The 226,993-nt window shown below is 56.3% G+C and carries 207 protein-coding genes and 1 pseudogene (2 of these 208 running past the window's edge); 95 read left to right on the top strand and 113 right to left on the bottom strand.

The genetic code is table 11. The features are described 5' to 3' along the window. The 3 genes in view from V1603_RS14905 to V1603_RS14895 are tightly spaced (at most 9 nt apart) and all read left to right on the top strand, a layout consistent with a single transcriptional unit that may run on beyond the window. Positions 1–602, top strand: the 3' portion of a protein-coding gene (locus V1603_RS14905; RefSeq protein ID WP_116339834.1) for a DUF969 domain-containing protein. It extends 121 nt beyond the left edge of the window; the window shows 602 of its 723 coding nt (coding positions 122–723); the start codon falls outside the window, past its left edge; its stop codon occupies positions 600–602. After that, the gene (locus tag V1603_RS14900; protein WP_166711207.1) at positions 599–1,585 is read left to right on the top strand and encodes a DUF979 domain-containing protein; all 987 of its coding nucleotides are present in this window, start codon (positions 599–601) and stop codon (positions 1,583–1,585) included. The genes V1603_RS14905 and V1603_RS14900 overlap by 4 nt, the downstream gene beginning before the upstream one ends. A gap of 9 nt (positions 1,586–1,594) precedes the next feature. Then, positions 1,595–2,590 carry a DUF2891 domain-containing protein gene (locus V1603_RS14895; protein WP_395312861.1) on the top strand — a complete coding sequence of 332 codons (996 nt, stop codon included), beginning with the start codon at positions 1,595–1,597 and terminating at the stop codon, positions 2,588–2,590. A gap of 532 nt (positions 2,591–3,122) precedes the next feature. Here the strand turns inward: V1603_RS14895 and V1603_RS14890 are convergent. Beyond that, positions 3,123–3,755 carry a hypothetical protein gene (locus V1603_RS14890; RefSeq protein WP_395312860.1) on the bottom strand — a complete coding sequence of 211 codons (633 nt, stop codon included), beginning with the start codon at positions 3,753–3,755 and terminating at the stop codon, positions 3,123–3,125. Positions 3,756–3,991: 236 nt separating this feature from the next. On the opposite strand from V1603_RS14890, the gene V1603_RS14885 reads away from it, so the two are divergent. Further along, entirely contained in the window at positions 3,992–4,615 is a 624-nt protein-coding gene (locus V1603_RS14885) for a response regulator (protein WP_054829801.1), read from the top strand. A gap of 37 nt (positions 4,616–4,652) precedes the next feature. Then, positions 4,653–6,809 (top strand): annotated as a pseudogene (locus V1603_RS14880) (transporter substrate-binding domain-containing protein); the annotation flags it as partial. A gap of 24 nt (positions 6,810–6,833) precedes the next feature. Here the strand turns inward: V1603_RS14880 and V1603_RS14875 are convergent. From V1603_RS14875 to V1603_RS14865, 3 genes are all read right to left on the bottom strand, one after another. Further along, entirely contained in the window at positions 6,834–8,672 is a 1,839-nt protein-coding gene (locus V1603_RS14875; RefSeq protein ID WP_395312859.1) for an inverse autotransporter beta domain-containing protein, read from the bottom strand. Positions 8,673–8,929: 257 nt separating this feature from the next. Beyond that, on the bottom strand, positions 8,930–9,547 hold the full coding sequence (locus V1603_RS14870) for a CatB-related O-acetyltransferase (RefSeq protein WP_395312858.1): 618 nt from the start codon (positions 9,545–9,547) through the stop codon (positions 8,930–8,932). 69 nt (positions 9,548–9,616) lie between these two features. Next, positions 9,617–11,026, bottom strand: a complete 1,410-nt coding sequence (locus V1603_RS14865) for an MFS transporter (protein WP_395312857.1) — start codon at positions 11,024–11,026, stop codon at positions 9,617–9,619. Positions 11,027–11,143: 117 nt separating this feature from the next. On the opposite strand from V1603_RS14865, the gene V1603_RS14860 reads away from it, so the two are divergent. Further along, a complete protein-coding gene (locus V1603_RS14860) occupies positions 11,144–12,049 on the top strand; it encodes a LysR family transcriptional regulator (RefSeq protein WP_395312856.1) in 906 nt (301 codons plus the stop codon). 3 nt (positions 12,050–12,052) lie between these two features. Here the strand turns inward: V1603_RS14860 and V1603_RS14855 are convergent, their stop codons facing one another. Beyond that, entirely contained in the window at positions 12,053–13,507 is a 1,455-nt protein-coding gene (locus V1603_RS14855) for a Cu(+)/Ag(+) sensor histidine kinase (protein WP_395312855.1), read from the bottom strand. Then, positions 13,497–14,180 carry a copper/silver response regulator transcription factor gene (locus V1603_RS14850; protein ID WP_116339845.1) on the bottom strand — a complete coding sequence of 228 codons (684 nt, stop codon included), beginning with the start codon at positions 14,178–14,180 and terminating at the stop codon, positions 13,497–13,499. The genes V1603_RS14855 and V1603_RS14850 overlap by 11 nt, the downstream gene beginning before the upstream one ends. 163 nt (positions 14,181–14,343) lie before the next feature. Here V1603_RS14850 and V1603_RS14845 point away from each other — a divergent pair, with 163 nt between their 5' ends. From V1603_RS14845 to yjjJ, 5 genes are all read left to right on the top strand, one after another. Further along, positions 14,344–15,729, top strand: coding sequence for an efflux transporter outer membrane subunit (locus tag V1603_RS14845; protein WP_395312854.1), 1,386 nt, complete (start codon positions 14,344–14,346; stop codon positions 15,727–15,729). Between the two features lie 23 nt (positions 15,730–15,752). Beyond that, entirely contained in the window at positions 15,753–16,094 is a 342-nt protein-coding gene (cusF, locus tag V1603_RS14840; protein WP_116339849.1) for a cation efflux system protein CusF, read from the top strand. 11 nt (positions 16,095–16,105) lie between these two features. Next, positions 16,106–17,356 carry an efflux RND transporter periplasmic adaptor subunit gene (locus tag V1603_RS14835; protein ID WP_395312853.1) on the top strand — a complete coding sequence of 417 codons (1,251 nt, stop codon included), beginning with the start codon at positions 16,106–16,108 and terminating at the stop codon, positions 17,354–17,356. Positions 17,357–17,366: 10 nt separating this feature from the next. Continuing rightward, on the top strand, positions 17,367–20,519 hold the full coding sequence (gene silA, locus V1603_RS14830; RefSeq protein ID WP_395313992.1) for a Cu(+)/Ag(+) efflux RND transporter permease subunit SilA: 3,153 nt from the start codon (positions 17,367–17,369) through the stop codon (positions 20,517–20,519). A gap of 68 nt (positions 20,520–20,587) precedes the next feature. After that, on the top strand, positions 20,588–21,892 hold the full coding sequence (yjjJ, locus tag V1603_RS14825; protein WP_395312852.1) for a type II toxin-antitoxin system HipA family toxin YjjJ: 1,305 nt from the start codon (positions 20,588–20,590) through the stop codon (positions 21,890–21,892). Positions 21,893–22,276: 384 nt separating this feature from the next. On the opposite strand, the gene V1603_RS14820 is transcribed toward yjjJ, so the two are convergent. The 8 genes from V1603_RS14820 to V1603_RS14785 form a co-directional block, all read right to left on the bottom strand. Next, positions 22,277–23,080: a carboxymuconolactone decarboxylase family protein gene (locus V1603_RS14820; protein ID WP_395312851.1), complete on the bottom strand. Its 804-nt coding sequence runs from the start codon at positions 23,078–23,080 to the stop codon at positions 22,277–22,279. Positions 23,081–23,095: 15 nt separating this feature from the next. Then, positions 23,096–23,791, bottom strand: a complete 696-nt coding sequence (locus tag V1603_RS14815; RefSeq protein WP_395313991.1) for a putative quinol monooxygenase — start codon at positions 23,789–23,791, stop codon at positions 23,096–23,098. Between the two features lie 59 nt (positions 23,792–23,850). Next, positions 23,851–24,870, bottom strand: coding sequence for an aldo/keto reductase (locus V1603_RS14810; protein ID WP_395312850.1), 1,020 nt, complete (start codon positions 24,868–24,870; stop codon positions 23,851–23,853). Between the two features lie 2 nt (positions 24,871–24,872). Further along, entirely contained in the window at positions 24,873–25,445 is a 573-nt protein-coding gene (locus tag V1603_RS14805; RefSeq protein WP_302218380.1) for an NAD(P)H-dependent oxidoreductase, read from the bottom strand. 150 nt (positions 25,446–25,595) lie between these two features. After that, positions 25,596–26,630, bottom strand: coding sequence for an amidohydrolase family protein (locus tag V1603_RS14800; protein WP_395312849.1), 1,035 nt, complete (start codon positions 26,628–26,630; stop codon positions 25,596–25,598). Between the two features lie 102 nt (positions 26,631–26,732). Next, positions 26,733–27,680: an aldo/keto reductase gene (locus V1603_RS14795; RefSeq protein ID WP_395312848.1), complete on the bottom strand. Its 948-nt coding sequence runs from the start codon at positions 27,678–27,680 to the stop codon at positions 26,733–26,735. A gap of 84 nt (positions 27,681–27,764) precedes the next feature. After that, the gene (locus V1603_RS14790; RefSeq protein ID WP_116339868.1) at positions 27,765–28,454 is read right to left on the bottom strand and encodes a type 1 glutamine amidotransferase domain-containing protein; all 690 of its coding nucleotides are present in this window, start codon (positions 28,452–28,454) and stop codon (positions 27,765–27,767) included. An 8-nt stretch (positions 28,455–28,462) separates the two neighbouring features. Next, complete coding sequence (locus V1603_RS14785) at positions 28,463–28,771, bottom strand: superoxide dismutase (RefSeq protein WP_395313990.1); 309 nt, start codon at positions 28,769–28,771, stop codon at positions 28,463–28,465. A gap of 139 nt (positions 28,772–28,910) precedes the next feature. Between V1603_RS14785 and V1603_RS14780 the strand changes: the two genes are divergently transcribed. Continuing rightward, a complete protein-coding gene (locus tag V1603_RS14780; protein ID WP_395312847.1) occupies positions 28,911–29,810 on the top strand; it encodes a LysR family transcriptional regulator in 900 nt (299 codons plus the stop codon). 36 nt (positions 29,811–29,846) lie between these two features. On the opposite strand, the gene V1603_RS14775 is transcribed toward V1603_RS14780, so the two are convergent. After that, positions 29,847–30,755 carry a LysR family transcriptional regulator gene (locus tag V1603_RS14775; RefSeq protein WP_116339872.1) on the bottom strand — a complete coding sequence of 303 codons (909 nt, stop codon included), beginning with the start codon at positions 30,753–30,755 and terminating at the stop codon, positions 29,847–29,849. 212 nt (positions 30,756–30,967) lie between these two features. On the opposite strand from V1603_RS14775, the gene V1603_RS14770 reads away from it, so the two are divergent. Next, complete coding sequence (locus V1603_RS14770) at positions 30,968–31,954, top strand: aldo/keto reductase (protein WP_048240786.1); 987 nt, start codon at positions 30,968–30,970, stop codon at positions 31,952–31,954. A 280-nt stretch (positions 31,955–32,234) separates the two neighbouring features. Further along, complete coding sequence (locus V1603_RS14765) at positions 32,235–33,182, top strand: aldo/keto reductase (protein ID WP_239508628.1); 948 nt, start codon at positions 32,235–32,237, stop codon at positions 33,180–33,182. A 69-nt stretch (positions 33,183–33,251) separates the two neighbouring features. Here the strand turns inward: V1603_RS14765 and V1603_RS14760 are convergent, their stop codons facing one another. Beyond that, complete coding sequence (locus V1603_RS14760; protein ID WP_395312846.1) at positions 33,252–34,289, bottom strand: aldo/keto reductase; 1,038 nt, start codon at positions 34,287–34,289, stop codon at positions 33,252–33,254. A gap of 375 nt (positions 34,290–34,664) precedes the next feature. Here V1603_RS14760 and V1603_RS14755 point away from each other — a divergent pair, with 375 nt between their 5' ends. From V1603_RS14755 to V1603_RS14745, 3 genes are all read left to right on the top strand, one after another. Further along, complete coding sequence (locus V1603_RS14755; RefSeq protein ID WP_080327072.1) at positions 34,665–35,108, top strand: PACE efflux transporter; 444 nt, start codon at positions 34,665–34,667, stop codon at positions 35,106–35,108. A gap of 100 nt (positions 35,109–35,208) precedes the next feature. Beyond that, entirely contained in the window at positions 35,209–35,580 is a 372-nt protein-coding gene (locus V1603_RS14750; RefSeq protein WP_163329408.1) for a VOC family protein, read from the top strand. Between the two features lie 117 nt (positions 35,581–35,697). Then, complete coding sequence (locus V1603_RS14745) at positions 35,698–36,060, top strand: DUF4406 domain-containing protein (protein ID WP_316379145.1); 363 nt, start codon at positions 35,698–35,700, stop codon at positions 36,058–36,060. 32 nt (positions 36,061–36,092) lie between these two features. Here V1603_RS14745 and V1603_RS14740 read toward each other — a convergent pair whose 3' ends face one another. Beyond that, entirely contained in the window at positions 36,093–36,854 is a 762-nt protein-coding gene (locus V1603_RS14740; RefSeq protein WP_116339882.1) for a DeoR/GlpR family DNA-binding transcription regulator, read from the bottom strand. A gap of 86 nt (positions 36,855–36,940) precedes the next feature. On the opposite strand from V1603_RS14740, the gene V1603_RS14735 reads away from it, so the two are divergent. Both V1603_RS14735 and tam read left to right on the top strand, forming a co-directional pair. Continuing rightward, a complete protein-coding gene (locus V1603_RS14735; RefSeq protein ID WP_395312845.1) occupies positions 36,941–37,525 on the top strand; it encodes an NUDIX domain-containing protein in 585 nt (194 codons plus the stop codon). A gap of 81 nt (positions 37,526–37,606) precedes the next feature. Further along, entirely contained in the window at positions 37,607–38,365 is a 759-nt protein-coding gene (tam, locus tag V1603_RS14730; RefSeq protein ID WP_116339886.1) for a trans-aconitate 2-methyltransferase, read from the top strand. Positions 38,366–38,371: 6 nt separating this feature from the next. On the opposite strand, the gene V1603_RS14725 is transcribed toward tam, so the two are convergent. The 6 genes from V1603_RS14725 to V1603_RS14700 all read right to left on the bottom strand — a co-directional run bounded on the left by V1603_RS14725 (position 38,372) and on the right by V1603_RS14700 (position 43,842). Then, positions 38,372–39,562, bottom strand: a complete 1,191-nt coding sequence (locus V1603_RS14725) for a cytochrome c biogenesis protein/redoxin (protein ID WP_395312844.1) — start codon at positions 39,560–39,562, stop codon at positions 38,372–38,374. A 135-nt stretch (positions 39,563–39,697) separates the two neighbouring features. After that, on the bottom strand, positions 39,698–40,996 hold the full coding sequence (locus V1603_RS14720) for an ATP-binding protein (protein ID WP_395312843.1): 1,299 nt from the start codon (positions 40,994–40,996) through the stop codon (positions 39,698–39,700). Continuing rightward, complete coding sequence (locus V1603_RS14715; RefSeq protein ID WP_233003489.1) at positions 40,993–41,733, bottom strand: response regulator; 741 nt, start codon at positions 41,731–41,733, stop codon at positions 40,993–40,995. Before V1603_RS14715 ends, V1603_RS14720 begins: the two co-directional genes overlap by 4 nt. 44 nt (positions 41,734–41,777) lie before the next feature. After that, positions 41,778–42,773, bottom strand: a complete 996-nt coding sequence (locus V1603_RS14710) for an alpha/beta fold hydrolase (RefSeq protein ID WP_116339894.1) — start codon at positions 42,771–42,773, stop codon at positions 41,778–41,780. 145 nt (positions 42,774–42,918) lie between these two features. Further along, positions 42,919–43,359, bottom strand: a complete 441-nt coding sequence (locus tag V1603_RS14705; protein ID WP_395312842.1) for a GNAT family N-acetyltransferase — start codon at positions 43,357–43,359, stop codon at positions 42,919–42,921. 12 nt (positions 43,360–43,371) lie between these two features. Beyond that, positions 43,372–43,842 (bottom strand): GNAT family N-acetyltransferase, encoded by a 471-nt coding sequence (locus V1603_RS14700; protein WP_395312841.1) that lies wholly within the window; start codon positions 43,840–43,842, stop codon positions 43,372–43,374. Between the two features lie 118 nt (positions 43,843–43,960). Here V1603_RS14700 and V1603_RS14695 point away from each other — a divergent pair, with 118 nt between their 5' ends. Further along, entirely contained in the window at positions 43,961–44,509 is a 549-nt protein-coding gene (locus V1603_RS14695) for a GNAT family N-acetyltransferase (protein WP_395312840.1), read from the top strand. Here V1603_RS14695 and V1603_RS14690 read toward each other — a convergent pair. From V1603_RS14690 to sad, 8 genes are all read right to left on the bottom strand, one after another. After that, the gene (locus V1603_RS14690; RefSeq protein WP_395312839.1) at positions 44,497–45,411 is read right to left on the bottom strand and encodes a bestrophin family protein; all 915 of its coding nucleotides are present in this window, start codon (positions 45,409–45,411) and stop codon (positions 44,497–44,499) included. The two genes, V1603_RS14695 and V1603_RS14690, sit on opposite strands and share 13 nt — an antisense overlap. Positions 45,412–45,611: 200 nt before the next feature. Further along, positions 45,612–47,063, bottom strand: coding sequence for a tagaturonate reductase (locus V1603_RS14685; protein ID WP_395312838.1), 1,452 nt, complete (start codon positions 47,061–47,063; stop codon positions 45,612–45,614). A gap of 116 nt (positions 47,064–47,179) precedes the next feature. Continuing rightward, positions 47,180–47,707: a GNAT family N-acetyltransferase gene (locus V1603_RS14680; RefSeq protein WP_395312837.1), complete on the bottom strand. Its 528-nt coding sequence runs from the start codon at positions 47,705–47,707 to the stop codon at positions 47,180–47,182. A gap of 83 nt (positions 47,708–47,790) precedes the next feature. Next, entirely contained in the window at positions 47,791–48,756 is a 966-nt protein-coding gene (locus tag V1603_RS14675; protein WP_395312836.1) for a sensor domain-containing diguanylate cyclase, read from the bottom strand. A gap of 180 nt (positions 48,757–48,936) precedes the next feature. Beyond that, positions 48,937–49,299, bottom strand: coding sequence for a DUF4186 domain-containing protein (locus V1603_RS14670; protein WP_395312835.1), 363 nt, complete (start codon positions 49,297–49,299; stop codon positions 48,937–48,939). Next, positions 49,299–50,225: a glutaminase B gene (gene glsB / locus V1603_RS14665; protein ID WP_163329378.1), complete on the bottom strand. Its 927-nt coding sequence runs from the start codon at positions 50,223–50,225 to the stop codon at positions 49,299–49,301. Before glsB ends, V1603_RS14670 begins: the two co-directional genes overlap by 1 nt. A 64-nt stretch (positions 50,226–50,289) precedes the next feature. Further along, entirely contained in the window at positions 50,290–51,879 is a 1,590-nt protein-coding gene (locus tag V1603_RS14660; protein ID WP_395312834.1) for a methyl-accepting chemotaxis protein, read from the bottom strand. A 129-nt stretch (positions 51,880–52,008) separates the two neighbouring features. After that, a complete protein-coding gene (sad, locus tag V1603_RS14655) occupies positions 52,009–53,397 on the bottom strand; it encodes a succinate-semialdehyde dehydrogenase (protein WP_395312833.1) in 1,389 nt (462 codons plus the stop codon). A gap of 98 nt (positions 53,398–53,495) precedes the next feature. On the opposite strand from sad, the gene V1603_RS14650 reads away from it, so the two are divergent. Then, positions 53,496–54,374 (top strand): LysR family transcriptional regulator, encoded by an 879-nt coding sequence (locus V1603_RS14650; RefSeq protein WP_116339922.1) that lies wholly within the window; start codon positions 53,496–53,498, stop codon positions 54,372–54,374. Here the strand turns inward: V1603_RS14650 and V1603_RS14645 are convergent. The 3 genes from V1603_RS14645 to V1603_RS14635 form a co-directional block, all read right to left on the bottom strand. After that, on the bottom strand, positions 54,328–54,810 hold the full coding sequence (locus V1603_RS14645; RefSeq protein ID WP_163329372.1) for a GNAT family N-acetyltransferase: 483 nt from the start codon (positions 54,808–54,810) through the stop codon (positions 54,328–54,330). The two genes, V1603_RS14650 and V1603_RS14645, sit on opposite strands and share 47 nt — an antisense overlap. 81 nt (positions 54,811–54,891) lie before the next feature. Further along, a complete protein-coding gene (locus V1603_RS14640; RefSeq protein WP_116339925.1) occupies positions 54,892–55,686 on the bottom strand; it encodes a PhzF family phenazine biosynthesis protein in 795 nt (264 codons plus the stop codon). 26 nt (positions 55,687–55,712) lie between these two features. Beyond that, positions 55,713–56,501, bottom strand: a complete 789-nt coding sequence (locus V1603_RS14635) for a PhzF family phenazine biosynthesis protein (protein ID WP_116339927.1) — start codon at positions 56,499–56,501, stop codon at positions 55,713–55,715. Positions 56,502–56,677: 176 nt separating this feature from the next. Between V1603_RS14635 and V1603_RS14630 the strand changes: the two genes are divergently transcribed. Next, entirely contained in the window at positions 56,678–57,874 is a 1,197-nt protein-coding gene (locus V1603_RS14630) for a sugar transporter (RefSeq protein WP_116339929.1), read from the top strand. Positions 57,875–57,920: 46 nt separating this feature from the next. Here V1603_RS14630 and V1603_RS14625 read toward each other — a convergent pair whose 3' ends face one another. Then, entirely contained in the window at positions 57,921–58,586 is a 666-nt protein-coding gene (locus tag V1603_RS14625) for a MarC family NAAT transporter (protein WP_116339931.1), read from the bottom strand. Positions 58,587–58,842: 256 nt separating this feature from the next. On the opposite strand from V1603_RS14625, the gene marR reads away from it, so the two are divergent. Genes marR through marB form a run of 3 tightly spaced genes read left to right on the top strand, consistent with a single transcriptional unit; the run spans position 58,843 to position 59,930 of the window. Continuing rightward, the gene (gene marR, locus V1603_RS14620; protein ID WP_116339933.1) at positions 58,843–59,277 is read left to right on the top strand and encodes a multiple antibiotic resistance transcriptional regulator MarR; all 435 of its coding nucleotides are present in this window, start codon (positions 58,843–58,845) and stop codon (positions 59,275–59,277) included. Positions 59,278–59,297: 20 nt separating this feature from the next. Beyond that, positions 59,298–59,678, top strand: a complete 381-nt coding sequence (marA, locus tag V1603_RS14615) for an MDR efflux pump AcrAB transcriptional activator MarA (RefSeq protein ID WP_008502237.1) — start codon at positions 59,298–59,300, stop codon at positions 59,676–59,678. Between the two features lie 33 nt (positions 59,679–59,711). Next, positions 59,712–59,930: a multiple antibiotic resistance protein MarB gene (marB, locus tag V1603_RS14610; protein ID WP_116339935.1), complete on the top strand. Its 219-nt coding sequence runs from the start codon at positions 59,712–59,714 to the stop codon at positions 59,928–59,930. A 31-nt stretch (positions 59,931–59,961) separates the two neighbouring features. Here the strand turns inward: marB and eamA are convergent, their stop codons facing one another. Further along, positions 59,962–60,867, bottom strand: a complete 906-nt coding sequence (gene eamA / locus V1603_RS14605; RefSeq protein ID WP_166711140.1) for an O-acetylserine/cysteine exporter — start codon at positions 60,865–60,867, stop codon at positions 59,962–59,964. A 193-nt stretch (positions 60,868–61,060) separates the two neighbouring features. Between eamA and ydeE the strand changes: the two genes are divergently transcribed. Beyond that, a complete protein-coding gene (gene ydeE, locus V1603_RS14600) occupies positions 61,061–62,254 on the top strand; it encodes an efflux MFS transporter YdeE (RefSeq protein ID WP_116339939.1) in 1,194 nt (397 codons plus the stop codon). Between the two features lie 45 nt (positions 62,255–62,299). Here the strand turns inward: ydeE and zinT are convergent, their stop codons facing one another. The 8 genes from zinT to V1603_RS14560 form a co-directional block, all read right to left on the bottom strand. Continuing rightward, positions 62,300–62,941, bottom strand: coding sequence for a metal-binding protein ZinT (gene zinT, locus V1603_RS14595; RefSeq protein WP_395312832.1), 642 nt, complete (start codon positions 62,939–62,941; stop codon positions 62,300–62,302). Between the two features lie 52 nt (positions 62,942–62,993). After that, positions 62,994–63,692 carry an urea ABC transporter ATP-binding subunit UrtE gene (gene urtE, locus V1603_RS14590; protein ID WP_163329615.1) on the bottom strand — a complete coding sequence of 233 codons (699 nt, stop codon included), beginning with the start codon at positions 63,690–63,692 and terminating at the stop codon, positions 62,994–62,996. Between the two features lie 9 nt (positions 63,693–63,701). Next, on the bottom strand, positions 63,702–64,499 hold the full coding sequence (urtD, locus tag V1603_RS14585; RefSeq protein WP_116339945.1) for an urea ABC transporter ATP-binding protein UrtD: 798 nt from the start codon (positions 64,497–64,499) through the stop codon (positions 63,702–63,704). Then, positions 64,499–65,572: an urea ABC transporter permease subunit UrtC gene (urtC, locus tag V1603_RS14580; RefSeq protein WP_316387201.1), complete on the bottom strand. Its 1,074-nt coding sequence runs from the start codon at positions 65,570–65,572 to the stop codon at positions 64,499–64,501. The genes urtD and urtC overlap by 1 nt, the downstream gene beginning before the upstream one ends. Next, the gene (gene urtB, locus V1603_RS14575; RefSeq protein WP_395312831.1) at positions 65,572–67,146 is read right to left on the bottom strand and encodes an urea ABC transporter permease subunit UrtB; all 1,575 of its coding nucleotides are present in this window, start codon (positions 67,144–67,146) and stop codon (positions 65,572–65,574) included. The genes urtC and urtB overlap by 1 nt, the downstream gene beginning before the upstream one ends. A gap of 24 nt (positions 67,147–67,170) precedes the next feature. After that, the gene (gene urtA, locus V1603_RS14570; RefSeq protein ID WP_116339951.1) at positions 67,171–68,442 is read right to left on the bottom strand and encodes an urea ABC transporter substrate-binding protein; all 1,272 of its coding nucleotides are present in this window, start codon (positions 68,440–68,442) and stop codon (positions 67,171–67,173) included. Between the two features lie 201 nt (positions 68,443–68,643). Then, the gene (locus V1603_RS14565; RefSeq protein ID WP_166711134.1) at positions 68,644–69,747 is read right to left on the bottom strand and encodes a cobalamin-independent methionine synthase II family protein; all 1,104 of its coding nucleotides are present in this window, start codon (positions 69,745–69,747) and stop codon (positions 68,644–68,646) included. 156 nt (positions 69,748–69,903) lie between these two features. Beyond that, entirely contained in the window at positions 69,904–70,317 is a 414-nt protein-coding gene (locus V1603_RS14560) for a rhodanese-like domain-containing protein (protein WP_163329350.1), read from the bottom strand. A gap of 73 nt (positions 70,318–70,390) precedes the next feature. On the opposite strand from V1603_RS14560, the gene ftrA reads away from it, so the two are divergent. Both ftrA and V1603_RS14550 read left to right on the top strand, forming a co-directional pair. Then, a complete protein-coding gene (gene ftrA / locus V1603_RS14555; protein ID WP_395312830.1) occupies positions 70,391–71,398 on the top strand; it encodes a transcriptional regulator FtrA in 1,008 nt (335 codons plus the stop codon). 41 nt (positions 71,399–71,439) lie between these two features. After that, on the top strand, positions 71,440–71,976 hold the full coding sequence (locus tag V1603_RS14550) for a dihydrofolate reductase family protein (protein ID WP_166711128.1): 537 nt from the start codon (positions 71,440–71,442) through the stop codon (positions 71,974–71,976). A gap of 173 nt (positions 71,977–72,149) precedes the next feature. Here the strand turns inward: V1603_RS14550 and V1603_RS14545 are convergent, their stop codons facing one another. Continuing rightward, positions 72,150–72,512, bottom strand: a complete 363-nt coding sequence (locus V1603_RS14545; RefSeq protein ID WP_163329345.1) for a hypothetical protein — start codon at positions 72,510–72,512, stop codon at positions 72,150–72,152. A 243-nt stretch (positions 72,513–72,755) separates the two neighbouring features. On the opposite strand from V1603_RS14545, the gene V1603_RS14540 reads away from it, so the two are divergent. Further along, the gene (locus V1603_RS14540) at positions 72,756–72,986 is read left to right on the top strand and encodes a DUF2554 family protein (RefSeq protein ID WP_116341124.1); all 231 of its coding nucleotides are present in this window, start codon (positions 72,756–72,758) and stop codon (positions 72,984–72,986) included. Here the strand turns inward: V1603_RS14540 and V1603_RS14535 are convergent, their stop codons facing one another. Together V1603_RS14535 and V1603_RS14530 are read right to left on the bottom strand one after the other, a co-directional pair. After that, complete coding sequence (locus V1603_RS14535) at positions 72,987–74,951, bottom strand: U32 family peptidase (RefSeq protein ID WP_116339960.1); 1,965 nt, start codon at positions 74,949–74,951, stop codon at positions 72,987–72,989. A gap of 80 nt (positions 74,952–75,031) precedes the next feature. Then, positions 75,032–75,559 (bottom strand): helix-turn-helix domain-containing protein, encoded by a 528-nt coding sequence (locus V1603_RS14530; protein WP_395312829.1) that lies wholly within the window; start codon positions 75,557–75,559, stop codon positions 75,032–75,034. An 11-nt stretch (positions 75,560–75,570) separates the two neighbouring features. Here V1603_RS14530 and V1603_RS14525 point away from each other — a divergent pair, with 11 nt between their 5' ends. After that, positions 75,571–76,818 (top strand): benzoate/H(+) symporter BenE family transporter, encoded by a 1,248-nt coding sequence (locus tag V1603_RS14525; protein ID WP_395312828.1) that lies wholly within the window; start codon positions 75,571–75,573, stop codon positions 76,816–76,818. On the opposite strand, the gene V1603_RS14520 is transcribed toward V1603_RS14525, so the two are convergent. Continuing rightward, positions 76,798–77,670 (bottom strand): helix-turn-helix transcriptional regulator, encoded by an 873-nt coding sequence (locus tag V1603_RS14520; protein WP_395312827.1) that lies wholly within the window; start codon positions 77,668–77,670, stop codon positions 76,798–76,800. The two genes, V1603_RS14525 and V1603_RS14520, sit on opposite strands and share 21 nt — an antisense overlap. A 174-nt stretch (positions 77,671–77,844) precedes the next feature. Here V1603_RS14520 and V1603_RS14515 point away from each other — a divergent pair, with 174 nt between their 5' ends. Beyond that, positions 77,845–78,741 (top strand): DMT family transporter, encoded by an 897-nt coding sequence (locus V1603_RS14515; RefSeq protein ID WP_166711120.1) that lies wholly within the window; start codon positions 77,845–77,847, stop codon positions 78,739–78,741. 33 nt (positions 78,742–78,774) lie between these two features. Here the strand turns inward: V1603_RS14515 and V1603_RS14510 are convergent, their stop codons facing one another. Together V1603_RS14510 and V1603_RS14505 are read right to left on the bottom strand one after the other, a co-directional pair. Further along, positions 78,775–79,449 carry a DUF3313 domain-containing protein gene (locus V1603_RS14510; RefSeq protein ID WP_302218459.1) on the bottom strand — a complete coding sequence of 225 codons (675 nt, stop codon included), beginning with the start codon at positions 79,447–79,449 and terminating at the stop codon, positions 78,775–78,777. A 135-nt stretch (positions 79,450–79,584) separates the two neighbouring features. Further along, positions 79,585–81,180 (bottom strand): ABC transporter substrate-binding protein, encoded by a 1,596-nt coding sequence (locus tag V1603_RS14505; protein ID WP_395313989.1) that lies wholly within the window; start codon positions 81,178–81,180, stop codon positions 79,585–79,587. 111 nt (positions 81,181–81,291) lie between these two features. Between V1603_RS14505 and pepT the strand changes: the two genes are divergently transcribed. Then, complete coding sequence (gene pepT / locus V1603_RS14500; RefSeq protein ID WP_302218460.1) at positions 81,292–82,521, top strand: peptidase T; 1,230 nt, start codon at positions 81,292–81,294, stop codon at positions 82,519–82,521. On the opposite strand, the gene tehB is transcribed toward pepT, so the two are convergent. Next, the gene (gene tehB, locus V1603_RS14495; protein ID WP_163329331.1) at positions 82,518–83,111 is read right to left on the bottom strand and encodes a tellurite resistance methyltransferase TehB; all 594 of its coding nucleotides are present in this window, start codon (positions 83,109–83,111) and stop codon (positions 82,518–82,520) included. The two genes, pepT and tehB, sit on opposite strands and share 4 nt — an antisense overlap. A gap of 134 nt (positions 83,112–83,245) precedes the next feature. Here tehB and ydcK point away from each other — a divergent pair, with 134 nt between their 5' ends. Beyond that, the gene (ydcK, locus tag V1603_RS14490; protein ID WP_395312826.1) at positions 83,246–84,226 is read left to right on the top strand and encodes a YdcK family protein; all 981 of its coding nucleotides are present in this window, start codon (positions 83,246–83,248) and stop codon (positions 84,224–84,226) included. Here ydcK and rimL read toward each other — a convergent pair. The 4 genes from rimL to V1603_RS14470 form a co-directional block, all read right to left on the bottom strand. Continuing rightward, positions 84,221–84,769, bottom strand: a complete 549-nt coding sequence (rimL, locus tag V1603_RS14485; RefSeq protein ID WP_316379115.1) for a 50S ribosomal protein L7/L12-serine acetyltransferase — start codon at positions 84,767–84,769, stop codon at positions 84,221–84,223. The two genes, ydcK and rimL, sit on opposite strands and share 6 nt — an antisense overlap. 45 nt (positions 84,770–84,814) lie before the next feature. Beyond that, positions 84,815–86,470 carry a glucan biosynthesis protein D gene (locus V1603_RS14480; RefSeq protein WP_116339984.1) on the bottom strand — a complete coding sequence of 552 codons (1,656 nt, stop codon included), beginning with the start codon at positions 86,468–86,470 and terminating at the stop codon, positions 84,815–84,817. A gap of 242 nt (positions 86,471–86,712) precedes the next feature. Next, positions 86,713–87,486: a transporter substrate-binding domain-containing protein gene (locus V1603_RS14475; protein WP_116339986.1), complete on the bottom strand. Its 774-nt coding sequence runs from the start codon at positions 87,484–87,486 to the stop codon at positions 86,713–86,715. Between the two features lie 10 nt (positions 87,487–87,496). Further along, positions 87,497–88,666: a pyridoxal phosphate-dependent aminotransferase gene (locus tag V1603_RS14470; RefSeq protein ID WP_163329325.1), complete on the bottom strand. Its 1,170-nt coding sequence runs from the start codon at positions 88,664–88,666 to the stop codon at positions 87,497–87,499. A gap of 114 nt (positions 88,667–88,780) precedes the next feature. Here V1603_RS14470 and V1603_RS14465 point away from each other — a divergent pair, with 114 nt between their 5' ends. After that, a complete protein-coding gene (locus V1603_RS14465) occupies positions 88,781–89,623 on the top strand; it encodes a LysR family transcriptional regulator (protein WP_316387202.1) in 843 nt (280 codons plus the stop codon). Here the strand turns inward: V1603_RS14465 and V1603_RS14460 are convergent. Then, positions 89,610–91,115 carry a carboxylesterase/lipase family protein gene (locus V1603_RS14460; protein ID WP_395313988.1) on the bottom strand — a complete coding sequence of 502 codons (1,506 nt, stop codon included), beginning with the start codon at positions 91,113–91,115 and terminating at the stop codon, positions 89,610–89,612. The two genes, V1603_RS14465 and V1603_RS14460, sit on opposite strands and share 14 nt — an antisense overlap. Positions 91,116–91,159: 44 nt before the next feature. Next, positions 91,160–92,503 carry a VOC family protein gene (locus V1603_RS14455; RefSeq protein ID WP_395312825.1) on the bottom strand — a complete coding sequence of 448 codons (1,344 nt, stop codon included), beginning with the start codon at positions 92,501–92,503 and terminating at the stop codon, positions 91,160–91,162. 526 nt (positions 92,504–93,029) lie between these two features. Here V1603_RS14455 and V1603_RS14450 point away from each other — a divergent pair. The 8 genes from V1603_RS14450 to V1603_RS14415 all read left to right on the top strand — a co-directional run bounded on the left by V1603_RS14450 (position 93,030) and on the right by V1603_RS14415 (position 99,565). Beyond that, a complete protein-coding gene (locus V1603_RS14450) occupies positions 93,030–93,215 on the top strand; it encodes a general stress protein (protein ID WP_004150795.1) in 186 nt (61 codons plus the stop codon). Between the two features lie 94 nt (positions 93,216–93,309). Further along, a complete protein-coding gene (locus V1603_RS14445; protein ID WP_008502272.1) occupies positions 93,310–93,804 on the top strand; it encodes a ferritin-like domain-containing protein in 495 nt (164 codons plus the stop codon). A 23-nt stretch (positions 93,805–93,827) separates the two neighbouring features. Further along, entirely contained in the window at positions 93,828–94,031 is a 204-nt protein-coding gene (locus tag V1603_RS14440) for a hypothetical protein (protein WP_013096662.1), read from the top strand. Positions 94,032–94,056: 25 nt separating this feature from the next. Continuing rightward, a complete protein-coding gene (locus tag V1603_RS14435; RefSeq protein WP_014831871.1) occupies positions 94,057–94,563 on the top strand; it encodes a ferritin-like domain-containing protein in 507 nt (168 codons plus the stop codon). Between the two features lie 15 nt (positions 94,564–94,578). Continuing rightward, entirely contained in the window at positions 94,579–95,451 is an 873-nt protein-coding gene (locus V1603_RS14430; protein WP_008502274.1) for a manganese catalase family protein, read from the top strand. Positions 95,452–95,517: 66 nt separating this feature from the next. Then, positions 95,518–96,921 carry a cytochrome ubiquinol oxidase subunit I gene (locus tag V1603_RS14425; protein ID WP_028013105.1) on the top strand — a complete coding sequence of 468 codons (1,404 nt, stop codon included), beginning with the start codon at positions 95,518–95,520 and terminating at the stop codon, positions 96,919–96,921. Then, complete coding sequence (gene cydB, locus V1603_RS14420) at positions 96,921–97,931, top strand: cytochrome d ubiquinol oxidase subunit II (RefSeq protein ID WP_395312824.1); 1,011 nt, start codon at positions 96,921–96,923, stop codon at positions 97,929–97,931. The genes V1603_RS14425 and cydB overlap by 1 nt, the downstream gene beginning before the upstream one ends. Positions 97,932–97,939: 8 nt before the next feature. Next, a complete protein-coding gene (locus tag V1603_RS14415; RefSeq protein WP_395312823.1) occupies positions 97,940–99,565 on the top strand; it encodes an alpha-amylase family protein in 1,626 nt (541 codons plus the stop codon). Here V1603_RS14415 and V1603_RS14410 read toward each other — a convergent pair whose 3' ends face one another. From V1603_RS14410 to V1603_RS14395, 4 genes are read right to left on the bottom strand one after another with little or no spacing between them, the layout of a single operon-like run. Beyond that, positions 99,566–100,552 (bottom strand): SDR family oxidoreductase, encoded by a 987-nt coding sequence (locus V1603_RS14410; protein ID WP_163329313.1) that lies wholly within the window; start codon positions 100,550–100,552, stop codon positions 99,566–99,568. It abuts the gene before it with no gap. 17 nt (positions 100,553–100,569) lie between these two features. Beyond that, a complete protein-coding gene (locus V1603_RS14405; protein WP_395312822.1) occupies positions 100,570–101,088 on the bottom strand; it encodes a 2-oxo-tetronate isomerase in 519 nt (172 codons plus the stop codon). 11 nt (positions 101,089–101,099) lie between these two features. Next, a complete protein-coding gene (locus tag V1603_RS14400; protein ID WP_116340006.1) occupies positions 101,100–101,546 on the bottom strand; it encodes a DUF421 domain-containing protein in 447 nt (148 codons plus the stop codon). Positions 101,547–101,555: 9 nt separating this feature from the next. Next, entirely contained in the window at positions 101,556–102,059 is a 504-nt protein-coding gene (locus tag V1603_RS14395) for a hypothetical protein (protein WP_233003559.1), read from the bottom strand. Between the two features lie 139 nt (positions 102,060–102,198). On the opposite strand from V1603_RS14395, the gene V1603_RS14390 reads away from it, so the two are divergent. The 4 genes from V1603_RS14390 (at position 102,199) to V1603_RS14375 (ending at position 107,283) form a co-directional block, all read left to right on the top strand. Beyond that, on the top strand, positions 102,199–102,588 hold the full coding sequence (locus V1603_RS14390) for a YdeI family stress tolerance OB fold protein (protein ID WP_163329309.1): 390 nt from the start codon (positions 102,199–102,201) through the stop codon (positions 102,586–102,588). A gap of 64 nt (positions 102,589–102,652) precedes the next feature. Then, positions 102,653–103,537, top strand: coding sequence for an SDR family oxidoreductase (locus V1603_RS14385; protein ID WP_166711091.1), 885 nt, complete (start codon positions 102,653–102,655; stop codon positions 103,535–103,537). Between the two features lie 187 nt (positions 103,538–103,724). After that, entirely contained in the window at positions 103,725–104,648 is a 924-nt protein-coding gene (locus V1603_RS14380) for a LysR substrate-binding domain-containing protein (protein ID WP_116340012.1), read from the top strand. A 253-nt stretch (positions 104,649–104,901) separates the two neighbouring features. Next, on the top strand, positions 104,902–107,283 hold the full coding sequence (locus V1603_RS14375; protein WP_395312821.1) for a glucose/quinate/shikimate family membrane-bound PQQ-dependent dehydrogenase: 2,382 nt from the start codon (positions 104,902–104,904) through the stop codon (positions 107,281–107,283). A gap of 117 nt (positions 107,284–107,400) precedes the next feature. On the opposite strand, the gene V1603_RS14370 is transcribed toward V1603_RS14375, so the two are convergent. From V1603_RS14370 to V1603_RS14360, 3 genes are all read right to left on the bottom strand, one after another. Beyond that, positions 107,401–109,092: a methyl-accepting chemotaxis protein gene (locus V1603_RS14370; RefSeq protein ID WP_395312820.1), complete on the bottom strand. Its 1,692-nt coding sequence runs from the start codon at positions 109,090–109,092 to the stop codon at positions 107,401–107,403. A gap of 160 nt (positions 109,093–109,252) precedes the next feature. Further along, a complete protein-coding gene (locus V1603_RS14365) occupies positions 109,253–110,371 on the bottom strand; it encodes an S-(hydroxymethyl)glutathione dehydrogenase/class III alcohol dehydrogenase (protein ID WP_166711085.1) in 1,119 nt (372 codons plus the stop codon). Positions 110,372–110,402: 31 nt separating this feature from the next. Beyond that, on the bottom strand, positions 110,403–110,678 hold the full coding sequence (locus V1603_RS14360; protein WP_028013093.1) for a metal/formaldehyde-sensitive transcriptional repressor: 276 nt from the start codon (positions 110,676–110,678) through the stop codon (positions 110,403–110,405). 227 nt (positions 110,679–110,905) lie between these two features. Between V1603_RS14360 and V1603_RS14355 the strand changes: the two genes are divergently transcribed. From V1603_RS14355 to V1603_RS14335, 5 genes are all read left to right on the top strand, one after another. Next, positions 110,906–111,292, top strand: coding sequence for a hypothetical protein (locus V1603_RS14355; RefSeq protein ID WP_395312819.1), 387 nt, complete (start codon positions 110,906–110,908; stop codon positions 111,290–111,292). Between the two features lie 176 nt (positions 111,293–111,468). Next, positions 111,469–112,092 (top strand): hypothetical protein, encoded by a 624-nt coding sequence (locus V1603_RS14350; protein ID WP_116340022.1) that lies wholly within the window; start codon positions 111,469–111,471, stop codon positions 112,090–112,092. Then, entirely contained in the window at positions 112,089–112,583 is a 495-nt protein-coding gene (locus tag V1603_RS14345; protein ID WP_233003519.1) for a surface-adhesin E family protein, read from the top strand. Before V1603_RS14350 ends, V1603_RS14345 begins: the two co-directional genes overlap by 4 nt. Before the next feature lie 25 nt (positions 112,584–112,608). Beyond that, on the top strand, positions 112,609–112,860 hold the full coding sequence (locus tag V1603_RS14340) for a hypothetical protein (protein ID WP_116340023.1): 252 nt from the start codon (positions 112,609–112,611) through the stop codon (positions 112,858–112,860). Between the two features lie 260 nt (positions 112,861–113,120). After that, the gene (locus tag V1603_RS14335; RefSeq protein WP_166711083.1) at positions 113,121–113,987 is read left to right on the top strand and encodes a GyrI-like domain-containing protein; all 867 of its coding nucleotides are present in this window, start codon (positions 113,121–113,123) and stop codon (positions 113,985–113,987) included. A gap of 51 nt (positions 113,988–114,038) precedes the next feature. Here V1603_RS14335 and V1603_RS14330 read toward each other — a convergent pair whose 3' ends face one another. Further along, entirely contained in the window at positions 114,039–114,968 is a 930-nt protein-coding gene (locus V1603_RS14330; protein ID WP_395312818.1) for a LysR family transcriptional regulator, read from the bottom strand. 90 nt (positions 114,969–115,058) lie between these two features. Here V1603_RS14330 and V1603_RS14325 point away from each other — a divergent pair, with 90 nt between their 5' ends. From V1603_RS14325 to V1603_RS14315, 3 genes are all read left to right on the top strand, one after another. After that, positions 115,059–115,535, top strand: a complete 477-nt coding sequence (locus tag V1603_RS14325) for a GNAT family N-acetyltransferase (protein ID WP_045260478.1) — start codon at positions 115,059–115,061, stop codon at positions 115,533–115,535. A gap of 173 nt (positions 115,536–115,708) precedes the next feature. Then, positions 115,709–116,377 carry an epoxyqueuosine reductase QueH gene (locus V1603_RS14320; RefSeq protein ID WP_163329285.1) on the top strand — a complete coding sequence of 223 codons (669 nt, stop codon included), beginning with the start codon at positions 115,709–115,711 and terminating at the stop codon, positions 116,375–116,377. A gap of 119 nt (positions 116,378–116,496) precedes the next feature. Next, complete coding sequence (locus V1603_RS14315; RefSeq protein WP_116340031.1) at positions 116,497–116,769, top strand: YqjD family protein; 273 nt, start codon at positions 116,497–116,499, stop codon at positions 116,767–116,769. A gap of 25 nt (positions 116,770–116,794) precedes the next feature. On the opposite strand, the gene V1603_RS14310 is transcribed toward V1603_RS14315, so the two are convergent. Then, positions 116,795–118,258: an EAL domain-containing protein gene (locus V1603_RS14310; protein WP_395312817.1), complete on the bottom strand. Its 1,464-nt coding sequence runs from the start codon at positions 118,256–118,258 to the stop codon at positions 116,795–116,797. Between the two features lie 280 nt (positions 118,259–118,538). Here V1603_RS14310 and V1603_RS14305 point away from each other — a divergent pair, with 280 nt between their 5' ends. After that, positions 118,539–119,423 carry a MarR family transcriptional regulator gene (locus tag V1603_RS14305; RefSeq protein WP_116341127.1) on the top strand — a complete coding sequence of 295 codons (885 nt, stop codon included), beginning with the start codon at positions 118,539–118,541 and terminating at the stop codon, positions 119,421–119,423. A gap of 34 nt (positions 119,424–119,457) precedes the next feature. On the opposite strand, the gene V1603_RS14300 is transcribed toward V1603_RS14305, so the two are convergent. The 4 genes from V1603_RS14300 to V1603_RS14285 all read right to left on the bottom strand — a co-directional run bounded on the left by V1603_RS14300 (position 119,458) and on the right by V1603_RS14285 (position 142,436). After that, positions 119,458–120,633: an HlyD family type I secretion periplasmic adaptor subunit gene (locus V1603_RS14300; RefSeq protein WP_116340035.1), complete on the bottom strand. Its 1,176-nt coding sequence runs from the start codon at positions 120,631–120,633 to the stop codon at positions 119,458–119,460. Then, positions 120,630–122,795 carry a type I secretion system permease/ATPase gene (locus V1603_RS14295; protein ID WP_163329279.1) on the bottom strand — a complete coding sequence of 722 codons (2,166 nt, stop codon included), beginning with the start codon at positions 122,793–122,795 and terminating at the stop codon, positions 120,630–120,632. Before V1603_RS14295 ends, V1603_RS14300 begins: the two co-directional genes overlap by 4 nt. A 176-nt stretch (positions 122,796–122,971) precedes the next feature. Then, on the bottom strand, positions 122,972–140,977 hold the full coding sequence (locus tag V1603_RS14290; protein WP_395312816.1) for an Ig-like domain-containing protein: 18,006 nt from the start codon (positions 140,975–140,977) through the stop codon (positions 122,972–122,974). 121 nt (positions 140,978–141,098) lie between these two features. Beyond that, complete coding sequence (locus V1603_RS14285) at positions 141,099–142,436, bottom strand: TolC family outer membrane protein (RefSeq protein ID WP_395312815.1); 1,338 nt, start codon at positions 142,434–142,436, stop codon at positions 141,099–141,101. Between the two features lie 738 nt (positions 142,437–143,174). Here V1603_RS14285 and V1603_RS14280 point away from each other — a divergent pair. Next, on the top strand, positions 143,175–143,918 hold the full coding sequence (locus tag V1603_RS14280) for a DeoR/GlpR family DNA-binding transcription regulator (protein ID WP_395312814.1): 744 nt from the start codon (positions 143,175–143,177) through the stop codon (positions 143,916–143,918). 13 nt (positions 143,919–143,931) lie between these two features. After that, positions 143,932–144,999, top strand: a complete 1,068-nt coding sequence (locus tag V1603_RS14275; RefSeq protein ID WP_395312813.1) for an oxidoreductase — start codon at positions 143,932–143,934, stop codon at positions 144,997–144,999. Between the two features lie 90 nt (positions 145,000–145,089). Here the strand turns inward: V1603_RS14275 and cybB are convergent, their stop codons facing one another. Continuing rightward, entirely contained in the window at positions 145,090–145,620 is a 531-nt protein-coding gene (gene cybB, locus V1603_RS14270; RefSeq protein ID WP_395312812.1) for a cytochrome b561, read from the bottom strand. 189 nt (positions 145,621–145,809) lie between these two features. On the opposite strand from cybB, the gene gap reads away from it, so the two are divergent. Continuing rightward, positions 145,810–146,811, top strand: coding sequence for a type I glyceraldehyde-3-phosphate dehydrogenase (gene gap / locus V1603_RS14265; protein ID WP_116340049.1), 1,002 nt, complete (start codon positions 145,810–145,812; stop codon positions 146,809–146,811). A gap of 62 nt (positions 146,812–146,873) precedes the next feature. On the opposite strand, the gene V1603_RS14260 is transcribed toward gap, so the two are convergent. Next, entirely contained in the window at positions 146,874–147,668 is a 795-nt protein-coding gene (locus V1603_RS14260; RefSeq protein ID WP_395312811.1) for a YdcF family protein, read from the bottom strand. Between the two features lie 327 nt (positions 147,669–147,995). On the opposite strand from V1603_RS14260, the gene V1603_RS14255 reads away from it, so the two are divergent. The 5 genes from V1603_RS14255 to V1603_RS14235 all read left to right on the top strand — a co-directional run bounded on the left by V1603_RS14255 (position 147,996) and on the right by V1603_RS14235 (position 154,341). Next, a complete protein-coding gene (locus V1603_RS14255) occupies positions 147,996–149,315 on the top strand; it encodes an MFS transporter (protein ID WP_395312810.1) in 1,320 nt (439 codons plus the stop codon). 157 nt (positions 149,316–149,472) lie between these two features. Further along, on the top strand, positions 149,473–151,125 hold the full coding sequence (locus tag V1603_RS14250; RefSeq protein ID WP_395312809.1) for an MFS transporter: 1,653 nt from the start codon (positions 149,473–149,475) through the stop codon (positions 151,123–151,125). Between the two features lie 22 nt (positions 151,126–151,147). Next, positions 151,148–152,230: an HlyD family secretion protein gene (locus V1603_RS14245; RefSeq protein WP_116340055.1), complete on the top strand. Its 1,083-nt coding sequence runs from the start codon at positions 151,148–151,150 to the stop codon at positions 152,228–152,230. Beyond that, positions 152,227–153,606, top strand: a complete 1,380-nt coding sequence (locus V1603_RS14240) for an efflux transporter outer membrane subunit (RefSeq protein WP_395312808.1) — start codon at positions 152,227–152,229, stop codon at positions 153,604–153,606. The genes V1603_RS14245 and V1603_RS14240 overlap by 4 nt, the downstream gene beginning before the upstream one ends. A 75-nt stretch (positions 153,607–153,681) precedes the next feature. Further along, positions 153,682–154,341: an O-methyltransferase gene (locus tag V1603_RS14235; protein ID WP_116340059.1), complete on the top strand. Its 660-nt coding sequence runs from the start codon at positions 153,682–153,684 to the stop codon at positions 154,339–154,341. Between the two features lie 64 nt (positions 154,342–154,405). Here the strand turns inward: V1603_RS14235 and hrpA are convergent, their stop codons facing one another. Continuing rightward, complete coding sequence (gene hrpA, locus V1603_RS14230) at positions 154,406–158,308, bottom strand: ATP-dependent RNA helicase HrpA (RefSeq protein WP_395312807.1); 3,903 nt, start codon at positions 158,306–158,308, stop codon at positions 154,406–154,408. A 205-nt stretch (positions 158,309–158,513) separates the two neighbouring features. Here hrpA and azoR point away from each other — a divergent pair, with 205 nt between their 5' ends. Together azoR and V1603_RS14220 are read left to right on the top strand one after the other, a co-directional pair. Beyond that, the gene (gene azoR, locus V1603_RS14225; RefSeq protein WP_116340063.1) at positions 158,514–159,119 is read left to right on the top strand and encodes an FMN-dependent NADH-azoreductase; all 606 of its coding nucleotides are present in this window, start codon (positions 158,514–158,516) and stop codon (positions 159,117–159,119) included. A 90-nt stretch (positions 159,120–159,209) separates the two neighbouring features. Next, the gene (locus V1603_RS14220) at positions 159,210–159,896 is read left to right on the top strand and encodes an RluA family pseudouridine synthase (RefSeq protein ID WP_395312806.1); all 687 of its coding nucleotides are present in this window, start codon (positions 159,210–159,212) and stop codon (positions 159,894–159,896) included. A 7-nt stretch (positions 159,897–159,903) separates the two neighbouring features. Here V1603_RS14220 and V1603_RS14215 read toward each other — a convergent pair whose 3' ends face one another. After that, positions 159,904–160,443 (bottom strand): DUF2058 domain-containing protein, encoded by a 540-nt coding sequence (locus tag V1603_RS14215; RefSeq protein WP_302218534.1) that lies wholly within the window; start codon positions 160,441–160,443, stop codon positions 159,904–159,906. A gap of 141 nt (positions 160,444–160,584) precedes the next feature. Between V1603_RS14215 and V1603_RS14210 the strand changes: the two genes are divergently transcribed. The 3 genes from V1603_RS14210 (at position 160,585) to V1603_RS14200 (ending at position 163,211) form a co-directional block, all read left to right on the top strand. Beyond that, positions 160,585–161,061: a GNAT family N-acetyltransferase gene (locus V1603_RS14210; RefSeq protein WP_395312805.1), complete on the top strand. Its 477-nt coding sequence runs from the start codon at positions 160,585–160,587 to the stop codon at positions 161,059–161,061. A gap of 123 nt (positions 161,062–161,184) precedes the next feature. Beyond that, complete coding sequence (locus V1603_RS14205) at positions 161,185–162,159, top strand: DUF1852 domain-containing protein (RefSeq protein ID WP_395312804.1); 975 nt, start codon at positions 161,185–161,187, stop codon at positions 162,157–162,159. 23 nt (positions 162,160–162,182) lie between these two features. Beyond that, positions 162,183–163,211, top strand: a complete 1,029-nt coding sequence (locus V1603_RS14200) for a methionine synthase (RefSeq protein WP_395312803.1) — start codon at positions 162,183–162,185, stop codon at positions 163,209–163,211. A 5-nt stretch (positions 163,212–163,216) separates the two neighbouring features. Here the strand turns inward: V1603_RS14200 and V1603_RS14195 are convergent, their stop codons facing one another. Then, positions 163,217–164,149: a LysR family transcriptional regulator gene (locus V1603_RS14195; protein WP_192982440.1), complete on the bottom strand. Its 933-nt coding sequence runs from the start codon at positions 164,147–164,149 to the stop codon at positions 163,217–163,219. Between the two features lie 95 nt (positions 164,150–164,244). Here V1603_RS14195 and V1603_RS14190 point away from each other — a divergent pair, with 95 nt between their 5' ends. Continuing rightward, positions 164,245–164,679 carry a DMT family transporter gene (locus V1603_RS14190; protein ID WP_163329251.1) on the top strand — a complete coding sequence of 145 codons (435 nt, stop codon included), beginning with the start codon at positions 164,245–164,247 and terminating at the stop codon, positions 164,677–164,679. Positions 164,680–164,683: 4 nt separating this feature from the next. Continuing rightward, a complete protein-coding gene (locus V1603_RS14185; protein ID WP_395312802.1) occupies positions 164,684–165,142 on the top strand; it encodes a DMT family transporter in 459 nt (152 codons plus the stop codon). On the opposite strand, the gene V1603_RS14180 is transcribed toward V1603_RS14185, so the two are convergent. Genes V1603_RS14180 through V1603_RS14145 form a run of 8 tightly spaced genes read right to left on the bottom strand, consistent with a single transcriptional unit; the run spans position 165,139 to position 171,019 of the window. Next, on the bottom strand, positions 165,139–165,672 hold the full coding sequence (locus tag V1603_RS14180; protein ID WP_395312801.1) for a DUF3833 domain-containing protein: 534 nt from the start codon (positions 165,670–165,672) through the stop codon (positions 165,139–165,141). The genes V1603_RS14185 and V1603_RS14180 overlap by 4 nt on opposite strands. Further along, positions 165,669–166,193, bottom strand: a complete 525-nt coding sequence (locus V1603_RS14175; protein WP_395312800.1) for a hypothetical protein — start codon at positions 166,191–166,193, stop codon at positions 165,669–165,671. The genes V1603_RS14180 and V1603_RS14175 overlap by 4 nt, the downstream gene beginning before the upstream one ends. Then, a complete protein-coding gene (locus V1603_RS14170) occupies positions 166,190–166,675 on the bottom strand; it encodes a DUF2878 domain-containing protein (RefSeq protein WP_166711038.1) in 486 nt (161 codons plus the stop codon). Before V1603_RS14170 ends, V1603_RS14175 begins: the two co-directional genes overlap by 4 nt. Beyond that, on the bottom strand, positions 166,672–167,892 hold the full coding sequence (locus tag V1603_RS14165) for a cyclopropane-fatty-acyl-phospholipid synthase family protein (protein ID WP_302218549.1): 1,221 nt from the start codon (positions 167,890–167,892) through the stop codon (positions 166,672–166,674). The genes V1603_RS14170 and V1603_RS14165 overlap by 4 nt, the downstream gene beginning before the upstream one ends. Next, on the bottom strand, positions 167,889–168,611 hold the full coding sequence (locus V1603_RS14160; protein WP_116340087.1) for a DUF1365 domain-containing protein: 723 nt from the start codon (positions 168,609–168,611) through the stop codon (positions 167,889–167,891). Before V1603_RS14160 ends, V1603_RS14165 begins: the two co-directional genes overlap by 4 nt. Before the next feature lies 1 nt (position 168,612). Continuing rightward, positions 168,613–169,872, bottom strand: coding sequence for an NAD(P)/FAD-dependent oxidoreductase (locus V1603_RS14155; RefSeq protein WP_163329243.1), 1,260 nt, complete (start codon positions 169,870–169,872; stop codon positions 168,613–168,615). Then, entirely contained in the window at positions 169,869–170,588 is a 720-nt protein-coding gene (locus tag V1603_RS14150; protein ID WP_395312799.1) for an SDR family NAD(P)-dependent oxidoreductase, read from the bottom strand. The genes V1603_RS14155 and V1603_RS14150 overlap by 4 nt, the downstream gene beginning before the upstream one ends. Further along, on the bottom strand, positions 170,585–171,019 hold the full coding sequence (locus V1603_RS14145) for a nuclear transport factor 2 family protein (protein WP_192982463.1): 435 nt from the start codon (positions 171,017–171,019) through the stop codon (positions 170,585–170,587). Before V1603_RS14145 ends, V1603_RS14150 begins: the two co-directional genes overlap by 4 nt. Positions 171,020–171,277: 258 nt before the next feature. Between V1603_RS14145 and V1603_RS14140 the strand changes: the two genes are divergently transcribed. Together V1603_RS14140 and V1603_RS14135 are read left to right on the top strand one after the other, a co-directional pair. Beyond that, entirely contained in the window at positions 171,278–171,475 is a 198-nt protein-coding gene (locus V1603_RS14140) for a hypothetical protein (RefSeq protein ID WP_024908361.1), read from the top strand. Position 171,476: 1 nt separating this feature from the next. Continuing rightward, entirely contained in the window at positions 171,477–172,259 is a 783-nt protein-coding gene (locus V1603_RS14135; RefSeq protein ID WP_116340096.1) for a hypothetical protein, read from the top strand. A 91-nt stretch (positions 172,260–172,350) separates the two neighbouring features. On the opposite strand, the gene V1603_RS14130 is transcribed toward V1603_RS14135, so the two are convergent. Next, positions 172,351–172,728 carry a helix-turn-helix domain-containing protein gene (locus V1603_RS14130; protein ID WP_126328462.1) on the bottom strand — a complete coding sequence of 126 codons (378 nt, stop codon included), beginning with the start codon at positions 172,726–172,728 and terminating at the stop codon, positions 172,351–172,353. 90 nt (positions 172,729–172,818) lie between these two features. Here V1603_RS14130 and V1603_RS14125 point away from each other — a divergent pair, with 90 nt between their 5' ends. Further along, positions 172,819–173,598 carry an SDR family oxidoreductase gene (locus tag V1603_RS14125; RefSeq protein ID WP_395312798.1) on the top strand — a complete coding sequence of 260 codons (780 nt, stop codon included), beginning with the start codon at positions 172,819–172,821 and terminating at the stop codon, positions 173,596–173,598. A gap of 51 nt (positions 173,599–173,649) precedes the next feature. Here V1603_RS14125 and V1603_RS14120 read toward each other — a convergent pair whose 3' ends face one another. Next, positions 173,650–174,228, bottom strand: coding sequence for a TetR/AcrR family transcriptional regulator (locus V1603_RS14120; RefSeq protein WP_395312797.1), 579 nt, complete (start codon positions 174,226–174,228; stop codon positions 173,650–173,652). Between the two features lie 104 nt (positions 174,229–174,332). Between V1603_RS14120 and V1603_RS14115 the strand changes: the two genes are divergently transcribed. Next, positions 174,333–174,800, top strand: coding sequence for a nuclear transport factor 2 family protein (locus V1603_RS14115; protein WP_063942514.1), 468 nt, complete (start codon positions 174,333–174,335; stop codon positions 174,798–174,800). A 195-nt stretch (positions 174,801–174,995) separates the two neighbouring features. Here V1603_RS14115 and V1603_RS14110 read toward each other — a convergent pair whose 3' ends face one another. After that, entirely contained in the window at positions 174,996–175,364 is a 369-nt protein-coding gene (locus V1603_RS14110) for a MerR family transcriptional regulator (protein ID WP_395312796.1), read from the bottom strand. 73 nt (positions 175,365–175,437) lie between these two features. Here V1603_RS14110 and V1603_RS14105 point away from each other — a divergent pair, with 73 nt between their 5' ends. From V1603_RS14105 to V1603_RS14080, 6 genes are all read left to right on the top strand, one after another. Then, positions 175,438–175,686: a hypothetical protein gene (locus V1603_RS14105; protein ID WP_320719593.1), complete on the top strand. Its 249-nt coding sequence runs from the start codon at positions 175,438–175,440 to the stop codon at positions 175,684–175,686. 208 nt (positions 175,687–175,894) lie between these two features. Beyond that, the gene (locus V1603_RS14100) at positions 175,895–176,509 is read left to right on the top strand and encodes a TetR/AcrR family transcriptional regulator (RefSeq protein WP_163329231.1); all 615 of its coding nucleotides are present in this window, start codon (positions 175,895–175,897) and stop codon (positions 176,507–176,509) included. A 75-nt stretch (positions 176,510–176,584) separates the two neighbouring features. Further along, positions 176,585–177,694 (top strand): efflux RND transporter periplasmic adaptor subunit, encoded by a 1,110-nt coding sequence (locus V1603_RS14095; protein WP_166711018.1) that lies wholly within the window; start codon positions 176,585–176,587, stop codon positions 177,692–177,694. Next, positions 177,691–180,780 carry an efflux RND transporter permease subunit gene (locus V1603_RS14090; RefSeq protein WP_395312795.1) on the top strand — a complete coding sequence of 1,030 codons (3,090 nt, stop codon included), beginning with the start codon at positions 177,691–177,693 and terminating at the stop codon, positions 180,778–180,780. The genes V1603_RS14095 and V1603_RS14090 overlap by 4 nt, the downstream gene beginning before the upstream one ends. Positions 180,781–180,814: 34 nt before the next feature. Continuing rightward, positions 180,815–181,408: a TetR/AcrR family transcriptional regulator gene (locus tag V1603_RS14085; RefSeq protein ID WP_395312794.1), complete on the top strand. Its 594-nt coding sequence runs from the start codon at positions 180,815–180,817 to the stop codon at positions 181,406–181,408. A 74-nt stretch (positions 181,409–181,482) separates the two neighbouring features. Beyond that, entirely contained in the window at positions 181,483–182,082 is a 600-nt protein-coding gene (locus V1603_RS14080; protein WP_192982478.1) for an NAD(P)H-dependent oxidoreductase, read from the top strand. On the opposite strand, the gene V1603_RS14075 is transcribed toward V1603_RS14080, so the two are convergent. Then, positions 182,075–182,959: a LysR family transcriptional regulator gene (locus tag V1603_RS14075; RefSeq protein WP_192982480.1), complete on the bottom strand. Its 885-nt coding sequence runs from the start codon at positions 182,957–182,959 to the stop codon at positions 182,075–182,077. The genes V1603_RS14080 and V1603_RS14075 overlap by 8 nt on opposite strands. A gap of 125 nt (positions 182,960–183,084) precedes the next feature. Between V1603_RS14075 and V1603_RS14070 the strand changes: the two genes are divergently transcribed. Next, a complete protein-coding gene (locus V1603_RS14070) occupies positions 183,085–184,506 on the top strand; it encodes an amidohydrolase family protein (RefSeq protein WP_395312793.1) in 1,422 nt (473 codons plus the stop codon). 228 nt (positions 184,507–184,734) lie between these two features. Further along, the gene (locus V1603_RS14065) at positions 184,735–185,277 is read left to right on the top strand and encodes a cysteine hydrolase family protein (RefSeq protein WP_395312792.1); all 543 of its coding nucleotides are present in this window, start codon (positions 184,735–184,737) and stop codon (positions 185,275–185,277) included. A gap of 65 nt (positions 185,278–185,342) precedes the next feature. Here V1603_RS14065 and V1603_RS14060 read toward each other — a convergent pair whose 3' ends face one another. Together V1603_RS14060 and V1603_RS14055 are read right to left on the bottom strand one after the other, a co-directional pair. Continuing rightward, positions 185,343–185,819, bottom strand: a complete 477-nt coding sequence (locus V1603_RS14060) for a WbuC family cupin fold metalloprotein (RefSeq protein WP_166711014.1) — start codon at positions 185,817–185,819, stop codon at positions 185,343–185,345. A gap of 136 nt (positions 185,820–185,955) precedes the next feature. After that, positions 185,956–186,741 carry a phosphotransferase family protein gene (locus V1603_RS14055; RefSeq protein WP_395312791.1) on the bottom strand — a complete coding sequence of 262 codons (786 nt, stop codon included), beginning with the start codon at positions 186,739–186,741 and terminating at the stop codon, positions 185,956–185,958. A 176-nt stretch (positions 186,742–186,917) separates the two neighbouring features. Between V1603_RS14055 and V1603_RS14050 the strand changes: the two genes are divergently transcribed. Together V1603_RS14050 and V1603_RS14045 are read left to right on the top strand one after the other, a co-directional pair. Beyond that, positions 186,918–187,571, top strand: coding sequence for a hypothetical protein (locus V1603_RS14050; protein ID WP_395312790.1), 654 nt, complete (start codon positions 186,918–186,920; stop codon positions 187,569–187,571). 671 nt (positions 187,572–188,242) lie between these two features. Beyond that, positions 188,243–189,085: a DUF3800 domain-containing protein gene (locus tag V1603_RS14045; protein WP_116340129.1), complete on the top strand. Its 843-nt coding sequence runs from the start codon at positions 188,243–188,245 to the stop codon at positions 189,083–189,085. A 70-nt stretch (positions 189,086–189,155) separates the two neighbouring features. Here the strand turns inward: V1603_RS14045 and V1603_RS14040 are convergent, their stop codons facing one another. Then, positions 189,156–189,674, bottom strand: a complete 519-nt coding sequence (locus V1603_RS14040; RefSeq protein ID WP_233003556.1) for an Arm DNA-binding domain-containing protein — start codon at positions 189,672–189,674, stop codon at positions 189,156–189,158. Between the two features lie 116 nt (positions 189,675–189,790). Between V1603_RS14040 and V1603_RS14035 the strand changes: the two genes are divergently transcribed. After that, positions 189,791–190,261 (top strand): hypothetical protein, encoded by a 471-nt coding sequence (locus V1603_RS14035; protein ID WP_395312789.1) that lies wholly within the window; start codon positions 189,791–189,793, stop codon positions 190,259–190,261. A 49-nt stretch (positions 190,262–190,310) separates the two neighbouring features. Here V1603_RS14035 and V1603_RS14030 read toward each other — a convergent pair whose 3' ends face one another. Then, on the bottom strand, positions 190,311–191,234 hold the full coding sequence (locus tag V1603_RS14030) for a LysR substrate-binding domain-containing protein (RefSeq protein WP_395312788.1): 924 nt from the start codon (positions 191,232–191,234) through the stop codon (positions 190,311–190,313). A 236-nt stretch (positions 191,235–191,470) separates the two neighbouring features. Between V1603_RS14030 and V1603_RS14025 the strand changes: the two genes are divergently transcribed. Beyond that, complete coding sequence (locus tag V1603_RS14025) at positions 191,471–191,881, top strand: ASCH domain-containing protein (protein ID WP_302218829.1); 411 nt, start codon at positions 191,471–191,473, stop codon at positions 191,879–191,881. Between the two features lie 96 nt (positions 191,882–191,977). On the opposite strand, the gene V1603_RS14020 is transcribed toward V1603_RS14025, so the two are convergent. Both V1603_RS14020 and V1603_RS14015 read right to left on the bottom strand, forming a co-directional pair. Next, entirely contained in the window at positions 191,978–192,469 is a 492-nt protein-coding gene (locus V1603_RS14020; protein ID WP_395312787.1) for a glutathione peroxidase, read from the bottom strand. 1 nt (position 192,470) lies between these two features. Beyond that, positions 192,471–192,956: a DinB family protein gene (locus tag V1603_RS14015; RefSeq protein WP_192981341.1), complete on the bottom strand. Its 486-nt coding sequence runs from the start codon at positions 192,954–192,956 to the stop codon at positions 192,471–192,473. A gap of 173 nt (positions 192,957–193,129) precedes the next feature. On the opposite strand from V1603_RS14015, the gene V1603_RS14010 reads away from it, so the two are divergent. Next, positions 193,130–194,401, top strand: coding sequence for a serine hydrolase domain-containing protein (locus tag V1603_RS14010; protein WP_395312786.1), 1,272 nt, complete (start codon positions 193,130–193,132; stop codon positions 194,399–194,401). On the opposite strand, the gene paaY is transcribed toward V1603_RS14010, so the two are convergent. From paaY to paaA, 13 genes are all read right to left on the bottom strand, one after another. After that, entirely contained in the window at positions 194,304–194,906 is a 603-nt protein-coding gene (gene paaY / locus V1603_RS14005; RefSeq protein WP_023327376.1) for a phenylacetic acid degradation protein PaaY, read from the bottom strand. The genes V1603_RS14010 and paaY overlap by 98 nt on opposite strands. A gap of 9 nt (positions 194,907–194,915) precedes the next feature. Further along, positions 194,916–195,851 (bottom strand): phenylacetic acid degradation operon negative regulatory protein PaaX, encoded by a 936-nt coding sequence (gene paaX, locus V1603_RS14000; RefSeq protein ID WP_021241337.1) that lies wholly within the window; start codon positions 195,849–195,851, stop codon positions 194,916–194,918. A 133-nt stretch (positions 195,852–195,984) separates the two neighbouring features. Then, positions 195,985–197,301, bottom strand: coding sequence for a phenylacetate--CoA ligase PaaK (paaK, locus tag V1603_RS13995; RefSeq protein WP_116340143.1), 1,317 nt, complete (start codon positions 197,299–197,301; stop codon positions 195,985–195,987). Between the two features lie 27 nt (positions 197,302–197,328). Continuing rightward, on the bottom strand, positions 197,329–198,534 hold the full coding sequence (pcaF, locus tag V1603_RS13990; RefSeq protein ID WP_166711008.1) for a 3-oxoadipyl-CoA thiolase: 1,206 nt from the start codon (positions 198,532–198,534) through the stop codon (positions 197,329–197,331). Continuing rightward, positions 198,534–198,956, bottom strand: coding sequence for a hydroxyphenylacetyl-CoA thioesterase PaaI (paaI, locus tag V1603_RS13985; protein ID WP_116340147.1), 423 nt, complete (start codon positions 198,954–198,956; stop codon positions 198,534–198,536). The genes pcaF and paaI overlap by 1 nt, the downstream gene beginning before the upstream one ends. Further along, positions 198,946–200,370: a 3-hydroxyacyl-CoA dehydrogenase PaaH gene (paaH, locus tag V1603_RS13980; protein ID WP_395312785.1), complete on the bottom strand. Its 1,425-nt coding sequence runs from the start codon at positions 200,368–200,370 to the stop codon at positions 198,946–198,948. The genes paaI and paaH overlap by 11 nt, the downstream gene beginning before the upstream one ends. Before the next feature lies 1 nt (position 200,371). Next, on the bottom strand, positions 200,372–201,160 hold the full coding sequence (gene paaG / locus V1603_RS13975) for a 2-(1,2-epoxy-1,2-dihydrophenyl)acetyl-CoA isomerase PaaG (protein ID WP_395313987.1): 789 nt from the start codon (positions 201,158–201,160) through the stop codon (positions 200,372–200,374). Next, positions 201,160–201,927, bottom strand: coding sequence for a 2,3-dehydroadipyl-CoA hydratase PaaF (gene paaF / locus V1603_RS13970; protein ID WP_395312784.1), 768 nt, complete (start codon positions 201,925–201,927; stop codon positions 201,160–201,162). Before paaF ends, paaG begins: the two co-directional genes overlap by 1 nt. Next, entirely contained in the window at positions 201,924–202,994 is a 1,071-nt protein-coding gene (paaE, locus tag V1603_RS13965) for a 1,2-phenylacetyl-CoA epoxidase subunit PaaE (RefSeq protein WP_395312783.1), read from the bottom strand. Before paaE ends, paaF begins: the two co-directional genes overlap by 4 nt. Before the next feature lie 7 nt (positions 202,995–203,001). Continuing rightward, positions 203,002–203,499, bottom strand: a complete 498-nt coding sequence (gene paaD / locus V1603_RS13960) for a 1,2-phenylacetyl-CoA epoxidase subunit PaaD (RefSeq protein WP_166711004.1) — start codon at positions 203,497–203,499, stop codon at positions 203,002–203,004. A gap of 11 nt (positions 203,500–203,510) precedes the next feature. After that, entirely contained in the window at positions 203,511–204,257 is a 747-nt protein-coding gene (gene paaC, locus V1603_RS13955; RefSeq protein WP_166711002.1) for a 1,2-phenylacetyl-CoA epoxidase subunit PaaC, read from the bottom strand. Positions 204,258–204,265: 8 nt separating this feature from the next. Beyond that, positions 204,266–204,553: a 1,2-phenylacetyl-CoA epoxidase subunit PaaB gene (gene paaB, locus V1603_RS13950; RefSeq protein WP_003857353.1), complete on the bottom strand. Its 288-nt coding sequence runs from the start codon at positions 204,551–204,553 to the stop codon at positions 204,266–204,268. A gap of 12 nt (positions 204,554–204,565) precedes the next feature. Then, positions 204,566–205,495, bottom strand: a complete 930-nt coding sequence (gene paaA, locus V1603_RS13945; protein ID WP_395312782.1) for a 1,2-phenylacetyl-CoA epoxidase subunit PaaA — start codon at positions 205,493–205,495, stop codon at positions 204,566–204,568. 285 nt (positions 205,496–205,780) lie between these two features. Between paaA and paaZ the strand changes: the two genes are divergently transcribed. The 3 genes from paaZ (at position 205,781) to V1603_RS13930 (ending at position 211,518) form a co-directional block, all read left to right on the top strand. Next, positions 205,781–207,823 carry a phenylacetic acid degradation bifunctional protein PaaZ gene (paaZ, locus tag V1603_RS13940; protein ID WP_116340161.1) on the top strand — a complete coding sequence of 681 codons (2,043 nt, stop codon included), beginning with the start codon at positions 205,781–205,783 and terminating at the stop codon, positions 207,821–207,823. Positions 207,824–208,019: 196 nt separating this feature from the next. Then, positions 208,020–210,293, top strand: coding sequence for a primary-amine oxidase (gene tynA / locus V1603_RS13935; protein ID WP_395312781.1), 2,274 nt, complete (start codon positions 208,020–208,022; stop codon positions 210,291–210,293). A gap of 118 nt (positions 210,294–210,411) precedes the next feature. Then, entirely contained in the window at positions 210,412–211,518 is a 1,107-nt protein-coding gene (locus V1603_RS13930; protein WP_395312780.1) for a membrane-associated sensor domain-containing protein, read from the top strand. Positions 211,519–211,614: 96 nt separating this feature from the next. On the opposite strand, the gene V1603_RS13925 is transcribed toward V1603_RS13930, so the two are convergent. Beyond that, positions 211,615–213,117 (bottom strand): aldehyde dehydrogenase family protein, encoded by a 1,503-nt coding sequence (locus V1603_RS13925; protein WP_395312779.1) that lies wholly within the window; start codon positions 213,115–213,117, stop codon positions 211,615–211,617. A 241-nt stretch (positions 213,118–213,358) separates the two neighbouring features. Between V1603_RS13925 and feaR the strand changes: the two genes are divergently transcribed. Next, on the top strand, positions 213,359–214,267 hold the full coding sequence (gene feaR, locus V1603_RS13920; RefSeq protein ID WP_395313986.1) for a transcriptional regulator FeaR: 909 nt from the start codon (positions 213,359–213,361) through the stop codon (positions 214,265–214,267). On the opposite strand, the gene V1603_RS13915 is transcribed toward feaR, so the two are convergent. Genes V1603_RS13915 through V1603_RS13905 form a run of 3 tightly spaced genes read right to left on the bottom strand, consistent with a single transcriptional unit; the run spans position 214,268 to position 217,420 of the window. Further along, a complete protein-coding gene (locus V1603_RS13915) occupies positions 214,268–214,585 on the bottom strand; it encodes a YdbL family protein (protein WP_116340169.1) in 318 nt (105 codons plus the stop codon). A gap of 7 nt (positions 214,586–214,592) precedes the next feature. Then, on the bottom strand, positions 214,593–214,784 hold the full coding sequence (locus V1603_RS13910; RefSeq protein ID WP_045354815.1) for a YnbE family lipoprotein: 192 nt from the start codon (positions 214,782–214,784) through the stop codon (positions 214,593–214,595). After that, entirely contained in the window at positions 214,781–217,420 is a 2,640-nt protein-coding gene (locus V1603_RS13905) for a YdbH family protein (protein ID WP_395312778.1), read from the bottom strand. The genes V1603_RS13910 and V1603_RS13905 overlap by 4 nt, the downstream gene beginning before the upstream one ends. 210 nt (positions 217,421–217,630) lie before the next feature. Here V1603_RS13905 and V1603_RS13900 point away from each other — a divergent pair, with 210 nt between their 5' ends. After that, a complete protein-coding gene (locus V1603_RS13900) occupies positions 217,631–218,620 on the top strand; it encodes a 2-hydroxyacid dehydrogenase (protein WP_116340177.1) in 990 nt (329 codons plus the stop codon). 17 nt (positions 218,621–218,637) lie between these two features. Here the strand turns inward: V1603_RS13900 and V1603_RS13895 are convergent, their stop codons facing one another. Then, entirely contained in the window at positions 218,638–219,846 is a 1,209-nt protein-coding gene (locus tag V1603_RS13895) for an MFS transporter (RefSeq protein ID WP_192981374.1), read from the bottom strand. 453 nt (positions 219,847–220,299) lie between these two features. Here V1603_RS13895 and V1603_RS13890 point away from each other — a divergent pair, with 453 nt between their 5' ends. Both V1603_RS13890 and uspF read left to right on the top strand, forming a co-directional pair. Further along, positions 220,300–220,971 carry an MgtC family protein gene (locus V1603_RS13890; protein ID WP_116340180.1) on the top strand — a complete coding sequence of 224 codons (672 nt, stop codon included), beginning with the start codon at positions 220,300–220,302 and terminating at the stop codon, positions 220,969–220,971. Between the two features lie 271 nt (positions 220,972–221,242). After that, positions 221,243–221,677 carry a universal stress protein UspF gene (gene uspF / locus V1603_RS13885; protein WP_116340182.1) on the top strand — a complete coding sequence of 145 codons (435 nt, stop codon included), beginning with the start codon at positions 221,243–221,245 and terminating at the stop codon, positions 221,675–221,677. A 66-nt stretch (positions 221,678–221,743) separates the two neighbouring features. Here uspF and V1603_RS13880 read toward each other — a convergent pair whose 3' ends face one another. Together V1603_RS13880 and dcp are read right to left on the bottom strand one after the other, a co-directional pair. Next, positions 221,744–224,326: an EAL domain-containing protein gene (locus V1603_RS13880; protein ID WP_395313985.1), complete on the bottom strand. Its 2,583-nt coding sequence runs from the start codon at positions 224,324–224,326 to the stop codon at positions 221,744–221,746. A 271-nt stretch (positions 224,327–224,597) separates the two neighbouring features. Further along, positions 224,598–226,631, bottom strand: coding sequence for a peptidyl-dipeptidase Dcp (gene dcp / locus V1603_RS13875; protein ID WP_395312777.1), 2,034 nt, complete (start codon positions 226,629–226,631; stop codon positions 224,598–224,600). A gap of 142 nt (positions 226,632–226,773) precedes the next feature. On the opposite strand from dcp, the gene ydfG reads away from it, so the two are divergent. Next, positions 226,774–226,993: the 5' portion of a bifunctional NADP-dependent 3-hydroxy acid dehydrogenase/3-hydroxypropionate dehydrogenase YdfG gene (gene ydfG / locus V1603_RS13870; RefSeq protein ID WP_116340189.1), read on the top strand. 527 nt of this gene lie beyond the right edge of the window; 220 of the gene's 747 nt are visible here — the first part of the coding sequence; its start codon is at positions 226,774–226,776; its stop codon lies off the right edge, out of view.

Genomic DNA, 226,993 nt, shown 5'->3' with positions numbered 1-226,993 from the left:
GGATGGATTTCGGGATGCTGCTGGAGACCTTCGGCGAGAAGTTCGTCAACAGCCGATCGCTGGCGACCTTCATCCTGATCCTGCCGGTGATTGGTCTGCTGGAATACTACGGGCTTAAAGAGCGCGCCCAGGCCTGGGTCGCGAAGATCGCCAGCGCCACCTCGGCGCGTATCCTGATGCTCTACTTCGTGGCACGTGAAGGCACCGCCGCGCTGGGGCTGATGTCGCTGGGCGGCCATGCCCAGACGGTGCGTCCGCTGCTGGCGCCGATGGCTGAAGGGGCCGCCCTGAACGAATACGGCGAGCTGCCGCAGCACATTCGCGACAAAATCAAGGCCCATGCCGCGGCATGCGACAACATTGCGGTCTTCTTTGGAGAAGACATCTTTATCGCCTTTGGTGCGGTGCTGCTGATCGACGCGTTCCTGAAAGAGAACGGTATTCAGGGCATCGAACCGCTGCATATCGGCCTGTGGGCTATCCCAACCGCCATTGCGGCATTGATTATTCATATGACGCGCCTGCTGCGCCTGGACGCCAGCATCCGTCGCGACGTCATGGCCTGGCGTGCAGAGCAGGGTAACCAGGAGGTGGCGCAATGATGACGCTTATCACCATTAACCGCGTGTATTACCTGATCGGCTTCGTCGTGATGCTGCTGGTCGTGATGACCCTGCGCGATCGCGCCAATCCGAAGCGTTTTACCACCGCGCTGTTCTGGTTTTTATTCGGCGGGATCTTCCTGTTCGGTGACCTGATGGTGCAGGAGCTGGGGAAATCGCTGGCGTACCGGATCGTTGGCGGGTGCGTCATCGCTATCGCGCTGCTGGCGGGTTTTGGCCTGGTCGGGAAAGGGCACTACAAAATGGCCTCCGAGGAGGAGCGCGTTGCCTCGTCAAAGCGCCTTAAAAACTGGCTGTTCCTGCCCGCGCTGATGATCCCGGTGGTAACGGTTATCGGGACGCTGTTCCTGAAAGGGGTGTCGGTTGGCGGCGTGTTCCTGCTCGACCAGAAACAGCTCACCCTGGCGGCGCTGTGCGTGGCCTGCGTCGCGGCGATCCTCACCGGCTGGTGGCTGACCAAGGGGACACCGCTGCATGCTATTCGCCAGTCTCGTCGTCTTGTCGACACTATCGGCTGGGCGGTGATCCTGCCGCAGATGCTGGCGATGCTCGGCGGCGTGTTCGTCGCGGCCAATACCGGGGATTCGGTGCAGAAGGTGGTCAGCCTGTTCGTGAACCCGGACAGTCGCTTCATGCTGGTGGTGATTTATTGCGTGGGGATGGCGCTGTTTACCATGATCATGGGTAACGCCTTTGCCGCTTTCCCGGTATTAAGTGCCGGTATCGCCTTACCGTTCCTGATCAACGTGCATCACGGCAACCCGGCGCCGCTGCTGGCGATTGGCATGTACGCGGGCTACTGTGGCACGCTGATGACGCCGATGGCCGCGAACTTCAATATTGTTCCCGCCGCCTTGCTGGAGCTGAAAGACAAATATCAGGTGATCAAGATCCAGATCCCGACCGCGTTAACCCTGCTGGTGGTGAACGTGTTCCTCATGTATTTCCTCGTGTTTCGCTAAGGAGCTGTTATGGAATTGACGCAACATCAGGCTGACGCGTTTGCCCGCATGCCTTTAACCTATTTGCGCCAGGAATACCCGAACCACATCATGCACCTGCTGAATGATGATGGTGACGTTCTGCCGCCGCGCGAGCTGCACCCGATTTTCTACGGCTGTTTCGACTGGCACTCGGCGGTGCACGGCTACTGGCTGCTGCTGCGCTGCGTGCGCCTTTATCCGGAGCTGCCGAGCCGGGACGCGATCGTCGCGCTTTTCGACGAGCACCTGACGGAAAAGAACGTGGCGAAAGAGCTGGCCTATTTCACCGCGCCGTTCCGCGCCTCGTTTGAGCGCCCGTACGGCTACGGCTGGCTGCTGGCGCTGGCCCAGGAGCTGAAACAGTCGTCGCTGCCGCAGGCCGCAGGCTGGTATCAAACGCTTGAGCCGCTAACGCAGGATATTCGCCACAGGCTGGTGGATTACCTCAGCAAGCTCACCTATCCAATACGCGTCGGGACGCATTACAACACGGCGTTTGCCCTCGCGCTGGCGCTCGATTACGCGCGAGGCGTGGAGGACAGCGCGCTTGAGCAGGCGATTGTCACGGCGGCGGAGCGGTTTTATCTCGCCGACACGCGCTATCCTGCTCATTATGAACCCGGTGGTGATGAGTACATTTCCGGGGCGCTGACGGAAGCGCTGCTGATGAGCAAGGTGTTAGAAGACTTCCCGGCCTGGTTTGACGCGTTTCTGCCGGATGTCGGCTCCGTTGCGGCGCTGATGAACCCAGCGGAAGTGAGCGACCGTACCGACCCGAAAATCGCCCATCTCGACGGATTAAACCTCAGCCGCGCGTGGTGTATGAAGCATATTGCCAAAGCGCTTCCCGCAAACCATCCGGCGCAGCAGGCGCTGCGTGATGCCGTGGCGAAACATCTGACGGCAAGCGTAGAGCATGTGGTCGGCAGCCACTACAGCGGCGGGCACTGGCTGGCGAGCTTCGCGCTGCTGGCGCTGGAGTAAACGAACGGCACTTACCGTGTGTCGGTTATTTTTTGCTGATGCACGGTATCTTTGCATTATTGTAAAGTGCCAAAAGATTCCCTTATTTTAATTTACACGCTTTCGGAATATTCACGCCGTTATATCTTTAGTTTAAAAGGACAGGTAAGTACTCTACAGACTCAATAGACAGATAATACCTTTTATATTATTGATTGTTTTTTATTATGGAGTCTTACGATGAATAAAATTCCGCTTGCATTGATTAGATATATGTCCGGAACTCTTTTCGTTTCCACGCTAAGCGCCCCCGTTTTGGCAAATGAAAAAGTATCCACGCCTGTCGCCGTAAAAAACTTTTGATTAATGGGTTTAATGAGCCAAGACAAGCACTTGTTTTCACGAAGGGCGGTAACTATCTCTGGGTGCTGAATAAAGATCTCAGCCTGTCAAAAGTCGACCGCAAACAGCAAAAGATCGTTGCGACGATAAAAGAGTAACGCAATCGTCTTGCCTGAACGTTTCTTCAGGGAAGAATCACGCGCTGACAGCCTTAAGCTGTCAGCAATCCCTTATAGTTTCCGATAACAATTTCATTGAGCGTTCTGACGCCGACACGGCGCAGGGCGGCCATTTTATAGCGGCTCACGGCCGAATAGGTGATACCCATTCGTTCAGCCACCGCGTCGGGACTGTCACCGTTGAGCAGAGAACTGAGGACTTCACGTTCCGCCATTCTGGCCCGGTGATGACGAACGCGACAGGGCCCAGGCTGCACGCTGATCCTCTCATTTGCGATTCGTTGAAGCAGCCATTTTAGGGCCATCACGGACCCCGACTTATCAACCATGATTGTCGTTCCGCCCGCAGAAGGGACTTTGCAGAGTCCACCGGAGTAACTGTTCGTCAATACGATCGTTTTATGTGGCAGTACGTTCATGACGGTCAACGCCTGCGAACGTTTTTCATCAAAACACTCCGATTCAATAATGAGTAGATCAGGTCTTTGATCGTTCAGCACGGTATACGCATCAAATGCCTCAGGTGTTATCGCCTGTACCCGCCAGTGGGCAGAATGACATAAAGCATTCAGACCCTGTAACGTAAACACACAACGGACGACGATGATAATTCGCTTTTCTTTTTCATGCATAGCATGAGAACCATTGTCGGGATGATTGACCATACGAAATCGCCTCACCTATTTCTGCATTTAATATGGAAAAACTGACGTAGCTTTATTTTTCAAAACACAGATAAATATACGTGGCTTGTCTGCGGCATAAAATCGGAATGGTCATCATGGCGGTGTAGGACAAGGACTACAATCTTGGAGATTATTATCCCTATAGTTGAGAGGGTGTTTAATAAATATAAACTCAGCTAAAATACAAAGGCGCTAAATTTATCTCGGGTATTAATATGGCAAAAGTCATGATTGTTGACGATCACCCAATAGCCCGAATGGCTATTCAGTTTCTGGTCGAAAAGGAAGGGCATAGCGTTGTGGCTGAATCAGGCGATGGCGCGGAAGCGCTTTCGCTGATCGACGAGCATCATCCGGACATTCTGGTGATCGACATTGATATCGCCACGCTGGATGGTATCGAAGTCGTCAGAACGTTACGTGCGAATAGCTATCCAGGGATCATTATTGTGATTTCCGGCAAAAATCCTGAATTCTATTCACCCCGAAGTGCCCTGAGCGGCGCGGATGGCTTCATCAGCAAAAAAAATAACTTACCCGAGATCATCACCGCCATCCGTGCGGCGCAAAATGGCTATGGCTATTTCCCTCTGAAACGTTTCGAATCCCCGCAAAGCCAACAGGCGATAGACGATCGGGAAAGGCTGGGGATGCTGTCGCCCCAGGAGTTTCAGGTTTTCCAGCATATTATTAAGGGGCTGGAAAATATGAAAATTGCCGCCAAAATGAAGATCAGCAACAAAACCGTCAGCACTTACAAAAGCCGCCTGATGGACAAACTCGGTTGTAAAACTCAACTGGATATTTTTGAATTCGCACGGCGTAACAATCTTGAATAAATTTCTGTCCCGAGCGTTACTGTTTCTTCCCCTCTGGATGATCGCGACGGTTGATTATGCAGGTGAACCCTCAGTACAACAGCTAAAGATTTTCAGCCGCGAGCGGCCCGTGTCGCTCAGCTTTAACCTGGATGACAGCGACTGGCGCTGGTTAGGGCTGAAACGCGAATTAAAAGTCGCTACATGGGCACCGGATAATCCTCCGTTTGATATCGTTCCTGATTCCGGGCTCTACGAAGGCATCTATGCTGACTATATCCGGCTCATTACCAGCAATCTTGGCCTTCACGTGCGCGTATTCCGTTACCCGTCACGGGAAAAGGCCATTGAAGCCCTGAAGCGTAAGGAAGTCGATACCCTGGTTGATGATGGCGGTGGGCAACCTGTAAATCAGGACGGGCTCGCCGAGAGCAGAAGCTTTATGGCAAACCTCCCGGTACTGGTGACCAATGAGAGCACTGCGTCACATACCGTCAAACCAGATATGGCCATGAAGCTTGCCGTAACAGAAGGTTATCTCAGCGATCGGCAGGTTTCGGAGCGCTTTCCTGCGGCCAGTATCATTCGCTTTCCTTCTAATGAAAGTGGCCTGGCCTGCGTGGTTCATGGTCAGTGCGATTTCTTCTTCGGCAACATCACTACCACGAGCTTCCTTATTGAACGCAACTACGGCAACGCCCTGACGACAACGGATGTTTTCGATGCGGAAGGGGCCGGTAACCGCTTTATTTTACGCAGCGATGACAAAGAGCTTCTCGAATCTATCAATACTGTTCTGAGCGCCATACCTGAGACGCTGCAAAAGAACATTTCTCGCCAGTGGGTGCAACGGCCTGACATCTGGCGCTTTCAGAAACCGCTTGATTTGACGGAGCAGGAAAAACGCTGGATTACACATCACCCGACGGTAAGGGTGCTGGTTAACTCGTTTTACACCCCTTTCAGCATGCTGGACGATAGCGGCGCGTTTCATGGCATAAGCGCCGATCTCCTGCGTCTTATTCATCTTCGCACCGGGATCCGCTTCGAGCCTGTCAGGGTTAACTCTGCGCTGGAGGTGTACGACCGGCTGGAAAATAATGAAGGAGACATGGTCGGCACGGCCATCTTTGATTCTTCACGCGAGGATATGGCGCTTTTCAGCCGTCCGTGGATCTACACGCCCGGCGTGCTGGTCGTAAAAAACCAGCCGCGCGCCCCTGTTGCGCTGAATAACGCAATGACGCTTGCGGTGGTCGGAGACAGGACCCAGACCCTGGTTCAACAGCTCTCGAAAGAATGGCCGGGCATCAGGTGGATCTATACCGAAAACTGCGGAACCGCTCTGGAGCTGGTTAACTCGGGGAAAGCGGATGGCGCCCTGCATAACCAGCTGGGTGCCAGCTTCATGATCGAGCGATATTTTCGGGATAAGCTGAAGATCGTCGCGCAGCTGAGTGAAAAGCCGGACCAATTGGGCTTTGCCGTACGTCGCGATGAACCTGAGCTGCAGGCTATCCTGAATAAAGCGCTGGCGGATATTCAGCCCCAGGAAATTTCGCTGATAGTGCATAAATGGCAAAACGCCCCGGACTTCTCGGTTAACACCTGGCGGCTCTATAACAAGGAGTTTTACTGGGTACTCGGAGGGGCGGGCACCACAATCTTGCTGATCCTTCTCTGGGTATTTACCCGCACCAAAGAGATTAAACGTCGTCAGCTGGCGCAGGAGGAACTTCAAGCCCAGCTGGCTTTCCGTGATACCTTGATCAACGGATCTCCTACGCCGGTTTATGTACTTAACCGGCAGATGATGGTCACGACTGGCAATGAAGCCTACGCACACTATTTCAGTCATCTCCCGGCTGAGAATCTTAGCTATTCGTTGTTCGATCAGCGCCATCCTCTGGCCGGGCTGCGCGACTATTTAGCTGACGTGTTAGTGCACAATGAAGCGATCCTTCCACACGGGCAAACGCAAGAGTTCAGCATAAATAATGGTGCGGGTGCGCGCGTCATCGCCCACTGGTCAACGCCGTTCACAGATTCAAAAGGCAAAATTGCTGGCCTGATTTGCGGCTGGCAGGATATTACCGATCATAAACAGCTTCTGAATGCGCTGTCGGTAGAAAAAGACCATGCGGAAGAGGCTAACAAGGCTAAGAGCGCCTTCCTGGCGACGATGAGCCACGAGATCCGTACCCCTATCAGCGCCATCCTGGGATTACTTGAGCTTGAGTCAAAGCGTCAGCCGGAGAACGAAGCGAGTGACAGGGACATTCGCCAGCTTGTTACCTGCCGCATCCGTGATGGTGGCCGTCACGGTATTGATTGCGCTGTTGTTGGCCACGCTGTTATCGGTGGTCACGATGATGGCATCAGACGTGATGCGTCCGGTAGTATTATCTGCCTGCTGGGAGATAGTAATCTCCGGCAAGGCGGTGTCATTGAAGGATGAGGACACGGTGACGGTACCCGCGCGCGTTCCGGCTGTAACAATAGCCTGATACACGCCCGGAGAAGTCTCTTCAACCGCAGAGAGGGTCGCCTCTTTCGCAGATAAATTTGCCGCGTAGGTGACAACGGCCTGCGCTTCCTTCACGGAAGCTGACAGCGACTTTGCCATACCCGGTACCGGGTTGCCGTCGGCATCCACAATGTTGACATTAATCGTAGAGGTACTCTTACCGTCGGCCGGCAGCGTGGTCGGGGACGCCGTCATCGAAGAGGAGCCGACGCTCACGTCACCCACATCAACCTGGATATCTGCCGTGGCGCTACCGCTGTTGCCTTTGGTGTCGTAAGCCACACCGGCAATCCGATACGTATTACTTCCCGATGTCTGATAAGCAGGCAGGGTGACGTTCAGGCGATTGTCACCTGATTGAATAATACTGCCGCCTGCAGCTAGCAGGGCTGGGGCATCCCAGTCGATGCGCTGTAGCGTATTTTTGGTCTTCACAGAGAAGGTCAGAGCGACGGTTCCACGGCTTTTGCCCACCGTTTTCTCCGGCAGCTTCAGCGTCACGGTCTCCTGTTTGCGGTAGTCAAGCACGATGTTGTTGTTACGCTCAACGAGATCGTAGCGGGTACCGGCCAGCGTGCGGGAGGCTCCGACCAGATCCGGATCGAGCTGTTTATTCCAGGACTCGCCCAGACGGTAGTTGAGCTGCAGAGAGAGCTGGGAATCATTTTGCCCGTCTTTACCCGCGCGGTGCTGGGCACCAAGGGTAAATAGCGGAACAGGGGTATAGGTAATGCCGCCGGTAAAGGCCCACGGATCTTTCTGACGGTTATCTTTGCCAAACAGGGCAACTTCATCACCCTGGTATTGCTCGTACATCAGCTTTGCGCCCAGCTGCGGATATGCCGGTAACCAACCTTCAGCCCGAAGATCGTAACCGTTCGCCGGGCGTTCATCGTAATCGGCGAAATCGCGGGACTGATGCCAGTCGCTCAGACGAAAATAGCCGTTCGACGACAGCTTGAGATAATCACGCCACGCTTCTGCACCCAGGCCGAGTCGCCGGTTGTCGCCGGTGAAGTCATTGTCATAGAAGGTGTTGACGCCAAGCATCCAGTCGCCCGCAAAGTGGCGAGCGCCTAAACCGAGGTTACCGGTATTACGATCGTCCTGGTGGCGAAAACCCAGCTGCGTGAAGAAAATGGTGGATTTGTTGTCGTATAAAGGAACCAGCAGATCAGCTTCACTACCGTTAGTTTTAAATTTATCGTCGAGATTAAGCTGTACGCGGGCGGTCCCAAACTGGCTCAGCCACTCATCAACGCTATTATTCAGCGCGCCGGTGGCGGCAGAGCGCGCAAGACCTTCTGCTGCTCCTCCAGAATCGCGCTGCGACAGCGCCGAGCCGGCTGCGGCAAGAGAACTCGCATTGTCTTCGAAGATCGACGGGGTGTTTTTGCCTGACTGATACCATTTGGTTTCATCTTCTTTCGCCGCAGCCTGAACCAGAGGCGTATAAGCAAAACTCAGAGGGAGTGCAGCCTGAGTGATTATCGTCAGCCAGCCAACGATAACTTTCGGGCGCGAGATATTAGGCGCATTTGATGATTTCATAAGAAAGTCTCTTATAAAGTGAACAGAACCGGGCGCGGCAAAACCAAATGGTTTTGCACGAGCCTTATCGGATCTGTTTGAAAGGGTTTAATGGCAGTTGGGGTGGATTATTACGGTGAAACTTTTCCACCTTATTCGGCCTGAGTTTATTAAACCGGTTTCACACCTTATAAAGAATCAGACAAGTCAACACGGCGTGTAGGACGTAGACTACAGAGGAGATGCCGTTGTACGGAAATATGTGCGACGGCATATAGTTATCGTAAAATTGTTTCCAGCGCGGTGATATTTCCCGAGGATAATATTGGCTGAATAGCGAGCAGTTTTTCTTCAGGCAGATCGTATATTTTTAACGCGAGCAGTCGGGCAATATCGTCTTCAGAAAAACGGTATTTAATCATGTTGGCCGGATTTCCGCCCACCACCGCGTAGGGCGGCACATCTTTGGTCACGACCGCGCCTGCAGCAACTACCGCGCCTTCGCCAATGGTAACACCGGGCATAATCATCGAGCGCATGCCGAGCCAGCAGCCATCGCCCAGCGTTGTATCGCCGCGTGAAATGTAGGCATCCTTTATCGATTCCATAAAGGGATAAAGGCTGATCCAGTCCATGCGATGAGTGCTGTTTCCGCCCATCAGAATAACGCTCTCGGCGCCAATGCAGACGAAATTACCGATAAATAATTTATCTAACCGGCCGAGAGGTTCCCAATTCCGGCTGACGTCGTCCCCGAGCAAATAGCGTACCACGGAACGTTCGAACCCGTTGTCCCAGCAGTCGCTGTAATAGCTGTGCGAGCCTTTGATATGAATATTAGGATTGGTTACGGTCTCATGGAGATATTCCATTCTTGACCAGTGTTTGTCGGTCATGCTTTAAATCCTTTATTAATAATATTGCGAGACGTCATAATATATGAACCTTGTTTCTATCAATAAAGTTTACACAGGTTTACCCGACAACTCGCGCGTTTTACGCAGCCGACTCGCGCTAAACAACACCGACCCCATCGAGGCGATGACGGCGATCCACAGCGCAAAATGCACGGCCCGGTCATGGTCTGATTCGGTCGTCGCAAGCAGCACGCCCACCGCGGCGGCACCAAGACACTGGCCAAATGTCCTCACAATCGACAACACGCCGGAGGCATAGCTGGCATATTCCCGCGCCACGTTAGCGAGCATTTCCCGGTTATTGGGGCTCTGGAAGCAGCCAAACCCAATCCCGCACACCAGACTGCGCAGGCAGATATTCCATACGGAAGGGCTGTCCGGCAACGTCGCCAGCAGAACCAGCCCACCGACAAAAATCATCAGCCCGACAGTCGAGATCAGCGGCGCGGAAAGGGTATCCGCCCAGCGCCCCGCGTGCGGCGCGATAAGCACGATGCCAACCGGCCACGGGGTGAACAGCAGCGCCGAAACCACCGGGCTGTAGCCATACACGCTCTGAAACAGGAACGGCAGCGCGACAAAGGTAATGCCCTGGCTGACAAACGAGGCCAGCGAGGTCAGGGCTGCGAGCGTAAAGCGCCCATTTTTGAAAATAACGGGCGGCAGTATGGGACTTTGCGCGCGCCGAATACGCCAGATAAAGGCGAGGGCGCTGGCCAGCGTGAGGAACCCCCAGCCTGTGGCCGCCGGGTTGATACCTTGCGTTATGTGCTGAAGGCTGTCGGCCAGCATGATTGCAGAACCTAACAGCACGGCGGAGAGCGCGGCGCCCGGCGCATCGAAGGGGGACCGATCAACGTCCGGCTGGCGCGGTAACGCCCGCCACGCCAGCAGCAGGGCAACGCTGCCCGGAATAATGTTAATGGCGAACAGCCACTGCCAGCTCAGCATGTCCAGTATGGTTCCGCCCAGGACAGGGGCAATCGCCGTGCTGGAGGCGATAAGCAGGGCGTGCAGCCCCAGAATGCGGCCAAGCAGTCGACCCGGAAATACGGATCGCAGGATCGCCGGGGCGATACTCAGGGTGGCCGCCCCGCCGATGCCCTGCAGAATGCGCATCCCGATCAGCATTTCTGGCGTTGTTGCCAGCGCGCAGCCGAGCGAGGTGAGCGTAAAGGTGGCAAGCCCGGCAAGAAACACCGGGCGATAGCCCACCCGCGCCGCCAGCGCCGCGAAGATGGCCAGCGTCATGGCCGCTGACAGCAGATAGCCGTTGGCAAACCACACCGCAACGTTCGCGGGCACCTGCATTGCCTTTGCCATGGAGGGCAGCGCGATGTTGATCATGGTGCCGTCAAAGACGCCCATCAGCGTGGTGGTCATGACGGCGGCCATCACCCTGGCGCGTTCATGACCGGGTAATCCTTCATCGCCGGGCAGGTTTGAAAATAGCGTCATCGTCGTTACTCCGGATAAGAATAGTGATGACGAAACTATAATCATGGGGTATACAGGGCGGAAGACGCAGCGTTTGCACTTTATCGTTGCATATAACGCCTTATCTGAGGAGCCATCGTGTCCGATCCTGACTTTAACCTTCTGGTTGCGCTCGACGTTCTGCTGGCCGAGGCCAGCGTGGCGGGCGCGGCGAGGCGCTTAAATCTGAGCACCTCCGCCATGAGCCGTACCCTGAGCAGGCTGCGGGAGGTGACCGGCGATGCTATTCTGGTGAGGGCCGGGCGCCATATGGTGCTGACCCCCTGGGCTGAAGCCACGCGGGACCGCGCCCGAAGCGCCGTGCATGAGGTGAGGGCGGTGCTGCAGCCCTCCACCGACACGCTGAAGGTGGAAAGTCTCGAGCGGCTGTTCACCATCCGGGCCAACGACGGTTTTGTGGTGGCGTTTGGGCCACTGCTCATAGCCGCCGTGGCGAGCGTTGCGCCCGGAGTGTGCATCCGCTTCGCTCCCAAACCAGAGAAAACGTCGCGCTATTTGCGGGAGGGGCTTGTCGACCTGGAGATCGGCGTGCAGAACAATATGGGGCCAGAAATACGCCTGCAGCGGCTTTTTCAGGATCGGTTTGTTGGCGCGGTGCGCAAGGGGCATCCGCTGTCGTCACAGCCTGATGTCAGCCTTGACGATTATGTCGCGTGGGGCCATGTGGTGGCGTCGCCTGATGGGGCATTACACGGGTCTGTTGACGATGCGCTGGCGGAACGGGGGATGAAACGAAAGATCGCCAGTGTGGTGCCTGGATTCCCGACGGCGTTATCCGTGGCGCTGGCCTCCGATCTTATTGCCATGGTGCCGGCGCTGTACCTGCTCAATCAGGCGATGACCGAGCGCGTGCACGTCTTTGAACTGCCCTTTAAGACCCGCACCATTACGGTGTTACAGATGTGGCATCCTCGCATGGAGCGGGACCCGGCGCATCGCTGGCTCAGGGAAAAGGTCCTTGAGGTATGCCGCGCTGTTTGCTGACGCTCAGAACACTTTTCCGGGCACGGTGAGGATGAAGCGCCTCGACACCGCATCCGATTCCACGCGGACTTTGCCGTGGTGCGCCGTGACGATGGACTTCACGATGGCAAGCCCAATTCCGCTGCCTTCACCTTTGCGCTGTCTGGACGGATCGACGCGATAAAAACGGTCAAACAGCTTTGGCAGATGCGCCTGCGGGATCGGCGTGCCGGGGTTTTCTGTCACCAGTTCAACGTCGTTATCCCGTTTTCTGATGGAGACCGTTATCGTTTTCCCTTCCGGCGTATAGCGCAGGGCGTTGGAGAGCAGATTATTGATTGCTCTTCTGAACATCTGCGGATCGCCTTCTATCAGGCAGGGCATCCCGTTAAATTTCAGTGAGATGTGGCGTTCTTCCGCCCAGGCTTCGAAGAAATCGAACACTTTCATGACCTCGGCGCTTAAATCAAACATCACCCGGTCTGGGATCAGCTGGTTATTATCCGCCTGCGCCAGAAAAAGCATATCGCTGACCATGCGGGTCATCCGGTTGTACTCTTCCAGGCTGGAGTAGAGGACATCTTCCAGCTCTTTCTGAGAGCGGTTCTGGCTCAACGCAATTTCCGTTTGCGTCACCAGGTTGGTGATGGGGGTTCTGATTTCGTGGGCGATATCGGCGGAAAAATTCGCCTGCCGGGTAAAGACATCTTCAATTTTCCCAATCATATGGTTGAAGGAGATCACCAGCTGTTCCAGCTCAACGGGCACGCGGGACGGCTCCAGCCGCACATCCAGATTTTCGGAGGTGATATTTTTAATGGCGGTGCTGACGTTACGCAGGGGCAAGTGTCCCTGGCGCACCGCGATACGAATAACCAGCACAATCAGCAGGCTGATCGCTGCGGCTATGGCAAAAAGATTCTTCTTCAGCGCCTCAAGGTAGTGGAGATGAAAATTTATCGAGAGCCCGATCAGCATGACGTAGTTCTGGGTTTTGCCCTGCAGCGTCGCCGTGCCTGAAGAGGCGATAATCCGGTAGGTTTGCATCTTCATGTCGGACCCGGCGTGCAGGGGGGCGGCAGGGTCTTCAACCGTCCAGAGAAACACATCCTGTGCACGACGGTGTGCGCTAAAGTTCGCCGTATTCATCGCCGGGCGCAGTGCCGCCCCTTGCGCCGAGCTGAAGAGGGTATTGCCCTGCGGATCCAGAAGCAGGACGGCCACGTTGCGGTAGCTGGCGACCGACTCTTTGAGCTTGCTGATTTTCTTTTGGTCGGGATCGGCCGGAGACTGGAGGATGCGATGCATCGCGCTGCTGATCTGCTGTAAGTCGCTGATGTCCTGCTCGGCGAAATGCTTTTCAACGGAATGGAGCATAAACCACGTAAATGCGAAAAAGGCCAGTATGGTGGAGAGGCTGATAAAAAAGGTCAGCCGCAAGGCAAGAGAAAAAGGGCGCCTGGGAAGCTTAACGTGCATCCGGTACCTCCAGCATATAACCCACGCCGCGCACCGTCTGGATCAGCTTCGGTTCAAAATCGTTATCGATCTTTGCGCGCAGCCGCTTTACTGCCACGTCAATTGCGTTCGTGTCGCTGTCAAAGTTCATGTCCCACACCTGGGAGGCAATCAGGGAGCGGGGAAGCACCTCTCCCTGATGACGCAGGAAAAACTCCAGCAGGCTGAACTCTTTGCTGGTGAGCAGGATGCGATTGCCCGCCCGGCTGACCTTTCGCGATACGAGGTCAACCGTCAGGTCAGCCGCCTGAAGCTGGCTTTCCGCGATCACCGTATTCCCGCGTCTTAACAGCGTCCTTACCCTGGCGAGCAGCTCAGCGAAGGCGAACGGCTTAATGAGATAATCATCCGCGCCCAGCTCAAGCCCTTTAACCCGGTGTTCAATCGTTCCGAGAGCCGTGAGTAACAGGATGGGCATCCCTTTACCGGCCGAGCGAAGCATGCGGACAATATCCCAGCCGTTCACATCGGGCAGCATGATATCCAGAATCAGCAGATCGTATTCAGCGGTCATGGCGAGGTGGTAGCCGTTCAGGCCGTTATCCGCGTGGTCCACGACAAACCCCGCTTCCGTCAGCCCCTTGCTGAGGTACTCACCGGTTTTCATTTCATCTTCGACGATCAGTATTTTCATCGTGCTCCCCCTGACTGGCTGCTGACGACATTCTAGTGAGCCTGCGAACGTTAACAATGACTTACGCTAAAAATGACAACATTGTCATTATCCCGTCACCCGTCAAACAGGATGCGTTCCGTAGAGTAACCCTAAAACTACTCTGGACTTCATTTAAACCGTTATGTTCCTGTTAAAACGACTAAGCATCAGTACGGTATTTATTCTGGCAGGCTGCGTCTCGCTGGCACCTGAATACCAGCGGCCGGAAACACCGGTACCCCAGCAGTTTTCGCTCTCGCGTAACGGCCTGACGCCCGCGGCGGCGGGGTACCAGGACACCGGCTGGCGACGCTTTTTTGTCGATCCTCAGGTCGCCGGGCTGATTAGGGAAGCCCTGAAGAACAACCGGGATATAAAAATGGCCGCCCTGAAGGTTGAGGAAGCCCGCGCGCAGTTCAACGTGACGGATGCGGATCGTTATCCTCAACTGAATGCCTCCTCGGGCATCACGTACAGCGGCGGGCTGAAAAGTGACAAACCCACTTCACAACAGTATGACGCGGGGCTAGCGCTTAGCTACGAGCTCGACTTTTTCGGCAAGCTGAAAAACATGAGCGAGGCCGATCGACAAAACTATTTCGCCAGCGAAGAAGCTCGCCGAGCGGTGCATATCCTGCTCGTCTCTAACGTGTCGCAGAGCTATTTCAACCAGCAGCTGGCGTATAAACAGCTGCGTATTGCTCGGGATACGCTGGCCAATTACCAGCACTCCTATGCGTTCGTTGAGCAGCAGCTGGTGACGGGCAGCACGAACGTCCTGGCGCTGGAACAGGCCCGGGGACAGATCGAAAGCACGCAGGCAGAGATTGCCAAAAGAGAGGGGGAGCTGGCGCAGGCCAATAATGCCCTGCAGCTGCTCCTCGGCACGTATCGCGCGCTGCCGGGCGACGGCGGCATGAATACCAGCGACGTTGCGCCGGTAAAACTGCCTCCCCATCTTTCCTCCGCGATACTGCTGCAACGCCCGGATATTATGGAGGCGGAGTATCAGCTTAAAGCGGCCGATGCCAATATCGGCGCGGCACGTGCTGCTTTTTTCCCGTCCATTTCGCTGACCAGCGGGCTTTCAACCGGCAGCACGGAGTTGTCCAGCCTGTTCACGTCAGGAAGCGGGATGTGGAATTTTATTCCTAAAATCGAAATTCCCATTTTTAATGCGGGCAGGAATAAGGCCAACCTGAAGCTGGCCGAAATTCGCCAGCAGCAGTCGGTTGTGAATTACGAACAAAAAATTCAGTCCGCCTTCAAACAGGTTGCCGACGCGCTCGCGCTGCGGGACAGCATTAATCAGCAAGTTGAAGCGCAGCAGCGTTATCTTGATTCGCTGCAAATTACCCTGCAGCGGGCCAGAGGATTATATTCCAGCGGTGTGGTCAGCTATATCGAGGTGCTCGACGCGGAACGTTCTCTTTTCTCCACGCAGCAAACCATTCTCGACCTTATTTACGCCCGCCAGGTGAATGAGATTAATCTCTTCACCGCGCTCGGCGACGGTTGGGTTGAATAACTTCATTAAAGAGGAAAATAAAAATGCGTAATTCACTTAAAGCCGTTGTATTCGGTGCGGTCTCCATTGTGTTTTCTGCCAGCCTCCAGGCTGAGGTTCATTCGCATGGGGAAATGAATGCCGCCAGTAATGAGGCATCAGAGCAAATCATCCACGGTAAGGGCGTTGTGAAAGCGGTCGATCTTACGAATAAAAAAATCACCATCTCTCATGACGCTATCCCGGCGATTGGCTGGCCCGCGATGACCATGCGTTTCACCTTTATTCAGGCTGACGAGAGTATCAATGCCTTAAAAGTCGGCAGTCACGTTGATTTTTCGTTTATTCAGCAGGGCAATATCTCTTTACTGAAGAGCATTAAATAGCGAGAAACGGCATGGCCTCATTAAAAATAAAATATGCTGCCATGATAGTCAGCAGCCTAATTGCGGGAGGGCTGATATCGGTGACGGCATTGCAGGTTTTTCATTCATCTGTAAAAACGGAAAATAGCGCACCAGAAAGAAAGGTGCTTTTCTGGTATGACCCGATGAAGCCCGACGTGAAATTCGATAAGCCCGGTAAATCGCCGTTTATGGATATGGATCTGGTGCCGAAATATGCGGATGAAAACGACAATAAAAGCAGTGTCGGTATCCGTATTGACCCAACACAGGTTCAGAATCTCGGATTAAAAACGCAAAAGGTGACGCGCGGAACGCTGAATTATGCCCAGACCATCCCGGCCAACGTCAGCTATAACGACTATCAGTTTGTCATTGTGCAGGCGCGCGCGGAAGGCTTCGTGGAGAAAGTGTACCCGCTGACGACGGGCGATAAGGTGAAGAAAGGCACGCCACTTATTGATATTACCATTCCTGACTGGGTAGAGGCGCAGAGCGAGTTTCTGCTGTTATCCGGCACCGGCGGAACGCCGACGCAAATAAAAGGCGTTCTGGAACGTCTTCGCCTGGCGGGTATGCCGGATGAGGATATTCAGAGGCTGCGTGCCACCCGAACGATCCAGACCCGCTTTACCATCAAGGCACCGATCGACGGAGTGATCACGGCTTTTGACCTGCGTACCGGCATGAATATTTCCAAAGATAAGGTAGTGGCGCAAATTCAGGGGATGGATCCGGTCTGGATCGGCGCGGCAGTGCCTGAATCCATTGCTTATCTGCTGAAAGATACCTCGCAGTTTGCTGTTTCGGTACCGGCTTATCCGGATAAAACCTTCCCGGTTGAAAAATGGAGTCTTCTGCCGAGCGTGGACCAGACCACCCGCACGCTGCAGGTTCGCCTGCAGGTCGCTAACAAGGACGAGCTGCTGAAGCCGGGCATGAACGCCTATCTGAAGCTGAATACCCAAAGTCAGGAGATGCTGCTGATCCCCTCCCAGGCCGTTATTGATACCGGCAAAGAACAGCGCGTTATTACGGTAGATGCGGACGGGAATTTTGTCCCGAAAAGGATCCACGTTCTGCATGAATCTCAGCAGCAGTCCGGCATTGGTAGCGGACTGGAAGAGGGGGATTCAGTCGTGGTCAGCGGTCTGTTCCTGATTGACTCGGAGGCCAATATTACCGGCGCGCTGGAGCGCATGCGTCAGGCTGAAACCTCGGACCACGCGCATTCCGGCCATTAAGGAGACGATGATGATTGAATGGATTATCCGGCGGTCAGTCGCCAACCGTTTCCTGGTCATGATGGGGGCGCTGTTCCTCAGCGTCTGGGGGACATGGACCATTATCAACACCCCGGTCGATGCCTTGCCCGATCTCTCTGACGTTCAGGTGATTATCAAAACCAGCTATCCTGGCCAGGCACCGCAGATTGTTGAAAACCAGGTGACCTATCCACTTACTACCACCATGCTCTCGGTTCCCGGCGCAAAGACCGTGCGCGGTTTTTCGCAGTTTGGCGATTCGTACGTGTATGTCATTTTTGAAGATGGCACCGATCTGTACTGGGCCCGTTCGCGCGTGCTGGAGTATCTGAACCAGGTTCAGGGCAAACTGCCTGCCGGCGTGAGCTCTGAAATCGGTCCTGATGCCACAGGCGTGGGCTGGATATTTGAGTATGCGCTGGTGGATCGCAGCGGAAAACACGATCTCGCAGAGTTGCGCTCGCTGCAGGACTGGTTCCTGAAATTTGAACTGAAAACAATCCCGAACGTGGCTGAAGTGGCGTCGGTGGGCGGCGTAGTTAAGCAGTATCAGATTCAGGTCAATCCGTTAAAACTGGCTCAGTACGGCGTTAGCCTGCCTGAGGTTAAGCAGGCCCTTGAGTCGTCTAACCAGGAGGCAGGGGGATCGTCAGTTGAAATGGCGGAAGCGGAGTATATGGTCCGGGCCAGCGGCTATCTGCAGACGATGGACGATTTCAATAACATCGTCCTGAAAACCGGAGAAAACGGGGTACCGATTTACCTTCGTGATGTTGCCCGCGTACAGGCGGGACCGGAAATGCGGCGCGGTATTGCGGAGCTGAACGGGCAGGGGGAAGTCGCTGGTGGTGTGGTGATCCTGCGTTCGGGCAAAAACGCGCGTGAAGTCATTACGGCGGTAAAAGATAAGCTGGAGACGCTGAAGGCCAGCCTGCCGCAAGGCGTTGAGATTGTGACCACCTACGATCGCAGCCAACTGATCGACCGGGCAATAGACAACCTGAGTTCCAGGCTGCTCGAAGAGTTTATCGTGGTGGCCATTGTCTGCGCGCTGTTCCTGTGGCACGTTCGCTCTGCGCTGGTCGCGATTGTCTCTCTGCCGCTGGGCCTGTGTATTGCCTTTATCGTCATGCATTTCCAGGGGCTGAACGCCAATATTATGTCCCTGGGAGGCATTGCCATTGCGGTCGGCGCGATGGTGGATGCCGCTATCGTCATGATTGAAAACGCGCACAAGCGGTTAGAAGAGTGGGATCACCAGCATCCGGGAGAGCAGATTGATAACGCCACGCGCTGGAAGGTGATTACCAACGCCTCTGTCGAAGTTGGCCCCGCGCTGTTTATCAGCCTGCTGATCATCACCCTGTCATTCATTCCCATTTTCACCCTGGAGGGACAGGAAGGGCGGCTGTTTGGTCCGCTGGCCTTCACCAAAACGTACTCCATGGCGGGCGCGGCTGCGCTTGCCATCATTGTTATTCCTATTTTGATGGGGTTCTGGATCAGGGGTAAGATTCCCGCTGAGACCAGTAACCCATTGAACAGGCTGCTGATTAAAGCCTATCACCCGTTGCTTATCAGGGTTCTTCACTGGCCAAAAACAACGCTGTTAGTCGCAGCCTTATCGATCCTCACGGTGATCTGGCCGCTCAGCCAGGTGGGCGGCGAGTTTTTACCGAAGATCAACGAAGGCGATCTGCTGTATATGCCCTCAACATTGCCGGGCGTTTCTCCGGCAGAAGCGGCCGCACTGTTACAGACCACGGACAAGTTAATTAAAACCGTGCCTGAAGTGGCCTCAGTTTTCGGCAAGACGGGTAAAGCCGAAACGGCTACGGATTCCGCGCCGCTCGAAATGGTGGAAACCACCATTCAGCTCAAGCCTGAGAATGAGTGGCGGTCCGGCATGACGATTGACAAGATTATTGACGAGCTCGACAAGACCGTTCGGTTGCCCGGTCTGGCGAATCTCTGGGTTCCGCCGATCCGCAATCGGATAGACATGCTTTCCACCGGGATCAAAAGCCCGATTGGTATCAAGGTGTCCGGAACCGTGTTGTCTGATATCGACGCGACGGCGCAAAGCATCGAGACGGTAGCGAAAACCGTGCCGGGCGTGGTGTCTGCCCTGGCTGAACGTCTGGAGGGCGGGCGCTACATTGATGTCGATATCAACCGGGAAAAAGCCTCCCGCTACGGAATGACGGTGGGTGACGTGCAGCTGTTTGTCTCCTCGGCCATCGGCGGGGCGACGGTGGGTGAAACTGTGGAGGGCGTTGCCCGGTACCCGATTAATATTCGCTATCCTCAGGATTACCGGAACAGCCCGAACGCGTTGAAGCAGATGCCGATCCTGACGCCGATGAAACAGCAGATCACGCTGGGCGATGTGGCTGATATTAAGGTCGTATCTGGCCCGACCATGCTGAAAACGGAGAATGCGCGTCCTGCCAGCTGGATTTACATCGATGCCCGTGGCAGGGATATGGTGTCGGTGGTGAACGACATGAAGACGGCCATCAGCCAGAACGTGAAGCTGAAGCCGGGAACCAGCGTGTCATTCTCCGGCCAGTTTGAGCTCCTCGAACATGCCAACAAGAAGCTGAAGCTGATGGTGCCGATGACGGTGATGATCATCTTTATTCTGCTGTATCTGGCGTTCCGTCGCGTGGAAGAAGCGTTGCTAATCCTGATGAGTCTGCCGTTCGCCCTGGTCGGTGGCATTTGGTTCCTGTACTGGCAGGGCTTCCACATGTCTGTCGCAACCGGCACCGGGTTTATCGCTCTGGCGGGGGTCGCGGCAGAGTTTGGGGTGGTCATGCTGATGTATTTACGTCATGCCATTGAGGAGAATCCGGCGTTGTCCCATCGGGACACGTTCACCGAGCAGGGGCTTGATGACGCGCTTTATCATGGCGCCGTGCTGCGCGTGCGGCCGAAGGCGATGACCGTGGCGGTGATTATTGCCGGTCTGCTGCCCATTCTCTGGGGAACCGGTGCCGGGTCAGAGGTCATGAGCAGGATAGCGGCGCCTATGATTGGCGGGATGATCACGGCGCCGCTGCTGTCGCTGTTTATTATTCCTGCGGCGTATAAGTTGATTTGGTTGCGCAGGAATAAAACAAACACAGCCATTTGTTGAGATGACAGGGGAGTTAATACCTGATAAATTAGCTATTCAATAACCTATTCATAAAGCTATTCAATGTCATGATAAATCGATCCGAAACGCTACGACAATTGCTGAGACAAGGCCCTGTATCGGTAAAGCAACTCACTGATATTATGGGTATTAGTCAGCCTACTGTTTCGCGTTCGATTAAAGCGCTTGGCGATGAGGTTGTTCGCATTGGCTCTGGTCCATCTATTCACTATGTGCTTCGGGATACGCATCGTGGATTCAGTTCGGCTCCTGTCTACCGAATATCGGAAGAGGGTCAGGTTAAATCGCTGGGTAAACTCATTCCGGTTTATCCCGACGGATTTGTAATGGAGCAAGCGGATAATATATGCCTCCATAGCGATGGGTTGCCGTGGTGGTTGTTTGACATGCGGCCTCAGGGATACCTTGGCCGCGCGTATGCCTCCCGGTTTTCATCCGAGCTGGGCCTGCCGCCGAATCCTGAGAACTGGAGTGACACTGAGGTTATCAGGGCCTTGCTGGCTCATGGACACGATGCGGTGGGCAACCTGCTAATCGGAGAGCAGGCGCGGAATCATTTTATAGAGATGCCGTCTCCTGTTGCAGTGGACCGGGCAACCGCATACCCGTCGTTGGCGCAGGCCGTGAGCGCCGGCGATGTACCTGGTTCTTCTGCTGGCGGTGAGCAGCCGAAATTCTGTACTTATACAGAACGTGGCCACGTCATTGTGAAATTCACGGCACCTGACGATAACCCTGTAAGTGAACGTTGGCGAGATTTGCTGCTGGCGGAACATCTGGCGCTGAGTGTGCTTGGCGTCGAAACAGAGGTGTTTGATTTTGGAGGACAGCGCTTCCTTGAAATCCCACGGTTCGACCGTACGGGGCCGCTTGGTCGTAAGGGGCTTTTTTCTTTACGTGCGCTTGAGGCGGAATTTGTCGGCCGGGCAAGAGAGGCCTGGCCAGTTCTGGTTAATGAGCTGGCAAATCAGGGTTGCGTTCACCCGGATGCGGTCGCCCGCACCTCACGGCTTTGGGCGTTTGGCATGCTGATCGGCAATACCGACATGCACCATGGAAATCTGTCGTTTATCAGTTCCCATGGACGGCCATATGATCTTGCGCCAGCCTATGACATGCTGCCCATGGGATTTGCCCCGAAATCAGGAGGCGCACTGGTGAATACGCTGCGTCCGGCCATGCTTATTGACGCGATCGCGGGAGAAACCTGGCATGAAGCACTGGCGCTGGCCGAGCGCTTTTATACACTGGCCACCGGTTGCAGCCGTTTTTCGGCCAATTTTGCGCCATGTCTTGCCGCATTGCGCAGCCATCTGGACGAGGCGAGATTAAAGGTGTCGCGTCTTGGATAATGAGCGCGGTATTTTTACGGGGTGCATACTTAGTGCGGCATGTGTGCATCGCGAGTTTTCCCGATCAGCTAAGGAAGAGGGTGTTTCTTATGGATAAACCCAGGATGCAACTGAAGGAATTGAGGTTAGGGTAACGGCCATATTTGATTTAACTATTCTGGGTTTGAGGAATATACATAATTTACTTCAGCAACAGAAACAGTATAACAAACTGTTTTAAATGGATATTAATCAAATGGCAATTCAAACTCACAGTTATGAACTCAGTTTTGGTTCATAACTGTGTTAAACGCTGTCCAGAAATCACTCGATGTTACGTCTGTTAGTTCATGAACTGTTCGTTCTAATTTTATGATGTACTTCAGGTTTTCGTGTTAAGTAATATTACCTTTTACTCGATGAGCGATTGCTTAATACCTCTCCGACAACAGGAGCAGCTGTAAATGCGTTTGGCCAGCCAGCGTAAAACGCGGCTTGGGTAACGATCTCCCCAGCTTCCTCAGCAGAAAGTCCATTATCCATCGCTCTGTTGAGGTGATAGCCAATCTGCGCGCTCTGTCCAGATGCGATTAACGCGCTGACCGTAATCAGGCTTCTGTCGCGGGGTTTCAGCGCGGGTCTTTGCCAGAGATCCAGGAACAGTGGGTCAGCAGTAAATTTAACCAGACCAGGTGATATCGGTCCCACGTTTTTTTCCACTGTCTCTGAACGCTGCTTTTCTGCTTCCTGATTGAGAGGAAGCAGGTCCGGAGAAGCTTCAGGAAGTGCATCTGCCGTGACGCCACGAGATTCAAATACTGCTTTGGTCACGCTGACGGCTGACATTGCATTTGGCCAACCTGAGTAGAACGCCAGATGGGTAATGATTTCTGACAATTCCGCTGGCGTAACGCCATTATCAAGGGCAATGTCTATATAGTGCTTAAGGTCGCCAGGCTGGTTTCTGGCAATTAGCATGGCGACGGTCACCATACTACGATCCCTGGGCGAGAGGGCATCGCGTGTCCACAGATCTTCAGTAATCGCTTCTCGACCAAAGCGCGCAAGAGCCGGTGAGACGGAACGAATATCAGCTTCCGAAATTGTTGAAGGTTCAATTTTCATCATCGCTTTACCTCTTGTTTCCTCAGCAGTAGCAAAATCAGAAATAACAAGCGACATGGCCGCCACTGCAAGTACGCTTTTCATGTTAATCCTCACTGGTCAACGGTGCGGATCCTGTTTGATTCCGCTTTTGTTACGAAGAAATACCGGTTTTACCGGGATAGCGTTCTTACTGGCGCTCATATGCGCCGTTTGCCTGAGATAGTCCCGGAAGTGTGGCGTTTGTCGGTGCAGTTGATACGCTTCCTCACTGGCGTAAACCTCATAGAAGTACCAGCGGTTTGGCGTCTGTAAGTCTGTAGCGGCATACATGGCTAACACGCCTTTCTCAACGTTGAGCGACTCAGCCATTTCAGGCAGAACGATGTTTTTAAATTCGGTCTGAAATTCAGGCTTTACCTCAACGATCACCAGATTATTAATGGTTCGCTCATTCGGTAGGATGTGTTTGTCCCCCAGAAATTGGGGCTCCAGAGTGATTTTATTTTTCCGATCGATAATGTCAGGTGCCCGGGCAGCGAATGCCTTGTACGGTTCAGCATTCAGATGTTTGCGGTAAGCACGCTCGTTTTCATAGAGTTCGACCATGAATGCCTGACGTGGATTGTCGCTTCGTTGCAGGGCGTACATCGCCAGCGTACCTGCTTCATGATCAACCGAAGCGGAAATCGTCTGCCTGGCCACGTCTTCAAACTCTTTGTCCCGATCGTGCTTGACGCCGAGCTCAAAGATATTCATCACGGGCTTATTCTGCGTGTCCGGTTTTGTTGCAAAGACAGGGCTGCTTATTAGCATACAAATTAAAAACATAAGGGGCTTTTTCACGTTGATCCTTTTACTGAAATTACTGTTTGCTACCGCGTCCAGACCTGCTTAACGTCTTTCGTTTGCGGCGTGTTTTGCGCCATGATCCCCGTCAGAACGTGCGGCTGGTAGGTTTCTTGCAGAAACCGGATTTCCTGCGGGCTCAGTTGAAGATTTACGGCGTTTACCGCGCCATCGACGTGATCTTTTTTTGTGGCCCCTACGACAGGTGACGTGACTTTTGTCAGCAGCCAGGCGAGTGAGATTTCCGTCATGGACACCTGATATCGTTCAGCAAGCTCGGCGACGCGCTCGATAATGATCCGATCCTGTTCAGCCGTGCTGTCATATTTTCCGCGGGCATAGGCATCCTCGGTGGCTCGCCGCGTGTGGCCTTCTTTCCGGGAGAGACGACCGCTGGCCAGCGCGCTATAGGGGGTCATGGCGATATCATCTTCAGCGCACAGACCGAAGAGCTCTCGTTCATCTTCACGCATAATCAGGTTGTAGTGGCTTTGCACGGAAACAAAGGGCGTCAGCGCTTCGCGTTCGGCAAGGGCGTTCGCTTTCGCAAGCTGCCAGGCATAGCAATTGGAAATACCAATAGCGCGCACTTTGCCCGCAGTAACGGCGGCATGAAGCGCTTCAAGCACCTCAATAACTGGCGTGTTGTAATCCCAGATGTGGTAGATGTAGAGGTCGATGTAGTCCATCCCCAGATTCTGCAGGCTCTGGTCGAGCGATCGGGCTATTGCCTCTTTTCCGCCGATCCCCGCAGCAATTTGCGCGGCGGTTCGTGGCAGAAACTTGGTGGCCAGCACCACGTCCTCGCGTTTTGCCATCTCCCGCAGCGCCCGGCCAACGTATCGCTCGCTGGAGCCGTTCTGATAGGCGATGGCGGTATCGTAAAAATTGATACCCTTTTCGAGACCGTAGCGGATGATGTCCCGGCTTGCTGTTTCGTCCAGCGTCCAGCTATGCTGGCCCGTTAACGGGTCGCCAAACCCCATACATCCCATACAGATGCGGGAGACCAGTAAGTCACTTTTACCGAGCCGGGTATACTGCATCGTTATTCTCCCTCTGGATTATTCACGACGGAATTGAGCAGATCGACAAGCCTTGAAGCGTGTTCCCGGGCAAGCGTTTTTTGCTGCGCGATTTTGTCGGCATCCCGGTCGGCATAGCTGATACCGCAGGTATAAACCGGCGCCAGCAGCTCAAGATTGCACAGTTTTGCCGTGGTCTCGAACGGAATAAGATACTCTTCAATGGCATGGACAAAGAAACCGTCAGCGGTATAGAGCGCCTGTGGCGCCCCTGTAGTGAAGGAGAGGAGCAGCTTTTTACCGCCCAGTTTCGCCGTTGAGCCATGCGCGAAGCCGTGGACAAAGACCTCGTCCAGCCATTGTTTCATTAACCCGGGCAGCCCATACCAGGAAAAAGGAAACTGCCAGACAATCACATCGGCCCTGAGCAGGCTTTCCTGCTCCGCAGCGATATTGAATTTGCCGTCCGGATAGAGCCAGTCCAGACGACGAATTTCAGCATCGGGAAGGGCGGTCGCCACTTCATCAAGGATAGTGGCGTTGGCGACGGAATGGTTCAGCTCAGGATGACCTGAAATAACAAGGATATTTTTCATTTCAATACGTTAAAGAAGCTGGTGAATTTTTAACCCAGTATAGAGTGACACCATTATTTTTTTTAGAGCAGTAAAGGCTCATTCACTTTTAGACAAAAACTAATAATGGTCGACGGATTTCATTGTGCCCGGTCATCATGAACCCGTGAACTACGCCGTGATGCCCAGTAAACGTTCTGCATTGCGAAACGCGATGGCCTCTTTTTCAGCATTGTTGACGGGCAGACTGTCGATAAATGTTTTTACACCGTCCAGGGTCTGATAGGGGTAATCAACGGAGAACAGGATCCTGTCTGCCCCCATTAACGCGTAGATAAACTGGAAGTGCGGCAGTGTCAGCATACCTGACGGGGTAACGTAAACGTGTTCCTGGAAGGTTCTCGTTAGCGTGCGTGACAGACCCGTTGCAGCCAGCGGAAGGCTGTCATCAAGACGCTGCAGCCAGAAGGGCAGCATCTCCCCCCAGTGGCCACTGATTACCTGCAGGTGGGGATATTTATCAAATGCGCCCGATAACATCAGCCGTAACAAATGGATCCCAGCTTCGTGATGCCAGCCCCAGCCAAACATGGAGAGCCGGGCGTTGACCTCTGCATTGAAGCCCGTGAAGTAGGCCTGTTGCACGCTTTTAACCGGTAATCCGGGATGAAGATAGAGTGGCACATTCAGTTTATTAAAGCGGGAAAGCAGGGAGTCATAGTCAGGATGATCGAGAAAGCATGAAGAGGGTCGGCCATTCAGAAGAGCCCCCTTAAACCCCAGTTTTTCAACTGCGCGGACAAGCTCTTTTTCAGCCTCTTCCGGCTGTGCCCAGGGAAGTGTGGCAAATGCCGCGAAGCGATCCGGATGATTTCTTACCGCCCCGGCAAGGCGGTCGTTTGCCGCCGTATTTAATGTTACCGCTTTATCACCGGGAGCCAGCTGGGGGAATCCGCCCACAGAGAGGATCTGCAGGGTAATTCCAGCCTCATCCATATCCCTGAGGCGGCTGCCTCCCAAATCAGCGCCTTTCGCGTTTATCAGCGCATTCTTTTCTATCTGCGGCCGGCTTCGGTCAGGATTATGACCATCAGCGACGGTTTTCCCCCAGTCGCCAAGGAAAGGTGCCTGCTCAAGCGCAACAGGCATACACGCTCGCCCTAACTCGCTGTCGAGATAATGTTCTTCGAGGCAAATGATTTTCATATTCTCACCCTTCATACAAAGCAGTAAAAGTGATGCAGATTAGGATCGCCCGGAACAGCCCGTTCGTGAGTGTCATTCATGGCAGTCTGTCCCGGACAGGGTTTACACCATCGGTTTTTCCCAGGCGCCTCGTGTATCCACTCTGGTCTCTGTGGCGAGTTGTTCCAGCAGGATGATTTCCTCATCGCGTAACTGGATGTCTGAAGCGCAGGCGGCGTCCAGAACGTGATGGACTTTAGTCGCACCAACGAGGGGAAGGGTACCTTTTGCAATAGCCCATGCGATGGCTATCTGTGCCACGCTGGCATTCCTTTCGGTTCCCATTTTTTTCATGGCGGCGGTTAATCTTTCTATCTGCGGCAGTACTGCGTTATAACTTTCGGCCCGGCCACTCCCGGCAGGCATGGGATGATTTGAATCATAACGACCACTGAGCGCGCCTTGCTCCAGGACCATGTAAGCAAAGAACGTGATGTTATTTTGTCGGCAGTAATCAAGGATCCCGGCCTCTTCAGAGGCGCGATAGAGCAGGCTGTAATGATTCTGTACTGCACTGAGGGAATAACCGGAAGCGTTAAGGATTTCATTGGCGCGTCTGATTTGTGCCAGATTGTGGTTGGAAACCCCTACGCGTTTTACCTTACCGCTTTGTAAAAGTGGGATCAGTCCTGGCGTCCATTTCTCGACGTCGAGGGGATTGTGGATCCAGTAGATATCAATCGCGTCCACGCCCAGGCGTCCGAGGCTGGCCTCAAGCATATCGCTGACAGGCTGCGCTGACTGATCGTTCGCAATCTGCGGCGTGAATTTGGTGGATAAAATCATATCCTCGCGGGGGAACTGACGGACTAATGCTCCCAGCGCTGCCTCGGAACTCCCCATGCCATATACTGCTGCGGTATCCCAGAGATTCAGACCCTTACTCATGGCCGTGGTGAACACGTCTGCCATCTGAGTATCAGAAAGATGATTGCCGAAGACGGTGTCGCCACCGGCGAAGCCTGTGCCCCAGGACCATGTGCCCAGCGCGACGGAAGGTAGTGTTTTCATATTCAGCTCCTGTAAAAAGGCCGGAACGTTGCTGACTTAAACCGGCCAAAGAGGGTGAGTAACGATAAAAGACAGATGAATGAATTAAGTTGGCTGGCGGAGGGCATTTAACAGCGCCACACCCACACCGTGCGCTGAAGCGGGATTCTGCCCCGTGATAAGGCGTCCATCGGTAACCACGTTTTCAGACCAGTTCGGGGCCTCATGATGAAGCGCGCCATGCTCGCGGAGTGCAGTCTCAAGCAGGAAGGGAACCACATCTGTGGTGTGAACTTCTTCCTCTTCCTTGTTGGTAAAGGCCGCCACGTTTTTGCCTTTCACCAGGTATTCGCCGCTGCTGAGCTTTGCGTCAACCAGTGCCGCAGGTCCGTGGCAGACGGCTGAGACAATCCCATCACTTTCATACACTTCGCGGATAATACGCTGGGCATCCTGGCTGTCGCGGAAATCCCACATGGTTCCATGCCCGCCCGCAAAGAAAACGGCGCTGTAATCGGTACCGTTCAGCTCGGATAACGAAGGCGTTGTGGCCAGGCGCTGCTGAAAATCGGTTTCGTTCCAGAACCAGGCGTTGACAGAGTCACTGAGGTCAAATCCATCCACCGGCGGCTGTCCCCCGCGAATGCTGGCTATCGTCGTTTTTAGTCCGGCATCTTCCAGTACTTTCAGCGGATGCGTCAGCTCAGCCAGGAAAAAACCGGTTGGTACACCGGATGCGCCTTTAATCGGATGGCTGGAAACGACACACAGCACGGGTTTATCTGCAGGTTTCATATCGGGCCTCACTCTTTATTTTTAAATTCAGCGGCAAAGAGATTTTCCCAGTTAATAAAGGAGCCAAGCGGAATGCACTCAAAGCTTAATAAGCCTGCTTTTGCCAGCGGGAATTCGGCCATTACGTTCATCGCTTCATCGACAGAGTCACATTCAAGAAAAATAGCGACGCCAGGTCTGTCCTGACGGAAGTAGATGTCGCGGATGAAGCCGGATTTATACAATCCCCAGGCGTGCAGCGCTTCAGCGTGAAGGTGTGGAGCATATTTTTCCAGCGATGCTCCAGGTGCGGGGATATCCAGACATAAAATTCGCATCATAGTCTCCTGAACTCGGGTTGTTGTAGAAAGAGATAAAAGTATAAGAGGCGAATTTCACGAAGATTAGAGGGGCATTGACTTAAGCATCTTTAGGCTGTACTTAATAATTAAGCCGTGATTGCTTAAGGAACACATTATGAATAACGCCCTGTATAACCAGATACGCATCTTTCAGAGCATTGCACGTGAGGGCAATATTTCGGCAGCCGCAAGAAAACTGGAAATTACGCCTCCCTCCGTCAGCAATGCGCTTAAACTGCTGGAAGAGCATATTGGCCATCCGCTTTTTGTGCGTACGACCCGCCGTATTGAGCTGACGGAAACCGGGCAGCTGTTGCTGGAACAGACCGCTGCGGCGGTGGAGTCGCTGGAAAATTCGCTTGAAAGCATTCGCGACCAGAATCAGGAGCCCTCTGGTATCGTGCGTATCACGCTCTCGCGTTTTGCCTATCTGTTAATTCTCAAGCCTACAATGGCGGAATTCTGTCAGCAATACCCGGGTATACAGCTGGAAATATCGGTTTACGACGGTACCGTGAATATCATCGAAGAGCGTTTTGATCTTGGGATCCGTTTTGGCGATATTCTCGAAGGTGGGGTGGTGGCACGGCCGTTAATGAAACCCTTTCGTGAAGGGTTATATGCATCCTCAGCTTATATTCGCGAGTATGGAATGCCCGAGGTGCCGGCTGACCTCAGTCAACACAAGCTGATTGGCTACCGTTTTATTACTAACAACCGCATCCTTCCGTTGATTCTTAACGACCGCGGAGAGCAGTTGACGGTTGAGATGCCCGGGCAGTTAATCAGTAACGATATCGACGTTATGGCTGACGGGATCCGTAACGGGCTGGGAATTGGACGCCTGTTTGAACCCATCTGGCAGTTACAGCCCGACAGGGAGCACTTTATCCCCGTGATGGAGAGTTACTGGAAAACCTACCCGCCGGTCTATCTCTATTACCCTAAAAATGCGGGTAAAACGAAAAGAGTGAAGGCCCTGATTGATTTTCTGATATCCGCTACGGGGCGATAAAGACGATAACGCATCGTCCCGTATGGAAGCGCTATTTCACAACCCCAGCGGCCTGGCCTCCTGTATGAACTCAATCAAAAGGCGAAGCCCGGTCGGCAGTTGCCGGCGGCTTGAATAATAGATATAAAAACCTTCCTCCAGCGGGGACCATTCCGTAAGCACCAGGCGGAGCCGTCCATCCTTCACATAGGGTGCAACAAGAGGCTCCGGAAAATACATCAGGCCGGCTCCACCTAATACGGCCACAAGGCCCGTTTCAGCCTGGTTGACCGTCACTGAGCCAGGCACAGTGATTTGGTACGTTTCGCCGTTTCGTTCAAGTTCCCAGCGATAAATCCGATCGTCGCCGAGACGATTGCTTATACAGCGATGGTGTAATAAATCATCCGGATGTTCAGGCGTTCCGTAGCGTTCAAGGTAGTCGGGGGATGCTGCGATAACCCAGCGAATATCGGCAGATAAACGCCGGGCAACCATGTCTTCCGGAACGGTGCCACCATAGCGGATACCGGCATCGAAGCCCGCATCAGTGACGTCAACCATACGGTTGCTGGCAACAATATCGATTTCAATATCGGGATAGCGATCCATAAAAGCGGGCATGACCGGCGCAAGCAAAAGATTGGCCGCTTCAACGGCAGCATTGATGCGGATACGTCCGGTAGGGGTATTACGATACCGGTTAAGCGATTCAAGCGCGCCTTCTATTTTGTCGAAAGGTTGAAGGACAGACTGAACCAGTTCTTCACCTGCAGCCGTAGGTGTAACGCTCTTGGTCGTGCGATTAAGGAGGCGAACCCCGAGCCGTGTTTCCAGTCCCTTCAGGGCATGACTAAGCGCTGATGCACTGACACCTAATTCAATCGCCGCACGGCTGAAACTGCGATGACGTGCAATAGCCATGAAATAAATGAGATCGGCGACATCAGCTCTGCTTATTTGCATACAGAATCGTTTTCCTTGTGCGTTAAGGCCCGAATGCGTTGATACGGAAATGATATACACCATAGACCGACCAGGGCTAATCCGTTGCTGAATTTATTTCACAAGTCCATCCACTCATCGCCTCTCACTGAACACGTTGTGCTTCGTTATTCTTGAAAATTATGCGCTCTGGCCGTCGGTCAGGGCGGAATATTCATCTAACGGAGCCGTGTATGAACTATACGCATCTTGGCCGCACCGGCCTGAAAGTCAGCCGCCTTTGTCTCGGAACCATGAATTTTGGTGACGTCACCGACGAGAAAACCAGCGCCCGCATTCTGGATGAAGCGCTTGAGGCGGGTATCAATTTCATTGATACAGCAGACGTGTATGGCACTGAGCAATCACCCGATATCCAGCAAGGTTCGGGGCTGTCTGAAGAGATTATTGGTCGCTGGCTCCAGCAGGGTGGCCGCCGTGACCGTATCGTTCTGGCGACGAAAGCCTATCAGCCTATGGGACCGGGTCCGAACGATCGCCGTCTTTCTGCTTATCATATTCGCAAGGCCTGCGAGGACAGTTTGCGACGGCTTAAGACCGACCATATTGACGTCTATCAGATGCATCACATCGATCGTTATACACCATGGGAAGAGGTCTGGCAGGCCATGGAGCTCCTTGTTCAGCAGGGAAAAGTGCTTTATATCGGTAGCAGCAATTTCGCAGGCTGGGACATTGCGACTGCGCAGTCAGTTGCCACGGCCCGCCATTCCCTGGGCCTGGTTGCTGAGCAAAGTCTCTACAATCTGACTGCCCGAACCGTTGAGCTGGAGGTCATTCCCGCATGCCGTCATTTTGGCCTGGGACTGATTCCCTGGAGTCCACTTGCCGGAGGGTTGCTTGGCGGCGTACTGAAAAAGATGGCCAGCGGGCGCCGTGCGAGGCCCGCGTTTGCCCGTCTAATCGAACAGTATCGTCCGCAGCTGGAAGCCTACGAAGGATTATGTGAGGACCTCGGCGAAACCCCTTCCGATGTGGCGCTTGCGTGGCTCCTGCAGAATCCTGTCGTTACTGCGCCACTTATCGGGCCTCGTACGGTCGAGCAACTCCGGGAGGCGCTTCACGCAACGACAATCACGCTATCAGACGACACCATGAGCTGTCTCGACGAAATCTGGCCCGGACCCGGGGGAGAAGCGCCCCAGGCTTATGCCTGGTAATGACCAAATTAATGAATCCTTTCTACGCTATAGGGAGTTCCAGTTTATGAGCAAGATGATCCATGACCAGCATTCTGCTTCCGTACCCGCTTCCCGGGATCGTCGCAATTTTCTGATCGCTGGCGCCGGTCTGGCGTTGGCCGCTTCCACCCTTGGCAGGAGCGGAGCAGTGATGGCTAAACCGGCTGGTCAGGACACGTCGAACGACCCTTCGGACGCTGTTCCCGTCCAGAAGGAGACCTTAACCACGCGTAAACTCGGCTCGCTTGAGGTTTCAAGCATGGGACTCGGGTGTCTGCCTATGGTGGGTTATTACGGCGGTGGTCCGCGCGATCGTAAAGCCATGGTTTCGCTCATCCGGGCAGCCTTCGAACAAGGCATCACGTTCTTTGATACTGCCGAGGTGTATGGCCCCCATCTCAGTGAAGAATTTGTCGGGGAAGCACTGGCCCCCGTTCGCGATCGTGTGGTGATTGCCACTAAGTTCGGTTTCGGCGTGGAGGAGGGGAAGCCAACCTCCCTCAACAGCCATCCTGACCATATCCGCCGCGCCGTAGAGGGCTCGCTAAAGCGTCTGAAAACGGACCACATCGATCTTCTTTATCAGCATCGCCCCGATCCGAATGTGCCGATCGAGGATGTGGCGGAAACCGTGAAGGCGTTGATCCAGGAGGGTAAAGTGAAACACTGGGGACTGTCGGAAGCTAGTGCCAGGACAATCCGCCGCGCACATGCGGTACTCCCTGTGACTGCAGTACAGAGTGAGTATGCCATGTGGTGGCGTGAACCGGAGACGCGGATATTTCCAACGCTCGAAGAGCTGGGTATCGGCTTCGTACCTTACTGCCCGACCGCCCGGAGTTTCCTTGCCGGGGCAGTCAATCCAGATCAGCGGTTCGACAGCACAGATAGGCGGCATAACCTGCCACGCTTCCAGCCCGATGCACTGGCCAAAAACATGGTACTGCTTGAATTTGCGCAATCGTGGGCCCGTCGCAAAAACACCACTCCGGTTCAGTTCGCGCTGGCGTGGGTTATGGCACAGCGGCCATGGATTGTCCCTATCCCGGGTACGACGCAATATCCGCACCTGATAGAAAATCGCGGTGCACCGCAAGTCCGGTTGACGGACAGCGAGTTACGCGAAATCGATGCAGCGCTTGCCAGGATCCCATTGCAGGGCGGTCGCGCAGATCCGTTTACCGAAAGTCAGTTTGATAAAAGTTAAACGGTGATGGCCACCTTTTTTCACATCAGTGGCCAGGGAGACCCGGCAACGCCGGGCCAGGGTAGGGCATTAACAGTCCTGTATTGCTGAAGGCGGCGTGAGTGAAGGTGGCGTATCCGGAAGCGGGGGATTGATCCCGTCGACGGGGTGCGGCAGATAGTGTGCCTCGAGTTCCATGATTTCGGCATCGCTAAGTGAAAAGTCCAGCGCGCTGATAGCCGTATAAAGATGTTCTGGTTTCGTCGCGCCTACGATCGGTGCTGTGATGACCGTTTTTGATAGCAACCAGGCAATTGCAACATGGGCTCTTGGCACATCGTGCTTTTCGGCAATTCTGGCAACAACATCAATAACGGGCTTATCCAGAAGGGCTGCGTTCTCATACATTTTTAACGCAAAGGCATCGTTTTGCGTTCGTCGGGACGTGACACTCCAGTCGCGCGTGAGCCTGCCGCGTGCCATCGGACTCCAGGGGATCACACCAACGCCCTGGTCTTCACACAGGGGCAACATCTCGCGCTCTTCTTCCCGGTAAAGCAGGTTGTATTGCGGTTGCATCGTAATAAATCGGGTCCAGCCGTTACGCTCTGCAGTATGCTGCATTTTTGCAAAGCGCCAGGCTTCCATAGATGATGCGCCGATGTAACGTACTTTTCCTGATTTAACGAGGTCATGCAGAGCCTCCATGGTCTCTTCAACAGGCGTGGAGTGGTCAAAGCGGTGAATCTGAAAGAGATCCACATAATCCATACTTAAGCGCATCAGGCTATCGTCAATAGACTGAAAAATGGCCTTGCGGGAAAGAAACCCGGTATTGGGTGAGTTGCGCCACGGAAAGAAGGTCTTTGTCGCCACAACGATCTCATCGCGTCTGGCCATTTCTCTCAGCGCTTTTCCAGTGATCTCTTCAGAACTTCCGCCCGAGTAGATATTCGCGGTATCAAAAAAATTAATGCCCGCTTCAAGCGCCTGACGAATGAGCGGACGTGACGCCTTTTCATCCAGGGACCAGGGTTGAGGCAAACGTTCAGGTTCACCATAGCTCATACAACCGAGACAAAGACGGGAGACTTGCAAACCGCTACGACCCAGATTCACATACTTCATTCTGTGTTCCTTCTTTTATTGCCAGCAATTCTGTATGTGACAGGGTATTGCACAGACATGAAGGGAAACAGCATGCGCCATCGAATGGTGTTTTGAGTTTTTTTCACAAATCGTCGTAATCGACAGTGAAAGACGAGAAGCGAGAGGGAGGTCAGAATTAGTAACAGATTGATGTATCGGCCCGTGATTAACTATCAGATATCATTTAACATAATATACATTATGCGCATTAAGATGAAGACAGGGAAAATCTGCCTTTCTACGGTCGTGATTGCCCTGGTTATAGAAAGCCTGTGAGCTGCCAACTTCTACGTTTATACAAGGTTAAAAAACGTTTGATATACTCAAGCCTTTGACCACCGCTCCCGCAGACTTATGGAAATTGAACTCGATAAAAGCTTTAAAGAAAGGATTTTCCACGCTGTCATTTTTGAAGTGACGGCCAACGTCATTATCGCACTGTCTCTTGCATGGTTGATGAACGTTTCGGTACTCCAGTCCGGTTCGTTGTCCGTGATATCCGCACTTACCGCAACGGCCTGGAATTTTGTCTTCAATAAGCTCTTTGACTCCCTGCAGAAAAAACATCAGTTTCAACGAACATTCCTCGTTCGCGCCATCCATGCGGTTGGTTTTGAAACGGGCCTTATCGTCTCCTTAATTCCTGTAGCCATGTTCATGCTGGATTTAACGATCGCTGAGGCATTTTTTGTTGAGATTGGCCTTGTTCTGTTTTTCCTGCCATACACGATGCTCTTTAACTGGCTTTATGATTACCTGCGTTGGACATTCGTTGGGCGGAAACGGTCTGCTGTGTAGCGAATCTTGATATCGGTCACATTCACAACCCCTTGATCGCATTGGACTCCACTCTCTTTCTATACTTCCCATTTCGTTATCACTTTTTGAGGAGTCCATAATGTTTGATCATGTGAAATTCGGCGTCAGCGATTATGAGAAAAGTAAAGCCTTCTTCCTCATGGCGCTTCAACCGCTCGGTGTCGAACTCGTCGATGAAGGCTCTCCCGACTATGGCGTCGAAATGAGTTCCGGCGACGTTTCTCTTTGCCTTTTTCAGTCGAATGATAAACCCGCTCCGCTTCATCTGGCCTTTGTGGCCACGACACGCCAGCAGGTTAATGACTTTTACCATGCCGCGTTGCGCGCAGGCGGACGCGATAATGGCGCACCGGGATTGCGCTCCTACGGCAAAAATTACTATGCAGCATTTGTCATTGCGCCTGACGGTCATAATATCGAAGCGGTATGCCATGCCCCCGAGGAGGAATAATTTAACTTCGTAAATTTGCATGATAATGCTTGATATTGCACGATAATGCCGATTATTATCCCCGTAATGTGACACGCAAACCTGCAACATCATGCAAAAACACTTAACGAGGTGAATATGACGCAACAGCTGATTTTGATTGCCGGCCCCTATCGCAGCGGAACCGAAGGCGTTCAGGCACGCATTGATGAAAATCTTGCCCGTCTTGAACGTGCTGCATTAGCCGTTTACCAGCTCGGCCACGTTCCGGTGATTGGTGAATGGCTGGCGCTTCCACTGGCGAAGGCCGCGGGCTCAAAGTCTGTAGCCGATGAGGTCGCAGAATCGATGCTGTATCCCGTTGCGCACCGGCTCATCGCAAAGTGCGATGCGATTTATCGTATTGCCGGCGCGTCTCAGGGCGCGGATATGGACATAGAGGTTGCCCGTAAACACGGCCTCACGATTTATACCGCACTTGAAAGCATTCCTCAGGCTTAACTCTGCCCGCGCCAGCCAGTTTTCTGGCTGGCTCACGCGGTAGCCAGCACGATCGATACCCCTTTTTCCGATACCGCATTCACCCAGCCACGATCGGTATCGCCTTCGACGACAATCGTATTTGCCAGTGACACATCGCCTATTACAAATGATGACGCCGTGTTTATTTTTTCCGGCGACGCAAGGACAACCGTCTCCGCGGCTCTGCCGGAAAATGCACGTTTGATGCACGCCTCTTCGAAATCACCGGTCGTCAGCCCTGCTTCCGGATGGATGCCAGTCACGCCCATAAAGAACAGATCCGCATGAATGTTTTCAATGCCTTCAATAGCCGCCGCGCCGACGGCCACAATCGAGTGCTTATACAAACGGCCACCGATCAGAATCACTTCGATGGAAGGATGATTAACAAGCGCCAGAGCAATGCTCGGACTGTGCGTCACCACGGTAATACGCAGGTCATGCGGTAAGAAGGCGATCAGCTCTGAGGTGGTCGTTCCTCCGTCAACGATCACCACCTGGCCCGAAGAGATCAGCTGCGCTCCCTTCTGCGCCACCTTTCTTTTGGCATCCATTTTCACTGACTGTCGTTCCGCGAAAGGCACAATAGCGGAAGACGACGGCAGCGCGCCGCCGTGAACTCGCTGTAAACGCCCCTCTGCCGCCAGCTCGCGTAAATCGCGTCGGATGGTGTCTTCAGAGACGTCGAAGAGAACGCTTAGCGCTTTTGACTGAACCTGACCTTCGGTGCCGAGCTTTTCGAGGATCAACTGTTTTCGCTGACTGGTGAGCATCATGGATTCCTGATATTGCATGTTTAATCTTGAAACTGCACGTTAATGCTGTTATTGATATTTACTCTACGTAAGGAGGATGAAACGTGCAATCAAAACGTGCAGATGTGCGCATCATTGACAGTGAAACGCTGTCCGATAACTGGTACTTACTTAAAAAATATATGTTTGACCTGCAAAGACGCGATGGCGAATGGCAGCGGCAAACGCGTGAAGTTTATGACCGGGGGAATGGCGCCACGATCCTGCTCTACAACCGTGACCAAAAAACGGTGATTCTGACCCGCCAGTTCCGCTTCCCGGTCTTTATCAATGGCCATGAGGACGATCTGATTGAGGCGGCGGCCGGCCTGCTCGATAACATGGATCCGGAAAGCCGCATTAAAGCAGAGGCGGAAGAAGAGACCGGGTTTAACGTGTCGAGCGTGCAGAAAATCTTTGAAGCCTATATGAGCCCTGGCTCCGTCACGGAGAAACTCTACTTCTATCTTGCCGAGTATCAGCCGAAGGACAAAACCAGCGCAGGCGGCGGTATCAAAGCGGAGGGAGAAGATATCGACGTACTGGAAATGCCCTTTGAAGAGGCATTGCGGGCAATTGATGCGGGCAAGATCGTCGACGGAAAAACCATCATGCTGCTCTATCATATTGCGCTAAAAGGCATTCTGTAACCTGCCGCTCTCGACGCCTGCCCCGGTGCAGGTGTCGGCCTGTGCTATCCTTGCTGAAACACGCAAAACGGAGATCTGAAGATGGCCGACTGGAACCCTTCGCTTTACCTGCAATATGGCGCCGAACGAACGCGCCCCGCCGCTGAGCTGCTTGCCAGAATTCCCCTCGATGACGTCGCCACCATCGCCGATCTGGGCTGCGGGCCGGGCAATAGCACGGCGCTGCTGCACCATCGCTGGCCGAAAGCTCAGATCGTCGGCGTCGATAACTCACCAGCCATGCTGGAAGAGGCACGTAGTGCACTGCCCGGCTGCCAGTTCGTTGAGGCCGATATCCGCCAGTACAGGCCTGGCCAGCCGCTGAGTCTGATTTATGCCAATGCTTCGCTGCAATGGGTTCCTGACCATTACGATCTTCTGCCTCATCTTGTCTCTCTGCTCGCGCTAAATGGCGTACTGGCGATCCAGATGCCTGATAACTGGCTCGAACCCACGCACGTGGCGATGCGCGAAGTGGCGCTGGAGCAGGACTATCCTGACCGCGGTCGCGAGCCTCTGCCAGGCGTGCATGCCTATTACGATATCTTGTCGGAGGCCGGCTGCGATGTGGATATCTGGCGGACAACCTATTTCCATAAAATGAGCTCGCACCAGGCCATTATTGACTGGGTCAGCGCCACCGGTTTGCGGCCGTGGCTCCAGGATCTGAACGAGAGCGAGCAGAAACGTTTCCTGAAACGCTATCACGAACTGCTGGAAGAGCAGTATCCACTCCAGGAAAACGGGCAGATACTGCTGGCTTTCCCGCGGCTGTTTATTGTGGCTCAGCGTCAGCCCTGAACGGGGCTATGAACGGGCCTCTTTGAGCAGCTGCTGAATAACTTTTTCCTGCTGCTCATAATCACCTTCACCAAAGGCGGTATAGCGCAGCTGGCCTTTTGCGTCGAAATAGTAGTGCGCGGGCCAGTACTGGTTGCCGAAAGCGTTCCAGATTTGATAGTTGTTGTCCGTTACAACCCGGTACGGTAGTTGCCATTTATTTACCGCGTTTTTCACCGAGGCGATCGGTTTCTCCCAGGGATATTCAGGCGTGTGTACTCCTATGACGACCAGGCCCTGAGACTGGTATTTTGTTGCCCAGTCGCGCACGTGCGGAAGCGTATGCTGGCAGTTAATGCAGTCCCAGGTCCAGAAATCGATCAGAACCACTTTCCCGCGTAATGATTCAGACGTGACAGGGTCACCGTTCACCCACCCTGTCCCACCGCTTAATGAAGGCAGCTGGCTGCTGGGCTCGGTCATCACTACCGGCTGAAGCTTCGGCGACTGCGTGGCGGGTTTCGCCAGATTCAGCAGCGTGGTTTCAAGGCGATCCGCGACGCCGTTCGCGCCCTGCAGAACCGACGTCATCCCCGTTGCGTTAAAGACGACGGCCGCTAACATTACCACGCCTGCCCCCTGACGTAGCTTTTCCATCAGCGCCGATTTGGCTTTCAGCGGCGCCATCAGCGTGCGGCCTCCGAGAACGAGTAAACCCAGCATCAGCGCGCAGCCGCTACCATAGGCGGCCAGCAAAGCGCCTGTGGCAATGGCCGAATGTCCGGCAATATTGATGCTGAAAATGGCGCCCAGGATCGGTCCCGCGCAGGGAGACCAGAGCAGCCCGACCGCAAGCCCGGCCAGAAATGCCGATGCCATACCGCGCGTTTGCCCGCTTCGCGCGTTGAGGACATTTCCTGCGCTGACAGCCGGCCCGGCAATACGCTGGGCAAAAGCAGGAAAAATTAAGGCCAGCGCGGCCGCGGCCAGAACGATAAGCGCAATCCAGCGCCCGATGATAGTTGCGTCTGTTATCCACTCGCTGGCAACGGTGACCACCATCGCCACCAGGGTGAACATGACGATCATCCCCGCGAGCAGCGCCAGAATGTGCCGCCGCTGCCCCTGAAAACCGGCGAACAGGAGTGGAATAACCGGGAGCGTACATGGACTGAGCAGGCTTATCATCCCGCCCAGAAAAGCAATTATCAGAAACATAAACACCTCACAATACAAGTCCTGCGACGCTGCAGTGAGGTTATTTCATCGTGCGGATGTGTTCAGGATATGTGTAAAAGCATGGTTTTTGTCTGGCTCTGTATCGCCCTTTCCGGCAGATACAAAGCCGTACAATTAACGGCGCGGGAGTGTAATCGAGACGTCCAGCCCGCCCTCTGCGCGGTTTGCCAGCTTCAACTTTCCGTCCAGCTGTGCGGTGAGCTGCGCAGCGATCGCCAGGCCAAGGCCTGTCCCGCCGGTATCGCGGTTGCGTGATGTTTCCACCCGATAAAACGGCTGTAATACTGCCTCCAGTTCGGCATCCGGTATACCCGGCCCGCCGTCCATGATGTGAATGGTCACCTCTCCGGCAGTCGAGTCATCAATGCTAATGGTGGCGTACTCGCCAAATTTCAGGGCGTTATCCAGCAGATTGGTCATCACCCGGCGAAGCGCCTGTGGACGCGTGACGATGGGCAAACGGGTTTCGCCTGCCTGAAACTGCACGTTCTTACCGATGTCCTGATAATCGCAGGCGATGCTGTTTATCCAGGCATTCAGCTCCAGCTTCAGCGAGGTTTCTTCCAGTGATTCTGATGACCGGGCATACGCAATGCCCTCCCGCACCAGACGCGTCATATTATCAAGGTCATTTAAAAGCTTGTCGCGCAGTTCAGGCTGTTCGGCCATCTCAACACGAAGCTTCATGCGGGTAATGGGCGTCTGGAGATCGTGCGAAATGGACGCCAGGATCTGCGCCCGCTCCCTGAGATAGGACTGAATTCGCGCCTGCATCGCGTTGAAGGCATGCGCTGCACGCTGCACCTCAACCGGCCCCTTTTCCGTCATTGGCGTGTTGGCGGCCGGGTCCAGGGAATCTACCGCGCGGGTAAATTGCGAAAAAGGCCGCACCACCTGCCGCACGGCGATCCAGGAGCAGGCAGCCAGCACGAGCAGCTGCAGAATCAAAACCACGGGCAGCCAGCTGGCGACCGGCGGCATCCGTGGGATCAGATCGATGGTCAGCGGCGCGCCATCGCGTAACGTGAGATGCGCCTGAATGTGTGAAATGGCGCCGGGAACGGCAGTGAAGCTGAGCGGGTACTGTGCCGCAAGCGTCGCTTTTAAGGTTCGGATGGCGTCCCGCGAACGCTTATCCGTCGGCGCGTTGCCGGGTTCTCCCGGCCCCAGAATATAGCGGTAGTTACCGCGTTCAAGTTGCGGCAGCCAGGCCGCGCGTTCATTGGCGGGTAAGCGGTCTAAAATAGCCACGCTGGTCGCGACATCGTATTCCAGATTACCGAGCATCACCGTTCGGGCGCTATGCATACGCTCAATCATGACCAGCGTCAGACTCAGCGCGTTGGCCAGCAACAGTCCGGACAGCACGACGATCAGCAAGCGGGCCAGCAGCGAGCGGGGCCAGAGCGTCATTCGTTAGCCTCTATGATGGTGACCGGCATGGTAAAAACGTAGCCCTCGCTGCGCACGGTTTTGATATACGCGGGCGTGCGGGCATCTTCATTCAGACGCTGGCGAACCCGGCTAACCAGTAGATCGATTGAGCGTTCAAACAGTTCGGCGTCACGCCCCTGCGTCAGGTTGAGCAGCTGATCGCGGGTCAGCACCCGCTGCGGGTGGTCAAGGAAAACGCGCAGCAGGCGATATTCTGCCCCGCTGAGCGCCACGATCACCCCTTCCGGGTCAATCAGGTGGCGGGCAACGGTATCGAGCTGCCATTCACCGAACGTCACCAGCCGCCCTGCTTCCGTGACCTGTAAATTGGGCGGCATCGTGCGAAAACGGCGTAAAATCGCTTTGATACGTGCCAGCAGTTCGCGGGCGACAAACGGCTTCACCACGTAGTCATCCGCGCCCATCTCCAGACCGAGGATCCTGTCCGTCTCCTCATTGCGCGCCGTCAGCATCAGGATGGGCAGATCTTTATATTTCCCGACGCGTAATTGCCGACACAGCGTAAGCCCGTCGTCGCCGGGCATCATAACGTCCAGCACCACCAGGTCGATATGCTGCTTATCCAGCACGACGCGCATCTCTTTGCCGTTTGCCGCGCCAGTGGCGCGATAACCGGACTTAACGAGATAGTCGATAATCAATTCACGAATATCCCTGTCGTCATCGACGACAAGGATATGATCAATATGCTCCACCGAAATCTCCAGACCGAAGGGTAACGTATTGAAAATAGCACAATTCAGAGTTTGTCAGCGTCAACAACTGCCTTGACGAAATCCTGCGGATCTTCCTGAGGCGGATTGTGCCCCACGGTTGCGCCGAAGGTACGGTGTTCATATTTACCGGTAAATTTACCTGCGTAGGCCTGCGGTGCCGGATGCGGCGCCCCGTTGTTTCCGCCTTCGATGGTGATCGTTGGAACGGTGATATTCGGCAGTGTGGCCAGCTTTTGCTCGTAGCTGTCGTATTTGCGCTCGCCTTTTTCCAGCCCTAAGCGCCAGCGATAATTGCTAAGCGTCACCGCAACGTGATCCGGGTTATCAAGGGATTTGGCGCTGGCGTTGAAGGTTGCATCGCTAAATTTCCAGTCAGGCGAGGCCTGAGACCAGATCAGACGGGCGAAGTCATGGGTGTTTTTGGCATAGCCTTCAGCACCACGCTCGGTGGCGAAATAGAATTGATACCACCACTGCTGCTCCGCTTTTGGCGGCAACGGTTGTTTGCCAATCTGCTGGCTGCTGATGAGATAACCGCTCACCGAAACGAGCGACTTAACGCGTTCTGGCCACAGCGCCGCAACGATATCCGCCGTACGGGCGCCCCAGTCATAGCCTGCAAATACCGCCTGCTTGATATTCAGGGCGTCCATCAGGTTCACGATATCTTTCGCCATTGCGGAAGGCTGGCCGTTGCGCGGTGTTTTTGCCGACAGGAAGCGCGTGGTGCCGTAGCCGCGCAGGGAAGGTACAATCACGCGGTAGCCTTTTGCCGCCAGCGCAGGCGCGACTTCAGCGTAGCTGTGAATATCGTAGGGCCAGCCGTGTAATAAAATAACCGGTTGGCCGTCTTTAGGACCAATGTCGACATACCCGACGTTAAGATCGCCTGCGTTAATTTGCTGTGGACGATCGAAAGCCGCCGCGAAGTTAGTGCCGGTGACTTCGGCCTGACATGACATGACGGTGCCAAGGGAAACGGTGAGAGCAAGCGTTGAATAAGCGAGTTTGCTGAACATGTTGGTATCTCCGGTTGAGTACAATTCACGGGGATATAACAACACTGCAATGTATAGCGGATATGTGCGAAAGCGGGTTTATTGCAAGCCTGCGTATGTATCCGGCATGCAGATACAGTGTGATACAAACACAGGCGCTGTTGCCTTACAGAGAGATTCGATAGCGGACGTAATCGTCAGCGTCACCGTATCGATCGTAGAGTTTACGTGCCGGATTGTTCTCCCGGGTGACCCAGTAAAGTTTTGACCACCCTTCACGCTTGCCTTCCGCTATCAGGGCATCAATAAGCGCCTTACCCGCTCCCGCACCGCGTTCGCCGGCATCAACAAACAGATCTTCCAGATAGCAAATGGGCGCGGTTGACCAGGTTCCCTCGTGCAGAACACACATTGCGAAACCGATGACCTTTTCGTCTTTCTCTACCACGCGGCAGAACATCGGAGAATGCGCTGAGAGCGCCCTTTCCCATGTCGATGCGGTGACGGGCTCGTCAAGGTAGCAATCATAAAAATGGGTATAGCCATCCCACAGCGGTCGCCAGCGGGAATAGTCGTCTTCGCGGAGAGGTCTTACCGTAACTGCCATGCGTTCCTCACATTACAAGTCGATTGCCATTTCAAAACAGCGTAAATCAGCCCCCGCCATACGCGAGTGATGATAGTTTTCGCGCAGCGTCACAAACCCCAGCTTCTGATAAAAGGATTGGGCGTTAGGCGTTGCATCCAGCCTCAGGCGGGTGATTCCCCGACTGCGCGCCTCGTTTGTAAGCGCCTTGATAATCCGGGTCGCCATGCCTCTCCCGGTGGCTGAGGGCAAGGTGAATATGGCCTCCAGGCTATGGGTATCAAGATCCAGGTAGCCGGTTGCCGCAATGACGCCCTTCTCGTCTTCCACCACGTAAAAAGGGTATTGAATGATCGTTTGACGGTAATGCTCGGGCATCAGATCCGGCGTCCAGCGTGCAATCACATCAGCGTCGTAGCTGGTTTTGCAGCCGTGACGAATCGCCTGATTGCGTATATTCCAGAGTATTTCGGCTTCCTGGGAGTTGGCCCGTCTTAATACCATGCTGACCTCTGCAATTGTTAGTAGTATGGGAAAGGGCTCTCCCTGGGATAGAGTGCTGCTAAGGTGAAAATACCAGAACGCAAACAAAAACATAACGCTTAAATATGGAGATCCGCAGATGACGATACCGACACTCACGACAGAACGTCTCCTGCTGAAACCGCTGGTTGCCGAAGATGCGGTTCAGATTCAAAAGCTGTATCCGCGTTGGGAGATCGTCCGCTATATGGTCTCTACAGTGCCCTGGCCCTACCCGGATAACGGCGCGGAAAATTATGTCAACAACGTCGCGCTGCCGGATATGGCAAAAGGGATTGCCTGGTTCTGGAGCATCCGCCGTCGCGAGGTGCCGGATGAGTTGATGGGTATTATCTGCCTGTACGACGTTGACGATAATAACCGCGGATTCTGGCTGGCGCCGGAGTTTCAGGGACAGGGGTATATGCGTGAGGCCAGCATTGCGGCGACGGATTACTGGTTTAATACGCTGAATAAACCCGTTTTGCGGGCGCCGAAGGCCGCCGCGAACAGCCGCTCCCGTCGTATTTCAGACAGCAGCGGCATGCGGCTTATCAGAACGGAAAAGAAAGCCTACGTCAGCGGGATGCTGGACTCTGAACTGTGGGAGATCACCCGCGACGAGTGGAACGACCGTCAGGTCAACTGATAGTGCTTATCCGGTATCAGCCTTTCCGGAATGTTCTCTTCATCGTTCATCTGCAGCAGATCGCGTTCCATCATGTTGCAGATGGCGTCCAGCGGCAGGTCGTTATCTTCTGTGCCAAACGGGTCTTCCAGCTCTTCCGCCAGGGTATCCAGCGAGATAAAGGTGTAGGAGATCAGCGCCGAGACAAACGGCGTCATGTAGTGCAAGTCCACAACCAGCGCGAACGGCAGCATGATGCAGAAGAGATACACCGTGCGGTGCAAAATCAGCGTATAGGCAAACGGCACTGGCGTTGTTGCAATGCGCTCGCACCCGGAAAGGACGATGGACATATCGTTCAGACGGTTGTTCAGGCTGTGAAACAGGATGTCTGAGAGTTGCCCGTTACGCCGCCGTACGGCCAGCCACTCCCCCATGATCAGTAAAATACGGTTCGCCGGCGAGTTGGCGCCCACTACCTGATGTAAAGCGTCCGGAGCCAGATAGCGAGAGAGCTGCTCAGCATCCATATCCCGGCGCAGGGTCATGCGCAGGCAGTTGGCAAAGGCGATCTGCAGGCGGACAAACTCCCCCAGGTGCTTATCGTCAGGCAAGGTGTTTTTTACCTCGCGAAACAGCGAGCGTGCCGCTATCATCAGTTGCCCCCAGAGCAGGCGAGCCTCAACGTAGCGCGAATAACAGGCGTTGTTTCTGAAACCCAAAAAAATAGCAATTGCCACGCCGAGAATGCTAAACGGTGCCACGGTAAATTTGATGCCGAGTGAGGTATACCACGGCAGCATCAGAATAACGGCGATAGAAAGCAGGAAGTTGAGCAGCAGTCGGGTATAGATTTTAGGAAGTACCGAACCATGCCAGACAAAAATCAGTTGTAGCCAGTGCTGTTTAGGACGAACGATCATAGTGAGTTTCAGGCAAGAAAAGAGCGTGGCTATTAAACGTGATCCCCGTCACGGTTGCAAGCATGTTAACGGAACATTGCATTTTCTCATCTGAAGAACGTAAACCGCACGGTGCTGCATCTGTTTTTTAAGTAATGGCAAATAGTATGTTGTAACTAAAATAATGCCTATTTAAACCCGGCCGAAGCCGGGTCACGTGATTAGCAAAGCGGCTTCACCGCCGCGCGCATACCCTTCAGCAGAATGGCATCAAGATCGAGCGTTACCTGGTCGACGAGACCATCCAACTTCGTCAGGTCCTGCTCCCAGTGCGCTTCCTCGCTCAGCACGGCGTGCACCAGTTCACGGGTAGCGATCTGATTATCGCGATGCTGCGCCCATAGCTGTTGATACCGTTCCAGCCAGAACGCATCATCCTGCACCGGGTAGCTCTCCCCGTTACGCTCCGCGCGATAAAATGCGATCAGTGCAGCCAGGGCAAACGTCAAACGTGCGGGTAATTTTCCCACTGCCTTCTGCCCCGCCAGCAGCTGCGGAAGAATACGCGTGCGATACTTGGTCATGCCATTGAGCGCAATGGAAAGCAGCTGGTGTCTGATGTAGGGGTTCCGGAAGCGCCCTGTCACCGCGCTGGCGAAAGATTCCAGCTCGTCACGGGGCAGATCGAGGACCGGGACTATCTCGTGATAAATCGCTTTTTCGACAAATGCGCAGATCGCTGCATCGTTCATCGCCTCGCCCACCGTATCCAGCCCGGCCTGGAATGCCACCGGCACCAGCGCCGTGTGCGCACCGTTCAGGATGGCGACTTTGCGCTCTTTGTAGGGCTTGATGTCGTCCACGATTAGCACGTTTAGCGGATACTGATCCAGGCGCAGCTCGCGGGCAAGAGATTCAGGCCCCTGAATGACAAACAGATAGAAATGTTCAGCCGTATCCAGGAACCCGTCGTGATACCCCAACTCAGCCTCCAGCGTGGCCGCTTCGTCGCGCGGATAACCGGTCACGATGCGGTCAACCAGCGTTGAGCAGAAGCTGTTCGCCTCGTTCAGCCACTGGATAAAGGCGGCAGGCAGCGTCCACTCCTGCGCATAGCGCAACACGAGTTCACGCAATGCGTCACCGTTGTAGTCAATCAGTTCACACGGAATGATGACCCAGCCTTTGTCAGGCGCGCCGTTGAAGTAGCTAAAGCGCTCAAACAGCAGCCGCGTCAGCTTCGCCGGATAGCTCACCGCAGGGGCATCGTCGAACTTATCCCCCGCGTGGTAGCTGATGCCGGCTTCGGTGGTGTTCGAGAAAACAAAGCGCATATCCGGGTTGTGGGCCAGCTTAAGAAATGCGTCGTATTCGTCGTAGACGCTGATTTCACGGTTAACGGAGCGGATAAGTCGAGCGTCGCTCACCTCTTCGCCCTGCTCATTCAGGCCACGAATGATGGTGGTGTACAACCCATCCTGTGTGCTTAGCGAAGGCGGGAAGTCGCTCTGAATAGGACGAACGATAACCACACCGGCGTTGAGATCGGTATGTTCATTCAAGAGGTCAATTTGCCAGTCGACAAACGCACGCAGGAAATTGCCTTCACCAAACTGAATGATGCGTTCGGGGTACTGCGCACCGGGAAAATCACGACGGTTGAGCGTGTTCACAAGGGGGTTCCTTTTATGATTAGTCATACAGCCTGATAAGATTGGTACAATAACTTATCAAAACTTTACGACCAGAAACCCTGTTTCGATCAATCCCGGGCGTGGTTGTGAAATAATTACAGGAATTTATAGAACACCGACGTGGCCGTCATGGCGCCGTCCGGCATCAGGGCGTAGCGTGGGATCTCACCGACCTTTTGCCAGCCGGCACGCTGGTAGAAGGTTTCCGCGCCGCTGCCGGTGGAGGTATCGAGCACCAGAACCGAAATGTCTCTTGACCGGGCCTCAGCCTCCAGCGCTTCCATCAGCGCCATTGCGGCTCCGTTACGCCGCGCCTTTTCATGAACCAGCAGCTTTGCCACATCCGCACGGTGCGGCTGGTTTTCCGGCTGGTCGGTAATCAATTGCACTGTGCCGATAACCCCCTCCTGCGGATCGATACTGGCCAGCACAACGCGCTCGTTACGCCCTACGCTGTCAGCTATGCCGAGCCAGAATGAACGGGCCTTTTCCGGGCTAAAAGGCAGCATGAAGCTGACGGATGCGCCGCCGTTAACGCAGTTTTCGAGGATTTCGGACAGCGCATCAAGATGGGTGAGAATATCGTCCCGGGTGAGGTTTTTGATTTGCAGTGGGGTATTCATTGTTGAGTCCTTACGTTGAATACCCTCACTTTGCATTTAACATTTTATTAACGCAAACGAAACGGCCATACGGTTTTGTTATGTTACCTGGCCCGCTGCCGCTGCTGCTTCATGGCATACATTTTTTCATCGGCATCTTTGAGCCACTGCTGCAGGTCGTTGCTGTTATGATCGAATTCGCTGAGCCCCCAGGAGAACATAAGCGACCACGGATGTAGCTTGCGCGCATTGTAGTTTTCAACCTGCTCGGCGAGATACTGCATGGCAATCCACGCGCCCTTCTCATCCGTATCGGCAAACAGCACGGCAAACTCATCACCGCCGAAACGAACCAGCAGATCCGCTTCGCGGAAAGAGGCGCGCATCAACTGCGCCATGGTTTTTAAAGCCTTATCCCCCTCTTCGTGCCCGTAGCGATCGTTAATTTCCTTAAACCGATCCAGATCCAGCCAGCCGAGCGTTAACGGCTCAGACCGGCGTCGGGCTATGGAGAGCGCGAAGCGCACGAGCTGGTTAAAGCCCCGTCGGTTAAATAATCCGGTCAATTCATCCGTGGTCGCCGCGCTGATTGCCGCAAACTCGTCTTCAGCAAGCGCGCCCAAATCCCCCAGCACGGCGAGATCGGCCGCAGAGAACTCCCGCGGTGCGTAGTCAATCAGGCAAAGCGAGCCAACGCTTGCGCCGTTGCGCAGGCGCAGCGGAAAGCCTGCGTAAAACCGCACGCGAGGTTCGCCGGCCACCAGCGGGTTATCTGCAAAACGATCGTCCTGAAGCATATCCCCCACAATTAGCGGTGCTTCGGTGAGAATGGTATGACCACAAAATGAGATATTACGCGGAACGGAACCGGGTGCCTGCCCATCAGCCGACTTAACGATCAGCGTATGCTCATCAATAAGGTTGACCATTGCCAGCGGTACCTGGAAAAAGCGCTTTGCCAGACGCGTTAAGCGGTCAAACGCCGGGGAACTGTCAATCTCAAGCAGACCCGATTCGCGCAGCGCGTTAAGTCTGTCCATTTCATTTTCAGGTGTTGCAGGTGCTTTCATAATGTCTCCTGACGTAAAGCGTTACTCAAAGCGTAGCTTAAACAGAGACATTGTCAGTGTTCGACATCCTGTTAAGCCGCTATCCATTTTTACGTCAATGCGTTATGACGATTTGCTCGTCCGCCAGCCGGGCGCGAGGCTGGAATGCCCGATGGCGTTAAGAGCAGAACGCATTAAATATCATTTTTGAGCGTTCATCTGTATCACCAGCCAGTGGTGGATAACGTTGACGATATAGTGCTGCTGCTGCGCGTTCAGCTGCACGCCCTGGGGAATGTTATGCCATTTTGCCAGACAACCCCGACAGCAGGTCGCAGTGGCATGCTGGGCGATAAACACCGGATGGCCGCGCATGGGCGTCTGCTTACCGTCGTTTGCGGGCTGCGCCGGTGCAAGGCGTTTAGCGACAAAATCGGCGGCATGCTGGTCAATAGTTTCGGGGCCTTTGTCCCAGCAGTACTGCCGTTCCTTATTGCCCAGGCGAAAGCGCGAGCGAAACGTCGATCGCGCCAGGCGGGAAAAGAGAGGATCCAGGTCAGACATCAGTATACGGAACGTCCAAGACGTTGAGTCAGCTTCTCCAGAACTGCCACGCCGGCAAGTGAATTTCCCGTTTCGTCCAGCTCCGGGCTCCAGACGGCAATCGCCATTTCATGCGGCACAATCGCCACCACTCCGCCGCCAACGCCCGATTTGGCCGGAAGGCCAACCCGCCAGGCAAACTCGCCGGCGTTCTGATACATGCCGCTGGTTGCCATCAGGGCGTTAACCTGACGCGCCTGAAGCGGGGAAACCACCTCCTGATCGAGATGCGGCGCGTGTCCCTGGTACGCAAGGAACAGAAACGTCTGGGCCAGCTCAACGCAGCTCATCTTCAGGGCGCAGTAATGGAAGTAGTTTTGCAGCACGGTCGCCACATCGTTGTGGAAATTGCCGAAGGATTTCATCAGCCAGGCAATAGCCGCGTTGCGGGCGGAGTGTTCAAACTCCGAGCGCGCCACCACTGAATCGTAGGCAATGTCATCCACGCCCGAGAGCTGACGCACGATCTCAAGCATTCGCTGACGCGGTGCGCTGAGGCGGCTTTGCAGCATATCGCAGACCACCAGCGCCCCGGCATTGATAAAGGGGTTGCGCGGTTTACCCTGCTCGATTTCGAGCTGAAGCAGTGAGTTAAAAGGCTGGCCGGACGGATCTTTCCCCACGCGCTGCCAGATCTCCTCTTCCTCGTACTGGCGCATCGCCGCGACCAGACTCAGCACTTTAGAAATGGACTGAATGGAGAAACGTTCAGTCGCATCGCCGGCCTGGTATCGCTGTCCGTCTATGGTACAGATAGCGATGCCCAGCTTATTCCCGCTCACCGAGGCAAGGGCCGGTATATAGTCGGCAACCTTACCCTTTCCCAATAACGGACGAACCTGCGCCAGAATCTCGTCCAGCATCTCATTATGGATGACCGCAGCCACTCTTATTGCTCCTTGCCCTCAGGCTAAAACGGGCTGCGAGTATAACAGAGGCTAATGTATTGCGTCAGGCGCTAAGACGAAAACGCGAAACGGCCTGCAATAAAAGATCGGACTGCTTTTGCAGGCGTTCTGAGGCTTCCGAGGCGTCAGAAACCAGCAAATCCGTCTGGCGGGAGACCTGATTCAGCGCCTGAAGCTGGCGCGTCATCTGGTGAATACTCTCTCCCTGGCTGAGCGTGGCGGTTGAGATCTCATTCAGCAAACTGCTTAAATTCCCCACAAGCCCAGTGACCTGCTGCAGATTCTCTTCCATCAGGTTAACGGCACGCGAACCGTCTTCAATGCCCTGCAGCGAGCGGTTAATAAGCTCCTGAATGGTCTGCGTCGAATGGCTGCTTTTTCTGGCCAAAAGCCCGACTTCCCGCGCGACAACGGCAAACCCGCGCCCCTGGTTTCCGGCATGGGCGGCCTCAATGGCGGCGTTCAGCGCCAGAATGTTAGTCTGAAACGCCACGCTGTCGATCATCGCCACGATCCCGCGCATCTCTGAAGATCGCTCGACGATCGCCTGCATGGACGCATTCACGGTCGACATCATCTGGTCGCCGCCCACCGCGGCCTGACGCGCTTCATCCGCACGCGAGCTGGCGAGCCGGGCATAGCCGGTATTGCCTTCCACGTGGGTTTCCAGCGCCGCGATATGCGTTGTCACCTCCTCCAGCTCCTTTGCCTGACGCGCCGACTGCTGATACAGCTTCTGGTTTCCCTCTGCGAGGGAGCCAATGTTCTCCACCATCGTGGCTGTGGCGTGGCTGACCTGCGTCACCAGCTGCTGCAGGCCACGCTGCATGGTGGCAACGCTTTCGCTGAGCTGCCCGGTCTCCCGGTTAAAACGCATAACGTCGGGCGGCGTGCCGGAGAGATCCCCGGCCGCCAGCCGGTTAATATGCGCAATCAGGCGACGCAGCGGCGTAATCACCCAACGGGACATGCCGAACCAGACCGCTACGGCGATGGCGAGCAGCAGAACAGGCGCCAGCAGGAACAGCGTTTGCAGACCGGAGAGCTGCGCCATCAGGGCCTGACGCCCCTGCATGGCCTGCTTCTCGCTGGCCTGCTGGTAGCGTGCGTAGTTGTCGTTAAAGTCGGTCTGAAACGCCTGCGCCGGCACGGCAAAGAAAGCGTCAATGGAGTTGGTTCTGACAAGCGCTTCCGATTGCTCTTTAATGGCATCGTAGAAAAGCTGGTAGCTGTTAATCAGCGCCTCATCTTTTTGCGGGCTGAGCGCCAGCCAGGCCTTCCACGCCTGCTGTGAAACCGCCAGTGACTTTTGCGCCTCCTCCATCAGGCTGTGCCAGCTTCCTTCCGAGCCGGTCTCTTTATCCTGCATAAACCAGACGCCGGAGCGGTTGAGCAGATCGCTTGCCGCCAGCAGTGAGACGCGCGCCAGATCCAGCTTGTTCTGCTGCTGGTACGCCAGCAGATTTTGCTGTTCGTTGCGCTGAGCTTCCTTCAGGGAGGCGTTAAGCAGAAAGGATGAGGAGAGCTGCAGCGCGGAGAAAAGGCCAATGATGCAGAAGATACCCGTCAGCAGGCCAAACTGGCGAGGGATAAGACGCTGCGCAATACGACGAAAAATTTGCGTTAGGTTCATAATTTTCTTCAGTAACAAGACGTTAGACGCGTGCGAGTCTACGAAACGAAAATGACAGAACCATTGCAGAAAAATGACAGGCGACGCCGTCTTGCCAGAGGTGCAAGCGCGGCGCCGCCGGGCGATAAATTACACTCTGTTCTTCCACACCGTCTGCACATTACAGAATTCATGCAGCCCGAAATGAGAAAGCTCGCGGCCAAAACCGCTCTTCTTCACGCCACCAAAGGCCACGCGCGCGTCGCTGGCGCTGTAACCGTTGATAAACACCCCGCCGCACTCCAGCTCGCGAGAGAATTTATCCGCAAGCGCTGCGTCACCGGTAAAGACCGTCGCAGACAAACCAAAGTCGCTGTCGTTGGCAAGCGTGAGGGCGTGATCCGCATCTTTCGCGACCGTAATGGCCGCAACCGGACCAAACAGCTCCTGGCGGAAGGCTGTCATCGACGGAGTGACGTTCGCCAGCACGGTGGGCGCGTAATAATTCCCGTCGCCGCTGATTTTCTCACCGCCCAGCAGCAGCGTTGCCCCTTCTGCCAGGCTCGCCTGCACCTGCTGATGCAGTTCATCGCGCAGGTCATAGCGCGCCATCGGGCCAAGGTAGTTCTCTTCTTCATCCGGCGCGCCCATCTTTAACGCGGCGACGGCGTCAACGAAGCGTCGGGTAAAGGTATCCGCAATACCCGCTTCCACAATGAAGCGTTTGGCCGCCGCACACACCTGCCCGGTATTCTGGTAGCGCCCTGCTACCGCCGCCTTCACGGCAAGGTCCAGATCGGCATCGTTGAGTACGATGAACGGGTCGGAGCCACCCAGCTCAAGTACGCATTTTTTCAGCGCCGCCCCCGCCTGCGCGCCAATGGCGGCCCCGGCGCGCACGCTGCCGGTGACGGTCACCGCCGCAATGCGGCGATCGTTAATTGCCTGGCTTACGCCGTCATTGGTGGCATTCACCCAGCCGAACACCCCTTCAGGAAAACCGGCATCTGCAAAAATCTGCGCGATAAGTTCCGCCGAGCCGAGCACGTTCGGCGCGTGTTTGAGCAGATAGCTATTACCTGCCAGCAGGATCGGCACCGCGCCGCGCAGAACCTGCCAGAGCGGGAAGTTCCACGGCATTACCGCCAGAATCGGCCCCAGCGGACGGTATTCAATGACCGCGTTGTGGTTTTCCACAAGCGTAGGTTCCGCACGCAGCATCGCCGGGCCATGATCGGCATACCAGTCGCACAGACCCGCTGATTTCGCCACTTCCGCTCGCGCCTGCTGAATGGGTTTTCCCATCTCGCGGGACATCATCCGGGCCATCTCTTCCGCACGGCCGCGCAGCGCGGCGCCGAGATCGCGCAGCTTCTGCGCCCGATGGTCAACGCTTTCGCGCCGCCACTGACGAAAGCCCGCATCAGCCAGCGCGATGGCACGTTCAACCTCTTCCTGCGTCGCCCACGGACAGGCGGCGAGCGTTTCGCCCGTTGCCGGGTTAACTGACAGGGCATGTGTAGCAGATGAATATTTCATGATGTTCTCCACGCATTACGGTTGATTAAGTGTGGCTCACTCTGCTATTTCTTAAAAATGAATAATACTGACCACCTTATTCACGAAACGAGAATGCTATGGATTTAACCCAGCTTGAAATGTTTAACGCCGTCGCACAGACGGGCAGCATCACCCAGGCGGCACAGAAGGTGCATCGCGTTCCCTCGAACCTGACGACCCGCATCCGCCAACTGGAGGCCGATCTTGGCGTTGAGCTGTTTATTCGTGAGAACCAGCGTTTGCGCTTATCTCCCGCCGGGCATAACTTCCTGCGCTACAGCAGGCAGATTCTGGCGCTTGTGGATGAAGCGCGCATGGTTGTCGCAGGCGATGAGCCGCAGGGGCTGTTTGCCCTCGGCGCGCTGGAGAGCACCGCTGCCGTGCGCATCCCTGAGACGCTGGCGCAGTTTAACCAGCGCTACCCGCGCATCCAGTTTGCCCTTTCTACCGGGCCATCCGGGACGATGATTGACGGCGTACTGGAGGGAACCCTGAGCGCCGCTTTTGTCGACGGACCGCTGTCGCACCCGGAGCTGGAGGGGATGCCGGTCTACAGGGAAGAGATGATGCTGGTCACACCTGCCGGGCAGGCGGAGGTCACGCGCGCCGCGCAGGTGAGCGGCAGCGACGTTTATGCCTTTCGCGCGAACTGCTCGTATCGCCGACACCTTGAAAGCTGGTTTCATGCGGACAGAGCCACGCCCGGCCGCATTCATGAGATGGAGTCCTACCACGGCATGCTCGCCTGCGTCATTGCGGGTGCAGGCATTGCCCTGATGCCGCGCTCAATGCTGGAAAGTATGCCGGGCCATCATCAGGTTGAAGCCTGGCCACTGGCGGAAAACTGGCGCTGGCTCACCACCTGGCTGGTGTGGCGTCGCGGGGCGATGACCCGCCAGCTGGAGGCGTTTATAGCGCTGCTAAACGAACGTCTTCAACCAGCGCCTTCTCCATAAACAGGCTGAGCGGGTCGTCAACGTAGGGGGCAAAGGCCGGACGCAGTTCGTATCCGCACTGTTCATAGAGACGAACCGCAGCGCGTTGCTTAATGCCCGTTTCCAGCCGCACCGTGTGGCAATGACGGCTCAGGGCCTCGTCTTCCAGGGCGGCCAGCAGCGTCTCACCGAGATGCTGGCCCCGATGGGCCGGATCGATATAGACCCGCTTCATCTCTCCCGTTCCGTCCCCGTTGAGCACGATGGCGCCGCAGCCGACGGCCTGAAGCTGCTGGTCGCGGACGATCATCAGGATCAGCGACGTTTCCGGCAGCGCAGCCAGATCGAGCAGATGATTACTTTCGGCGGGATAGAGTTCGCTTTGATAGCGGTCAAGCGCCGCGATCAGTCTGGTAATGTCCGGATGGCGGGCAGATTCAGAGGTAATGGAATACATGGCAGGCTCCTTGTTGTTTTTATTTCAACATAGCGCAGGCCTGCCTGGGTGCATCATAGTATTAACTTATACGCCGTCCGGCTAGCGCAAAAAGACACGCCCTTTCAGATACAGCGTTGCCTGGCCGCCAATCAGCACGCGGTCGCCCTTCAGTTCACAGCGAAGATCCCCGCCGCGGTACGACACCTGGCGGGCGTTCAGCGACGTCTTACCCAGCCTTTCGCTCCAGTAAGGGATCAGCATGCTGTGCGTGGACCCGGTAACCGGATCTTCCGGTACCCCTTCGCCCGGGCAGAAGAAGCGGCTGACGAAGTCATATTCTCCCTCGCCAGGCGCGGTCACGCAGACCATTTTATCCAGCGGTACCATCGCGCCAATATCAGGCGTTAACGCCTCCACCTGCTGTTGGCTCTCCAGCACCACCATATAATCTCGCCCGACGCGCACCTCTTTCGCCGCCGGGATGCCCAGCGCGCTAAACAGCGCCGGCGGCGGGTTATCGACGGCTTCCGTCGACCACGCGGGGAAGTTCAGCGTCAGCCAGTCACCGCTGCGTTTGACCGTCAGCTCGCCCACGAAGCGCGTGGTAAAGTGAATTTCCGTATGTGGGTAGTCCAGATACTCAAAAATGACGTGCGATGCCGCGAGGGTCGCATGGCCGCAGAGGTTAATTTCATGCAGCGTGGTAAACCAGCGCAGTTCAAACCCACCGTCTGTTCGCACAAAAAAGGCGGTCTCAGACTGGTTATGCTGCTGCGCCATCTTGAGAAGGGTCTCGTCGGGCAGCCACTCTTCCAGAGGACATACCGCCGCGGCGTTGCCGCCAAAGGTTTTGTCGCTGAAGGCATCCACCAGATAAAAATCAATTTCCCGCATTGTCTCTTCCTCTCTTGTTATCAGTTTTAGCGCAGATACACAGTGCCTTTCAGGTAGCACGACGCCTGACCGCTCATCAATACGCGCTCCCCTCGCAGCTCGCAGCGTACATCCCCGCCGCGCGCCGAGACCTGACGGGCAAACATCGCCGTTTTCCCCAGCTTTTCGCTCCAGTAGGGGATCAGCATCGTGTGCGCGGATCCAGTGACCGGATCTTCCGGAACGGAAACGCCCGGCGAGAAGAAGCGGCTGACAAAGTCATACTCCCCTTCGCCCGGTGCCGTCACGCTCACCTTATGCTCGCCCGGCGTCATCGCCGAAAAGCGCGGCTCAAGCGCTTCAACCTGCTGGCGGTTTTCCAGCACAATCACCCAGGCGCGGCCCTTACGGGCTTCAACGTAATCGCGGATACCTAGCGCCGCAAGCATTTCCGGCGGCGGCGTCTCTTCACAGGTCGGACACGCCGGGAAGTCCAGCGTCATCCACTCTCCCTCCCGGCTGACCGTCAGGCGACCGGACGCAGTGTCAAAGTGGATCCGTGAATCGGGATAATCCAGTTCATTAAACAGAACGTACGCGGCGGCAAGGGTAGCATGGCCGCAAAGATTGACTTCGGCGAGCGTGGTAAACCAGCGTAGCTCAATGCCGCCTTTAGTGCAGACGAAAAATGCGGTTTCCGACTGATTATGCTGCTGCGCCATTTTCAGTAGCGTCTCATCGGGTAACCACGCTTTCAGCGGGCAAACCGCCGCCGGGTTGCCGCCAAAAGCACTTTTGCTGAACGCATCTACCAGATAAAAATCAATCTCCTGCATTGTCTTACCGCCTGTTTTTGCTGTGTTGTACTTTTATATTCAATGAAAACAGTGCCTCCGGCTACCGCTTTCATAAAGTAAATATTGAGATCTGCGTCACATAATGGTTGAGTTTTCGCCGTTCAACGTTTTAAGATCGTCTCCTCTTCTTTCCAGCAACGTATCTCCACATCCCTATGACAACGAACACAGTTTCCCGCAGAGTTGCGTGGCTACGCGTGGTCACGCTGGCCATTGCCGCGTTTATTTTTAACACCACAGAATTTGTTCCGGTTGGGCTGTTGTCTGACATAGCCGAAAGCTTCCAGATGGAAACGGCGCAGGTGGGCATTATGTTGACCATCTACGCCTGGGTCGTGGCGCTGATGTCGCTGCCGTTTATGCTGCTGACCAGCCAGATGGAGCGGCGCAGGCTGTTGATCGGTCTGTTTACTTTGTTCATTGCCAGCCATGTCCTGTCGTTTATGGCGTGGAATTTTACGGTGCTGGTCATTAGCCGCATCGGCATCGCTTTTGCCCACGCGGTCTTCTGGTCGATTACCGCGTCGCTGGCTATTCGACTCGCGCCGGCGGGTAAACGCGCCCAGGCCTTGAGCCTGATTGCCACCGGTACCGCGCTGGCAATGGTGCTGGGGCTGCCCATTGGCCGCATCGTGGGACAATACTTCGGCTGGCGTACCACCTTCTTCGCCATCGGCATGGGCGCGCTGGTGACGCTGGTGTGTCTGATTAAGCTGCTGCCCGCGCTGCCGAGCGAACATTCCGGCTCGCTGAAAAGCCTGCCGCTGTTGATGCGTCGCCCGGCGCTGCTGAGTATCTATCTGCTCACCGTTATCGTGGTCACCGCGCATTACACGGCGTACAGCTACATTGAGCCGTTTGTGCAGATGGTCGCGGGCTTTAGCGCTAACTTTGCCACCCTCTTACTGCTCATCCTCGGCGGCGCGGGCATTATTGGCAGCGTGCTGTTTGGCAAACTGGGTAACCAGCATGCCTCCCTGCTTGTGAGCAGCGCCATCGGCCTGCTGCTGGCGTGCCTGGTGCTGCTGCTGCCTGCGTCAGGCAGCGAAAGCCATCTGGCGATCCTGAGCCTGTTCTGGGGCGTAGCGATTATGATTATTGGTCTCGGCATGCAGGTGAAAGTCCTGGCCCTGGCGCCGGATGCCACGGACGTGGCGATGTCGCTGTTCTCGGGGATATTCAATCTGGGGATTGGCGCGGGGGCGCTGGTGGGAAATCAGATTAGCCTGCACGTGTCGATGTCGGCGATTGGCTATCTGGGAGCCATTCCGGCCCTGGTGGCGCTGATCTGGTCGGTACTCATCTTCCGCAAGTGGCCGGTGGCGCTGGAGGAACAAGGGCAGCACGGGTGAGGTTTGTTTATGCCGGGTGGCGGTTTCGCCTTACCCGGCAATAAACTCAATGGTAGGTCTTAATAATCTCCAGCACGCCGTTAATAATAAACTGCACGCCCATACAAACCAGCAAGAAGCCCATCAGCCGCGAAATGGCTTCAATCCCGCCCTTGCCTACCCAGCGCATAATGGCGCCAGAGCTGCGCAGCGACGCCCAGACGATAAGCCCGATAATCGCAAAAATCAGCGGCGGCGCAACCGTCAGCACCCAGTCCGGGAAGGTTGCGCTGTCGCGCACCGTCGACGCGGAGCTAATGATCATCGCGATGGTACCCGGCCCCGCCGTGCTCGGCATGGCAATCGGTACAAAGGCGATATTGGCACTCGGTTCGGTTTCCAGCTCTTCGGATTTACTGGCCGCCTCGGGCGACTCGTGCGCCTTTTGCGCCGGGAACAGCATGCGGAAGCCGATAAAGGCCACGATCAGCCCCCCGGCGATACGCAAGCCAGGGATGGAAATCCCGAAGGTGTTCATCACCACCTGTCCCGCATAGTAAGCCACCATCATGATGGCAAAGACATACACGGCAGCCATCATCGACTGATGATTGCGCTCGGCGCTGTTCATGTTCCCTGCCAGCCCGAGGAAAAGCGCCACCGTCGTTAACGGGTTAGCCAACGGCAGCAGTACCACCAGCCCAAGCCCAATTGCTTTAATCAAATCCAACATAGTGCGTCGTTGTCCTTATCCACATTTAACATCGCAATTATAGGGTGAAAGTGTGACGCTCAGCCATCAGCGCAACGTAACGATTATTTTCTTAAGGTAATGATAACCAGCAGTTATCTATATGATTTACAAGCTTTCAAATAAAGTTCATGAAACGTTTTAGCAATTCGTGGCATCGGCCGATTCATTCAGTTGACTTATACTTGCCTGAGCAATAATATCTGCCGTGACTAAACTACTTGCCAGGGCAACCATTGTGAAAAACACCAGTGATATCTTCAACGACGTTGTTCCACTGGGTCGTCTTATTCATATGGTTAACCAGAAAAAAGATCGCCTGCTCAATGACTATCTGTCACCGCTGGATATCACCGCAACACAGTTCAAAGTGCTGTGCTCCATTCGCTGCGAAGGGTGTATCACGCCGGTTGAGCTGAAAAAGGTGCTCTCTGTCGATCTGGGTGCGTTAACGCGCATGCTCGATCGTCTCGTCTGCAAAGGATGGGTAGAACGAAGCCCTAACCCAAATGACAAACGCGGCGTACTGGTCAGGCTCACCAGCGATGGCGCGGCTATGTGCGAGCAATGTCATCAATTAGTAGGACAAACACTGCATCAGGAACTAACAAAAAACTTAACGGCAGATGAAGTGGCAACCCTTGAGCTTTTGCTGAAGAAAATACTGCCGTAAACAGAAAAAGAGGTATGACGATGTCCAGACGCAATACTGACGCTATCACTATTCATAGCATTTTGGACTGGATCGAAGATAACCTGGAATCGCCGCTCTCCCTTGAAAAAGTGTCTGAGCGTTCAGGTTACTCCAAATGGCACCTGCAACGGATGTTCAAAAAAGAGACCGGTCATTCATTAGGTCAATATATTCGCAGCCGCAAACTGACGGAAATTGCCCAGAAACTGAAAGAAAGCAATGAGCCGATCCTTTATCTGGCGGAGCGTTACGGATTTGAATCACAGCAAACCCTGACGCGTACGTTCAAGAACTACTTTGACGTGCCGCCTCATAAGTACCGAATCACCAGCGTACCGGGTGAATCCCGTTATCTGTATCCGTTAAAACACTGTAGTTAAACATCGCCTGTAACAGACGTAACCGAGGAAAAAATGAACGTTACCGCCTCCGCCGCCCTCGCCTTGCTGGTGCTGTTTTCCAGCCAGACCTTCGCGGAGCAAACCCCAGGTGCAACGCAGCAAAATAATCGTGACACGATGATTTTGCCGTCAGCACATGACCAGTCACCTTTTGATTTCAACCATATGGGTGCTGGTAGCGACAAATCCGACGAATTAGGCGTGCCTTATTATAATCGGCACGGCCTCTGATTCGTTTTTGCCCCGCATACGCGGGGCTTTTTTATGCCTTTCCACTCACCCGCGCCGCCCGACGTACACGCAGACCAAACACGTTGATGTACAGACCGGCCATGATCAGCACGGCACCGAGCAGCTGCAGCGCGCTTAGCGTTTCATCCAGCAGTATCGCCGCACTGGCAAGCCCCACCACCGGAACCAGCAAAGACAGCGGCGCGACGCGCCAGGTCTCATAGCGCCCCAGCAGCGAGCCCCAGATCCCGTAGCCCACGATGGTGGCGACAAACGCCAGATAGATAAGAGAAAGGATCGTGGTCAGATCGATGTCGACCAGGCTGTTCAGCATCACCTCCGGGCCATCCAGAATAAACGACGCCGCCAGAAACGGGATTATCGGGATCAACGCGCTCCAGACCACCAGGGACATCACCTGAGGCCTCGCCTCGTGCTGCATAATCAGCTTGTTGAAGATATTGCCGCAGGCCCAGCTCAGCCCCGCCGCCAGCGTGAGCATAAACCCGAGCAGCGCCACGTCCTGACCGTTCAGGCTGGCTTCAATCAGCACCAGCACGCCAAACACCGCGAGCGCGATCCCCGCCAGCTGTTTGCCCTGTAAACGTTCGCCAAACACGAAGGCGCCGAGAATAATGGTAAAGAACGCCTGCGCCTGTAACACCAGCGAGGCAAGACCGGCCGGCATCCCGAACTTAATGGCGCAGAAGAGAAACGCGAACTGGCCAAAGCTGATGGTCAGGCCATAGCCCAAAAGCAGTTTTAACGGAATTTTTGGACGGGCGACGAAAAAGAGCGCCGGGAATGCCACCAGCATAAAACGCAAACCGGCCAGCATCAGCGGGGGCATGTTGTGCAATCCCAGCTTGATGACCACAAAATTGAGCCCCCATACCACGACCACCAGCAACGCCAGCAGCCCGTCTTTACGCGTCATACCCTGCCCCTGAATTATTAATAATTTGTTAACACTTCAAGGTAACAGAAAAAAGTGTACCGCGAGAAGATCATTATTTCTGGCAGGGAGCTGAAGCACTTAGGGATAAATCGGGTGCTATACAAGCCCCTTATGTCGTGATACTCCTTTTAGGACACAACATAAAAAGCATAAGCAATTGTCGGGCAGGAATATGAAACCATCTCTCAGGCGCTCAACCGCAGCGCTACTGGCATCGTCATTGTTATTAACCATCGGTCGGGGGGCAACGCTGCCGTTCATGACCATTTATCTCACGCGCGTGTTTAATATGAGCGTCGAGAATATTGGTTATGCCCTGACGATTGCGCTCACCGTCGGCGTAGTGTTCAGCCTGGGATTTGGCATTCTGGCCGATAAGTTTGATAAAAAGCGCTACATGCTGATCGCGATCGTGGCCTTTATCGCCGGTTTTGTCGCGATCCCGCTGGTGGATAACGTCACGCTGGTGGTGCTGTTCTTTTCCCTGATCAACTGCGCCTATTCCGTCTTTTCGACGGTGCTGAAGGCCTGGTTCTCCGACGTGCTCACCGCAAGCCAGAAAGCGCGCGTCTTCTCGCTGAACTACAGCTTCCTGAACATTGGCTGGACGATCGGGCCGCCCATTGGCACCCTGCTGGTGATGTACAGCCTGCAGCTGCCGTTCTGGCTGGCCGCCTTCTGCGCCGCGCTGCCGCTCGGGTTTATTCATTTCTTCGTGCAGAAAAGCGTCGCGCTGGATACCGCCGAGGAGAAGATGCCCTGGCAGCCGTCGGTACTGCTGAAAGACCGCGCCCTGTTCTGGTTCACCCTCTCCGGCCTGCTCGCGTCTTACGTGGGCGGATCGTTCGCCAGCTGCATTTCGCAGTATGTTCTGGCCGCCAATGCCGACAGCGATTTTGCCCAGAAGGTGGTCGCCGTGGTGCTGCCCGTTAACGCAGCCGTGGTGGTGACGCTGCAGTACGCGCTGGGGCGCAAGATCTCCGCCAGCAATATTCGGCCTTTAATGACCGCCGCAACGCTGTTTTTTATCCTGGGGCTGGGGGGCTTTATGCTCTCCGGAGAGAACCTGATTTACTGGGGCATCGCCGCCGCCGTCTTTACGCTGGGTGAGATTATCTACGCACCGGGTGAATACATGCTGATCGACAACATTGCCCCGCCGGGGATGAAGGCGAGCTATTTTTCAGCCCAGGCGCTGGGCTGGCTCGGCGCGGCGGCAAACCCGATGATCACCGGTATTATCCTGACCAACCTGCCGCACTGGTCGCTGTTTGTCATCATGATGGTCGCCATCGTCATTGCGTGGCTGATGATTTTGCGCGGGATGAGCGTGAAGGCGTGGTGCGAAGTGCCCAAAGTCGCGTAACCATGTAGGCCGGGTAAGGCGCAGCCGCCACCCGGCAATAAAGCATCAGTGGTGCAGCATCTCCTCCACCACCTGCTCTTTGTACATCTCGTTTGGATAATAGGTCGGCCAGTTATCCATCTCTTTCAGCAGCGCCTCGTGGGAGGTGTTGCCCATGAAAATATGGAAGTGCGAAGAGGCCTTCGGTCCGATGGTGTGGTCGCTGAACTGCACGAATTTAGGCGCCTTGCTGTCGGCATCTTTACACTCAAACAGATAGCGAACGCCTTTCTTACCTGACGCATAGGTCAGAATTTTGTAGCCGCTGTAACCATACTGACAGCGGCTGACCGCTTTGCCTTTATGAAATTCCATCACGTTATTTTCGATGCCGATGGCATCCACGTCCGTCGCATATCCCTTGCGGTAGTACGCTTTCACCTCGTCAAAGGTTTTGCTTTTATCCTTCTGCGCTTTCTGCCTGAAGACCGGATCCAGCGAGCCGTCCAGCAGGAACGGATAAACCGACTGCCAGGTCCCGTCCCAGTCTGACAGTGCTCTGTCCTTCACGTCCTTATCCTCAAACACGCCGTTTGCCGCCTTCTGTTCCGCTTCGGTCATCTGATGACCGTGCGAGTGAGCAAACAGCTGGCCGCTGACCAGCAGCGCCCCCAGAGTCATGGCAAATTTTCCAATATATGCAGCCAAAGTAACGCCCTCGTTCCGTTTTATAAGAACGAGAATGTTATATTATAACATTTCAGATCGCAACCAGCCCGCGAACGCCCTCCTGCTCCATATTTTCACCCCGCCCGCGCTGAATAATGGTGCCGCGGGACATCAGCAGATAGCTGTCGGCCAGCTCTGCGGCAAAGTCGTAAAACTGCTCGACCAGCAGGATCGCCATGTCGCCTCTGTTTGCCAGGGTGCGGATCACGTGGCCAATCTCTTTGATGACGGATGGCTGTATGCCTTCGGTGGGTTCATCCAGGATCAGCAGCTGCGGACGGCTCGCCAGCGCGCGTCCAATCGCCAGCTGCTGCTGTTGCCCACCCGAGAGATCGCCCCCGCGACGATGCTTCATCTCTTTAAGTACCGGGAACAGCTGCCAGATTTCGTCAGGCACCTGCTTCGCCTCGCGTGCGGGAAATCGCGACAGCCCCAGCAGAAGGTTCTCTTCCACAGTTAAGCGCGGAAAAATCTCGCGCCCCTGCGGGACATACGCCACGCCAGACTGCACCCGCTGGTGCGGCCTGCTGTGGGTGATCGTTTTACCCTGCCAGATGACCTCCCCGGTTTTCGCCGGGATCAGCCCCATAAGACACTTCAGCAGCGTGGTTTTCCCGACGCCGTTGCGCCCCAGCAGGCAGGTGACTTCGCCGGTGACGGCTTCAAAGCTCACGCCGCGCAGGATATGGCTGCCGCCGTAATACTGATTCAGTTCGTTAACCTGTAACATCATCGCTCCTTAGCGCCCCAGATAGACCTCAATCACCTGCTCGTTGGCCTGCACCTCGCGAAGCGAGCCCTCCGCCAGCACCCGCCCCTGATGCAGCACCGTGACGTGGTCGGCAATCGTTTCAACAAAGCCCATATCGTGCTCCACCACCATCAGGGAGTGCTTGCCCGCCAGGGTTCTGAACAGCTCGGCGGTGTATTCCGTTTCTGCGTCAGTCATCCCGGCGGCGGGTTCATCCAGCAGAAGCAGGTGCGGGTCTTGCACCAGCAGCATGCCGATCTCCAGGAACTGTTTCTGCCCGTGCGAAAGCAGCCCGGCGCGGCGATCGCGCTCGCTGCTAAGGCGCAGCAACACCAGCATTTCATCGATCCGGTCGCGCTGCTCGCCGTTGAGTTTTGCCCGCAGGCTCGCCCAGACGGATTTGTCGGTTTTCATGGCGATCTCGAGGTTTTCCCACACCGTCAGCGCTTCAAAGACCGTGGGCTTCTGGAATTTTCGACCAATCCCCTGACGGGCAATGGCCGCAGGCTCAAGCGCGGTCAGGTCGATGGACTGATCGTAAATCGCCCTGCCGCTCTTTGGCCGCGTTTTGCCGGTAATGACGTCCATCAGCGTGGTTTTACCGGCCCCGTTGGGACCAATCACGCAGCGAAGCTCGCCCACGCCGATATTCAGCGAGAGATCGGTCAGGGCCTGAAAGCCGTCGAAACTGACGTTAATGGCCTCAAGCTGAAGCACCGGGTCAGTCTGCTCCCGGTAGCGATCGCCGGGCAGCTGGCGGGTAAATAATCCTTCCGTTGGCTGCATTATTTCTCTCCCTTACGCAACAGACCGTAGACGCCGCGCGGCAGGAACAGCGTGACGGCAATAAAAATCAGTCCCAGAAAAAGCTGCCAGTACTCTGGCATGGCGACGGTGAAAAAGCTCTTCGCTCCGTTGACCAGCGCCGCGCCAATCACCGGCCCCACCAGCGTGCCGCGCCCGCCCAGCGCCACCCAGATGGCGGCTTCTATCGAGTTGGTCGGCGACATCTCTCCGGGGTTGATAATGCCCACCTGCGGGACGTACAGCGCCCCCGCCAGGCCGCACAGCACGGCAGAGAGCGTCCATACCAGCAGCTTGAACCCGCGCGGATCGTAGCCGCAAAACGTCAGGCGGTTTTCGGCATCGCGCACGGCGGTCAGGATGCGGCCAAACTTGCTCTTCGCCAGCGCAAATCCGGTACCCAACGCCATGAGCAGCAGCAGCACGGTTGCCAGGAACAGCGCGATGCGGGTGGCCGTTTCCGTCACCGAAAATCCGAGCAGCGTAGTGAAGCCGGTAAAGCCGTTATTGCCGCCAAATCCGGTTTCGTTGCGAAAGAACAGCAGCATGCCCGCGTAGGTCAGCGCCTGGGTCATAATCGAGAAGTAGACACCTTTGATCTTTGAGCGGAAGGCAAACCAGCCAAACACCAGCGCCAGCAGGCCCGGTACCATCACAATCAGCACCAGCGCCCAGGCAAAGTGCTGGGTGCCCCACCAGAACCACGGCAGCTCGCTCCAGGAGAGAAACGACATAAACGCGGGCAGGCCGTCCCCTGACGCCTGACGCATCAGGTACATCCCCATCGCATAGCCGCCCAGGGCGAAGAAGATGCCGTGCCCAAGAGAGAGCATCCCGGCATAGCCCCACACCAGATCCAGCGCCACCGCAACGATGGCATAGCAGAGGATCTTGCCGATGAGCGTCAGCATCCAGGTCGACAGCGCCAGCGGATGCGTCGCAGGCAGCAAGGCAAAAAACGGTAATATCAGCAGACATGCCACCAGGAGGCTGCCTGCAATCTGCGTGACGCGCGGCGCTTTACGCGCCAGCGTTAAGGTTAGCGGCTGGCTCATCAGTCAATCACCCTCCCTTTCAGCGCAAACAGCCCCTGAGGACGCTTCTGAATAAACAGCACGATCGCTACCAGAATCACAATCTTGCCCAGCACGGCCCCCATCTGGGGCTCAAGAATTTTATTGAAAATGCCCAGCCCAAATGCGGCGGCTACGCTGCCTGCCAGCTGGCCCACGCCACCGAGAACGACCACGAGGAACGAGTCGATGATGTAACCCTGACCGAGCTCCGGCCCGACGTTCCCAAGCTGGGATAGCGCCACGCCGCCTAGCCCGGCGATCCCTGAGCCCAGCCCAAACGCCAGCATATCGACGCGCCCGGTCGGTACCCCGCAGCAGGCGGCCATGCTGCGGTTCTGCGTTACCGCCCGCACGTTGAGCCCCAGACGGGTTTTATTCAGAATGAGCCAGGTAAAGAACAGCACCATCAGCACAAAGCCCAGCACCACGATGCGGTTCCACGGCAGCGTCAGGTTGGCAAAAACCTGCACCCCGCCGGACAGCCATGCCGGGTTTGCTACCTCCAGGTTCTGGGCGCCAAACGTCATGCGAACCAGCTGGATAATCATCAGGCTGATCCCCCACGTTGCCAGCAGCGTTTCCAGCGGGCGACCATACAGGTGACGGATCACGGTGCGCTCCAGCACCATCCCGATGCCCGCCGTCAGGCAGAACGCCACCGGCAGCGCGATAACGGGATAGAGCGCCAGCCACTGGGGCGCAAGCCCGGCCATCGCCTGCTGCACCATCCACGTGGCGTACGCGCCCAGCATCAGCATCTCGCCGTGCGCCATATTAATGACGCCCAGCAGGCCGTAGGTGATAGCGAGCCCCAGCGCGGCCAGCAGCAGCACCGATCCCAGGGACAGCCCCATAAACGCCTGGCCCAGCAGGTCGCCCCACATCAGTCGATGCTGGATCTGGCTAAGACTCTCCTGCGCGGCCGCGCGCACGCTGGCGTCCGGCTCGGTCTGCGCCTGAGTGAACGGGGTGAGTCTGGACTGCACGTCCGGATCGTCTGACTGGCCTAATAATTCGACAGCCTTGTGGCGCACCTCTGCCTGCGGGCTGGCCAGCTGGAGATTCGCCACCGCCAGTAAAAGCGCCTGGCGTGCGACAGCGTCCGTTTCATCGTTTACCCGCTTTTCGAGAAAAGCGAGCATCCCGGGCTGGGCATCCCGCTGAAGCTGACGCGCCGCTGCTCGTCTTTCTGTGACACCGTCACTAACCAGCTGATGTGTAGCGATGGCCGTAGCGGCCAGCACGCGCAGCCGGTTGGTCAGACGAACGGCTTTGGCTGGCCCTTCGGCCACGCGGGCTTCACCGAGCGAAACCATTTGACCATTGCGCTGCGCAAAGGCGTGCTTTTGGCTGTCGGTATACAGGTTTTCCTTTTGCAGAGACTGAAGCAGCGGCAGCCGTGCGGCATCCGGCGCGGCGGCCCACTGCGTGAGTAAATCCGCCTGCTGGCTGCGGCTGGCGGCAACAAAACGATCGGCATCCGATGCCTGCGCCATCCCTGGCAGCAGTCCGGAAAGCCATACAAGAGCGATGAACATGCGCATGGCGTTCATGACGTTTCTCCCTGCGGTGATGGCTTAGTTGCTGGCGGTTTTCATCGGCTGGTCGGGCTTTTTGTCATTCCCGTCGATGAACGGGCTCCACGGCTGGGCGCGTACCGGCTGCTCCGTCTGCCAGACCACGTTGAACTGGCCGTTGCCTTCGATTTCACCGATCATGACCGGCTTATGCAGATGATGGTTGGTGGCATCCATGGTGAGCGTAAAGCCTGAAGGCGCCTTAAACGACTGACCGGCCATCGCCGCACGCACCTTATCCACGTCGGTGGTGCCTGCTTTTTCCACCGCCTGCGCCCACATATGAATCCCCACGTAAGTAGCTTCCATCGGGTCGTTGGTCACCACGGTATCGGCGTTCGGCAGCTTGTGCGCTTTGGCATAGGCTTTGTAATCCGCGACGAAGGCCTGGTTGGTCGGGTTATCCACGGATTCAAAGTAGTTCCACGCCGCGAGGTTACCGACCAGCGGTTTGGTGTCGATCCCGCGCAGCTCTTCTTCGCCTACGGAGAACGCCACCACCGGGACATCGGTCGCCTTCAGCCCCTGGTTAGCCAGCTCTTTGTAGAACGGCACGTTGGAATCGCCGTTGATGGTCGAGACCACGGCGGTTTTGCCGCCTGCGGAGAATTTCTTGATGTTGGCGACGATGGTCTGGTAGTCGCTATGACCAAACGGGGTGTAAACCTCTTCGATGTCCTTATCCGCCACCCCTTTCGAATGCAGGAACGCGCGCAGGATCTTGTTGGTGGTGCGCGGGTAAACGTAGTCGGTGCCCAGCAGGAAGAAGCGTTTCGCCCCGCCGCCGTCTTCGCTCATCAGGTATTCCACCGCCGGAATGGCTTGCTGATTCGGCGCCGCGCCGGTATAGAAGACGTTTGGCGACATCTCTTCGCCCTCATACTGCACCGGATAGAACAGCAGGCCGTTCAGCTCTTCGAAGACCGGCAGCACCGATTTGCGCGAAACCGACGTCCAGCAGCCGAACACCACCGCCACTTTATCCTGACTCAACAGCTGACGCGCCTTCTCGGCAAACAGCGGCCAGTTCGAGGCCGGATCCACCACCACCGGCTCCAGTTTCTTACCCAGCACGCCGCCTTTGGCGTTGATCTCATCGATGGTCATCAGCGCGACGTCTTTCAGCGGGGTTTCGGAGATGGCCATCGTGCCGGACAGAGAATGCATGATCCCCACTTTGATGGTATCGGCCGCCTGCACGCCAAAACTCATTCCCATCGCCGCGACGGACGCGGATAACGCAAAGGCTTTTAATAAGGTACGACGCTGCATATTTCACTCCTGAAAAAGAACGCTGTGCGAAAACGTCCGTTACGGCATGGACGCGGAAATAAAGGTGTCAGCGAAGCAGGAGCAAAAAGGATGCCAGAATGAAAAATGCGCTATTGCAGGAAACAGAGTGCAGGATGTAAAGAGAACGACTCAGAATGGCACAGCACTGCACTTTTATAATGCAGCGCTGTGCCGGAAGGTTTACCAGACTTCGCTGGCAATCTGCGTGACCAGACGGACTTTATCCCACTGCTGGGTTTCGCTCAGGCTGTTGCCCTCTTCTGTCGAGGCAAAACCGCACTGCGGGCTGAGGCAAATCTGATCTTTCGCCACGTACTTCGCTGCCTCTTCCAGACGCGCCTTGATGCCTTCCGGGTTCTCCAGCTCACCGTTTTTCGTGGTGATCAGCCCCAGCACCACCTGCTGCTTGCCCGGACGAACGAAGCGCAGCGGCGCGAAATCCCCGCTGCGGTCGTTATCGTATTCGAGGAAAAAGGCGTCAACGTTAACCGTTCCGAACAGCACTTCCGCCACCGGCTCGTAGCCGCCTTCGGAAATCCAGGTGGAACGGAAGTTGCCGCGGCAGACGTGCAGCCCGATGGTCAGATCCTCCGGCTTGCCTTCCAGCGCCTTGTTCAGCACGCGGGCATAGATTTGCGCCAGCTCATCGGCATCATCGCCGCGCTCGCGGATCTGACGGCGCTGATCGTCCGAACAGAGATAGGCCCAGACGGTGTCGTCCAGCTGCAGGTAACGGCAGCCCGCGTCGTAGAATGCGCGGATGGCGTCGCGCCAGGTGGTCGCCAGGTCCTCGAAATAGTCGTTCAGATCCGGGTAAACCGTCGCGTCGATGTCTTTGCGCCCGCCGCGGAAATGGAGCACGCTTGGGCTGGGAATGGTCATCTTCGGCTGGGCATTGCCGCTGATGCTTTTCAGATAGCGGAAATCTTCCAGCATCGGGTGGTCGCCAAAGCCCAGCTTGCCGGTCACGCGCACGCCGTGGGCCTTGGTTTGTACTCCGTTGAACTGAATGCCCTGCTGCGAATCGTAACGCTCAACGCCCTGCAGACCGTCAAAGAAGTCGAAGTGCCACCAGGCACGGCGAAATTCACCGTCGGTCACGACATGCAGGCCGCACGCACACTGCTGCTCGACGACGTGGCGAATGGCCTCGTCCTCCACCGCACGAAGCTGTCCGGCATCAATTTCGCCGCTGGCGAACTTCAGGCGCGCCTGTTTAACGGCATCCGGACGTAAAAAGCTGCCGACTACGTCGGCGCGGTATGGGGCGTGCTGTCGTTGCATGGAAATCTCCTCAGTCTGCCGGCGATAATTGCCGGCAGTGATAATTCATCATTTGAATATTTAGACTTCTGGATGTCTAAATGTCCAAAAAAGATGTCATACGTCACCGCTTCCGGCAAACGAGAAAATTTCACGGGTATTGAAAAAAATTCATATTCACAGCGCGGCGACGGACGCCAGGCTGGCAAACGCGTAGTGCTCATCTTCCCAGCCGGTAATGCCGCCAAGCATGATTTTGACCGGTAGCCCGAGACGCGCCAGCTTCAGCGCGGCTCGGTCAGCCCCGTTACAGTGGGGCCCCGCGCAGTAGACGACAAACAGCGTCCCTTCCGGCCATTGGGACATCCGCTCGGCGGTAATCTGGCTCCAGGGCATATGCAGTGCCCCCGGCACATGGCGACGGGCAAACTGTTCCGGGCTCCCCACCACGTGCAGCAGCACAAAGTCCTGCTCATTATTGGCGATGGCATGATGCACGTCGGCGCAGTCGGTTTCGACGCTCAGGCGACGCAGAAAATGGGTAACGGCTTCCTGCGGCTCGGCAGCCGGAAATTCAGTAACATAGCTCATGATCCTTCCTCATCTTTGGCGTTTGTGTTAACACTACTCTATCCACAAATTCAGCTCATGAATGCGCTTGCTTATGCCAGAAAACAGCAAAAAGATGACAAACTTAAGACAGATTTCCCGCCCGCAGGTGGTGGTGCTGGCTTATGACGGACTGTGTACCTTCGAGTTTGGCGTCGCGGTGGAGATTTTTGGCCTGCCGCGTCCGGAACTGGGCGATGACTGGTATCGTTTTGCGGTGGCGAGCGTGGATAGCGGAGAACTGCGGGCGACCGGCGGGATCCGCATGGTTACTGATGGCGATTTGAGCCTGCTTGCGTCGGCAGATCTGATCGTGGTTCCCGGCTGGCGCGGGCTGGATGCACCGGTTCCGGACGCGCTCTGCGAGGCATTGCGCCAGGCCAGCGCGCGCGGGTGCCAGCTACTGTCCATCTGTTCGGGCGTGTTCGTGCTGGCCGCTACGGGGCTACTGAACGGCCGCAAGGCCACAACGCACTGGCGCTATATTGACGCGCTTAAGGCCTGCAACCCTGAAATCGAAGTGGTTGAGGACGTGCTCTACCAGGACGAGGGAGACATCCTGACCTCTGCGGGCAGCGCGGCAGGGATCGATCTCTGTCTGCACGTCGTCCGGCGGGATTACGGTTTGGAAACCGCCAACAGCGTGGCGCGGCGGCTGGTGATCCCCCCTCACCGTGACGGCTCGCAGCCGCAGCAGCTGAGCCGCCCGGTGGCGCAGCTGCGTGAGAGCCAGCGCCTGGGCCAGCTGTTTGACTATCTGCACCAGAATCTTATCGAGCCGCACAGCCTCGACTCGCTGGCGCGTCGGGTCGGTATGAGCCAGCGCACCTTCCTGCGCCGCTTCGAGGCGGCGACGGGGATGACGCCCGCACGCTGGCTGATCAATGAACGCCTGCTGAGAGCGAAAGATTATCTGGAAAGCAGCCGGTTGAGCATCGACAGCATTGCTGAACAGACCGGGTTCGGTCAGGCCTCGACGCTGCGCCATCATTTTCGCCAGCAGTATGCGCTTTCGCCTGCCCAGTATCGTAAACAGTTTTCGCCCCCTGATGCTGGCCGCTAAACGGTCAGTCTTTTCGATTACGTTTGAATACGGAGCTCCTGATGGTCACCACACACGTTTTTATCGCTGTCAGTCTTGATGGCTACATCGCCAGAGAAAATGACGATATCGACTGGCTGCTGCAGCGCGATGACCCGACAGAAGATCATGGCTATGACGCGTTCATCGCCGATAAAGAGTGGATCGTGATGGGCCGGGGTAGCTACGAAAAGGTGCTGACCTTTGACGCATGGCCTTATGACCGGCCCGTGCTGGTGCTCTCCCGACAGCTGGCCGGGACGCCCGTGCCCGAGGCGCTGAAGGGCAAAGTGCAGTTCTCACGCAGCACGCCAAAAGAGGTTCTCGGCGATCTGGCGGCACAAAACGTAAATCGCGTCTATATCGATGGCGGGCAGGTGATACAGTCCTTCCTGCGCGAAGGGCTGGTCGCCGATATTGTTATCACTACCGTACCCGTGCTGCTCGGCTCAGGAAAACCGCTTTTTGGCACGCTGTCCCGGGATATTGATTTAACCCTGGTATCAAGCCGCAGCTTCCCTTCGGGACTGGTACAGTCACACTATCAGGTGAGATCATAGGGGCATGGCACAAGCGAGTTGGCAAAAAAAACCGCCATTTTCTGGCGGTAAATGCTTGCATGGATAGATTTGTATTTTGGTCTCTACGTCCCCGACACTCCATGGTCGGGCAGCGGATCTCGAACAAACTAACACTGACTTCCTCAACGAAAGCTCAACAGCCTTATTAACGATTAACTCGCCCTGGTGTTGATTTGCAAATAGCGCATCAGACCCTGCTCAGCGCTCTGTTTTGCATCATCGTTAAGGGCTTCGAGATAAAACGATCGCGAGACACCATAGGGTGCTTTTTCAGAGGGATACACTGCGAACTGGAATGTTTTTCCCCCAGACTGATGCGTGCAGTCTAATTCCCAGCGTTGTTCATTTACTTTTTTGCTATTACAGGCTACGCGTCCGTAGTCGCTGGTTAAATAGGAACCAACGCGGGTTTCTGCGGACTGAATATATTCTGGTTCGCCATTCTCGATATAGCGGAACCCTGCGGTAGCCCCTACGGCCGCCACAAGGAGCGCAAGCGCGATTATTTTTTTCATTAATTAAGACCCATTCCTTAGCCAGAGAACCTCTATTATATAGGATTATCCTTAAAGCAAACGTCTCTTTCAGTACCAGAACAGGTAGTTTACAACGCCACAATCATATTTAGGAAATTTCCTAAGAGGAATTCCGATCCTACAGTATTTGACATTTTCTTTGCCGTACTTTGAATAAAAGAATAATAACACGAAGAAACGATCGGCATGCTTATTCCGCAATGTTATTCAGCGGTGAACACCATGCTAAAAAAAGGGTTATCTGTCGTCCTGCTTATTTGTGCTCTGTTTTCAGGCCAGCTTATGGCCGGGCACAAGGGCCATGAATACGTATGGGTAAAAAATGTTGAACATCAGCTGCGGCATGAGGCCGACAGCGACGAGTTACGCAGTGCGGCAGAAGAGTCGGCGGAGGGTTTGCGCGAACACCACCAGTGGCAGAAATCGCGCAAACCGGACACGCACGTAAGGTAGTTAACTGCCTTTACGCTTCGGCAGGGTTTTCATCAGATCGTCAGGGCTGACGGACGCGACGATGCTGCCCGGCGGCGGCATTTTAAAGATGTGGTTTTTCATCTTACCAATAACGTGCATTTCGCACGGACGGCAGTCAAACTTCAGGGTCAGAACTTCGTCGCCGTTAACCAGCTGCATGGGGGTCGCCTTCCAGCTCTTGATATTCCCTTTCGCCTGCTTAGGACACAGGTTAAAAGCAAAGCGGAGGCAGTGCTTGGTGATCATCACCGGCACATCGCCCTTCTCTTCGTGCGCTTCATAGGCCGCGTCGATCAGCTGCACGCCGTGACGATGATAGAATTCACGCGCTTTATGGTTGTAAACGTTCGCGAGGAAGGATAGATGGGTGTCCGGATACACGGGCGCAGGAACAGATTCGGCCTTACGGCTGCCGCGCGGATACTGAGCCAGACGCGCTGCATCCAGCATCTCTGCCGTTTCACGGCGGAACTGGTTAAGCAGGCTGTTCGGTACGAACAGCGCGTCCGGTAGATTAACCTCAATCGCGCGCGCGTAGTAAATTGTCTGGCCCAGCTTCGCCACGCCATCCTTCAGGCTGTTAAGCGCTTTTTCCGCGTTGTTTGCCACCTCGAACAGGCCGTCGAGCGTATGCGTCACGCTGATGCCGTCTTCACAGGTCATGGTCAGAATCAGCTGCTCTTCCCAGCCGCCCAGCTCAATATCCACCGCGATGCGACGCTCGCTGGAGGTTTTAAGCAGCGCCTGCTGCCAGTTATGATCCAGGTTACGGTTAAGCGCCGCGTTCGGCCTTGCCTTGTAGAGATCGGCAGGCATTTCATTCGGCCATACGCGGTAGCGGTTCTCGCCGGTTTTCTCGACCGTGTTGGCGCGGAAGCCCACGACCTCACGCTTAATCATCACGTTAAGGCCATCACCGTTCGCCAGCGGTTCCGTCACTTCAACGTCAAGGTGATCTTTCGCCACTTTCAGCACTTCACCAACGGGTAAGCCGATAAACTTCGGTGAGTCAAACGCGCCGATATCCCCTTTACGGGCATTCACGAAATAGTCCGTGCTGCCGCGGTGGAAGGTTTTGTCCGTCGACGGAACAAAGAAATGCTCGGTACGCCCGGCTGACGCGCGCGCCAGGTCGCCGCGATCTTCAATGATGGCGTCGAGCATCTGGCGATAGTGCGCGGTGATGTTCTTTACGTAGCTCATATCTTTGTAGCGCCCTTCAATCTTGAAGGAACGCACGCCCGCGTCGATCAGCGCGCCCAGGTTAGCCGTCTGATCGTTATCCTTCATGGAGAGCAGGTGTTTTTCGAACGCCACGACGCGGCCCTGATCGTCTTTCAGGGTATACGGCAGACGGCAGGCCTGAGAGCAGTCGCCGCGGTTGGCGCTGCGGCCGGTCTGGGCGTGGGAAATGTTGCACTGGCCGGAATAGGCCACGCACAGCGCCCCGTGGATAAAGAATTCAATCGTCGCGTCCGTCGCCTGGTGAATATCGCGGATCTGATTAAGGTTCAGCTCGCGCGCCAGAACAATCTGCGAAAAGCCGACGTCGGAGAGAAACTTCGCCTTTTCTACCGTACGGATATCGCACTGGGTACTGGCGTGCAGCTCAATGGGCGGAATATCCAGCTCCAGAACGCCCATGTCCTGAACGATCAGGGCATCAACGCCGGTCTGGTAGAGATCGGTAATCAGACGCTGCGCGGGCTCCAGCTCATCATCATGAAGAATGGTGTTCAGGGTCACGAACACTTTCGCCCCGAAACGGTGGGCGAACGGCACCAGCTCGGCGATATCGCTCAGGCTGTTGCTGGCGTTATGGCGGGCACCGAAGCCAGGGCCGCCGATGTAGACGGCGTCAGCGCCGTGAAGGATTGCTTCACGGGCAATGGCGGCGTCGCGGGCCGGGCTTAAAAGTTCAAGATGATGGGATTGCAGGCGCATACTTCGTCGTTATCCGTTATGGTCAAAATGGCGGCTATTGTAGTCAGAAGTATGCGACAGCGAAACAGTTTTGCGTAGCCTCAGCGGGGATAATGAATCAGAGAGTGAAAATGCACCGGCCGGTCGGTGCTGTTGCGGTAGGCGTGTGCTTTATCGCCGGCAAAACGAACGCCAGAATCGGCATAAACCGTCTGCCACTCCCCGTTGATGTTCATCTCCAGCTCGCCGTCAATCACCACCACGTGTTCGATCACCCCCGCCTCGTGCGGCGTGGACTCGCTCAGGGCGCCCGGTGCCAGCGTGATGGAGAAATGATCGAACCTGAGCGTCTCATCCCAGGGAAAGAGCGGTTTAACCACCATCGCCTGCTGCTGCGAATCAAACACCGCCGGCCTGTCCGCCTCGGGCGTGATGAACGCGGAAAACGGGACGTTCAGCCCAGTGGCAATTTTCCACAGCGTCGACACCGTCGGGCTGGACTCATTGCGCTCGATTTGCCCGAGCATCGCTTTCGACACGCCGGTTTCGTCCGCCAGCTTCGACAAACTCCAGCCGCGGGCCTGGCGCAGCGTTTTCAGCGTTGCTGCAAGATGTTGTGTAATGTCCATGCTCCCTCCTGATGGTGATGAGCATACCACTTGTACGCTATAACGCACAGTGTTACCTTATCGCGGACGTTATAACGCACAACGGAGTTTCCATGCGCCCTTCCTCTCATCTCGTTCCAGCCGCACTGGCTGGATTTGTCGCCGTCCTGGTCGGTTACGCCAGTTCTGCAGCCATTATCTGGCAGGCCGCGGCGGCGGCGGGCGCCAGCGCGCAGCAGATCGCGGGCTGGATGACCGCGCTGGGGACAGGAATGGGCGTCAGCACCCTGGCGCTTTCCTGGTGGTATAAAGCCCCGGTGCTGACCGCCTGGTCTACGCCCGGCGCGGCGCTGCTCGCCACAAGCCTGCACGGCGTAACGCTGGCTGAGACGATCGGCGTGTTCATCTTCGCCAACGCGCTCATTTTACTCTGCGGCGTTACCGGGCTTTTTGCCCGTCTGATGAAGCTAATCCCCCATTCGCTTGCGGCCGCCATGCTGGCGGGCGTACTCCTGCAGTTTGGGCTGCATGCGTTTGCCCATCTGGACGGGCACTTTCTGCTGTGCGGAAGCATGATTGCGGCGTGGCTGGTAGCGAAAGCGCTGGCACCGCGGTATGCCATCGTCGTTACGCTGCTGGTGGGCGGGATCGTGGCGTGGGCCGGAGGTGACGTTGTCACCGATAAAATCACCCTCTCCCCCGTGATGCCTGAGTTTATTGCCCCCGCCTTTACCTTCACCAGCCTGGTAAGTATCGGTTTGCCTTTCTTTCTGGTGACCATGGCCTCGCAAAATGCGCCCGGTTTCGCGACGATGAAAGCGTCCGGCTATCCGCTGGCGGTCTCACCGATCATTATTTTTACGGGCGGGCTCGCGCTGCTGCTGTCCCCCTTCGGCGTCTTTTCCATCTGCATAGCCGCCATTACCGCCGCTATCTGTCAAAGCCCGGATGCCCACCCGGATGCCGCTAAACGCTGGCTGGCGGCCATCGCGGCTGGCGGGTTTTATCTGCTGGCGGGGGTGTTCGGCGGATCTATCACCGCGATAATGGCAGCACTGCCGCTCAGCTGGATCCAGACCCTTGCCGGTCTGGCGCTGCTGGGTACCATTAGCGGAAGTTTATATCAGGCGCTGAATCATGAAGCGGAGCGCGACGCGGCCATCGTCACGTTTTTGATGACCGCGAGCGGCGTTACGATCCTCGGCATCGGTTCGGCATTCTGGGGGCTGGTGCTGGGTGGGGTGTGCTACGCCCTGTTCTCACGCGCTCGCCGCGCGTAGCTGAGACGGCGTGATGCCCATGACGCTACGGAAACGGTTACTGAAGTGGCTGGCGGAGTTAAACCCGCAGGCCAGCGCGATATCCGTGAGCGGCGTCGAGGTATGCTGTACCAGGTTTTTCGCTTTTTCCATGCGCCTTTGCATGACGTACTGATGCGGCGCCAGCCCCGTCGACTGGCGGAACATGCGGGCAAAATGGTATTCGCTGAGGGCAGCCTGCGCCGCGAGCTCAGCCAGCGTCAGGGGCTGCCCGAGGTTTTCTTCAATGAAAGCCAGCACGTTGCGCAGAACAAACGGCGATAACCCGCCGGTAACGACCGGCAGCTTCCACTGAACGTTAGCGTAGTTTTGCAGCAGGTGGGTCAATAGCAGCGTGGAGGCCGTACTCAGGGTGAGCTGATTGGCCTGCTGCTGCCAGTCGCAGCCGAGAAGAAACTGGCGGTACAGCGCGGTGATCTTCGGGTCGCTGCCAAAAATGCGCTCGTCCAGCGTCAGCGACAGCGGCCGCTTGTCCCAGATTTTTTCGCCCACATCGCGCAGGTGTTCGTCGGTGCAGTAGAGATGGACAAAAGACAGATCGTCGCGGATATCCCACGTCGATTCACTCTCTTTCGGCATTAAACAGAAACGATCCGGTCCCCCGCCGTTCTTCCAGCCGCCCGGCGTCTTTTGATAGCTCTCGTAACCGTCGGCGACGTACAGACTGAGGGTGTGATGGTTGCTTTTAACCGTTATCGTATCGCGCTTGTTGTACCACGCCGCCAGCTGAATGCCGGAATTCAGAGAAACGGTTTCCCGCAGGACCGCATTCTGCTGGCGTAGCGTTTCAAAGGTATCGTAAGCGTTAGACATAACCGTTAGCGCGTTATTGAGTGAACTGTCAGTCTAAGAACTGTTGTCCCCCGTTGCCAGCCCCCGGAAAAGAAAAAAGCGCAAGATTTTGCAAGTCTACCGCAAGCCGGTGAAAGTCCCCTGTCGCTCTCCGCGCCATACTGCGGGCTTCCGTGGTTTGAGAAGAGAAAAAATATGAACGCATTATTATACGGACTGGTGGTGATCATCTGGGGAACCACCTGGATTGCCATTTTCCTGCAGCAGGGTCCCGTGGCGGCCCCGGTGTCAATTTTCTGGCGCTTCGCGGTGGCCAGCGCCACAATGATGGTGGTGTTACTTGCCCTGCGCCGTCTGCGCAAGCTGGCCCTGCGGGATCACCTGTTCTGCATGCTTCAGGGATGCTGCGTCTTCTGCTTTAACTTCTGGTGCTTCTATACCGCGGCCGCGCACATCAACACCGGGCTGGAATCGGTGATCTTCTCCATGGCGGTGCTCTACAACGCCATTAACTGTTTTATTTTCTTCGGACAGCGCCCGCCCGCGCGTTTCTGGACGGCGGCGGCGCTGGGTCTTGTGGGGATCGTGACCCTTTTCTGGGACGACCTGCTGGCCAGCGGCTGGAGCGTATCGCTTCTGACGGGCATTGGCCTTTCCGCCCTCGGCACGTATGGGTTCTCGCTGGGCAATATGATCAGCATGCGCCATCAGCGCAGAGGTCTGGAAACCATGACCACCAACGCCTGGGCGATGCTTTACGGCACGCTGGTGATGGGCGGCATTGCGCTTTGCAGAGGCGACAGTTTTACCCCGGAATGGACGGTCACCTACATGGGCGCGCTGCTCTATCTGGCCCTGTTCGGCTCGGTGATAGCCTTTGGCGCCTACTTCACGCTGGTGGGACGTATCGGCCCCGGTAAAGCGGCTTACAGTACGCTGCTCTTCCCGCTGGTGGCGCTCTCCATCTCAACGGTGTATGAAGGCTACGTCTGGCACATTAACGGTATCGTCGGGTTACTGCTGATTCTGGGCGGGAATATGGTGATGTTCACAAAACCAGAGACCTGGTTCAGGCGCTTGCGGACAGCATAAAAAAACGGCCTGCAAACTGCAGGCCGCTTACCGTTATTTCGCTGTTTTATGCACGTCGAACATGGTGGCATCCGTCGCCATGTCATCAACAACCTGCTTCAGCGTGGCAAAGGTCATTGGCGTACTTTCGTTGGTCAGCTCTTTACCTTCGCCTTTACGAACCACCTTCATCACCGGTTTGTTGGTGGCCGCATCGATCAGCTCACCTTCAAAGAAGAGATGCGTATCCATGGTGCGATGGCCGGTTGCCATCTGCGTCCCCGCAACCACCAGCGCGACCGGCACCACTTCATAGAACTGCAGACCCTCTTTCTGCGAACTCACCCCGGTGATTGCACCGCGGAAAATCAGGCTGTGTTTACCCGGCGTGCTCACAATCGGCTTACGGGTACCAATCGCCGTTTTCATTTTGTTATTGGTGTAATTCAACAGCTCATCAAGCGTTCTTTTACCAATCTGCGTGGTTGGCTTAGGCGCAGGATAATAGGTAATCGGCGTCCAGATAATACTGTCGTAATTGGCTTCGTTGTAGGAAGGATCGACCCAACGCAGCGTGGGTTTACCCGTCGCAGAGGTCGTCTGCTGCAGGCCGGAGTAATCTTTTAAAAAGCCTGAATATTGTTCTGGCGCGGCGACTTTTGAAGAACAGCCCGCCAGTGCCAACAGACCCGTAAGCACTGCAACTTTAAAAAAAGTTTGAGGACGCATGATAGTTTTCCATGTTATCTGCAAGTATGCATTTGAAGTTATAGCAAAAGTCTGGTGGGTTTGTTGTGACAAAAAATGATGCGGACAGCACAAATTGCGAAAAGAGTGCCCGGCAGCGTACCGGGCAGTGAAAAATTACTGATTTATATCCACCTGCCAGAATAAATGCTTGCCAAACGGATCGATTTCGTAGCCTGTCACCTCTTTGCGCACCGGTTCGAAGATCGTTGAATGCGCAATCATGACCGCCGGCATCTGGTCATGCATGATTTGCTGCGCCTCTTTGTACAGCGCCACGCGTTTATCGCGATCGGTTATCGATTTTGCCTCGGCGATGATCTTATCAAACGGCTTGTAGCACCACTTCGCCGAATTCGAACCGCCGTTTGCCGAGGTGCAGGTAAAGAGCGGACCAAAGAAGTTATCCGGGTCGCCCGTTGCGGTCGTCCAGCCCATCAGCGCGGCCTGATGTTCACCGCCCTTCACGCGCTTGAGATATTCGCCCCATTCGTAGGTGACAATTTTGGTCTGCACCCCCACCTTCGCCCAGTCGGCCTGAATCATCTCCGCCATCCGTCTGGCGTTCGGGTTATAGGGCCGCTGGACGGGCATTGCCCACAGGTCGATGCTCATGCCGCTGGCCAGGCCGGCCTCTTTCAGCAACGCTTTCGCTTTTTCAGGATCGTAAGCGTAATCCTTCAGTTCGCTGTCAGCGCTCCAGACGCCCGGCGGCAGCAGGTTTTTCGCGGCGGTTCCGGTGCCGTGGAATACCGCGTCAATGATGGCCGGTTTATTGATCGCCATCGCCAGCGCCTGGCGAACCTTCACGTTATCCAGCGGTGGCTTTTGGGTATTAAACGCCAGGAAACCGGTGTTCAGCCCGGCCTTGCTCATCAGGTTGATTTCTTTGTTCGCCTTCATGCGCGGCAGGTCCGCCGGGTTCGGGAACGGCATCACCTGACATTCGTTTTTCTCAATTTTGGCAAAACGCATGGAGGGATCCGGGGTGATGGTGAAGACCAGCCTGTCCAGCTTCGATTTTCCCTGCCAGTAGTCGGCAAATGCCGTGAACAGAATGCGGGAATCCTTCTGATACTGCGCCAGCTTAAACGGCCCGGTGCCGATCGGCTGCATATCCACCTTCTCCGGCGTGCCCGCTTTCAGCATCGCATCGGCATATTCCGCGGAGAGGATCGAGGCAAAATACCATGCCAGGTCGGCGACAAACGGCGCTTCCGGGTGTGCCAGGGTAAAGCGAACGGTATGGTCATCAACTTTATCAATGGCGGTAATCAGACTACCAAACTCCAGGCTTTCGAAGTTGGAATAGCTGCCGTTAGAGACATTGTGATACGGATGATTCACGTCCTTCTGGCGCATAAACGAGAAGATCACGTCATCGGCGTTAAAGTCACGGGTCGGCGTGAAGAATTTATTGCTCTGGAACTTCACGCCCTGACGCAGATGGAAGGTGTAAACCTTGCCGTCGTCGCTCACCTCCCAGCGCTCAGCCAGGCTCGGCACCAACTCCGTGGTGCCGGGTTTGAAATCGACCAGCCGGTTATAGACCGGCACGGCGCTGGCGTCCACGCTGGTGCCCGAGGTGTATAACTGAGGATTAAAGTTTTCCGGTGACCCTTCGGAGCAATACACCAGCGTTTTCGCGGCTACGGTAGAACTGACCGTGAGCGCAGCGAGTGCCAGCGTTAACATTGTGCGTTTGCTTGTCATCATTTATTCCTGTCTTTTTAATTCGACGGCTAATTAATTCTTTTGCCATTTCATAAATAACATTAAAGTGAAGTGGCAAACACCTGAAAAATAAATAAGGAAGAAAACACTATGGGCTCGCCGCTTTCCAGACAATTAACGCACCGTTTTTTCCGCTATCTTGCGATTACCAGCCAGAGCGATCCGAAAGTAAAAACTCTGCCCTCAACCCCGGGCCAGCACGACATGGCGCGAGAACTGGCGCAGGAGCTGGCGCAGCTGGGTTTAGACGACATCGTGATTGACGAGTTCGCTACCGTGACGGCGGTAAAAAAAGGCAACGTGCCCGGCGCGCCGCGCATTGGCTTTATTACCCATATTGATACCGTGGACGTAGGATTATCACCGGATATTCATCCGCAAATATTAACCTTTACCGGTGAAGATCTCTGTCTGAATAAAGAAAAAGAGATCTGGCTGCGGGTGAAAGAGCATCCTGAAATTCTGGCTTACCCGAATGAAGAGATTATTTTCAGCGACGGTACCAGCGTATTGGGCGCAGATAATAAAGCGGCGGTAACCGTGGTGATGACCGTACTGGAAAACCTCACCGCTGAGCATCAGCATGGCGACATTGTGGTCGCGTTTGTGCCTGATGAAGAGATCGGCCTGAACGGTGCAAAGGCGCTGGATCTTAAGCGCTTCGACGTCGACTTTGCCTGGACCATCGACTGCTGCGAGCTGGGGGAAATTGTCTACGAGAACTTTAATGCGGCAGCCGCTGAGATCCGCTTCACCGGCGTGACGGCGCATCCGATGTCCGCCAAAGGAGTACTGGTGAACCCGTTGTTGATGGCGACCGATTTCATCAGCCATTTCGACCGCCAGCAAACGCCAGAGTGCACCGAGGGTCGCGAGGGCTACATCTGGTTTAACGGCATTCAGGCCGGACAGAACGACGCCGTGCTAAAGGCCAACATTCGTGATTTTGATAAAGCCGGCTTTGCCGCCCGCAAGCAGCAGATTGCGGACGTCGCCGCGCTGATTGCCGCCCAGCACCCGACGGCGAAGGTCGACTTTAGCATTGAAGATACCTACAGTAACATCAGCAATGCGATTGGCGAAGACCGGCGCGCCATCGACCTGATGTTTGAGGCGATGGAATCGCTCGGCATCACCCCAAAACCGATCCCTATGCGCGGCGGCACCGACGGCGCGGCACTCTCGGCAAAAGGGTTACTCACCCCGAACTTCTTCACCGGCGCGCATAACTTCCACTCGAAGTTTGAATTTCTGCCACTGTCGTCGTTCGAGGCGTCTTATAACACTGCCCTGCAGATCTGCCTGCTGGCCGCCCGTTAGGCGGGCTTGCGCGCCAGCATGGTGGCAAAGCGCAGCTTGATGCGGTTGCCGTTTTCATCGGTGCGGTGCAGCTCGCCAACCTCTTCGTTGTATTTGAGCAACTCCCAGCCTTCATAGTAGTTGCTCAGCTCACCGCTTTTGAACGCAAACGGGAAGCCGACGGTGCACGGATAATCTGCCGTGTCCATCGCGGCAACGATCAGGTTGTAGCCGCCAGGTTTGGTGCAACGCTGCATGTTGGCGATAAGACCCGGGATGGTTTTCGCCTCCAGGAACATCAGCACCACGGTGGAAAGAATAAAGTCGTACTCGCCGTCAAAGCTCAGGCTGTTAAGATCTTTGACGGCGGTATGAAGATTCTCAATCCCTTCTGCCGCCTTGATGCGCTCGATGTTATCAACGCTCATCGGGTTTTTATCCCAGGCGGTCACCTCGTGGCCGTTGGCCGCCAGGTAAAGGCTGTTGCGGCCATTACCGCAGCCCAGATCCAGCGTCTTACCGGGCTTTACAATCCCCGCGCTGTACAGCACTTCTGAATGCGTGCGGGTGAGTCCATATTTCTCTGTGAAGTAATTCTCATCGACGGTCATTGTTTTTCCTGCGTTCTCATAAATTGAAAGTGCATTTTACATGCCATTTTAAGGCGTTTACCGTCTGGTTGCCAGCCGTTCGAAAATCGAAAAATTTGCTACGTTTAGTGAAGATGCTTATCAGAGACTTGAAGATGAACAAATTTCGCCTTAGCGACGAGACCCGCCTCTGGCAATGGAAAAACGGCGAAACACCCCACTCAACGACGCTGCGGCAGGTTATCGCCACGGTAGATTTTAGCGACGTGACGGCCGGCACGAAAGGCGGTTGGGTTGACGATGAGCGTGCCCTGTCCCAGGAGGGAGACTGCTGGATCTACGATGAAAACAGCGTGGTGTTTGCCGGTGCAACCGTGTCCGGCAACGCGCGCCTGACCCTGCCGTGTACCGTCAGCCACGACGCGCATATCGGCGGTAACTGCTGGCTGGACGCAGCAGAGGTCAGCCACGGGGCGCGAATAAGTGACAATGTCACCGTTCAGCACTCCTGCGTGCGTGGCGAATGCCATCTCTTCGGCGACGCGCGCGTCCTGCACAACAGCGTCATCATAGGTGCCAAAGGCCTCACGCCGGACCACGACCAGATCCTGCAAATATACGACAGGGCGACGGTAAGCCGGTCGCGCATTGTGCATCAGGCACAAATTTACGGCGAGGCGATGGTGAATAACGCGTTTGTTGAGCACCGCGCCGAAGTGTTCGACTGCGCGATCCTCGAAGGTAACGAACTCAACAACGTCTGGGTGTGCGACTGCGCCAAAGTGTACGGCAACGCCCGGGTAATTGCCGGCTTTGATGACGATGCCATCCCGACGGTGCGCTACAGCTCGCAGATTGCGGAGAACGCCGTGGTGGAAGGAAACTGTGTCATCAAGCACCACGTCCTGATCGGCGGCCAGGCCTGGCTGCGCGGCGGGCCAATCATGCTGGATGATAAAGTGGTGATTCAGGGACGCGCGCGGATCAGCGGCGACGTGCTGATTGAGCATCGGGTTGAAATTACCGACGATGCGGTGATTGAAGCCTTTGCTGGTGAGAGCATTCATCTGCGCGGTGAAAAGGTGATCAACGGCGACCAGCGCATCACCCGTACGCCGCTGCTGGGGGCGCTATAGGGTATAAATTTTGCCGTAGATGTTCACATCGTCATAGGCGCCATTCAGGTATTCCGCTTCCCGCAGGCACCCTTCCAGCGTAAAACCGTTGCGCAGGGCCACGCTGTTGCTCTGCTGATTCGCCACCCGACACTTGATCACAAAACGGCGGATCTCACCGCGCTCAGCGTAGTAGCGCATAAACGCCTGCAGCGACTGCGAGAGGATCCCCTGCCCCTGATGTGCTTCATCCAGCCAGTAGCCGATGTACCCGGCTTTGTTGGCTGGCTCAATCGCATTGAACGACAGTACGCCGACCAGCGCATCCTCCCTGAAGATCAAAAACATTTTGGCGTAGCCGCGCTGGTGCAGCATCTGGTTACTCTGCACGTTGCGTCGGGTATCGTCCTCGCTGCCCACGTGCTGCGCCCAGTCAAAAGCGGTTTGCAGAAAGGCTCTGTTTTTGACGACGAGGTTATGCAGTTCGGCGGTATAGCGCTCTTCGACGGCGCGAAGCTCGAGAGCGTCAGATACGGGAATAGTTTCGGATTGTGTTGCGGTCATTGCCCCTCACCCTAACCCTCTCCCGGAGGGAGAGGGAATCGATCGTTAACGCATTACCCGGTCATCAACGTAATGACGTTTATCCGGCGCTGGCGGGAAATACTGATACAGCCAGGTTTCGCTGATGGCATCGCCCTGGCAGCGCAGGAACAGGCGCATATCCACCGGTTCGGTAGAGTCAGAGGTTGGGTACCAGTCAAACAGAATGCGATAGCCGTCAAACGGTTCAACGTAAAGGATTTCAACCTGCTTTGCTTCACCACTGGAGAGCGTAATCACCGGCTCGATGCCCTTCGGTGCGGCGGCCTTCAGGTCGCCGCCGACGAAGTCGATAGCAAAGCGACGGGCCCACACTTTCGGGTAATTTTCGCCCGGCGCCCAACCTTCCGGGAAACCGCCCATGCCGGTGCGGGTCGCGTAGACGTTCGCCAGCGGGGAGCGCACCGGCGGCTGTGCGCTCCAGTACAGACGATATTTGAAGTCCAGCTCGGCGCCCGCTTTCACCGGTTTTTCCGGCTGCCAGAAGCAGACCACATTATCCAGCGTTTCACCGGTGGTCGGGATCTCCATCAGCGCGATGGATCCTTTACCCCAGTCGTTGCGCGGTTCAACCCACAGGCTCGGGCGCTTGTTATACCAGCCCATCACGTCCTGATAGTGCGAGAAATCGCGATCGAGCTGCAGCAGCCCGAACCCTTTCGGGTTTTTGTCGAGGTAGGCATTGAACTGCAGCTTCTGCGGGTTATTCAGCGGACGGCAGATCCACTCCCCGTTGCCGCGCCACATGGCCAGGCGGTCAGAGTCGTGGATTTGCGGGTGAATGGTGTCGCACATGCGGCGTTCGTTATTGCCGCAGCTGAACATGCTGGTCATTGGCGCGATGCCGAGCTGCTTGATGTCCTTACGCGCGTAGAGATGGTTTTCCACCTCCATGATCACCTGGCTTTTTTCGCAGTGGATCACGAATTTATAGGCACCGGTGATGCTCGGGCTGTCCAGCAGCGTGTAGACGGTAAAGGTAGTGTCGCCCGGCTTAACGGTTTCAAACCAGAAAGAGGTAAAGTCCGGGAACTCTTCCGGCGTGTCGGTAAAGGTATCTACCGCCAGACCGCGGGCGGAAAGGCCGTACTGGTAGGTGTCATCCACCGCGCGGAAATAGCTCGCGCCCAGGAAAGAGACGATATCGCGACGCGCCAGCTCTGGTGCTTTAAAGGCGCGGAAGCCCGCAAAGCCGAGATCGCTTTGCCCTTCCAGCTGTTTGGTATCCACACCCGTTTCGCCGTAGCTGAACAGCTCAGGACGGAAGTGGATCTCGCGCGCCATCGAGGTCGACTGGTCCAGCGAGAACATCCGCACGCGGCGGCGGAACCCCATTCCCATATGGAAGAACTGCACGTCCAGCTGACGGCCTTCAATGTTGTTCCACAGTGACTGCTTTTCATCGTAGCGGATGGCGTTGTACGCCTGCGGCGTCATGGTCGCCAGCGTCTCCGGCAGCGGACGCGGCGCGCCCCCCCACGGGGTTTTCGCCAGGTCATGCGCCATGGATTGCAGTACGGAGAAGTCAAAACGACGGCTCTGGCCGTCAGCAATGTCAGAGTCGGCCGCGTATGCCGCTTTGGAAAACAGGGAAGCAAGGCCAGAGGTACCGCTCAGGGCTGCCACTGCCAGCGAGCCTTTTAGAAAACGTCTGCGATTCATGCCTGGAAAAACGTCCTTATGGTCGTGTGAATGTGTTTCGCGCTCGGCGAAATGACGGCAAGAAAGAACGCACAGCCTAAACAAAAATGGTTAAGAATCCAATTGTTGGCCGGTGATTATCTGAACAAAGTGAGAAATATTTTCTGTCGACCAGAACGGCCCGAAAGTGGTGTAAAGAAAGCCTGGAAAATGTGTATAAAAATGCCCCGTCAGGACATCAGCTGACGGGGCAAATGAGGCGGTTATTTTACGCTGACATCGATACCCGGGAAGTACTTATCAGCGAGTTTAGCGATCGTGCCGTCGGCACGTACTTTATCAATCGCGGCATCAAGCTGCTTTTTGGTGGCCTCGTCCCCTTTACGCAGCCCAAAACCGATCCCACTGCCGAGGATAGTGTCGTCAGACACCGGTTTGCCGATGAAGCCAAACCCTTTCCCCTGCGGCTTGCTGAGGAAACCTGCCTGCCCGGCCGCGGACATGACCAGCGAGGCGTCGATACGGCCATTCAGCAGATCGCCCCAGGCCATATTCTGATCTTTATAAGACACCACGGTGACACCCTGCTTTTCCCAGTGCTCTTTGGCATAGGTTTCCTGAATGGAGCCCTGCAGCACGCCGATGGTTTTCCCCTTCAGCCCTTCAGGCGTCGCCTCAACCGCCGTCCCGGCCTTGCCGACCAGCTGCGACGGAATACGGTAGATCGGCTGGGTGAAATCAATGCTCTTGCGGCGCTGTTCGGTGATATTCATCGCCGAGTTGATGGCGTCAAACTTCTTCGCCACCAGCCCCGGGATCAGCGCGTCAAACGAGGTTTCCACCCAACTGCACTTCATCGCTGCCGCTTTGCAGATGGCGTTACCCAGCTCAACGTCAAACCCTTCCAGCTCGCCTGAGGCATTGCGGCTCTCAAACGGCGGGTACTCCGCTTCCAGACCGTAGCGCAGCTCGGTGGCCGCGAAGGACGAAAAGGTACACAGCAATCCCATGCCGACAACTAACGCGCGTAATTTCATCTCATACTCCTTAGCGTGGTTTAACCCGACACAGGGCTTGAGCACCTGCCCGTAACGTCGCCTCATCTTTCGCAAAAGAGAGACGAATCAATTTATTATCCGTGCCGTCCGCATAAAACGCCGACAGCGGAATGGTGGCAACACCGTACTCAACGATCAGCCGTTTCACCAGCTCGCTGTCCCGCTCGTCGCTGAACCGGCTGTAGTCCGCCAGCATAAAGAACGATCCGGCGCTCGGCAGCAGGGTAAACGGCGAATCGGCCAGCAGGCCGTGCAGCAGATCGCGCTTGCGCTGGTAAAACGCCGACAGCGACAGCCAGGTTTGCGGATCGGTCATGTGTTCTGCAAACGCGTGCTGCATTGGCGTATCGGCAGAGAACATCAAAAATTGATGGACTTTACATATCTCGTCCATCAGCTCTGCGGGTGCCACACAATAACCCACGCGCCAGCCGGTGACGTGATAGGTTTTTCCGAAAGAAGAAATAATCACGCTGCGCTCCGCCAGCTGCGGGTGCGTGGCCATCCCGTGGTGCGGTTCCCCATCGAACACGACGTGTTCGTACACTTCGTCAGACAAAATAATGATGTCGGTATTGCGCGTCAGCGCCGCCAGCTGCTGCAGGTCATTGGCCGTGAAGACCTGGCCGCTCGGGTTGTGCGGCGTATTGATGATGATCATGCGCGTGCGCGGGGTGATGGCGGCACGGACCTCGTCCCAGTTGACGGCAAAATCCGGGACCGTAAGCTTGATGGCGACAGGCGTTGCCCCCTGCAGGCGAACAATGGGCGCATAGCTGTCAAACGACGGCTCAAAGTAGATCACCTCATCGCCCGGGTGCACCAGCCCGCTTATCGCTGAATAGAGCCCTTCGCTGGCACTGGCGGTCACCAGCACCTCGCTGGCAGGGTCATACTGCGTCCCGTAGAGGGCGGCAATTTTATCAACAATACGTTCCTTGAGCGGCTGCAGGCCGGTCATTGCCGCATACTGGTTATGCCCTGCCTCCATCGCGCGGGTGACGCCGGCGATCAGCTTCGGGTCGCAGGAAAAATTCGGCGCGCCCTGAGAAAGGTTAATGGCATTATGCTGGGCCGAAAGCTGGCCAATAACGGTAAAAATGGTGGTTCCCACGTCTGGCAGCTTGGAGCGCGTTTGCACCGGCGTTCGTAAAGTCATCCTCTTTCCCTTCTCATGGACATTGCATAACTATTCAAACAACAAGTGCGTTGCCGGGACAATCGAATTGTTGTCATAATAGCCATGAGAAAAATGCATAGCTGAGGTGTTTTCATGTCGCGCCGTTCGCTCCCGCTCAATGCCATCGACGCATTTTTAGTCACCGCGCGTCACCTGAATCTGACCCACGCCGCCGCAGAGTTGTGTCTGACGCAGGGGGCCGTGAGCCGCAAGATTTCTTCTCTTGAGACGTGGTTTGGTTTTCCGCTCTTTGAGCGCCACGCGCGCGGGCTGCGCCTCTCGCCCCATGGCAGCGCCCTGCTGCCTGAGCTGCAGTCCGCTTTCGGGCAGCTGCTGACCGTAGCCGACCAGGCTCGCAGCCTGCACACGGTGATCCGGCTTAAGGCGCCTACCTGCGCCATGCGCTGGCTGGTGCCGCGTCTGCTGGAGGTGGAGCGCGAGCAGCCGGACCTGCAGATCGCGCTCACCACCACCACCGATCATAACGTCAATTTCAAAACCGAATCTTACGACGCGGCCATCGTCTTCGGCACGCACATGAGCGCAGGCGATCTGCTGTTCGAAGAGGCGCTAACCCCGGTATTCAGCCCCGTCAGGGCGGGTGCCGCACTGGGTTCGCTGACGTTTCTTCACCCGACAAGGGATAAGACAGACTGGTCACTGTGGCTGGCGAATCAGGAAGGTCCGGGCTTTGCTATGCACAAAAATCAACACTTCGATACGATGGATCTCGCCATCACCGCCGCCATTCAGGGGCTTGGTGTTGCCATCGCCGACGAAACGCTGGTGGCAGAAGATGTCCGCGCCGGAAGGCTGATGCGCCCCTATGAAGCAAGTGTAAAAACCGGCGCGAGCTACCGGCTGGTGCTGCGCGAAACGCCTTGTCAGGAAAATGGTCTGTCGGCGTTTCGCGCCTGTTTGCTTAATCGAGGCTGACGTGGTGCTTCATCACGCGTTTGAAGAGGCTCATGCGGGCGCGCATAAAGCGGTTTTCAAGCCTGAAACCTGCATGTTTATTCACGCCAATACGTAACAGCACGTCCCGCCCTTTGCGGCAGGCTGGCCAGCGCGTCGGCCCGTGAAGGCAGTCATGCGTTCCGGCATCGCGCGCAAAGCTTACCCAGTAATCAGCCACCTGGGCGGCAAACTGTAGATCCCGCTCATTGACATACTGACGTGAAGGCTCCACCTGGCCGAGGGTATCGAAGACATAGGGAACTTCGTTGCCGTGCCAGGCGCCGTTAATATACGTGCCATGTTCCGCTTCGGCCACATAGTCAAACCAGTAACGCCAGCAAAGCCCGCCGACGCGCTGCTGGGCCTGCATCACCACGTAGCCCATGGTGGTGAAGGCCATGTCGCGGCATACCTGCCTGCCGAGCTCCTCATCGCCCTTCACGCCCGGATAAAGCAGCTTGATGAGCCCCAGCCCGAAGCGGCGCTCCCGGCGAAGCTTCTGGATTTGCCCGGCGAGGTCGACCCCAAACACCGCCATCACGCTGGCTTCATCGCTGTTGGAGCCAATCATCACCGGCACGGGATGCTGGCGGGCGGCGAAAAAGACGTCCAGCATCGCCTCCGGCAGAACGCAATCCCCGACGATGGGCGCCGGGGCGACGTTCAGCGGCGCGGTCAGCGGCCAGAACGCCTCGGGCGGAATGGCGCGCAGCTGCTCTGCCGTCGCGTTCTCCAGACCAAAATGGGCGGCCAGCGCTTCCCCTTTTTGCAGGGCCTGCTCGCGCGGCGTGTCCGGCAAGGTGTATCCGCTTTGCACTATCGCCTTATGGAACAATCCTGCTGCCAGCGGCGAGGCCAGCAGAGAAAGCACGCTGCGCGCGCCGGCGGATTCGCCAAACAGGGTGACGTTATTGGGGTCGCCGCCAAACGCGGCGATATTCTCCCTCACCCATTCGAGCGCGGCGATCTGGTCCAGCAGGGCAAAATTATGCACCACCCGCTCTTCTTCCCCCTCCAGCGCGGGATGGGCGAAAAAGCCGAGATGGCCGAGACGGTAGTTAATCGTGACGACAACCCCCCCGCGTGATGCCAGGGCTTTACCGTTGTACGGCGGCAGGCCACCGGCGCCGATCGTAAACCCGCCCCCGTGCAGCCAGACCATGACAGGCAGCGGCCCGGTACGGTCAACGGGGGACCAGACGTTAAGATAGAGGCAGTCTTCAGAAAACTGTCCGGGATCGCCCCCGCCCAGCTCCTGACAATATTCACTGCTTTGCCAGCTTGAGGGCGAAAAGGCGGTGGCTTCACGCACGCCGTCCCAGCGTTCCGGAGGCCGCGGCGAGCGCCAGCGCCACTCGCCAACGGGCGGCGCGGCATAGGGAATACCGCACCAGCGGTGAACGTTTTCATCGGTTAAACCAGACAGTGCGCCCTGGCGCGTTTCAACCACAGGGGCGGAAGGATATTGCATAACAACCTTATTTTTTTCCATCACACCCCTGAAGAGTAACGATTTCAGAGCAAACCGCAACGCTGTTTGCTGCGTGTTTCCGCCTCCTCGTAGAGCGTAAACTCGTCATACACCGGGCAGCCGAGCGCGGCTTCAAACGCATTGCGGCTGGCATTACCGTGGCTGCGGGCCTGGGTTTCGTTCCCGAGATTGGACTGGAAAATCCCCGCCGCGCTGACCGGGAGGAAATCCTCGTAGATGATCGGCTGAGCAACCACCCACCCGCGCTCGATCAGCGGTTGCGGATCGTCTCCCGGACGAAACGCGTGGCGATGGGCTTCTCCCGCCGGGGTCAGGCGATAGCGAAAATAGGCAAGCTCCTGACGGCGCAGGAACATTTCGCTGTCCGGGAAGGCGCTGAAAATCTCCTGTAAATGCAGCTGGTGCGTGAGGTTATCTTTACCGGTTCCGGCCTGGGCCAGCAGGCTATCGTACAGTTCCCGGCCTTTCGGGGTCAGCGCCACGCCGCGCTGTTCAATTTCACCGAAGCGCGCGGTGTGGGTGCCTTTGTGTTCACCGGCGAAAAGCACCGGCTCTTCCAGCGCCTTGAAGCTGGTCTGACGCAACAGGATCGGCACTTCACGACGCGGCGGCCCTTCGATCAGAATTTTTGGCTCAATGCCATACTTCGGCATCAGCTCCTGCACACGGTCAATGTCCAGCGTGCGCGGCGTGAGGTGGTTGATATGGCACCCGGGGAAGCAGACCACGTCGGCAATCAGACGGTGCTCGCGACTCAACGCCAGGTAGGTCTCCTGGTCGACCGTTGCATGACGGTGCCAGCGGAAGGTTTCTAACGCTTCATGTACAAACTCGTGCGCCTGCGCTTCGGTAAAGCCCCCTTCCAACTCGTGGAGATCAATAAGTTCCAGACAGCGTGGCGTAAAGATGTTTCGGTGAGAGAGAATTTCTGCCGCCCGCTCGCGTAACGCCAGGTTTTCAATCAGCTCAAGGCGCAGCAGAGAGGTAAAGATACGAAACGGATTGCGGCACAGCGCCGCATCATCAACCGGACGAAACGCCGTCGAGTGGACCGGCACCCCCGCCTGGGAGAGATCGTAATAGCTGACCGGATACATGCCCATAATGGCAAACATACGGCGCAGGGTGGAAAGCTCTTGTGCCGTCCCGACGCGGATCGCCCCGTGACGCTCCACGTTAAGGCGCGCCAGCTCGTCGGCATTCGCCAGTTGTTCATGTAAGAGTGGGTTATTTTCCAGAACCGCCAGGTTTACGTCCGCAACCAGTTCAAGCAACGTGCCGTACTGCGGAACTTCCTGCTGGTACATCGCCGACATAGCCTGCGAAAAATGTTCCCGAATATCATCAGCCGTGATGGTGTTCGCCATGATGTCATGCCTCCAGTGAATATTACCTGGAGTGTAGAGAAACCCGTTCCTTCCGGGGGGAAGAATTTCTGATTTGTGATCTTAAGACGACAGTGGTCAAACCGTGTGCTACCGGTCGCTGACGCTCCCTGCCGAAACGCGCTTTTCGCCTCGTCATATTTTTCCAGGATTTTCCTTATAATTATTTATGGCTCTGTTTTCTAGCTATAAAGTATTAATTTTTCGCACGGCGCTGATTGCAAAATAATCAGTCATGGCACGCCCTTTATTTTATCTTCACCTTTCAACTTTTTAGTCGAAACTTAGGACTAATCTTAGCTAACGTTTACAAGTCCCTCCCACTTCTCAATATTTTCCCGTCAGGCGAAGCGCAAAGCGTTCAATATTCAAAAATAACGCAACCGCAAATAGCAAGACGCATTTGACGAATGCCCCACAGCGACTAAAGTTATTAATCGAACGACGAGTGATACGGAATATTTTCGTATCGTACTGACATAACCAATATATGAATATGAGGTTTAATATGGCAGAGCATCGTGGTGGTTCCGGTAATTTCGCTGAAGACCGTGAAAAAGCATCAGAAGCTGGACGTAAAGGTGGCCAGCACAGCGGTGGTAATTTTAAAAACGATCCGCAACGCGCATCTGAAGCGGGTAAGAAAGGGGGACAGAACAGTCACGGCGGAGGCCGTAAATCTGATAACTCCTGATCTTATTTAGTACTCTTTTAATAAAACCAGAGAGCATGCTGCGGGCTGAAAAGCTCGCAGTACCCTCTCCTTATTTTACCGGAGCGTAATAATTATGAATATGAAAAGTGTTGAGGATGTATTTATTCATCTTCTCTCGGATACCTACAGTGCGGAAAAACAGCTTACCCGCGCGCTGAGTAAGCTTGCCCGCGCCGCATCCAGCGAGAAACTGAGCGCGGCCTTTACCGCACATCTTGAAGAGACGCAGGGCCAGATCGAGCGTATCGACCAGATCGTCGAACAAGAAGACGGTATCAAACTCAAACGCATGAAATGCGTGGCGATGGAAGGCTTAATTGAAGAAGCCAACGAAGTCATCGAAAGCACGGAAAAAAATGAAGTCCGTGATGCTGCCCTAATTGCCGCTGCGCAAAAAGTAGAGCATTACGAAATTGCCAGTTACGGTACTCTAGCAACGCTTGCAGAACAACTTGGCTATAAAAAAGCCGTTAAGCTTCTTGCCGAAACGCTGGAAGAAGAAAAAGAGACCGACCTTAAACTCACCGATCTGGCCGTTGGAAATATTAACCAAAAAGCGCAGAAATGACGCAATAACACAGGTTAAATAAAATGAGCATCAGTCCCAGGACAATTAAACGGTGCCATTTAACGGCAGCTATAATATGGTTCATTCTCGCTATCCCTTCCGTAATATGGTGGAAGAACAGCGTGCTATGGGTCATTATCATCAGTATTTACGCCAATATTGTCGGCCATTTATCTGGCTACAGTGCCGCGCGTGCCGATCAGGCTGCTGAGAGTGAGACCAAATAAGCGAACCCCTAATGAGGATACAATGATGAATCACGTAGAACACTACCATGACTGGCTACGCGATGCCCATGCGATGGAAAAGCAAGCCGAGTCAATGCTGGAATCCATGGCCAGCCGCATCGATAATTATCCCGATGTTCGCGCCAGAATTGAACAGCATATTAATGAGACAAAACGGCAAATTACATTGCTGGAGGAAATCCTCGACCGTAATGATATTTCTCGTTCGGTTTTAAAAGACTCGATGAGCAAAATGGCGGCGCTGGGTCAGTCCATCGGCGGCATGTTCCCGTCTGATGAAATCGTTAAGGGCTCAATCAGCGGCTATGTTTTCGAACAGTTTGAAATCGCCTGCTACACCTCCCTGCTCGCCGCCGCAAAAAAAGCGGGCGATACTGCCTCCGTGCCCGCCATTGAGACGATCCTGGCGGAAGAGCGCGAGATGGCCGACTGGCTGATTCGCCACATCCCGCAAACGACGGAACAGTTCCTGCTGCGTTCAGACGCATCGGGTGTCGAAGCGAAAAAATAACTCAGGAGAGTCTATATGTTTCGACACGTTAAACAGCTGCAATACACGGTTCGCGTTGCTGAACCGAACCCGGGTCTCGCCAATCTACTCCTGGAACAGTTTGGCGGGCCGCAGGGCGAACTGGCGGCCGCCTGCCGCTACTTTACGCAAGGGTTGAGCGATGACGATCCTGGCCGTAAGGATATGCTGATGGACATTGCAACCGAGGAGTTAAGCCACCTCGAAATCATCGGTACGTTGGTCGGCATGCTGAACAAAGGTGCCAAAGGCGCGCTGGCGGAAGGGGTGGAAAATGAGGCTGAGCTCTATCGGTCCATGACCGAAAACGGGAACGACAGCCACATCACTTCCCTGCTCTATGGCGGCGGCACACCGCTCACTAACTCGGCGGGCGTGCCCTGGACGGCGGCCTACGTCGATACCATCGGCGAGCCAACTGCAGATCTGCGCTCGAACGTGGCGGCAGAGGCCAGGGCGAAGATCATCTACGAACGGCTGATCAACGTCACTGACGATCCCGGAGTAAAAGATGCGCTGGCGTTTTTGATGACGCGTGAGGCGGCGCATCAGCTCTCCTTTGAAAAAGCGTTACAGTCCATTCGTAATAATTTCCCGCCGGGGAAACTGCCGCCAATCGAGGAATTCACCAACAAGTACTACAATATGTCAGAAGGTGGAGAGGTTCGCGGAAGCTGGAACAGCGATAAGCACTTTGATTACGTTGAGTCCCCCCAGCCTGCGGTGGATGGCGGTGACGGCAGCGCCAGTGTGACGCTCACAACCGAACAGGCAACCCTGGTTAAGGCGATGTCTGCCCGCACGAAGTCCGATCCACATTCCGACCCGCTGACCGGTGCCGAGCTGGGCGCCGGAAAGACTAAACCGTAATCGGTTTTGCCGGTAGCCCTGCGCTACCGGTAATTCTCGTGCCCCATCGCTTCAGAGGTACGGACAATGTTCGAACTTGATGCATTCCATCTCGCCAGAATTCAGTTCGCTTTTACCGTCTCGTTTCACATTCTTTTCCCGGCGATTACCATTGGTCTTGCCAGCTATCTTGTCGTGCTGGAGGGCATGTGGCTGCGCACCAAAAACGACGTCTGGCGTTCGCTTTACCACTTCTGGCTCAAGATATTTGCCGTTAACTTCGGGATGGGGGTGGTTTCCGGGCTGGTCATGGCGTATCAGTTCGGTACCAACTGGAGCGGGTTCTCCCAGTTCGCGGGCAGCATTACCGGCCCCCTGCTGACCTACGAGGTGTTAACCGCCTTCTTCCTGGAAGCCGGCTTCCTGGGCGTTATGATGTTCGGCTGGAACAAGGTCGGCCCCGGGCTGCACTTCTTTTCAACCTGCATGGTGGCGCTCGGCACGCTGATGTCGACCTTCTGGATCCTCGCCTCCAACAGCTGGATGCACACCCCGCAGGGTTTTACTATCGAAAACGGACAGGTTATTCCGCAGGACTGGCTGGCGATTATCTTTAACCCCTCCTTCCCTTACCGCCTTATCCATATGGCCATCGCCGCGTTTCTGAGCAGCGCGCTGTTCGTCGGCGCGTCGGGCGCATGGCACCTGCTGCGCGGAAATGATACCCCTGCCATACGCACTATGTTCTCCATGGCGATGTGGATGGCGCTGCTGGTCGCCCCCATCCAGGCCGTGGTGGGCGATATGCACGGCCTGAACACGCTTGAGCATCAGCCTGCCAAAATTGCCGCCATCGAGGGGCACTGGGAAAATCCGCCCGGCGAGGCCACGCCGCTGCTGCTGTTTGGCCTGCCGGATATGGACGAGGAGCGCACCAAATACGGTCTGGAGATCCCCGCCCTCGGCAGCCTTATCCTGACGCACAGCCTGGATAAGCAGGTGCCGGCGCTGAAAGACTTCCCGAAAGAGGATCGCCCAAACTCAACCATCGTCTTCTGGTCGTTCCGCATCATGGTCGGGATGGGCCTGCTGATGATTACCCTCGGCCTGGTCAGCCTCTGGCTACGCTATCGCCACAGGCTCTATCACTCGCGCCCCTTCCAGTGGTTTGCCCTCTGCATGGGGCCCGCGGGTCTGGTGGCGCTACTCGCCGGCTGGGTAACCACCGAAGTGGGCCGCCAGCCGTGGGTCGTCTACGGTTATCTGCGCACGATTGACGCGGTCTCCCTGCACAGCACCCTGCAGATGAGCATCAGCCTGCTGGCGTTCTTCGTTGTCTACTCGTCGGTGTTTGGCGTGGGCTATGTTTACCTCATCCGGTTGATTAAGAAAGGCCCGCAGCCTGTCGATACGCTGACCTCAAACACGTCGGGCACCCCCGCCCGTCCGCTGTCTGCCGCGGAGTCTGTTCCGGAACAGGAGAGAAACTGATGGGCGTCGATATCTCTGTTATCTGGTTTGCCATCATCGTCTTTGCCACGCTGATGTACATCATTATGGATGGCTTTGATTTGGGCATCGGCCTGCTATTTAACTTCGTGGGCGACGCGAAAGAGCGGGATGTGATGGTCAACAGCGTAGCACCCGTGTGGGACGGCAACGAGACCTGGCTGGTGCTCGGCGGCGCCGGGCTGTTCGGCGCGTTCCCGCTGGCTTATGCGGTCATTATTGATGCGCTGACCATCCCCCTTACCGCGATGCTGATCGGCCTCATCTTTCGTGGGGTAGCCTTTGAGTTTCGCTTTAAAGCGACGCCTTCGCACCGCAAATTCTGGGACTACTCTTTCGCCGGTGGCTCCCTGCTCGCCACCTTCAGCCAGGGGATCGTCGTGGGGGCGGTGATCAACGGCTTTGAGGTTGAGGGCAGACGATTTGTGGGCTCGCCGCTCGACTGGCTGACGCCCTTTAACCTCTTCTGCGGCCTCGGACTGGTCGTCGCCTACACGCTGCTGGGCACCACCTGGCTTATCATGAAAAGTGAAGGCGCATTGCAGCACCGGATGCGCGAGCTGACCCGCCACGTGCTGCTGGCCCTGGTGGCGGTCATCGCGGTCGTCAGCGTCTGGACGCCGCTCGGCTGGCAGTACGTAGCCGACCGCTGGTTTACCCTGCCCAACTTCTTCTGGTTCCTGCCGGTTCCGCTGCTGGTCGGGCTTTTCAGCGTGCTGATCTGGCGCCTGACCCGCAACCCGGCCAGCCACTCGCGTCCCTTCCTGCTTACGCTGGGGCTGATTTTCCTCGGGTTTAGCGGGCTCGGTATCAGCCTGTGGCCGAACATTATTCCGCCGCGCATCACCCTGTGGGAAGCCGCGGCGCCCCCCGCCAGCCAGCTGTTTATGCTGGTCGGGACCCTGCTGATTATTCCGGTGATTCTGGTGTACACCGCCTGGAGCTACTATGTTTTCCGGGGAAAAGTGTCGGATACTGAAGGCTATCACTGAGGAACGCTATGACGGACTGGCATACACGAGCCATTATCTACCAGATTGATACCGCGCTTTTTTACGATATAAACGGCGATGGCTGCGGGGATATCGCCGGGATAGCGGCCAAGCTGCGCTATATTCGCCGCATGGGGGCGACGGTTATCTGGATCACCCCGTTTTACCTCACGCCCTTTCTGGATGAAGGCTACGACGTCAGCGACCATCTGCAGGTGGATCCCCGCTTCGGAAAACTGGCCGATATTATCGCCTTTATCGAACAAGCCCGGGAGCTGGGCATGCAGGTCATTATTGAGCTGCTGATCCAGCACACCTCCGACGCCCATCCCTGGTTCCAGCAGGCTCGCCGCAGCCCCACCTCGCCGTATCGCGACTACTATATCTGGTCGGATAGCGACGACGACGACACGCGACCCATGTTCCCCGGCGTGGAAAAGAGCATCTGGAGCTGGGATGACGAGGCGGGACAGTATTACCGGCATATGTTTTATCGTCACGAGCCGGATCTGAACCTGACCTCGCCCGCCGTGCTTAAGGAAATTGAGAATATTATCCTCTTCTGGCTCAAGCTGGGGGTGTCCGGGTTTCGCCTCGATGCCGCGTCCCACCTCACTACGCAGGCGGGAAACGGTGACGAAAAGAAGGGCCTGTGGATCCTGGAGCATATGCGCCGTCTAATCCAGGAGCGTAATCCGGACGCCATCCTGCTCGGTGAAGTGGACGTGGACGTTGAGACCTATAAAGACTACTTCGGCAATAACGACCGCCTGCATCTGGTGCTTAATTTCTGGCTCAACAAGTATTTCTACGTCAGCCTGGCCAGGAAAAGCGCCCGCCCACTGCGCAACGCGGTGAAGAAAATGATCGTCCCGCCCGATTCATGCTGCTTTGCCAACTGGCTGCGCAACCATGACGAGCTGGATCTGGAAGGGATTAGTCAGAAAGATAAACAGTTTGTCCTCGACACCTTCGCCCCTGACGAGGAGATGAACGTCTATCAGCGCGGGATCCGCAGACGCCTGGCGCCGATGCTGAATGGCGATCAAAAGCGGCTGGCGTTCTGCCACGCGGTGCTCTTCTCCCTGCCGGGCGTGCCGGTGATGCGCTACGGAGATGAGATCGGCATGGGTGATGACCTGGAGCTGGAGGAACGCTACGCCGTTCGCACCCCGATGCAGTGGGCAGGTTCGCAGGGCGGCGGTTTTTCGGCGGCCGATCCTGAAAAATTTATTGCGCCGATAATCGACCACGGACCCTATCGCTATCAGAAAATCAACGTCGCCGATTCGCTGCTTCACCGCAACTCGCTCCTGCACCGGATAATCGATATTGCCAATACCCGCTCGGAGTTCCCCGAAATTGCCGTGGCGCCCTTTCGCCTCATCACCCTCGATCATGACGCGGTGCTGGGGATCTATTACGAGACCGACGAGCGCAGCATCCTGACCTTCGTTAACTTCAGCGACCAGCCCGTTCAGTTCACCGCAAAGGGGATCCGCCACGCCACCTGGACCGCCTGCCTTGAGGACAAACGCTACGACGACGCGCTGGTTTGCGGCAAAACCGTCGCGCTCAGTATTAGCGGCTACGGCTACCGATGGTTCTGGACGCACCGCAGCGCGCTGCGCTGATTAGCGTTTCCGCCGGGCGATCAGACGGGTCAGCATAATCCCCGCCACCGCGAGCGCCCCCAGCGCCACCTTACCCGGCATACCGGAGGTGACGGACGGGGCGCGGTCTTTTGCTTCGTCCGTAAAACGCCCATGGATTTTGTGCAGGTCGTTAACCGGCTGGTCGAGATAGTCCCGGCGATCCGCTGCGTTCAGATCGTCGGTCATCTGGCCTTCCCAGGCCTTTTTCACCATCAGCCGGTCAAGATAGCCCGGGAAGAGAAATTGCCCGACGATGGACTGGATGGTGCTGCTGCCCACCCACAGCTCGCGCACCGGTTTCTGTGCAACTTTAAAGATGGCCCTGGCGGCGACTTCAGGCTCAAAGACCGGCGGCACCGGGCGCATAGCCCAGGCAAACTTATTCCTCGCCCATTCGAACTGCGGCGTATTGAGGCCCGGCATTTGAACCATCGAAAGCTGTACCCGGCTGTTCTCGTGCATTAGCTCAGTTCGCACCGCATCGGTGAACCCGCGGATCGCCGCTTTGGCTCCGCAGTAGGCCGACTGCAAAGGGATGGAACGGTAGGCCAGCGCGGAACCCACCTGAATAATCACGCCCCTGTCGCGAGGCACCATCAGCTCCAGCGCGGCGCGGGTGCCGTTGACAAACCCGAGGTAGGTAACATCCGTCACGCGACGAAACTCATCCGGCGTCAGGGTACGAAACGGTGCCAGCACGGCCCCCATCGCATTGTTGACCCAGACATCAATCGCCCCGAGGCGATACTCGATCTCATTAGCCGCATCCACCACCGCCTGGCTGTCGGCGACGTCCGCCTGCACCGCATGGGCATTAACACCAAAGCGGCGCAGCTCTTCCTGGGTTGAGTGCAGGCTGGCTTCATCGCGGGCGATAATCCCCACATTGTAACCTGCCTTTGCAAAGTGCAGCGCCGTGGCTTTTCCCACGCCCGCCGTCCCGCCGGTAATCACTATGACCGCCATAGAACCTCCGCGTGAATTTAGCCGTTATTGCCGTCCGACAGTTTTGTCACCAGTTCCGCGAGCGAGTAGAGCACCGCTTTCTCCACCACATCCTCACAGTCGCCGGAGAAAAGGACGGTGCGGGTTTCCGTCTCGCCGCGCACATTCCAGGCAAAGCAGACCGTACCCGCCGCGGTGCCGTCATCGCCCCCTTCCGGGCCCGCATAGCCGCTGATAGCGATGCTGATATCCGCCCGGGCAATGTCGCGGATGCTGGCGGCCATCTCGGTCACCGTCTGTTCACTGACGGCGGTGTAGCGCGCCAGCGTCTCAGGACGCACGCCGAGGATCCGCGATTTGGCTTCATCGCTGAACACAACCAGCCCGACATCATAAAAATCGGCCGTGTTTTCCTCTGCACACAGCGCCACCGAGAGCTTTCCTCCCGTGCAGGATTCCGCCGTGGTTAAGCGCAGCCCGGCATCGGTTAATTTACTCGCCAGCTTTTTGGTGAGTTCACTCACGGTAAAATGACTGTCGTGTAAAAGATTGCTCATCTTGCCGCCTCTTATTTCTCAAAAGGAATGATTGAAATATGACCATTGCGCTCAAGTATGGCATATTTAATTCCACTCATTTCTGTAATGCCATTATTCTGTCGCGCTGACACCAGAATATCATCACAGGACACGTCGACTTTTTTTAGCTTATCCGCTAGCGGCACGCCGTTTTCAACCAGAATTACCGGTGTACCATCCAGAATATTCTCCACCGGTGAAAAATACTTCTTCATAAGCCCAAATATAATGTCAACTACCACCAGTGTGGTAATGGTAATCATCGCGCCGGTGACGGAGAAGTCCTGACCCAGAAGCGCCTGTTGCGTCGCCTCACTAATAATCAAGAGGAGGATGAGATCAAAGCTGGTCATCTGCAGCAGCGCGCGACGCCCCGCCACTTTAAATACCACCACGAGAAACAGATAAATCGCCAGCGCGCGAAAGACCATATCCATATCAGCCTCCTACGGATAAATAAATTGCCAGATATTTATTTCTGGCTCGTTGTTGACGCGGATGACGGTGTTCCATTTACCGGCTCTGGAAGGTGTCGTGAAGTATAAAACAGAGAAATTGTCTGATTTTTGCAGGTCGTCATAGACCAAATAGAGGTTTTTTCCATGGCTATACATTTTGTCCGGCTGCGGCCAGACGCTGCCGGGCTCGTACACGTCGCTGCTGTCGCTGGTCAGGCTGAGAGTATAGCTGCCCTCCGTTTTCACCGGGAATGTGAACTGCATTCTTGACTCCGTCTCCCGCCTGCCAAAACGTTCATAGTTTATGCTCAATGAGTTAGCGGTATTGGTTTTGGCCGCCTCGCTCACCATTCCGCTGGAAAAAAGACCGGCAACCGCTGCGATGATAATAACCAGGAGGACCACAAAACCCACCTGCCGAAATGTATATTCGAACCTCAGCAAGCGATAACTCTCATCTATCCCGGGTAACTTTTCATTTTCACGCTTCATGGCCGTCATCACCGTTTCGCTTATTTAATGATAGTTTTGATTTCAAAAGAGAATGTTTTTAAGACTTATCACATTTGCCACATAAAGGAATAGCAACAATACTTAATATGTCAAGACACTCAAAAATGAAGGATATCAGATGAAATTATCACTTATTTCCGCCTTTTTGATATTTCTGGTTCCAGCCGCATGGGCTGATAATAACGGCGGGTTACAAAAAGGTGAAGCACCGCCGCCCCCCCACGCGCTGGACAGCGGATATCGTGGAACCGACGACGCGCGTATTATGACCATCGAACAGGCAAAACAAATGCACGATGGCGCGACAATTTCATTGCGCGGTAATCTTATTGACGGTAGCGGCGATAAGTTTGTATTCCAGGATAAAACCGGAAAAATCGACGTTATTATTCCCCAGGCAGTCTTCGACGGCAGAACGGTAAAACCCGATCAGATGATCAGTATCAACGGTTCGCTTGATAAAAAATCATCTCCTGCCGTCGTTCGTGTTGATCGTTTGCAGAAATAATTCAGCGAAGCGTTAACGCTGCAGCTATCCATCAAATCTCACCCCTTGGCTTAAGGAGTCAGCTATGAGTGATACAACACAACGTACGAACGCTTACCCGCAGCCCCCGTTCCCGGAACAGCCGCAAACGCCGCCGGGACTGGCATCCGAAATGCAGCCGGTACCCGACCACGGGGAAACAAGCTACAAAGGACATGGCCGCCTTGCCGGCAAAAAAGCGCTGATTACCGGTGGTGACTCCGGTATCGGTCGCGCGGTGGCTATCGCCTATGCGCGTGAAGGCGCTGACGTTGCGATCAACTATCTGCCTGAAGAAGAGAAAGATGCCGCCGAGGTCATCGATCTGATCAAAGCGGAAGGTCGTAAGGCCGTCGCGCTCCCGGGTGACGTCCGGGACGAAACCTTCTGTCAGAATCTGGTCGAAGAAGCCGTCTCGAAACTGGGCGGGCTGGATATTCTGATCAACAACGCAGGCCGTCAGCAATACCGGGAATCCCTTGAAGAGCTGACCACCGAAGATTTTGACGCGACGTTTAAAACCAACGTTTACGCCCCCTTCTGGATCACTAAGGCGGCTCTGCGCCACCTGAAAGCGTCGTCCGTGATCATTAACACCTCTTCCGTTCAGGCGGTGAAGCCCAGCCCCGTGCTGCTAGACTATGCCCAGACGAAGGCCTGCCTGGCGGTGTTTACCAAATCCTTAGCCAAACAGCTGGGTCCGAAAGGAATTCGCGTCAACGCGGTCGCCCCCGGCCCGTACTGGACGGTATTGCAGTCCAGCGGCGGGCAGCCGATGGAAAAAGTGAAGGAGTTCGGCGGTGATACCCCGCTGGGTCGTCCGGGGCAGCCCGTCGAGATTGCTCCGCTGTACGTCACGCTGGCCTCCGATGAATGTTCCTTTACCTCCGGTCAGGTGTGGTGTTCTGACGGCGGGGACGGCGTGATTTAAAAATGCGTTACCCTTTTCTCCCTTCCTCGCAGTGAGCAATAAATGAACAAGGACGTTCATCACCCGCCTTGCCTGAAAAACATGTTGTAACTCAAACAGATCAAATGTTAAAAATATTTTGCTATCAGGTTATCAAAATTAAACAACTTAACTTGTCACCCGCATCGCTCTGTTTTTAACATCGCCTATGGAAAAAAATGGTCTGTTCAGTCAGCGCATACGCTTGCGCCATTTGCATACATTTGTGGCCGTCGCTCAACAGGGAACGCTGGGGCGTGCGGCTGAAACTCTTAACCTGAGCCAGCCTGCGCTCTCTAAAACCCTCAACGAGCTGGAACAGCTGACCGGCGCCCGGCTATTTGATCGCGGTCGGCTGGGGGCACAGCTGACTCTGGTAGGCGAACAGTTCCTGACGCACGCCGTGAAGGTGCTGGATGCGCTCAACACCGCCGGCCAGTCCCTGCACCGAAAAGAAGAGCTCTCCAGCGAGGTGGTTCGCGTCGGCGCCCTGCCAACCGCGGCGCTGGGGATTCTGCCGCCCGTTATTGGTCAGTTCCACAAGCAGCAGCGCAATACCACTATTCAGGTTGCTACCATGAATAACACCATGCTGCTCGCGGGGCTTAAATCCGGTGAACTGGATCTTGGTATCGGTCGAATGTCCGACCCTGAACTGATGGGCGGCCTCAATTATGAACTGCTGTTTCTGGAATCCCTGAAGCTGGTGGTTCGTCCCGATCACCCCCTGCTTCAGGACACCGTGACGTTAAGCCGGGTGATGGAGTGGCCGGTAGTGGTTTGCCCAAAAGGGACCGTTCCGCGCCAGGCCGCTGAAACTTTGCTGCAGATGCAGGGGTGTACGCTGCCTTCAGGGTGTATCGAAACGCTTTCGGCCTCCCTTTCGCGTCAGCTCACCCTGGATTATGACTACGTCTGGTTCGTGCCTTCCGGTGCGGTAAAAGACGATTTGCGCCAGGGGACGCTGACCGCCCTGCCGATCACCTCCCCCGGTGCGGGCGAACCCATCGGCATTCTGACCCGGGTGGATACCCCACTTTCCACGGGCGCACAGACGCTGCTGAGCGCCATTCGCAAATCCATGCCTGTTTGACCTCTTACCCCTCACCCTAACCCTCTCCCCTTAGGGGAGAGGGAACTGGCCTGTGCGTTAATCAAATAATGCGGAATGATTCATTAACAATTGCGCAAAACAATTTAACAGTTTTATCATAGCCACGAATTCACCAAATGGTTCGCATATCATTTTATAAATACGAATTCACTCGTGTTAATCATTGCATTCCCCGCATTTATTACCCAAATGGTACACACTCAGCACGGCGGGGGATTTAAAGGAGACAGAAATGGCATTTGGCAGCGCGCCGCGCGGGGTACCTCGTATTCTGCAGTGGCTTCTTGTCGGACTGATGATGCTCATCGGTCTGGCGGTCGGCGGGTTGGGCTTTAAGCTCGCCACCGTAGGCGGAAGTATTTACTTCCTGATAATGGGCGTGGTGATGGTCGTTGCCGCGCTCCTGATTTTCCTCAATCGCAGCAGCGGGATCCTGCTTTACGGCATCGCGTTTATTGCCTCGCTGTTCTGGGCAGTAAGCGATGCGGGCTGGGATTTCTGGCCGCTCTTCTCTCGCCTGTTCACCTTTGCCGTACTGGCCTTCCTCTGCGCCATCGTCTGGCCTTTCCTGCGTGCTGCGAACCACAGCGCCGCGAACAAGGCGCCCGCTTTTGGCGTCGCGGCCGTGCTCGCGCTGGCGATGCTGGTGAGCCTCGGCTGGATGTTTAAGCCACAAAACCTCGTGGCCGCGAACGAGCCCGTTCCGGTTAAACCCGTCGCACCCGGTGAGCAGCAAAAGAACTGGGAGCACTGGGGCAATACCACCCACGGCGACCGTTTCGCCGCGCTGGACCAGATCAACAAGCAAAACGTCAGCGATCTAAAAGTTGCCTGGGTTGCGCACACTGGCGATATTCCGCAAAGCAACGGCTCCGGCGCGGAAGATCAGAACACGCCGCTGCAGGTTGGCGACACGCTGTATGTCTGTACCCCGTACAGTAAAGTACTGGCGCTGGACGTGGATTCCGGTAAAGAGAAATGGCGTTATGATTCCAAAGCCACCGCCCCTAACTGGCAGCGCTGCCGTGGCCTGGGCTATTTTGAAGATCACGAAATCGTGACAACGTCACAAACAGACACATCGCCTGCGGCCTGCCCTCGCCGTCTGTTCCTGCCGACCACCGATGCCCGCCTGATTGCCATCAATGCGGATACCGGCAAGGTCTGCGAAGACTTCGGCGACCATGGCACCGTTGATCTGAGCGTCGGCATGGGCGAGATCAAGCCCGGGTATTATCAGCAGACCTCCACGCCGTTGGTGGCCGGCAATGTCGTTGTCGTCGGCGGCCGCGTCGCGGATAACTTCTCCACCGGCGAACCGCCGGGCGTGGTGCGCGCCTACGACGTTCACACCGGTAAACTGGCGTGGGCGTGGGATCCGGGTAATCCGAACCTGACCGGCCTGCCGCCGGAAGGCCAGACCTACACGCGTGGCACGCCGAACGTCTGGTCAGCGATGTCTTACGACGCTAAGCTAAACCTGATCTATCTGCCAACCGGCAACGCCACTCCGGACTTCTGGGCGGGTGAGCGCACCGCGCTGGACGATAAATACAGCTCTTCCATCGTCGCCGTTGACGCCGCCACCGGACAGGTCCGCTGGCATTTCCAGACCACCCACCACGATCTGTGGGACTTTGACCTGCCTTCCCAGCCCCTGCTGTACGACCTGCCGGACGGCAAAGGCGGCACCACACCTGTGCTCGTCCAGACCAGCAAGCAGGGCATGATCTTCATGCTTAACCGCGAAACCGGCAAGCCGGTGGCGAAGGTAGAGGAACGTCCCGTTCCGGCGGGTAACGTTGAAGGTGAACGCTACTCACCGACCCAGCCGTATTCCGTGGGCATGCCGATGATTGGCAACCAGACGCTGACCGAGTCCGACATGTGGGGGGCGACGCCTGTTGACCTGCTGCTGTGCCGCATTCAGTTTAAAGAGATGCGTCATCAGGGCGTCTTCACCCCGCCGGGTCTCGACCGTTCCCTGCAGTTCCCCGGCTCGCTCGGCGGAATGAACTGGGGCAGCGTCTCCGTTGACCCGAACAACAGCCTGATGTTCGTCAACGATATGCGCCTGGGTCTGGCAAACTACATGGTGCCGCGCGCGAACGTGGCGAAAAACGCCAGCGGCATCGAGATGGGGATTGTCCCGATGGACGGCACGCCGTTCGGCGCGATGCGCGAACGTTTTCTGTCGCCGCTGGGCATTCCGTGCCAGAAGCCGCCGTTCGGCACCATGTCGGCCGTTGACCTGAAAACCGGCAAGCTGGTGTGGCAGGTCCCTGTCGGCACGGTGGAAGATACCGGCCCTCTGGGCATTCGCATGCACATGCCAATCCCGATCGGTATGCCGACGCTGGGCGCGTCACTGTCAACCCAGTCCGGCCTGCTGTTCTTCGCCGGCACCCAGGATTTCTACCTGCGCGCGTTTGATACCGCCACCGGGAAAGAGATCTGGAAGGACCGTCTGCCGGTCGGCAGCCAGTCCGGCCCGATGACCTACGTCTCGCCGAAAACCGGCAAGCAGTACATCGTGATTAACGCCGGGGGCGCCCGCCAGTCGCCGGATCGCGGTGATTACGTTATCGCGTACGCGTTACCCGATAAGCAGTAACAAATGAAAAAGGGACCGAAAGGTCCCTTTTTTTTCCCGGTGGCGCTACGCTTACACGGGCCTACAAATACAAGTAGGTCGGGTAAGGCGAAGCCGCCACCCGACAAAACTCACGGCTCAGAACGTCTCCCAATTATCCCCCGAAACCGTCGCCGCCGGGCGCAACGGCGCGCTCGTCGCCACTGGCGCTGACGCCACCGCGCGGTTCGGCTTCGCACCGCTCAGACGAAACGCCCCGACCGCCTCGGTCAGACGCGCCCCCTGTTCTTCCAGCGACGCCGCCGCCGCGGAGGCTTCTTCCACCAGCGAGGCGTTCTGCTGGGTCACTTTATCCATCTCCGAAATGGCCTGGCTGACCTGCACGATACCGCGGCTCTGCTCGTCAGATGCGGCGGCAATTTCCAGCATGATGTCGGTCACGCGCTTAACCGCTTCGACGATCTCATTCATGGTGTTGCCTGCGGCAACGACCTCACCGGAACCCTGGTCAATCAGCGACACCGATTCGTTGATCAGGCTTTCGATCTCTTTTGCGGCGTTGGCGCTGCGGCTGGCCAGAGTTCGGACTTCGCTGGCCACCACGGCGAACCCGCGCCCCTGCTCGCCCGCGCGCGCCGCTTCTACCGCCGCGTTAAGCGCCAGGATATTGGTCTGGAAGGCAATACTGTTGATCACCGCGGTAATCTCAGAGATTTTCTTCGAACTGGTCGAAATATTGCCCATGGTTTTCACCACGCCGGAGACCATCTGGCCGCCGCGGCTGGCTTTTCCGGAGGCATCCTCCGCCAGCTTGCTGGCATGATGCGCGTTATCGGCGTTCTGCTTCACCGTCGCGGTCAGTTGCTCCATGCTCGCGGCTGTCTGCTCAATGGCCGCGGCCTGCTGCTCGGTGCGCGAAGAGAGATCGGTGTTACCGGCTGAAATCTCGCTGGTACCCCGGTAGATCTCCTCCGCCCCCTGACGGACGGTGCCGACCGTTGTTTCAAGGGAGTGCTGCATGGTTTGCAGATCGCGCGTCAGGCGGCCAATTTCGCTGCGTCCGGCCACGTCGTCCGGCATCGTCAGGTCGCCTTTGGCGATATTCTCGATACGTTTCGCTGCACGCTGCAGCGGATTAATGACGGTGCGGCGCAGCACAACGAAGGTCATGGCGGTCAGCACCAGCGCCAGCGCAAACGCCCCCACCATAAACATCAGGCCCAGCTGCGTGCGGCTGTGCGCCTGTGCCGTCAGCGCATTGGCGCGGTCGGTACGGATCTTAATCGCCTTCAGCAGAACGGCGTTGTAAGCGTCATCCAGCGGGCGGGCGGTTTCATTTTCGTGGTTGATGATCGCCTCGAACATGCCGTTTTTGGCAAATTTGACCATCGGCTGCAGGCCCCCGATATAGGCATCGTAGCGTGCCTTCAGGTCCGCATCCAGCGCTTCGTCCGCCGGGCTACGCACGGAACGATTCATATAGGCGGTAAAGCTATCCTGGGACTGCTTAATTCGCGTTTCCGCCTCGCGGATGTTCTGCTTCATCGCTTCCATCTCCGCGATACGGCTTGCCGCCCCGGCGTGGATCATATTGATACGCGCGGTTCGCAGATGGTTTGAGCTGTTCGACAGCCCCATACGCACCTGAATTTCAGATGTAACGTCCTGCTGATCGTTATCAGCCTGCAGCAGGAAATACCCCGCCAGCCCTGAGCTCAAGGCAAACAGCAGAATAATGCCACCGAGAATGGAGGAAAACAGCGGAACCAGCCTGATGTGATGCAGGAAGCCCAGCTTGCGCTGCGCCTGCATCGAAGTAGTGTTGTCCATGACCGTCGACTCTCTTGTAGGGAAGATGCGTAAAAACATGCGTGTTAAATAGTCATCGGCACGGTGGGGATTTAGATTACGGCTAAAAACGCCGCACTGGTCACACTTTAGAGAAGATTATTAAAGAAATGCCAGCGGCTAAAAACCGCTGGCAGAAGAGTTACTTGTCGCCGAAATGAATGACGGTGCGGATGGATTTTCCTTCGTGCATCAGATCGAACGCGTCGTTGATCTGCTCCAGCGGCAAACGGTGGGTAATGAACGGGTCGAGCTGAATTTTACCGACCATAGCATCCTCCACCATGCCAGGAAGCTGGGTACGCCCCTTCACCCCGCCAAAGGCGGAGCCGCGCCAGACGCGTCCTGTCACCAGCTGGAATGGACGGGTTTTGATCTCCTGGCCCGCCCCGGCCACGCCGATGATGATGCTCTCGCCCCAGCCTTTATGGCAGCACTCCAGCGCGGAACGCATCACGTTCACGTTGCCGATACACTCGAAGCTGAAGTCCACGCCGCCGTCGGTCATCTCTACGATGACCTCCTGAATCGGTTTCTCGTGATCTTTCGGGTTCACAAAATCGGTCGCGCCCATTTCGCCCGCCAGCTTGAATTTTTCCGGGTTGGTATCGACCGCGATGATACGACCGGCCTTCGCCTGGACTGCGCCCTGAATCACCGCCAGACCAATGCCGCCAAGACCAAAAACCGCCACGGTGTCGCCCTCTTTGACTTTTGCCGTGTTATGCACCGCGCCAATGCCAGTGGTTACGCCGCAGCCCAGCAGGCAGACTTTATCCAGCGGCGCCTGAGGGTTCACCTTCGCCAGGGAGATCTCCGCGCAAACGGTGTATTCGCTGAAGGTGCTGGTGCCCATGTAGTGATAGATTGGCTCACCGTTGTAGGAGAAACGGGTGGTGCCGTCCGGCATCAGCCCTTTCCCCTGGGTAGCGCGAACGGCCTGGCAGAGGTTAGTTTTGCCGGATTTACAAAACTTACACTCGCCGCATTCCGCGGTATACAGCGGGATAACGTGATCGCCAGGCTTCAGGCTGGTCACGCCCTCGCCCACTTCCACCACAATCCCGCCGCCTTCATGACCCAGCACCGCCGGGAAGACGCCTTCCGGGTCGTCACCGGACAGGGTAAATGCATCGGTATGGCACACGCCGGTATGGGTGATTTTGATCAGCACTTCGCCTTTTTTCGGCGGTGCTACGTCGATTTCGACGATTTTCAGCGGCTGGCCGGGGCCAAATGCGACAGCAGCGCGAGATTTCATAGTGACGTCCCTTATTGTGAAGTGTGTGAGTTTATTTTAGATAAGAGCGCAGCAAATGGCCGACTTCCGCCATGCGTACGGCTCGCTGATCCGGCGTTGTGTCTCCCGTCACCAGCTCGTCTTTGAGATGAATTTCAACCATTTCGCCCATCAGACCATTGGCAGCGCCGCGCACGGCGGCAATTTGCTGCAGGATGGCCAGACAGGGGTCGCCCGACTCCAGCGCGCGTTCAAGGGCATCAACCTGGCCCCGAATGCGACGAACGCGCGTCAGAATACGTTTTTTATCCTCGGGTGAGTGCGGCATATACCCTCCTGATACTATAGGGGGGTATTGTATCTTTTAAAGCAACTTTATGTAAACATTAAGTTTTATATGGTTATTAGCCGGTTTCTTAACATGTTAAAAGTTTCGGTACGCAACTCTTATTCTCCCTGCCCTATTCGTGATATTAGATAAAAAGCGAAGAGGTATCTGAAAATGATTTTCTGCTGCCTGAATTAAATACCCGGCGACAGTCAGGGAAAATGAGGATGTGTCAAGATCTGAATACTATTCAGAAAAACGCAAACCATAAACTAGCTAAGCAGGACGTTTTTGTGTTAAATGGTGACATCAATCAGCAGGTGATCATCGTGAAATTTTTTTGGCTAATTTTAAAACTCATAACAGCATCACTTTATGTGTTCCTGGTAGTTTTTAGTTCTGGATTTGTAGGTTCGAGTACAGCCAATGCAATTAATCTTGAAACACTTAACCTAAACTATGAATTAATTGCAAAGGATTCGGCGGCATACGCAATCTGCGCAACTGGTGCGACATTAGTTGTGCCACCTGTCTTATATTTAATTCAGCATTATGTCTGGCCTGTATTGAAGTTTATCGGCCTGAAGATTCGCTACTTCTTTCATGGATACTAAAACTTCGCAGGTTTTTAAACGAAGGCAATAACCCATCGCTAGACGCTCGATGAGCAGGATTAACTGACTGTAGGTTAGGCATTCAATACGCTTGATAATGTAGTAAAAGAAAAAACGTAAAGTCTCATCCTGATGAGCCGATAAAAACAGGGTCTTTTTTATTATAGGGAAATTACATGCGTAAACTCATCTCCTCCATTGGGCTCATAGCGGGTATGGCTGCAGCCTCACCCGCAGTTCACGCCAGCACGTTGACACAAAGTTTGACCCGTTGCGACTCAACCTTTTTCAGCGAGATTTATCATCAGCGAGCCAAACTCAGCCGCTTAGCCCCCTTAACGCTTAACAAGCATTCGCAGGCCTGGTTCAAAGCCCCTGAAGACGGCAATCGCAACGTCTGGTTTACCCAACCACTGCATGAATTAAATCTGACGGTATCGGGATATTATATACAAACCAGCAATCTCGATGAAATCAATTACGGTAAGTACTATTACTGGGGACTAATTTTCAAAGAGTCACCGGAAGAAGTAATGTCCAAACTCGATCGTTTATCCTGGAAAAAGGCGGGAGACGATTATGTTTCTCAGACGATGATTAAAATCAACCCAAACAGTGACTGGGAAGACAACGCGCAGGCGGTGTCAGGTATTGCTCCGGCAAAAGAAAGTACCGAAAAGCTGTTAATGCTCAGCAAAGGTAAAGACGGGACATTATTGCTCTGTACCGTTCAGGGGAATGTAACGCCTGACATGCTGACGACATTACGACCTGATTTATCCGCAGGGGGTGCGAAATGAAAAAGCTAACATGGCTGGTATTACTTATGCTGACAGGTTGTACCGGGATAGGTAAACCCCTGCTGCAGTCTACGCCCAAGCCACCGGCTGGCGTCATAAAAATTCTTGAAGATCAAAAAGTCACTTCATATATCGATCTTCGGGTGATTTCAACTTATCAGGGTAACGACCACTTGCGCCGCTTTTATTTCATCAATAACTACGCCGAGCAGGAACTCATCATAAAAAATCCTCCCGTCTACGTAGCGAGTTCCCGGGCAATCGACGTGATTAATTGCGACAAAAACGAGCGTGCCATTATGGCGCGAACCTATTTTTCCAAACCGTTCGCGGAAGGCGATGTCATACATGTGTCACAGGATGTGGGGCAATGGGAAAGTTTCCCGAAAGGCTCTCTTTTTGGGATAATAGCTGAAAGCATGTGCAGTATTCCCGTTGAAAAACTCAAGCCAGAGCCGGCGAAAGAAAGTCGCAAACCGTTACTGGATTGATAGAACCTTCACGACCTAAGCTTCTATGGACAAACTAACAACACTCTACATTAAAGCGCGCGCTGGGCTGTCCCCCTACGAAAAAACGCCCGAATCCTTATTGATAAAAATGGCAAAGCAATGTGGTCGCAATGAGATAGCCGCTATCCATATCAGGCTCAAACAGTTCCGCTCAGAGCTTGCGATGGCTGAAGAATGGGACGGTGATGAGCAGGACATGATATGGGAAGCAATTGACGAGCACTGTAAGTTGTTAGGGCTGATCGCTGACAAATAGTCCACCTTTTTCGGAGGACAAATTTAACTTCATCCCTCAGTCCATTCAGCGTTGATAGCGCCGAAAATATTGTAATGCCAGGGGATCAACCTGGCATTCGTGCCCCAGATTCCTTCCCCGCACCTGCGTAATGACGCGGGTTAAAGCCAGAACAATATGGCCCTCACAGGAAAAAACTTTGTCAACGATGAAACTAGTCAGCAAGATCGGTCAGGATTATGTCCATTCGGTGAGGCAAAGTGGGTCATCAGGAGGATGCAATGAACGATGCAATCAAAACGGCCTACCGCGAGCGCTTCACGATGGTGTGCGACTATATCGCCAACCATCTCGATGAACCGCTTACGCTGGAGAAGCTCAGCGCGTTAGCCTGCTGTTCGCCTTATCATTTTCACCGACAGTTTCTGGCATTTAGCGGTCAGCCTCTGTATCGCTATATCCAGTGGCTGCGTCTGCGTCATGCTTCCTGGCGACTGGCGTTTAATCCTCAGGATAAGGTGATTGATATTGCGCTCGATGCCGGGTTCCAGAGCCCTGAATCGTTCAGTCGCGCCTTCAGAAACGCGTTTGGAAAAAGCCCGCGTCAGTTTCGGCAGCAGCCGGACTGGCTGAACTGGCACCAGCGCGTACCGAAAATGACCTTTCAGGAGCAAAAAACGATGGAAGTTAAGATTGTCGATTTCCCACAGACCCAGGTGGCAATGCTGCAGCACCGTGGCAGCCCGGATCGGGTTAATGACAGCGCGGCGAAATTTATTGCCTGGCGTAAAAGCACGGGCCTATCGCCAGTACACGAAAGCAGCACGTTTGGCATTGCCTGGGATGACCCGGCAACCACACCCGCAGACGCCTTTCGTTTCGATATCTGCGGCAGTATCTCGGAACCGATACCAGAGAATGAATTTGGCGTTTCCAGTGGTGAAATTGACGGCGGACGTTACGCTGTTGGCCGTCACACCGGTTCGCTGGATACCATTTCCGCCACGGTGTGGGCAATGTTTCGCGACTGGCTACCGGCCAGCGGCGAAACGCTGCGCGATGCCCCGGTGTTTTTCCATTACCTCAATTTTATTCACGAGGTGCCAGAACATGCGCTGCAAACGGATATCTACCTGCCGTTAAAGTGACTATCCCTTATTGACCGCCATTTCTGCCGGGCGGCACAGCGCTTGCCCGGCCTACAGTCCCCTGCCAGCCTGCGCCAGCGTTTGCAGCTCCTCCTTAAGCCATCGGGTCGCGCCCCGCTGGCCGCTGCGTTTATGCGAGTATATTTTCACTTCAAACGTGTGTATCGAAAACGGTAAAGGAAAAATCCTCAGGTCCGCTGCCGTCGTCAGCTTCTCAGCGGCAAAACGAGGGATCGCCATCAGCAGGTCGCTTTCCGCAACGATAAACGGTGCGCTCAGCATCGACGGCGTTTTGATCGCAATGTGCCGCGTATATCCCAGCTGCTCAAGCCGTAAATCCAGAACGCCCTGCTTCTCATTCCACGGCGTCACCACCAGGTGTCGGGCAACGAGGTAATCCTCCAGCGTCAGCCGCGTCCGGCGCGCGTTGCTGATGACCACATACTCATCTTCAAACCAGCCGATCTCCTCCAGTTCCGGATGGCGGATATCATCCGGCGTGCTGAAACCGAGCGCCAGATCCACTTCACCCGCCAGCAGTTCCGTCAGCGCCGGGCTGTGCGGCAGATAGCGCAATTCAAAACGCAAGCCCGGGGCAGCAGTCTGCAGCTTGTGCATCAGGGCGGGAAAAATGCACAGCGCGGTAAAGTCCGTAATCCCAATTTGTACGCTTTCGGTACTGCTGGCCGCGTCAAACTCCGGCTGCGGGGTAAGCTCCTGATTAAGAAATGACAATGCGGAAGCAATGGAAGGCGCGAGCTGAGAAGCATACACGCTGGGGGACATACGATGCCCTTCCCGAAAAAAGAGCGGATCGTTAAGGGTCGTACGCAGACGCGACAGCGCATGGCTTAGCGCCGAGGTGCTCATCGCCAGCTCGTCGGCTGCGAGGCGAACGGAACGGTGGCGGTAAATGGCGTCAAAAACGGGCAGCAGGTTTAAATCAAGACGTCTCAGAGCCGGATGCATAATATTCATCATTTGTTGATTTCATTGCACTTAATTCTTCGGACAATACTCCGTATGCTTAACGCCATCAATCGCGAACCATGCAAAAAAACAGGAAAAACAATGAGCATAACCCTTCGTCAGGCCCGTCCCGAAGATGCCGCGGCCATTTACGCCATGATCTATGAGCTGGCGGTATATGAAAAAGCGCCCGAAGAGGTCGTAACCACGCCGGACGAGATCCGGGAAACCCTCTTTGGTGCGGGCAGTAAAACCGAGGCGTTGATCGCTGAGTTTGACGGCAGGATCGCCGGCTATGCCGTGTTCTTCACCAGCTATTCGACCTGGCTTGGACGCAATGGTATTTATATGGAAGACCTCTATATTTCCCCGGACTATCGCGGTAAAGGCGCGGGCAGAGCGCTGCTGAAACATATCGCGCAGCTCGCGGTAAAACGGCAGTGTGGCCGCCTTGAATGGAGCGTGCTGGACTGGAACCAGCCCGCCATCGATTTTTATCTGAGCATTGGCGCGCTGCCGCAGTCCGAATGGGTGCGCTACCGTCTTGACGGCGAAGCGCTGCTCAAATTTGCCGAATAATGACCACCTGAGCCGTATGTTCCCCTCACCCTAACCCTCTCCCCAAAGGGGCGAGGGGATTGTTCGCTGCTTGCGTTTATTTATGAGGATCCCTCAGCTCATCAGTACAGTCTGAATAGATTAATAACGTGTGCTACAATTCCATAAATTTCATTAACATATTGTATAGCAACATGAGTACGACTCCTTTCGTCCGCCCGCAACTCACCCTGCCCAACGGCGCTGATAAACTTCTGCTGCACTCCTGCTGCGCCCCCTGCTCCGGTGAAGTAATGGAAGCCATTCAGGCCTCGGGTATTGATTACACCATTTTCTTCTATAACCCCAATATCCATCCGCAAAAGGAATACCTCATCCGCAAGGAGGAGAATATCCGTTTTGCGGAAAAACACGGCGTGCCGTTTGTCGATGCCGATTACGACACCGATAACTGGTTTGAACGCGCGAAAGGCATGGAGTGGGAACCCGAGCGCGGCGTTCGCTGCACCATGTGCTTTGATATGCGTTTCGAGCGCACCGCGCTTTATGCGGCAGAAAATGGTTTTAGCGTTATCAGCAGTTCGCTGGGGATTTCCCGCTGGAAAAATATGCAGCAGATAAACGACTGCGGCCAACGTGCGGCAGCGCGCTATCCGGGGATGGTCTACTGGGACTACAACTGGCGCAAACAGGGCGGCTCCTCACGCATGATTGAGATCAGCAAGCGGGAACAGTTTTACCAGCAGGAATATTGCGGCTGCGTGTATTCCCTTCGGGACAGCAACCTGCACCGCAAGTCACAGGGCCGCCCGCTTATCCGGATTGGAAAACTGTATTACGGCCAGGATGAGAACGAAAAATAACGCTCTCATCTCGTGTAGATATATCCGAAAACAGGTCAATCCCCTCCGAAATTTAGCGTTACGCCTCTCATCTTTTCAAAGAGAGGCTATCCTTTAACTATCAACAAAAGGAGGCAAAAATGTCTGATTTCGGTACTGATAAAAACACCCAGTTTGCTGAAGACAAAGCAAAAAATAAATTTGATGAGCTTGCAGGTTCAGCCCAGCAGCAGTTCGGTGAATTTGTTGATTCACCAAAACACCAGGTAAAAGGCGCTGCGAAAAAATATGCGGCGCAGGCCAGCGATGCCGTCTCTGACGTCACTGAAGCGGTCAAAAATAATCCGCTGACCGGTCTCATCGCAGCGGGTGCCGTCGGTATTGTGCTTGGCTTGTTGCTGGGACGTAAATAATCAAGGCCCTTCGGGGCTTTATTTTTTAGCTGAACAATCTCACCATACGGTCTAACTCCTCCTCTTTCACGGCGCGCGAAAGATAATATCCCTGAAAGTTTTTCACACCCAGCTCAACTAATTTTTCAAATTTCTCTTCACTGTCAACGCCCTCTGCAATGCAAGCCGTTCCGGTCATGTCGCTGTAAATCTGTATCGCTTTAATCAGATTATAATCGTTGTCGTTCGCCACAAAATGATCGACGATGTCCCGGTCCAGCTTTAGCCCATCAAAATGCACCTGCCTGACGGGGAACATGGCGTGATGGCTTGAGAAGCAGTCGTCAAGAAACAGTCTGCACCCCGTATTACGCAGATGGCGCATGGTTTCAGGGATATTTTTGTCTTTCGTAACATCAATATCTTCCGCGAATTCAAAGACCAGCTTTTCCGCCCACTGGGGGTTGAGCAGCATGCCGATGGCTTTCCTGGCCATCTCTGGCAGTGCATTCCCGGACGCCAGGCGAGGCGGTATATTCACTGAAAAATAGAACTTACCATTATATTTATTAATCCCGGAAACGGCGGCATGAATCACCAATGCCGTAATTTTTAGCCATACTTCATAATTATCGATATCATTCAAAAAACGGGCGGGCTTGACTATTTTTCCGTTTTTATTCCAGCGAATGAGTATCTCAAACCCCACTCCTTTTTTGTCACAATCGGTAATAATTTGATAAGCGGGGAATATTTCCCTTTTTACCAGCGCATTAAAAACCTCCGCTTCTTTATCCGTGAAGTCCACTCTTTGACTTTGGCTTTTAGTCCGCTTTTCCACTTTGAATGTGTGCGGTTCATTCAACCATCGTTTAATATAATGTAATTTCTGCAAACCTTCTTTACGATGGGTATAAACCGTTTTATTAGAAAGCCTCAGTCTGTCGCACATATCTTTTATGGACATGCCGCGATAGAAATTTAATAAAACATCAACCTCTCTTCTTGTCAGCCATTTAAGGTTTTCACGCGACGAGCAATCCAGATAGTAATCGCGTAATAAGCGCGAGCGGTCTCTAAAACCATTATTGTGGGTGTGGAAGCAGGTTATTACATCAGAAACGCTGGCTATACGAATCAGTGATAATTGATAGCTGTTATTTAAAAGGCTACCCAGAGTTCGATAGAGCCAGCTGTCGGGTATATCACCATACAGGGTTACACAACGAATAACAGGAAGTGCATTGAGTACGGAAGCCAGTCGCGTCAGGCTCTCCAGCAGAGTTACCGTACCTTTCCCCAGGAACACTACGATGTGAGCATTCTGATGAATAAGGATATTTTCCTTGTCCAGTTGAGATAGCTCATCTCCATCAAAATGTATATGCGCAGCCTCTATTCCGTACTTTTTGAGCAGCAGGCGATACCCCTGAAACGTAAAACCGCAGGTTGAAATGACAAATCTTTGCTCATTGCTCGCGACATTCCTGAGAGAAACTTTATGGGTCATAACCTGCTCCTGGGCACGAAAGCGCCATTATTATTATGAATATGTAAACCAACAGCGGTGTGTATAATAATTTTACAATACACCTCCAGGTTAAGATACTGTTATCAACGCCACGCACCGGAACATCTTTGCGTTAATCACCCTTTTCCACGCACCGATATAAATATATGTTTCTTTTAAAATAACGACCGCAAGCCACTTTTTCTCAGGTATAATGAAAATTCCGAAAAAGAAGGCTGGATACTTCATCTATCGGCTCATCAAATACGAGAAAAATGCTATGGATAATCACATCTCATCCAGGGCCTTGCTACATCGAAGGGATGTTATAAAGAGCAACCCGCGATTTAGTGAGGCAATATTAGAGCACTACACAATCAATGACGCCATCTACAAAAAACAACCTTTGTTCTATAAGACAATGCTTCAGGAATCACGGTTTAACATTATCCTCTCCATGTGTTGTTTTATATTTGGCAATCAGGCCGAATCTGTTTCAGAGATTAAAGAGTTATGTTCCCGCTATAAAATAGCCAGCCCCAACAGCGTAATTGCGATCATTACAATACTTCGGACCACGGGGCGCATCAGGACCTGGCGCTGTACGGAAGATCGGCGTAAAACAAGAATTGCCCCAACCGAAAAAGGATTGAATGAACTCAAGCGCTATATGTCCGGTGCATTTTTGCCCGTCAGCACTCTTTACCCGACGTTTAATATTGATGTAAACCTGCTGGATAATGACACGTTGAGAAATAATTTCTTCCGCCGCGCGGCGGAGTATCTCTTTCGTGGATTAACGTTCAGAAAAGTTTTACCGGAGGTAGGGTTATTTATAGATAAGGACGGAGGCCGCATGATTATGCTGTATCTTTACCTGCAGGCCATAAAAAACAAATCTGCCCATGGCGCAGTTATTGACTATTCCGCCAGCACGCTCGCGAAAGAATTCTTTGTCTCCCGGATCCACGTCAACCGAATTATCAAATCGGCGCAAGAGGCAGGCTATCTGAAAGATCGCGGTGACGGTCGCCTGTCGGTGTATCCGGCGTTTTTCGAACTGGTCGAAAACTATGCCGGATTATATTTCGCCTACGTCACACATTACATTAACGTGGTGCCGAAGGAGCGACGCCACCCAAACATCGTAACGTCAACGGTATAATGCAGATGGCGTTCGGTATCCCGAACGCCAACCCTTATCTCTCGCGCAGCGCCTCTTTTGCCTTGTTCAGCGGTTTCAGCAGATAATCCAGGATAGTTTTGCTGCCGGTTTTGATATCAACGGTAGCAATCATGCCCGGAAAGACCGGAAAGGCTTTGCCCTGCTTATTGGTCAGATGGTTACTGTCGGTACGGATGTAGACGCGGTAGTAGTAGACATCTCTTTTCACCTCGTCCTGCAACGTGTCCGGTGAAATCATGGTCACCTCGCCCTCCAGCCCGCCGTAAATGGAGTAGTCATAGGCCGTAATTTTCACCAGCGCTTTCTGGCCGGGGTGGATAAACGCAACATCGCGCGGCGAGATTTTCGCCTCAACCACCATCTGATCGTCCAGCGGGACCAGGCTCATCAGCTTGCCGTTCGGAGGGATAACGCCGCCCACGGTCGTGACGTCAATATCCTTCACGATCCCGCGCACCGGCGCGTTGAAGGTCAGCCGGGTCAGGGAGTCCTCACGCCCTTTCATCACCGAACGCTGGGCTTCAATCTCCGCGTTGGCTTTCGCCAGCTCTTCGCGGGCGCGGACGTAATACTGGTTTTTCATCTCGGTAATTTTGTTCTCAAGCTCATTTTTTTGACGCTCAAGACGTAACACCTCAACCTTGCTGGCCGCCCCCTGGGTGACCAGCGGACGGGTCAGCGACAGCTCGCGCTGGACCAGCTCGGCGCCCTGACGTAAGCCGGCCAGCCCTTTTTCAAGGCTCTCGCGACGGGACTGATAAAGCGCCGTTTCCTGTTTAACCAGCTCAACGTCATCGTCCAGCTCCTCTGGAAACGCGAGCTCCGTGTCGTTGACTTCGGCCTTCAGACGCGCAGCCGTTGCCAGCGCCGCGTTCAGACGAGACTCGCTCTCCAGCACGCTGGACTCGGTTTTGGTCCGGTCAAGCTGTGCCAGCTGCTGACCGCGTTCCACAATGTCACCTTCGCGCACCATCAGGCTGTGAATAATCCCCCCTTCCAGGGACTGAATCACCTGCTCGTGGGAAGACGGTATCACCTTGCCGCTGCCGGTCGTGACTTCATCCAGCTGGAACAAGCTCGCCCAGGCGATAAACACCGCCAGCAGGGCGAACAGCGACCATGCCACCAGTGACGATCGCGGCATGCGAGGCTCTTTCAGACGGCTGTTAAAACGGGAGAAATCGTTCATGCCACGCCCTCCGTTTTCATGGTAACAGTACGCTGCGCTGCTTTCTGCGGCGCCATACCGTGCTGATGCAGGATCGCGTCGCGCGGGCCGTCCATCACCACTTTGCCGTTTTCCAGCACGATGATGCGGTCGACCAGGTCCAGAATCGGCAGGCGATGGGTTGCCACCACCAGCGTCCGGCGCTTGCCCAGCCATTTGTGAAGATGCTGAATAAACTGCTTCTCGCTCATCTCATCCAGCCAGGCGGTAGGCTCATCCAGCAGCAGGATATTAGGGGAAGTGATCAGCGCGCGCGCCAGCAGCAGCGCCTGACGCTGGCCGCCCGACAGGCCAGCCCCGCCTTCGTTGATGATATAGTTCAGCCCCATTTTCTGCTTGCGCACAAACTCCAGCGCGCCGCTGTTGACCAGCGCCTGATGAATTTCATCGTCGGTGGCGAGCGGATTCCCCATCAGGATGTTGTCCCGCACGGAGCCAAAGAAAAGCCGGGCCTGCTGGCTAAGCAGCTGCATGTCGCGACGCAGGTCGGCCGGGTCCAGGTGATTGAGAGCAATATCGTCCAGCAAAATGCTCCCCTGCTGCGGCTCCTGCATGCCAGCAAGAAGCTGCAGCAGCGTGCTCTTGCCGGAGCCGTTACGCCCGAGCACCGCCACGCGCTCCCCGGCGCGGATCTGCAGCTTGCTGATGTTGAGCACGGTAAGTTTCTCTTCCTCGTCGTAATAGAACCCGACGTCTTCAAGCGCATAGTCGCCGCGCAGGTGCGCTTTGTGCACCTTCTTGCCGTGTTGCGGATCGTCAATCGGGCGCTGCATCAGGTCGTCCAGCCCCTTGCGGGCCACTTTTGCCGACTGCCAGCGCGAGAGCACGCCTGAAATCTGCGACAGCGGCGCGATGGTGCGCGACGCCAGAATCGAGGTCCCGACCAGCGCGCCGGTGGTCATGTCGCCGCTGATGACCAGGTAGCAGCCCACCAGCAGCACCACCGCATAGACGATGGACTGCACCTCCTGCGTCCAGGTGAGCAGCAGGCCCGTCAGCCAGCGCTGCTTCATGCCGACGCTGGCGGCCACGTCGTTGGTGTTGTTCCACTGGTTCTGGAAACGCTGCTCGGCGCGCATCAGCTTGATGTCTTCAATGCCCTGCACCGCCTCCACCAGCGTGGCGTTACGGATGGCGGATTCGCGCATCCCTTCGCTGGAGAGCTTCCCCAGCGGGCGCTGCACCAGCAGGCCGGGGATGAGCAGCAGCGGCACGGCGAGCAGAACCACCAGCACCAGCGGGCCGCCAATCATCCACAGAATAAAGACGAACAGCAGGAAAAACGGCAGATCGGAAATCGCCGCAATGGTGGTCGAGGTGATCAGCTCGCGCACCGACTCCAGCTCGCGGATCTGGGCGATAAAGGATCCGGTTGATTTCGAGCGCGCGCCGTTTTTAATCCGCAGCGCGTGGGCAAAAACGCGTTCAGAGATGCGCAGGTCGGCGCGCTTCCCCACCACGTCAGAAATATGCACCCGCAGCATGCGCATGATGAATTCGAACACGATGGCAATCATCACGCCGCCAAACAGCACCCACAGCGTGGCTTCCGACTGGGACGGTACCACCCTGTCATAGACCTGCATGGAGAAGACCATGCCGGAGAGCGCCAGCACGTTAGCCACCAGCGCCACCAGCATAATGTCGCTGTAGCGTCGCCAGTCCTTCAGCGCCAGCTGCCAGAACCAGTTTTTCTCATACGGTTTGATGTAGTCGTCCACGCGGGCATCCGGCGTGGATTCGAGGGGGCGCAACACCATCAGCCCCTTTAACCGTGCCCCGAGTTCGTCACGCGTCAGCGTCGTCTCCAGCCCGCCGTCGCCGCTGAACTGCAGGCTGACGTTGCCATCGTTGTCCATGCGGTTAATGACCGCGATTTGTCCGCCAGTGAATTCCGCCAGAAGCGGCAGGCGCCATGGATCGAGAGAGACCGCCTCGGCCGCCACCACACGCATCCCCAGCCCAAGCTGGCGCGCCATTTCCTCCAGCACCAGCTGGCGCGGAGACTGGCTTTCATGGTTAATCGTGACCCGAACATGCTCCGCGGAAAAGTCCAGCCGGTAGTGCTTCGCGATGATGAGCATGCCCTGCAGCCAGGGTTCGTACTGTGGATGTGTCTTCATAATGCTACGTCCTGTCCAGGGCGATAATTTCGCCCTGAAATGATACCTTTACGGGGTGATTAAAATTCGAACACTCTTTAAACGAGCCCGCAAAATAATCTTGTGAAATATAGGGTTATGGCTATTCATGTAAAGAAACGCAAAAGGCCGCGAGGATCGCTCCCCGCGGCGTTGTTTTACGCAATTAACAGCTGATGGTTCGCCAGCAGCGTTGCCAGATCCGTCTGCACGCCGTTCAGGGTCACCAGGGTGGTTGGCGAGAACTGACCGCCGGTACCGTCCAGGTCAACCTGGATCTCGGTATTGCTGCCGTTTTGCACCACGCGGATGTAATCGCTGATATTGCCCGCGCTGCTGTCCAGCGTGGCCACGCCGTTCACGTAGCTCGCCGAGCCCGTGCCGGTATAGCCGCTGCCGGAGAGCAGATCGCGCAGGTCGATGCGATCCGTGTCCGCGGTCCCTTCCCAGGTGCCGACCGTAAAGCCGTTCACCACGTCGTGACCGTTACCGCCCGTCGCATCCGAGGCGTTGATCAGCTTGTAGAGCAACGTATCGTGACCGCCGCTGCCGATGTTGAAGGTGTCGTTCCCGCCGCGGCCTTCGAACTGGTTATCACCGCTGTTGCCGGTAATGACGTCGTCGAAGTTCGAGCCGTTGATCCCCTCAATGTTGAGCAGTCGTGACGTACCGAACCCGGTGTCCTGCGCGGTTGAAAGGCGCAGGTCAACGGTCACGCCGGAGGTCGCATTGCGGTAATCCACCACGTCCATCCCACCGGTGTTGCTCCAGGTGTCGTAGTCGGAATGGGTATTCCAGCCGCCGGAGCCGTTGTAGGTATAGGTGCCATCTTCTGCGATAAAGGTGTCGTTATACCCGGTTCCGGTAATGGTCCCGCTGTGGCCCCCGGTGGCGGCTTCGGCCGTCAGGACATAGCCCTCTTTGCCGTTGCCCGCCTCCAGGCCGCTCCATGTGACGTTATCCGACACGCCGTTGGTGATCTTCAGGATCTCCGCCGAATAGGTTTCATTCGGATCCAGCCCGAAGAAGCTCACCAGCGCAGAGGTATCGTTCGAACCGATACCGGACTGGGCGTTGATGATCTGCGAGGCCACCAGCACGCCCGCGGCGTTGTACAGATTGACCGTGTTGCCGTAGTAGGCGTTGATGCCCTCGCTGTCGACAATGTGCAGGTGCATCGCGGTACCGTCAGCAATTTTGGCGCTGTTTTGCACCAGCACCACCTTGCCGTTCTGCTGCGACACCAGCAGATCCTTCGCGCCGTCCCAGTTGTAGTCCACTGCCGCCACACCGGTGGCGTAGGCAATACCGGACGCCAGCTGGCTTGAGGTCCAGGTAGAACCGTAACCGTTGTTAGTGAACAGCGTCGCCGTCTGTGAACCGCCGTAGGTGCTGAGCTTGATGATGTCCATCTGCCCGTCCCCGTTCCAGTCCACCGCCACCGACAAATACCCGGCCGTGGCGTTAGAGGCTTCCACCGCGCTCTTGGTGGCAGAGAGCTTCCCGGTACCGTCGTTGTAGTAAATAACACCGCCGTTATTGTTGTAGCTGCTGCCCAGGTACAGATCCATGTAGCCATCGCCGTTGAAGTCCGCCCACGTCATCGACGCCGCCGTGGTGGTATTCGAGGCGTTCCCTACAAACACGTTGGTCAGGTTCTGGCCGATGGATAGCGTGCCGTTGCCGTTGTTGTTGATCACGGTTAACGAGTTCGCGCCGCTGCGGTTGGTGTGCTGAACCACATCCACGGTGCCGTCATTGTTAATATCGACGCCGGAGATTTCACGCATGGTGGTGAACTGTCCCCAGAAACCCGCGCCGCCGTAGGTGCCGTCAGGCGAGAGTACCCCGTTGTTGTTGATCAGATAGGTGATGGAGTCCGCGCCTGAGTCACCGTACGCCAGATCCAGATAGCCATCACCGGTTTTGTCGTAAGCAATCACGCCGCCGTACCAGATGGTGGTGCCCATTGCCAACTGGCTGGCGTTATAGGTGCTGCCATCATAGGTCCACATCACCTGCGTCGAGCCAGCGTAGGTGTTCTCCGTCGCGAAGATATCCTGCGTGCCGTTACGGTCAAAGTCGGCGGCGGTCTGGCTCACCACGTAGTAGTTACGGGTATTGGTCAGCGTATTGCCGGCATAGGTCGAGCTATCGCTGCTGGAGTAAGACTGACCGTTAGCGATGATATTCCACAGACCGCTGCTGTTGATGCCGAAGGTCATGGTCGAGTTGTTGCTGTTCCCCGCCGTGGTCGCCCAGTCGGTATTCACCGAGGTGGTATCAATCACCAGGCTGCCCGTCGCCGTACCGGTGGTATTGCCGTTACCCGCGCTGCTCTTCACCTGCGCCGTCACGCTGTAGCTCGCCACGCTCAGGGCGTCGCCGTCCGGGATCTGCAGATACCAGGTGTTATGATCCGGGTCGACCACCACCGCGCCGCCGGTCTGGGAGGTGTAGGTTTTTCCGTTCACCGTTACCACCAGGTATTCACCGTTCACCAGGTCAGCTGAGACGGTACCGCTGACGATCGGCGTGGTATCCGACGTAGTCTGCGCGGTAATCGCCGCTGTGGTGGTCGGGATGCTGGTATCCACGTTCAGCACGAAGCCATCGGATTCCGTGTAGTTACCGGCCCTGTCGGTGACGCGCACAATGTAGACGTGGTTGCCATCGCTCAGGCCGTTGTCCTGGAAGGACCAGCTTGCGCTGCCATTCATGGTCACCTGGCCGAGCAGAACGCCGTCACGGTAGAGCTGAACAATTTCACCGTCATCCGGGGCGCGGTTAAGCGTCCCGTTGATCAGCGGCGCGTTATCGTCCGTTGCCACCGCACTGCCAAAGGTGCCCTGACGCTCGCCTTCGCCGTCGGTATAGCTCACTACGCTGCCGACCGTGGTAGGCGGCGTGGTGTCCACCGTCACCACCTGCGACGCGGTGGAGCCAACGTTGCCCGCCTGGTCGATAATCCGCACCTGGTAGGTGTAGTCCCCGTCAGGCAGATCGCGGGTATCGGTGTAGCTCCAGCGCTGGTTGGTGACCGTGGCGTCTGACCAGGTATTCCCGCCGTCCAGGCTGATCTGTACGCGCTCGTCGTTTGCCAGCGCGCTGCCCAGCGAACCGTTGATGGTCAGCGTGGTGTCCATGGTGATGAAATCACTGCCGGACTGTCCGGTATCTTCGCTGATGCTGTCGATGGTGATGCCGTACTGCGGCGCCTGGGTATCCACCATCACCGCCTGCGAGGTGGTTGCCCCAACGTTGCCTGCCTGGTCAACGACCCGCACCTGATAGTTATGGCTACCGTCGGTCAGGGTACGGGTGTCGCTGTAGCTCCACTGCGTACCGCTTACGGTGGCGTACACCCAGGTGCTGCCGCCATCCACGCTCACCTGCACGAATTCACCCGCGCCGAGTTCTGCGCCGAGCGTTCCGTGCAGCGTGTACGAGGTCGAACTGGTCAGGAAGTCGTTATTGTCGAAGCCGGTATCCACGGTGATGTTATCCACGGTCACTGTAATCGCTGCATCCGGCGCGACCGTATCGACGGTCACCTGCTGATGGGCGCTGGCGCCCACGTTGCCCGCCGCATCCACAACGCGAACGTAGTAGTCATAGGTCTGGTTACCCAGCGTGCGACCGTCCACGTAGTACCAGCTGTTGCCGGTGACAATCACGTTTTGCCAGGTAACGCCACCGTCGATGCTGATCTGGGCATACTCACCGTCCGCCAGCGTCGCGCCGAGCGAGCCGTGCAGGGTCAGGGACGTATCGTTAGTGATAAAGTCGCTGCCGCTCAGACCGGTATCGTCGCTGATGCTATCGATGGCGATAGTTTTACTGGCGTCCGGTGCAACCGTATCAATGGTCACCACCTGGCTGGCGGTGGCGCTGATATTGCCCGCGTCGTCAATCACGCGCAGCTGGTAGTTGTAATCCCCGTCGGCCAGCGTGCGGCCATCAACGTACGTCCAGCTCAGGCCGCTGACGCTGACGTCGATCCAGGTAACGCCGCCGTCCAGACTGATCTGCGCGTGGTCGCCGCTGCCCAGCGCCGCGCCGAGCGTCCCTTTCAGGCTGATCTGGTTGTCGCTGGTGATAAAGTCGCTGCCGGACAGGCCGGTATCCTGGGTGATGGAATCGACCGTAATCGTCGTAGCCGCTGGCTTCGTCAGGTCAATCACCACGTCCTGGCTGTCCGTCGCCCCGACGTTGCCCGCGTTATCGATAACGCGCACCTGGTACTGGTACGTACCGTCCGTCAGGGTGCGACCATCGGTGTAGCGCCAGCTGGTGCCGGTCACGGTCAGGTCAATCCAGGTGGTGCCGCCGTCAAGGCTGATCTGCGCCTTTTCGTTATTGCCGAGCTGCGAGGTCAGCGAGCCGTTGACCACCACCTGAGCGTCGTTGGTGATGAAATCACTCGCGCTCAGGCCGGTGTCGTTTTGCAGCGAATCAATGCTGATGCCCATCGACGGCGCGGTGAGATCCACCGTGACGGTGTGGTTATCGCTGGCGCTGTTGCCGATGGCGTTGCTGACCTGCGCGTTAATCACGTACGAACCGCCGTCCGCCAGCGCGGCCACGTCTGCGCTGCCCAGCGTGTAGCTCCAGGAGCCGTCATTCTGCACGGTCGCCGTATAGGTTTTACCGTTCAGGGTGATGGTCACCGTCTGGCCCGCCGGGGCGTCGGTGGTGCCGCTGATAATCAGCGGCGTTCCGTGCTCGGCGGCGTTGACGATATCGTCCTGCGCAAAGGTGTTAATGGTGATGGTTGGGACATCGCCGTTCAGCGTCACGTCGTGCGTTGCGCTGCCCGGGTTGCCCGCCCTGTCGCTTACTGAAGCGGTGATGGTGTAATCCCCGTCGCTCAGGCCGAGGAAATCGCGGCCCGGCACGAAGACCGACCACGATCCGTCCGCACCAACGGTCGCCTGATAGCTGTGCCCGTTGAAGGAGACGGTCACCGTCTGGCCCTGTTCCGCCGTGGTGGTACCACGGATCGTCTGGCCCGCCAACTGCTCCGCGTTGTTGACGATATCGTCATCCGCGACAGTGCTGATGGTCACGGTTGGCGCGACGGTGTCTACCGTTAAGGTATGCGTGGTCTGGCCGCCGTTGCCGGCTTTGTCGTTGACCGATGCGGTGACCGTCAGCGCGCCCTGGCTCAGGGCGGCCAGATCTGCCGCCGGCACGTCGAGCGTCCAGGTGCCGTCGTTTGCCACGGTGGCGGTGTAGGTCTTACCGCCCAGGGAAACGGTGACGCTCTGGCCCGCCTCCGCGCTGGAGGAGCCGTGCACGGTCAGCGGCTGCTGCGCTTCAAGCGCGTTCAGCATGTCGTCACCCGACAGCGTCGCAATGCTCACGACCGGCGCGGTGGTATCCACGCTGATGCCGTGCGTCGCCGACGCGCTGTTGCCCGCGCTGTCCTGCGCCGACACAGACACCTGATAGCTCGCGCCATCGGCCAGGGCGCCCACGTCTGCGGCCGGAACGGTGGTCGTCCAGCTGCCGTCGCTCTGGATGGTGGCCGTATAGCTCTTGCCGTTCAGGGTCACGGTGACCTGGGTTCCGCTGGCGAACTGCGCGCTGGAGCCGTTAATCACCAGTGAGTTGCCCGCTTCTGCCGCGTTAATGACGTCATCGCCGCTGATGGTGTTAACCGTCAGCCCGACCGATGCAGTATTGACTTCCACATCGTGGGTGCGGGTGCTGCTGTTGCCCGCGCTGTCGGTAATCGTCGCGCTGAGGGTCACGGTGCCGTCGGTCAGCGCGGAAATCACGCTGGCCGGCACGCCCACGCTCCAGTTACCGCTGGCGTCAACGGTGGTGGTGTACTGGTTCGAACCGATGGTGATGACCAGCTTATCGCCGACGCTCGCGCCGGTTGCCGTGCCGCTGACAATCTGCGCCTGCCCGTGCTCCACGCTGTTGATGACGTTATCGCCCGCGACAGCGTTAAAGCTGACGGTCGGCGGCGTGGTATCAAGCGTTATCGTCTTGCCCGCGCTGCCCGGGTTACCCGCGGCGTCGCTCACGCTGGCCTGCACGGTGTAGCCGTTATCCGCCAGTGCGGACAGGTCTGTACCCGGCACGTTCACGCTCCAGATGCCGCCCTGCTGCACCTGCGCGGTATAGCTCTTACCGCCCAACGTCACGGTGACCGTCTGCCCGGCTTCCGCCGTGGTGGTACCGGAGACGGTCACGCCCGCAGCCGCTTCGCTGGCGTTAATCACGTTATCACCGGCCACCGTATCAATGGTCACGGCAGGCGCGGTCGTATCCACGCTGTACTCGCGGCCCGCCGAGGCGCTGTTGCCGTGCGCGTTGGTGACGTTCACCTGCACGCTGGCATCGCCCTCTTTCAGGCCCGCGAGATCCGCAGACGGTACGGTTGCCGTCCAGTTACCGTCGGCGTCCACTTTCGTGGTGTACGTCTTGCCGCCGAAGGTAACGGTAACGGTCTGGTTTTCCTCCACGTTCGAGGTGCTGCCCGAGAGCACCAGATCCGCGCCTTTCTCCGCCGCGTTAATCACGTCGTCGGTGGCAATCACATCGATACTGACGGCAACGACAGACAGATCGACGGTGACATCGTGGCTGATGGTCACCGGGTTGCCCGCCGCGCTCTGGCCAGCAACGGTCACGGTGACCGTGCCCGCAGCAAGGGCACCAACGTCTGCCGCCGGGATCGCCGCGCTCCAGCTGCCATCTGCCAGCACGGAGGCCGCATAGGTTTTGCCATTGACGGTCACGGTGAGCGTGGTGCCCGCCGCCAGCCCGTCGCTGGAGCCGGTGACAATCAGGTTCTGACCGTGCTCGATGCTGTTGATCACATCGTCGCCCGCCACGGTATCAATGCGCAGACCCGGCAGGCTGGCGTCTATAACGATTTCGCGCTCGCCCGCGCCGGTGTTGCCGTGGCCGTTGGTGACGGTCGCCGACACGGTCAAATCGCCGTTGCCCAGCGCTGTCAGGACGGATTCCGGCACGCTCACGGACCAGGTCAGATCGCTCTGCACCGTTGCGGTATAGCTGTTGCCGCCGATATTCACGGTTACCGTGTTGCCCGCTTCCGCGTTCGCTACCTTACCGCTGATGGTCTGGCCTGCCGCCACTTCCGCCGCGTTGATGACGTTATCGCCCGCCACGGTGTTGATGGTGACGGTTGGCAGCGCGGTGTCCACCAGCAGGTTCGCGGTGTTGCTCACGCTGTTGCCCACGCCGTTGGTGGCGGCGACGCTCAGGGTGTAGTTCGCTTCGCCCAGCCCCGCGAGATCCGCTGCCGGAACGGTCAGGCTCCAGGTGCCGTCTGCTGCCGTCGTGGCCGCGTAGTTTTTACCGTTCAGGGTCACGGTCACCACGGTGCCTTCCGCCAGGTTGGCGCTGGTGCCGCTGACGCTCAGGTCCTGGCCTTTCTCCACCGCGTTCAGCACGTTGTCGCCGCTGATGGCGTTGAACGCCACGGACGGCAGGCCGGTATCGACGGTCACGTTATGCGTGCCGGTGCCGGTGTTGCCCGCCGCGTCGGTGACTGACGCAGTAACGGTTACGGTGCCGTCGCTGAGGCCGGAAATGACGCTGGCCGGTACGCCGACGCTCCAGTTGCCCGCCGCGTCCAGCACGGTGGTGTACGTCTGGCCGCCAATCGTGACGGTGACCTTATCGCCCGCCGCCGCGCCGGTGGCGGTGCCGCTGACGATCTGCGCCTGAGCGTGCTCAGCGATGTTAATCACGTCGTCTCCCGCCACGGTGTTGATGGTCACCGCAGGCACGGTCACGTCCACCGTCAGAGTGTGATCAACCGACGCCGGGTTGCCCGCCTTGTCGCTGACGCTCGCCGTCACGGTGACGCTGCCGTCGCCGAGCGATGCCAGATCCGCCGCCGGAACGTTCAGCGTCCAGCTGCCGTCCGCGCCTGCGGTTGTGGTGTAGTCTTTGCCGTTCAGCGTCACGGTCACGGTCTGGCCCGCTTCGGCGGTGGTGGTGCCGGAAATGGTCAGATCGGACTGCGCTTCTGCGGCATTCAGAATATCGTCGGATGCCAGGGTATTGATGGTCACGGACGGCGCGGTGGCATCCACGCTGTACTCGCGGCCCGCCGAGGCACTGTTGCCGTTCACGTTAGTGACGCTCACCTGCACGCTGGCGTCGCCATCCTTGAGGTGTACCAGATCCGCAGACGGCACGGTCCAGGTCCAGTTACCGCTGTCGTCTACTGTCGCGCTATAGATTTTGCCGTTCAGGCTGATAGTCACGGTCTGCCCGGCTTCCACGTTGGTGGTCGCACCGGACAGCACCAGATCCGCGCCCTTCTCCGCCGCGTTAATCACGTCGTCGGTAGCGATGGAATTGATGCTGATGGCAACGGTCGCCAGATCCACCGTCACGTCGTGGCTGATGGTAATCGGGTTGCCCGCCGAGCTGTCGCCGGTAACGCTGATTTTGACGGTGCCTTCCGGCCACGCGTTCACGTCGGTGGACGGGATCGCCGCACTCCAGGTGCCGTCCGCCAGCACCGTCGCCGCATAGTCTTTACCGTTGACGGTCACCGTCAGCGCCGTGCCCGCCGCCAGCCCGTCGCTGGAACCGGTGACAATCAGGTTCTGCGCATGCTCAATGCTGTTGACCACATTGTCGCCCGCCACGGTATTGACGCGCAGGCCCGGCAGGTTAGCGTCAATGGCAATGTCGCGCTCGCCGGAACCGGTGTTGCCGTGGCCGTTGGTGATGGTCGCCGTCACGCTCAGGCTGCCGTTGCCCAGGGCGGCCAGCACGTCAGACGGCACGTTCACGGACCAGGTCAGATCGTCCTGCACCGTTACGGTGTAAGTGTTTCCGCCAAGGGTGACGGTCACGGTGTTACCCGCTTCGGCATTCGCCACGGTGCCGCTCAGGGTCTGGCCCGCTGCCACTTCCGCCGCGTTAATGACGTTATCGCCCGCCACGGTGTTGATGGTGACGGTCGGCAGCGCGGTGTCCACCAGCAGGTTCGCGGTGTTGCTCACGCTGTTGCCCACGCCGTTGGTGGCGGTCGCGTTCAGGGTGTAGTTAGCCTGGCCGAGGCCGGCCAGATCGGCGGCCGGAACCGTCAGGCTCCAGGTGCCGTCTGCCGCCGTTGTCGCCGTGTAGTTTTTACCGTTGAGGGTTACGGTCACCACGCTGCCTTCCGCAAGGTTGGCGCTGGTGCCGCTGACGTTCAGATCCTGACCTTTTTCTGCCGCGTTCAGAACGTTATCGTCGCTGATGGCGTTGAAGGCCACCGATGGCAGACCGGTATCGACGGTCACGTTATGCGTGCCGGTGCCGGTGTTGCCCGCCGCGTCGGTGACTGACGCCGTGATGGTCACGGTGCCGTCGCTGAGGCCGGAAATCACGTTCGCCGGTACGCCCACGCTCCAGTTACCCGCCGCGTCCAGCACGGTGGTGTAGGTCTGGCCGCCAATCGTGACGGTGACCTTATCGCCCGCTGCCGCGCCTGTGGCGGTGCCGCTGATGATTTGCGCCTGGCCGTGCTCTGTAATGTTAATGACATCATCACCCGCAACGGTGTTGATGGTCACCGCAGGCGCGGTGATATCTACCGCCAGGTTGTGATCCACGGACGCCGGGTTACCCGCTTTATCGCTTACCGATGCGGTGACGGTCACGCTGCCGTCGGTTAATCCTGCCAGGTCCGCCGCCGGAACGTTCAGCGTCCAGCTGCCGTCTGCGCTGACGGTTGAGGTGTAGTCTTTGCCGTTCAGCGTCACGGTCACGGTCTGGCCCGCTTCGGCGGTGCTGGTACCGGATACGGTCAGATCGGCTTTCGCCTCCGTTGCGTTCAGAATGTCGTCCGTCGCCAGGGTGTTAATGGTCACGGACGGCGCGGTCGCATCCACACTGTACTCGCGGCCCGCCGAGGCGCTGTTGCCGTTGACGTTGGTGACGCTCACCTGCACGCTGGCGTCACCGTCTTTCAGGCCCGCCAGATCGGCTGAAGGCACCGTGGCGGTCCACTTGCCGTTGGCGCCTACGGTCGCAGTGTAGCTCTTGCCGCCGAAGATGATAGTGACGGTCTGGTTTTCTTCCACATTGCTTGTGGTGCCGGAGAGCAGCAGATCCGCGCCCTTCTCGGCCGCGTTAATCACATCATCGGTGGCGATTGCGTCAATGCTGATGGCGACGCTTGCCAGATCCACCGTCACATCGTGGCTGATGGAAACCGGGTTACCCGCGCTGCTCTGGCCCGTGACGATCACGGTGACCGTGCCTGCGTTCAACGCGCTGACATCTGCCGCCGGAATAGCCGCGCTCCAGGTGCCGTCGCCCAGCACGGTCGCCGGATAGGTTTTGCCGTTTACGGCCACGGTCAGCGTCGCGCCCGCTGCAAGGCCGTCGCTGGAGCCGGTGATAATCAGGTTTTGAGTACGTTCGATGCTGTTGATCACGTCGTCACCCGCCACGGTATCCACGCGCAGGCCCGGCAGGTTAGCGTCTATAACGATTTCGCGCTCGCCCGTTCCGCTATTGCCCACGCCGTTGGTAACGCTGGCTGACACGGTCAGATCGCCGTTACCCAGCGCGGTCAGCACGTCGGACGGCACGTTCACGGACCAGGTGAGATCGCTCTGCACCGTTGCGGTGTAGCTGTTGCCGCCAATCGTCACAGTCACGGTGTTGCCCGCCTCAGCGTTCACCACCTTACCGCTGATGGTCTGCCCGGCTGCCAGCTCCGCCGCGTTAATAACGTCATCACCCGCGACGGTGTTGATGATAATCCCCGGCAGAACGGACTCGACGATCACGGCGTGCGACGCGCTGGTGCTGTTGCCAACGCTGTCCGTCGCCGACGCGGTGACGGTGTAAAGCGCCTCGCCCAGTTGACCTACCTCGCTAGCCGGAACGGTGGTGGTCCATTTTCCGTTGCTGTCTACCTGCGCGCTGTACGCTTTGCCGTTCAGCATCACGGTCACCACCGCGCCCGTCGCCAGGCCGGAAGCCGTACCGGAGATCGTCAGTTCCTGGGTTTTCTCGGTATTGTTGATCACATCGTCACCGGAAACGGTGTCAATGGTCAGCACCGGCGCGGTCAGGTTCACCTCCACGCCGTGCGTGGCGCTGTTGCTGTTGCCCGCCTTATCGGTCAGCGCCGCGGTGATGGTGTAATCCCCGGCGGTGAGAGCGGTAACGTCTGCTGCAGGTACGCCCACGCTCCAGTTGCCGGAGGCGTCCAGGGTGGCGGTGTACGATTTGTTATTGAGGGTAACGGTGACCACGTCGCCCGCAGCCGCGCCGGTCACGGAACCGGTGACAATCAGGGCCTGCGCGTGCTCGACGCTGTTGATCACGTCGTCGTCGGAAACGGTGTTAATGGTCAGCTGCGGGACGGTGGTATCGACCAGCACGTCGCGATCCGCAGAGGCCGGGTTGCCCGCCTTATCAGACACGGCGGCGCTGATGGTGTAGCTACCGTCGCTAATGCCGCTCAGATCCGCGGACGGCACGGTCACGCTCCAGCTGCCGTTTGCCTGCACGGTGGTGCTGTAGTCCACGCCGTTCAGCGTCACGGTAACGGTCTGGCCCGCTTCGGCGTTAGTTACGCCGTTAACGACCAGATCCTGCTGCGCCTCGGCCGCATTGATGATGTTGTTATCGCTGACGATCTCGATAGACACCGTCGGCGCGGTGGCGTCCACGCTGTACTCGCGGCCTGCCGACGCGCTGTTGCCGTTCACGTTGGTGACGCTCACCTGCACGCTGGCATCGCCGTCCTTCAGGCTGCCCAAATCGGCAGACGGTACGGTCGCCGTCCAGTTGCCGCTGGCATCCACGGTCGCGGTGTACGACTTGCCGCCGAAGGTGATGGTGACGGTCTGGTTTTCTTCTACGTTGGTGGTGGAGCCGGACAGCACCAGGTCCGCGCCTTTCTCCGCCGCGTTAATCACGTCGTCGGTGGCAATCGCGTCAATGCTGATGGCGACCGCCGCCAGATCCACCGTCACGTCATGGCTGATGGAGACCGGGTTGCCCGCCGCGCTATTCCCCTCGACCTTCACGGTGACCGTGCCTGCACCGAGCGCGCTGACGTCTGCCGCCGGAATGGCCGCCGTCCAGGTGCCGTCCGCAAGCACCGTTGCGGCGTAGGTTTTGCCGTTGACGGTGACTGTTAACGCCGCGCCTGCTGCCAGGCCGTCGCTGGAGCCGGTGATAATCAGGTTCTGAGCGTGCTCAATGCTGTTGATGACATCGTCGCCCGCCACGGTATCGACGCGCAGGCCCGGCAGGTTGGCATCAATAGTGATGTCGCGCTCGCCGGAGCCGGTGTTGCCGTGGCCGTTGGTGACGCTGGCTGACACCGTCAGATCGCCGTTACCGATGGCGGTTAAGACAGTGGACGGCACGTTGACCGACCAGCTCAGATCGTCCTGAACGGTGGCAGTATACGTATTGCCGCCGATTGAAATAGTGACAGTGTCACCGATCGCCGCACCGCTCACTTTGCCGCTCAGAGTCTGCCCGGTAGCCACTTCCGCTGCGTTAATGACATCGTCCGTGGCAACAGGGTTGATGGACACCTGCGGCAGCGCGCTGTCGACCAGCACGTCATGGCTGACGCTTGCGCTGTTGCCCGCCGCGTCGGTCACTGCTGCCGTCACGGCATAGTTCGCTTCGCCCAGCGCAGCAACGTTTGCCGCCGGAACGGTGACGCTCCAGCTGCCGCTGGCGTCGGTAGTAGCGGTGTAATTGATGCCGTTCAGGGTCACCGTAATGGTGGTACCCTCAGGCTGGTTGCTGGTACCGGACACCTGCAGATCCTGACCTTTCTCGACGGCGTTAATGACGTCGTCACCCGCCAGGGTATTGATGGCAACCACCGGCGTGGTCAGGGAGACGTCAAACTCGTGCGTCGCGGTGGTGCTGTTACCGGCTTTATCGGTGAGGGTCGCGGAAATCGTATGGTCGCCGTTTGCCAGCGCGCCCACGTCCGTCGCCGGAACGCCCACGCTCCAGCTTCCGGAAGCGTCCAGCATGGCGGTGTAGTCTTTACCGTTCAGGGTGACGGTAATCACGTCACCCGCCTGCGCGCCCGCGACCTTGCCGGAGACAATCAGTGCCTGGCCGTGCTCGGCAATATTCACGATGTCGTCGCCCGCAACGATGTTGAATGAAATCTGCGGTACGGTGGTATCCACCAGCACGGAAGCATCCGCGCTGGCCGGGTTGCCGGCTTTATCGGAAACGGAAGCGGTGACCGTGGCGCTGCCGTCGGAAATGCCCGCCAGATCGGCTGCCGGCACGTCCAGCGTCCAGCTGCCGTCCGCCTGAACCTGCGCGCTGTACTGCTTGCCGTTGAAGTTCACGGTGACCGTCTGGCCCACCTCGGCAGTAGACGTCCCGCTCAGGGTCAGATCCTGCGCCGCCTCTGCCGCGTTCAGCATGTTATCGCCGCTGATGGTGTTAATCGTGACCGTCGGCGCGGCGGTATCGACGCTGAATTCCTGCGCAGACGAAGCCGCGTTGCCGTTGACGTTAGTGACGCTCACCTGCACGCTGGCGTCGCCGTCTTTCAGTCCACTCAGATCGGCTGCCGGAACGGTGTACGTCCAGTCGCCGTTGGCATCCACCGTCGTGGTATAGGTTTTACCGGCGAAGGTGATGGTTACGGTCTGACCCGCTTCAACGTTGGACGTGGAGCCGGAAAGCACCAGGTCCTGGCCTTTTTCCGCCGCGTTGAGCACGTTATCGTCGGTCACGCTGCTGATGGTGATGGCGACAGGCGCGAGATCGACGTCCACGACGGTGCCGATGGTCACCGGGTTGCCGGAGGCATCTTTTGCGCTGGCGCTGATGGTGAGCGAACCGTCCGCCCACTGGGACACATCGGCCGCCGGTACCGCCGCCTGCCAGGTGCCGTCCGCCAGCACGGTGGCGGAATAGGCGTTGCCGTTAATGGTCACCGTGACGGTGCTGCCCACTGCCAGATCGGTGCTTGAGCCGGACACAATCAGGTTCTGCGCGTGTTCGATGACGTTAATGACGTTATCGCCCGCCACGGTATCAATACGCAGGCCCGGCAGCTGGGCGTCGATGGTGAAGTCCAGCGAAGACGAACCGGTATTGCCGTGCGCGTTGGTAACGCTGGCGGATACGGTCAAATCGCCGTTGCCGAGCGCGGTTAGCTGGCTCTGGGTTAACGGCAGGCTCCAGGAGAGATCGTCCTGCACGGTCGCAGTGTATGTCTGGCCGCCAAGAGCAATCGTGACAGTGTCACCTGGCGCCGCATTCGTCACCTTGCCGGTCAGGGTTTGCCCTGCAGCCACTTCCGCCGCGTTAACGACATTGTCGCCCGCCAGCGCATCGATCGTTACAACCGGCAGCGAGCTGTCCACCAGCACGTCGTGTGAGGTTGAGGCGCTGTTGCCCACGCTATCGGTGACGCTCGCCGTCACGGTGTAACTGGCTTCGCCCAGCGCGCTGACCGCGGCCGCAGGCACGGTCACGCTCCAGTTGCCGCTGGCGTCAGCGGTGGCCGTATAGTGGATACCGTTCAGGGTCACGGTAATGGTCGTGCCTTCCGGCTGGTTGCTGGAGCCGGAGATCTGCAGATCTTCGCCTTTCTCCGTCGCATTGATCACATCGTCCGCCGCCAGCGTGTTAATGCCGATAGCTGGCGTCACGGTATTCACCACCACGTCCAGTGAGCTGCTGCCGGTATTTCCGGACTGGTCGGTCACGGAGACGTTAATGGTCCAGGTGCCGTCCGCCAGCCCCTGCACGACGGACGCGGGCAGGCCGAGGCTCCAGTTGCCCGCCGCGTCCACCACGGTGGTGTAATCCACGCTGTTAATGGTGACAGTCACAAGATCGCCCGCTGCCGCGCCGGTGACGGAGCCGCTCAGGATCTGCGCCTGTGAATGGGCGAGCTGATTAACAGTGTTGGTGGCGGTGACAAACTCGTTAATGGTTACCTGCGGTACGGTTGCGTCCACCAGACCCACGCGATCGGCGCTGCTGGTGTTGCCCGCCACGTCGCTGACGGTTGCCGTCACGGTAACAATGCCGTCTGCCAGCGCGCCCACGTCGGCCGCGGGCACGCTCAGTTGCCAGGTACCGTCCGCCTGGACGGTGGTCTGATAGTTTTTGCCGTTCAGCGTCACGGTGACCGTCTGGCCGGGTTCCGCCGTGCTGCTGCCGCTTAACGCTAAATCCTGCTGCGCTTCCGCCGCGTTGATAATGTTGTCGTCGGTCAGGTTATCGAGCGTAATCGCCGGAGGCTGCGTATCCACCGTGACCACGCGCGCGGCGTCCGCGCTGTTGCCGCTGATGTTAGTGACGCTGACGCTCACCTGCGCGCGCCCGTCAATCAGCGTTTCCATGGCGCTGGCGGGCACGGTCAGGCTCCAGGAGCCATCCTGCTGCACCTGTGCGGTAAAGGTCTGGTCGGCAAATTTCACCACCACGGTTTGCCCCGCCTCCACGCCCTGCGTCTGGCCGGAAAGGGTTAAATCACTGCCTTTTTCAGCCGCATTCAGCAGGTCATCGCCGGAGACGGTATCAATGGTGACCGCCACGGCGTTGAGATCGAGTTCAATCGGGTGTTCAGCCGCAACGGTATTGCCCCAGGCATCTTTTGCGCTGACGCTAACCGTCACCTCTCCCGCCGTCCAGGCCTGCAGGTCCGCAGCAGGAACACCAATGCTCCAGCCGCCGCTGGCAGTAACCACGGCGTTATATTCGACGTTGTTAATGGTGACGACGATCGTCGTGCCCGCGGCCAGGTGGGTGCTGGCGCCGGTGACGGTCAGGTCCTGCTGCTGCTCGATGGCGTTGATAACGTCATCGCCGGAAATGGTGTTTACGCGCAGCCCCGGCAGTTCCGCGTTAATATTGATATCGCGCTCGCCGGTGCCGGTATTGCCGTGCGAATTGGTCACCGATGCGATGAAGGTTAAATCACCGTCGCCAAACGCCTGAAGATCCGCTGACGGGATTTTCACGCTCCAGGTCAGATCGCTGCCCACCGTGGCGCTGTAGCTCTTGCCGCCCACGGTAACAGACACCGTATCGCCCGCCGCCGCGCCGGTAACGCGACCGCTGAGGGTTTGGTCCACGCCCGCTTCGGCGTTATTGACCAGGTTGTCGCCCGCAAAGGTGTTGATAATAACCTGCGGAAGCACGGTATCCACCAGCAGCGTCGCCCCGGCAGAGCCGCTGTTGCCCACGCTGTCGGTGCCGCTGACGCTGACGGTGTAAAGGGTGTTCGCCAGATTCAGGACGTCGGACACCGGCACCTGGACCGCCCAGATACCGTTTTCGACGGTAGCGTGATAGCTGACGTTGTTCAGCGTCACGGTGACGGCGCTGCCGTCCGGCAGGTTGCTGGTTCCGGTCAGGCTCAGCGGCTGCATCGCCTCCCGGGCATTCAGCACGTTGTCCTGGCTGATGGCGTCAATCGTGAATTCCGGCGGGTTGCCGCTCAGTGCAATGCCGTGCGTGGCGCTACCGGTATTCCCCGCCGCATCGGTGACGGAGACGGCAATGGTGTGGTTGCCCTCACCCAGCGCGCCGATGACGGAGGCAGGAACACCCACGCTCCAGCTGCCGTCTGCCTGTACTACGCCGGTGAAGGTCTGGCCGCCAACGGTCACGGTGACGACATCCCCTGCCGCCGCGCCGCTCGCCTGCCCGGAAATAATCTGCGCCTGGCCCTGCTCGCCGGTGTTCAGAATGTCGTCACCCGCGACAGTATTGATGGTGACGACCGGCGCGGTGGTATCCACCGTGAAATCTGCGGTCACGGACGAGCCGTTGCCCGCTTTGTCACTGACGTTCACCGTCAGGGTGTGGTTTCCCTCATTAAGGGCCTGCACCTCGCTGGCCGCCAGCGTGACGGACCAGGAGCCGTCGCTGCCCACCGTGGCGTTATAATTTTTGCCGTTCAGCGTCACCGTCACTATCTGCCCGGCTTCCGCGTTGGTTTTACCACTCAGCGTCAGCGGCTGGTTGTGCTCGGCGGCATTAATGATGTTGTCCTGCGCGAGCGTATCGACGGAGAGGGTTGGCGCGGCGGTATCCACGCCAATCGTCTGGCTTCCGCTCACGGTATTCCCCGCCGCGTCTTTGCCGCTGACGTTGACCGTCCAGGTGCCGTCGCCGAGCGCCTGCGCGTCTGCCGCAGGCACGTTAACGCGCCACGCGCCGTCTGCCCCCACCTGAGCGGTGTAGGTTTTACCGTTCAGCGTCACGGAGACGTCGGTTCCCTCAGCCAGATGCTGGCTGCTACCGGAGAGCGTAAAGCCTGCGGACTGCTCGCTGGCGTTAATCACGTTGTCCCCCGCCGTTGTTGCCAGCGTAAGCGTGGCCTCGGCCGTAGAGACGGTGACGGTGATGCTGCCCGCAGAGGTGGTTTTACTGCCGTCGATCTGCACCACCGACCAGGTGTGCTCTCCGTCGGCCTGGGTCGGAAGTTTTACCGTCCAGGTACCGTCTTTACTGACCATCGCGCTGGCGATGGTGCTACCGCTGCCGTCTTTAATCTGGATGGTCGCGCCCGGCTGACCGGTACCGCTAAAGGTCGGCGCGTTGTCGTCCGTGATCGCGTTTGCGCTCAGTACTCCCTGCTTGTCGCCCACCTTGTCCGACAGCAAAAAGGTCGGCGTGGCGCTTTCTACTTCCTTCGTATTATCAATAACTTTGGTTTTTGTTTCGCCATCTCCGCCGTGGGCCAGCAGGGCGCCAATAGCACCACCGCCTAATGCCGCCCCTGCAATCCAGCCCCACGGCGCATCGCTCAGGACGCTTCCCTGCTCCAGGAAGGGTTCAATGCTGCTAATGGGTGTGGCCTGCGCGGATAATTCAGTGACGGCAACGCCTGACGCTTCACCGGCATCGGCAAAAGAGATATGAGACAGCTCCTGCCCGTCGTTGAACACCAGCTCTGACTGATGTTGGGTGTCAGGATCTTCGACAAAATAGTTATTGCAGCGAATAACGCTGCCGTCCTTCATATAAATGAGAAGGTCTTTACCCTGGCGGACATAACGCACCACGTCCTGAGCAGAGCCCTGAATTTCAATCACGCTCGGCGATGAAATTGACACCGACAGATTTCCTTCGCCGGTTAATTTCGTTTTCTCCGCCGTTTTACGAATGATGACATCAACAACCTTTACGTTACTCATATTCTTCTCCTTGCAGGTGTACGGATTCCTGTGGATATGTCCACCAGACGGATGTAGCTATCCCTGGGAAAAAACACCCATTATTTTCAGACTTATTTCGCGCAGCTATGCGTGGCTTTTGTTAACTCAAATCGGGTAATTTTGCGGCAGCGTTTTTCTCTATTCCAATAAGCGGCATTAAATTATCAACCGCGGAAGCATAATTAATTGCCGAACTCCAGCCATCATACTCGGCAATTATTTTCGCCGACGTGGCCTGCCAGACATCCTGCTCAACGCTGAGCAAATCATTAATGCTCCGCTTGCTCAGGGTGTATTCATTTTTATAAACCTCGCGGGCCCGCAGCGCGTTTTCCAGCTGCCGCTTCCCGGCCTCCATTCTTCCCCGTGCGCCGGTCCAGTCAGCCTGTGCGACGGAGGCCTTTTGCAGAACGTCGAAACGCGCCTGATCGACCTGAGAGGATGCCATCGCCCGTGCGCCTTCAGCCTGCCGCACGCGTGCGGATACCGCGCCGCCCTGATAAAGCGGTGCGTCAATATTGAGCTGGATCTGGTCGTCCCAGTAGGAACGGTTGTCCGATTCGTAACGCGTGCGTCCCCCTTTCAGGCTCAGGGTTGGCCAGTGCTGGGACTTCGCCGTTTCAACGCCATACTGGGCAGAACGTTCCATGTTTTGCGCAGCCATTACCGCCGGTATCAACGAATAATCAATGCGGTTGAGCGAATCCGGCTCAACCGCAAGGTTTGCGGGTACCGGCGAGTAGTTATCCGCCTGCATCCCGGTTAATACCGCGAGCCGCGCGCGGGCGCTGTTCAACGCGGCGTTATACTGCGCCACCGTCGCCTGCATGCCGGCAATCCGCGTGCGGATCTGGAGCTCATCGGAGGTGGAACTCACGCCCGCATCGGCGCGCAGTTTGGCCAGCTGCTCCACGTTTTTCAGCGCCTGAACGTTATCTTTTGCCGCCTGTAACAGGTCTGAATAGCGTTTAACCTCCACGTAGCCGAGCGCCGTTTTTTCCGCCACATCAGAAAGTGTGCTCATGAGCTGATAGCGGTAGCTATCGCGCCGGGCGGAAGACTGGCTGATGCTGTTGTTGGTCTTGCCAAAATCGTATATCAGCTGGGTAAGGCTCAGCCCCCAGGCCGCAGAATTCTTCAGCGAACCGCTGGAATCGGTGGTCTGGCTGTGCCCCGTGCTCCCGTTTAAGGCTATTTGCGGCATCCAGCCGCTACGCGCCTCATCTATTTGTGCCTGACCAATACCTAACTGCGCGGCCTGCTGGCTAACAGAGGGGTCGCGGTCGATAGCAAAAAGGATACTTTCTTTTAAGGTTGTCGTTGCCACCGGGGCAATACCCACCTGGCGACTATTGGCGTAAGCCGTATTAATGGCTAATGAAATTAATGCCAGCGCAGCTATAAATTGGCGTGACACAGGCTTGTGCAATATCGTCATTTTTATCTCCCTGACTCTGAGTGATACTCAAAACAATTACCCAAAAAGAGGTATAGATAATTAGACAAATATCTTTTTCGCTCCCTCACTGAATTTCAGGTAAAACGTCCCATACCCATTTCCATTGGAGATGAGAAGCGCCTTCGTCTTATTAAAAATAAGAATTTACTTATTTCTTAAGTTGATTTGCAGCATAACAAAATGTGGTATAGGCCACTACACCCGTAATGTTAATGTGGTGTTACAAATAAGAAAAAACATGGGGTTTCTGGACAAAACTCCGAAAATGGCCTTTCAAATGAAACACCCAAACCCTCTGTTATTTAAGGAAAATTCTTAATCTCCTCTGCGTACATTTTTGCGTTAATTTCTTGGCGGGTCAGACACAAAGATTTTCAAAGAAGTGTCAATTTAAGTAACCAACACACTTATGTTGACATTAAATTCCATTAAAAAACTAATGTAAGCAATTAAATGCTATTTATATAGTTTTTATCAGAACATTAATCCCATTAAGGGGTGCGCACTGGTTACATAATCCAAATAATTAATAAAAACAAAACAGTAACACTCTGGTTAACATTCAGAACGGCTTAATGATATCTGTTTAATATAATTTCAATAATCACCTATCTAAACGATTTCTCTCGTCGTCATTGCGATTCCATTCTCACCCTTCCCTCTGCTTTAAAATGCTGTATTATGCAAACTATTGCGACATTTTGCAGGATTACTGCCATGCACAAAACCGCACGTCAGCGCTATGTCCTTGATATTCTCAGTGAACAAGGTCAGGCCAGCATCACCGAACTGGCAGAAAAGCTGCAGGTTTCAGCGGATACAATTCGTCGGGATCTAACCGATCTGGAAAATCAGGGCCTTGCCCAGAAGAATCACGGCGGGGCAATTGCACTCAATCTTTCGGCCATGAATCGTCAGGGCCGCAATACCCTGCTGCCGGAAACCAAGCAGCGCCTCGGGAAACGGGTTGCGCAGGCGGTTCCGCCGGGTTCCACCCTGTTTCTGGATGCCGGCAGCACGGTGATGGCCGTGGCCACTTTTCTACAGGGGCCTCACACCGTGATCACTACCTCGCTGGATATCGCCCAGCATTTTAGTGACCGGGAGGACATAGAGCTTGTTCTGCTCGGCGGAAACTGGGACCAGAAGCAGCGCCTGTTTTCCGGAGGCGCCACCTTGTCCCTGCTGTCCCGCTATCGGGCAGATATCGCCATACTTGGGGCGTGCGCCCTTCATGCCGAACTCGGTTTGAGCGCCGGTAAAGAAGCGGATGCCGAGGTAAAACGCGCGATGCTCGCCGCCAGCCAGGCAGGCTGGATTGTCGCCGATCACCTGAAGGTTAACCGCTGCGAACCGTATCTGGTCTCCGGGTTAACCGACATTCATCAACTCTTTTTAGATCGTCCCTGGCCTGAACTTGGGGACCCAGGCGCATTGCAGGTCACGGTGTGCGTGAATTAACGTGGAGAAGGTCATGAGTAAAGTTCAAACAATCAACATTGCGCTGATCGGGTATGGATTTGTGGGGAAAACGTTCCATGCCCCGCTGATCCAGTCCGTGGACGGGCTTAAGCTGGCGGTGGTCTCTTCCCGTGATGAAGAGAAGGTTAAACGCGATCTGCCGGACGTACAGGTGGTGGCAACCCCGGAAGAGGCCATTCAGCATCCCGATATCGACCTGGTGGTGATTGCCTCCCCTAACGCCACCCACGCGCCGCTGGCGACGCTGGCCCTGAACTCGGGTAAACACGTGGTCGTGGATAAGCCTTTCACCCTCGATATGCAGGAAGCCCGGGACCTGATTGCCCTGGCGGATGAAAAGCAGCTTCTGCTCTCCGTTTTCCACAACCGTCGCTGGGACAGCGATTTCCTCGGCATTAAGCAAATTATCGAGCAGGGTACGCTCGGCAAGGTTAAGCATCTGGAGTCGCATATTGACCGCTTCCGCCCGGAAGTGCGCGTGCGCTGGCGCGAGCAGAACGTGCCCGGCAGCGGCCTGTGGTTTGATCTGGGGCCGCACCTGATCGACCAGACGCTTCAGCTGTTTGGCCTGCCAGATTCTGTGCAGGGAAATATCGCAACGCTGCGCGACGGCGCAGAGATTAACGACTGGGCGCACGTGGTCTTAAATTACCCGGAACATAAGGTGGTTCTGCACGCCAGCATGCTGGTGGCTGGCGGTACGGCGCGCTTTACCGTCCATGGCGACAAAGGCAGCGTGGTGAAAGCCAGAATCGACCAGCAGGAAGCGCAGCTGCTTGCTGGCGTGATCCCCGGCAGCGACGCCTGGGGCGAAGACGACGACAGCCTGGTGTTCTTTGGGGCTAACGGCGAACCGCAGGCGATCCCGACCCCGAAAGGCGATCAGCGCCAGTATTACGTCAACGTACGTGATGCACTACTCGGGAAAATCACCAATCCTGTCCATCCTGTCGAGGCGTTAGCGGTCATGGCTGTTCTGGAAGCGGCGGTGATTTCGTCAGAGACGGGGTCAACGCAGACGCTGGCGTTAACTGATGAAGAGCGTGCGCTGCTGGGTTAAAAAACAAGCCGGGTGACGCGTAGCGATCCCGGCCTATGATTCAGAGCCGTTTGTAGGCCCGTGCAAGCGAAGCGCCGCCGGGCGAAAAGACTACGAACGCTTTTTCGGCATCATGCGCAGAAGGGTATTATCTTTCCAGAAATAGTGGTGCATCAGCGCCGCCGCGGCGTGCAGGCCAATCACAAAATAGCCCAGATTTTCCAGTGTCTCGTGCCACTCTTTCAGCATATCTACCAGGTCAAAATTGGACTCCGCCGCATGCGGCATTGCCAGACCGAAGGCGAACCAGTCGTTTCCGCGGTTATACATCATCACAATGCCAATCAGCGGCAGCGCAATAAACAGCAGATAGACAATCAGATGCCCAAGGTGAGACATACCGGTGATCATCGCTTTGGGTTTCGGCTGAATGGGCGGTGCGGGAAACTTGAGGCGGATCAGCAATCGCGCCACCATCAGCACCAGAACTGAGATCCCGCAGGAAACGTGGATCATGTTTATAAGCGGACGGTCAGTACGCGGGAAAAAGCCTCTGAATTCCATCGCGCTGTATGCGACGACGATTAACAAAAACACCAGCCAGTGAATCGTGATTTGCAGGCTTGTATATTTAGTGCGCATGGGATTTCCTGAAAAAAAACAGTCACCGCGCCAACATAATCTCCTTTCCTTAAAAATTCATTAACTTTTCTGTATGGTTTTTCAAATACTTCCCGTCGTATGAAGTATCTTCAATTGCCGCCCTGCCCGTGATGGTCTAAGCCTGGATGAGTTCAAACTGTCGTATCGACACGTTCACAGGAGAACATCATGAGTAAAATTGGCATTAACGGATTTGGACGCATTGGACGCCTTGTGCTGCGCCGCCTTCTTGAAACCCAGGACAGCAATACCGTCGTCGCCATCAACGACCTTACCTCCCCGAAAGTCCTGGCCTACCTGCTCAGGCATGATTCCAACTACGGTGGCTTCCCGTGGAGCGTGGACTTCACCGAGGATGCGCTGATCGTCGACGGTAAAACCATCGCGGTGTACGCCGAAAAAGAGGCAAAGCACATTCCGTGGAAAGCCGCGGGCGTGGATATCGTCGTGGAGTGCACCGGCTTTTATACCTCAGAAGAGAAATCGCGGGCGCACCTGGACGCCGGAGCGAAGAAAGTGCTGATCTCGGCACCTGCGGGTGAGATGAAAACCATCGTCTACAGCGTGAATGACGACACCATTGACGCCAGCGATACCATTATTTCCGTCGCGTCCTGCACCACCAACTGCCTCGCTCCGCTGGCAAAAGCCCTGAACGACGCGTTTGAAATTAAAGTGGGCACCATGACCACCATTCATGCCTACACCGGCACCCAGGCGCTGGTGGATGGGCCGCGCGGGAAAGACCTCCGCGCCTCGCGGGCGGCGGCAGAAAATATTATTCCGCATACCACCGGTGCGGCGAAAGCCATCGGTCTGGTGATCCCCGCGCTCAGCGGCAAACTGAAAGGCCACGCCCAGCGCGTGCCGGTGAAAACCGGCTCCGTTACCGAGCTGGTAGCGATTCTGGGTAAAAAGGTGACGGTCGAGGAGATCAACGCCGCGCTGAAAAAGGCGACCCAGGGGAATAAATCGTTTGGGTATACGGATGAGGAGATTGTCTCGTCCGATGTGATTGGCTCGCACTATGGTTCGGTCTTCGACGCCACGCAGACGGAAGTGTCAGAAGCGGGAGATCTGCAGCTGGTGAAAGCCGTGGCCTGGTATGACAACGAATATGGTTTTGTGACCCAGCTGGTGCGCACGCTGGATAAGTTTGCGGCGCTTTGATTTTACAACCCTACCTCTCATCCTAACCCTCTCCCCAAAGGGGCGAGGGGATTGTTCCGTGCTCAGATTATTTTACGTGCGCCCTTCAGGATCGGGTCCTGTTGTAACCGTCTCCATGCGGCGGTGACGACCTCTGGGAACTCAACGTGAGCGATATAATCACGCCCGGCCGGGCCATAGCCGTTAACGTCATCATACAGCCGCGGCAGCTCACCCAGAACCAGTGAAAGATAGCGGTCAACGGGCCACAGCCCGGCGGTGTCCTCGCTAAATTCCACGCCCTCTTTTCCGTTTTGCAGCATCGGCGTAAATCCGGGATGGCTTATCCACTGCGGTGGCGCGGGCTCATCGCGGCACACGCGGGCAAAGGTTGCCATCGTGCGGCGCTGCATCGTCGGGTCCTGCACCACCAGCATGTGCCCGCTTGTCCGCTGACGCTCTTTCAGCATGTTCCAGCTAAAACGTGCATTTTCACCGCAGTTGGTGGAGCGATCTTCAATCCACACGCGCTCATCGGGGATCTGCCAGAACTCCCGCGCAACGTCGGCAAGAATGCTTGCTTCCGCCCGCCCCGCGACCGGTAGAGTGTGATAACGCGGGTGTTTGCGGATCGCTTCATATAAAAACGTGGTCGAATGGCCGATGCCGCCGCTGATCAGAAGCGGCACGTTTTTCTGAAAGGCAACACGGCAGGCCGCGTCAATGGTCGGGATCACCGCGTTGCCAGCCAGAATCACCACATCGACCGCCGGGGGCTGACGGGTCTCGCTCAGGTCGTCCTGCGCCAGCCATGCGCCGACAGTATTGATGGCCGCCAGCGTGGCATCCGCCAGAATGGGAAAATGGGGCTGAACCATGGTCAACTCCTCATGTTGTTGAATCGCCGAATTTATCGTTTTTCTGAAATAACCAGAAACATCCAAATATCATCAGGTTGCACCTGCCTATTATGCTTTTGATTTCCAGCCTTACAAAACATTGTATTGTACAGACGTCATGGAAAAGCACCCAACGCTGCTTATTTCGCCGTGATCTGACCAGTTTCCACCCCCCTGCGCTTGCCAAATACAACATCCAACCCTAAGTTGCTTAACAATTTGACAACCTTTTTCATCATCACGGGTTGCACCTGAAGCGCGCCAGGTGACACCTCATACATCATCAACGTGGCGGGGTTTCAGGTCATGACAGAACATGAAAGTACGACGACGGTATTACGAAAAAATAAGAAGGTGTTAATCGCTAGCCTTACCGGGAGCGCCATTGAATGGTTTGACTATTTTCTCTACGGTACGGCGGCCGCGCTGGTCTTTAATAAGATCTTTTTCCCGATGGTCGATCCGGTGATCGGACTCATTCTCTCGTATCTCTCTTTCTCATTAACCTTTTTTATCCGTCCGATTGGCGGGGTACTTTTCGCCCATATCGGCGACCGCATTGGCCGTAAAAAAACCCTTGTACTTACCCTCTCTTTGATGGGAGGTGCAACCGTCATGATCGGCCTGCTCCCAACGTATGACATGATTGGCCTGTGGGCGCCCGCTCTGCTGATCCTGATGCGTATTATTCAGGGGATGGGCATAGGCGGTGAATGGGGCGGCGCGCTGTTGCTGGCCTACGAATACGCGCCCGAAAAACGTAAAGGCTTCTTCGGCAGCATTCCACAGGCGGGCGTGACCATCGGCATGCTGATGGCGACCTTCATCGTTTCGCTGATGACGCTTTTCAGTGAGGAAGATTTCCTCTCCTGGGGCTGGCGCATCCCGTTCCTGCTGAGTTCGGTTCTGGTGTTGCTTGGCCTGTGGATCCGCAAAGATATCGATGAAACGCCTGATTTTAAGAAAGTCAAAGCGTCCGGTCAGGTGGCTAAGGCTCCCCTGCGCGATACGCTGAAGCACCACTGGCGTGAAGTGCTGATTGCCGCCGGTCTCAAAGTCGTGGAAACCGCGCCGTTCTATATTTTCTCTACGTTTGTGGTGAGTTACGCCACCAGCACGCTGACCTATCAAAAATCGCAGGCGCTGGAGGCCGTGACGCTGGGAGCCCTGGTGGCTACGATAATGATTCCGTTAATGGGGCTGCTCTCGGATAAAATTGGCCGTCAGCGTATGTATGCCACAAGCGTCTTTATCCTCGGTTTGTTTATCGTGCCGTGGTTTATGTTGCTCAATACCGGTACAACCTGGGGCATCGTGCTCGCAACGGTCATCGCCTTTGGCGTGCTGTGGGCACCGGTAACGGCGGTACTCGGCACGCTGTGCTCTGAAATCTTTAGCGCAAACGTACGCTACACCGGCATTACGCTCGGTTATCAGCTCGGTGCCGCGCTGGCTGGCGGTACTGCCCCGCTGATTGCCACCGGTCTGCTGGCAAAATATAACGGCGACTGGGTTCCGGTGGCCTGGTATCTTGCCGTCACGGTGGTCATCTCCTTAATCGCGATCTTCTGCGCCAGCCGCGTTAAGCGTGCAACACTCATCCAGGCGCAGCCCGAACGTCTCTGACCTTTCCCGGCCCGTCCCCCGGGCCGCTCTTTTTACTTAAATTTTTCTTCTACATTTGATTAACATGCGTAAATCATATTCACTTGAATTATCATTTGCGGCAGACGTAGAATCGCCAGCCCGCTAATTATTCAATTATTTCTAAGGTAATGACGTTATGCGCCTGCCCGAACGCGACCCTTATGCTCCTCGCGAGTGGCAGCCACATGAGAAACCCGCCCTGCTGGGTTCACCTTCCACCCCGGAGCACAGTACGCCAAAACGCATCGCCTACGGCGTCGTTGGCCTGCTGGTATGTCTGACGGGGGCGCTGGGAAATGCGGTGGTGACCGCCAACCTGCAAAACCTGCAGGGAACCTTCGGGGCCTGGTCGACCGAAATCGCCTGGCTACCCGCGGTCTATGTGATGACCAACATCTCCATCAACCTGCTGCTGGTCAAATTCCGCCAGCAGTACGGCCTGCGCGCCTTTACGGAAGGTTTTTTGGTGCTGTACGTACTGGTCACCTTTTTCCACCTGTTCGTTAACGATCTCAGCTCGGCGCTGATGGTGCGCGCCGCGCACGGGATGGTGGCCGCGGCGCTCAGCTCGCTGGGGATTTATTATCAAATACAGGCCTGGCCTGCGAAGCACCGCCTGAAGGCGCTCACCATCGGCATCACCGGATCGTCGCTCGCTATTCCGCTGGCGCGTCTGTTTTCCACCGAACTGCTGCAGCTGGACGAATGGCGTGGGCTCTATTTCTTCGAGCTCGGGCTGGCGCTGATCTCCCTTGCCTGCGTGATAGCCTTAAAGCTGCCGCCGGGGGATCGGCGCAAGGTCTTTGAGAAGAAAGACTTCATCACCTTCTTTTTACTGGCTCCGGGTATGGCCCTGCTCTGCGCCGTGCTCTCGTTAGGCCGCCTTGAATGGTGGTTCGAGGCGCAGTGGATCGGCTGGTCGCTGGCGCTATCGCTGGTGCTCATTGTTTCCGCCATCGTGTTTGAACATAACCGCAGCAACCCGCTACTGAACACCCGCTGGCTGTCGAGCGGCAGCATCGTCCGTCTGGGGCTCATTATGCTGCTGATCCGCATCGTGCTGGCGGAGCAAAACACCGGCGTCATCGGCTGGCTGCAGTACGTGGGATTACAGAACGAGCAGATGACCCACCTGGCGTGGTCCATTTTCGCCGGGATCGTCTGCGGGATCGTCACCAGCTGTCTCACCATCAAGCCTACAAAGCTGGCGTGGCCGATCGTCACCTCACTGGCGCTGATGATTATCGCCTCGCTGCTGGACAGCCAGTCCAACAACCTGACCCGGCCGGATCAGCTGATGCTAAGCCAGTTCCTGCTGGGCTTCGGCAGCGCCTTCTTCCTGGCACCCGCCATGCTGGCAGCCATTGGCGGGGTGATCGCCGACCCGCGTAACCTGGTCAGCTTCTCGGTCATGTTCGGCATGAGCCAGAACCTCGGTGGCCTGCTGGGGTCAGCGATTCTCGGCACCTTCCAGACCTGGCGCGAGAAGTACCACTCTAGCCTGCTGGCGGATCAGCTCACCACGCTCAACCCGCTGGTCAACGAGCGAATTCAGCTATATACCCAGATGTATAAAAGCCTGATTGGCGACAGTTCGCTGCTGGGAACGCAGGCCATTACCCAGCTACAGACGGTGACCACCCTTGAGGCAAACATTCTGGCTTACAACGATACTTATCTTCTGACGGCGAGCATTGCCGCCGCCACGCTGGTCTGGATTTTATGGCGCTTGCTGCGCCTGCGCATCACTGCCCGTATGGCGCTGAAGAACGCCACCGGCAACAAATAATTGAATTATTTCTGGAGAATTTATGAGTCAGCAGGATGCCGCCAAAGAGCAGGCCAACACCCGCAAAAATGTGCGCATTGTGTCCGTTTTTACCGCCGCCGCCATCGGTATAGTCGGCGTACTGGTGATCCTTTATGCATGGCAGCTGCCGCCGTTTACCCGCCACGCGCAGTTTACTGACAACGCCTACGTGCGCGGCCAGACGACGTTCATCAGCCCCCAGGTTAACGGCTATATCACCGAGGTGAAGGTTCAGGACTTTGTGCAGGTCAAAAAAGGTGACCTGCTGTTGCAGATCGACGACCGAATCTATCGTCAGCGCGTCCATCAGGCCGAGGCACAGCTGGCGATGAAAATTGCAGCCCTGAATAACAACCTACAGCAGCGTAAAAGCGCCGAAGCGACCATCGCCAAAAATGACGCCGCGCTGAAAAATGCCCGCGCCCAGAGCCTGAAAACCCAGGCGGATCTAAAGCGCGTGAAGGATCTGACGGCAGACGGATCGCTTTCCATTCGCGAACGTGATGCCGCGCTGGCCAGCGCCGCCCAGGGCAGCGCCGACATCGACCAGGCGAAAGCCACGCTTGAGATGTCGCGTCAGGATCTGCAGACGGTGATTGTGAACCGCGGCGCGCTGGAGGCGGATGTTGAAAACGCCAAAGCGGCGCTGGAGCTGGCGCAGATTGACCTGCAAAACACCCGCATTATCGCCCCGCGCGACGGCCAGCTCGGTCAGATTGCCGTGCGTCTCGGGGCGTATGTAACCGCCGGAACGCACCTCACTACCCTTGTGCCGCCTCAGCACTGGGTGATCGCCAACATCAAAGAGACCCAGCTGGCGGAGCTGCGCGTCGGCCAGCCAGTGAAATTCACCGTCGATGCCTTAAACAACAAGGCGTATCAGGGCCGCGTGGAGAGCATCTCCCCGGCGACCGGGGTTGAATTCAGCGCCATCACGCCAGACAACGCTACCGGCAACTTTGTAAAAATCGCCCAGCGTATTCCGGTGCGTATTGAGGTGCTGGGTGAAGAAGATGCGTACAAACTGCTGCGTCCGGGTATGTCGGTACAGGTGACGATTGATACGCGGGAGGCGAAGCAATGACTCTTCGCCCGATAGCCGGTCTGGTGCTGGCGGTCATGCTGGCCGGATGCCAGTCCGTCGATGTCAAACCGGCGCAACCGACGCTGCAAATTCCTGCCCAGTGGCGTGCTGACGCCGGTCCTGCCAGCCCGACGGAGCAGCTCTGGTGGCGTAATTTTCATGACAACAACCTCAACCGCTACGTGGATCAGGCGCTTAAGAACAACAGCGACGTGCTGATCGCCCGCGAACGAATTAACGAGTATCAGGCGCGGGTCTTTGCTGCCGACGGCAGCCTGTTTCCGTCCCTTGACGCGGGCGTAACGGGGACGCGCGCCCGGTCGCAATCCGCCGCGACCGGGCTGCCGGTCTACGGCACGCTGTACAGAGGCAGCCTGACGGCGAGCTATGATGTTGATATCTGGGGCGTCAACCGCAGCACGTCCAATGCCGCCGAAGCCTCGCTGGAGGCGCAAAAAGCGGCCGCCGCCGCCGCGGATTTGACCGTCGCGTCTTCCGTTGCGTCCGGGTACGTCACCCTGCTCTCGCTTGACGAACAGCTGCGCGTGACCGAATCCACGCTGAAATCGCGCGAGGAGGCGTTTAAGCTCGCCAAACGCCAGCTTGAGACGGGCTACAGCTCTCGCCTGGAGCTGATGCAGTCGGATTCCGAGCTTCGCTCAACGCGGGCGCAGGTGCCCGTGCTGCGGCATCAGATAGCGCAACAGGAGAATGCCCTGAGCCTGCTGCTGGGAAGCAATCCCGGCGCGGTGGCTCGCAGCGAAAGCTTTGCGGCGCTGACGCCGCTCACGCTGCCGTCGCAGCTGCCTTCTACGCTGCTGAATCGCAGGCCGGATATCGTTCAGGCCGAGCGACAGCTGGTTGCGGCTGACGCCTCGCTTGCCGCGTCACGCGCCAGCCTGCTGCCGTCGATCAACCTGACCGCCAGCGGATCGATTCAGGATCGTACGCTTTCCGGCCTGCTGGACAACCCGCTTCAGCTCTGGAGCGCAGGCGGCAGTATTCTCGCCCCGCTCCTTAACCGCCAGGCGCTGAACGCGCAGGTGGATATTTCCCAGTCCCAGCGTAACCAGGCGCTGTACGCCTATGAAAAAACCGTGCGTAACGCGTTTGCCGAGGTGAACAACAGCCTTGATGCCATTACGCGCTATCAGGAACAGCTGACGGAGCTGCTTGCCCAGCAGGACGTGGCCCAGGAGACGCTGCGCATAGCCCAGAATCGCTATCGCAACGGCTACTCCTCTTATCTGGACGTGCTGGACGCGCAGCGCACGCTGTACTCGGTCCAGACCAGCGTGGTGCAGGTGAAAAATAACCTGCTGCTGGCGCAGATCGATTTGTACAGGGCGCTGGGCGGCGGCTGGAAGAACGCATGAACCGCCTTGCGCGCTGATGCCCTCACCCCGACCCTCTCCCACAGGGAGAGGGAGAAAAATCCAAGGAGTCACTCTATGCAACAACAATGGTCTGCAGTAGATAATTACATGATTTCTTCGCTTATCCCTGACGATGACGTACTTCATCAGGTACTGGAAAACAACAAACGCGCCGGGCTACCCGAACACGACGTAGCGGCCAATCAGGGGCAGTTGTTGGCGCTGTTCGTACGCATGACGCAGGCGCGGCGGATACTTGAGATCGGTACGCTGGGTGCCTATAGCTCAATCTGGATGGCGCGCGCCCTGCCGCCGGATGGAAAGCTGATTACGCTTGAGGCTGACCCGACGCATGCCAATGTTGCCCGCCAGAATATTCACCTCGCGGGGCTAAACGATCGCATTGAACTGATTGAAGGCCCGGCGCTGAACTCGCTGGAGAATTTCGGTGACGTTTCCCCGTTCGATTTAATTTTTATCGATGCCGATAAGCCCAACAATCCCGGCTATCTGGAGTGGGCGCTGCACTATTCCCGTCCCGGCACGATAATCATTGGCGATAACGTGGTGCGCGACGGCGAAGTCATTAACGGGGAAAGCGACGACGCGCGCGTGCAGGGCGTGCGGCGTTTTATCGAGATGATTGGGGATAACCCGCGCGTAACCGCCACCGCGCTGCAGACGGTGGGGGTTAAAGGATGGGATGGGTTTACGCTGGCAATTGTGAACGGGTGAAAATTGTGCGGCCTGATGCCCTCACCCCGCCCCTCTCCCACAGGGAGAGGGAGAAAACCGGGGCTTAAGCGGAAATCTCCTCCATCGCCTGCAGAATACGCTTATCCGAAATCGGATACGGCGTACCGAGCTGCTGGGCAAAGAAGCTGACGCGCAGCTCCTCGATCATCCAGCGGATCGCCTGCACATCTTCATCGTCGCGGCGCGCCGGCGGCAGCTTGTTTAGCCACTGCTGCCACGCCTGCTGCACGCTTTCGACCTTCAGCATCTGCGCGCGATCGCGGTGCGGATCGATGGCCATTTTCTCCAGACGTTTTTCAATCGCCTGGAGATAACGCAGGGTGTCGCCCAGGCGTGCGAAGCCATTCCCGGTGACAAAGCCGCGGTACACCAGCCCCGCCATCTGCGCCTTCACGTCCGAGAGCCCCAGCGCCATGGTCATATCCACGCGCCCCTTCAGGCGCTTGTTGATATTGAACACGGTAGTGAGGATCTGCTCGACCTGCTTGGCAATCTCCACCACGGTGTCGTTCAGCTCGGCGCGCACCTTCTCATGAAGCTTTGCAAAGCCCTCTTCCGTCCAGACCGGACCGCCTGCCTCGTGGATCAGCTTGTCCACGCCGCAGGAGATACAGTCGTCAATCAGATCCAGCACCTTGCCGTACGGGTTAAAGTACAGCCCCAGCTTGGCCTTGTTCGGCAGCTTCTCGTGCAGATACTTGATCGGCGACGGGATGTTCAGCAGCAGCAGGCGGCGCAGCCCGCGCCACATCATCTGCTGCTGTTCCTGCGGATTATCAAAGAGTTTGATCGCCACGCTGTCGCGCTCGTCCACCAGCGCAGGCCAGGCCTTGACCTTATAGTTCCCGCGCTTCTGCTCGTAGCTTTCCGGAAGCTGGCCAAAGCTCCAGATGTGCAGCCCGCTTTGCTCGATACCGTCGTCCGCCACGGCAGAAAGCGTCTCCTGAACTTTCCCCTTCAGCGACTCTTTCAGCTCGCTCAGCGAACGCCCTTCCAGCAGCTTTTTGTTTTTATCGTCCACCACGCGGAAGCTGATTTTCAGGTGATCGGGCACCTGATCCCAGTTCCAGTCTTCGCGGTTGATGGTGGTGCCGGTCATGCGGCGGAACTCGCGCTCCAGCGCGTCCAGCAGCGGCAGCTCCAGCGGCGTGACGCGGCCCAAAAACGCTTCCGCATAGTTTGGCGCAGGTACAAAGTTACGGCGCACCGGTTTCGGCAGGGATTTGATCAGCGCAATCACCAGCTCCCGGCGCAGGCCGGGGATTTGCCACTCAAAGCCGCCCTCATCGACCTGGTTTAACAGCGGCAGCGGAATATGAACGGTCACGCCATCCGCGTCGGCACCCGGTTCAAACTGATAGGTCAGCCGCAGCTTGAGGTTTCCCTGATGCCAGAAGTTCGGGTAGTCGAGCTTGCTGACCGACTCCGCCCCCTCTTTAATCAGCATGCTCTTTTCGAAGTTGAGCAGGTCCGGCGTCTCTTTGCTGGCCTTTTTCCACCAGCTGTCGAAGTGGCGGGCGGAGATAACATCGTGGCTGATGCGCTGGTCGTAAAACTCAAACAGCGCCTCATCGTCCACCAGAATATCGCGACGGCGGGACTTGTGCTCAAGCTCCTCCACCTCGGCACGCAGCTTCAGGTTTTCACGGAAGAAGGCGTGACGCGTCTGCCAGTCCCCCTCCACCAGCGCGTGGCGGATAAACAGCTCGCGGCTGAGTGCCGGATCGATCTGGCTGTAGTTAACCTTACGCGCGGCGACTACCGGCAGGCCGTAAACGGTCACCTTTTCGGTCGCCATTACCGCGCCCTGCGCGCGCTCCCAGTGCGGTTCACTGTACGAGCGTTTCAGCAGGTGCTGCGCCACCGGTTCGACCCATTCCGGATCGATACGCGCGGCAATGCGCCCCCACAGGCGGCTGGTTTCTACCAGCTCGGCAACCATGGTCCACTTCGGCGGTTTCTTGAACAAGCCGGAGCCAGGGAAGATGGAGAAGCGAGCGTTGCGCGCGCCGGTGTACTCCTGCTTGTCCGCATCTTTCATCCCGATATGCGACAACAGGCCGGTCAGCAGCGCGATGTGAATTTCGCGGTACTCCGCCGGCTCACTATTAACCGGAATGCCCAGCTCTTTCACCACCTGGCGCAACTGGGTGTAGATATCCTGCCACTCGCGCACGCGCAGATAGTTGAGGAAATCCACGCGGCACTGGCGGCGGAATTGGTTCGAGGAGAGCGCTTTCTGCTGCTCGCCGAGATAGTTCCACAGGTTCACGAAGGCGAGGAAGTCGGACTCTTTGTCGTGGAAGCGACGATGCTTTTCGTCAGACGCCTGCTGTTTGTCCATCGGACGCTCGCGCGGGTCCTGGATGGAGAGCGCCGAGGTAATGATCATCGCCTCGCGCACGCAGCCGTGCTTTTGCGCTTCCAGCACCATACGGGCCAGACGCGGATCCACCGGCAGTTGGCTGAGCTGGCGGCCCAGCGGCGTCAGCTTATAGATGCTCGCCTGTTCGTCGGTGGTAATGGCGCCAAGCTCTTCCAGCAGACGTACGCCGTCCTGAATGTTGCGCTTGTCCGGCGCTTCGACGAACGGGAACGCCGCGATGTCGCCCAGCCCCAGCGCGGTCATCTGCAGGATAACGGACGCCAGGTTGGTGCGCAGAATTTCCGGGTCGGTAAATTCAGGGCGTGACAGGAAATCATCTTCGGAATAGAGACGAATACAGATCCCTTCCGACACGCGGCCGCAGCGGCCTTTACGCTGGTTAGCAGAAGCCTGAGAGACCGGCTCAATCGGCAGCCGCTGAACCTTCGTGCGGTAGCTGTAGCGGCTGATGCGCGCCGTGCCCGGGTCGATCACGTATTTAATCCCCGGCACGGTGAGCGAGGTTTCCGCCACGTTGGTCGCCAGAACGATACGGCGTCCGCTGTGCGGCTGGAAGACGCGGTTCTGTTCGCTGTTGGACAGGCGGGCATACAGCGGCAGGATCTCCGTGTGGCGCAGGTCGCGCTTGCTGAGCGCATCGGCGGTATCGCGGATCTCGCGCTCGCCGCTCATGAAGATCAGAATGTCGCCCGCACTTTCGTTGCCCAGCTCGTCAACGGCGTCGAAGATGGCCTGCAGCTGGTCGCGCTCGGTATCGTCCGCCTCTTCAACAATCGGGCGATAGCGCACTTCAACCGGATATGTGCGTCCTGACGCCTCGATAATCGGCGCATTGTTGAAATGCTTCGAGAAGCGTTCCGGGTCGATGGTTGCGGAGGTGATGATGATTTTCAGATCCGGGCGACGCGGCAGCAGCTCTTTCAGGTAGCCGAGCAGGAAGTCGATGTTCAGGCTGCGCTCGTGCGCTTCGTCAATGATGATGGTGTCGTACTGCATCAGCAGGCGATCCTGCTGAATTTCCGCCAGCAGAATACCGTCGGTCATGAGCTTGACCATGGTGTTATCACTAACGTGGTCGCTGAATCGCACCTTGTAACCGATGCAGCCGCCCGGCTCCGTCTGCAGCTCTTCGGCAATACGGTTCGCCACGGTGCGCGCCGCCAGTCGACGCGGCTGCGTATGTCCAATCAGCCCTTTTAGACCGCGTCCCAGCTCCATACAGATTTTCGGCAGCTGGGTGGTTTTTCCCGAACCGGTTTCACCCGCGACAATCACCACCTGGTGGTCGCGTACGGCCTCAAGGATGTCCTGTTTTTTCTGGCTGACGGGGAGGTTTTCCGGGTAGGTAATCGCCGGACGTGCGGCTTCGCGCAGCACAACCTTCCCTGCCGCCTGTTCAATCTCTTTAGCCATCTCCTGGTAAATGGCCTGTTGTGCATCAGGATTTTTAACCTTCTTCACGCCGTGCAGCCGGCGTGAAAACCGCTGTTTATCGCGCAGCATCAGGGAATCAAGCTGTTGCAGGAGCATCGGGAAGGTGATTTTTTGTTGTTCTGTCATAGCATTAATGGGCAGTGCTCTGCCGGGTAAAATCTCTTTTTAATGATTGCTATAGAGTACCACATCGACGCTTTCAGCGCCTTATTCAAAAAATTCGAACATAGGCTTCGATATATTGCGCTATCCCTGCGACAGGATTGTGAATAGAGTGTCAACAAGCAACGGGGCAACCCCCTTCAATCAAATGCAAAAACAGGAATCACCCATGAGCAAAGTATTAGTTTTGAAATCCAGCATTCTGGCAGGGTACTCTCAGTCTGGTCAGCTGTCTGATTACTTCGTTGAACAGTGGCGTGAACAGCATTCCGCAGATCAAATCACCGTGCGTGATCTGGCTGCAAACCCAATTCCTGTGCTGGACGGCGAGCTGGTTGGCGCGCTGCGCCCAAGCGATGCACCGCTGTCTCCACGTCAGCAGGAAGCGCTGGCCCTGTCCGACGAGCTGATTGCTGAGCTGCAGGCGCACGACGTTATCGTTATCAACGCCCCAATGTACAACTTCAACATCCCTACCCAGCTGAAGAACTACTTCGACCTGGTGGCGCGCGCTGGCGTAACCTTCCGCTACACCGAGAACGGCCCTGAAGGTCTGGTGAAAGGTAAACGTGCGATCGTCCTGACCAGCCGTGGCGGCATCCATAAAGATACCCCAACCGACCTGGTTGCGCCGTACCTGAGCCTGTTCCTGGGCTTCATCGGCATCACCGACGTGAACTTCGTGTTCGCTGAAGGTATCGCTTACGGTCCGGAAGTGGCGACCAAAGCGCAGACCGATGCGAAAGCCGCCATCGACAGCCTGGTAGCAGCTTAAGATTTTGCCCTCTCACCGCCCGGTGGGAGGGTTTTTCTTTTTCCCCGCATTTCGTTATCATCCGCACCTACTCTCCAGCCGGGCGGCCTGATGTCTGCAATTATCGATTCTTTTATAGCCCCACCGTGTCACGACGACATCAATATCCTCTGGCAGGATGAACATCTGCTGCTGATCGATAAGCCTTCCGGCCTGCTCAGCCTCTCGGGCAAAAACCCGCAAAATCTTGATTCTGTCCATTATCGTCTGGTCCAGATGTTCCCCGGCTGCACGCTGGTACACCGTCTGGATTTCGGCACGTCCGGGCTGATGGTGGTTGCGCGCAATAAGGCCATCAACGCGGCGCTGTGCCAGCAGTTCAGCCAGCGCAGCGTGGAGAAAGTCTACAGCGCCCTGCTTTGCGGACATCTGGAAAACGATGAGGGAGTCATAGACGCGCCGATTGCCAAAGACCCGGCGCTGTTCCCGCTGATGTCGATCTGCGCCATCAACGGTAAACCCGCCCGGTCCCGCTATCGGGTAGTGGAACGGTTTTATCAGGGAACGGGAGTGCCGTTAACGCGGGTTGAACTCACGCCGGAAACCGGGCGAACCCACCAGCTGCGCATCCACTGCCAGCGGCTGGGGCACCCGATTCTGGGCTGCGATCTGTATGGCGGTCTTGACGCGCCGGGGGCTGAGGGAACGCCCCGGCTGATGCTGCATGCAAGCGTTCTGAATTTTATTCATCCCGTGAGCGGAGAGCCGGTTAACGCCCGTCACGCCGCCCCGTTCTGAATGCGGTTTACCACATCAAATCGTCAGGGATTTTGAAGTCCGCGTACGGATCGTCTTCGTCCTGTTCTTCCTGGCTGAGCGCGCTGTTAAGCACGATGCTGTCGGCATCGCGCTGGGCGATTTTATCGGCCACTACCGCCGGAATAATCGCGTATTCGCAGTCGCCGCTGGCGTTAGTCACCAGACGGGCAATCGCCAGACGACCGTTGATCAGCTGGGTTTGCGTCTGCTTGTCGACCTCGATTTTTTTGATGAGAGTACCGTCGGTGAAGTTAAAGGTGATGTTGCCTTTCGCCACGGTGATGCGGTTCATCTCGATCAGCTGCTTCACCTGCGCTTTAAACTCTTTCGCGAGTACGGCCTGCTTCTGCTGCTCGCTCAGCAGCTTGTCACGCTCGATCTGCGCCTTCTTGTTCTCTTCTACCGCTTCCCGAGCCTCACGCGCCTGAACGCGTGATTTCTTTGCCGTGCGCTGCACTTTCGCCGCTTTTTTGCTGCTGACCAGGCCCGCTTTCAGCATCTGCTCTTGTAAGGTGAGTTTTGTCATGATCGTTTCTAAACCGGTTGGAAATTTTGGGGATTATAGCGTCATTAAGCGCGTGCCGAAACATAAGTAAAACATAGGACGACTCAACTTAACCGTCTGATAATTTGACGACTGCAAAATAAAGCTCAATGGAATCCTCCAATGATAACGATTAAAAAAGCCGACCTGCACACTTCTGAATCCCTGCGTCTGATTGAAAAATTGTCATCAGAACTGGCGAATATCACCGGGGATGGCGGCAGGCGTTATTTTAACGTCGACTCGATGATGGCCGAACGCGCCCTGTGGGTTGTCGCCAGGAATGAAAAAGATAAAGCCGTTGGATGTGCGGCTTTGCGCCCCCTCTCCGAACAGGTTGCGGAGCTGAAACGCATGTATTCCGACAGGAGCGAGCCGGGGATTGGTAAGGCTTTACTGGCTTTTCTTGAAGCGTCGGCACTACGTCTAGGCTATAGCGAAATCTGGCTAGAAACCCGACACGTTAATGCACGTGCGGTGAAATTTTATGAGCGAAATGGCTACCGTGTAATTGATAACTATGGCCCCTACATCGGCAGGCAAGAAGCCGTCTGTTTCGCAAAAAAACTGACGCTGCACGAGAGTCGAGGGAATTTGTGATCAACATCATGAACTTCGCTCATGTTGCATTGAAATTAAGTCACTTCCCCTGCGCCGCGGGCTCAGGCATAAATTATGCATCGGTAACTTCTTAGCAACATGAACTTAGGATGCATAACCACAATGAGCAAAGCTTTCACATATACCCTTAAGCGCAGTTGCTTCGATGAGAATTACAACCCGTCTGAAAATACGCGTACGACCACCAACTTTGCCAACCTGGCACGCGGGGAAAAACGTCAGGAAAATCTGCGCAATACGCTGGTGATGATCAACAACCGCTTTAACGCCCTGGCGCACTGGGATAACCCAAATGCCGATCGCTACGCGGTTGAGCTTGAAATTATCTCAGTTGACCTGAACATTGGCGCGGAAAAGCCCTTCCCGGCCATTGAGGTATTACAAACGTATATTGTCGACAAGAAAAATAACCAGCGCATCCCTGGCATTGTCGGGAATAATTTCTCTTCTTACGTGCGGGATTATGATTTCAGCGTGCGGCTGCTGGAACACAATAAGAACCAGCAGCACTTTAGCATTCCGGATAAATTTGGCGAACTGCACGGCAATATTTTCCGCCATTTTATAAATTCCCCGGAATATAAAGAGAGCTTCAAAAAGGGCCCGGTAATCTGCCTGAGCGTTTCCAGCAAAGACACCTACCGCCGCACCGGCAACCAGCATCCTGTGCTGGGCATTGAGTATCAGCCCGATGGCGAGTCATTAACGGAACTGTACTTCGCCAAAATGGGCCTGAAGGTGCGCTACTTCATGCCGGAGAACAGCGTGGCGCCTTTCGCGTTCTTCTTTACCGGGGATTTACTGAGTGATTATACCGATCTGGAACTGATTGCCACCATCAGCACGATGGAGACGTTCCAGAAAATCTATCGCCCGGAAATTTATAACGCAAACTCAGCGGCGGGACTGTTTTATCGCCCTGATCTGAACCAACAGGACCATTCATTAACCAAAATTGTTTATGACCGCGAAGAGCGTAGCCGCCTGGCGATTGAACAGGGTCGATTTACCGAAGAATATTTCATTAAGCCTTATAAACACATTCTTGAGCAGTGGTCTGATAACTACGCGCTTTAATTTATCAAAAAAGGTCTTTTATTATGAAAACATTGCTCCCGACGTCTACGGCTGGCAGCCTGCCTAAGCCGACCTGGCTTGCGCAACCTGAAACGCTCTGGTCTCCGTGGAAGTTGCAGGATCAGGAACTGCTGGCGGGTAAACAGGATGCGCTGCGCCTGTCTCTGGATGAGCAGATCCGTGCGGGAATCGATATTGTCAGCGACGGGGAACAGACCCGCCAGCACTTCGTCACCACCTTTATTGAACACCTGAGCGGCGTCGATTTTGAGAACCGCCAGACGGTGCGCATTCGTAACCGCTATGACGCCAGCGTGCCGACCGTGGTTTCTGCTGTTGCGCGTCAGAAGCCGGTATTCGTGGACGATGCGAAGTACCTGCGCCAGCTTACCGACAAGCCGATCAAATGGGCCCTGCCCGGGCCGATGACCATGATCGACACCCTTTACGACGCGCACTATAAAAGCCGCGAAAAGCTGGCCTGGGAATTCGCCAAAATCCTCAATCAGGAAGCGCGTGAGTTAGAGGCCGCAGGCGTGGATATTATCCAGTTTGATGAACCGGCATTTAACGTCTTTTTTGACGAGGTCAACGACTGGGGCATCGCCGCGCTGGAGCGCGCAATCGAAGGGCTGAAGTGCGAAACCGCGGTACACATCTGCTACGGCTATGGCATCAAGGCCAATACCGACTGGAAAAAGACGCTCGGATCCGAGTGGCGCCAGTACGAAGAGGCCTTCCCTAAGCTGCAGACCTCTAACATCGACATCATCTCCCTGGAGTGCCACAACTCCCGCGTACCGATGGATCTGCTGGAGCTGATCCGTGGTAAGAAAGTGATGGTCGGCGCGATTGACGTAGCAACCAATGCCGTTGAAACGCCGGAGGAAGTGGCCGATACGCTGCGTAAAGCGCTGCAGTTCGTCGATGCGGACAAGCTTTACCCGTCAACCAACTGCGGCATGGCTCCGCTTTCACGCCAGGTGGCTAACGGCAAGCTGAAAGCACTCGGCGCCGGCGCAGATATCATCCGCAAGGAGCTCGGCGCGTAATTGCCTTACGCTTGCCAGTATAGCGGCGAGCCGAAAAACGCTACGTAATAATCAATCACCGCCCTGACATTCAGGGGCGGATGACGTGCGTTAGGGTAAATCGCCGCGATATTCAGTTGCTCCGTGTTGATGGCGCAGGCCATTTCCGGCATAAGGGCGACCAGCTCCCCCCGCTGCAGCCTGTCGCCAATCAGCCAGTCCGGAAACAGGACGATCCCCATCCCACCCAGCGCGGCAACGAGCAGCGACTCCGCACTATTGGACGTCATCAGCGGCGCGACAGGATAGTGCACCCAATTCTCCCCCTTGCGCCGCACCAGCCAGCGGTTAGGCCCGGACGAACCGCGATAGACCAGGCATTTATGCTGGCTCAGCTCGGCCGGATCGACCGGTACGCCGTGTTGACGCAGGTACGCGGGCGATGCGGCAAGGTGGTAGCGCTGCTGCCCGAAAACACGGGCGTGGAACGTTGAATCCGTCAGCGTGCCGATGCGGAAGATGAGATCGGCGGCATCCCGGTGCGGGTCGATAAAGTCATCGGTCAGCGTCAGCTCTATGGTTAACCGTGGATAACGCTCTGCCAGGCCTGCCAGGCCGGGTGCAACGTGCCTCTGTCCAAAAAATACCGGCCCGTTAATGCGGACCGTGCCGGAAGGTTCGGTCGAACGCTCATCCAGCTCCCGCCGCGCCTCTTCGAAGTTATCGACCATCGCCCGGGCATAGCGGATAAACAGATGCCCGCTTTCCGTGGGGATCACCGCCCGGGTATTGCGATAGAAGAGCTGCTGGCCGAGCGCGTCCTCAAGCTGATGAACAATGCGCGACACCTGCGATGCAGAAATCCCCTCCCGCCGCGCAACGACGGAAAAGTTTTGCGTTTCATAGACGGCAATAAACAGCAGCAGCGATCGAAGGTTCATGCTTCCGGCATCTGGCATTAATGCATTTCCTGCAAAGGTGTTTCCTGCATTATAGCATTTTTCTCACGAGTCTACAGACGTAATCTTCTTCGCCTGAAAACGGAGGAAGCGTAATGCAATTTGTATTGATTTTACTGGTGATTGCCGGCGGGATGGGGCTTTCCGTTGAGGCAGGATTGCTGGGGCCATTGGGGGGAGAAGTGGGCGATTTATGGGCCACGTTCAGCATTTTCGGGGTCGGCGCTGCGCTGACCTTTCTGCTGATGCTGTTTTTCAGCCCGCGCAGCAGCCCGTCGTTTTTCGCCCAGCCCGGCTGGCAGCTGCTCGGCGGCGTTCTGGGTCCTGTTTACGTTGTCATTCTGACTATCGCCACGCCCGCCATCGGCATCGCCCTGACGATGATTGGTATTCTGGCGGGCCAGATTTTTAAAAGCCTGATCATTGATCACTTTGGTCTGCTCGGCACGCAGGCGCGCAAGATCGATGCCAAACGGTTTATCGCCCTGGGATTCATCATTGCGGCACTGGTTCTGGTCGCGCAGGGGTAATGCTATGACGCTGATAATGATTCTTCTGGCCGTCTGCGGCGGCGCCACGCTGAGCGTCCAGGCGGCGATTAACGGACAGCTCGGCAGCAATGTCGGGGTATTTAAGAGCGCGTTTCTGACGTTTTCCGTCGGCGCGCTGGTCACCGCCCTGCTGATTTTCTTCTTTGAACCTAAGCAGGCCGTCAGCCTGCTGGACGTGCCGAAATGGCAGCTCCTCGGCGCTATGTTTGGCGTGCCCTATATCGTAATCATGGTGCTCGCCGTTCAGCGGATCGGCACCGCCGTCGCCACGGTCGCGGTGATCTTCGGCCAGCTCGCCATGAGTATGCTGATTGATAACTTTGGCTGGCTGAACAATCCCGCTATTCCGTTTTCACCGAGCCGTCTGGGCGCGGTGGTGTGCCTGGGGATTGCCCTGTACTTCATTTACTCCAGCAGCAAAACCGGCAGCGTCCGCGACTAAGCTGAGGTCTTACGGGTAAAGAACAGCGTCACCGTGGCGACGGTGACGCCCAGCTTCTTCATCTCGGTTTTGTTAAACAGATGGGTCTCATCCTGCAGGTACATCCAGTCGTCGAAGTTCAGTAGCCAGGTTTTGCCGTTGGCCTTCACGTTCATGCTGTAATGCCAGTTAAAGGCGTTGCCTGCGGCCTGCCCCGTCGCAACCCCTTCAATATCCCCTGCCGTTCCCTCGTAGCGGTCGTTCCCCACGCGGCGAATATGCCAGACCCGCTGCTGCTTCTCGCCATCGTCATAAACGAACTGCTCGTTCAGCGTCAGCGTATCGCCAATAACGTCCCCGGCAATCTCAACGTGGAAACGGCGGATCTGCTTGCCGCTGCGATCCTGCACCATGCCCCACGCTTCGGTTTTGCCCTGAAAGTAGTTAAAAATATCAAGCCGCGGCTGCTGCTGGCGATACTCGGACACGTCGGTGCTACAGCCGGCCAGCAGCATCGTGAATGCCAGCGCCAGCCTCAGGATTCGTTTCATTTTTGGCCTCCGATTAACTGCTGACGCAGCTCAGGATATTGCGTGCGGGGATCGAGCCAGATGGCCAGAAAACGGGTGCTGAACGCTTCTGACTGTCGCGGCCCGAGCGGAATAAAGGATGTTTGCGCCGCTGACGCGCGATACCAGAACTGCCCTTGCCCGTCGTCGAGCACAAACGCCAGCTGTGCGCCTGACCGGACATCCGGCCACAGCGAGCGGAGCATCTGTAACCAGGCTTCACTCCGGGGTTCCCGTTTCAGGATCCCCTGCGCCTGCCACTGATCGCGGGTCGCCTCGACCAGCTCATCGCGATCGATATCGCGCGCATAGGTAATAATCAGCGCCTGATCCTGGTTCTCCCGACCGTAACGCCCGTCCGGAGTACGCAGCTGGGAGGTATAAACGGTGAACGGCCCCCAGGTCAGCGTGGCGTCGCCCACCTTACGCCAGGCCAGCCAGTCGGCGGCCTGGGCCCCGGGAACAACCAGCATCAGCCAAAGCAGCAGAATCGCAGCTCTCATTTTTGTCTCCCCATCAGCAGGTGGAAAAACAGCATCAACACCAGCCAGCCCGGCACCATCCAGCTGACGACGATAAAGGTCGGCTCCAGAAACGTGATGGCGCCCAGCCGCTCGCCAAACAGGTAGGCCACAGGCCCCCCCACGGCGGCCAGCAGGGTCAGCAGCCAGCCGGGTAACGTGGTGGTGCGCGTTAGCTGCGTCCAGACGGTGGCGAACATCAGCCACAATGCCACCATCCAGAGCGGCATCAGGGAGTCGCCCGTGAAGGCAATCAGCCCCGTCAACGCCCAGAGCGCATCCAGCAGGCTGCCCGCCGCGGCCAGCCCAATGGCGTATAGACGGTAAGCTGACGGCAATAACATACACGCCAGGACCGCCAGCCCGAGCCAGATAATCAGGCCCTGTTCGCGAAAAAGCACCACCAGCGCCCAGTAGACATCGAACGCCACGGCCAGCAGAAAGACCTGAAGGTAACGTCTCATACGCGCTCGGCGGTCAGCTGCACCACGCTGATAGTGCGAGCGTTAAACCCGGCTTCACAGTAGCCGAAGTAGTACAGCCACATGCGGCGGAACCGTTCATCGAAGCCGAGCTTTTCTATCTCCTGCCAGGCGTGGACAAAGCGCTGCCGCCAGTGGGCCAGCGTGCGGGCGTAGTCGGGGCCCATGTCGAAGAGATTGCGCACCACGAAATCGGTGTGGCGCGTCATCAGCTCGTTCATCGCAGTGATACTCGGCAGGAAGCCGCCGGGAAAAATGTAGCGCTGGATAAAATCGACGCTTTTGCTGTAGTCGCGATAGCGCTGGTCCTGAATAGTGATGGCCTGAATTGCCATCCGTCCTCCGGGGCGCAGGCGCGCCTGGCAGGTACGGAAGAACGTCGGCAGATAGCGTTGCCCGACGGCCTCAATCATCTCTATCGAGACCAGCTTGTCGTACTGTCCGGTGAGGTCGCGATAGTCGCAGAGCAGTACCTCAACGCGATCCTGCAACCCGGCGCGGGCAATCCGCTCGGTCGCCCAGATATATTGCTCCTGCGACAGCGTAGTGGTGGTCACCCGACAGCCATAATGACGGGCGGCGTATTCCGCCATCGCCCCCCAGCCGGTGCCAATTTCCAGCAGGTGGTCACCCGGACTTAGCGCCAGCTGGTCGCACAGGCGCGCCATTTTGGCCTGCTGAGCCGCAGTCAGATCCTGCTCGTCAGCGGTAAACAGCGCGCTGGAGTAAAGCAGCTCCTTATCCAGAAAATGGGCATAGAAGGTGTTGCCCAGGTCGTAATGGGCGGCAATATTTTCGCGAGCCTGGGCGCGAGAGTTACGCCGCGTCCAGTGGCGCAGACGCTCCAGCGGCCTGCCGAGCAGCCGGAACCCTTTCTCCAGACGACCAAGCACCTCGCCGTTTAGGGCCAGGATTTGCAGAAGCGGCGTAAGCTGCGCGGTTTCCCATTCGCCGTCCATCCATGCTTCTGCCGCAGCAAGGCTCCCGCCCGTTAAGACGCGCCAGTAGACGCCGGGCGTGAGGATCTGCACGTCCGCGTGCAGCGCGGAGGATGTCTCGCCAAAATGGAAGGTCTGCGCCCCTTCACGCAGGGTGAGCGAGCCGCCACGAATGCCGCTTAACAGACGAAACAGCAGCCAGCGCGCAATGCGAGCGTTGCGCGGGAAATCGGGTTCTAGCGCAAAGACGGGATCGGTCATGAGCGTTCACTCCTGCTGACGGGATGGTTATACAGCGGCACGCGCTTGAGCCACAGCCTCAGCGCCTGCCAGTAAATGGCGAAAACGGTTTTCAGGGTCATCAGCGGGATGCGCAGCAGCAGCGAGCGCAACGTCGGGCGGGTCAGAGGTTCCCGGCGCAGCGCCAGGGTGGCGTCAAAGACCTTCGCCTCCTGATGATTTTCAATGTGCATATGCAGCGTGTTGTCCGGGTTGTTGAAGCGCCAGTGGTAGATCATGTCCATCGGGTTGAAGGGGGAAACGTGAAACGCCTTTTCCGTGGGCCGGGCATTTTGCCCGTTTACCGCGTAATAATGACGTTCGTTCCACGGCGTGTTGCGTACCTCGGCCAGCACCCAGCGAAGCGCGCTGTGTTGGTCATAGCAGTAGTAAAAGTTGACCGGATTGAAATGGAACCCGAAGTAGCGCAGCTGCGTCAGAAGCATGACCCGCCCCTCCGGACGTTCCCCGGTCAGGCTCTCCAGCCTGTTAAGCACGTTGTCTTTAAGCGGCGAGCCGAGCGGATAGTCCGCGTCGTGGAAAGAAGCGGCGGCAAAGCGGTTGCGCCGCACGCCAACGGAGGCCAGCAGCGGCAGCTCATCAAGATCCAGCCAGGCCATAAAGACGCCGTAGCTGAATTCGTGGGTTTTCGGCTGAAGGCGGCGGTGGCGCAGTACGCCGTGATAGAGGCAGCTATTCATCTCAGTTCCCCTCCCCGGCGGCTATTTCATTGACCACGTCCAGCGCGCTGCGCACGCCGTCTTCATGAAAACCGTTGTACCAGTAAGCTCCGCAGAACCAGCTTCGGTTATGACCGTTGATCTCGCCGCGACGCGCCTGCGCCCGCCAGCTTTGCGGGTTAAACAGCGGATGCTCATAGACAAAGCGTCGCAGGACGAAGCGTTCATCTACTGGCGCGTCCGGATTCAGGGTGACGCAGAATAGCGGACTGCCCGCAGGCAACCCCTGCAGAATATTCATGTTGTAGGTCACGCAGGCGCTGGCCTGCTCCTGCGCGCTCAGGCGGTAGTTCCAGCTGGCCCACGCCCGCTGCCGCACCGGCAGCCAGCGCGGATCGCTGTGCAATACCACCTCGTTGCGCTGCCAGCCGATATCGCCCAGCACCTCGCGCTCGGCGGGCGTCGGGTCCTCAAGCATTGCCAGCGCGCTGGCGGAGTGGCAGGCAAAAATCACCCGATCGAAGGTATGGCCGCCGTTTTCGAGCTGAAGCGTGACCCCATGCTCTTGGCGGCTCACGCGCTGCACCGGTGAATTAAGATGCAGATTCAGACGGTCGCCCAGCTTGTCGAGCATGGCGCGGATATACTCCCGCGAGCCGCCCGGCACCACGTACCACTGCGGGCGTTGGGTGATATCCAGCAGGCCGTGGTGGTGGAAGAAGCGCAAAAAGAGCGGCAGCGGGAAACGCTTCATCTCCTGCAGCGACGATGACCAGATGGCGGCCCCCATCGGCAGAATGTAGTGGCGCGCAAAAAACGGCGTGAAGCCGTGCTGGTCCAGAAACGTCTGCAGCGTGGCGTTCGGGTCCACCTCCCCGTCCAGCGCCTGTTTTGCCAGACGATTGAAGCGGACGATCTCCCCAAGCAGCCGCCAGAATGCCGGATTCACGAGGTTTCGGCGCTGGGCAAACAGCGACGTCAGGGTGTGGCCGTTGTACTCCAGCCCCGTCTCGGGGTTGTGCACCGAAAAGCTCATCTGCGTTTTTTGCCCACTGATGCCAAGCTCGCTGAGCAGGCCCATAAAGCGCGGATAGGTGCGGTCGTTGTAGACGATAAACCCGGTGTCTATCGCGTATGTGCCCTGTGGCGTTGAGACGTCAACCGTAGCAGTATGACCGCCGGGGGTGGCGCCCGCTTCAAACAGGGTTACCTGATGGTGCCCGGCCAGACGCCAGGCGCAGGTCAGCCCGGCGATGCCGCTGCCGATAATCGCAATGTTCATGAGCGCACCATCCTGCGCAGCAGCGCGCGCTGCAAAAACGCGGGCAGCCCGGAGAGCAGCCGCAAAATGAAGCCGAACCCGGCGGGAAACGCGATATGCATTTTGCCTTTCGCCAGCCCGGTACGGATCGCCTTGACCGCCTCGTCGACGCTCACCCTGCCCGGCATGGCAAAATCGTTTTTGCGCGTCAGCGGGGTATCGACAAAGCCCGGAGAGACGACCGTCACGTCAATCCCCTTTGGCTCCCAGTCCAGCCGCAGGCTCTCGGCAAACCAGCTCAGCGCCGCTTTGGACGCGCCGTAGGCCTCTGCCCGCGGGAAGGGAAGCCAGTGGGCCATCGAGCTCACCAGCACCACGCGGTTGCCGGCGGCCAGTTGCGGCTGCAGCGCGGCCAGGCAGTTCACCGGACCGAGGAAATTGGTGGATATGACCCGCTCCACCAGCGCCGCATCCACCACGCCACCGTCGAGGTATTCGCAGGTTCCGGCGCAGAGAATAACCAGATCGGCGTAAACGCCGCTAAGCGCCTGGCGACAGGCGTCCCTGTCTGTCATATCGAACAGGCGAACGTTGAGATTGGGGCTGGTCTGATGCAGCGCTTCAAGCCGCGCCGGATCGCGCCCGCAGGCAATCACGTGGAAGCCGTCAGCGGCAAAGGACTTCGCCAGCCCCGCGCCGATGCCCGAGCTTGCGCCGGTAATCAGCACCGTCTTCATGATTTGACCCTCCGCTTCACGCCGCGTACCGCCCAGCCCAGCAGAGGGAGGTGTTCGTAGATCATCTCTCCCGCATCGTAGTAGTCCCGCTGATGCATGATGAGATCGTTTTCCGTCTCCACCACTGAACACCCAGGCAGTTCAAGCGGCTCGCCCCCGGCGATCCGCGGGTGCGACCAGTGCATTATCCAGGTGACAACAAACCGGTTACCGCTGCACAGCGGCGTGTCGATGGTAAAACGGCACTTCTCGACATTGGCCAGCAGATGGGTGAAATAGCGCTGAAGCGCGAAAATCCCGTCGTGCTCGCCGAATGGATCGATAAGCGTGGCATTCGAATGGTAAAGCCCCACCAGCGCGGAAGGCGGCTGGCTATCCAGTGCGGCGTAGTACTCAACAAACCGACTCACGACAGAGGGCAAAGTGCTCATGGGTCACATCCTGGCTGTAAACAACGTGGCGTAATCGCATAATTAAAACTTACACAATTAACGTTATTTGTCCAAGTTTGTGATTATCTATTTTTTATTACATATACATATCAATAACTTATTGACGATCAAAAAAGTAGCTTTTGTAGTCAGGTTAAGGCGTAGCCGCCACCCGGCTTTCACTTTCAGGATATCCTTAAGGCAAATTCGTCGGTCATCTTCCAGGCTTATTCTTTTTAATTCATAAGGATGCCTGACATGAAACGCTTCTTTCTCTCGCTTTTCTCCAGCCCCGAATCTTTGCTCCAGGTGATGAGCCAGCAGGAAATTATTGAAGCCGTCGAAGATGGCGATCGCATCATTATCGACCAGGACGGGAACGCCTCGGTGAACTACAAAAGCAACGAGGTGCGGCAGGATTTTCTGCGTCACGTCAACACGCTGAAGAGGGCCTGAAATGGGAACGGCGATATTTATGGTGCTGATGGTATGCGGGTACTGGTACACCAGCCGGGATCTGTCGACGCGCTTTAAAATCAAGCGTTCCTTCGGCTGGGACGTCTATTTTCTCGTTGCGCTTTATGGCTGTATTTTCGTTCTGCAGGGCGTGATTGCCACCGGTCTGCTCTGGCTATTCTTGCTCGCCCTCTCCGCCGCCGACAACACGTTTCACTTTACGTCGCAGCAGTATGCCGACTGGCAAGTCGACTTTATGAACTGGAGTTTTTTGGGCATTCAGGCACCGGTGGTCGTGATGCTGGCGTTTGCCATCCTGTTTTGCCTCTACCGCTCTAACTGGGCGGGCAGCGCCAGGCTGGACGGTGAAAGCCGTAAAAAGCTCTACAAACGTCTGGCCCAGTCGAGCGGTATCGAACAACTGCTGTACCAGTGTATGGAGCAAGGCGAACTGGCGCAGGTCACGCTCCGGTCGAGGCGGATTTACGTCGGCATGATCCACACCGCGACGCTGGAATATGAAAAAACGGCCAATATCGTGCTGATCCCGATGTTAAGCGGGTACAGGGACGCGAAGACGATGAACTTTCGCATCGAGAATAATTACAGCAGATGGTATGCAGAGCATGACATCACGCTCGACTCTGAACCCCAAAGCGCCATGTCGTTCCGGAAGGTGATTTTACTCAATCAGATTGAGAGCATCTCGCTGTTCGACCCCGCCAGCGCCAGCGCGCTGTCGCTGGCACAGCATGACACGCTTTCTAAAGAGGCATCCTCATAATCCTGAGAATGCTCTGCTGCGAGGGGTCATGGGCGCTCTCCGTGCTAATAACCGGCGTTAACGAAAGGCGAATGACAACAATTTTATGGTGTCATTCGCCGTTGGGAATGTTGAGAGCACTTCCATCGGTTGCCTGGCTCGCGTAATCCTCACGTTTTTCTGCCCATTTCAGCATGGCATCCAGCGCCGGGCACAGTGCCTGCCCCCAATCGGTGAGGCGATATTCCACTTTCGGTGGTACCTGAGGGTAGACCATCCGCGAAACAATACCGTCGGACTCAAGCTGTCGAAGCTGCTGCGCCAGCATCTTCTGAGAAATACCGGGGATCAGCTTTTCGAAATCAGAGTAGCGCTGCACTTTTCCGTCGAAAAGATGAAAAAGAATAATTAATTTCCAGCGCCCTTCCAGCAGCCGTAATACTTGCTCCACGCCGCTTGCGGCAGATTCCGGACTATATAACTTACTCATAATTTAGTAACTCACTTTTTCGTGCGTACTTGTTAATTTCTCAGTCTATGTTGAATATGCCTGTACTGTAAATAACGGGAGTTATTGGTCATGTCATTAGATATTAATTTCACAGGTAAGCGCGTGCTTGTTACCGCTGGCACGAAAGGGTTGGGAAAAGCAGTTGTCGGGCTTTTAAAACAGCTCGGCGCAACGGTATTCACCACTGCGCGCCACGAGCCAGACGTAAATATCGCTGATACGTTCGTAGCCGCTGACCTTACTACGGTCTCCGGATGTGCCGCTGTCGCATCTGCGGTGCAGGAACATATGGGAGGGGTCGACGTGATTATCCATGTTGCAGGCGGTTCAACCTCACCCGGTGGCGGTTTTGCTGTGCTTGACGAAGAAGCGTGGCAGCAGGAACTCAATCTTAATTTGTTACCTGCGGTACGCTTAGACCGCGCCCTGCTTCCCGGAATGCTCGCGCAGGGAAATGGGGTGATTATTCACGTGACATCTATTCAGCGCGACCTGCCGTTACCGGAATCAACCACGGGCTATGCGGCGGCTAAAGCAGCCCTCTCAACCTACAGCAAGAGCCTGTCAAAGGAAGTCTCGCCGAAGGGCGTTCGGGTAGTGCGCGTTGCACCCGGCTGGATCGAAACTGAAGCGGCGGTGGCACTCGCGGAGAGACTGGCTAAGCAGGCAGGAACAGACTACGAAGGTGGCAAGCAGATCATTATCAAGGCGTTAGGTGGAATACCGCTCGGACGCCCCGCCAGACCAATTGAGGTGGCTAACCTCATCGTCTTCCTCGCCTCATCGCATGCTGCGAGTATTACCGGTACTGAATTTGTCATTGATGGCGGCACCATCCCGACCGTATGACGCGGGGGCTTAATCGGCCCGGGATAAGGGCCGATTAAGCACGGGGAAATATCACTGACCCGTCAGTTTTTCTAAGCCCGTTTTTAACGCGTTTATTACCGCTTCGGTATCCATTCCCATTTGGGCATGAATAATAGCCCCGTCAATAAGCATCATAATGTCATTACTGGTCTTTTCATCCGTTATACCGGCGAGCGTTTCGATTTTTTTCTTTGTTTCTGCTTTATGGTCGCAGCATATCTCTTTTATTTCATTTTCAATCTCTTCGGACTTTGCCTCTGCGCTGGCGTTAATAAACGCACAGCCGTGGAATTCGGACGAATTAAACCATTCGCAAAGCGTTGCAGATATCGCGTCAGAAAGTACCTGACCTTCGGCGAGGTTACGGCGCAGAGAGGCCTCAAACCAGTTCATCCATATTTCATGCCGATAGTGCAAATAGGCGAGAATAAGCAAGCTCTTACTCGGGAAATGGCGATAAAAAGTCACCTTGGTCACTTTTGACGCTTTAATCAGCGTATCCACCCCCGTCGCCCTGAAGCCCGTGGAATAAAACAGATCGTGCGCCGTCAATAATATCTTATCCCTGACGCTGATTTTTGTATCGTTGCTTGCGGATTGTGTTTTCATTTTTTCGGCGGCCTCAAAAAGGATATTGACAGCGTTATTTCACAGGCATAGATTACATCAGGTAGACAGACCTGTCTACTTAATCTAATGCTGAGGTTACCGCAATGAACACACGTCCTCCTTTACCGCCCTTCACACGTGAAAGCGCCATCGAAAAAGTCAGGCTGGCAGAAGATGGCTGGAACAGCCGCGACCCGGCGAAAGTCGCGCTGGCCTATACGCTGGATACCCAGTGGCGCAACCGCGCAGAGTTCGCCACTAACAGGGAGGAAGCCCAGGCGTTCCTGGCGCGGAAATGGAAAAAAGAGCTGGACTATCGTCTGATTAAAGAGCTCTGGGCATTTACGGATAACCGGATCGCGGTGCGCTATGCCTATGAATGGCATGATGATTCCGGCAACTGGTTCCGCTCTTACGGCAATGAAAACTGGGAGTTTGAGCCGGACGGACTGATGAAGCGGCGCTTTGCCTGCGTTAACGATATGCCGATAAAAGAATCCGAGCGCCTGTTCCACTGGCCGCTGGGTAGACGCCCGGACGATCACCCCTCGCTAAGCGATCTTGGCTTATAGGAATTTCGTATCAACCGGGCCGTATTGTTCTCGATGTGCCAGTTAGCCACAATCTTTCCATCATCGATCTCATAAATATCCGTATGCATCTGTGGACGCGAAGAAAGTATTGAATTTCGTGAAGGAGCAGATGCCTGAACTGGCTGTCAGAAATATAAGGCCGCATCGGTTTTGCGGCCTCTTCCCACTTGTCGATTAAAACGTATCGATACAAGGCTGGCCGACCTTGTTAATGGCGTTTTTTATCCTGGCTCTGAGCTCAATTAACGCCGCTTCTTTCTCTTCAAGCTGCTGCAACTTGCGCTGTAAAGAATCGCGTTTTTGCTCAGCGGTAAATTTGTCGTCAACCCAGACAGCTAAAACCTCTGAAATTTCGGATAAGGTAAAACCCAGCATTTTGGCATGCTTGATCATGTTTAAACGCTGTAAATCGACGGCGGAATAAACTTTGTAGTTATTGCTGCGATTGGGCTGCGGGATATTCTCTAATAGCCCCTGCCGCTCATAGTAACGCACCGTCTCTTTCGACAATCCCGTTTTCGCACACAGTTCACCAATTCGCATCGCGTCGCCCTCACCTCGAAAAAAACACTTTTCGAATGCGCTGTGGGGAGAGTAGTGCTCAAAGGGCATCCGCGTGCTGGCGCTTTGCCCCGGCGCAACGGATACGGCCTTTTTTGATGTGGTGAATGCTGAGGAAGCCTCGGTAGGTAAAAGAATGCCCGCTGATAAAGTGGTCACCCTGGCGCTGAAGGCCGTGGAGAGTAACCGTAGCTACCTGATTACCGGATGCGGTAACTGGCTTCTGGGGCAGCTACACCGCTTCGTGACGCGCAGGCGTCTGGTACTCATCGTCGAAAAAATATTGCGTCCACGCTCGGCTTAAGCAAAAACGGCTTTGTTCAGTGCAAGGGAGTTGCGCTGAAATCCTCGCTTATCGCAGACAGATAGATGCCATAGTGCGCGAAAAACAGTGATACACTCACCCCATCTGGTTGATCGTCCCGTCTGAACGGCGCATGATGAATGACGGTAACCAAAGTACAAAATGGTCACTCGTTGTTAATCGTAGCCTGTCACGCTAAGCTTAAATAATGACTAAAAATATGAATCCCCCATCAGCACGTGGTCCCCTTGACCACGCTGTCAGAGAACAAATCGTCGAAGCCGCTTTTGAGCACTTCGGTCACTACGGCTATGAAAAAACCACCGTCGCCGAGCTGGCGAAATCTATCGGTTTTTCAAAATCCTACATTTATAAGTTCTTCGATTCCAAGCAGGCTATCGGCGAAGTGATCTGCGCTAACCGCCTGGAGCTGATTATGGCGGCGGTGCTTTCCGCCATCGAGGATGCACCGTCAGCAAGCGAAAAATTACGCCGTCTTTTCAAGGCGCTCACCGAAGCGGGGAGCGAGATGTTTTTCCACGATCGTAAGCTTTACGACATCGCCGCCGTCGCCGCGCAGGAGCAGTGGCCTTCAACTGAAAAGTATTGTGAAAGCCTGATGAAGCTGATTGAGAGCATCATTATCGAAGGCAGACAGTCCGGCGAGTTTGAAAGGAAGACGCCGCTGGATGAGGTGACCTGTGCCGTCTACATGGTGATGTGCCCTTACATTAACCCCGTTCAGCTGCAGTACAACCTTGAAACCGCCCCAACGGCAGCGGTACTTCTCTCCTCACTGATCTTAAGAAGCCTGGCCCCCTGATTAGTGACCATTGACTTTATTGGTCACTAATCACAGAATGCGGAAACTGTCCTGTTACCTCAATAAGGGTTTCCCATGCTCAGGCTCACTTCAGCCCGCGTTGCCGTTTGTCTCCTGCCGTTTGCCCTCGCGGCATGCGGCGATATTTCCGCGAATGACGATCCGCGCACAAAGCCACCGCTTGTCCGATCCGTATCCGTCGAGCTTGCGAACAATACCGCCCGTGCCTTCACGGGCGTGGTGGTTGCCAGAACGCAGAGCGATTTAGGCTTCAGGGTTCAGGGGAAAATCCTTGAACGCCTGGTTGATACGGGTCAGACCGTCAAACAGGGCCAGCCCTTGCTGCGCCTGGATCCAATTGACCTGAAATTACAGGCCCAGGCGCAGCAGCGCGCGGTGGACGCAGCCCAGGCGCGCGCGCGAAAAGCCTCCAGCGATGAGGCGCGCTATCGTGGTCTGGTGGCCACCGGCGCGGTGTCCGCCTCCGAGTATGACCAAATCAAAGCGGCGGCGGATACCGCCAGAGCAGAACTCAGCGCGGCACGGGCGCAGGCCAGCGTGGCGCACAACGCCACGGGCTATGCCGTCCTGCTGGCGGATTCTGACGGCGTGGTCATGGAGACGCTCGCCGAGCCGGGTCAGGTCGTCAGTGCCGGACAGGTGGCGATCAGGCTCGCCAGAGCGGGACAGCGTGAAGCGCTCGTGCAGCTTCCGGAAACGCTGCGCCCTGCCGTCGGCAGCGAAGCGCAGGCCACGCTGTATGGCAACGAAGAACACCCGGTCACCGCAACGCTGCGCCTGCTGTCTGACTCGGCCGATGCCACAACCCGCACCTACGAAGCACGTTACGTGCTGGACGGGCCGCTGGCGAACGCGCCGCTGGGGGCGACCGTCACGATTAACATTCAGCACAATAAAGCGGAAGGTCAGGTCATGCAGGTCCCGCTGGCCTCGCTCTACGATGCGGGCAACGGCCCCGGCGTCTGGCGCATTTCTGCTCCACCTGCAAAGGTCGCCTGGACGCCCGTCAGGGTGCTGAGCGTGGGTGAAGATGCGGTGCAGATCGCGGGCGGCGTGAAGCCCGGCGAAAAGATTGTGGCGTTAGGCGCACACCTTTTGCATGAAGGTGAAATTGTCAGGCTTGTCGCGCAACGCAATGCCACGCTTGCGGAGAACGCGCCATGAGCGGAAGCCGCTTCAACCTGTCAGCGCTGGCCGTGCGTGAGCGTTCCGTCACGCTGTTTCTGATCGTTCTCGTTACCATCGCCGGAATTTACGCCTTCTTTGGGCTCGGGCGCGCGGAAGACCCGCCCTTCACGGTGAAGCAAATGACGGTGATAACCGTCTGGCCGGGGGCGACCGCGCAGGAGATCCAGGATCAGGTCGCCGAGCCGCTGGAAAAGCGGCTGCAGGAACTAAAATGGTATGACCGGACGGAAACTTATACCCGTCCCGGCATGGCGTTTATCACCTTGTCGTTGCAGGACAAAACCCCGCCTGCCGAGGTGCAGGAGGAGTTCTATCAGGCGCGGAAGAAGCTTGGAGATGAATCTCAGCGTCTTCCGACGGGCGTCATCGGCCCGATGATCAACGACGAATTCTCGGATGTCACCTTTGCCCTTTTTGCCCTGAAAGCAAAAGGCGAACCGCAGCGGCAGCTGGTACGTGATGCCGAAGGCCTGCGCCAGCAGCTTCTGCACGTTCCCGGCGTCAAGAAAGTGAACATTATTGGCGAACAGGCCGAGCGGATTTATATCGCCTTCTCTCATGACCGTCTGGCGACGATGGGCCTCGCCCCTGAGGACATTTTTAACGCGCTTAACGGCCAGAACGCATTGACCGCGGCGGGCTCCATCGAGACCCGAGGCGCACAAATCTTTATCCGCCTCGACGGCGCGTTCGACGAACTGCAGAAGATCCGCGATACGCCCGTTGTGGCCCGGGGCAAAACGCTCAGGCTGTCCGACATCGCCACGGTTGAACGCGGCTACGAAGATCCCCCGACGATGCTGATACGTAACCAGCATGAGCCCGCCCTGCTGCTCGGCATCGTGATGCGCGAGGGCTGGAACGGCCTGACGCTGGGTAAAGCGCTGGATGCGGAAACGGCGAAAATTAATGAGAGTCTGCCGCTTGGCATAACCCTGACCAAGGTCACCGACCAGTCCGTGAATATTCGCTCGTCGGTCGACGAGTTCATGATTAAATTCTTCGTCGCCCTGCTGGTTGTCATGGTGGTGTGTTTTGTCAGTATGGGCTGGCGCGTGGGGGTGGTGGTTGCGGCGGCGGTGCCGCTGACGCTGGCGGTGGTCTTCGTGGTGATGGAGGCGGCGGGGATAAACTTTGACCGCGTCACGTTGGGCTCCCTGATCCTCGCCCTCGGCCTGCTGGTTGATGATGCCATTATCGCCATTGAAATGATGGTGGTGAAAATGGAGGAAGGTTACGACAGAATCAAAGCCTCGGCCTACGCCTGGAGCCACACCGCCGCGCCGATGCTGGCCGGTACCCTGGTGACGGCCATTGGCTTTATGCCGAATGGTTTTGCCCAGTCGACCGCCGGAGAATACACCAGCAACATGTTCTGGGTAGTTGGTCTTGCTCTTATTGCTTCGTGGTTCGTCGCCGTGGTGTTCACGCCCTATCTGGGGGTGAAGATCCTGCCAACGATCCCTAAAGTAGAAGGAGGCCATGCCGCCATCTATAACACGCCTCGCTATAACCGTTTTCGCCAGCTGCTTGCCCGTGTTATCGCCAGAAAATGGCGAGTGGCTGGGTCGGTGGTCGCCATTTTCATTCTGGCCGTGCTCGGCATGAGTCTGGTAAAAAAACAATTTTTCCCGACCTCCGATCGCCCGGAAGTGCTGGTTGAGGTGCAGATGCCCTACGGCACCTCGATTGAACAAACCAGCGCCGCAGCGGCAAAAATCGAAGCGTGGCTGGGCCAGCAGCCTGAAGCCAACATTGTCACTGCCTATATTGGTCAGGGTTCGCCCCGCTTTTATCTGGCGATGGCGCCTGAACTGCCCGACCCGTCTTTTGCGAAAATTGTGATCCTGACGGACAGCGAGACGTCACGCGAGGCGCTCAAGCTCCGGCTGAGAGACGCTGTCGCCAACGGCCTTGCGCCCGAAGCGCGCGTACGGGTGACGCAGCTGGTGTTTGGCCCGTACTCGCCCTTCCCGGTCGCCTGGCGTGTGTCAGGCCCGGACGTGGGCAAGGTGCGCGACATTGCTGATAAGGTGAAAGCCGTGCTTCAGGCAAGCCCGATGATGCGGACCGTCAACACCGACTGGGGGTCGCGCGTTCCGGTATTGCATTTCACTCTCGATCAAAGCCGCCTGCAGGCGACCGGCTTAACCTCCAGCGCCGTTGCCGAGCAGCTTCAGTTCCTGCTATCAGGCGTGCCGATAACCTCCGTACGGGAAGATATTCGATCGGTAGAGGTCATTGGACGCGCGGCGGGTGATATCCGTCTCGATCCGGCGAAAATTGAGGGCTTCACCCTGGTCGGCAATGCGGGACAGCGCCTTCCGCTGTCTCAAATCGGCAAGATTGAGATCGGTATGGAAGATCCGATTCTGCGCCGTCGCGATCGTACCCCCACAATCACCGTGCGCGGTGATATCGCCGACGGCCTTCAGCCACCGGACGTGTCGGTCGCCATCATGAAGCAGCTCCAGCCGATTGTTGAGACGCTGCCGGCCGGGTACCGTATTGACATGGCGGGTTCGATTGAGGAATCGGGAAAAGCCACGCAGGCAATGATTCCATTGTTCCCGATCATGATTGCCCTGACGCTGCTGATCATCATTTTGCAGGTGCGCTCAATCTCGGCGATGGTGATGGTGTTCTTAACCGCCCCGCTGGGGCTGATTGGCGTAGTGCCGACCCTGCTGATTTTCAATCAGCCGTTTGGCATCAACGCGCTGGTCGGCCTGATCGCCCTTTCCGGGATTCTTATGCGCAATACGCTGATCCTGATTGGCCAAATCAATCATAACCAGAACGAGGGTCTCGATCCGCTCCGGGCGGTGGTCGAGGCAACGGTCCAGCGAGCCAGGCCCGTCTTGCTGACGGCACTGGCGGCCGTGCTGGCGTTCATCCCCCTGACGCATTCGGTGTTCTGGGGCACGCTGGCTTACACGCTAATCGGCGGAACGCTGGGCGGGACGATTGTCACGCTCGTCTTCCTGCCCGCGATGTATGCGATCTGGTTCCGGATCCGCCCTGCGGAACAACGGGTGCAGCACCCCGCAGAAAACGTGTAAACTACCATGAGTAGATAACAGTTCAGAGGAAAACATGGTTGTTAAGCGCTTGAGAAAAGAGGACCGCCGCGTGCAGCTACTGGAGGTTGCGCGCGGAATCGTTCGTCAGCAAGGCACGGAGGCGCTGACCCTTGGCTACCTGGCGGAGCGAGCCAACGTGACCAAGCCTATCCCCTACGACCACTTCGGCGATCGTGAAGGGCTGTTGATGGCGCTGTACCAGGACTATAGCGATCGGCAGCTGGCGAAGTTCCGCGAGACGTTGGCGGTCGACAGCAAAACGCTGGAAAAGACGGTCCGCTTTTTCAGTGCCGCTTATATCGACTGCGCCATAACTGCCGGGCCTGAAACCGGGCCAATCGCAGCGGCGCTGTCCGGCTCCCGCGCGTTGCAGACGTTTCGGGAGGCATGCGTGGCCGAATGTGCCGACTGCCTGCGTACCGCGCTTTCCCCGTTCGTCGTACTGAAAGGCGTTCAGGGAGAAGCAGCTCTGACGGCCATTATCGGTGCGGCAGACGCGCTCAGCACGGCCGCGGGTAACGGCGTGCTCGCCCGGAACGTGGCGGAAGATACGCTCAGCGGCGCGATGATCGGCGTGCTGGAGACCTACGTGAATAGCACAAAATGATCGCCTGGGACGGATTGACAGCTAAGTTACCAATAGTAATATAGACATCAGTTCTCACCCATTGCGAGGTCGCTATGTCTGCAACACACGCCATCAATAACGCGCTGATCGTGACGGCTCACCCTGTCGACACGTCCTTATCCCATACGCTGGCTACCCGCATTGCCGGGAAATTACGCGAGCAAGGTACACAGGTTGAGATCGCCGATCTGCATGCTGAAGGGTTTAATCCGGCGATGACCCGTGCCGATCTCGATTTCTATCACGGCGATCCGAGCGCGCTTCCCGACGATATTTTGCGCGAGCAGCAGCGCGTCGAGCGGGCGGATATGCTGGTGTTTGTCTTCCCGGTGTACTGGTGGTCGGTCCCCGCGCTGTTGAAAGGCTGGTTCGATCGCGTTTTAACCCTGGACTGGGCGTATAAGGTGGCCGAAGACGGCCGGATTGTGGGCAACTTACGGGACGTTCCCGTCCGCCTGATTGCCACCGGCGGCAGCGATCTCGCCGGATTCGACAAACATGGCTATTCGACGGCGATTCAGACGCAGATTATCGAAGGTGTATTTGGCTTCTGCGGGCTGAAGAACGTTAAGCTCGATATCCTTTACCAGGCAGACACGGCTACGCCTGAGCAGGTTGAGGATTTTCTGGAGGGGCTTGGGAGTATTAAATAATCCCGGCTATCCAGTCAGCAAAAGCGCGCACGACAGGAGAAAGATAACGCTGGTGGGGATAAAGCAGCGTGACGGGCACCGACGGCGGCTGCCAGTCCGCCAGCACCTCCACCAGCCTTCCCTCGCGCAGATGCTCTGCGACAATATTCCCGGCAACCTGCACCAGCCCAAAACCCTTAAGACACATCTGGATATAAAGCTCCGTATCATTGACGGCGGCAGCACCGCTCACTGGAACAGACCGCATTTCAGTGCCCTGAACGAAGCGCAATTCGTTCGCGCGTCGTCTCTGCCCGGAAAAATAGTGAACCGCCCGGTGCCCGCTCAGCGCATCGGGCGACTGGGGAATACCGTATTCCCGGAGATAGTCCGGCGAGGCGCAGGTGACCCAGCGAAAACGGCCCAGAGGACGGGCTACCAGCGTGGAGTTATTCAGTTCCCCTGTTCGAATTACACAGTCGACGCCCTCTTGCACCAGGTCAACCTGGCGATCGCTGACGCCGATCGTCAGGTAGATATCCGGATAAAGACGGCAGAACTCGTCCAGATGTGGCATCACGATGTGATGAGCAATCCCGGCAGGCATATCTACCCGCAGGCGTCCCTGTGGCCGACTGCCGGAATCGCTCAGGCTGGACTCCGCCTGCTCGATTAATGAGAGAATTTCCCGACAGTGCGTCAGGTACTGTAAACCTTCCGGCGTCACGCTCACCCGCCGTGTCGTCCTGTTCAGCAGGCGCACCTGCAGGTATTTTTCCAGATTTTTAATCGTGCTGGTGACCGTTGATGAAGGCAGGAAGAGTGTTTCAGCCGCGCGAACGAAGCTGCCGGACTCCGCCACCCGCACAAAGATTTGCATTGCCTGGATACGATCCATTTGTCCCAAAGCCTTTATAAATTTAATTATTCGCTAATTATGAATAATGAAAACGCATTGCGCATCTTTTTCGCGTTAATTAAGTGGCGTAGCGTTTCGGTACTAATGACAGAAAGAGACTGAAAATGACCGGCTACGCAAGAAATATTGTGAATAATCAAAACACCACTTCCCCGGCGACGCTCATCCGTGGCGCTACGATCCTCAGCATGGATGAGAGCGTGGGCAATATTGAACGCGGCGAGATCCTGATCGCCGGGCCCACCATTGTGGCTGTCGGCGAAAACCTGGAGGCAAAGGGAGCGAGGGTTATTGATGCTACAAACATGATTGCTATGCCGGGGATGGTGGACACCCATCGCCACGCCTGGGAGGGGCAATTGCGTCGCATCAACCCCAACGCGGAATCGCTGGAAGACTACTGCAACGCCACGCATTTCTCATTTGCGAAATACTACCGCCCTGCCGATATGTACGTTGGCAACCTCCTCTCCGCGCTGGGCTGTATTGACGCCGGGATCACCACCGTCATTGATAATTCCCACAACAGCCGCAGCGCAGCCCATTCGGATGCCGCCGTCGAGGCGCTTCTGGATGCGGGGATCCGCGCCATTCACGCTTCAGGCGCACCGGTTTCCGGGGAATGGGATACCGCACACTGGCCAGGAAACTGGCAACGCCTGCAGGAAAAGTATTTCCGGGACAAACCGGACGGACTTGTGTCGCTGGCGGTGATGGCGCAGCTGGAGCCGGAGATGTGGGCTGAGGCGCGCAGGCTCGGGCTGCCGATCGTCACTGAATTTTTCGGCGGTGAGATGGCCTCACGGCTTGCGGTATTGCAGCAGGAGGGACTACTGGGCGCGGATAATATCTTTAATCACTGCACGGCGCTGCCTGACGAAGGCTGGGCGATCCTGAGAGATGCTGGCGTGAGGGTAAACGTCTGCCCTCGCTCCGACGCACACTACGGCATTGAGGACGGGATGTTTGCCATTCAGTCAGCGATGCGCCACGGCATTCACCCTGGCCTAAGCGTGGATAATGAAACGTCCTACAGCGGTGACATGTTTATGGAGATGCGCGTAGCGTTTTACCTGCAGCGCGTTATGGGTATGCATCAACAACACGGCTGTCGCAGCGCACATTCCCCGAAAACGCTTCAGGCAGCCCAGCTTCTGAAGGCCGCCACTCTCGATGGCGCGGCGTGCGCCGGTCTGCAGGAGAAAGTCGGCAGCCTGACGCCGGGCAAGAAGGCCGATCTGATCCTGATTAACGCGGGGGATCTGAACCTTTACCCCTCCGGAAATGCCTTTGGCACGGTCGTGCATGCAGCAGAGCGCAGCAATATTGACACCGTGATGATTGGCGGACGCATCGTTAAGCAAGGCGGCAACGTGCTGGGCGTGGACAGAGCACGTCTCCGTGCAGCGATTGATGAATCACGTCAGCATCTTTATACCGCTGCAGGCTATGTGCCTGACATGTTTGCAGACTCCTTCCTGCCGCTGCATCAGGCCCCTACTCAAGTTGGTGTATTGAAGGAATGAGTTAAGCAACGTTATAACTAACGCGATAATTCCGTATACAGCGGAATGTATTAACAAAGGCCATGTTATGTATCAGTCAGTTCAGCCAACAACCACCCTCACCACCACCGGAACCTTCGGCGGTGCGAGCGTATCTGTAGCGAACGACTGACAAACAGAACCTCAATCCCCGCCGGCCAGGACGGGGAAATCTCTCTCCGTTCACCACCCTCTGAATGGAGAAAGAAAATGGTTTCATCTGACAATGCACTCTTGGTTATCGACATGCAGCAGGGCCTCTTCCGGGGCCCGGTTTCCCCCAGTTCCGCCGATGCCGTTCTGGCAAATATCCGTTTATTAATAGCCAACGCGCGGCACGCGCAGGTACCCGTCTTTTTTGCCCGCCATATTGGACCAGACGACTCGCCCTTCTCAGAGAAGGGGCCGTTAACACAGCTGATACCGGAGCTGGACGTGAAGGAGCAGGATGTTGTTTTCACCAAGCGCTATCCCAGCTGTTTTCGGGAAACCGATTTGCAGCACAAACTTAATCAGCGAGGTGTCAAACAGCTGGTCATTGCCGGGATGAAAACAGATTTTTGTGTCGACACCACCTGCCGGGCCGCGCCGGAGCTGGGTTTCAGGACGGTATTGATTTCAGATGCGCATACCATAATGGATAATGCACATTTATCCGCCAATGACATCATTGCGCATCACAACAGCACGCTGGCCGGTCCGTTCGTGACGCTGTCGACTGCCGGCGACTGGCATTTTAATACGGTCAGCTGAGTTGATGGAATCGTCTCCCTCTTTCCCTGCGCGACTTTCAGCGCGCCGGGGATATGAGAGCACAATTACAGGGTAAAACCCCCGTCCCCTACCTGCGCCTGAGCGTACCATTTCATCAGCGCCGCGGTACCGGGCGCGTTCTCCGCCGGTGACCAGGGGGCGGTATCCTGCTCAGGAACAGGCTGGTAGCCGCCGTGCTTAACCTCAAAAATAACGCCGCCTTTATCCAGCGACAGCACGGCATGCCAGGTGCCGGCATCCATCTCCAGCACTTTGCACTCTTCGCCTAACACCACGCGCCGGGTCACGTTCCCGCTGTCATCGAAGTTCAATACCAAAAAGCGACCGCTCAGCGCCGTCAGCAGCTCAAACGTATGCGGGTGGCGATGGGGGCGAACATAGGTTCCGGGCTCCATGGCGATAGCCAGGCGCTGCACCGGGTCGCTCAGCTCAGGATGTAAATTACGGTGCGCCCGTAAGCGAGGAGAATTTGCGGCCTGCTCGCTTTGCTGCTGCAGGTCACTGAAGGTAATTTGTTTCATATAAGCCTTTGTGAATGTGGGCAGTCTACGGCAACCCGATAGCCGCACGACGTTATACCATCCTGAAAGGTCGATGAGCGATGGCATTTATGAAACAAAACGCTGCATGGGGTTCGCATGTTCTGTTACAACGTGCTCAAAGCAGAGAGAGGGACTCATCCAGCCAGCCGGGGAGATGTTCTCTGTACCAGGTCAGGTAAAGATTTAAGTCGCTCTTTTTCCTTTCGTGCAGGAGTAACACAACTTCAGTAACAATCCATGCCTTGGCGAGAGCGATTTCTCGGGCTAACCTGTCTGCGTCCAGATGCGTGGCAAAAACACAGTAGCGCTCGGCAAGTTGTAAAATGCTTTGTTTTGAGCCCATCCCCTTAACCAGCGGAGCAAGGTCGATAGCCGGGCTGCCGGTGCCGAATCTTTCCCAGTCGAAAAGTATCGTATCGCCGTTTTCTCTTCTGCCCCAGTTACCCGCATTTGTATCGCCTGAAATTAAACATTCCTGACGAAACAAAACGCTGCCCGCTTGTTGAAAACGTCGCATCTGCCGCTCAGCGCGGGCGGGCAATTCCAGAAGAGACAGAGATTTTTCAAGCGCTGACGCAGACCAGGTGTGGGTGTGATACATCCATTCGGCGTCGGCAGGATAATTGTGAAGGCGTGAAAGTTGCCTCAATATCTCGTTCCCTGCAACCTCATCCTGGGAGATCTTATGAGGAACGTATTCGAGCGTCAGGCTGCGTCGGCGTGGGTCGGCGTGAAGCAGCCGCGGGGATTCAACAACGCCGCTGAGTGGTTCCGCCGCACGCGTATAAAAGCCATATTCAACATCGCTAACAGGGCATTTTTCTATTACCTGATTGCCATGGCGATCCGCAATCAGGCGGACTTTTGCTGCGCCCATTCTGGATAAGTTCTCGCCAGACATACCACCCTCATGTCACTGGTTCGGGGCATAAGTATAGTGGATCATTATGCAATGCTATGAAAATACCCCTCTGAACTTACTAATCTTTTAGTTTACAATTACCCCTTTAAACGGGAACTGCTAAACACCTGCTATACACAAGCGCCCCCATTTTCATTAACGCAGTGGATTAAAAAATGACAAAGTCTGGATTTAAAATTACTTCATTTATTTCGCCTACAATACAATTCATATTAGCGTTCGCAACTTTTATACTTAGTGTAACCTTCAGCCTTGAGCAAAATAGAATATCAAAACTCCAATACTCACCACTTTTTATTTTAAGCATCAACCAACTTTTCGGAAAAGATTACACACCAACACAATCAGAAAAATTTGATATATTCAACGAAGGTTATTCCATAAACAATTATAACTATAAACTCCATTCAATCATGAATGTTGCATATACCCTTAACAACAAATCATATGAAAAAAAATTCTACGTTGATTACTTCTCTGTACAATCAAAGAAGTCCGGCGGAAAAGATCGCATGTCAGGGGGCATAGGTGAGAACAACATCTTATTATTCAGCAACCTAAAAAGACAAATCATAAAAAATTTTAACGATAAAGGTATCAATCTAATAAACATTGAACTTCATCATTATTCTGAAATAAGTTACTCCGATACAGAACTCAAGGGGAATTACGTCTACTTCGCAGATTCCGAGCGTGTAACAAAAGATATTTATGACAATTATTTAGCTGGGATTGATGGTTACTATACAATATCACTCTACAGCCCAAATATAGATGAAATCATATCAAGAACCTTACGAGGCAATTAGTTAAATATTGAATATATGCAACTCTAATATTGCGAGTTGCATATGAATTATTTGAATTGCTCCACAGGGTGTGGTTCTCATAATCCACCCACGCCACTGAGAGCGGGCTTTCGGTTCGGATTTTAGCGGCAAAGGTTAAGTCCCAGCCGCAGAACTTTGCACGGGCCAGTGTCTTCAGTGTCTGCAACGGTGCGCAGAACTACCTGGAGACAGGAGTGACCTCGCGGCGTACCAAGGAATAGTCATGTAAATCAGGGCCGTGTTTGGGTATGCTGAGTTCCAGCCATAGTCGTTACTCCTATTAACGATTTGGTTAGACGCCTCGGCAGTGTTCCACCACTTCAGGGCGTTGCTTTTTATGGTATTCGCATATAAAGTGGTTCATACTATTCAAATTAACGCTAACACAGTGGCATGAACCAATGTAAGAGAAGAATGCCAAAAACAAAACTGATCGTTCAAATAGCACAAGAAAGATCATCCGCCTCGAAGATGAATTACTTAATCAAATAGACATTTTGGCTGGTGAAGGCAATTTTAGCTCATGGGTAAAAAAAGAGTGCAGAGAAAAAATTCGCAAAAGTGGAATAGATCCTAAAGGTTAATGGGATTTTTAAAAAATATCAACAGCGCGTAATTAAACCGACAAGATATTGATTTAAGGAGATTGTATGAATAAAACAACAATATATTTTTTCATAGATGAATCTGGTGACAAAGGTTATTCAAACTCAAGACCCTTCCACGAAATAGGAGTAATGGCAGGATTCCTTATTAATGACTGGAATGTCCCAATCCTACAAGAAAAGATAGAGAGTGGATTAAGCAAACTCAACCTCGATCCCATAAAAAAACTTCACATGTCAGAGTTAGATAAAACTCAGCAAGCCAAAGTCATTGATTTAATCAAAGAGTTATTTAAAAAATTTAATCTAAAGTTTTTTTATTCTGTAATATATACCTCATCATATGCATCTTTTGTTGGACTCAACCCGGAACAACAAAAAGAGTCCATGCACTCTCAGTTACTACAAAACATCTTAATTACAGCTCTATCACTCTGTACCCGTATAATTGAAAAGTTCAACACCGATGTGAAATTACAAATTGTAAGTGATAACATAGATTCCGGCGTATTAAAAACAATGAAAAAAGATTTTTCCCGAATAGTTAATTTTTTAAATGGGGCAAGGAATAGAACATACATAACCAAAACCGAATATGTCGAATCAGAAATAACCAATTTATCACATGATCCGAGACCCAAAAATGGGAAGTTCGAAGTTGATATTCGCGTTGAAAACTCAGCAATCACGTTTATTTCCGATGTATTATCTTACACAACATTTCAACATTTAATTAAGTTTATGCAAGATAATCCTACGATGGATCTTAATACATCAAAGGCTAGCTTCGGTCATCCCTTAGAAGAGTTTTTAATGCTGCAATTCACCCCTGACCTTGAAGAGATGAATTTAATCGGAAAAATATTTGGACCAGGTAGAAAAAATTAAAATAAGTACAGTCTCTTTGCTCTTTGCGCTTTTCACTGGCATAGATATCACACCAGTAATCGATAGCGTTCTACACAGTTACTGGAGTGAACAGTTTCTCTTTGGTGAGTTTGTTCTCTTTCCGTGGTTCGAGTCCCGGAGAAAACCATGCCCGGCACTCGTCCCTTTTCTCTCTGGCCTGTTTAAGTGTCATATCTGGATACTTGCCTAACGTCATCCAGACGGGGGCGCTTTGTCGGCCGGAATGTCTGAAGAAATAAACAAAGCTCACAGCGCCACTCATACTGACTCTGGCGGACAGTTCCCGTCCATCGGCCAACATCTTTTGACGCGGCAGCGGTTTACCATGTAGGCTTTTAACGCCTTGTCGCTTAACTTGTTCTCGCCCGCCATAACACCTCATTCTGCAATACACACTCAACTGCAACGCCGAAAAACAGTATAAAAGCAATGCAAACAACATTTCTTTCTTCTTCATAATTAACAATGAGTTAATGAATGAATCCGGTTTTTCATGCGTACCCATGAGGTAGTGTGAAGGATAGTAGATCATCATCCCACGTTGAGTAAAACTCACATTGACTGCCACTATTTATCGTTTTTCAAACCTATCCGCGTTGAAATACCATCCGTTCATCCCTGGTATATTGCTGGCCAGAAATTGATAGCAAAATTCAAATAATAATATATGTATATGGAGCACCTATGACACTCGATGTTTTATTTCATCTAATGAAAACGATCTCACCTGAAAAAAACACCGCCGGTGAAAATATACATGCGCTCATCACGTTACTTTCGTCAGATAGCGATCGCGCTGAGGCGCTTTCGCCATTTATCCATCGACTTCATCTCCTGTCTTTCGCTCAACGCAATCCGGGTAACGCCGAAGCGTTGCTCTCGGCACACGTTCCAAAAGACGATGCAGCCCTCACCCTGCCTGACTTCGCTGACTGGCCTCGGGTGCGTTACGCAGTGTCCGGGGAAGTCCAGACGCCGGAATCAGAAGAGTATTTCAGCAAAATGACCTCGGCTGCCAATGTGATACGTGCGGCACTGATCGACGCCGAGCGCGCAAAAGGAACGCCTGCGCTTTATATTCTGGACAAATTACTCGATCTGAACAGTGCCCTGCCGGAAAGATATAAGATAATGGCAAATATTCCCTACGCCTGAATACATTTAACAGGCAGGATATTCCGCGAGAAATATCTTGCTTTTTATTTCATACACGCTTTTCATTGTAATCAAGACAGACGATATCCAGCGAAGGAACAACCGGCGCGTTAAGATTAAGCCACGCCAGTAACCGTTCAATACTCTGTCCTCTGAGCGAATGTTTCGGCCAGACAAGATAGTAGCCGTCACCGGTTGCGATGGCTTCCTTGAAGGGCAATGCGAGCAGCCCGCTTTTCAGGGCGTCGAGCGTGAGGCGGAGATCGGCCATCGCCACGCCGTAACCGTGCATGGCGGCCAGGCTTCCCTGCTCTAACGTGTCGAACACAATCCCGCCGCTCATGTCGAGACCGGGAAATAGCCCCGTCGTTTTAAGCCAGCGCTTCCAGTCCCGCCTGTCCGGTGAGGGATGGATAAGATCGCACTGTTCAAGCCGATGCCGGGCAGGTTCGAGCAGCGACGGGGGACAAACCGGAATAAGCCATTCGCTGAAAAGCAGGCTGCTCTCCGTTGACTCGCCGAAATAACCATTACCGAGGAGGATCGCACAATCGTATGGCTCACGGCTGAAGTCAACGGTGTCGAAGTCCATCCAGACGCTGGCAATTTCGATTTTCGGCTTCGCATGGTTCTCTCGAAAGGATTTCAGGACACTTAGAAGCCATCGCATCGTCAGGGTACTGGGGGCCTTGAGGCGCAGAAGGTGATTTTCACTCCTGAACGCGCGGCAGGCCCACTCAATATTCGAGAAACTTTCGCTTAGCTGCCCGGCAAGAATACGCCCGGCGTCACTGACCTCCACTCTCGGCCCCTGCCGCTTAAACAGCTCGCAGTCGAACCACTGTTCAAGGGTCCGGACATGCCTGCTGACCGCCCCCGGAGTGATATTCAATGCTTCAGCGGCTTTGCTGAAGGAGTTCAGCCGCGCGGCAACTTCAAACGCGCGCAGCGCATACAGTGGCGGTAAGGACATACGTTCCCTTTTAATGAGGTTTAATCGTGTTTTTTTATCGGCACCCGTAACTTATCACCTGGTTGATTAGACGGAAACGTCAGCAGTCATTGCTCGGTTGCCTGAATGGCGCGGCTGCCCTCATTTCGAGGCTTTACTGAATCCATGGCTACAGAATGCTCACACATGAAGTCGGGACAGCGCATGCTAAAACCCGTATAACGTTTCTTATCATCGACAGTTTTAAAGGGTTCTTAATGGTTACGGTTGAGGAAATTAGAGTGAAATATCCAGGCGCAGAGGCCTGGCAAATGGGTGACAGTCCGGAGCTGGCCAGCGAGCTTGCGGATCTGATTAAAAAAGGGATTAAAACGGCCTCGTGCGGATCTTTTGCCTCTTACCAGCAGGAACAATCTGCTCCCAGGATCGGGAGCTATAACATTATCCTCGATGGTCAGAATGTCCCTGTTTGCGTAACCAGGCTCGTTTCAATGCGGCTGGTGCGTTTTTGTGATGTTACTGAGGCGTTTGCCCGTAAAGAAGGTGAAGGTGATTTAAGCCTTGAATACTGGCAGAAAGAGCATCAGCGATTTTTCACCAGCGAAGGTCATTTTTCTGAAGATATGGAGTTGATTGCAGAAGAATTTGAAGTGACTGAGGTGCTGTAGGATAGCGAAACGGGCCGGCATTTATAGCAATATCGCTCGTTGCAAAAGTGAACATCACCATTTCGGACGTTATCGACGCCAGGCAAGTTCCAACACCTACAACGCCTGGCTTCCCAGTGCGGCGACAATCACCCCCTCCATTTTCTCGGGCGTAGTCATCGGAGCAAAACGCTTGAGTGGTTCACCGTCGCGTCCAATCAGAAACTTAGTAAAGTTCCACTTGATCCGCCCCCCCAGCACGCCGGGCAATTCATCTTTCAGATAACGAAACAGCGGATGCGCTGCGTTACCGTTGACCTCGACTTTCTCAAACATCGGGAAACTCACGCCGTAGTTGATGTAACAGGTTTTCGAGATTTCGTCGGTGCCGCCAGGTTCCTGTTTGCCGAACTGGTTGCAGGGGAAGCCCAGCACCACTAACCCTCGTTCGGCATATTTTTTGTATAGCGCTTCAAGACCCGCATATTGTGGTGTAAAGCCACAGTGGCTGGCAGTATTCACGACCAGAACCACCTTCCCCGCATAGTCGGCCATAGAGATAAGCTGCCCATCCAGACGGGCGGCGGTAAGCTGATGAAAATGAGTCATGTTAATGATGATCTCTTAAAAAAACGGTTAGCACATCCTTTGGAGGGGTTATACCCGTTTCAGAAAGCATCCAGCCCACAGCGCCGCGATGATAGGTACCGTGAAACAGCACATGATTGAGCATATCCACCGCTTTCATTTCACCGTGTCCGCCATCGACGAAGCGGAATTTGATGATTTCAGAAAGTCCGGGAATGTCCATTGAACCTGCGTGCTTAATATACCAGTCAGTGCATTCAGTCATGTTATTCAGAAGCTCGTCTGCAGACGGCGTTTCTGGCGTATTCAACGCGGTGTATTGATGCGTTTGACCAGTAATATTTGCTCTGAAAATCATATCCACGACATAAACATGATTCATAAGTCTGAGCATCAGATGGTGCTTTTCAGGATTGGCTGAGGCATCAACCCTCTGTATTGCTTGTAAGGTTTCCGTGTCTGCCCAGCGTTTGAATTTGAATAACGTGACAATCGTGCTTGTGTCCATTTTCCCCTCCTGATTAACAATAAATTATCATATCAGCAACATTGTCAGGTGGATATCGCTTCCGTTCCCGGCACAAAATTGACGGTAATTGGGTCACCTGAAAAATTCCCTCATGGCAGGCTAAGTGTGGTACATTCCTGGCGCGTCAATGATTACCACACTCGCTATCAGGTATGCAGAACATAACAAAAAAAATTCACTGGCTTCTGCTTACTCTCCCACTCCTCAGCGGTTGCGGCACGCTCTCACAAATGTCCTCCCCGGAAGGTACTCAGGAACTTCTCACCCATGAGTCGCTGGATGGCGACGTTGACAGCGTGGTGCGTCACTACATGGCGCAAAAGTCCGTTCCCGGGATGACGGTCGCGGTGATCCATAATCACGGCTCACCGCAGTTTTATACCTGGGGAGTAACCGATGCGGTCAATCGCTATCCGGTCAGGCCCGACACCCTGTTTGCGCTCGGCTCGCTCAGCAAAGGGATCACGGCGGAAGTGGTGGCCTGTCTGGTGAGTGAGGGGCAACTGAACTGGAACGACAGCCTTGCGACATTGCTACCGGCGGGAACGCCGCTAAGCAAGGATGCACAAAAAATCACTCTTCTGGAGCTGGTAACCCACACCTCCGGCCTGCCGCGCCAGAATATGGATGTTCCGATGCTCGGAAAATTCATCCGCTATTTAAGCACGGGTGATAACTTCTACGGTGAGCTGGACAGCGATAACGTGCTGAATTATTTCGCCAACTGGCGAGCGCCGAAGGATAAAACGCCGCAATACTCCAATACCGGCTACGCCCTGATCGGCTATATCCTGAAGCACAAAACCAGGGAAGATATTCAGAGTTTAGCCTCACGCTATATTTTCCGTCCGCTGCACATGGCTAACAGCAGTTTTACGCCCCAGAAGCTCAAAGGCTACCCGCAGCGGGCGCTCGGCCACGCGGGCGATCAGCCGAAATTTATCCCGCGCGGGCAGCTCACCCCGGACTGGCATTTTTCCAACAACATGGTGGCGGCAGCGAGCTTGTACAGCAACGCCGAAGATCTGGCGGCCTATGCCCGCTATCACGTCTCAACGACCCACAGTCCCTTGCTGGACAGCGTTTTTGACGAAGTCAGAAATACCGATATTCAACGCCCCGACGGAGTGCAGGGTATTGCCTGGACCACCGACTTTATCGGCCTGGAAAAAATCACCTATCAGGTCGGCTATATCGGCGGCTACTCCAGCTTTATCGGTTATGACAAAGAAAAAGGCAATGCGGTGGTGGTGCTGCAAAATACCTTTAACTGGAGTAATTACATTGGGATTGCGCTATTGATGGATATGGCGAAAAAAGACGACCTTACCCCTGGTTTGCCGACTTCGGCCTTAAATTCTCATCAAACGTCAGCCGTTTCCGGTCAGGCTCTACCTCGCGCAGCGGTTCAACCTGGTGCATAGTCAGCTTGCAGCGCTCCACCAGCACCTGATACTCCCGCGTGCCCTGCCGCTTCCACGCCAGCTCCTGCTCGCTTAGCTCACGAATCGCTTTGGCCGGGCTGCCGATAATCAAATGGTTGGCGGGCATCTCCGCTTTCGCCTTCACGAACGCCGCCGCGCCGACGATGCTGTTTTCACCGATGACCGCGCCATCCATGACTACCGCGTTCATGCCCACCAGCGCGTTACGGCGGATCACGCAGCCGTGTAGAATGGCGCTGTGGCCGATATGCCCGTCCTCCTCCACCACCGTGTCCTGCTCCGGGAAGCCGTGCATCACACAGTTATCCTGAATGTTCGCACCGTCTTTCACGACGATACGGCCAAAATCACCGCGCAGGCTGGCGTTAGGGCCAACATAAACGCCTTTACCCAGGATCACGTCGCCAATCAGCACCGCCGTCGGGTGAACATAGCTCTCGTCAGGCACGACCGGCGTCAGACCGTCAATTTGATAAACTGGCATCTTCACTCCTTATGCGCTTGTAAGACCACCAAAGCGTTGATAGTAGAGCGTGCCGGGCACGGGCAGTTCGCCCACGGAGGTTTCGCCCTTCTCGCTGACAAACGCCAGCGCCCCCGGCGCGACACGCTGATAGATATTAATGCAGAGCTGTCGGGCGCTTTGCCCCGCCCAGTGCGCGGGCAGCAACTCTTCCGGCAGCAGCGGATCTTTCAGCACCACGCGACGATAAAAGTGAATCAGCAGCAGCTGGATCTGGAAACAGCGTTCCGGCGTCAGCTCCTCCGGCGCCGCCTCTTTTAACAGCGGCAGCAGCGGACGGAACGAGTTGATAAACGACTCGTACATCGCGTTTTGCTCGGTTAACTGCCAGCACTCCTCCACCCGCGAACGCAGCGCGGCGCGGGAGAGCGCCAGCGGCGAGTGGGCTTCAAAGAAAATCACGTTTTCCGCCACCCCTGCATCGTGAAGCAGGGACTGCACGTCCGCCAGATGCTGCGACGGCGAGGCCATCAGGCTCGGCGCCAGCGTGCCGAAACCCTGCCAGATCAGCTGTTTTTTGACGTCGGCAAGGGTGGTTTTATCCAGCCCCTCGGAGAGCAGCAACAGCCATTTGCCGTCCCAGGCGGGCAGTTCCGCGCGGTAAATCTTATTCTCCGCGCGGCGCGTCAGGCGAAGCCCCTTATCGCTCAGGCGGTAAAAGCTGCGACGCCCGATGCGGGAAACATCCAGCCAGCCCTCTTTGTTGAGGCGAAACAGCGCGGTGCGCACGAAACGCTCGCCGAATCCCATGCCTTCCAGCAAGGCGGCCAGGCTGCCGAGCCAAATCTCGCCGCCGCGGTGGGAAAGCGCGTCACCGTATAGCGAGGAGATAAGCGATGTCCCGCTGACGGGAACGGAGCTGACCGCGTGCTGGATGAAGGCGTCGAGTTTATTCATGTGATTCATTCTGTTGTTATTTTTGTCCTGGATGAATCATAGCATAGGATTCTGGGATAGCCCCTCACCCTAACCCTCTCCCAAAGGGAGAGGGAACTTTTTACACCCTCTCCCTTTGGGAGAGGGCTGGGGTGAGGGAAACTCAACCGTTGGCCGCAACTTTACGTAAGTCAAACACCCGGCAGGCCTTCCCCTCGGAGCGCGGAATGCTGCCGCAGTTCACAATCATTACGTCGGTGGAAATCCCCACCATCGACTTTATGCGGTGGCGCAGCTGGTGGCACACCTGGCAACGCTGCTCGTGCGTCAGCGTGAGGCTGCTCTCTTTTAGCTCCACCTTCACGGAAAGTGAATCAAGATGCCCGCGACGGTTCACCTCAAGCTGGTAGTGCGGAGAAAGGTGCTCGAACTTCACAATCTCCTCTTCCAGCTGCGACGGGAAGACGTTGACGCCGCGAATGATCAGCATATCGTCACTGCGGCCGCTGATCCGGTCCATGCGGCGCATGCTGCGCGCGGTGGCCGGGAGCAGACGCGTCAGGTCGCGGGTGCGGTAGCGGATTACCGGCAGCGCCTCTTTGGTCAGCGTGGTGAACAGCAGTTCGCCCTGCTGACCGTCATCCAGCGGTGTGCCGTCGTTAGGGTTGACGATCTCCGGGTAGAAGTGATCTTCCCAGATGGTCGGGCCGTCGGCGGTTTCGATACACTCCATCGCCACGCCCGGCCCCATCACCTCGGAGAGGCCGTAAATGTCCAGCGCCGTAATCCCTAAGCGTTTTTCAATTTCGCGACGCATAGCCTGCGTCCACGGCTCGGCGCCAAAGACGCCCACGCGCAGGGAACAGCCGCTGGCATCGCCGCCCATCTGGCGCTCCAGCTCCTCAATCAGGTTGAGGCAGTAGGATGGCGTCACCATGATCATGTCCGGCTGAAAATCACGGATCAGCTGCGCCTGTTTCTCCGTCTGGCCGCCGGACATCGGGATCACCGTCGCGCCTAAACGCTCGGCACCGTAGTGCGCGCCCAGCCCGCCGGTAAACAGGCCATAGCCATACGCCACGTGAATTTTGTCCTTCGCGCTGCCGCCCGCCGCGCGCAGGGAACGGGCCACCAGGTTGGCCCAGTTGTCGATGTCGCCCTGCGTGTAGCCGACAACGGTCGGTTTGCCGGTAGTGCCGGATGACGCGTGAATACGCACCACCTGCTCCATCGGCACGGCAAAGGTATCGAACGGATAGTTATCCCGCAGATCCTGCTTGGTGGTGCACGGGAATTTGCGGATATCCGCCAGCTCGTTGAAATCGTCAGGGTGAACGCCCGCGGCGTCAAACTTGCGTTTATACATCGGGACGTTGCTATAAGCGTGGTGCAACGTCCATTTCAGACGCGCGGTCTGCAGCGCCTGCAGTTCATCAAGGGAGGCCGTTTCAATCGGATCAAGCTTTGTTGTATTTGTCATCGCAGGGTACTCACATTGTTTTTATGCTCAAACACGCTCAAGGATCATGGCAATGCCCTGACCCACACCGATGCACATCGTACACAGCGCATAGCGCCCGCCGCGTCGGTGCAGTTCATTACTCGCGGCCAGCGCCAGCCTGGCGCCGCTCATTCCCAGCGGGTGACCCAGCGCAATCGCGCCACCGTTCGGGTTGACGTGCGCGGCATTATCCGGCAGGCCCAGCTGACGCAGCACGCCCAGCGCCTGCGAGGCGAAAGCTTCGTTAAGCTCGATCACGTCCATATCGTTAATGCTGAGTCCGGCGCGCTCCAGCACCTTGCGGGTGGCCGGTACCGGGCCGAGGCCCATCAGACGTGGCTCCACGCCTGCCGTCGCCATCGCCACGATCCGGGTGCGCGGGACTAAACCCTGCGCCAGCGCTATCTTCTCGCTGGCGACGATCAGCGCCGCCGCGCCGTCGTTGACGCCGGAGGCATTTCCCGCCGTGACCACCCCGTTCTTACGAAACGGCGTTTTCAGACCAGCAAGCTGCTCAAGCGTAGTGTCCGCCCGCGGATGTTCATCCACGCTGAATTCCGTGACTGCCCCTTTTTTACCTGGGATCGAAACCGGTACAATCTCCTGCGCCAGGATGCCGTTCTGCTGCGCCTGCGCGGTACGCTGCTGGCTGCGCAGCGCGAACGCGTCCTGATCGGCACGGCTGATATTTAACAATTCAGCTACATTCTCTGCCGTTTCCGGCATACTGTCAGTTCCGAATTGCTGATGCATGAGCGGATTCACAAATCGCCAGCCGATGGTGGTATCAAAGATCTCCGCCTGACGCTGAAATGCGGCGGTGGCTTTACCCATCACAAACGGCGCGCGGGACATCGACTCCACGCCGCCCGCGATCAGCAGGTCACCATCGCCCGCCTTAATAGCGCGCGCCGCAAAACCAATCGCGTCCAGCCCCGACCCGCACAGGCGGTTAATGGTAGTCCCGGACACCGTCTGCGGCAGCCCGGCCAGCAGGGACGACATGCGCGCTACGTTGCGGTTATCTTCCCCCGCCTGGTTAGCGCAGCCGAAAATCACGTCGTCAATCCGCTCCAGGTCGAGCTGCGGGTAGCGGGCCAGCAGCGCGCGCAGCGGCACGGCACCAAGATCGTCAGTTCGGACTGCGGAAAGCGCGCCACCGTAGCGCCCCACCGGAGTTCGAACGCCATCACATATAAATGCGTCACGCATCAGGCCTCTCCTGTCACATTGCCGCCGATGCGGTGAGATTTTCCGCGAAAAAGGGCGACGGTTTTCTGTTGCTGATTCTGGATTTCAATGTCATACACGCCGGTCAGCTTGCCCTGATGCATCACCCGCGCGGTGGCGGTGAGCGTGTCCCCGGCAAAGCCCGGACGCAGAAAATCAATTGAGCAGCCGGAGGCTACCGCCGCCAGCCCCTGGCTGTTGCAGGCGTAAGCAAAGGCGGTATCTGCCAGCGAAAATAGCTGTCCGCCGTGGCAGGTTTTGTGGCCGTTAAGCATCTGCGGGGTGATGGTCATGGTCACCACCGCGTAGCCCTCGTCCATCTCGACAATATCCATCCCCATCGCCTGCGCGCAGGCGTCCCGTTCGTACATGGCGCGGGCGTTATGCCAGGCGTTATGACTCATAGCTACTCTCCAGAAGCGCGCGCTGGCGCAGCAGGGAACAGGGGCGATAGCGTTCTTCGCCGTAATGACGCTGCAGGTTTTCCAGCAGCGTTAGCAGCCGCTGCCAGCCCAGACGCTCGCCCCAGGCGATCGGCCCGATCGGGTAGTTCACGCCCAGGCGCATGGCGGTGTCGATGTCCTTCTCGCTGGCGACCCCTTTTTGCAGGGCATCCAGCGCTTCGTTGGCAATCATCGCCACCGTGCGCCAGACCAGCAGGCCGGGATAATCGGCAATTTGCACTACCCGGTTACCCTGCTGCTGCAGATAGCGGATGGCTTTTTGCGTTGCGGTATGCGTGTTGCTGGCGGCGGCGGCTATCACCGCCACGTCGCGCTCGATGCGGTCCACCACCACCACCGGGCCGTTGAGCCGCAGCGCCAGCGCCTGGGCGGTTTCTCCGTGCGTTTCAATCAGGTATACATCATCAATTTCGGTGACACCGTCACGTCTCTTTTCCACGCGCATCGGGCTGTAGCTGTCGTTCACGGCATCAGCCCAGCGCGCCTCGGGCCTGTCGCCCTGCCAGTCGTAGACGCCCTTCCCGCTCTTTTTGCCAAGCCTTCCCGCCAGCACCAGCTCCTGCTGCACCAGCGAAGGCAGAAAACGACGCTCCTGCCAGAAGGCGTTAAATACCGAGCAGGTCACCGCGAAGTTCACGTCCTGACCAATCATGTCGGTCAGCTCCAGCGGCCCCATCGGGAAACCGCCGCCTTCGCGCAGGGCGGCATCAATCACCTCCGGCGGCGCGACCTGCTCTTCCAGCGCGCGCCAGGCTTCGGAATAGAACGGACGGGCGACGCGGTTGACGATGAACCCCGGCGTTGACTGGCAGCGAACGGGCTGTTTGCCCCAGTTCAGCGCCAGCTCGCACAGCGCGTCTGCCACTTCCGGGGAGGTCGCCAGCCCGCTGACCACCTCAACCAGCTTCATGACCGGCGCCGGGTTAAAGAAATGCAGCCCTGCGACCCGCTCCGGGTGGTGGATGTCCGCGGCAATCGCCGTGACGGAGATGGACGAGGTATTGCTGGTCAGCACCGTCTGCGGCGGGCAGATGTCAGCCAGCTGCGCAAACAGCGCCTTTTTCACCTCCAGCCGCTCGGATGCCGCTTCAATCACCAGTTCGGCTGTGGAGAGCGCGGTGATATCCGTGACCGGAACCAGCCGTACAAGGATCTGGCTCCCGGCATCGGCGGAGAGTTTTCCGCGCGTCACCCGGGAGGCCAGACGCTGGCGGATCCCGTCGATAGCGCGGGATACCGCATCGCCGGAGATGTCGTAGAGCAGCACCTGATGCCCATGGCTGGCCGCCACTTCGGCAATCCCGGCGCCCATCGTGCCGCTGCCAATCACGGCGACAGTCCGTACGTTCAGCATCTTATTTCCCCGTAAAGTTCGGCGTGCGCTTCGCCAGGAAGGCGCTGACGCCCTCGCGGTAGTCGTCGCTGCGCCCGGCCAGCCGCTGATAGTCACGCTCCAGATCGAGCTGGGCGTCCAGGGTGTTGGTTTCCGCGGCATTGATGGCCTGCTTGATCAGCCCCAGCCCGAAGGTCGGCTGCGAGGCAAAGTGCAGCGCCATCTGCTGCGACGTAGCGGAGAGCTCTTCATCATCCACCACCTGCCAGATCATCCCCCACGCCTGCGCCTGTTCGGCGCTGAGCTTGTCGCCGAGCAGCGCCAGCCCCATGGCGCGGGCGCGTCCGGCCACGCGCGGCAGCAGCCAGGTGCCGCCGCAGTCCGGCACCAGGCCGAGCTTGCTGAAGGCCATCACGAAGTTGGCGGAGCGGGCGGCAATCACCATGTCGCACCCGAGCGCCAGCGTGGCCCCCGCACCCGCCGCCACGCCGTTAACCGCGCAAATGACCGGCTTCGGCAGCTTTGCCAGGCGGCGCACCAGCGGGTTGTAGAAGGTTTCAACGGACATGCCCAGATCCGGCGCCGGGCCGTTGGGGTCGACGTTGCGGTCGTTCAGATCCTGCCCGGCACAGAAGCCGCGTCCCGCCCCGGTGATCAGCAGGCAGCGCACGGTGTCATCACGCTCGGCCAGTTTCAGGCACTCGGCAAGCTGCTGGTGCATCACGTCGTTGAAGCTGTTCAGACGCTCCGGACGGTTCAGCGTAATGGTCATCACGCCCTGTTCTACATGACTGAGAATAAATTCCACAATTAGCGTCCTTTAAAGTCGGGGGTGCGTTTTTGTAAGAAGGCGTCGATGCCCTCCCGGCGGTCTTCGGTGGCGGAAAGCAGCGTAAACAGCTGACGCTCCTGCGCGAGCCCGGCCTGGAGCGACACCTCCTGAGACTGGCGCAGCGCCTGCTTCGCCGCCTGCAGCGCCAGCGGCGAGTGGCGCGCCATCAGCGCCGCCTGCTTCAGGGCATACTCCAGCGTCAGCGCGGCCGGGAAAACATCGCTGACCAGCCCGGCGCTCAGCGCCTGCTGCGCGGAAATACTCTCGCCGGTCAGCACCATTTTGCTGGCAAGGGATTTACCGACGCTGCGGATAAGACGCTGGGTGCCGCCCGCACCGGGCATAATGCCCAGCGTGATTTCCGGCAGGCCAAAGCGGGCGTTATCGCCAGCAATCACCACGTCGCACAGCAGCGCCAGCTCGCAGCCTGCCCCCAGCGCGAAGCCGTTCACGGCGGCGATCAGCGGTTTGCTAAACGCGTTAATGCGCGCCCACAGCTGCGGGCGGATATCGTTCAGGGTGGCGGGCAAGTCTTTCTCCGCCATTTCGTTGAGATCGGCCCCGGCGGCAAAGCAGCGCTCGCTGCCGTAAATCACACAGACGGCGATGTCGGCATCCACGGCGGCAGCCTCAAGCTGCTCAGCAAGTTCGGTTAACAGCGCGTTGTTGAGGGCATTGCGAGCCGCCGGACGGTTGAGCGTCAGCTGCAGCACGCGGCCATGACGGGTAACAATCAATTCGCTCATGCCATCCCCTTCGCGTCGAAGTCGACAATCACGTCGGCGGTTAACGGCAGCGACTGACAGCTCAGCACATACCCGGCGGCCAGCTCGTCCGGCTCCAGGCTGTAGTTGGTCGCCATATCCACCTTCCCGCGCAGCACTTTGCATTTACAGGTGGCGCACACGCCGCCCTTGCAGGCGTACGGCAGATCCGCCCCCTGACGCAGGGCGGCGTCGAGGATGCTTTCGTCGTCCGCCGTCAGGGTGATTTCACGGTCACGCCCGTCCTGGCGAACGGTCACTTTCTGACCTTCCGCCTGTACGTGCGCCGCGCGTTTAACGGTAGTGCCCGGCGTGTTAAAGCGCTCAAGGTGAATGGCTTTGTCCGGCATCCCCAGCGCCTTCAGCGTGGCTTCGGCATCATCCATCATCGCCGACGGGCCGCAGATAAACGCCTCGTCGTACTGACGGAAGTTAATAAGGGTTTTCGCCAGCGCCTGCAGCTTTTCTCCGTCGATGCGGCCAAAGAGCAGATCGCTGTCCAGCCGCTCCTGGCTGAAGATAGAGACCAGCTGCAGCCGCTGCGGGTATTTGTCCTTCAGGTCCGCCAGCGCCTGGCGGAACATCATGCTCTGGCTGCTGCGGTTGCCGTAGATCAGGGTGAAATGGCTGTTGGGTTCGGTCGCAAGCGTAGCGGAAACAATCGTCAGCATCGGGGTGATCCCGGAGCCTGCCGCAATCGCCAGATAGTGGCCTTCACGTTCGGCCCGCGGCTGGTAGCCAAACTGCCCCTGAGGCACCATCACCTCCAGAGCCATACCCGCTTTGATCTCATCCCGGGCGAAGCGGGAAAAGCGCCCGCCGTCGATGGCTTTGACCGCCACGCTGATCTCGCCCGGGGCGTTACTCCGGCAGATGGAGTAGCAGCGGCGCAGCTCATCCCCGTTAAGCTTCGTTTTTAACGTCAGGTGCTGGCCGGGGCGGAAGCGGTAGGCGTCCTGCAGCGCCTGCGGCACCGCGAAGGTAATCGTCACCGCGTCGCGGGTTTCGGGTTCCACTTTTGCCACTGTTAATGAATAAAATGTTGTCATGGCAGCCTCAAATACATTTGAAATAGTCGAATGGCTCGCGGCAGGTGTTGCAGCGGTAGAGCGCTTTGCAGGCCGTCGAACCAAATTCACTGATAAGCGAGGTGTCGGTGCTGGCGCAGCGCGGACAGCTCACCTCCAAAGGCGCGTGCGCGTGACAGCTATGCCCCACGGGCGGGCTAATGCCGTACGCCCGCAGGCGCTCGCGCGCGTCGGCGGTCATCCAGTCGGTGGTCCAGGCGGGTTCAAGCTGGAGCACAATGTGCACCGGGGTAAAGCCGTGCGCGGTCATCGCGTCGCGGATCGCCCCCAGCAGATGTTCCGTTGCGGGGCAGCCCGAGTAGGTTGGCGTGAAGCCAATGACCCAGCCTTCCCCCTGCGCCTTCACGCTGCGCACCATGCCTAAATCGGTGATGGTTAATACCGGCACTTCCGGATCGGGGATCTGGCTTAACAGCGACCATATCTGCGGAATTTGCGCAGGCGCGATGTCGACGAGGCGTTGCATGGCGTTCTCCTTTACCACTGCTGACCGGGATACGCGCGCTGGAGATACTGCATTTCCGCCAGCATCGGACCCAGATGTTCAGTATGCAGCCCCTTCTTGCCCCCGGTGCGGTACGCCACCTCTGCGGGAACCTGCAGGCAGGCTTCATGCACACCAGCAAATACTTCGCTTTCCCACGGCTGGCGCAGAGTTCGCGGGTCCACCGCCACGCCGGCGTCAATCAGCGCCAGCTCGACGTCATCGGCTTCAAACAGCTCCGCCGTAAAACGCCACAGATTGTCGATAGCCTGCTGCATTTTTTGCGCGGACGCTTCGGTCCCGTCGCCCAGACGCACCAGCCAGCCGCGGCTGAAGCGCAGGTGGTAGCGCACCTCTTTAATCGCTTTGGCGGCAATGGCGGCAAGCTGGGCGTCGCGGCTTTGGGTCAGACGCTCATACAGCGCCACGTTCCAGGCATCCATCAGGTACTGGCGGGCAATGGTGTCGGCGAAGCTGCCGTTCGGCTGCTCCACCAGCAGGACGTTGCGGAACTGACGCTCGTCGCGGCCAAACGCCAGCGTGTCTTCATCGCCCTGGCCTTCTGATTCCGCGGCATAGGTCAGGAAATTGCGCGCCTGCCCCAGTAGGTCGAGACCGATATTGGCGAGCGCGAGGTCAATCTCCAGCTCCGGCGCGTGGCCGCACCAGGCGCCGAGGCGCTGGGAGAGCACCAGACCGTTGTCGCCCAGACGCAGGGCATAGGCAGTCACTGAATTCATTCTTTGCCTCACATATGCTCGATGCCGTCAGGGATGGTATAGAACGTCGGATGGCGGTAAACCTTGCTTTCCGCCGGGTCGAAGAACTCACCGCTCTCTTCCGGCTGGGAGGCGACAATCTCGCTCGCCTTTACCACCCAGATAGAACACCCTTCGCTGCGGCGGGTGTAGGCGTCGCGCGCATTTTCCAGCGCCATGCGATCGTCGGCGGCATGCAGGCTGCCCACGTGACGGTGGGATAACCCTTGTTTGCTGCGTACGAACACTTCGTACAGCGGCCAGTAGACATTGCTCATTGTTACTTCCTCTTATGCGGCCTGACGGGTACGTTGTTTTTGCGCATGCGCCAGTGCGGCTTCGCGCACCCACGCCCCCTCTTCCCAGGCTTTACGTTTCGCGGCCAGGCGCTCGTGGTTGCAGATGCCGCGCCCGTTAATGACCTCGTCAAACTCCTGCCAGTCGATCTCGCCGAAGCGGTAGTGGCCGCTTTCTTCGTCAAAGCGCAGGTCGGGATCCGGCACCGTCATGCCCAGCATCTCAACCTGCGGCACCGTGTTATCAACAAAGCGCTGGCGCAGCTCGTCATTGCCAAAGCGTTTGATTTTCCAGGCCAGGCTGCGGGCGCTGTTCGGCGAGTTGTCGTCGTTCGGCCCGAACATCATCAGCGCTGGCCACCAGAAGCGGTTGATGGCGTCCTGCAGCATCTGGCGCTGGGCCTCACTGCCCTGCGCCAGCGCCATGCAGGCTTCAAAGCCCTGACGCTGGTGGAAGCTCTCTTCTTTACAGATTTTCACCATCGCCCTGGCATACGGACCGTAGGAGGTCCGGCACAGCGCCACCTGGTTGACGATGGCGGCGCCGTCCACCAGCCAGCCGATCACGCCGATATCGGCCCAGCTCAGGGTCGGATAGTTGAAAATGGAGGAGTATTTCATCCTGCCGTCGAGCATCTTCTGGTAGATGTCTTCCCGCGCGCAGCCCAGCGTTTCCGCCGCGCTGTAGAGGTAGAGCCCGTGTCCGGCTTCGTCCTGCACCTTCGCCAGCAGAATGGCTTTACGGCGCAGCGTCGGCGCGCGGGCGATCCAGTTTCCTTCCGGCAACATGCCGACAATTTCGGAGTGCGCGTGCTGACCAATCTGGCGGATCAGCGTTTTACGGTAGGCTTCCGGCATCCAGTCCTGAGGCTCAATCGCCGTCTCCTGCGCTATGCGCTGCTCAAACCGTTGTTCTTGCGTCACGTCTTCACCTTTATGATTCGTTAGTTTGCAAATTAAAGCGAAATGTTGAATCACTTTGTTTTTTAAAAGTTACACAAAGGTTAAATATAACCCCAAGAATTGTTTCCCAGTTTTGTGATGCTGCTCGCAAGGCTTTTACTACAGGCCTTGCAGAAAGCGCCTTTACGCGATGCGATTCGTCCAGCCAGATCACAACGTTAACAATTCATTAAAAACACAGCTTGATTTTTATGATTCGCGATCAAACTATTAATAGTGAAATAACGAAACACTTGGAGATAAGCGATGCAGCAGTTAGCCAGCTTCGTGTCCGGTACCTGGCAGTCTGGCCGGGGCCGCGAACGCGCGATACATCACGCCATCAGCGGCGAAGCACTCTGGGAAGTGACCAGCGAAGGGCTGGACATGGCGGCCGCCCGTCGCTATGCCATTGAGCAGGGGGGCGAGGCATTACGCGCCATGACCTTTATCGAACGTGCCGCCATGCTGAAGGCGGTGGCAAAGCACCTGCTCAGCGAGAAAGAGACGTTTTATGCCCTGTCAGCCCAGACCGGGGCAACGAAGGCGGACAGCTGGGTAGATATTGAAGGCGGGATCGGCACCCTCTTCACTTACGCCAGCCTGGGCAGCCGCGAGCTGCCGGACGACACGCTGTGGCCGGAAGATGAGTTAATCCCCCTGTCGAAAGAAGGCGGCTTTGCGGCGCGCCACGTCCTGACCTCCAAATCCGGCGTGGCGGTGCATATCAACGCCTTTAACTTCCCCTGCTGGGGAATGCTGGAAAAGCTGGCGCCGACCTGGCTTGCCGGGATGCCCGCCATCATTAAACCCGCTACCGCTACCGCGCAGGTGACGCAGGCGATGGTGAAATCCATCGTCGACAGCGGGCTGGTGCCGGACGGTGCCATCAGCCTGATCTGCGGCAGCGCGGGCGATCTGCTCGACCAGCTCGACGGCCAGGACGTGGTCACTTTTACCGGCTCTGCCAGCACCGGGCAAAGCCTGCGCGTGCACCCGAATATTGTGGCGAATTCGATACCGTTCACCATGGAAGCCGACTCCCTGAACTGCTGCGTGCTGGGGGAAGACGTCACGCCGGAGCAGCCGGAGTTTGCGCTGTTCATCCGCGAAGTAGTCCGCGAGATGACCGCTAAGGCCGGGCAAAAATGCACGGCCATTCGCCGCATTATCGTTCCGCAAAACCAGATTGACACCGTGAGCCAGGCGCTGATTGCCCGTCTGGAAAAGGTCGTTGTTGGCGACCCGGCGCAGGAAGGGGTGAAGATGGGGGCGCTGGTCAACGCCGAGCAGCGCGCGGACGTGCAGGAGAAAGTGGATCGGCTGGTCGCCGCAGGCTGCCAGATCCGTCTGGGCGGCAAAGCGGACCTGCAGGCCGCGGGGGCGTTCTTTCCGCCGACCCTGCTGTTCTGTGCGCAGCCGGACGAAACGCCCGCCGTGCACGATACCGAAGCCTTCGGCCCGGTCGCCACGCTGATGCCGTATCGCAGCGCAGACCACGCGATGCAGCTTGCCCGCGCGGGCGGCGGCAGCCTGGCGGGCACGCTGGTAACCGCAAATGCGGCGATTGCCCGCCAGTTTATTGCCGGTGCGGCGCGCGCCCACGGGCGTATTCAGATCCTTAACGAGGAATCATCAAAAGAGTCCACCGGCCACGGCTCCCCGCTGCCTCAGCTGGTGCACGGCGGTCCGGGCCGCGCGGGCGGCGGCGAAGAGCTGGGCGGCCTGCGCGCGGTGAAGCACTACCTGCAGCGCACCGCGATTCAGGGCAGCCCGTCGATGCTGGCCGCGATTGGCAAACAGTGGGTACGCGGCGCAGCGGTGCAGGAGGATCGCGTACATCCGTTCCGCAAATACTTCGAGGAGCTGCAGCCGGGCGACAGTCTGCTGACGCCGCGCCGCACCCTCACGGAAGCGGACATTGTGAACTTTGCCTGCCTGAGCGGCGACCACTTCTATGCCCATATGGACAAGATCGGCGCGGCAGAGTCGATCTTTGGCGAGCGCGTGGTGCACGGCTACTTCCTGATCTCCGCCGCGGCGGGACTGTTCGTTGATGCGGGCGTCGGGCCGGTGATTGCCAACTACGGCATGGAAAACCTGCGCTTTATCGAGCCGGTCAAGCCGGGCGATACCATCCAGGTGCGTCTGACCTGCAAACGCAAAACGCTTAAGAAACAGCGTACCGCCGAGGAAAGACCGACCGGCGTGGTGGAATGGGCGGTTGAGATCTTCAACCAGCACCAGCAGGCCGTGGCGCTCTATTCCATTCTGACGCTGGTGGCGCGCCAGCAGGGTGATTTCAGGTAACGTCACCCCTCACCCTGACCCTCTCCCCGAAGGGGAGAGGGGAATGTTCTGCACGACCCTGTGATTTACCCCCCGCTCTTTTTTTAACCTGGCAAGACCAACAAATAACCTGGCAGATGCAGGCAAACGCTTTTCTCAGGCGCCTGTCAGGATAAGGCTGTCACAACACAATAAACACAACAAGATGAGGTCTACGATGGGAAGCAATTCTTCTTTTTCTGCCCGTAGAACGGCGCTGGCCATGGCCGTTGCGCTGTGTTGCGCCTGGCAATCCCCTGTTTTCGCCCACGGCAGCGAGGCGCATATGGTCCCGATGGACAAAACCCTACAGGACTTTGGCGCGGACGTGCAGTGGGATGATTACGCACAGATGTTCACCATTGCGAAGGACGGCGCCTTTGTGAAGGTCAAACCGGGCGCAAAGACGGCCATCGTCAACGGTCAACCCCTCAAGCTTGAGGTGCCGGTAGTGATGAAGGGCCAAAAAGCCTTTATCTCAGAGACCTTCATCAACGATGTTTTCCAGTCTGGTCTTGACCAGACCTTCCAGGTTGAAAAACGCCCTCACCCGCTCAACGCGCTGACGGCGGACGAAATTAAGCAGGCCGTTGAGATTGTGAAAGCCTCTGCGGATTTTAAACCGAATACCCGCTTTACCCAGATTGCCCTTGCGGAACCAGAGAAGGCCAAAGTGTGGGACTTTGTCCTCAACGGTACGGCAGTGGATGCCCCTCGCCAGGCGAAAATCGTCATGCTCGACGGCAAGCACGTCATCGAAAGCGTGGTGAATCTGAAGGATAAGAAAATCCTGCATTGGGAACCGGTGAAAGACGCGCACGGCATGGTGCTGCTGGATGATTTCACCGCGGTTCAGCAGATCATCAACGAAAGTACAGAGTTCGCCGAGGTGCTTAAAAAACACGGCATCACCGACCCGAAAAAAGTGATTACCACGCCGCTGACCGTCGGCTATTTCGACGGAAAAGACGGCCTGAAGCAGGAAGACCGCCTGCTGAAGGTGGTGAGCTATCTGGACGTCGGCGACGGCAACTATTGGGCGCACCCGATTGAGAACCTCGTGGCAGTGGTCGATCTTGAGCAGAAAAAGATCCAGAAAATTGAAGAAGGCGCCGTTGTGCCGGTTCCAATGACCCCGCGCCCCTATGACGGCCGAGACCGCATAGAGATGCCGAAAAAACCGCTCGACATCATTGAGCCGGAAGGCAAGAACTACACCATTACCGGCGATATGGTGCACTGGCAGAACTGGGATTTCCACCTGAGCCTCGACTCCCGCGTCGGCCCGATGATTTCGACCGTCACGTATAACGACAACGGCAAAAAGCGTCAGGTGATGTATCAGGGATCGCTCGGCGGCATGATCGTCCCTTACGGCGATCCGGACGTGGGCTGGTACTTTAAAGCCTATCTCGACTCCGGTGACTACGGCATGGGCACCCTGACCTCGCCGCTGGTGCGCGGTAAGGACGTGCCGTCCAACGCCGTGATGCTCAATGAAACCATCCCGGACTACACCGGTACGCCGATGGAGATCCCGCGCGCGATCGCCATTTTCGAACGCTACGCGGGCCCGGAATATAAGCATCAGGAGATGGGTAAGCCCAACGTCAGCGCCGAGCGCCGCGAGTTGGTGGTGCGCTGGGTCAGCACAGTGGGCAACTATGATTACATCTTCGACTGGGTGTTCCATGAAAACGGCACCATCGGCATTGATGCCGGCGCGACGGGTATCGAGGCGGTGAAAGGCGTTCAGGCGAAAACCATGCACGATGCCACCGCTAAAGATGACACCCGATACGGCACGCTAATCGACCATAACATCGTGGGCACTACACACCAGCACATCTATAACTTCCGGCTTGATATGGACGTGGACGGCATCAACAACAAGCTGGTGGCGATGGATCCGGAAGTGAAGCCGAATACCGCCGGCGGCCCGCGCACCAGCACCATGCAGGTCAATCAGTACGATATTGATACCGAACAGCAGGCGGCGCAGAAGTTCGACCCTGGCACCATCCGCCTGCTGAGCAACACCAGCAAGGAGAACCGCATGGGCAACCCGGTCTCGTACCAGATCATCCCTTACGCGGGCGGTACCCATCCGGTGGCGACCGGCGCGAAATTTGCCCCGGACGAGTGGATCTATCATCGCCTTAGCTTTATGGACAAACAGCTTTGGGTGACCCGCTACCACCCGGATGAGCTCTACCCGGAAGGGAAATTCCCCAACCGTTCCATCCACGACACGGGCCTCGGTCAGTACAGCAAGGATAACGAGTCGCTCAACGGCCAGGATGACGTAGTCTGGATGACCACCGGTACAACCCACGTGGCGCGCGCGGAAGAGTGGCCGATCATGCCGACGGAATGGGTGCATACCCTGCTTAAACCGTGGAACTTCTTCGACGAGACGCCAACGCTCGGGAAGAAAAAAGACGAAAAATAACCACCTGCCGGGCAATAGCCCGGTTTTTTTTGCCCCAGCGTTTGAGGATCGTCCGGGCTTGCTTATAGTTACTGATATCTCACCTGAATGATTTATCCCCCGGACGGGAAAGGATTTTATGGAAAAAAGAAAAAAACCGACGCTTGAACGGGCAACCTGGCCAACTCGCCATGCCATGGTCATGCACGGGCTGGCGATGAACCTGCCCTGGCTGGCGTTCGTCAACGTTAGCTTCGCCGTGATGATCCTGCTGCGCCACGTCCTGCTTAAGGCCAGCGATCCTCTTTATCCCCACTCGCCGCCGCTAACGAAAATGGTCGATGCCTCCATGCTCGGCATCATCATCCTCTCGGCTGCGCTGATCCTGATGGCCTGGCGCCGCATCGCCGGCATCAGCGTGGTGCTGTTTATCTGCAGCGCCATCTGGTCGGTCTCCTGCTTTTGGTTTATCACCCAGCTTCTGCTACCGCACGTCTGGCCGCTGTGCGTCATTTTATTGCTCGCCGGCTTAACGGCGCTCTATTTTTACCCCGAGGGACTGCTCGCCTTCGTGCTCCCGCTCTGGATCACCCTGCCGATAGCGAGCTGGGTACTTAATGATGGCCTTAATCTTCATTTCGTTATCATCTGGAGCGTTTTTTCGCTGATCCTCATCTGCGGGCGTTTCATCCTGCTGAGCTGGTTTGACGAGGCCTGGCGACGTAACCAGCAGAACCAGCTGCTGATCTCACGACTGGATGCGCTGGCGCATCAGGATCCGTTAACCACAACCGCCAATCGCCGGAGGATGGAAGTGGTGCTGGAGAACGCGGTTGAGCAGAAGAAACCGTTCTCGCTGATTATGCTGGATATCGACTATTTCAAGCGCTACAACGACACCTACGGGCATCAGGCGGGTGACGACTGTCTGACGCGCGTGGCGCGGGTGCTGAAGCAGTCGGTGCGGACGCCTGACGATGTTGTGTCACGCTACGGCGGGGAGGAGTTTGTGGTGATCCTGTTTAACTGCCCGGAAAACATCGCTGAAAAGGTTGCCTTACGTATTCAGGACGGCCTGCGCGCGGAGTCCATACCGCACAGAGCGTCAACCGTCAGCGACCATGTCACCGTGAGCATGGGAATTGCGGGCATGGTGGAGGGCTTAGCCGGCACTGAGATCATTGCTCGCGCCGATGCGGCGCTGTACCGGGCGAAGGAGGCCGGGCGGGATCGGTGGTCGCTTTGAATAACGCCGGGTGCGGCCTGATGCCCTCACCCTGACCCTCTCCCACGGGAGAAGGAACAAACACTAAAAAGGCAACCTCCCGGTTGCCTTTTGCTTTTACTGGTAGCGCACGCACACCGACTTGGTTTCACACCAGCCGTCCAGCCAGTCCGGGCCAAAATCACGTCCTGTACCAGACTGCTTCATCCCGCCGAACGGCAGGTTGGCGTCAATCAGCGTATGGCTGTTCACCCATACGGTGCCCGCCTGCAGCCGATCGGTGTACTCCAGCGCCTTGCTGATGTTCTGCGTCCAGACGCTGGCGGTCAGGCCATATTCGGTGTCGTTTGCCAGCTGGAGCGCCTCTTCTCCGTCGGATACCCGCACCAGGTTGACCACCGGACCAAACACCTCTTCTCGGGTCAGGCGCAGCGCGGCATCCGGGTTCACCACCAGCGTCGGCGAAACGTAATAGCCTTTGCCTTCCGGGCCGCGGTTGCCGACGATCAGCTCCGCGTTGCGCGACGTCGCTTCATCAAGGAAGGTCTGCACCTTGTCGCAGTGCGCGCGCGACACCAGCGGGTTGATAAACGCTTCCGGCGACATGCCCGGCCCGACGCTGAGGGATTTCACCGCCTGCTCAAACCCGCTGACCAGCGTGTCGAACAGCGGCGCTTCAATATAGATGCGTGAGCTCGCCGCGCACACCTGCCCCTGGTTCAGGAAGCTGCCGGTCATTAACCCTTCTATCACCCACGCCGGATCCGCATCCTTCAGCACGATGGCCGGGTTTTTCCCACCCAGTTCCAGGGTTACTCCGGTTAGCGTGTCCGCCGCCGCGCGGGCGATTTGCTTACCCGTCGCCGTTGAGCCGGTAAAGCTCACCTTTGCAATATGCGGATGCGAGGTCAGCGCTGCGCCGCACACCGCGCCGCTCCCGGTTACCACGTTGAAGACCCCGTCCGGGATACCCGCTTCGCTTGCCAGCTCGGCCACGCGCAGCAGTGTCAGCGGCGTGGTTTCCGACGGCTTGATGACAATAGAGCAGCCCGCGGCCAGCGCAGGCATCACTTTCCACATTCCGATCATCAGCGGGAAGTTCCAGGGCACAATCCCGGCCACCACGCCAACCGGCTCCTTACGCGTCCACGCCTGATAGCGCGCCCCCTGCGGCAGCGGGATGGAGAGATCGAGGGTTTTGCCCGCAATTTTGGTGGTCAGCCCGGCGGTATAGCGCATCCAGTTGAGGGTGCAGCCGACTTCAAAGGCCCGGGAGATGTTAATCGATTTGCCCTGCTCCAGCGTTTCAAGCTGGGCCAGCTCCTCGCCGTGCTGTTCGACGAGATCGGCGAAATGAAGCAGGATCCGCTCGCGCTCTGCCGGTAATTTTCCGGCCCAGGAGCGGGCGACAAACGCGCGCCAGCCGGACATAACGGCCCGGTCAACGTCATCGACGCTGGCATCGGCGGTCGAGGCAATCACCTCGCCCGTGGCCGGGTTGTAGACGTTCAGCCGCTTTTCGCTGTCCGACGCGGCCTGACGCCCTTCAATCCACAGGCCGTGGTGTCGGTCTAAAAACTGCTGCACGGCAGGCAGAATGGCCACCAGTGATTCAGACATAGGATACTCCTTCGTTGTTATTCTCAGGGTGTTCATCCAGTCTATGTGCGGTTTTGCATTCTCGCTTTTGTCTCTGTGACATTCGCTTTGCCACCTGTGACAGGTGCCGCAATTCGCGATAATCGTCGCTTATATCGCTGTTACCGGTGAGTGTTCTTTCCTATAGTCAGCCTCATAGCTCTGACAAAATGCAACACAAATGCAACAATGCGAAAACGTTGACGGTGCGGCGAGAGAAACGATGGCGTGTGCAAGTGAGCAGGAACAGTATCAGCAGTGGCTGGCGCAAATTAACCAGGTTTGCGGCCGTTTTAACGCGCAGCCCACCGAAGGCAAATTCTTCGGTGAGCTGGAGACCAGCTACGCGCGTAGCCTGAAGCTCAGTACCGTTACCGCAGGCGGCGTTAACCTGTTCCGCTCCCGTCAGGAGATTACACAGAGTAACGATGCCTGGTTCTATACCGTGTTCCAGCTCGAAGGCAGCGCGGAAATTGAGCAGGATGAGCGTCGCGCGGTGCTCAGAACCGGCGATATTACGCTGATTGACGCCGCTCGCCCCTGCTCGATCAACTGGCAGGAAAAGTCCCGCCAGATTTCGCTGCTGGTTCCCCGTCAGATTATTGAGCAGCAGTGCCGCTTTCAGGAGATAAGCTGCGCAACCGCCCTTTCCCGCACCTTGCCCACGGTACAGCTGAGCCATCGCCTGCTGATGGAGAGCATGAGCAATGCCGACCTGAGTGACCGGGAGAGCGAAGCGGCGCTCGAAGCGATGATCTGCCTGCTGCGCCCCGCTTTCCAGCAGCGCGAGATCATTCAGCCGCGCAAGGAGCGCCAGTTCCAGCACGTGGTGGCGCTGATTGACGACCATATTCAGTCTGAATCGCTGCGCCCGGAATGGATTGCCGCCGAGAGCGGAATGTCCGTGCGCAGCCTGTACCGCATGTTTGCCGAAAAGGGGCTGGTGGTGGCGCAGTACATCAAAAACCGTCGTCTGGATCTCTGCGCGCAGGCATTGCAGTCAACCGGCGATGACGAAAAGCTGGCGGGCATTGGCTTCAGCTGGGGATTCACCGACCATAGCCACTTTTCAACGGCGTTTAAGCAGCGTTTTGGCGTCTCGCCGGGGGAATACCGCAAGCGCTACCGCTAGCTATTTTTTCAGCCACTTACCGTTAATGCCCTTCACGTACTCGCCCGGCTGCGCGCGGGCTACCAGCTTTTGCCCCGCCATTTTCGCCACTTCATCAACCGGTAAATTATTGCTGTCGGCGAGCTTCTGATAGCTCTCCGTGCGCGCCGCGTTAATGCGATTTACCAGTTCCAGCGTTTCAGCATCCTGCTGGATCGGAGCAAGATAACCGCTCAGGGTTTCCCCCACGCGCCCCTGCGCGCGGGCATCGTTTAAGGTCAGCGCAGCCGCCTGCACGTTCATCCCCAGTGCCAGTAAAATCAAAGCTACTCGTTTCATGGCGTCCTCAGAACAGATCGCTGCGCGATTTCAGCAGGGTTTCAACGTCTTTATCGACCTTAATATGGATCTCGTGTTCGATTTTGACATTCATGTTGATGGTAATCGGCTCCTTTGGCGCAGCGACTTCAATGCGCGGCGTACAGCCGGTCAGTAGCGCGGCAACGGCAACGGTGAGCGCACCAGCCATCTTTTTCATTGTTGTTCCTCACTTTCCTTGCCGGTCGAACTGCGGGGAGCAGGTATCACCGCATGTTGCTCAAACCAGGTTTGCAGGTTGTCTCCAAAACGCAGGCTGCGCCAGAGGGTAAAGACATTCTCGTCATGGGTATAGTTCAGATTGACGGAGCTGCTTTTGCCGTCCACCCGGCTGGTCCCTTTGATGGTCGCCTGCATGGTTAATTCACCCAGGTTATCTAAATTGATTCTCGTCCACGACCGCGAGATCTCCATATAGCGGAGCCAGTTAATCGCCGCGCCCGCGACCATATTATCTTTCACGATGGCGTCTGCCGTATCTTTGTCGATGCGCAGCGTCATTGGCCCAGGGTTGGTCAGCCAGCCATCTTTAATAATCCATTTTTCATTGTCCAGCCAGAACGGCAGCGCCCCGCTCACCGGACCCGACAGGGTAAACTGCTTCGGGTTGACAGCGCTAATGAGCTCGCTTGAGGAGATATTGTCCACGCGCAGCAGGGCCGGATCGTGCTGCGGCATCCGCAGCTGCTGCATGGTGATTTTCCCGCCGAGCATTTCCACCTTGACGTTGGTGAGCAGCAGCGGGTTGTCCTCCGTCCAGGGATAATCCCCCTGTAGATCGGCGGTTATGTTGCGCGCGGTCACCAGGTTTTCCACTTCGCCAATGCGCAACGTGACCGGGCCTCGGGTACCCAGGGACCAGGTTCCCTCGCTGAAGCGGAACGGCAGCACAAAATCGACGCCGTTGATCTGGTTATCCGGCATCCAGGCGCTACCGGATTTCAGCACGCCGTGCCCGCCCGCCTCAAAGCCCTGATCGGGGGCCGCCGAGAAGGCAACTTGCGCATAAAGTTCCCCGTCACGCAGCGTCATTTTCCAGTCCGGCGGGACCAGCGCCTGGAAGACGGTGAGCGACTGTTTCGGCCACCAGGCCTGTCCGCGAAGGCGCTCCCCATCCCAACGACCGTTCACCTGCACCGGGCCGATGGCGTCCGCATGCAGGTTACCCTTAAACTGGAAAATGGTCGGGTCGGTGCCGTCGACGCTGAAGGTCAGGACCGACGGCGGCAAAACGCTGCCGCCGGAGAAACGGGTTTGCCCGGCATTGAGCGACAGCGCGCCGCTGAAGGTAGGCTTTTCGGGATCGCGGACCCAGCGCACCGGTTGCTCCAGCGCCAGGCGCGGCTTGCTGACGTCCATCGTGCCGTACTGGAGCTTGTCAAAACCGGTGGAAAGCGCCGTCAGCTCAATGAGGTTGTCGCGCCACTCGCCTTTCCCGGCGACATCCCAGCGGGCATTCATTGGCGTAAAATGCCCTTTGCCCCAGTAGCGCCACTGCCACAGGCCGTTGTCAGGGAGAAAATCGTTGGCCTGGCCGTCCAGGTGGAGTTCAAAATCACCCATCTCGTTTTCATGGGCGCGCAGAATAGCCTGCAGACGACCGTCGACACCCTTCTGCGTGAGCTTCACGCCCGCCAGCGGCCAGCGGATTTCATCGATATCTAGCGAGTCAATGATGCGCCCGCGCGAGCGAAGCAGCGCGCCCGGCGCAAAGGCCAGCTGCGGTTCATACAGGCTGCCGGTCAGTTTTGCCGGCAATCTGGCGTAAAGAATGAGATCGTTTTGCTTCGCCTCGCCGCTGAGATGCAGTGGCATATCGCTGTTTTCCATGCTGAGCCTGCCGGGCCCAATATTCAGTACCGCGTTGCCTTTCCCCGCATCGCCGTGGGTAAGCACATTCAGACGTCCGGTCAGGGTGGTTTTCTCCAGCCCCTGCTGCCAGTTGTCGGCGCGAAGGGAAAGCCGGCCGCTCGCTGGCATACCGGAGAGATCCCAGTTCCAGCGCCCGTCGCTGATGTTCAGCTGTTCCGCGGTGATCTGCCACGGCAGATCGAGCAGCGGCTCGGGGTTGTCTCGCGCCATGACCACCAGCTGCCCCTGATTGTCTTCCCAGTCCAGATCGGCATCAACCAGAGACGTTAGCTGAGGCACGTTAAAGGTCGCCACCGCGTGGCCTTTCACCGGCACGCCATCCGGTACCAGCGGCAAGGTAAACTCGCCCACCAGCTTAATCGGCTGCGGCTGGTCCGGGAGCTGAACATTAAACTGGCTGACCGATAGCGTCTGGCCGCGAAGCGTGCCTTTAATGCTGACCTGCTCGCCTTTATAGGCGATCTCCTGAATGGACGGAGTCAGCGACGCATGCAGCTCGCCCTGCCACTGTTGCCAGGGCGAGAGCGTCAGACGGTGAATGGTGAGCCAGGTATTCGGTAACACCGCCTGCCACTGGGCCAGCGTTTTTGGTGCTACCGTGGACGGGGCTGACTGAGGAATCTTGCTCAGACAGACGGCGTTAAGGTCCAGCGAGCCGACATCCAGTTTCCAGCGGCTCGGATGTGACAGCGTCACGTTATCGATGCGGGCAATTTCGCAGTCTTCAACCAGATAGCGAAGATCGGGGATCACCAGCGCATGGCGAGTAAGTTTTGGACTCTCTTCGAAAGCGATGCGCGTTCCGACGGGAAGCCAGATCCCGGCGAGCGTCGGCACCCACTGGGCGAGCGTCATCAGCAGCGTCAGCGGCACCAAAATTAACAGCAGTAAAACCGCAATGGCGGCTTTGTATTTACCCTTCATGGGCAGTTAATATCCTGATTTTTCGAAAGAATTAAGCCGGCAATGCCGAATATTGTCGCATGTTTAGCCATTCAGTTGAAGGAAATGCCATTTTTAAGGATAGATGCTCTAGAATAATTGATAGAACTTATTGAATTCAATAATATTTTATAAATTGTAAGATAATTTTAATCATGCTAACGTGAATGCAAAATCACTGGAGAAAGTCATATGAAACTCGCGGTATATAGCACAAAGCAGTACGACAAAAAGTATCTGCAACATGTTAACGAGGCTTACGGGTTTGAGCTTGAATTTTTCGACTTTCTGCTGTCCGAAAAAACCGCCAAAACGGCGCACGGCTGTGAAGGCGTCTGCATTTTTGTTAACGACGACGGCAGTCGTCCGGTGCTGGAAGAGTTGAAAAAACAGGGGGTGAAGTACATCGCCCTGCGCTGCGCGGGCTTTAATAACGTGGACCTCGACGCGGCGAAAGAGCTGGGTCTGAGAGTGGTGCGCGTTCCTGCATACTCCCCGGAAGCCGTCGCGGAACATGCGATTGGCATGATGATGTCGCTCAACCGTCGTATTCATCGCGCTTATCAGCGCACCCGTGACGCCAACTTCTCTCTGGAAGGGCTGACCGGCTTTACCATGTACGGCAAAACCGCGGGCGTGATCGGCACCGGAAAAATCGGCGTCGCCGCCCTGCGCATTCTGAAAGGCTTCGGCATGCGTCTGCTGGCATTCGATCCGTACCCAAGCGCCGCGGCGCTGGAGCTGGGGGTGGAGTACGTTGATTTGGCGACCCTGTTCTCGCAGTCAGACGTGATCTCCCTGCACTGCCCGCTGACGCCGGAAAACTACCACCTGCTTAACCAGGCGGCGTTTGACCAGATGAAAGACGGCGTGATGATCATCAACACCAGCCGCGGCGGTCTGGTTGACTCTCAGGCCGCTATCGAAGCGCTGAAAACCCAGAAAATTGGCGCGCTGGGGATGGACGTCTATGAGAACGAGCGCGATCTGTTCTTTGAAGATAAGTCCAACGATGTGATCCAGGATGACGTGTTCCGCCGCCTGTCTGCCTGTCATAACGTCCTGTTTACAGGCCACCAGGCGTTTCTGACTGCCGAAGCGCTGATCAGCATTTCAGAAACCACGCTGGGCAACCTGCAGCAGCTGGAAAAGGGCGAAACCTGCCCTAATGAACTGGTTTAACGTGACCCCGGGTGGCGCTATGCCCCACCCGGCATGCTGTCTGTTTCCCAGGTCCGGTGTGCGAAGCGCCACCAGAGCAGGACGGCCACCAGCGCAATCGCGCTCAGCACGCTGAACGCCGTCGCAAAGGAGTAGTGACCGGCAATCGTGCCGGTTAACGCCGGGCTCATGGATGCGCCAACGCCCTGCATCAGCATCACCACGCTCTGTCCGGCATTGACGTGCCCGCTCCCGCGCAACAGCACCACGATAAACGACGGAACCACAACCCCCAGGATCCCTGCCGCCAGCCCGTCGAGAATTTGTACCGGGATCATCATTAACGGCGCGTCCGTACTTGCTGCCAGCGCCGCGCGCACCGGCATAACCAGCAGCGCCAGCATAATCAGGCGCCAATAGCCGTAGCGTTCTATTCGGTGGGCGACCCAGATGGCGACGGGGATCATCACCGCCTGAGAGATGATGACGGTGCCCGCCGCGTACAGGCCGGGGTTGATCGAGGCGGGTGCCGCAGCCACCCTCATGCTCAGCATCGGCAGCAGCGCGGCGTTCGCCAGGTGGAACAGCAGCAGCGTCAGCCCGGTCACAAACAGCGCCCGGTTTTTAATCAGCACCGCGAAGCCGGGGACAGGCACGCTTCCTGAGGATGAAAGCCCTCGCGCCGCGTCGTTATCAATGTCCTCGTTGCGGATGGCAAGTAGCGCGCAGAGCGTTAACAGCGTGGTACAGGTCATCAGCAGGAAAATCCCGCCGACGCCCCAGTACCAGGCAATGCCGCCTGCAATCAGCGCGGTAACAAAGTTGCCGCCGTGATTGAACGCCTCATTCTTGCCCATCTGTGCGCTGAACCCGCTTTGGCCGGTCAGCCCCAGCGTAATCCCGGCGACGAGCGGCCCGACAAACGCCGCACAGATGCCGGTGACCATTTGTGAGACGGCGACAACGCTGGTCTGCTGGCTAAACCAGAGCAGCAGCGTGCTCAGGGTGATCAACATGCAGAGCAGCGCCAGCAAGGCACGTTTGTTCCGGGAGGTGTCGGTGATAACCCCCGCCGGCAACGTGGCCAGTAATCCCGCCAGCCCACCTGCCGTCATCAGAAAGCCGATATCATCGGGGGTCCAGTGACGCTCAGTGAGGAAGATACCGAGAAAAGGGCCTAGGCCATCGCGGACGTCGGCAATGAAAAAACTTGTGAGGCATAACGCCCGCAGCGAACGAAGGGACATACTTCCTGCCTTTGCATATTGTCGCCTGAAAAGAACAAAACGTAGTATACCGGGTATTTTGAAAACCAGAGGAACGCTGAAAAACAATTTACCCGATCTTAAACAAATCCTCACGGACCCTGCTTTTTCGCTTTACTCATTAATACGTCTGATTATACTGACGATAAATTCATACAGGAGCTCTTCGTTGGACAGCCATTTTATATACGATACGAAGGTAAGCTAACGCGATTTTCTCGCTGCTTACCTTAACGGTGGGCAGCAATCTCTTCCAGACGATTGCCTCCCGATACATTTACAAAGACTAAAATTGTGGGTAATCGCGATGGTCATGTTTAAACATTCCCTTTTCCCGCCGCCTTCGCCTGAAATGCTTTGCGTTTAAACGGCGTTATCGCGCGCTTTGTGAAGCGCTGACGCTTATTATTTAATACGTTAACAGGCGACAGGCTGATGTTCCCTTATATCTCTCATCTGCTCGCAGCAATGCTGCTGGGCGCAATTATTGGCGCGGAAAGACAGTGGCGCCAGCGCATGGCCGGACTTCGTACCAATGCACTGGTTGCCACGGGTGCGGCCGTGTTTATTTTAAGTTCCATATCTACGTCTTCTGATAGCCCTGGGCGCATCGCAGCGCAGATCGTCTCCGGAATAGGCTTTCTTGGCGCAGGCGTCATTATGCGTGAAGGCATGAACATTCGCGGTTTGAATACCGCCGCAACGCTGTGGTGCTCGGCCGGAATTGGCGTACTGTGCGGCTTAGGCCAATTCTGGAATGCCGCCACGGCAAGCTTAATTATTCTCAGCGCCAACATATTGCTTCGTGAAGCCGCGCAGCGAATCAATCAGCTGCCCGCGCTCCACGAAGACGAAAAATGCTATGTCCTGACAATCACCTGCAATGATGAGCATGAAGATGCAGTGCGGAACAGCATCGTAAATATGGCCAAAGAGTTGACGTTAAGTCTGAAAGCGATTTATTCCGCTACGGCGCACGCCGAGGGAAAAACCGAAATTCGGGCTGAGGTGATGACCCGTGAGGAATACCGAAAATTACTCGATCTGATTATGGGGAATATGGGCGGAAATAAAATTATCGCGTCCGTCAGCTGTCATGCAGTATAAATACTAAACCGGGCATTACGCCCGGTTCTGTTTTAGCATAATTTTACGCTACTCTGCTCGCTGCCCATAAAAAGGGACATGCGCCGATCAAGGCTGAGCGCCAGCTCGCCCATAAAGCGAGAATGTACATAGTCACGACGAAATGCCAGGCAAGTTTGACTGCACCAATACCACAGAACAGAAATTTGTAACCGTTATGACACGTTGCTCTCTGTTTTCCTGAAATTAACGGTCTAACCTGAATTGTGTAAAAAACACTCAGGAGGGACAAATGTACAACTCTATTTTGGTTCCGATTGACATTTCCGAGGATAGCCTGACCCACATGGTTATCCCGTTCGTTCAGGCACATACAGCACTCAATACGGCCAAAGTCCATTTTCTAACTGTTATTCCCTCGCTACCCTACTATTCATCTTTAGGGTTGGCATACTCAGTGGAAATGCCGAAGATAAAAGAGTTCCAGCATGCGGCCTTAGCAAAACTGGATGAAATTGTTAAGCAGTTCAAAATTCCTCCAGACAAGATACAGACTCACGCAGTGACGGGATCCCCTAAAGATCAGATTCTTAAGCTCGCTGACACGATCGGCGCTGACCTGATTATCATCGCATCCCACAAGCCTGACATATCAACGTATCTGTTAGGCTCAAATGCTGCAGCAGTGGTGCGGCATGCGAAATGTCCGGTACTGGTCGTAAGATAGAAAACCGGGCGAGAAGCCCGGTTTTTTTCGTTGATGCTTCCCTGAGTCAGGGCTGAAAAAACGCGTTTAAACACTCAGTACGTTCGCGTTTAAATTGAGATCGGCAATGGCAGCCGGTTTTCCAAGCAGGTAGCCCTGAACCTCATCGCACTTATTTTTTTTCAGGAACGACAGCTGTTCGATGGTTTCCACCCCTTCTGCAGTTATCTCCATCGAATAGGCTTTACCCAGATCGATAATTTTCTCGACGACCGACTGGTTCTGCGGTGAATCGCCTAAAGCAAAAATAAAGCTTTTGTCGAGCTTGAGGCCGTCAAACTGAAACTTCCGAAGATAGCTCAGAGACGCATAGCCCGTACCGAAATCATCAATCAGAATGCGCACGCCCATTTTTTTAAGGGCCTTCATGGTCAGCAGCGTTTGTTCAGGATCGGAAAGCGTGACGTTTTCAGTCACTTCAATTTCCAGACGGTTGGGCTCAAGCCCTGTTTCATGGAGGATCTCTTTTATCCGTTCAGCGAGATCGCTTGCCTGGAATTCAATAGCAGAGATGTTTACGGATACCGATAGTCCTGGTAAATTACCTTTTGTTTCTACACACGCTTTACGAATAACCCAGTTGCTGAGGCTAATAATTAATCCTGTTTCTTCAGCCAGCGGAATGAACCGATCGGGCATTATGGTTCCTCTAACTGGGTGCTGCCAGCGCACAAGCGCTTCCACGGCATCTATCCTGGAATATCTGAGGTTATAACGCGGCTGGTAGAGCAGGCAGAGCTGGTCTTCACGAATTGCCGTCTTCAGTTCTAATTCCAGCTTCCTGCGTTCGGTCAACTTTTCTGACATATCCGGACGATAATAGACCCATCTGTTTCTGCCGGATTGTTTAGCCTGATAAAGCGCAATATCCGCATAGCGTAGAAGCTCGTTTGCGCTGCTGCTATCGCGCGGAGCCAATGCAATCCCCATGCTGACGCCTATTGTCACCTCATTACCTTCAATGGAGAAAGGACGGTTAAGTTCCTGCACGATGCGTTGACACACCTCTTCAATACGATCTATTTGGCTGGTGTTGCCGAGGAGCAGCATAAATTCATCTCCTCCCTGCCGTGCAACAAAATCACCGTCACGAATACAGCCCTTAAGTCGTGACGCGACTTCACCAAGCAGGGCGTCGCCCGTGGAATGCCCAAATATATCGTTGACGGGCTTAAACTTGTCTAAATCGAGGCAAATCATTGCAAAGGGGCTCTCGTTGACGCCTTCTTGAGCTAACTGGCCCGCCAGAAACTCCTTGATGTGGTACCGGTTCGGGAGCCCCGTTAATTCATCATGGCGGGAGAGAAACTCCACGCGTTTTATTGCCTCTACTTCCAGAGAGACATCCGTTGCCGCCCCGCGTAAAACTACCGTTCCATCAGGCTGAGCAGAAAATTTTGCCAAAAGCGTGCAATAAGAGGTGGAGTGCTGATTATTGATATAAGGACAGTTCCTGAATTCAAAGCGTCCTGTTAATTCCCGATGGCTGACACAATCACGAAGCAGGTCTCCTGTTGAAGGAAAGAGTTCATCCAGCCTGCGACCTATCCATTTGCTGTTTTCATATCCCGTAACGGTGGAAAAGCGGCCTGATAGCCACGTTATAGTTAACGATAAATCTGTTTCCCAGAACCAGTCGCTGGTTGTTTCGCTGACATCCCTGAATCGTTTTTCACTGGTGATAAGATTCAACCGTGCCTGCTCAAGGAGAAAGGCATTTTCGTCATGAATTTTGGCCTTGTGCATAATATGACGCATAAGAATTACCGTCATCGTTATTGTAAGCAGTACGGAAAGAATAAGTAACGGCAGAAAATAGACGATCAACGCCTGGCCGGGATTTTCGCTGTCCCAGATAATCTGCACATCACCCTTCTGGGTGCTTAATGTTAATTCCGTCCGATCGTTTATTTTAGAAACCAACGCGTTGGGTAAAATACGAACATTTTTAATGGCGGCATCATGCCCCATCGTGAGAAGTTTTTTAGCCGTTAATTTATCTACAAACACCATTGCCGAAGGCCGGCCCGGTAAGGGGTGTACACTGGTATCATCGCCCGTTGTTATCCATTCAGCAGATACAATGGCAGGCATGGAATCAATTAGCGTTAGTACAGAAACCGGCAATCCCTTATTTTTGCTCAGTTCGCTGAGTAAACGGTCTTTTGTCGATGTACCTAACCAGCGCTCCAGTTCTTCCTGTTTCAGTTTCCCGTCAATCACGCTGTAGCGCGTGGTGCCTTCCGGGGAGAGGACAAACGCGCCCTCATAGCCAAAGTTGTCATACAGCGACTTGCCCAGATTCTGCTTGTCCCATGCCCAGTGCGTATCCATTTTCTGATGGAGGTGTTTGTAGGCATCGCCCCACTCTGCATAGTCTTTCAGATGACTGCGGATGCTCTCCTGGCGGGCCTCTAACGCTTTTCTTAATAAAAATTCGTCATGCTTGTCGCTGATTTCATTAACATTATTTTTTATTACCAGCAAAGATACTATTGCCGCCGCAAAAATACCGACCAGCAACGTTACAACATAGGTAAAGGTTTTATTTATCAGCCTTTTAGATTGCTCGACATCCGTAAAGCCAGAGGTGGTCAGAGGTAGGGTCATCATTCGCCTTCTTAACTGCTATAACGTCAATTTTTTCTCATCTTCATTTATCGGCATAAAAAGGAAAAAATTTACAGTGAAAAACACACCTTAAATCAGCGTTTATTTTTATAACCCGGACAATTTTAATAAAAGGCGCTATTCGTGATAAAGATAATTGCACCGCGTATATTCTGGAAAACGTCACTGATATTTATTGAAATAGCAGAAGAAGAGAAAGGAGATAAAAAACCGGGCTTCGGCCCGGTTCTGTTTTCATCCAAACATGACGCTATTCGCTCAACCCGCGATTCTCCAGCATCGGTTCAATCTTCGGATCGTGCCCGCGCCAGTTTCGATACAGTTCGGCTAAATCAGCGCTGTTGCCACGAGACAAAATCGCCTCACGGAACGTTTGCCCGTTCTCGCGAGTTAAGCCCCCCTGCTCCACGAACCACTGATAGCCATCGTCCGCCAGCATTTGCGTCCACAGGTAGGCGTAATACCCCGCCGCGTAGCCGCCGCCAAAAATATGGGCAAAGTAGCTGCTGCGATAACGCGGCGGTACGGCGGGCAGATCCAGCCCCTCTTTTTTCAACGCCGCAGCTTCAAATTCTTCAACGCTCGACACGCCCTCGCTGATGCCGTGCCAGTTCATGTCCAGCAGCGCCGCGCTCAGCAGCTCCGTCATGTCATAACCCTTGTTGAAATGGGTCGCGTTGAGCATGCTTTCCCGCAGCGCGTCCGGCATCGGTTCACCGGTTTCGTAGTGACGGGCATAGTGGCTAAACACCTGAGGATGGCTGGCCCAGTGCTCATTGATTTGCGACGGGAATTCAACGAAATCACGCGGCGTATTAGTACCGGACAGCGTAGCGAAGCGCTGGCTGGCAAACAGACCGTGCAGAGTATGGCCAAACTCGTGGAACAGGGTTATCACGTCATCCCAGGAGAGAAGCGCGACGCCGCCGTTACCCGGCTTTTGGTAGTTGCAGACGTTGTAGATCACCGGACGGGCAGCAAACTCGAAGGATTGCTCGATAAAATTCCCCATCCAGGCACCGCCCTGCTTGGAATCGCGGGCAAAGAAGTCGCCGTAAAACAGCGCCATGCCCTCACCGGTGTGGTCGAAAATTTCCCAGACCCGGACATCCGGGTGATAAACCGGAATATCGAAACGCTCCACAAAACGAATGCCAAACAGCTGGCTGGCCGCCCAGAATACGCCATCATGGAGCACAGTATTGAGCGCAAAATAGGGTCGAATCTGCGATTCATCGAGGGCGTATTTCGCCTGGCGCACGCGCTCGGCATAAAAGGCCCAGTCCCAGGCCTGCGCGGTGAAACTGCCCTGCTCGTCATCAATGACCTTCTGAATATCGGCCTGCTCGCGCTCTGCACGGGCACGCGCCGCGGGCACAATCCCGCGCATAAAGGCCAGCGCGGCGTCTGGAGTTTTCGCCATCTGGTCGGCGATGCTCCAGCTGGCGTAATCTTCAAAGCCGAGCAGACGGGCCTGGCGCGCGCGCAGCGCCGTAAGACGCAGGATCAATGCGCGGGTGTCGTTTTCATCCCCTTTCTGGGTGCGCGTCCAGCCGGCGTTGAACAGGTTTTCACGCGTCTGGCGATTGCGCAGCGCCGCTAGCGCAGGCTGCTGTGTCGTATTCAGGAGCGGGATCAGCCAGCGGTCCTTAAGCCCTTTTTCCGCGGCGGCCTGCGCCGCGGCAGCAATCTCTTCTGCGCTGAGGCCTTCAAGCTGGTGCGCGTAATCCGCCACCAGCCCGCCCGCGTTGTTGGCGGCCAGCAGGCGCTGGTTAAACTGGCTGGTCAGGGATGCGGCCTCGGTATTCAGCGCCTTCAGCTCGGCTTTTTCTGTCTCATTCAGGCGCGCGCCGGCCAGAATAAAGCGCTGGTACGTCTCTTCGACCAGCCGACGGGATTCGGCGTCCAGCGCGGCGCGGTCCTGCCAGACGCTCCCGACGCGGGCAAAAAGGATATCGTTCAGCCAGATGTCGTTCGCCAGCGCGGCAAGTTCGGTGGAGAACTGCTCTTCCAGTTCCTGCAGATACGCATTGGTGTGCGCGGAGGTCATGGCGAAGAAAACGCTGCTGACGCGCGCGAGCATGAGGCCGCTTTTCTCCAGAGCCAGCACGGTGTTAGTGAAGTCTGGCGCAGCGGTTTGAGAGACGATCGCGTCTATGTCCGCCCGCTTCTGACGAAGCGCTTCATCGAAGGCCGGACGATAGTGCTCGTCTTTGATGGTATCAAAATGGGGTGCCTGATAGGGCAACAGGCTGATGTCAAAAAAAGGATTCGTGGCCGTCATCTTTCACTCCTCAGAACGGGTATCCTCCCAGAGTAGGCCAGGCCGCCATCGCCTGCAACGCCGTCATACAAATGTTGCCTTAACGCACCCTCTGCGACCGTGCTATGTTAGTACAACACAAAAAGCGTTGAGGAACAGTGAGATGATTATTTTAGTTACCGGGGCAACGGCGGGTTTTGGTGAAAGCATCACGCGTCGCTTCGTCGCCAACGGACACAAGGTTATTGCAACCGGCCGTCGTCAGGAGCGCCTGCAGGAGCTGAAGGACGAATTAGGTGGCAGCATCCTGACCGCACAGCTGGACGTGCGTAACCGCGCGGCCATTGAAGAGATGATTGCTAACCTGCCGGCAGAGTGGCGCG

The organism is Enterobacter sp. ECC-219 (genome assembly GCF_043966805.1).
Lineage (GTDB): Bacteria > Pseudomonadota > Gammaproteobacteria > Enterobacterales > Enterobacteriaceae > Enterobacter > Enterobacter cloacae_N.
Note: the sequence above shows the minus strand (reverse complement) of the source record. Positions and strands in the feature narration are given on the sequence as shown.

What these genes read in the sequence shown, in the direction of transcription:
- V1603_RS14325 (WP_045260478.1), top strand. Translation starts at nt 115,059, where the DNA reads ATGAGCATAACCCTTCGTCAGGCCCGTCCCGAAGATGCCGCGGCCATT.
- V1603_RS13930 (WP_395312780.1), top strand. Translation starts at nt 210,412, where the DNA reads ATGGAAAAAAGAAAAAAACCGACGCTTGAACGGGCAACCTGGCCAACT.
- V1603_RS14855 (WP_395312855.1), bottom strand. Translation starts at nt 13,507, where the DNA reads ATGCACGTTAAGCTTCCCAGGCGCCCTTTTTCTCTTGCCTTGCGGCTG.
- V1603_RS14390 (WP_163329309.1), top strand. Translation starts at nt 102,199, where the DNA reads ATGAAATTATCACTTATTTCCGCCTTTTTGATATTTCTGGTTCCAGCC.
- V1603_RS14755 (WP_080327072.1), top strand. Translation starts at nt 34,665, where the DNA reads ATGGAAATTGAACTCGATAAAAGCTTTAAAGAAAGGATTTTCCACGCT.
- V1603_RS14025 (WP_302218829.1), top strand. Translation starts at nt 191,471, where the DNA reads ATGGTTACGGTTGAGGAAATTAGAGTGAAATATCCAGGCGCAGAGGCC.
- V1603_RS14520 (WP_395312827.1), bottom strand. Translation starts at nt 77,670, where the DNA reads ATGTCTAACGCTTACGATACCTTTGAAACGCTACGCCAGCAGAATGCG.
- V1603_RS14885 (WP_054829801.1), top strand. Translation starts at nt 3,992, where the DNA reads ATGGCAAAAGTCATGATTGTTGACGATCACCCAATAGCCCGAATGGCT.
- azoR (WP_116340063.1), top strand. Translation starts at nt 158,514, where the DNA reads ATGAGCAAAGTATTAGTTTTGAAATCCAGCATTCTGGCAGGGTACTCT.
- paaD (WP_166711004.1), bottom strand. Translation starts at nt 203,499, where the DNA reads ATGCAACGCCTCGTCGACATCGCGCCTGCGCAAATTCCGCAGATATGG.
- V1603_RS14770 (WP_048240786.1), top strand. Translation starts at nt 30,968, where the DNA reads ATGAACTATACGCATCTTGGCCGCACCGGCCTGAAAGTCAGCCGCCTT.
- V1603_RS14275 (WP_395312813.1), top strand. Translation starts at nt 143,932, where the DNA reads ATGAGTAAAGTTCAAACAATCAACATTGCGCTGATCGGGTATGGATTT.
- V1603_RS14015 (WP_192981341.1), bottom strand. Translation starts at nt 192,956, where the DNA reads ATGGACACAAGCACGATTGTCACGTTATTCAAATTCAAACGCTGGGCA.
- V1603_RS14385 (WP_166711091.1), top strand. Translation starts at nt 102,653, where the DNA reads ATGAGTGATACAACACAACGTACGAACGCTTACCCGCAGCCCCCGTTC.
- V1603_RS14890 (WP_395312860.1), bottom strand. Translation starts at nt 3,755, where the DNA reads ATGGTCAATCATCCCGACAATGGTTCTCATGCTATGCATGAAAAAGAA.
- dcp (WP_395312777.1), bottom strand. Translation starts at nt 226,631, where the DNA reads ATGACGGCCACGAATCCTTTTTTTGACATCAGCCTGTTGCCCTATCAG.
- feaR (WP_395313986.1), top strand. Translation starts at nt 213,359, where the DNA reads ATGGCGTGTGCAAGTGAGCAGGAACAGTATCAGCAGTGGCTGGCGCAA.
- V1603_RS14850 (WP_116339845.1), bottom strand. Translation starts at nt 14,180, where the DNA reads ATGAAAATACTGATCGTCGAAGATGAAATGAAAACCGGTGAGTACCTC.
- yjjJ (WP_395312852.1), top strand. Translation starts at nt 20,588, where the DNA reads ATGATAAATCGATCCGAAACGCTACGACAATTGCTGAGACAAGGCCCT.
- sad (WP_395312833.1), bottom strand. Translation starts at nt 53,397, where the DNA reads ATGAAATATTCATCTGCTACACATGCCCTGTCAGTTAACCCGGCAACG.
- V1603_RS14445 (WP_008502272.1), top strand. Translation starts at nt 93,310, where the DNA reads ATGAATATGAAAAGTGTTGAGGATGTATTTATTCATCTTCTCTCGGAT.
- V1603_RS14675 (WP_395312836.1), bottom strand. Translation starts at nt 48,756, where the DNA reads ATGAAAGCACCTGCAACACCTGAAAATGAAATGGACAGACTTAACGCG.
- V1603_RS14645 (WP_163329372.1), bottom strand. Translation starts at nt 54,810, where the DNA reads ATGTATTCCATTACCTCTGAATCTGCCCGCCATCCGGACATTACCAGA.
- V1603_RS14650 (WP_116339922.1), top strand. Translation starts at nt 53,496, where the DNA reads ATGGATTTAACCCAGCTTGAAATGTTTAACGCCGTCGCACAGACGGGC.
- V1603_RS14220 (WP_395312806.1), top strand. Translation starts at nt 159,210, where the DNA reads ATGTCTGCAATTATCGATTCTTTTATAGCCCCACCGTGTCACGACGAC.
- hrpA (WP_395312807.1), bottom strand. Translation starts at nt 158,308, where the DNA reads ATGACAGAACAACAAAAAATCACCTTCCCGATGCTCCTGCAACAGCTT.
- V1603_RS14310 (WP_395312817.1), bottom strand. Translation starts at nt 118,258, where the DNA reads ATGACCCATAAAGTTTCTCTCAGGAATGTCGCGAGCAATGAGCAAAGA.
- V1603_RS14030 (WP_395312788.1), bottom strand. Translation starts at nt 191,234, where the DNA reads ATGTCCTTACCGCCACTGTATGCGCTGCGCGCGTTTGAAGTTGCCGCG.
- V1603_RS14680 (WP_395312837.1), bottom strand. Translation starts at nt 47,707, where the DNA reads ATGAATACCCCACTGCAAATCAAAAACCTCACCCGGGACGATATTCTC.
- V1603_RS14625 (WP_116339931.1), bottom strand. Translation starts at nt 58,586, where the DNA reads ATGTTGGATTTGATTAAAGCAATTGGGCTTGGGCTGGTGGTACTGCTG.
- V1603_RS14165 (WP_302218549.1), bottom strand. Translation starts at nt 167,892, where the DNA reads ATGACCGATCCCGTCTTTGCGCTAGAACCCGATTTCCCGCGCAACGCT.
- paaB (WP_003857353.1), bottom strand. Translation starts at nt 204,553, where the DNA reads ATGAGCAATGTCTACTGGCCGCTGTACGAAGTGTTCGTACGCAGCAAA.
- V1603_RS14355 (WP_395312819.1), top strand. Translation starts at nt 110,906, where the DNA reads ATGTGTCAAGATCTGAATACTATTCAGAAAAACGCAAACCATAAACTA.
- V1603_RS13895 (WP_192981374.1), bottom strand. Translation starts at nt 219,846, where the DNA reads ATGTCCCTTCGTTCGCTGCGGGCGTTATGCCTCACAAGTTTTTTCATT.
- V1603_RS14185 (WP_395312802.1), top strand. Translation starts at nt 164,684, where the DNA reads ATGACGCTGATAATGATTCTTCTGGCCGTCTGCGGCGGCGCCACGCTG.
- V1603_RS13910 (WP_045354815.1), bottom strand. Translation starts at nt 214,784, where the DNA reads ATGAAAAAGATGGCTGGTGCGCTCACCGTTGCCGTTGCCGCGCTACTG.
- urtE (WP_163329615.1), bottom strand. Translation starts at nt 63,692, where the DNA reads ATGTTACAGGTTAACGAACTGAATCAGTATTACGGCGGCAGCCATATC.
- cybB (WP_395312812.1), bottom strand. Translation starts at nt 145,620, where the DNA reads ATGCGCACTAAATATACAAGCCTGCAAATCACGATTCACTGGCTGGTG.
- V1603_RS14365 (WP_166711085.1), bottom strand. Translation starts at nt 110,371, where the DNA reads ATGAAATCTCGCGCTGCTGTCGCATTTGGCCCCGGCCAGCCGCTGAAA.
- uspF (WP_116340182.1), top strand. Translation starts at nt 221,243, where the DNA reads ATGTACAACTCTATTTTGGTTCCGATTGACATTTCCGAGGATAGCCTG.
- V1603_RS14790 (WP_116339868.1), bottom strand. Translation starts at nt 28,454, where the DNA reads ATGAAACCTGCAGATAAACCCGTGCTGTGTGTCGTTTCCAGCCATCCG.
- cydB (WP_395312824.1), top strand. Translation starts at nt 96,921, where the DNA reads ATGGGCGTCGATATCTCTGTTATCTGGTTTGCCATCATCGTCTTTGCC.
- V1603_RS14280 (WP_395312814.1), top strand. Translation starts at nt 143,175, where the DNA reads ATGCACAAAACCGCACGTCAGCGCTATGTCCTTGATATTCTCAGTGAA.
- V1603_RS13925 (WP_395312779.1), bottom strand. Translation starts at nt 213,117, where the DNA reads ATGTCTGAATCACTGGTGGCCATTCTGCCTGCCGTGCAGCAGTTTTTA.
- V1603_RS14240 (WP_395312808.1), top strand. Translation starts at nt 152,227, where the DNA reads ATGACTCTTCGCCCGATAGCCGGTCTGGTGCTGGCGGTCATGCTGGCC.
- V1603_RS14045 (WP_116340129.1), top strand. Translation starts at nt 188,243, where the DNA reads ATGAATAAAACAACAATATATTTTTTCATAGATGAATCTGGTGACAAA.
- V1603_RS14095 (WP_166711018.1), top strand. Translation starts at nt 176,585, where the DNA reads ATGCTCAGGCTCACTTCAGCCCGCGTTGCCGTTTGTCTCCTGCCGTTT.
- paaZ (WP_116340161.1), top strand. Translation starts at nt 205,781, where the DNA reads ATGCAGCAGTTAGCCAGCTTCGTGTCCGGTACCTGGCAGTCTGGCCGG.
- V1603_RS13915 (WP_116340169.1), bottom strand. Translation starts at nt 214,585, where the DNA reads ATGAAACGAGTAGCTTTGATTTTACTGGCACTGGGGATGAACGTGCAG.
- V1603_RS14800 (WP_395312849.1), bottom strand. Translation starts at nt 26,630, where the DNA reads ATGAAAATCATTTGCCTCGAAGAACATTATCTCGACAGCGAGTTAGGG.
- rimL (WP_316379115.1), bottom strand. Translation starts at nt 84,769, where the DNA reads ATGACCGCAACACAATCCGAAACTATTCCCGTATCTGACGCTCTCGAG.
- V1603_RS14810 (WP_395312850.1), bottom strand. Translation starts at nt 24,870, where the DNA reads ATGCAGTATACCCGGCTCGGTAAAAGTGACTTACTGGTCTCCCGCATC.
- ftrA (WP_395312830.1), top strand. Translation starts at nt 70,391, where the DNA reads ATGCCAGAAAACAGCAAAAAGATGACAAACTTAAGACAGATTTCCCGC.
- V1603_RS14765 (WP_239508628.1), top strand. Translation starts at nt 32,235, where the DNA reads ATGGGACTCGGGTGTCTGCCTATGGTGGGTTATTACGGCGGTGGTCCG.
- V1603_RS14630 (WP_116339929.1), top strand. Translation starts at nt 56,678, where the DNA reads ATGACAACGAACACAGTTTCCCGCAGAGTTGCGTGGCTACGCGTGGTC.
- V1603_RS14895 (WP_395312861.1), top strand. Translation starts at nt 1,595, where the DNA reads ATGGAATTGACGCAACATCAGGCTGACGCGTTTGCCCGCATGCCTTTA.
- V1603_RS14780 (WP_395312847.1), top strand. Translation starts at nt 28,911, where the DNA reads ATGAATAACGCCCTGTATAACCAGATACGCATCTTTCAGAGCATTGCA.
- V1603_RS14215 (WP_302218534.1), bottom strand. Translation starts at nt 160,443, where the DNA reads ATGACAAAACTCACCTTACAAGAGCAGATGCTGAAAGCGGGCCTGGTC.
- V1603_RS14530 (WP_395312829.1), bottom strand. Translation starts at nt 75,559, where the DNA reads ATGGACATTACACAACATCTTGCAGCAACGCTGAAAACGCTGCGCCAG.
- V1603_RS14560 (WP_163329350.1), bottom strand. Translation starts at nt 70,317, where the DNA reads ATGAGCTATGTTACTGAATTTCCGGCTGCCGAGCCGCAGGAAGCCGTT.
- cusF (WP_116339849.1), top strand. Translation starts at nt 15,753, where the DNA reads ATGCGTAATTCACTTAAAGCCGTTGTATTCGGTGCGGTCTCCATTGTG.
- V1603_RS14035 (WP_395312789.1), top strand. Translation starts at nt 189,791, where the DNA reads ATGACACTCGATGTTTTATTTCATCTAATGAAAACGATCTCACCTGAA.
- V1603_RS14180 (WP_395312801.1), bottom strand. Translation starts at nt 165,672, where the DNA reads ATGAAACGAATCCTGAGGCTGGCGCTGGCATTCACGATGCTGCTGGCC.
- silA (WP_395313992.1), top strand. Translation starts at nt 17,367, where the DNA reads ATGATTGAATGGATTATCCGGCGGTCAGTCGCCAACCGTTTCCTGGTC.
- V1603_RS14150 (WP_395312799.1), bottom strand. Translation starts at nt 170,588, where the DNA reads ATGAAGACGGTGCTGATTACCGGCGCAAGCTCGGGCATCGGCGCGGGG.
- V1603_RS14820 (WP_395312851.1), bottom strand. Translation starts at nt 23,080, where the DNA reads ATGAAAAGCGTACTTGCAGTGGCGGCCATGTCGCTTGTTATTTCTGAT.
- V1603_RS14020 (WP_395312787.1), bottom strand. Translation starts at nt 192,469, where the DNA reads ATGACTCATTTTCATCAGCTTACCGCCGCCCGTCTGGATGGGCAGCTT.
- V1603_RS14740 (WP_116339882.1), bottom strand. Translation starts at nt 36,854, where the DNA reads ATGCTCACCAGTCAGCGAAAACAGTTGATCCTCGAAAAGCTCGGCACC.
- V1603_RS14505 (WP_395313989.1), bottom strand. Translation starts at nt 81,180, where the DNA reads ATGACAAGCAAACGCACAATGTTAACGCTGGCACTCGCTGCGCTCACG.
- V1603_RS14465 (WP_316387202.1), top strand. Translation starts at nt 88,781, where the DNA reads ATGTCGCGCCGTTCGCTCCCGCTCAATGCCATCGACGCATTTTTAGTC.
- V1603_RS14750 (WP_163329408.1), top strand. Translation starts at nt 35,209, where the DNA reads ATGTTTGATCATGTGAAATTCGGCGTCAGCGATTATGAGAAAAGTAAA.
- V1603_RS14175 (WP_395312800.1), bottom strand. Translation starts at nt 166,193, where the DNA reads ATGAGAGCTGCGATTCTGCTGCTTTGGCTGATGCTGGTTGTTCCCGGG.
- V1603_RS14450 (WP_004150795.1), top strand. Translation starts at nt 93,030, where the DNA reads ATGGCAGAGCATCGTGGTGGTTCCGGTAATTTCGCTGAAGACCGTGAA.
- V1603_RS14640 (WP_116339925.1), bottom strand. Translation starts at nt 55,686, where the DNA reads ATGCGGGAAATTGATTTTTATCTGGTGGATGCCTTCAGCGACAAAACC.
- V1603_RS14460 (WP_395313988.1), bottom strand. Translation starts at nt 91,115, where the DNA reads ATGCAATATCCTTCCGCCCCTGTGGTTGAAACGCGCCAGGGCGCACTG.
- V1603_RS14330 (WP_395312818.1), bottom strand. Translation starts at nt 114,968, where the DNA reads ATGATGAATATTATGCATCCGGCTCTGAGACGTCTTGATTTAAACCTG.
- V1603_RS14705 (WP_395312842.1), bottom strand. Translation starts at nt 43,359, where the DNA reads ATGGCAGTTACGGTAAGACCTCTCCGCGAAGACGACTATTCCCGCTGG.
- V1603_RS14130 (WP_126328462.1), bottom strand. Translation starts at nt 172,728, where the DNA reads ATGAGTAAGTTATATAGTCCGGAATCTGCCGCAAGCGGCGTGGAGCAA.
- V1603_RS14195 (WP_192982440.1), bottom strand. Translation starts at nt 164,149, where the DNA reads ATGCCAGATGCCGGAAGCATGAACCTTCGATCGCTGCTGCTGTTTATT.
- V1603_RS14795 (WP_395312848.1), bottom strand. Translation starts at nt 27,680, where the DNA reads ATGAAAACACTACCTTCCGTCGCGCTGGGCACATGGTCCTGGGGCACA.
- V1603_RS14380 (WP_116340012.1), top strand. Translation starts at nt 103,725, where the DNA reads ATGGAAAAAAATGGTCTGTTCAGTCAGCGCATACGCTTGCGCCATTTG.
- V1603_RS14235 (WP_116340059.1), top strand. Translation starts at nt 153,682, where the DNA reads ATGCAACAACAATGGTCTGCAGTAGATAATTACATGATTTCTTCGCTT.
- V1603_RS14125 (WP_395312798.1), top strand. Translation starts at nt 172,819, where the DNA reads ATGTCATTAGATATTAATTTCACAGGTAAGCGCGTGCTTGTTACCGCT.
- V1603_RS14320 (WP_163329285.1), top strand. Translation starts at nt 115,709, where the DNA reads ATGAGTACGACTCCTTTCGTCCGCCCGCAACTCACCCTGCCCAACGGC.
- V1603_RS14470 (WP_163329325.1), bottom strand. Translation starts at nt 88,666, where the DNA reads ATGACTTTACGAACGCCGGTGCAAACGCGCTCCAAGCTGCCAGACGTG.
- V1603_RS14865 (WP_395312857.1), bottom strand. Translation starts at nt 11,026, where the DNA reads ATGACGCTATTTTCAAACCTGCCCGGCGATGAAGGATTACCCGGTCAT.
- V1603_RS14870 (WP_395312858.1), bottom strand. Translation starts at nt 9,547, where the DNA reads ATGACCGACAAACACTGGTCAAGAATGGAATATCTCCATGAGACCGTA.
- V1603_RS14515 (WP_166711120.1), top strand. Translation starts at nt 77,845, where the DNA reads ATGAACGCATTATTATACGGACTGGTGGTGATCATCTGGGGAACCACC.
- V1603_RS14065 (WP_395312792.1), top strand. Translation starts at nt 184,735, where the DNA reads ATGGTTTCATCTGACAATGCACTCTTGGTTATCGACATGCAGCAGGGC.
- V1603_RS14360 (WP_028013093.1), bottom strand. Translation starts at nt 110,678, where the DNA reads ATGCCGCACTCACCCGAGGATAAAAAACGTATTCTGACGCGCGTTCGT.
- V1603_RS13905 (WP_395312778.1), bottom strand. Translation starts at nt 217,420, where the DNA reads ATGAAGGGTAAATACAAAGCCGCCATTGCGGTTTTACTGCTGTTAATT.
- V1603_RS14775 (WP_116339872.1), bottom strand. Translation starts at nt 30,755, where the DNA reads ATGCAAATAAGCAGAGCTGATGTCGCCGATCTCATTTATTTCATGGCT.
- V1603_RS14695 (WP_395312840.1), top strand. Translation starts at nt 43,961, where the DNA reads ATGACGATACCGACACTCACGACAGAACGTCTCCTGCTGAAACCGCTG.
- V1603_RS14350 (WP_116340022.1), top strand. Translation starts at nt 111,469, where the DNA reads ATGCGTAAACTCATCTCCTCCATTGGGCTCATAGCGGGTATGGCTGCA.
- V1603_RS14110 (WP_395312796.1), bottom strand. Translation starts at nt 175,364, where the DNA reads ATGCGAATTGGTGAACTGTGTGCGAAAACGGGATTGTCGAAAGAGACG.
- V1603_RS14720 (WP_395312843.1), bottom strand. Translation starts at nt 40,996, where the DNA reads ATGACGCTCTGGCCCCGCTCGCTGCTGGCCCGCTTGCTGATCGTCGTG.
- urtD (WP_116339945.1), bottom strand. Translation starts at nt 64,499, where the DNA reads ATGCAGCCAACGGAAGGATTATTTACCCGCCAGCTGCCCGGCGATCGC.
- V1603_RS14815 (WP_395313991.1), bottom strand. Translation starts at nt 23,791, where the DNA reads ATGCTAATAAGCAGCCCTGTCTTTGCAACAAAACCGGACACGCAGAAT.
- V1603_RS14395 (WP_233003559.1), bottom strand. Translation starts at nt 102,059, where the DNA reads ATGAAGCGTGAAAATGAAAAGTTACCCGGGATAGATGAGAGTTATCGC.
- V1603_RS13900 (WP_116340177.1), top strand. Translation starts at nt 217,631, where the DNA reads ATGAAACTCGCGGTATATAGCACAAAGCAGTACGACAAAAAGTATCTG.
- V1603_RS14835 (WP_395312853.1), top strand. Translation starts at nt 16,106, where the DNA reads ATGGCCTCATTAAAAATAAAATATGCTGCCATGATAGTCAGCAGCCTA.
- urtA (WP_116339951.1), bottom strand. Translation starts at nt 68,442, where the DNA reads ATGCAGCGTCGTACCTTATTAAAAGCCTTTGCGTTATCCGCGTCCGTC.
- V1603_RS13880 (WP_395313985.1), bottom strand. Translation starts at nt 224,326, where the DNA reads ATGACCCTACCTCTGACCACCTCTGGCTTTACGGATGTCGAGCAATCT.
- V1603_RS14210 (WP_395312805.1), top strand. Translation starts at nt 160,585, where the DNA reads ATGATAACGATTAAAAAAGCCGACCTGCACACTTCTGAATCCCTGCGT.
- V1603_RS14085 (WP_395312794.1), top strand. Translation starts at nt 180,815, where the DNA reads ATGGTTGTTAAGCGCTTGAGAAAAGAGGACCGCCGCGTGCAGCTACTG.
- V1603_RS14565 (WP_166711134.1), bottom strand. Translation starts at nt 69,747, where the DNA reads ATGCAACGACAGCACGCCCCATACCGCGCCGACGTAGTCGGCAGCTTT.
- V1603_RS14745 (WP_316379145.1), top strand. Translation starts at nt 35,698, where the DNA reads ATGACGCAACAGCTGATTTTGATTGCCGGCCCCTATCGCAGCGGAACC.
- V1603_RS14410 (WP_163329313.1), bottom strand. Translation starts at nt 100,552, where the DNA reads ATGGCGGTCATAGTGATTACCGGCGGGACGGCGGGCGTGGGAAAAGCC.
- V1603_RS14140 (WP_024908361.1), top strand. Translation starts at nt 171,278, where the DNA reads ATGAAACGCTTCTTTCTCTCGCTTTTCTCCAGCCCCGAATCTTTGCTC.
- urtC (WP_316387201.1), bottom strand. Translation starts at nt 65,572, where the DNA reads ATGAGCCAGCCGCTAACCTTAACGCTGGCGCGTAAAGCGCCGCGCGTC.
- V1603_RS14345 (WP_233003519.1), top strand. Translation starts at nt 112,089, where the DNA reads ATGAAAAAGCTAACATGGCTGGTATTACTTATGCTGACAGGTTGTACC.
- tynA (WP_395312781.1), top strand. Translation starts at nt 208,020, where the DNA reads ATGGGAAGCAATTCTTCTTTTTCTGCCCGTAGAACGGCGCTGGCCATG.
- V1603_RS14335 (WP_166711083.1), top strand. Translation starts at nt 113,121, where the DNA reads ATGAACGATGCAATCAAAACGGCCTACCGCGAGCGCTTCACGATGGTG.
- V1603_RS14050 (WP_395312790.1), top strand. Translation starts at nt 186,918, where the DNA reads ATGACAAAGTCTGGATTTAAAATTACTTCATTTATTTCGCCTACAATA.
- V1603_RS14290 (WP_395312816.1), bottom strand. Translation starts at nt 140,977, where the DNA reads ATGAGTAACGTAAAGGTTGTTGATGTCATCATTCGTAAAACGGCGGAG.
- V1603_RS14145 (WP_192982463.1), bottom strand. Translation starts at nt 171,019, where the DNA reads ATGAGCACTTTGCCCTCTGTCGTGAGTCGGTTTGTTGAGTACTACGCC.
- paaH (WP_395312785.1), bottom strand. Translation starts at nt 200,370, where the DNA reads ATGCTGAACGTACGGACTGTCGCCGTGATTGGCAGCGGCACGATGGGC.
- V1603_RS14285 (WP_395312815.1), bottom strand. Translation starts at nt 142,436, where the DNA reads ATGACGATATTGCACAAGCCTGTGTCACGCCAATTTATAGCTGCGCTG.
- V1603_RS14510 (WP_302218459.1), bottom strand. Translation starts at nt 79,449, where the DNA reads ATGCGTCCTCAAACTTTTTTTAAAGTTGCAGTGCTTACGGGTCTGTTG.
- tehB (WP_163329331.1), bottom strand. Translation starts at nt 83,111, where the DNA reads ATGACCGTCGATGAGAATTACTTCACAGAGAAATATGGACTCACCCGC.
- V1603_RS14200 (WP_395312803.1), top strand. Translation starts at nt 162,183, where the DNA reads ATGAAAACATTGCTCCCGACGTCTACGGCTGGCAGCCTGCCTAAGCCG.
- marA (WP_008502237.1), top strand. Translation starts at nt 59,298, where the DNA reads ATGTCCAGACGCAATACTGACGCTATCACTATTCATAGCATTTTGGAC.
- V1603_RS14370 (WP_395312820.1), bottom strand. Translation starts at nt 109,092, where the DNA reads ATGGACAACACTACTTCGATGCAGGCGCAGCGCAAGCTGGGCTTCCTG.
- V1603_RS14700 (WP_395312841.1), bottom strand. Translation starts at nt 43,842, where the DNA reads ATGGTATTAAGACGGGCCAACTCCCAGGAAGCCGAAATACTCTGGAAT.
- V1603_RS14430 (WP_008502274.1), top strand. Translation starts at nt 94,579, where the DNA reads ATGTTTCGACACGTTAAACAGCTGCAATACACGGTTCGCGTTGCTGAA.
- V1603_RS14295 (WP_163329279.1), bottom strand. Translation starts at nt 122,795, where the DNA reads ATGAAGACACATCCACAGTACGAACCCTGGCTGCAGGGCATGCTCATC.
- marB (WP_116339935.1), top strand. Translation starts at nt 59,712, where the DNA reads ATGAACGTTACCGCCTCCGCCGCCCTCGCCTTGCTGGTGCTGTTTTCC.
- V1603_RS14245 (WP_116340055.1), top strand. Translation starts at nt 151,148, where the DNA reads ATGAGTCAGCAGGATGCCGCCAAAGAGCAGGCCAACACCCGCAAAAAT.
- V1603_RS14670 (WP_395312835.1), bottom strand. Translation starts at nt 49,299, where the DNA reads ATGTCTGACCTGGATCCTCTCTTTTCCCGCCTGGCGCGATCGACGTTT.
- V1603_RS14405 (WP_395312822.1), bottom strand. Translation starts at nt 101,088, where the DNA reads ATGAGCAATCTTTTACACGACAGTCATTTTACCGTGAGTGAACTCACC.
- gap (WP_116340049.1), top strand. Translation starts at nt 145,810, where the DNA reads ATGAGTAAAATTGGCATTAACGGATTTGGACGCATTGGACGCCTTGTG.
- paaK (WP_116340143.1), bottom strand. Translation starts at nt 197,301, where the DNA reads ATGACAAATACAACAAAGCTTGATCCGATTGAAACGGCCTCCCTTGAT.
- V1603_RS14315 (WP_116340031.1), top strand. Translation starts at nt 116,497, where the DNA reads ATGTCTGATTTCGGTACTGATAAAAACACCCAGTTTGCTGAAGACAAA.
- V1603_RS14435 (WP_014831871.1), top strand. Translation starts at nt 94,057, where the DNA reads ATGAATCACGTAGAACACTACCATGACTGGCTACGCGATGCCCATGCG.
- paaF (WP_395312784.1), bottom strand. Translation starts at nt 201,927, where the DNA reads ATGAGCGAATTGATTGTTACCCGTCATGGCCGCGTGCTGCAGCTGACG.
- V1603_RS14540 (WP_116341124.1), top strand. Translation starts at nt 72,756, where the DNA reads ATGCTAAAAAAAGGGTTATCTGTCGTCCTGCTTATTTGTGCTCTGTTT.
- V1603_RS14250 (WP_395312809.1), top strand. Translation starts at nt 149,473, where the DNA reads ATGCGCCTGCCCGAACGCGACCCTTATGCTCCTCGCGAGTGGCAGCCA.
- V1603_RS14115 (WP_063942514.1), top strand. Translation starts at nt 174,333, where the DNA reads ATGAACACACGTCCTCCTTTACCGCCCTTCACACGTGAAAGCGCCATC.
- V1603_RS14710 (WP_116339894.1), bottom strand. Translation starts at nt 42,773, where the DNA reads ATGTTCAGCAAACTCGCTTATTCAACGCTTGCTCTCACCGTTTCCCTT.
- V1603_RS14400 (WP_116340006.1), bottom strand. Translation starts at nt 101,546, where the DNA reads ATGGATATGGTCTTTCGCGCGCTGGCGATTTATCTGTTTCTCGTGGTG.
- V1603_RS14660 (WP_395312834.1), bottom strand. Translation starts at nt 51,879, where the DNA reads ATGAACCTAACGCAAATTTTTCGTCGTATTGCGCAGCGTCTTATCCCT.
- V1603_RS14785 (WP_395313990.1), bottom strand. Translation starts at nt 28,771, where the DNA reads ATGCGAATTTTATGTCTGGATATCCCCGCACCTGGAGCATCGCTGGAA.
- V1603_RS14205 (WP_395312804.1), top strand. Translation starts at nt 161,185, where the DNA reads ATGAGCAAAGCTTTCACATATACCCTTAAGCGCAGTTGCTTCGATGAG.
- V1603_RS14475 (WP_116339986.1), bottom strand. Translation starts at nt 87,486, where the DNA reads ATGAAATTACGCGCGTTAGTTGTCGGCATGGGATTGCTGTGTACCTTT.
- ydcK (WP_395312826.1), top strand. Translation starts at nt 83,246, where the DNA reads ATGAACAAATTTCGCCTTAGCGACGAGACCCGCCTCTGGCAATGGAAA.
- V1603_RS13890 (WP_116340180.1), top strand. Translation starts at nt 220,300, where the DNA reads ATGTTCCCTTATATCTCTCATCTGCTCGCAGCAATGCTGCTGGGCGCA.
- V1603_RS14070 (WP_395312793.1), top strand. Translation starts at nt 183,085, where the DNA reads ATGACCGGCTACGCAAGAAATATTGTGAATAATCAAAACACCACTTCC.
- V1603_RS14340 (WP_116340023.1), top strand. Translation starts at nt 112,609, where the DNA reads ATGGACAAACTAACAACACTCTACATTAAAGCGCGCGCTGGGCTGTCC.
- V1603_RS14075 (WP_192982480.1), bottom strand. Translation starts at nt 182,959, where the DNA reads ATGGATCGTATCCAGGCAATGCAAATCTTTGTGCGGGTGGCGGAGTCC.
- V1603_RS14875 (WP_395312859.1), bottom strand. Translation starts at nt 8,672, where the DNA reads ATGAAATCATCAAATGCGCCTAATATCTCGCGCCCGAAAGTTATCGTT.
- V1603_RS14415 (WP_395312823.1), top strand. Translation starts at nt 97,940, where the DNA reads ATGACGGACTGGCATACACGAGCCATTATCTACCAGATTGATACCGCG.
- V1603_RS14090 (WP_395312795.1), top strand. Translation starts at nt 177,691, where the DNA reads ATGAGCGGAAGCCGCTTCAACCTGTCAGCGCTGGCCGTGCGTGAGCGT.
- V1603_RS14375 (WP_395312821.1), top strand. Translation starts at nt 104,902, where the DNA reads ATGGCATTTGGCAGCGCGCCGCGCGGGGTACCTCGTATTCTGCAGTGG.
- V1603_RS14725 (WP_395312844.1), bottom strand. Translation starts at nt 39,562, where the DNA reads ATGTTTCTGATAATTGCTTTTCTGGGCGGGATGATAAGCCTGCTCAGT.
- eamA (WP_166711140.1), bottom strand. Translation starts at nt 60,867, where the DNA reads ATGACGCGTAAAGACGGGCTGCTGGCGTTGCTGGTGGTCGTGGTATGG.
- V1603_RS14190 (WP_163329251.1), top strand. Translation starts at nt 164,245, where the DNA reads ATGCAATTTGTATTGATTTTACTGGTGATTGCCGGCGGGATGGGGCTT.
- V1603_RS14425 (WP_028013105.1), top strand. Translation starts at nt 95,518, where the DNA reads ATGTTCGAACTTGATGCATTCCATCTCGCCAGAATTCAGTTCGCTTTT.
- V1603_RS14135 (WP_116340096.1), top strand. Translation starts at nt 171,477, where the DNA reads ATGGGAACGGCGATATTTATGGTGCTGATGGTATGCGGGTACTGGTAC.
- V1603_RS14550 (WP_166711128.1), top strand. Translation starts at nt 71,440, where the DNA reads ATGGTCACCACACACGTTTTTATCGCTGTCAGTCTTGATGGCTACATC.
- V1603_RS14170 (WP_166711038.1), bottom strand. Translation starts at nt 166,675, where the DNA reads ATGAGACGTTACCTTCAGGTCTTTCTGCTGGCCGTGGCGTTCGATGTC.
- V1603_RS14160 (WP_116340087.1), bottom strand. Translation starts at nt 168,611, where the DNA reads ATGAATAGCTGCCTCTATCACGGCGTACTGCGCCACCGCCGCCTTCAG.
- V1603_RS14535 (WP_116339960.1), bottom strand. Translation starts at nt 74,951, where the DNA reads ATGCGCCTGCAATCCCATCATCTTGAACTTTTAAGCCCGGCCCGCGAC.
- V1603_RS14455 (WP_395312825.1), bottom strand. Translation starts at nt 92,503, where the DNA reads ATGGCGAACACCATCACGGCTGATGATATTCGGGAACATTTTTCGCAG.
- V1603_RS14010 (WP_395312786.1), top strand. Translation starts at nt 193,130, where the DNA reads ATGCAGAACATAACAAAAAAAATTCACTGGCTTCTGCTTACTCTCCCA.
- V1603_RS14635 (WP_116339927.1), bottom strand. Translation starts at nt 56,501, where the DNA reads ATGCAGGAGATTGATTTTTATCTGGTAGATGCGTTCAGCAAAAGTGCT.
- V1603_RS14300 (WP_116340035.1), bottom strand. Translation starts at nt 120,633, where the DNA reads ATGAACGATTTCTCCCGTTTTAACAGCCGTCTGAAAGAGCCTCGCATG.
- paaE (WP_395312783.1), bottom strand. Translation starts at nt 202,994, where the DNA reads ATGACAACATTTTATTCATTAACAGTGGCAAAAGTGGAACCCGAAACC.
- paaY (WP_023327376.1), bottom strand. Translation starts at nt 194,906, where the DNA reads ATGCCAGTTTATCAAATTGACGGTCTGACGCCGGTCGTGCCTGACGAG.
- urtB (WP_395312831.1), bottom strand. Translation starts at nt 67,146, where the DNA reads ATGAACGCCATGCGCATGTTCATCGCTCTTGTATGGCTTTCCGGACTG.
- V1603_RS14080 (WP_192982478.1), top strand. Translation starts at nt 181,483, where the DNA reads ATGTCTGCAACACACGCCATCAATAACGCGCTGATCGTGACGGCTCAC.
- V1603_RS14120 (WP_395312797.1), bottom strand. Translation starts at nt 174,228, where the DNA reads ATGAAAACACAATCCGCAAGCAACGATACAAAAATCAGCGTCAGGGAT.
- V1603_RS14255 (WP_395312810.1), top strand. Translation starts at nt 147,996, where the DNA reads ATGACAGAACATGAAAGTACGACGACGGTATTACGAAAAAATAAGAAG.
- V1603_RS14060 (WP_166711014.1), bottom strand. Translation starts at nt 185,819, where the DNA reads ATGAAACAAATTACCTTCAGTGACCTGCAGCAGCAAAGCGAGCAGGCC.
- ydeE (WP_116339939.1), top strand. Translation starts at nt 61,061, where the DNA reads ATGAAACCATCTCTCAGGCGCTCAACCGCAGCGCTACTGGCATCGTCA.
- V1603_RS14690 (WP_395312839.1), bottom strand. Translation starts at nt 45,411, where the DNA reads ATGATCGTTCGTCCTAAACAGCACTGGCTACAACTGATTTTTGTCTGG.
- pcaF (WP_166711008.1), bottom strand. Translation starts at nt 198,534, where the DNA reads ATGCGTGACGCATTTATATGTGATGGCGTTCGAACTCCGGTGGGGCGC.
- V1603_RS14900 (WP_166711207.1), top strand. Translation starts at nt 599, where the DNA reads ATGATGACGCTTATCACCATTAACCGCGTGTATTACCTGATCGGCTTC.
- V1603_RS14260 (WP_395312811.1), bottom strand. Translation starts at nt 147,668, where the DNA reads ATGGTTCAGCCCCATTTTCCCATTCTGGCGGATGCCACGCTGGCGGCC.
- V1603_RS14480 (WP_116339984.1), bottom strand. Translation starts at nt 86,470, where the DNA reads ATGAATCGCAGACGTTTTCTAAAAGGCTCGCTGGCAGTGGCAGCCCTG.
- V1603_RS14305 (WP_116341127.1), top strand. Translation starts at nt 118,539, where the DNA reads ATGGATAATCACATCTCATCCAGGGCCTTGCTACATCGAAGGGATGTT.
- V1603_RS14055 (WP_395312791.1), bottom strand. Translation starts at nt 186,741, where the DNA reads ATGTCTGGCGAGAACTTATCCAGAATGGGCGCAGCAAAAGTCCGCCTG.
- paaI (WP_116340147.1), bottom strand. Translation starts at nt 198,956, where the DNA reads ATGAGTCATAACGCCTGGCATAACGCCCGCGCCATGTACGAACGGGAC.
- V1603_RS14805 (WP_302218380.1), bottom strand. Translation starts at nt 25,445, where the DNA reads ATGAAAAATATCCTTGTTATTTCAGGTCATCCTGAGCTGAACCATTCC.
- V1603_RS14100 (WP_163329231.1), top strand. Translation starts at nt 175,895, where the DNA reads ATGACTAAAAATATGAATCCCCCATCAGCACGTGGTCCCCTTGACCAC.
- paaX (WP_021241337.1), bottom strand. Translation starts at nt 195,851, where the DNA reads ATGAATCACATGAATAAACTCGACGCCTTCATCCAGCACGCGGTCAGC.
- V1603_RS14760 (WP_395312846.1), bottom strand. Translation starts at nt 34,289, where the DNA reads ATGAAGTATGTGAATCTGGGTCGTAGCGGTTTGCAAGTCTCCCGTCTT.
- V1603_RS14545 (WP_163329345.1), bottom strand. Translation starts at nt 72,512, where the DNA reads ATGAAAAAAATAATCGCGCTTGCGCTCCTTGTGGCGGCCGTAGGGGCT.
- V1603_RS14845 (WP_395312854.1), top strand. Translation starts at nt 14,344, where the DNA reads ATGTTCCTGTTAAAACGACTAAGCATCAGTACGGTATTTATTCTGGCA.
- pepT (WP_302218460.1), top strand. Translation starts at nt 81,292, where the DNA reads ATGGGCTCGCCGCTTTCCAGACAATTAACGCACCGTTTTTTCCGCTAT.
- V1603_RS14155 (WP_163329243.1), bottom strand. Translation starts at nt 169,872, where the DNA reads ATGAACATTGCGATTATCGGCAGCGGCATCGCCGGGCTGACCTGCGCC.
- paaC (WP_166711002.1), bottom strand. Translation starts at nt 204,257, where the DNA reads ATGAATTCAGTGACTGCCTATGCCCTGCGTCTGGGCGACAACGGTCTG.
- V1603_RS14525 (WP_395312828.1), top strand. Translation starts at nt 75,571, where the DNA reads ATGGTGATGAGCATACCACTTGTACGCTATAACGCACAGTGTTACCTT.
- V1603_RS14440 (WP_013096662.1), top strand. Translation starts at nt 93,828, where the DNA reads ATGAGCATCAGTCCCAGGACAATTAAACGGTGCCATTTAACGGCAGCT.
- tam (WP_116339886.1), top strand. Translation starts at nt 37,607, where the DNA reads ATGGCCGACTGGAACCCTTCGCTTTACCTGCAATATGGCGCCGAACGA.